193 protein-coding genes and 2 tRNA genes (1 of these 195 cut by a window edge) are annotated in these 199371 nt (G+C 62.5%); 89 read left to right on the top strand and 106 right to left on the bottom strand.

Annotation, left to right across the window (positions count from 1 at the left end; genetic code table 11):
- Positions 1-176: 176 nt before the first annotated feature.
- Complete coding sequence (locus ABID44_RS07030; RefSeq protein ID WP_354150975.1) at positions 177-1586, bottom strand: helix-turn-helix domain-containing protein; 1410 nt, start codon at positions 1584-1586, stop codon at positions 177-179.
- A gap of 189 nt (positions 1587-1775) precedes the next feature.
- Between ABID44_RS07030 and ABID44_RS07025 the strand changes: the two genes are divergently transcribed.
- The 5 genes from ABID44_RS07025 (at position 1776) to ABID44_RS07005 (ending at position 9069) form a co-directional block, all read left to right on the top strand.
- Positions 1776-3308 carry an acyl-CoA carboxylase subunit beta gene (locus ABID44_RS07025; protein ID WP_354150974.1) on the top strand — a complete coding sequence of 511 codons (1533 nt, stop codon included), beginning with the start codon at positions 1776-1778 and terminating at the stop codon, positions 3306-3308.
- 19 nt (positions 3309-3327) lie between these two features.
- Positions 3328-3609: a hypothetical protein gene (locus tag ABID44_RS07020; RefSeq protein ID WP_354150973.1), complete on the top strand. Its 282-nt coding sequence runs from the start codon at positions 3328-3330 to the stop codon at positions 3607-3609.
- A gap of 25 nt (positions 3610-3634) precedes the next feature.
- Positions 3635-5638, top strand: coding sequence for an acetyl-CoA carboxylase biotin carboxylase subunit (locus ABID44_RS07015; RefSeq protein WP_354150972.1), 2004 nt, complete (start codon positions 3635-3637; stop codon positions 5636-5638).
- A 34-nt stretch (positions 5639-5672) separates the two neighbouring features.
- Positions 5673-7811: a methylmalonyl-CoA mutase gene (gene scpA, locus ABID44_RS07010; protein ID WP_354150971.1), complete on the top strand. Its 2139-nt coding sequence runs from the start codon at positions 5673-5675 to the stop codon at positions 7809-7811.
- A 250-nt stretch (positions 7812-8061) separates the two neighbouring features.
- On the top strand, positions 8062-9069 hold the full coding sequence (locus tag ABID44_RS07005) for an isopenicillin N synthase family dioxygenase (RefSeq protein WP_354150970.1): 1008 nt from the start codon (positions 8062-8064) through the stop codon (positions 9067-9069).
- Between the two features lie 16 nt (positions 9070-9085).
- Here the strand turns inward: ABID44_RS07005 and ABID44_RS07000 are convergent, their stop codons facing one another.
- From ABID44_RS07000 to ABID44_RS06990, 3 genes are all read right to left on the bottom strand, one after another.
- The gene (locus ABID44_RS07000) at positions 9086-10312 is read right to left on the bottom strand and encodes a PQQ-dependent sugar dehydrogenase (RefSeq protein WP_354150969.1); all 1227 of its coding nucleotides are present in this window, start codon (positions 10310-10312) and stop codon (positions 9086-9088) included.
- Positions 10313-10452: 140 nt separating this feature from the next.
- Positions 10453-10731 (bottom strand): usg protein, encoded by a 279-nt coding sequence (locus ABID44_RS06995; protein ID WP_354150968.1) that lies wholly within the window; start codon positions 10729-10731, stop codon positions 10453-10455.
- 311 nt (positions 10732-11042) lie between these two features.
- Complete coding sequence (locus tag ABID44_RS06990; protein ID WP_354150967.1) at positions 11043-11954, bottom strand: LysR substrate-binding domain-containing protein; 912 nt, start codon at positions 11952-11954, stop codon at positions 11043-11045.
- Between the two features lie 109 nt (positions 11955-12063).
- Here ABID44_RS06990 and ABID44_RS06985 point away from each other — a divergent pair, with 109 nt between their 5' ends.
- The 3 genes from ABID44_RS06985 (at position 12064) to ABID44_RS06975 (ending at position 15544) form a co-directional block, all read left to right on the top strand.
- A complete protein-coding gene (locus tag ABID44_RS06985; RefSeq protein ID WP_354150966.1) occupies positions 12064-13254 on the top strand; it encodes an acyl-CoA dehydrogenase in 1191 nt (396 codons plus the stop codon).
- 59 nt (positions 13255-13313) lie between these two features.
- On the top strand, positions 13314-14447 hold the full coding sequence (locus ABID44_RS06980; RefSeq protein ID WP_354150965.1) for a CaiB/BaiF CoA transferase family protein: 1134 nt from the start codon (positions 13314-13316) through the stop codon (positions 14445-14447).
- A gap of 341 nt (positions 14448-14788) precedes the next feature.
- The gene (locus ABID44_RS06975) at positions 14789-15544 is read left to right on the top strand and encodes an NYN domain-containing protein (protein WP_354150994.1); all 756 of its coding nucleotides are present in this window, start codon (positions 14789-14791) and stop codon (positions 15542-15544) included.
- A 475-nt stretch (positions 15545-16019) separates the two neighbouring features.
- On the opposite strand, the gene ABID44_RS06970 is transcribed toward ABID44_RS06975, so the two are convergent.
- Both ABID44_RS06970 and ABID44_RS06965 read right to left on the bottom strand, forming a co-directional pair.
- The gene (locus tag ABID44_RS06970; RefSeq protein WP_354150964.1) at positions 16020-16172 is read right to left on the bottom strand and encodes a hypothetical protein; all 153 of its coding nucleotides are present in this window, start codon (positions 16170-16172) and stop codon (positions 16020-16022) included.
- A 554-nt stretch (positions 16173-16726) separates the two neighbouring features.
- Positions 16727-17074 (bottom strand): hypothetical protein, encoded by a 348-nt coding sequence (locus tag ABID44_RS06965; protein WP_354150963.1) that lies wholly within the window; start codon positions 17072-17074, stop codon positions 16727-16729.
- Between the two features lie 199 nt (positions 17075-17273).
- Between ABID44_RS06965 and ABID44_RS06960 the strand changes: the two genes are divergently transcribed.
- Entirely contained in the window at positions 17274-18002 is a 729-nt protein-coding gene (locus tag ABID44_RS06960) for a GGDEF domain-containing protein (protein ID WP_378226879.1), read from the top strand.
- A gap of 373 nt (positions 18003-18375) precedes the next feature.
- Here the strand turns inward: ABID44_RS06960 and ABID44_RS06955 are convergent, their stop codons facing one another.
- The 4 genes from ABID44_RS06955 to ABID44_RS06940 form a co-directional block, all read right to left on the bottom strand.
- Positions 18376-18681, bottom strand: coding sequence for a hypothetical protein (locus ABID44_RS06955; RefSeq protein ID WP_354150961.1), 306 nt, complete (start codon positions 18679-18681; stop codon positions 18376-18378).
- A 244-nt stretch (positions 18682-18925) separates the two neighbouring features.
- Entirely contained in the window at positions 18926-19240 is a 315-nt protein-coding gene (locus tag ABID44_RS06950) for a hypothetical protein (RefSeq protein ID WP_354150960.1), read from the bottom strand.
- Between the two features lie 129 nt (positions 19241-19369).
- Positions 19370-20467 (bottom strand): helix-turn-helix transcriptional regulator, encoded by a 1098-nt coding sequence (locus ABID44_RS06945; RefSeq protein ID WP_354150959.1) that lies wholly within the window; start codon positions 20465-20467, stop codon positions 19370-19372.
- 517 nt (positions 20468-20984) lie between these two features.
- Positions 20985-21061 (bottom strand) — tRNA-Met (locus tag ABID44_RS06940).
- A 227-nt stretch (positions 21062-21288) separates the two neighbouring features.
- Here ABID44_RS06940 and ABID44_RS06935 point away from each other — a divergent pair.
- Positions 21289-22251 (top strand): Gfo/Idh/MocA family protein, encoded by a 963-nt coding sequence (locus tag ABID44_RS06935; protein ID WP_354150958.1) that lies wholly within the window; start codon positions 21289-21291, stop codon positions 22249-22251.
- Between the two features lie 37 nt (positions 22252-22288).
- On the opposite strand, the gene mnmA is transcribed toward ABID44_RS06935, so the two are convergent.
- Positions 22289-23476, bottom strand: coding sequence for a tRNA 2-thiouridine(34) synthase MnmA (mnmA, locus tag ABID44_RS06930; RefSeq protein ID WP_354150957.1), 1188 nt, complete (start codon positions 23474-23476; stop codon positions 22289-22291).
- 294 nt (positions 23477-23770) lie between these two features.
- On the opposite strand from mnmA, the gene sciP reads away from it, so the two are divergent.
- Positions 23771-24046, top strand: a complete 276-nt coding sequence (sciP, locus tag ABID44_RS06925; protein ID WP_035028531.1) for a CtrA inhibitor SciP — start codon at positions 23771-23773, stop codon at positions 24044-24046.
- 335 nt (positions 24047-24381) lie between these two features.
- Here the strand turns inward: sciP and ABID44_RS06920 are convergent, their stop codons facing one another.
- Positions 24382-24759, bottom strand: coding sequence for a flagellar export protein FliJ (locus ABID44_RS06920; RefSeq protein ID WP_354150956.1), 378 nt, complete (start codon positions 24757-24759; stop codon positions 24382-24384).
- A 444-nt stretch (positions 24760-25203) separates the two neighbouring features.
- On the opposite strand from ABID44_RS06920, the gene ctrA reads away from it, so the two are divergent.
- Complete coding sequence (gene ctrA, locus ABID44_RS06915) at positions 25204-25899, top strand: response regulator transcription factor CtrA (protein ID WP_354150955.1); 696 nt, start codon at positions 25204-25206, stop codon at positions 25897-25899.
- A gap of 160 nt (positions 25900-26059) precedes the next feature.
- On the opposite strand, the gene ABID44_RS06910 is transcribed toward ctrA, so the two are convergent.
- Positions 26060-26446: a response regulator gene (locus ABID44_RS06910; protein ID WP_378226866.1), complete on the bottom strand. Its 387-nt coding sequence runs from the start codon at positions 26444-26446 to the stop codon at positions 26060-26062.
- Positions 26447-26613: 167 nt separating this feature from the next.
- Complete coding sequence (gene chpT / locus ABID44_RS06905) at positions 26614-27243, bottom strand: histidine phosphotransferase ChpT (RefSeq protein ID WP_354150954.1); 630 nt, start codon at positions 27241-27243, stop codon at positions 26614-26616.
- A gap of 302 nt (positions 27244-27545) precedes the next feature.
- On the opposite strand from chpT, the gene ABID44_RS06900 reads away from it, so the two are divergent.
- Positions 27546-28127, top strand: a complete 582-nt coding sequence (locus ABID44_RS06900; protein WP_354150953.1) for a DUF1134 domain-containing protein — start codon at positions 27546-27548, stop codon at positions 28125-28127.
- Between the two features lie 200 nt (positions 28128-28327).
- Complete coding sequence (locus tag ABID44_RS06895) at positions 28328-29434, top strand: coiled-coil domain-containing protein (protein WP_354150952.1); 1107 nt, start codon at positions 28328-28330, stop codon at positions 29432-29434.
- Between the two features lie 25 nt (positions 29435-29459).
- On the opposite strand, the gene ABID44_RS06890 is transcribed toward ABID44_RS06895, so the two are convergent.
- From ABID44_RS06890 to ABID44_RS06870, 5 genes are all read right to left on the bottom strand, one after another.
- Positions 29460-30263, bottom strand: a complete 804-nt coding sequence (locus ABID44_RS06890; protein ID WP_354150951.1) for a TrmH family RNA methyltransferase — start codon at positions 30261-30263, stop codon at positions 29460-29462.
- Between the two features lie 17 nt (positions 30264-30280).
- Positions 30281-30604 (bottom strand): ArsR/SmtB family transcription factor, encoded by a 324-nt coding sequence (locus tag ABID44_RS06885; RefSeq protein WP_354150950.1) that lies wholly within the window; start codon positions 30602-30604, stop codon positions 30281-30283.
- A 133-nt stretch (positions 30605-30737) separates the two neighbouring features.
- Entirely contained in the window at positions 30738-31532 is a 795-nt protein-coding gene (locus ABID44_RS06880; RefSeq protein ID WP_354150949.1) for a HugZ family pyridoxamine 5'-phosphate oxidase, read from the bottom strand.
- A 139-nt stretch (positions 31533-31671) separates the two neighbouring features.
- Positions 31672-32433 carry a 3-hydroxyacyl-CoA dehydrogenase gene (locus tag ABID44_RS06875; RefSeq protein WP_354150948.1) on the bottom strand — a complete coding sequence of 254 codons (762 nt, stop codon included), beginning with the start codon at positions 32431-32433 and terminating at the stop codon, positions 31672-31674.
- A 151-nt stretch (positions 32434-32584) separates the two neighbouring features.
- Entirely contained in the window at positions 32585-33097 is a 513-nt protein-coding gene (locus tag ABID44_RS06870; RefSeq protein WP_354150947.1) for a GNAT family N-acetyltransferase, read from the bottom strand.
- A 261-nt stretch (positions 33098-33358) separates the two neighbouring features.
- Here ABID44_RS06870 and ABID44_RS06865 point away from each other — a divergent pair, with 261 nt between their 5' ends.
- On the top strand, positions 33359-34354 hold the full coding sequence (locus ABID44_RS06865; protein ID WP_354150946.1) for a glutathione S-transferase family protein: 996 nt from the start codon (positions 33359-33361) through the stop codon (positions 34352-34354).
- Here the strand turns inward: ABID44_RS06865 and ABID44_RS06860 are convergent.
- A complete protein-coding gene (locus ABID44_RS06860) occupies positions 34345-34845 on the bottom strand; it encodes an NUDIX domain-containing protein (protein WP_354150945.1) in 501 nt (166 codons plus the stop codon). The two genes, ABID44_RS06865 and ABID44_RS06860, sit on opposite strands and share 10 nt — an antisense overlap.
- Before the next feature lie 78 nt (positions 34846-34923).
- On the opposite strand from ABID44_RS06860, the gene ABID44_RS06855 reads away from it, so the two are divergent.
- A complete protein-coding gene (locus ABID44_RS06855; RefSeq protein WP_354150944.1) occupies positions 34924-35859 on the top strand; it encodes a metallophosphoesterase family protein in 936 nt (311 codons plus the stop codon).
- Here the strand turns inward: ABID44_RS06855 and ABID44_RS06850 are convergent.
- From ABID44_RS06850 to rpsU, 15 genes are all read right to left on the bottom strand, one after another.
- The gene (locus ABID44_RS06850) at positions 35849-36451 is read right to left on the bottom strand and encodes a hypothetical protein (protein ID WP_354150943.1); all 603 of its coding nucleotides are present in this window, start codon (positions 36449-36451) and stop codon (positions 35849-35851) included. The two genes, ABID44_RS06855 and ABID44_RS06850, sit on opposite strands and share 11 nt — an antisense overlap.
- Before the next feature lie 87 nt (positions 36452-36538).
- Complete coding sequence (locus ABID44_RS06845; RefSeq protein ID WP_354150942.1) at positions 36539-38248, bottom strand: tetratricopeptide repeat protein; 1710 nt, start codon at positions 38246-38248, stop codon at positions 36539-36541.
- 236 nt (positions 38249-38484) lie between these two features.
- Positions 38485-40200, bottom strand: a complete 1716-nt coding sequence (leuA, locus tag ABID44_RS06840; RefSeq protein WP_354150941.1) for a 2-isopropylmalate synthase — start codon at positions 40198-40200, stop codon at positions 38485-38487.
- Between the two features lie 389 nt (positions 40201-40589).
- Positions 40590-41639, bottom strand: coding sequence for an AbrB family transcriptional regulator (locus tag ABID44_RS06835; protein WP_354150940.1), 1050 nt, complete (start codon positions 41637-41639; stop codon positions 40590-40592).
- Between the two features lie 177 nt (positions 41640-41816).
- Positions 41817-42110 carry a putative quinol monooxygenase gene (locus ABID44_RS06830; protein WP_354150939.1) on the bottom strand — a complete coding sequence of 98 codons (294 nt, stop codon included), beginning with the start codon at positions 42108-42110 and terminating at the stop codon, positions 41817-41819.
- A gap of 122 nt (positions 42111-42232) precedes the next feature.
- Positions 42233-43144 (bottom strand): cation diffusion facilitator family transporter, encoded by a 912-nt coding sequence (locus tag ABID44_RS06825; protein ID WP_354150992.1) that lies wholly within the window; start codon positions 43142-43144, stop codon positions 42233-42235.
- A 46-nt stretch (positions 43145-43190) separates the two neighbouring features.
- Positions 43191-45380: an anthranilate synthase gene (locus ABID44_RS06820; RefSeq protein ID WP_354150938.1), complete on the bottom strand. Its 2190-nt coding sequence runs from the start codon at positions 45378-45380 to the stop codon at positions 43191-43193.
- A gap of 215 nt (positions 45381-45595) precedes the next feature.
- Complete coding sequence (locus ABID44_RS06815) at positions 45596-46648, bottom strand: M14 family metallopeptidase (protein WP_354150937.1); 1053 nt, start codon at positions 46646-46648, stop codon at positions 45596-45598.
- A gap of 84 nt (positions 46649-46732) precedes the next feature.
- Positions 46733-48412 carry a formate--tetrahydrofolate ligase gene (locus tag ABID44_RS06810; protein ID WP_354150936.1) on the bottom strand — a complete coding sequence of 560 codons (1680 nt, stop codon included), beginning with the start codon at positions 48410-48412 and terminating at the stop codon, positions 46733-46735.
- 142 nt (positions 48413-48554) lie between these two features.
- Positions 48555-49688, bottom strand: a complete 1134-nt coding sequence (locus ABID44_RS06805) for a DUF2333 family protein (protein ID WP_354150935.1) — start codon at positions 49686-49688, stop codon at positions 48555-48557.
- Positions 49689-49708: 20 nt separating this feature from the next.
- Positions 49709-51007, bottom strand: coding sequence for a DUF6638 family protein (locus ABID44_RS06800; protein WP_354150934.1), 1299 nt, complete (start codon positions 51005-51007; stop codon positions 49709-49711).
- Between the two features lie 33 nt (positions 51008-51040).
- Complete coding sequence (locus ABID44_RS06795) at positions 51041-52954, bottom strand: AAA family ATPase (RefSeq protein WP_354150933.1); 1914 nt, start codon at positions 52952-52954, stop codon at positions 51041-51043.
- Between the two features lie 21 nt (positions 52955-52975).
- Positions 52976-54121, bottom strand: coding sequence for a hypothetical protein (locus ABID44_RS06790; RefSeq protein ID WP_354150932.1), 1146 nt, complete (start codon positions 54119-54121; stop codon positions 52976-52978).
- A gap of 31 nt (positions 54122-54152) precedes the next feature.
- Positions 54153-55241: a hypothetical protein gene (locus tag ABID44_RS06785; RefSeq protein WP_354150931.1), complete on the bottom strand. Its 1089-nt coding sequence runs from the start codon at positions 55239-55241 to the stop codon at positions 54153-54155.
- A 196-nt stretch (positions 55242-55437) separates the two neighbouring features.
- Positions 55438-55713, bottom strand: coding sequence for a 30S ribosomal protein S21 (gene rpsU, locus ABID44_RS06780; RefSeq protein WP_354150930.1), 276 nt, complete (start codon positions 55711-55713; stop codon positions 55438-55440).
- 343 nt (positions 55714-56056) lie between these two features.
- Between rpsU and ABID44_RS06775 the strand changes: the two genes are divergently transcribed.
- The 3 genes from ABID44_RS06775 to choV all read left to right on the top strand — a co-directional run bounded on the left by ABID44_RS06775 (position 56057) and on the right by choV (position 59226).
- A complete protein-coding gene (locus ABID44_RS06775; RefSeq protein WP_354150929.1) occupies positions 56057-57001 on the top strand; it encodes a choline ABC transporter substrate-binding protein in 945 nt (314 codons plus the stop codon).
- Between the two features lie 192 nt (positions 57002-57193).
- Positions 57194-58048, top strand: coding sequence for a choline ABC transporter permease subunit (gene choW, locus ABID44_RS06770; RefSeq protein ID WP_354150928.1), 855 nt, complete (start codon positions 57194-57196; stop codon positions 58046-58048).
- Entirely contained in the window at positions 58045-59226 is a 1182-nt protein-coding gene (choV, locus tag ABID44_RS06765) for a choline ABC transporter ATP-binding protein (RefSeq protein WP_354150927.1), read from the top strand. The genes choW and choV overlap by 4 nt, the downstream gene beginning before the upstream one ends.
- 155 nt (positions 59227-59381) lie before the next feature.
- Here the strand turns inward: choV and ABID44_RS06760 are convergent, their stop codons facing one another.
- Genes ABID44_RS06760 through ABID44_RS06745 form a run of 4 tightly spaced genes read right to left on the bottom strand, consistent with a single transcriptional unit; the run spans position 59382 to position 66202 of the window.
- A complete protein-coding gene (locus ABID44_RS06760; protein WP_354150926.1) occupies positions 59382-61460 on the bottom strand; it encodes a hypothetical protein in 2079 nt (692 codons plus the stop codon).
- A gap of 4 nt (positions 61461-61464) precedes the next feature.
- Positions 61465-64281: a DUF4159 domain-containing protein gene (locus ABID44_RS06755; protein WP_354150925.1), complete on the bottom strand. Its 2817-nt coding sequence runs from the start codon at positions 64279-64281 to the stop codon at positions 61465-61467.
- Positions 64278-65198 carry a DUF58 domain-containing protein gene (locus ABID44_RS06750; RefSeq protein ID WP_354150924.1) on the bottom strand — a complete coding sequence of 307 codons (921 nt, stop codon included), beginning with the start codon at positions 65196-65198 and terminating at the stop codon, positions 64278-64280. The genes ABID44_RS06755 and ABID44_RS06750 overlap by 4 nt, the downstream gene beginning before the upstream one ends.
- Positions 65198-66202 carry an AAA family ATPase gene (locus ABID44_RS06745; protein ID WP_354150923.1) on the bottom strand — a complete coding sequence of 335 codons (1005 nt, stop codon included), beginning with the start codon at positions 66200-66202 and terminating at the stop codon, positions 65198-65200. Before ABID44_RS06745 ends, ABID44_RS06750 begins: the two co-directional genes overlap by 1 nt.
- A 157-nt stretch (positions 66203-66359) precedes the next feature.
- Here ABID44_RS06745 and ABID44_RS06740 point away from each other — a divergent pair, with 157 nt between their 5' ends.
- The 3 genes from ABID44_RS06740 to ABID44_RS06730 are packed head-to-tail and all read left to right on the top strand — an operon-like array spanning position 66360 to position 68898.
- Positions 66360-66989 (top strand): DUF1285 domain-containing protein, encoded by a 630-nt coding sequence (locus ABID44_RS06740; RefSeq protein WP_354150991.1) that lies wholly within the window; start codon positions 66360-66362, stop codon positions 66987-66989.
- Positions 66990-66994: 5 nt separating this feature from the next.
- Positions 66995-67627: a CoA pyrophosphatase gene (locus ABID44_RS06735; RefSeq protein WP_354150922.1), complete on the top strand. Its 633-nt coding sequence runs from the start codon at positions 66995-66997 to the stop codon at positions 67625-67627.
- A complete protein-coding gene (locus ABID44_RS06730; RefSeq protein ID WP_354150921.1) occupies positions 67624-68898 on the top strand; it encodes a CCA tRNA nucleotidyltransferase in 1275 nt (424 codons plus the stop codon). Before ABID44_RS06735 ends, ABID44_RS06730 begins: the two co-directional genes overlap by 4 nt.
- Here ABID44_RS06730 and ABID44_RS06725 read toward each other — a convergent pair.
- Together ABID44_RS06725 and hemF are read right to left on the bottom strand one after the other, a co-directional pair.
- Positions 68882-69067, bottom strand: a complete 186-nt coding sequence (locus ABID44_RS06725) for a DUF1059 domain-containing protein (protein ID WP_354150920.1) — start codon at positions 69065-69067, stop codon at positions 68882-68884. The two genes, ABID44_RS06730 and ABID44_RS06725, sit on opposite strands and share 17 nt — an antisense overlap.
- 82 nt (positions 69068-69149) lie before the next feature.
- Positions 69150-70067 (bottom strand): oxygen-dependent coproporphyrinogen oxidase, encoded by a 918-nt coding sequence (gene hemF, locus ABID44_RS06720; RefSeq protein ID WP_354150919.1) that lies wholly within the window; start codon positions 70065-70067, stop codon positions 69150-69152.
- Positions 70068-70164: 97 nt separating this feature from the next.
- On the opposite strand from hemF, the gene ABID44_RS06715 reads away from it, so the two are divergent.
- Positions 70165-70422 carry a hypothetical protein gene (locus tag ABID44_RS06715; protein WP_354150918.1) on the top strand — a complete coding sequence of 86 codons (258 nt, stop codon included), beginning with the start codon at positions 70165-70167 and terminating at the stop codon, positions 70420-70422.
- Positions 70423-70426: 4 nt separating this feature from the next.
- Here the strand turns inward: ABID44_RS06715 and ABID44_RS06710 are convergent, their stop codons facing one another.
- On the bottom strand, positions 70427-70891 hold the full coding sequence (locus ABID44_RS06710; protein ID WP_354150917.1) for a tRNA (cytidine(34)-2'-O)-methyltransferase: 465 nt from the start codon (positions 70889-70891) through the stop codon (positions 70427-70429).
- Between the two features lie 443 nt (positions 70892-71334).
- Between ABID44_RS06710 and ABID44_RS06705 the strand changes: the two genes are divergently transcribed.
- The 6 genes from ABID44_RS06705 (at position 71335) to ABID44_RS06680 (ending at position 78933) form a co-directional block, all read left to right on the top strand.
- Positions 71335-73221: an ABC transporter ATP-binding protein gene (locus tag ABID44_RS06705; RefSeq protein ID WP_354150916.1), complete on the top strand. Its 1887-nt coding sequence runs from the start codon at positions 71335-71337 to the stop codon at positions 73219-73221.
- Between the two features lie 58 nt (positions 73222-73279).
- On the top strand, positions 73280-75160 hold the full coding sequence (locus ABID44_RS06700; RefSeq protein ID WP_354150915.1) for an ABC transporter ATP-binding protein: 1881 nt from the start codon (positions 73280-73282) through the stop codon (positions 75158-75160).
- A 226-nt stretch (positions 75161-75386) separates the two neighbouring features.
- Entirely contained in the window at positions 75387-75974 is a 588-nt protein-coding gene (gene petA, locus ABID44_RS06695; RefSeq protein ID WP_378226868.1) for a ubiquinol-cytochrome c reductase iron-sulfur subunit, read from the top strand.
- A 16-nt stretch (positions 75975-75990) separates the two neighbouring features.
- A complete protein-coding gene (locus tag ABID44_RS06690) occupies positions 75991-77295 on the top strand; it encodes a cytochrome b (RefSeq protein WP_354150913.1) in 1305 nt (434 codons plus the stop codon).
- 29 nt (positions 77296-77324) lie between these two features.
- Entirely contained in the window at positions 77325-78182 is an 858-nt protein-coding gene (locus ABID44_RS06685) for a cytochrome c1 (RefSeq protein WP_354150912.1), read from the top strand.
- 205 nt (positions 78183-78387) lie between these two features.
- The gene (locus tag ABID44_RS06680; protein WP_354150911.1) at positions 78388-78933 is read left to right on the top strand and encodes an adenine phosphoribosyltransferase; all 546 of its coding nucleotides are present in this window, start codon (positions 78388-78390) and stop codon (positions 78931-78933) included.
- Between the two features lie 84 nt (positions 78934-79017).
- Here ABID44_RS06680 and ABID44_RS06675 read toward each other — a convergent pair whose 3' ends face one another.
- Both ABID44_RS06675 and ABID44_RS06670 read right to left on the bottom strand, forming a co-directional pair.
- Positions 79018-79497: a MaoC family dehydratase gene (locus ABID44_RS06675; RefSeq protein WP_354150910.1), complete on the bottom strand. Its 480-nt coding sequence runs from the start codon at positions 79495-79497 to the stop codon at positions 79018-79020.
- Entirely contained in the window at positions 79494-79955 is a 462-nt protein-coding gene (locus tag ABID44_RS06670) for a MaoC family dehydratase (RefSeq protein WP_354150909.1), read from the bottom strand. The genes ABID44_RS06675 and ABID44_RS06670 overlap by 4 nt, the downstream gene beginning before the upstream one ends.
- Positions 79956-80274: 319 nt before the next feature.
- Between ABID44_RS06670 and ABID44_RS06665 the strand changes: the two genes are divergently transcribed.
- Complete coding sequence (locus ABID44_RS06665) at positions 80275-81198, top strand: DMT family transporter (RefSeq protein WP_354150908.1); 924 nt, start codon at positions 80275-80277, stop codon at positions 81196-81198.
- Between the two features lie 28 nt (positions 81199-81226).
- Here ABID44_RS06665 and ychF read toward each other — a convergent pair whose 3' ends face one another.
- The 4 genes from ychF to ABID44_RS06645 form a co-directional block, all read right to left on the bottom strand.
- Positions 81227-82330, bottom strand: coding sequence for a redox-regulated ATPase YchF (gene ychF / locus ABID44_RS06660; RefSeq protein WP_354150907.1), 1104 nt, complete (start codon positions 82328-82330; stop codon positions 81227-81229).
- A gap of 78 nt (positions 82331-82408) precedes the next feature.
- A complete protein-coding gene (gene pth / locus ABID44_RS06655) occupies positions 82409-83137 on the bottom strand; it encodes an aminoacyl-tRNA hydrolase (RefSeq protein ID WP_354150906.1) in 729 nt (242 codons plus the stop codon).
- Between the two features lie 23 nt (positions 83138-83160).
- On the bottom strand, positions 83161-83778 hold the full coding sequence (locus tag ABID44_RS06650; RefSeq protein WP_354150905.1) for a 50S ribosomal protein L25/general stress protein Ctc: 618 nt from the start codon (positions 83776-83778) through the stop codon (positions 83161-83163).
- Between the two features lie 234 nt (positions 83779-84012).
- Positions 84013-85215: an MFS transporter gene (locus ABID44_RS06645; RefSeq protein ID WP_354150990.1), complete on the bottom strand. Its 1203-nt coding sequence runs from the start codon at positions 85213-85215 to the stop codon at positions 84013-84015.
- 127 nt (positions 85216-85342) lie between these two features.
- On the opposite strand from ABID44_RS06645, the gene ABID44_RS06640 reads away from it, so the two are divergent.
- Positions 85343-86227: an AraC family transcriptional regulator gene (locus ABID44_RS06640; RefSeq protein ID WP_354150904.1), complete on the top strand. Its 885-nt coding sequence runs from the start codon at positions 85343-85345 to the stop codon at positions 86225-86227.
- Between the two features lie 134 nt (positions 86228-86361).
- Here the strand turns inward: ABID44_RS06640 and ABID44_RS06635 are convergent, their stop codons facing one another.
- The 11 genes from ABID44_RS06635 to lgt form a co-directional block, all read right to left on the bottom strand.
- On the bottom strand, positions 86362-86937 hold the full coding sequence (locus ABID44_RS06635) for a cytochrome b (protein WP_354150903.1): 576 nt from the start codon (positions 86935-86937) through the stop codon (positions 86362-86364).
- A gap of 26 nt (positions 86938-86963) precedes the next feature.
- The gene (locus tag ABID44_RS06630; protein ID WP_354150902.1) at positions 86964-87734 is read right to left on the bottom strand and encodes an anti-sigma factor family protein; all 771 of its coding nucleotides are present in this window, start codon (positions 87732-87734) and stop codon (positions 86964-86966) included.
- Positions 87731-88237 carry a sigma-70 family RNA polymerase sigma factor gene (locus ABID44_RS06625; protein ID WP_354150901.1) on the bottom strand — a complete coding sequence of 169 codons (507 nt, stop codon included), beginning with the start codon at positions 88235-88237 and terminating at the stop codon, positions 87731-87733. The genes ABID44_RS06630 and ABID44_RS06625 overlap by 4 nt, the downstream gene beginning before the upstream one ends.
- Positions 88238-88242: 5 nt before the next feature.
- Positions 88243-88638, bottom strand: a complete 396-nt coding sequence (locus ABID44_RS06620) for a COG4315 family predicted lipoprotein (RefSeq protein WP_354150900.1) — start codon at positions 88636-88638, stop codon at positions 88243-88245.
- Between the two features lie 102 nt (positions 88639-88740).
- Positions 88741-89304 (bottom strand): YceI family protein, encoded by a 564-nt coding sequence (locus tag ABID44_RS06615; protein ID WP_354150899.1) that lies wholly within the window; start codon positions 89302-89304, stop codon positions 88741-88743.
- A gap of 133 nt (positions 89305-89437) precedes the next feature.
- The gene (locus tag ABID44_RS06610) at positions 89438-90373 is read right to left on the bottom strand and encodes a ribose-phosphate pyrophosphokinase (RefSeq protein WP_354150898.1); all 936 of its coding nucleotides are present in this window, start codon (positions 90371-90373) and stop codon (positions 89438-89440) included.
- 136 nt (positions 90374-90509) lie between these two features.
- Positions 90510-91070 (bottom strand): hypothetical protein, encoded by a 561-nt coding sequence (locus ABID44_RS06605; RefSeq protein ID WP_354150897.1) that lies wholly within the window; start codon positions 91068-91070, stop codon positions 90510-90512.
- A 48-nt stretch (positions 91071-91118) separates the two neighbouring features.
- On the bottom strand, positions 91119-92270 hold the full coding sequence (locus tag ABID44_RS06600) for a M24 family metallopeptidase (protein ID WP_354150896.1): 1152 nt from the start codon (positions 92268-92270) through the stop codon (positions 91119-91121).
- 5 nt (positions 92271-92275) lie between these two features.
- Positions 92276-93067 carry a peptidoglycan editing factor PgeF gene (pgeF, locus tag ABID44_RS06595; protein ID WP_354150895.1) on the bottom strand — a complete coding sequence of 264 codons (792 nt, stop codon included), beginning with the start codon at positions 93065-93067 and terminating at the stop codon, positions 92276-92278.
- A 101-nt stretch (positions 93068-93168) separates the two neighbouring features.
- Positions 93169-94257 (bottom strand): class I SAM-dependent methyltransferase, encoded by a 1089-nt coding sequence (locus ABID44_RS06590; protein WP_354150894.1) that lies wholly within the window; start codon positions 94255-94257, stop codon positions 93169-93171.
- Positions 94254-95087, bottom strand: a complete 834-nt coding sequence (gene lgt, locus ABID44_RS06585; protein ID WP_378226881.1) for a prolipoprotein diacylglyceryl transferase — start codon at positions 95085-95087, stop codon at positions 94254-94256. The genes ABID44_RS06590 and lgt overlap by 4 nt, the downstream gene beginning before the upstream one ends.
- A gap of 182 nt (positions 95088-95269) precedes the next feature.
- Here lgt and ABID44_RS06580 point away from each other — a divergent pair, with 182 nt between their 5' ends.
- The 6 genes from ABID44_RS06580 to ABID44_RS06555 all read left to right on the top strand — a co-directional run bounded on the left by ABID44_RS06580 (position 95270) and on the right by ABID44_RS06555 (position 99765).
- Positions 95270-95575, top strand: a complete 306-nt coding sequence (locus ABID44_RS06580; protein ID WP_354150892.1) for an accessory factor UbiK family protein — start codon at positions 95270-95272, stop codon at positions 95573-95575.
- A 329-nt stretch (positions 95576-95904) separates the two neighbouring features.
- Positions 95905-96405 carry a type III secretion system chaperone family protein gene (locus tag ABID44_RS06575; RefSeq protein WP_354150891.1) on the top strand — a complete coding sequence of 167 codons (501 nt, stop codon included), beginning with the start codon at positions 95905-95907 and terminating at the stop codon, positions 96403-96405.
- A 14-nt stretch (positions 96406-96419) separates the two neighbouring features.
- A complete protein-coding gene (locus tag ABID44_RS06570) occupies positions 96420-96779 on the top strand; it encodes a tRNA-binding protein (RefSeq protein ID WP_354150890.1) in 360 nt (119 codons plus the stop codon).
- A gap of 218 nt (positions 96780-96997) precedes the next feature.
- Positions 96998-97846, top strand: coding sequence for a MetQ/NlpA family ABC transporter substrate-binding protein (locus ABID44_RS06565; RefSeq protein WP_354150889.1), 849 nt, complete (start codon positions 96998-97000; stop codon positions 97844-97846).
- Positions 97847-98033: 187 nt separating this feature from the next.
- Positions 98034-99125, top strand: coding sequence for a methionine ABC transporter ATP-binding protein (locus tag ABID44_RS06560; protein WP_354150888.1), 1092 nt, complete (start codon positions 98034-98036; stop codon positions 99123-99125).
- Positions 99106-99765 carry a methionine ABC transporter permease gene (locus ABID44_RS06555; RefSeq protein WP_354150887.1) on the top strand — a complete coding sequence of 220 codons (660 nt, stop codon included), beginning with the start codon at positions 99106-99108 and terminating at the stop codon, positions 99763-99765. The genes ABID44_RS06560 and ABID44_RS06555 overlap by 20 nt, the downstream gene beginning before the upstream one ends.
- A 5-nt stretch (positions 99766-99770) precedes the next feature.
- Here the strand turns inward: ABID44_RS06555 and ABID44_RS06550 are convergent, their stop codons facing one another.
- The 3 genes from ABID44_RS06550 to ABID44_RS06540 are packed head-to-tail and all read right to left on the bottom strand — an operon-like array spanning position 99771 to position 102495.
- Positions 99771-101183, bottom strand: coding sequence for an ATP-binding protein (locus ABID44_RS06550; protein WP_354150886.1), 1413 nt, complete (start codon positions 101181-101183; stop codon positions 99771-99773).
- Between the two features lie 57 nt (positions 101184-101240).
- A complete protein-coding gene (locus ABID44_RS06545; RefSeq protein ID WP_354150885.1) occupies positions 101241-101963 on the bottom strand; it encodes a response regulator in 723 nt (240 codons plus the stop codon).
- A 4-nt stretch (positions 101964-101967) separates the two neighbouring features.
- The gene (locus ABID44_RS06540) at positions 101968-102495 is read right to left on the bottom strand and encodes a MarR family winged helix-turn-helix transcriptional regulator (RefSeq protein WP_354150884.1); all 528 of its coding nucleotides are present in this window, start codon (positions 102493-102495) and stop codon (positions 101968-101970) included.
- A 243-nt stretch (positions 102496-102738) separates the two neighbouring features.
- On the opposite strand from ABID44_RS06540, the gene ABID44_RS06535 reads away from it, so the two are divergent.
- The 3 genes from ABID44_RS06535 (at position 102739) to ABID44_RS06525 (ending at position 104904) form a co-directional block, all read left to right on the top strand.
- Positions 102739-103632, top strand: coding sequence for a branched-chain amino acid aminotransferase (locus ABID44_RS06535; RefSeq protein WP_354150883.1), 894 nt, complete (start codon positions 102739-102741; stop codon positions 103630-103632).
- Between the two features lie 138 nt (positions 103633-103770).
- Positions 103771-104082, top strand: a complete 312-nt coding sequence (locus ABID44_RS06530; RefSeq protein ID WP_354150882.1) for a hypothetical protein — start codon at positions 103771-103773, stop codon at positions 104080-104082.
- A gap of 180 nt (positions 104083-104262) precedes the next feature.
- Positions 104263-104904, top strand: a complete 642-nt coding sequence (locus ABID44_RS06525; RefSeq protein WP_354150881.1) for an MBL fold metallo-hydrolase — start codon at positions 104263-104265, stop codon at positions 104902-104904.
- A 175-nt stretch (positions 104905-105079) separates the two neighbouring features.
- Here the strand turns inward: ABID44_RS06525 and ABID44_RS06520 are convergent, their stop codons facing one another.
- From ABID44_RS06520 to ABID44_RS06510, 3 genes are all read right to left on the bottom strand, one after another.
- Positions 105080-105490 (bottom strand): BA14K family protein, encoded by a 411-nt coding sequence (locus tag ABID44_RS06520; protein WP_354150880.1) that lies wholly within the window; start codon positions 105488-105490, stop codon positions 105080-105082.
- 141 nt (positions 105491-105631) lie between these two features.
- On the bottom strand, positions 105632-105844 hold the full coding sequence (locus ABID44_RS06515; protein ID WP_056105658.1) for a cold-shock protein: 213 nt from the start codon (positions 105842-105844) through the stop codon (positions 105632-105634).
- Positions 105845-106052: 208 nt separating this feature from the next.
- Positions 106053-106265, bottom strand: a complete 213-nt coding sequence (locus ABID44_RS06510; RefSeq protein WP_354150879.1) for a cold-shock protein — start codon at positions 106263-106265, stop codon at positions 106053-106055.
- Between the two features lie 359 nt (positions 106266-106624).
- Here ABID44_RS06510 and ABID44_RS06505 point away from each other — a divergent pair, with 359 nt between their 5' ends.
- Positions 106625-107086, top strand: a complete 462-nt coding sequence (locus ABID44_RS06505; protein WP_354150878.1) for a Kazal-type serine protease inhibitor family protein — start codon at positions 106625-106627, stop codon at positions 107084-107086.
- Between the two features lie 153 nt (positions 107087-107239).
- Here the strand turns inward: ABID44_RS06505 and ABID44_RS06500 are convergent, their stop codons facing one another.
- The 4 genes from ABID44_RS06500 to ABID44_RS06485 form a co-directional block, all read right to left on the bottom strand.
- Positions 107240-107611, bottom strand: a complete 372-nt coding sequence (locus ABID44_RS06500) for a DUF1428 domain-containing protein (protein ID WP_354150877.1) — start codon at positions 107609-107611, stop codon at positions 107240-107242.
- Between the two features lie 28 nt (positions 107612-107639).
- Positions 107640-108074, bottom strand: coding sequence for a VOC family protein (locus tag ABID44_RS06495; protein ID WP_354150876.1), 435 nt, complete (start codon positions 108072-108074; stop codon positions 107640-107642).
- Positions 108075-108163: 89 nt separating this feature from the next.
- Positions 108164-111226 carry an excinuclease ABC subunit UvrB gene (gene uvrB / locus ABID44_RS06490; protein WP_354150875.1) on the bottom strand — a complete coding sequence of 1021 codons (3063 nt, stop codon included), beginning with the start codon at positions 111224-111226 and terminating at the stop codon, positions 108164-108166.
- 98 nt (positions 111227-111324) lie between these two features.
- Complete coding sequence (locus ABID44_RS06485) at positions 111325-111582, bottom strand: SemiSWEET family sugar transporter (protein ID WP_354150874.1); 258 nt, start codon at positions 111580-111582, stop codon at positions 111325-111327.
- Positions 111583-111988: 406 nt separating this feature from the next.
- Here ABID44_RS06485 and ABID44_RS06480 point away from each other — a divergent pair, with 406 nt between their 5' ends.
- From ABID44_RS06480 to ABID44_RS06470, 3 genes are all read left to right on the top strand, one after another.
- Positions 111989-112231 carry a DUF1344 domain-containing protein gene (locus tag ABID44_RS06480; RefSeq protein ID WP_354150873.1) on the top strand — a complete coding sequence of 81 codons (243 nt, stop codon included), beginning with the start codon at positions 111989-111991 and terminating at the stop codon, positions 112229-112231.
- A gap of 133 nt (positions 112232-112364) precedes the next feature.
- A complete protein-coding gene (locus ABID44_RS06475) occupies positions 112365-113303 on the top strand; it encodes a diacylglycerol/lipid kinase family protein (RefSeq protein WP_354150872.1) in 939 nt (312 codons plus the stop codon).
- 134 nt (positions 113304-113437) lie between these two features.
- Positions 113438-113830, top strand: coding sequence for an acyl-CoA thioesterase (locus tag ABID44_RS06470; RefSeq protein WP_354150871.1), 393 nt, complete (start codon positions 113438-113440; stop codon positions 113828-113830).
- 14 nt (positions 113831-113844) lie between these two features.
- Here ABID44_RS06470 and ABID44_RS06465 read toward each other — a convergent pair whose 3' ends face one another.
- Positions 113845-114216, bottom strand: a complete 372-nt coding sequence (locus ABID44_RS06465) for a winged helix-turn-helix transcriptional regulator (RefSeq protein ID WP_354150870.1) — start codon at positions 114214-114216, stop codon at positions 113845-113847.
- Between the two features lie 84 nt (positions 114217-114300).
- On the opposite strand from ABID44_RS06465, the gene ABID44_RS06460 reads away from it, so the two are divergent.
- The gene (locus tag ABID44_RS06460) at positions 114301-114900 is read left to right on the top strand and encodes an NADPH-dependent FMN reductase (RefSeq protein WP_354150869.1); all 600 of its coding nucleotides are present in this window, start codon (positions 114301-114303) and stop codon (positions 114898-114900) included.
- A gap of 54 nt (positions 114901-114954) precedes the next feature.
- Here the strand turns inward: ABID44_RS06460 and ABID44_RS06455 are convergent, their stop codons facing one another.
- From ABID44_RS06455 to ABID44_RS06435, 5 genes are all read right to left on the bottom strand, one after another.
- A complete protein-coding gene (locus ABID44_RS06455; protein WP_354150868.1) occupies positions 114955-116253 on the bottom strand; it encodes a hemolysin family protein in 1299 nt (432 codons plus the stop codon).
- Positions 116254-116461: 208 nt separating this feature from the next.
- Positions 116462-117274, bottom strand: a complete 813-nt coding sequence (locus ABID44_RS06450) for an extensin-like domain-containing protein (RefSeq protein ID WP_378226870.1) — start codon at positions 117272-117274, stop codon at positions 116462-116464.
- A gap of 99 nt (positions 117275-117373) precedes the next feature.
- Positions 117374-117919, bottom strand: coding sequence for an extensin-like domain-containing protein (locus ABID44_RS06445; RefSeq protein ID WP_354150866.1), 546 nt, complete (start codon positions 117917-117919; stop codon positions 117374-117376).
- A 482-nt stretch (positions 117920-118401) separates the two neighbouring features.
- On the bottom strand, positions 118402-119070 hold the full coding sequence (locus ABID44_RS06440; protein WP_354150865.1) for an MOSC domain-containing protein: 669 nt from the start codon (positions 119068-119070) through the stop codon (positions 118402-118404).
- Between the two features lie 34 nt (positions 119071-119104).
- The gene (locus ABID44_RS06435) at positions 119105-119530 is read right to left on the bottom strand and encodes a DUF3775 domain-containing protein (RefSeq protein ID WP_354150864.1); all 426 of its coding nucleotides are present in this window, start codon (positions 119528-119530) and stop codon (positions 119105-119107) included.
- A gap of 169 nt (positions 119531-119699) precedes the next feature.
- Between ABID44_RS06435 and ABID44_RS06430 the strand changes: the two genes are divergently transcribed.
- The 6 genes from ABID44_RS06430 (at position 119700) to ABID44_RS06405 (ending at position 124327) form a co-directional block, all read left to right on the top strand.
- Positions 119700-120050, top strand: a complete 351-nt coding sequence (locus ABID44_RS06430) for a DMT family protein (protein WP_354150863.1) — start codon at positions 119700-119702, stop codon at positions 120048-120050.
- 168 nt (positions 120051-120218) lie between these two features.
- The gene (gene greA / locus ABID44_RS06425) at positions 120219-120692 is read left to right on the top strand and encodes a transcription elongation factor GreA (RefSeq protein ID WP_354150862.1); all 474 of its coding nucleotides are present in this window, start codon (positions 120219-120221) and stop codon (positions 120690-120692) included.
- A 42-nt stretch (positions 120693-120734) separates the two neighbouring features.
- Positions 120735-121787 (top strand): glycosyltransferase family 4 protein, encoded by a 1053-nt coding sequence (locus ABID44_RS06420; RefSeq protein ID WP_354150989.1) that lies wholly within the window; start codon positions 120735-120737, stop codon positions 121785-121787.
- Between the two features lie 69 nt (positions 121788-121856).
- Positions 121857-122678, top strand: coding sequence for a glycosyltransferase family 2 protein (locus tag ABID44_RS06415; protein ID WP_354150861.1), 822 nt, complete (start codon positions 121857-121859; stop codon positions 122676-122678).
- Positions 122678-123460, top strand: a complete 783-nt coding sequence (locus tag ABID44_RS06410) for a glycosyltransferase family 25 protein (protein WP_354150860.1) — start codon at positions 122678-122680, stop codon at positions 123458-123460. The genes ABID44_RS06415 and ABID44_RS06410 overlap by 1 nt, the downstream gene beginning before the upstream one ends.
- Positions 123461-123502: 42 nt before the next feature.
- The gene (locus tag ABID44_RS06405; RefSeq protein ID WP_354150859.1) at positions 123503-124327 is read left to right on the top strand and encodes a glycosyltransferase family 25 protein; all 825 of its coding nucleotides are present in this window, start codon (positions 123503-123505) and stop codon (positions 124325-124327) included.
- A gap of 88 nt (positions 124328-124415) precedes the next feature.
- Here ABID44_RS06405 and ABID44_RS06400 read toward each other — a convergent pair whose 3' ends face one another.
- The gene (locus ABID44_RS06400; protein ID WP_354150858.1) at positions 124416-124889 is read right to left on the bottom strand and encodes an Lrp/AsnC family transcriptional regulator; all 474 of its coding nucleotides are present in this window, start codon (positions 124887-124889) and stop codon (positions 124416-124418) included.
- Positions 124890-125121: 232 nt separating this feature from the next.
- On the opposite strand from ABID44_RS06400, the gene trxB reads away from it, so the two are divergent.
- Both trxB and ABID44_RS06390 read left to right on the top strand, forming a co-directional pair.
- The gene (gene trxB, locus ABID44_RS06395) at positions 125122-126096 is read left to right on the top strand and encodes a thioredoxin-disulfide reductase (RefSeq protein WP_354150857.1); all 975 of its coding nucleotides are present in this window, start codon (positions 125122-125124) and stop codon (positions 126094-126096) included.
- A gap of 52 nt (positions 126097-126148) precedes the next feature.
- Positions 126149-127045, top strand: coding sequence for a LysR family transcriptional regulator (locus ABID44_RS06390; protein ID WP_354150856.1), 897 nt, complete (start codon positions 126149-126151; stop codon positions 127043-127045).
- Between the two features lie 396 nt (positions 127046-127441).
- Here ABID44_RS06390 and ABID44_RS06385 read toward each other — a convergent pair whose 3' ends face one another.
- The 3 genes from ABID44_RS06385 to ABID44_RS06375 all read right to left on the bottom strand — a co-directional run bounded on the left by ABID44_RS06385 (position 127442) and on the right by ABID44_RS06375 (position 131372).
- A complete protein-coding gene (locus ABID44_RS06385; RefSeq protein ID WP_354150855.1) occupies positions 127442-127648 on the bottom strand; it encodes a hypothetical protein in 207 nt (68 codons plus the stop codon).
- Positions 127649-127902: 254 nt separating this feature from the next.
- Positions 127903-129957 (bottom strand): elongation factor G, encoded by a 2055-nt coding sequence (locus ABID44_RS06380; RefSeq protein WP_354150854.1) that lies wholly within the window; start codon positions 129955-129957, stop codon positions 127903-127905.
- A gap of 212 nt (positions 129958-130169) precedes the next feature.
- A complete protein-coding gene (locus tag ABID44_RS06375) occupies positions 130170-131372 on the bottom strand; it encodes a pyridoxal phosphate-dependent aminotransferase (RefSeq protein WP_354150853.1) in 1203 nt (400 codons plus the stop codon).
- A gap of 206 nt (positions 131373-131578) precedes the next feature.
- Between ABID44_RS06375 and ABID44_RS06370 the strand changes: the two genes are divergently transcribed.
- Together ABID44_RS06370 and ABID44_RS06365 are read left to right on the top strand one after the other, a co-directional pair.
- Entirely contained in the window at positions 131579-132466 is an 888-nt protein-coding gene (locus ABID44_RS06370) for an EAL domain-containing protein (protein ID WP_354150852.1), read from the top strand.
- Entirely contained in the window at positions 132463-133305 is an 843-nt protein-coding gene (locus ABID44_RS06365) for an EAL domain-containing protein (RefSeq protein WP_354150851.1), read from the top strand. Before ABID44_RS06370 ends, ABID44_RS06365 begins: the two co-directional genes overlap by 4 nt.
- Positions 133306-133667: 362 nt before the next feature.
- Here ABID44_RS06365 and ABID44_RS06360 read toward each other — a convergent pair whose 3' ends face one another.
- On the bottom strand, positions 133668-133877 hold the full coding sequence (locus ABID44_RS06360) for a cold-shock protein (protein ID WP_035030509.1): 210 nt from the start codon (positions 133875-133877) through the stop codon (positions 133668-133670).
- Positions 133878-134130: 253 nt separating this feature from the next.
- Between ABID44_RS06360 and ABID44_RS06355 the strand changes: the two genes are divergently transcribed.
- Positions 134131-134478: a hypothetical protein gene (locus ABID44_RS06355; RefSeq protein WP_354150850.1), complete on the top strand. Its 348-nt coding sequence runs from the start codon at positions 134131-134133 to the stop codon at positions 134476-134478.
- Positions 134479-134481: 3 nt separating this feature from the next.
- Here ABID44_RS06355 and ABID44_RS06350 read toward each other — a convergent pair whose 3' ends face one another.
- A complete protein-coding gene (locus tag ABID44_RS06350) occupies positions 134482-135063 on the bottom strand; it encodes a methylated-DNA--[protein]-cysteine S-methyltransferase (RefSeq protein ID WP_354150849.1) in 582 nt (193 codons plus the stop codon).
- 120 nt (positions 135064-135183) lie between these two features.
- Here ABID44_RS06350 and ABID44_RS06345 point away from each other — a divergent pair, with 120 nt between their 5' ends.
- Together ABID44_RS06345 and catB are read left to right on the top strand one after the other, a co-directional pair.
- Entirely contained in the window at positions 135184-135993 is an 810-nt protein-coding gene (locus ABID44_RS06345) for a transglycosylase SLT domain-containing protein (RefSeq protein WP_354150848.1), read from the top strand.
- A gap of 777 nt (positions 135994-136770) precedes the next feature.
- Positions 136771-137403 carry a type B chloramphenicol O-acetyltransferase gene (catB, locus tag ABID44_RS06340; RefSeq protein WP_354150847.1) on the top strand — a complete coding sequence of 211 codons (633 nt, stop codon included), beginning with the start codon at positions 136771-136773 and terminating at the stop codon, positions 137401-137403.
- Positions 137404-137407: 4 nt separating this feature from the next.
- Here the strand turns inward: catB and ABID44_RS06335 are convergent, their stop codons facing one another.
- From ABID44_RS06335 to ABID44_RS06315, 5 genes are all read right to left on the bottom strand, one after another.
- Positions 137408-138061, bottom strand: coding sequence for a glutathione S-transferase family protein (locus ABID44_RS06335; RefSeq protein WP_354150846.1), 654 nt, complete (start codon positions 138059-138061; stop codon positions 137408-137410).
- A gap of 11 nt (positions 138062-138072) precedes the next feature.
- A complete protein-coding gene (locus tag ABID44_RS06330) occupies positions 138073-138516 on the bottom strand; it encodes an SRPBCC family protein (RefSeq protein ID WP_354150845.1) in 444 nt (147 codons plus the stop codon).
- Between the two features lies 1 nt (position 138517).
- Positions 138518-139150 carry a TetR/AcrR family transcriptional regulator gene (locus ABID44_RS06325; RefSeq protein WP_354150844.1) on the bottom strand — a complete coding sequence of 211 codons (633 nt, stop codon included), beginning with the start codon at positions 139148-139150 and terminating at the stop codon, positions 138518-138520.
- A 626-nt stretch (positions 139151-139776) separates the two neighbouring features.
- Complete coding sequence (gene carB, locus ABID44_RS06320; RefSeq protein ID WP_354150843.1) at positions 139777-143262, bottom strand: carbamoyl-phosphate synthase large subunit; 3486 nt, start codon at positions 143260-143262, stop codon at positions 139777-139779.
- 215 nt (positions 143263-143477) lie between these two features.
- On the bottom strand, positions 143478-144101 hold the full coding sequence (locus tag ABID44_RS06315; protein ID WP_354150842.1) for a dihydrofolate reductase family protein: 624 nt from the start codon (positions 144099-144101) through the stop codon (positions 143478-143480).
- 233 nt (positions 144102-144334) lie between these two features.
- On the opposite strand from ABID44_RS06315, the gene ypfJ reads away from it, so the two are divergent.
- The 5 genes from ypfJ (at position 144335) to ABID44_RS06290 (ending at position 149781) form a co-directional block, all read left to right on the top strand.
- On the top strand, positions 144335-145270 hold the full coding sequence (ypfJ, locus tag ABID44_RS06310; protein WP_354150841.1) for a KPN_02809 family neutral zinc metallopeptidase: 936 nt from the start codon (positions 144335-144337) through the stop codon (positions 145268-145270).
- 7 nt (positions 145271-145277) lie between these two features.
- Positions 145278-146255, top strand: coding sequence for a nitrilase-related carbon-nitrogen hydrolase (locus tag ABID44_RS06305; RefSeq protein WP_354150840.1), 978 nt, complete (start codon positions 145278-145280; stop codon positions 146253-146255).
- Between the two features lie 86 nt (positions 146256-146341).
- Positions 146342-147019 (top strand): TlpA family protein disulfide reductase, encoded by a 678-nt coding sequence (locus tag ABID44_RS06300; protein ID WP_354150839.1) that lies wholly within the window; start codon positions 146342-146344, stop codon positions 147017-147019.
- 36 nt (positions 147020-147055) lie between these two features.
- Positions 147056-148153 (top strand): transglutaminase domain-containing protein, encoded by a 1098-nt coding sequence (locus tag ABID44_RS06295; protein WP_354150988.1) that lies wholly within the window; start codon positions 147056-147058, stop codon positions 148151-148153.
- 266 nt (positions 148154-148419) lie between these two features.
- The gene (locus ABID44_RS06290) at positions 148420-149781 is read left to right on the top strand and encodes a TCR/Tet family MFS transporter (protein ID WP_354150838.1); all 1362 of its coding nucleotides are present in this window, start codon (positions 148420-148422) and stop codon (positions 149779-149781) included.
- Here the strand turns inward: ABID44_RS06290 and carA are convergent.
- Positions 149709-150911: a glutamine-hydrolyzing carbamoyl-phosphate synthase small subunit gene (gene carA, locus ABID44_RS06285; protein ID WP_354150837.1), complete on the bottom strand. Its 1203-nt coding sequence runs from the start codon at positions 150909-150911 to the stop codon at positions 149709-149711. The genes ABID44_RS06290 and carA overlap by 73 nt on opposite strands.
- 342 nt (positions 150912-151253) lie before the next feature.
- Here carA and ABID44_RS06280 point away from each other — a divergent pair, with 342 nt between their 5' ends.
- Complete coding sequence (locus tag ABID44_RS06280; RefSeq protein WP_354150836.1) at positions 151254-151703, top strand: GatB/YqeY domain-containing protein; 450 nt, start codon at positions 151254-151256, stop codon at positions 151701-151703.
- A 199-nt stretch (positions 151704-151902) separates the two neighbouring features.
- On the opposite strand, the gene ABID44_RS06275 is transcribed toward ABID44_RS06280, so the two are convergent.
- The 3 genes from ABID44_RS06275 to ABID44_RS06265 form a co-directional block, all read right to left on the bottom strand.
- Positions 151903-152430 carry an outer membrane protein gene (locus ABID44_RS06275; RefSeq protein WP_354150835.1) on the bottom strand — a complete coding sequence of 176 codons (528 nt, stop codon included), beginning with the start codon at positions 152428-152430 and terminating at the stop codon, positions 151903-151905.
- A 15-nt stretch (positions 152431-152445) separates the two neighbouring features.
- Positions 152446-152583 (bottom strand): hypothetical protein, encoded by a 138-nt coding sequence (locus tag ABID44_RS06270; protein ID WP_354150834.1) that lies wholly within the window; start codon positions 152581-152583, stop codon positions 152446-152448.
- A 189-nt stretch (positions 152584-152772) separates the two neighbouring features.
- A complete protein-coding gene (locus ABID44_RS06265) occupies positions 152773-154437 on the bottom strand; it encodes a Na/Pi cotransporter family protein (RefSeq protein ID WP_354150833.1) in 1665 nt (554 codons plus the stop codon).
- Between the two features lie 384 nt (positions 154438-154821).
- Here ABID44_RS06265 and ABID44_RS06260 point away from each other — a divergent pair, with 384 nt between their 5' ends.
- From ABID44_RS06260 to rpoD, 3 genes are all read left to right on the top strand, one after another.
- On the top strand, positions 154822-155241 hold the full coding sequence (locus tag ABID44_RS06260) for an RcnB family protein (RefSeq protein ID WP_354150832.1): 420 nt from the start codon (positions 154822-154824) through the stop codon (positions 155239-155241).
- 152 nt (positions 155242-155393) lie between these two features.
- On the top strand, positions 155394-157340 hold the full coding sequence (dnaG, locus tag ABID44_RS06255) for a DNA primase (protein ID WP_354150831.1): 1947 nt from the start codon (positions 155394-155396) through the stop codon (positions 157338-157340).
- Between the two features lie 380 nt (positions 157341-157720).
- On the top strand, positions 157721-159724 hold the full coding sequence (gene rpoD / locus ABID44_RS06250; protein WP_354150830.1) for an RNA polymerase sigma factor RpoD: 2004 nt from the start codon (positions 157721-157723) through the stop codon (positions 159722-159724).
- Between the two features lie 62 nt (positions 159725-159786).
- Here rpoD and ABID44_RS06245 read toward each other — a convergent pair whose 3' ends face one another.
- A complete protein-coding gene (locus ABID44_RS06245) occupies positions 159787-160416 on the bottom strand; it encodes a LysE family translocator (protein WP_354150829.1) in 630 nt (209 codons plus the stop codon).
- A gap of 189 nt (positions 160417-160605) precedes the next feature.
- On the opposite strand from ABID44_RS06245, the gene ABID44_RS06240 reads away from it, so the two are divergent.
- The gene (locus ABID44_RS06240; RefSeq protein WP_354150828.1) at positions 160606-160899 is read left to right on the top strand and encodes a GYD domain-containing protein; all 294 of its coding nucleotides are present in this window, start codon (positions 160606-160608) and stop codon (positions 160897-160899) included.
- A gap of 144 nt (positions 160900-161043) precedes the next feature.
- Positions 161044-161340 carry an HlyU family transcriptional regulator gene (locus ABID44_RS06235; protein ID WP_354150827.1) on the top strand — a complete coding sequence of 99 codons (297 nt, stop codon included), beginning with the start codon at positions 161044-161046 and terminating at the stop codon, positions 161338-161340.
- Here the strand turns inward: ABID44_RS06235 and ABID44_RS06230 are convergent.
- Positions 161331-161963 (bottom strand): TetR/AcrR family transcriptional regulator, encoded by a 633-nt coding sequence (locus ABID44_RS06230; RefSeq protein ID WP_354150826.1) that lies wholly within the window; start codon positions 161961-161963, stop codon positions 161331-161333. The genes ABID44_RS06235 and ABID44_RS06230 overlap by 10 nt on opposite strands.
- 69 nt (positions 161964-162032) lie before the next feature.
- Here ABID44_RS06230 and ABID44_RS06225 point away from each other — a divergent pair, with 69 nt between their 5' ends.
- Positions 162033-162461: a VOC family protein gene (locus ABID44_RS06225; RefSeq protein WP_354150825.1), complete on the top strand. Its 429-nt coding sequence runs from the start codon at positions 162033-162035 to the stop codon at positions 162459-162461.
- A 257-nt stretch (positions 162462-162718) separates the two neighbouring features.
- Positions 162719-163585, top strand: a complete 867-nt coding sequence (locus ABID44_RS06220) for an SDR family oxidoreductase (protein WP_354150824.1) — start codon at positions 162719-162721, stop codon at positions 163583-163585.
- Positions 163586-163669: 84 nt separating this feature from the next.
- Here ABID44_RS06220 and ABID44_RS06215 read toward each other — a convergent pair whose 3' ends face one another.
- The 3 genes from ABID44_RS06215 to ABID44_RS18675 form a co-directional block, all read right to left on the bottom strand.
- The gene (locus ABID44_RS06215) at positions 163670-164725 is read right to left on the bottom strand and encodes a linear amide C-N hydrolase (RefSeq protein ID WP_354150823.1); all 1056 of its coding nucleotides are present in this window, start codon (positions 164723-164725) and stop codon (positions 163670-163672) included.
- Positions 164726-164769: 44 nt separating this feature from the next.
- Positions 164770-165564, bottom strand: coding sequence for a hypothetical protein (locus ABID44_RS06210; RefSeq protein ID WP_378226883.1), 795 nt, complete (start codon positions 165562-165564; stop codon positions 164770-164772).
- Positions 165565-165977: 413 nt separating this feature from the next.
- Entirely contained in the window at positions 165978-166424 is a 447-nt protein-coding gene (locus ABID44_RS18675) for an OmpA family protein (RefSeq protein ID WP_435521457.1), read from the bottom strand.
- A gap of 1743 nt (positions 166425-168167) precedes the next feature.
- Between ABID44_RS18675 and ABID44_RS06200 the strand changes: the two genes are divergently transcribed.
- On the top strand, positions 168168-168614 hold the full coding sequence (locus ABID44_RS06200; protein WP_354150820.1) for a YcgN family cysteine cluster protein: 447 nt from the start codon (positions 168168-168170) through the stop codon (positions 168612-168614).
- Between the two features lie 13 nt (positions 168615-168627).
- Here ABID44_RS06200 and ABID44_RS06195 read toward each other — a convergent pair whose 3' ends face one another.
- Together ABID44_RS06195 and ABID44_RS06190 are read right to left on the bottom strand one after the other, a co-directional pair.
- Complete coding sequence (locus ABID44_RS06195) at positions 168628-169482, bottom strand: sulfite exporter TauE/SafE family protein (protein ID WP_354150819.1); 855 nt, start codon at positions 169480-169482, stop codon at positions 168628-168630.
- Between the two features lie 119 nt (positions 169483-169601).
- Positions 169602-170039 carry a YqaA family protein gene (locus ABID44_RS06190; RefSeq protein ID WP_354150818.1) on the bottom strand — a complete coding sequence of 146 codons (438 nt, stop codon included), beginning with the start codon at positions 170037-170039 and terminating at the stop codon, positions 169602-169604.
- Between the two features lie 178 nt (positions 170040-170217).
- On the opposite strand from ABID44_RS06190, the gene ABID44_RS06185 reads away from it, so the two are divergent.
- Positions 170218-171423: a sugar transferase gene (locus tag ABID44_RS06185; RefSeq protein ID WP_354150817.1), complete on the top strand. Its 1206-nt coding sequence runs from the start codon at positions 170218-170220 to the stop codon at positions 171421-171423.
- On the opposite strand, the gene ABID44_RS06180 is transcribed toward ABID44_RS06185, so the two are convergent.
- Both ABID44_RS06180 and ABID44_RS06175 read right to left on the bottom strand, forming a co-directional pair.
- Positions 171411-172433, bottom strand: coding sequence for an NAD-dependent epimerase (locus ABID44_RS06180; protein ID WP_354150816.1), 1023 nt, complete (start codon positions 172431-172433; stop codon positions 171411-171413). The two genes, ABID44_RS06185 and ABID44_RS06180, sit on opposite strands and share 13 nt — an antisense overlap.
- Positions 172430-173791 carry a UDP-glucose dehydrogenase family protein gene (locus ABID44_RS06175; RefSeq protein WP_354150815.1) on the bottom strand — a complete coding sequence of 454 codons (1362 nt, stop codon included), beginning with the start codon at positions 173789-173791 and terminating at the stop codon, positions 172430-172432. The genes ABID44_RS06180 and ABID44_RS06175 overlap by 4 nt, the downstream gene beginning before the upstream one ends.
- Before the next feature lie 326 nt (positions 173792-174117).
- On the opposite strand from ABID44_RS06175, the gene ABID44_RS06170 reads away from it, so the two are divergent.
- From ABID44_RS06170 to ABID44_RS06110, 13 genes are all read left to right on the top strand, one after another.
- A complete protein-coding gene (locus ABID44_RS06170) occupies positions 174118-176652 on the top strand; it encodes a glycosyltransferase (protein ID WP_354150814.1) in 2535 nt (844 codons plus the stop codon).
- 17 nt (positions 176653-176669) lie between these two features.
- Positions 176670-178430 (top strand): hypothetical protein, encoded by a 1761-nt coding sequence (locus ABID44_RS06165; RefSeq protein WP_354150813.1) that lies wholly within the window; start codon positions 176670-176672, stop codon positions 178428-178430.
- Between the two features lie 155 nt (positions 178431-178585).
- Entirely contained in the window at positions 178586-179956 is a 1371-nt protein-coding gene (locus ABID44_RS06160) for a nucleotide sugar dehydrogenase (RefSeq protein ID WP_354150812.1), read from the top strand.
- A 393-nt stretch (positions 179957-180349) separates the two neighbouring features.
- Positions 180350-180511: a hypothetical protein gene (locus ABID44_RS06155; RefSeq protein WP_354150811.1), complete on the top strand. Its 162-nt coding sequence runs from the start codon at positions 180350-180352 to the stop codon at positions 180509-180511.
- A 381-nt stretch (positions 180512-180892) separates the two neighbouring features.
- Positions 180893-182107, top strand: a complete 1215-nt coding sequence (locus ABID44_RS06150) for a M20 family metallopeptidase (protein WP_354150810.1) — start codon at positions 180893-180895, stop codon at positions 182105-182107.
- Positions 182108-182205: 98 nt separating this feature from the next.
- Positions 182206-183777: an ABC transporter substrate-binding protein gene (locus tag ABID44_RS06145; protein WP_354150809.1), complete on the top strand. Its 1572-nt coding sequence runs from the start codon at positions 182206-182208 to the stop codon at positions 183775-183777.
- Positions 183778-183867: 90 nt separating this feature from the next.
- On the top strand, positions 183868-184818 hold the full coding sequence (locus ABID44_RS06140; RefSeq protein WP_354150987.1) for an ABC transporter permease: 951 nt from the start codon (positions 183868-183870) through the stop codon (positions 184816-184818).
- Between the two features lie 23 nt (positions 184819-184841).
- A complete protein-coding gene (locus tag ABID44_RS06135) occupies positions 184842-185654 on the top strand; it encodes an ABC transporter permease (RefSeq protein WP_354150986.1) in 813 nt (270 codons plus the stop codon).
- Between the two features lie 5 nt (positions 185655-185659).
- The gene (locus ABID44_RS06130) at positions 185660-187288 is read left to right on the top strand and encodes a dipeptide ABC transporter ATP-binding protein (RefSeq protein WP_354150808.1); all 1629 of its coding nucleotides are present in this window, start codon (positions 185660-185662) and stop codon (positions 187286-187288) included.
- Between the two features lies 1 nt (position 187289).
- A complete protein-coding gene (locus ABID44_RS06125) occupies positions 187290-187577 on the top strand; it encodes a UxaA family hydrolase (RefSeq protein ID WP_354150807.1) in 288 nt (95 codons plus the stop codon).
- Positions 187578-187596: 19 nt separating this feature from the next.
- On the top strand, positions 187597-188805 hold the full coding sequence (locus ABID44_RS06120) for a UxaA family hydrolase (RefSeq protein WP_354150806.1): 1209 nt from the start codon (positions 187597-187599) through the stop codon (positions 188803-188805).
- Positions 188802-189614: a sugar phosphate isomerase/epimerase family protein gene (locus tag ABID44_RS06115; protein ID WP_354150805.1), complete on the top strand. Its 813-nt coding sequence runs from the start codon at positions 188802-188804 to the stop codon at positions 189612-189614. The genes ABID44_RS06120 and ABID44_RS06115 overlap by 4 nt, the downstream gene beginning before the upstream one ends.
- A 17-nt stretch (positions 189615-189631) precedes the next feature.
- Positions 189632-190384, top strand: a complete 753-nt coding sequence (locus ABID44_RS06110; protein WP_354150804.1) for a fumarylacetoacetate hydrolase family protein — start codon at positions 189632-189634, stop codon at positions 190382-190384.
- 29 nt (positions 190385-190413) lie between these two features.
- Here ABID44_RS06110 and ABID44_RS06105 read toward each other — a convergent pair whose 3' ends face one another.
- The gene (locus tag ABID44_RS06105) at positions 190414-192009 is read right to left on the bottom strand and encodes a PucR family transcriptional regulator (RefSeq protein ID WP_354150803.1); all 1596 of its coding nucleotides are present in this window, start codon (positions 192007-192009) and stop codon (positions 190414-190416) included.
- Between the two features lie 98 nt (positions 192010-192107).
- On the opposite strand from ABID44_RS06105, the gene uxuA reads away from it, so the two are divergent.
- On the top strand, positions 192108-193310 hold the full coding sequence (gene uxuA / locus ABID44_RS06100) for a mannonate dehydratase (protein ID WP_354150802.1): 1203 nt from the start codon (positions 192108-192110) through the stop codon (positions 193308-193310).
- 296 nt (positions 193311-193606) lie between these two features.
- On the opposite strand, the gene ABID44_RS06095 is transcribed toward uxuA, so the two are convergent.
- Complete coding sequence (locus tag ABID44_RS06095; protein ID WP_354150801.1) at positions 193607-193801, bottom strand: DUF1059 domain-containing protein; 195 nt, start codon at positions 193799-193801, stop codon at positions 193607-193609.
- A 142-nt stretch (positions 193802-193943) separates the two neighbouring features.
- Between ABID44_RS06095 and ABID44_RS06090 the strand changes: the two genes are divergently transcribed.
- The gene (locus ABID44_RS06090; RefSeq protein WP_354150800.1) at positions 193944-194165 is read left to right on the top strand and encodes a hypothetical protein; all 222 of its coding nucleotides are present in this window, start codon (positions 193944-193946) and stop codon (positions 194163-194165) included.
- 494 nt (positions 194166-194659) lie between these two features.
- On the opposite strand, the gene ABID44_RS06085 is transcribed toward ABID44_RS06090, so the two are convergent.
- Positions 194660-194735, bottom strand: a tRNA-Ile gene (locus ABID44_RS06085).
- A 185-nt stretch (positions 194736-194920) separates the two neighbouring features.
- On the opposite strand from ABID44_RS06085, the gene ABID44_RS06080 reads away from it, so the two are divergent.
- On the top strand, positions 194921-195637 hold the full coding sequence (locus tag ABID44_RS06080) for an SIMPL domain-containing protein (RefSeq protein WP_354150799.1): 717 nt from the start codon (positions 194921-194923) through the stop codon (positions 195635-195637).
- Positions 195638-195753: 116 nt separating this feature from the next.
- Here the strand turns inward: ABID44_RS06080 and ABID44_RS06075 are convergent, their stop codons facing one another.
- The 4 genes from ABID44_RS06075 to ABID44_RS06060 all read right to left on the bottom strand — a co-directional run.
- Positions 195754-196116 (bottom strand): hypothetical protein, encoded by a 363-nt coding sequence (locus ABID44_RS06075; RefSeq protein ID WP_354150798.1) that lies wholly within the window; start codon positions 196114-196116, stop codon positions 195754-195756.
- Between the two features lie 125 nt (positions 196117-196241).
- Complete coding sequence (locus tag ABID44_RS06070) at positions 196242-197330, bottom strand: alpha-hydroxy acid oxidase (RefSeq protein ID WP_354150797.1); 1089 nt, start codon at positions 197328-197330, stop codon at positions 196242-196244.
- Between the two features lie 4 nt (positions 197331-197334).
- Complete coding sequence (locus ABID44_RS06065) at positions 197335-198018, bottom strand: Fe2+-dependent dioxygenase (RefSeq protein ID WP_354150796.1); 684 nt, start codon at positions 198016-198018, stop codon at positions 197335-197337.
- Positions 198019-198082: 64 nt separating this feature from the next.
- Positions 198083-199371: the 3' portion of a TonB-dependent receptor gene (locus ABID44_RS06060; protein ID WP_354150795.1), read on the bottom strand. 1012 nt of this gene lie beyond the right edge of the window; 1289 of the gene's 2301 nt are visible here — the last part of the coding sequence; its start codon lies beyond the right edge, outside the window; it ends in the stop codon at positions 198083-198085.

Here is a 199371-nt window from a genome sequence, read left to right as displayed (position 1 = left end):
GGCGAGAAGGAGACCGGCGGCGGGCGCGAGAGCGGCTCCGACGCCTGGAAGGCCTATATGCGCCGCGCCACCAACACCATCAACTACTCCAAAGAGCTCCCCCTCGCACAGGGCGTGTCATTCGATATCGAATGAGGATCTGACATGGCAAAAAGGCGGCGGCGACGCCGCCTTTTTCATTCCAGCCTGTAGGGCACCGGCGAGCGCAGATCGTGATCGACATGCAGGCGGCGCTTGAAGGGCGGAGTGGCGCGCTGGTCGCAATTGGCGCGTTCGCAGATCCGGCAGGAAATGCCGATCGGATCGAAGGCGGCGCGGTTGGTGAGGTCGAGCCCGTCCGCATAGACGAAGTCGCCGGCATAGGTGACCTCGCAGCCAAGCGCGATCGCGTAGCGGCGGCGCGAAGCGCTGAAGCCGCCGCCGGACTTGGCGATTTCAGTGGCCACGCACAGATAGCGCACGCCATCCGGCGTCTCGGCCAGTTGCCTGATGATGCGGCCGGGCAGTTCGAAGGACTGGTGCACGTTCCACAGGGGGCAGGCCGCCCCGAAGCGGGCGAATTGCAGCTTGGCGGCGCTGTGGCGCTTGGTGATGTTGCCGGCCCGGTCGAAACGGGCGAAGAACACAGGCACGCCCTTCATGCCCGGCCGCTGCAAGGTGGAGAGCCTGTGCGCCACCTGTTCGAGGCTCGCGCCGAAGCGGGCGGCAAGCAGTTCCAGATCGTGACGCAGTTCGCGCGCGGCGGTCAGGAACGCCTGATAGGGCAGGGTGACGGCCCCGGCGAAATAATTGCGCAGACCGATGCGGCAGATCTCGACCGATTCCGGCGAGCGGAATTCGGCGCGGCGTGCGATGGTGTCGATCTCCGTCTTCAGTTCCAGAGAGGCAATCTGGTACGCCATCTGGAAATGGCGTGTCGAGGCGGGTGAATAGGCGTTGAGATAGAGAAGCTTGGACGAGGGGTCGTAGCGGCGCAGAACTTCCTCACCTTCAGCCGCCTTGAGGATGCGCACACCATGCCGCATTTCCAGATGGGCGGCGAGCGCCGCGCCCGTTTCCGCATCCGGAACGCCGATGGACTGGGCCAGCTTCTCGCCGGCCATGTCGATTTCGTGAATGTAATTGTCCATGAAGTGGAAGAAGTCGCGCACCTCCTCATAAGGTGTGGGATCGGCCAGCCCGCTGGTGCGCGACATCTGGTCGAAGCCTGCAAGCTGTTCGCTGTTGCGGCGGTAAGCCTGATGACAGGCAATCAGCGCATGGGCGAGACCGGGCGCATTTTGCACCACCAGCTTGAGTTCCTGCATGCCGGGCGAATAGTTCTCGAAAAGCGGATCGGCCAGCGCTTCCGACAAGGCGGAAAGCAGGCGGTCGCTGCTGCCGGCCGAAAGCTCGGACATCTCGATCTGGAATTTCTCGGCCAGGGCCAGAAGCACGGTGGCCGAAACCGGACGCTGGTTGTTCTCGATCTGGTTCAGATAGCTGGTCGAAATGCCCAGGCGTTCGGCGAAAGCGGCTTGTGTGTGGCCATGGGCGAGGCGGGATTCGCGCACCTTGCGGCCGATATAAAGCTTGCCTGTTGACATGTTCGCATTTTCACAATTCGCAATTTGCAACATTCTATACTATGCAAATCCACCCGTTCCAGCATTTTCTTGGGCGTCGCTTCGATCTAGTGGAGCATGAAAGAAGCCGGCTCAGTGTGCCGGTCAGGGAGAGACCATGCCGACAATGCTTTTCGTGCCTGTTCTCCGATCTGTTGGGGAGAGCCGCTGATGCGCAACGTTCTCGAGCAACTGGAGGCCCGCCGCGCCGAAGCCCGCCTCGGCGGCGGCCAGCGGCGCATCGACGCGCAGCACGCCAAGGGCAAGCTGACGGCGCGCGAGCGCATCGAGGTGCTTCTGGACGAGGGCTCCTTCGAGGAGTTCGACATGTATGTCACCCACCGCGCCACCGATTTCGGCATGGCCAGCCAGAAAGTGGCGGGCGATGGCGTGGTGACCGGCTGGGGCACCATCAACGGCCGGCTGGTCTATGTGTTCAGCCAGGACTTTACCGTGCTCGGCGGCTCGCTGTCGGAAACTCATGCGCAGAAGATCTGCAAGATCATGGACATGGCCGTGAAGAACGGCGCGCCGGTGATCGGGCTCAACGATTCCGGCGGCGCGCGCATCCAGGAGGGCGTCGCTTCGCTCGCCGGTTATGCCGATGTGTTCAAGCGCAATGTCGACGCATCCGGCGTGGTGCCGCAGATTTCGGTGATCATGGGGCCGTGCGCGGGCGGCGCGGTCTACTCGCCGGCCATGACCGATTTCATCTTCATGGTGCGCGACTCATCCTACATGTTCGTCACCGGGCCGGACGTGGTGAAGACCGTCACCAACGAGATCGTGACGGCCGAGGAACTGGGCGGCGCACGCACCCACACGCAGAAATCCTCCGTCGCCGATGGCGCGTTCGAGAACGATGTCGAGGCGCTGGAGGGCGTTCGCAAGCTGTTCGACTACCTGCCGCTCAACAGTCGCGAAAAGCCGCCGGTGCGGCCCTTCCACGACGACCCGGCCCGCATCGACATGAAGCTCGACACGCTGGTGCCGGATTCGGCCAACAAGCCCTACGACATGAAGGAACTGATCGCGGCCATCGCCGATGAGGGGGATTTCTTCGAGATTCAGGAGGCGTTCGCGAAGAACATCATCACCGGCCTGATGCGTATCGAGGGCGAGACGGTGGGCGTCGTCGCCAACCAGCCCATGGTGCTGGCCGGGTGCCTCGACATCGACTCCTCGCGCAAGGCTGCGCGCTTCGTGCGTTTCTGCGACGCCTTCAACATTCCGCTGCTGACGCTGGTGGATGTGCCGGGCTTCCTGCCCGGCACCGCGCAGGAATATGGCGGCGTCATCAAGCATGGCGCGAAGCTACTGTTCGCCTATGCGCAGGCCACGGTGCCTATGGTGACGCTGATCACCCGCAAGGCCTATGGCGGGGCTTATGACGTCATGGCCTCCAAGCATATCGGCGCCGACATCAACTATGCCTGGCCGACGGCGGAGATCGCGGTGATGGGCGCCAAGGGCGCGACCGAGATCCTGTACCGCTCGGAACTGGGCGACGCGGAGAAGATCGCGGCGCGCACCGCCGAATATGAAGAGCGTTTCGCCAACCCCTTCGTGGCGGCCGAGCGCGGCTTCATCGATGAGGTGATCATGCCGCATTCCTCGCGCCGTCGCATCGCGCGCGCCTTTGCCGCGCTGCGCACCAAGCGCGTGGAAGGCCCATGGCGCAAGCACGATACGATGCCGCTCTGAAAGCCGGATCGAGGAAGCGATGGACAAGCCGAAGCTGACGCCGGAGGAGGCCCGCAAGGACCACTGGCGGATGCTGCGCTTCATGGCGGTGAACGCCGCGCTCGGCGCGCTGATCGGAGCGCTGACAGCCATCGCCATCATCTGGCTCGATATAGGGGGCATCGGCGCGCGCATCGACCGGGCGGCAAACCCGGTCATTCCGGTTCTGCTGCTGGTGGCGCCGTTCGCCTTCGTGTTCGGCGGCGTGGTCACGGCCTCGGCGCTTCTGATGATGCCTTATGAAAAGAAATTCAAAGAGTGAACTTATGGGGACTGGAGACGGGCTGATGTTCAAGAAGATCCTCATCGCCAATCGCGGCGAAATCGCCTGCCGGGTCATCCGCACCGCGAAGAAGCTCGGCATCAGGACGGTCGCGGTCTATTCCGACGCCGACCGCGATGCGCTGCATGTGCGTCAGGCCGATGAGGCGGTGCATATCGGGCCGGCCCCTTCGTCGCAGTCCTATATCGTCATCGACAGAATCCTCGAAGCGATCCGCAAGACGGGGGCTGACGCCGTTCATCCGGGCTATGGCTTCCTCTCCGAGAACGCCGCTTTCGCCGAGGCGCTTGAGCAGGAGGGCGTCGCCTTCATCGGCCCGCCGGTGAAGGCCATCGAGGCCATGGGCGACAAGATCACCTCCAAGAAGCTGGCGGCGGAAGCCGGCGTCAATACCGTTCCCGGCCATATGGGTTTGATCGGAGACGCGGATGAGGCGGTGCGCATCGCCTCCCAGATCGGCTATCCGGTGATGATCAAGGCCTCGGCCGGCGGCGGCGGCAAGGGCATGCGCATCGCGTGGAACGACGCCGAAGCGCGCGAGGGCTTCCAGTCGTCGAAGAACGAGGCGAAATCCTCCTTCGGTGACGACCGCATCTTCATCGAGAAATTCGTCACCCAGCCGCGCCACATCGAAATTCAGGTGCTTGGCGACAAGCACGGCGACATCCTCTATCTCGGCGAGCGCGAATGTTCGATTCAGCGCCGTAACCAGAAGGTCATCGAGGAGGCTCCCTCACCCTTCCTCGATGAGGCCACTCGCAAGGCCATGGGCGAACAGGCCGTGGCGCTGGCACGCGCGGTCGGCTATTTTTCGGCCGGCACGGTCGAGTTCATCGTCGATGGCGAGCGGAACTTCTACTTCCTCGAAATGAACACCCGCCTTCAGGTCGAGCATCCGGTGACCGAGCTGATCACCGGCATCGATCTGGTGGAGGAGATGATCCGGGTGGCGGCCGGCGAAAGGCTGCGCATCACCCAGAGCGATGTGAAGCTGAACGGCTGGGCCATTGAAAGCCGCCTCTACGCCGAGGACCCCTATCGCAATTTCCTGCCCTCCATCGGCCGCCTGACGCGCTATCGCCCGCCTGCGGAGGGGAGACGGGAGGACGGCACCATCATCCGCAACGACACCGGCGTGTTCGAGGGCGGCGAAATCTCCATGCATTACGATCCGATGATCGCCAAGCTGTGCACCTGGGCTCCCGATCGTCTCGGCGCGGTCGAGGCCATGGGCCGCGCGCTTGATGATTTCGAAGTCGAGGGAATTGGCCACAATTTGCCGTTCCTGTCGGCGGTGATGGATCAGCAGCGATTCCGTGAGGGCCGGCTGACCACGGCCTATATCGCCGAGGAGTTTCCTGACGGGTTCGCCGGCGTCACGCCAGACCCCGATCAGGCGCGTCTGCTGGCGGCTGTCGCCGCCTTCGTGCATCTGAAGAGCGCTCGCCGTGCGGCGCAGATTTCCGGCGTGCTCGCCAACCATCCACGCGCCATCGGCAAGGATTGGGTGGCTTTGGTGGACGATCAGGAGTTCGCGCTTGCAGTGACAGAGGGCGAGAGCGGCGACGTCATCATCTTCGGGGATGGGCCCAGCGTGAGCGTGTCGAGCGACTGGATGCCCGGCGCCAGCCATGCGGGTTTCGTGGTGGATGGCGAACCGATGGGCGTGAAGGTCACGCTCAACGGTTCCTCCATGCGCCTGCGATGGCGCGGCGTCGACGCAAAGGCCTATGTGCGCAGCCCGCGTGTCGCCGAGCTTGCGCGGCTGATGCCCGTCAAGCTTCCGCCCGATACGTCGAAGATGCTGCTGTGTCCCATGCCCGGCGTGATCACTTCCATCGCCGTTCAGGAGGGTGACGAGGTGCAGGAAGGGCAGGCGCTGGCCACCGTCGAGGCGATGAAGATGGAAAATGTGCTGCGCGCCGAAAAGGGGGGCAAGGTCAAGCGCGTCGCCGCCCAGCCGGGCGTGAGCCTCGGTGTCGATGAACTCATCATGGAGTTCGAATGATGAACGGATTCGATTTCATGTGCGGGAGGCTTTGATGACCGGACCCAGGATCGACCGATGGCGGGCTCTGGCTGAAAAGGAAGTCAAGCGCGACCCTGACACGCTGAAGTGGAACACGCCGGAAGGCATTCCGGTCAAGCCGCTCTATACGGCTGACGATCTGGCCGCGGTCGACCATCTGGACAGCCTGCCGGGCTTCGCGCCCTTCGTGCGCGGGCCGCGCGCCACCATGTATGCCGGCCGTCCGTGGACGATCCGCCAATATGCCGGCTTCTCGACGGCGGAGGAATCGAACGCCTTTTATCGCAAGGCCCTGGCGGCGGGCCAGCAGGGCGTGTCGGTCGCCTTCGACCTCGCCACCCACCGCGGCTATGACAGCGACCATCCGCGCGTGGTCGGCGATGTCGGCAAGGCGGGTGTCGCCATCGATTCCGTCGAGGACATGAAGATTCTGTTCGAGGGCATTCCGCTCGACCAGATTTCGGTGTCGATGACCATGAACGGCGCGGTAATTCCCGTGCTCGCCAATTTCATCGTAACGGGCGAGGAACAAGGCGTGCCGCGCGGCAAGCTGTCGGGCACCATCCAGAACGACATCCTCAAGGAGTTCATGGTCCGCAACACCTATATCTATCCGCCCGAGCCTTCGATGCGGATCATCGCGGACATCATCGAATACACCTCGAAGGAGATGCCGAAGTTCAACTCCATCTCCATCTCCGGCTACCATATGCAGGAAGCCGGCGCGACGCTGGTGCAGGAACTGGCCTTCACGCTGGCCGACGGGCGCGAATATGTGCGCGCCGCACTGGCGAAGGGGCTCGACGTCGATGAGTTCGCCGGGCGTCTGTCCTTCTTCTTCGCCATCGGCATGAACTTCTTCATGGAGGCGGCCAAGCTGCGCGCCGCGCGTCTGTTGTGGACGCGCATCATGCAGGAATTCGAGCCGAAGAAGCCGTCCTCGCTGATGCTGCGCACCCATTGCCAGACGTCGGGCGTGTCACTTCAGGAGCAGGACCCGTACAACAACATCGTGCGTACCGCCTATGAGGCGCTGGCGGCGGCCCTGGGCGGCACGCAGTCGCTGCATACCAACTCCTTCGACGAGGCTATCGCGCTGCCGACGGAATTTTCATCCCGCATCGCCCGCAACACCCAGCTTATCCTCCAGCACGAGACGGGCGTGACGAAGGTGGTCGATCCGCTGGCCGGCTCTTACTATGTCGAGAGTCTGACGAAGGAGCTTGCCGACGCCGCCTGGAAGCTGATGGAGGAGGTCGAGGCCATGGGCGGCATGACCAGGGCGGTCAACGAGGGCCTGCCCAAGCGCCTGATCGAGGAGGCGGCCACCCGCAAGCAGGCGGCCATCGACCGGGGCGACGAGGTGATCGTCGGCGTCAACAAGTATCGCCTCGAAACCGAGGACGACATCGACATTCTCGACATCGACAACAAGGCGGTGCGCGAGGCGCAGATCGCCCGCATCGAGCGCACACGGCGCCAGCGCGACCCGAAACGTGCGGAAGAGACGCTGGCGCGCCTGCGCGAGGTGGCGCGCTCCGGACAGGGCAACATCCTCGAAGCCGCCGTGGAGGCGGCGCAGGCGCGCGCCACGCTGGGCGAGATTTCCGACGCCATGCGTGATGTCTTTGGCGATCATTCGGCTGTGCCGAAGGTGGTGAGCAAGGTCTACGGGCCAGCCTATGAGGGCGAGCCGGAATACGAGAACCTCGTTGATCGACTGGACCAGTTCGCCAGCGCGCTCGGTTCCTCGCCGCGCATCATGGTGGCCAAGCTCGGTCAGGATGGTCACGACCGTGGCGCAAAGGTTATCGCCTCGGCCTTCGGCGACCTCGGCTTCGAGGTGATCGCCGGCCCGCTGTTCCAGACGCCGGATGAAGCGGCCGACCTCGCGGTCAAGTCGAAGGTGCAGGTGGTCGGCATGTCGTCGCTGGCGGCCGGCCACAAGACGCTGGCGCCGCAACTGGTGGAGGCGCTCAAGGCGCGCGGCGCGGATGAGGTCATCGTCGTCGTCGGCGGCGTCATTCCGCGTCAGGACTACCAGTATCTGCTCGACCATGGCGTCGCCGCCGTGTTCGGCCCCGGCACCAATGTGCTGGATGCGGCCCGCGCCGTGCTCGACCTTATGGAAGGCAAGCGCCGCAACATATGAGGCAAGCGTCGCCGCTCCGGAGGCGGCGAGCCCCTTTCCGCATGCCTGATGGGCCTGCCCGTTCAGCCCGTCGGCCTGACAAGCAAAACGTTTCCATGACAGGCGGCGCGATTAGCACCCATTGTCGCGTAAGGCGACAATGGGTGGGCTGCTGTTTCTTTTCTCGATGCTGGCCGTCCCCGATCATGCGGCGACAGATCGGCCGCAGAATTTGGCGGCTTCATCGAACAGGCAGCGGAAGGAGGCACTCATGGCCCGTCTTTTCCCCATTCTCGATCTCTCGCTCTTTGAGCAGGGGCCGGCGGCGCGCACCACTTTCCTGAGGGATCTGCGTTATGCGGCGCGCGATGTCGGCTTCTTCTATCTCGACGGGCACGGCATCACGCTGGACGAGATCGATCGCCTGTTCGAGCTTTCCCGGCAGTTCTTCGATCTGCCGGCGCAGGAAAAGCTGCGCATCGAAATGGTGAACTCCTCGCAGTTCCGCGGTTATACGCGGGTGGCTGGCGAACGCACGCGCGGGCAGACGGACTGGCGCGAGCAACTCGACTTCGGCATCGAACGCGAGCCCGTGCCCCAGAACGGCAGGCAGCCGGCCTGGACAAGGCTGCACGGGCCGAACCAGTGGCCGGAAGCGCTGCCGCAACTGCGCCCGGCGGTTCTCGACTGGCAGGCCAAGGTGGCCGACGTGGCGATCCGGCTGCTGAAGGCTTTCGCACTTTCACTGGAGCAGCCGGAAGACGTCTTCGAGCCGATATACGGCGAGGGCGCCAATCACCGCATGAAGATCGTGCGCTATCCGGGCCGCGAGCGGACGGACGACGATCAGGGTGTCGGCGCACACAAGGATGGCGGATTCCTCACCCTGCTGCTGCAGGACAATGTCGGCGGTCTTCAGGTCGAATATGGCGGCAAATGGGTTGATGTCGAGCCGGTGCCGGGAACGCTGGTGGTCAATATAGGCGAGCTTCTGGAACTGGCCTCCAACGGCTATCTGCGCGCAACGCTGCATAGGGTGGTGACGCCGCCGCGCGGCGCGGAGCGCTATTCTGCGCCATTTTTTTTCGGCGCGCGTCTGGACGCGACGATCCCGCTGCTCGACCTGCATGAGGAACTGGCGGCCGAAGCCAAGGGGCCTGCCAGCGATCCTGAAAATCCGCTGTTCCGCGATGTCGGGGTCAACGTGCTGAAGAGCCGCCTGCGCTCGCACCCGGACGTGGCTGAACGCCATTATGCGGATTTGCTGAAGGCCTCATGAAGCCTTCAGCGCCGGATCAGTCGTGGGCCGGTGTCAGGCGGATCAACTCGCCATTGGTCTCGTCGGTGAGGATCATCACCGCTCCGTCCTTCGCCACGGCGACGTCGCGGATACGCGCATATCCCTCCAGATAGCGCGCTTCTCCGGTGACGCGATTGTTCTCCAGGGTCAGCCGCACCAGGGCCTGCCCGCGCAGCGCGCCGATCAGGGCGCTGTCCTTCCACGATGGAAAGACGTCGCCGTCATAGAAGACAAGGCCGCTTGGGGCGATCACCGGGTCCCAATAGTAGATCGGCTGCTCCATGCCTTCCTTCTGCGTCAGGCCCTCACCGATCGGTCCGCCCCGGTATTCAAGGCCGTAATTGATGACCGGCCAGCCATAGTTCTTGCCGGCTTCCGGACGGTTCAGTTCGTCGCCGCCGCGCGGGCCATGCTCCACCGTCCAAAGCGCGCCGTCAGGGCCGATCGCCGCCGATTGCAGGTTGCGATGGCCATATGACCAGATTTCCGGACGTCCGCCTTCGATGTCCGGATTGCCGGCCGCCGGCCCGCCCTCGGGGTCGATGCGCAGGACCTTGCCGATATGCGTGCCGATGTCCTGAGCCAGCGGCCGCGCATCCGTCACCGAGCGGTCGCCCGTCGTCACGAACAGCGCGCCCTGGTCGTCGAAGGCCAGCCGGGAGCCGAAATGCGCTTCCGATCGCCAGCCCGGCTCCTGCCGGAAGATGACGCGGACATCTGTCATCTCGCGTCCGTCGGGCGACAGCGTGCCTGTGGCCACCGAGGTTCCGTTGAGACCGTCCGCGCGCGGTTCGGCATAGCTCCACCAGACGCGCCGCGTCTCGGAAAAATTGCTGCGCACCACCACATCCAGAAGCCCGCCCTGTCCGCTCGAAAACACCTCCGGCAAGCCTGCGACCGGATCGGAGACGCCGCCATCCGATCCGACAATGCGCAGGCGACCCGGCTTTTCGGTCACCAGCCAGCTTGCGTCCGGCAATTCCGCCATGCCCCACGGGTTTTCCAGCCCGCTGGCGATGACGGTGCGGTCGAGCTTGATCTCGTCGGCGATGACCGGAGCGCGGGTCTGGCCCTCGAAGGCCGGACGATAATCCGTGTTCGGTCCGGCGGAATTGAAATCACGGGTCCATACCACGGCGCCGGAGGCGAGAACGACGGCAATCGCGGTCGAGAATGCCAGAAGAAAGGGCCGGCGAAGGATGAAGGGGCGGGTTGAACTCATCGAATTTCTCCTTCTGCGGTCATCAGGTTTCAGACAATACCTCCCAGACGACGCCGCACCAGAGTCTTCTTTCTGGACGGCCGCCCGGCATCGCTGTAAAATCCCGTTACCGCCAGGCAATCCAGCCCCTGCCGCACGATTCAGTGAATGGTCAGGATGCCGTCAACCGCGCGCCATTCCGAGGCTCTGATGAGATGGTGATGGGCGACCCGCACCGAGTGCAACGGGCCGTCCAGCTCTCGTGTCCAGTAGTCCAGAAAACCCCTCAACTCGGGAAAGTGCGGCGCAAGATCATATTCCTGCCAGATGTAGAGCTGAAGCAGGCTGGGGTGGTCTGGCATATGGTAATGGATTTCAGCCGTGGTGAGGCCATAGCCGTTCATCTGAAGCTGAAAATCCCTGCTGGCCGTGGTCGCCATTTGCGCATCCTTCCACACGGCCGGGGCTGGCTCTGAAGAACCGCGCCTGCATCCCGGCCGCCAGGCGACGGTTGGATGCGGGTGGTGCGAAGCTCTGGCCCGGCGCGGCGGCGGTGCTCCATCTGCTCCTTGAGCCGCCCGATCTGTACGCGGCCACCCACTTTGAAAAGTGTGGCCCAACATCCCGTAAAATCAAGAGCCGAATACTTCAGGGAACAAAAACTTCGTGATTTCACGGCACTAGCAGTCATACATTGCGAGTGCCGATGCTCGCCGCCCGGTTCCGGCGCGTGGTGGCAAGGGGGGCGCCATCATCTGCCATTTTTCTGGAACAGCTCGATCTGCCCTGTCAGCCATCTGCGGAAATAGCGCACGCCGGCGTCGGCGGTCTTTTCCTGCGGGGTGACGAAGTAATAGGCGCTGGCGCTCTCCACGGGCAGGTCGAGCGCCTTGACGAGCTGGCCGCTGGCCAGTTCGCTGTCGATGAGAAATGACGGCATCAGCGCAACGCCGAGACCGGCACGGCAGGCTTGCGAGACATTCATGAACTGTTCGAAGCGCATGCCTTCGCGGTAATGGTCCGCTATGCCGAAATGTAAAAACCAGAGTTTCCAGGCGTGAGGGCGCGATGCCATCTCCAGCAGCGGCACCTTCAGCAAGGAAGCGGGGTCGCAGATGCGGTTCTGCCGAAGGAAATCCGGGCTGCAAACCGGCGCCACCATTTCCTTCAGCAGAAGACGACAGTCGCAACCCGGCCAGTCCGCCGTGCCGACATGGATGGCCGCGTCCAGATGCTCCTGGTCGAAATCGAAATGGCCGATCCGGGTTGAGAAGCTGAGCGTCATTTCCGGGTGGCTTCGCACGTAATCCGGAATGCGCGGCAGCAGCCAGCGCGTGCCGAAGGTTGGCGGGAAAGCCAGCCTCAAAACGCTTGAGGCGCTTTGCGCCATGGCTTCCAGCGACAGCACCCGCATGCGTTCGATGATGTCCGCCACGCCTTTTGCGTAACGCTCGCCGCGTCCGGTCAGCCTTACACCCTTGTTGTTCCTGACGAAGAGCGTCACTCCCAATTGCTCTTCCAGCGCCGCGATCTGCCGGCTGATGGCGCCGGGCGTGAGATTGAGCGCTCCGGCCGCCGCCGAAAAGCTGCCGAGCCTCGCCACGGCGTCGAATGCCGTGAGCGATGCCGTTGAGGGAACGAGGCGGCGTTGCAGATTGCTCATTGCTTTGCATAAAACTCAAAGTGAATTGAGTAAATATGGCTTGTGCCGCCGTTCATCAATGTTCACTGTCACCGGCAAAAATCAAGTGCGCGCACAATCGGGAGCAGCCATGAGCAAGACATCCTTCATCTGGAACGATCCGTTCCTTTTCGACGATCAGCTGAGCGACGAAGAGCGGATGATCCGTGACACCGCCAAATCCTTCGCCGACGAGGAACTGAGGCCGATCATCGAGACCGCCTATATGGAGGAAAAGACGGATCCCGAGCTGTTCGCGAAGATGGGGTCGACGGGCCTGCTTGGCGTCACGTTGCCGGAAGACTATGGTGCGGCCAACGCCAACTACGTTTCCTATGGCCTTGTGGCGCGCGAAATAGAGCGTGTCGATTCCGGATTCCGCTCGATGATGAGCGTGCAGTCCTCGCTGGTCATCTATCCGATCTATGCCTACGGCTCGGAAGAGCAGCGCAGGAAATATCTGCCGAAGCTCGTTTCGGGCGAGTGGATCGGTTGCTTCGGCCTGACCGAGCCGGATGCCGGCTCCGACCCCGGCGGCATGAAGACCCGCGCCGAAAAGATCGAGGGCGGCTATCGCCTCAATGGCTCCAAGATGTGGATTTCCAACTCCCCGATCGCCGACGTGTTCGTCGTCTGGGCCAAGCTGAAAGGCGAGGACGGCAAGGACGCCATTCGCGGCTTCGTGCTGGAAAAGGGCATGAAGGGCCTTTCCGCACCGAAGATCGGCGGCAAGCTTTCGCTGCGCGCCTCGATTACCGGCGAGATCGTGATGGATAGTGTGGAAGTAGGCGAAGACGCGCTGCTGCCCAATGTTTCGGGCCTGAAAGGTCCGTTCGGCTGCCTCAACCGGGCGCGCTACGGCATTTCATGGGGCGTGCTGGGCGCGGCCGAAGAGTGCTGGACGCGCGCGCGCCAGTATGGCCTCGACCGTCATCAGTTCGGCCGGCCGCTGGCCGCAACGCAGCTTTATCAGAAGAAGCTTGCCGACATGCAGACCGAGATCGCTCTCGGCCTTCAGGCTTCGCTGCGCGTCGGGCGTCTGATGGACGAGGGCAGGCTTGCGCCGGAAATGATCTCCATCGTCAAGCGCAACAACTGCGGCAAGGCGCTGGATATCGCGCGTGTGGCCCGCGACATGCATGGCGGCAACGGCATCCAGATCGAATTCGGCGTCATGCGCCATGCGCAGAACCTGGAGACGGTCAACACCTACGAAGGCACGCATGATGTGCACGCCCTCATCCTCGGCCGCGCCCAGACCGGTCTTCAGGCGTTCTTCTAAGGGGAATCAGGGCCGGCGTCGAACAGCGCCGGCCCCAAAGTTTCAACCAGGGCAGCAGCATGAAATATCCGCTCGAAGGTGTGCGCGTCGTTGAACTGGCGCGGATTTTGGCTGGCCCGTGGGCAGGCCAGACACTGGCCGATCTTGGCGCGACCGTGATCAAGGTCGAGGCGCCGGAGGGCGACGATACGCGCCGCTGGGGCCCGCCCTTCATCGAAAGCGGCGACGACAGGGCGGCCGCCTATTTCCATGCCTGCAACCGGGGCAAGAAGAGCATCACCGCGGACTTCCGGTCGCCCGACGACCTTCAGCGGGTGAAGGATCTGATCGCGCAAGCTGATGTCGTCATCGAGAATTTCAAGGTCGGCAATCTGGCCAGGTTCGGGCTCGACTACGAGACGCTTAAAGCGATCAATCCGCGCCTGATCTACTGCTCGATCACCGGTTTCGGGCAGGATGGCCCTTACGCCCACCGCGCCGGATATGACTTCATCATTCAGGGCATGGCCGGGCTCATGCATCTGACCGGCGAGCCGGAGGGCCAGCCGCAAAAGGTGGGCGTCGCCTTCGCCGATATCTTCACCGGGCTCTATTCGGTGATCGCGATCCAGTCAGCATTGATCATGCGCGAGACGACCGGTCGCGGCCAGCATATCGACATGGCGCTGTTCGACAGCACGGTCGGCGTTCTGGCCAATCAGGCCATGAATTATCTGGCTTCCGGCGTTTCGCCAAAGCGTCTCGGCAACGCCCATCCCAACATCGCGCCCTATCAGGTGTTCCCGGTTTCGGATGGATATCTCATCATTGCCTGCGGGAACGACGGCCAGTTCGCCAAGCTGACCGCCGCGCTCGGTGTGGGCGACATCGCAACCGAGGAGCGGTTCGCGACCAACCCGCTACGCGTTCACAACCGCACGGCGCTGACCGACATCCTGGAGGCGCGGACGAAGACATGGCTCCGCGACGAACTTCTGGCGGCGCTGGAACAGGTTGGCGTTCCGGCAGGACCGATCAACACGCTTGAAGATGTGTTTTCGGATCCGCAGATCGTCCATCGCGCCATGGTGGTCGAGAATGACGGCGTGAAGGGCGTACGTTCGCCGATCAGCTTCTCTGAAGCCGAGCTTTGCGTGTCGCACAGGTCGCCGCAACTCGGCGAACATAATGGAAGCGGATTCGAGCGCGACTGAGCCATTGGGATTGCTCCCCCTCGGTGTTCGCCTTGTAAGCGTGTTGCCGTCATAAACGCGGAACGAGCGCTTCGGGCCGATATCGGCATGTCGTCTCCGGCGCTTGAGGTTCGGATCGCACGTTCCTAACTGTTGATCGGGGAGCAAATGCGGGAGAACAGCTCGCCATCCTCGACACGGCCCAGCGCGCCGACGACAATGAGCTTCGGGAGCTTCTTTGGGGGAGGAGGGGTGTGTTGCCGGACGCGGCAGCTCTCCTATAAACTCTCGTCTGCGTCCCTGATCATCATACCGGCGTTTACCGCACCGTGAAGCTGCGTCCTCTTCGGCGAAAGAATCTCATGATATCCGAACCCAGATCACCCCGTCTTGCCGTTCTCATCGATGCCGACAACGCCTCCGCGAAGATCGCGGACGGTCTGTTCGAGGAGATCGCCAAGATCGGAGAGGCGAGCGTCCGGCGTATCTATGGTGATTTTTCGGGCGTCCGGTCGAAAGCGTGGGCGGAGGTGCTGTCGAAGCACGCGATCATCCCCCAGCAGCAATTCGCCTACACGACCGGGAAGAACGCCTCCGATATCACCTTGGTCATTGATGCAATGGACCTTCTCCATAGTGGGCGTCTTGATGGGTTCTGCCTGGTTTCTTCCGACAGCGATTTCACCCGCCTTGCCGCGAGAATTCGCGAGCAGGGCGTCGACGTGTTTGGTTTCGGTGAGCAGAAGACGCCGGAAAGCTTTCGGCAGGCCTGCCGGCGGTTCGTCTACACTGAGAACCTGCTGTCTTCCACACCCGGAAACGGGACGGAATCTGCGCCGGGCGCGAAGTCGCTCCAGCCGCCGTCTGCAGCGGTCCCAATTCTTCGTAAGGTGATCGCGCAGATGGAAAATGAGGACGGTTGGGTGCCGCTCGGAGCGGTCGGCACGCATCTTGCCAATCTCGCATCCGACTTCGATCCGCGCACCTTCGGATTCCGAAAACTGAGCGATCTTGTCCGCAAGACCAATGCATTTGAGATCGATCACCCTCAAGGAGGTTCGCTGCGTATCAGGATCAAGCTGCAGGAAATGAAGGGGCCGAAACCGAAGACCGTCTAGTTGGCCTCTCGACTATATCGACGAAGACGACAGAAGAAGGCTTCCTGGCCAGTGGGCCGCATGGCAGGCCAAACCGAAGCGGGCAGGGTCGCTTCTAGTCCTTCTGTAAGAAAAACGGCCTGTCGCGTAGTATGGCCGAGCGTCGTGTAGATCGTGCCTTCAAAGCCGTTGCGGACGCGATCCTTAAAAACGCTCAATTGTTACAAGGCCCGAACTGGACGCGGGTGATGCCAATGATGCCGAATTCGCGTATCGAGATTGGCAAGACGGCGACAGTCACGGCCTGGATGGCGCCGGATGCGCCGCCGAGGCACATTCCGGAGATGCTTGAGCAGGGCAGGCAGTATAGTTTCTTGGACTGTTGTCGTCAGACCCGCCCCGGTCAGGCGGGTTTTTCATTTCCAGTTTCAGGTCGCCATTCCGCTATCGGATGCCAGCGGGCCCGACGCGGGTAGCTCCCCTGTTACCGGACGGTCTAATCCTCGACAGGATGAGACGCCGCCGCACCATCTTCTGGATTATCCCGCTCTTTGGCCGCCGCTTTTGCAGCAAGCTTTTCAGCCTTCTTGGCAGCTTTGGCGCGATCGCGCTCTTTGCGCTCCTGGTTGTAGTTTGGTGGTCTCGCCATCCTCGTCCTTTCTATGTTGCTGACTGCCTAGTGCGATACGCGGCATAACGCAACCTGGCGCACCGGAGTTACCCAAGGGAACGGTGAAGCGGGTAAATGCGAATGGGTCAGGGGAGATCGTAAGTCGTGATCATTGGCATGAGGCCGTATCGCGCTCTCATCCTGGCTCGTTCCAGAGATTGCCGCCTGACGTCTTTGGAATGGCGCGCTGCAATCTCACGAAAGGTGTTTGAGGCTTGGTACGGCCCGCAATCTGAGCAGTGGATCTCGATGGAATCTCCCGCCCGGACGGAAGCGTGTTTTGCGGGCGCATTGCAGATCAGGCAGGCTGACGACGACTTCACCATTCCATCACCTCCAGAATTGGACCTGAGGGAACCATAGATGGGGTTGGCCTACAAGCGGCCGCTGACGACCGGTCTATCTTGGGCAGCGGCGCAGGAACTGAGCTGAACTCTTGAATTTGATCCGGCTCGCGATCTGCCCTTCGGTAAGAAAAGGAAACCTCAAGCCGGATCCTGCTGATGGCGCTCTGCCTGTTCCTGGAAATTTCCCTAGCTGGTGGTGATTGCCGTATTGCAGGATATCGCTAGCGCGCTATTGGGCTTTTCGGATCCAAGGGGAGTTGCCCAACCTGCCTTTTCGATAATGCCACGACGTTCATAGGCGCTTGCTCCTTTGAGTGCGGCAAGGACTTCCATTGAGTTCGGAGCGGTTTTGGATTGGGCGACGCAATAGGGGGTCATCACGGATACGATAGCGTCAACACTGGCTTTGTCCGCCATTTTCTCGGCTGTGCCGCCGGTGACCCAGCCACCCCAGGTAAAGCCTATGATCGCCAGGGCAATGGCTCCCGCGCCCGCGCCGTAAACGGCGGGTTTGGTCCATTCAGGAATGTTCATAGTGGTGTCCGATCTTTGTTAGGACAGGCGCGCAAGATTACGTGCGAGACGAAAACCGTATCACATAATTGTTGCAAGCAGTAATAAATCGGCAAGTGCACGAGAATCCGATCCTGGGAGCACATGCCCCGGCGTCGTTAGCACGGGCGTTACTTTCTTCGTGCAGTATGGTTTTTCATGCGGCGATGCGGCGGGCGATTTGAAATTACCTTCCCGATACGTGCTGAAGCGAACCGTGCAGGTCACATTGATCGCAGCAGCCATTTCTATCTCGATCTCCACCGGTCTTCGCCTTCTTGTCGGGGCGAAGGCAGACACGATTACTGTGCTTGTGCGGCTGTTGCTCCCATTCTTGATCGCACCACCCATCGCGATTCTATGGTTCGGCCGACTGGAAGCATTGGAGACAGCCTATCGCAATCTCCTCAAGCAGACGACTGATCTGGCCAAGCGCGCAAATACCGACCCCCTAACCGGGCTTCTCAACAGGCGCAGCTTCGAGGAACAGTTCAATTCCGCGATGGCTCACAAGGTGGCAGGCAAATTCTTGATAGCCGATATCGATTACCTGAAAGCCATTAATGACGAATACGGCCATCTGGTAGGAGATGACGCAATTATCGCTACCGCTGTGGCTTTGCAGGCGACTCTGGGTGATGAAAGTCTGATCGCGCGGATAGGCGGAGACGAGTTTTGTGCATTCATTCCTCGCCTCGAAAAAAGCAGCATGGATCAGTTGCTGACTGAAATTAGTGTCGCAGCAGATCGGGAGTTCGTCCGCAGGAGAAGTTTGGCGGACCTGAAGCTGTCTATTTCCGTCGGGCATCAGAAATGCAAGCCGAGCACGACGTTCAGAGAAATGATGGAGCAAACGGATAGTGATCTTTATCGGAAGAAGCGCAGCCGTTCGACCGCCGCCGCGATTTGAAAGCTGGCGTGATCGCCGAGCCTCGTGCTCACCTTCCTCGCCGCTCCGCTGAAGCCGAGCAGCACCCAGTCTCTACCGCGACAAGCACTGGTGCGGTTCGCACGGCATCCGCCAGCAGTCGCTGGTCCGCGACCTCTAAACATGCCAGCGCTGCAATAGCCTGATGGTCGCCGGTAACCGGCATCATCCCCGCGCTGCAGTCGTCAGGCGTCGCACAAAGGCGACGAGATCCTGTTCTTCGAACTGGAGAACAGGGAAGCCGTTTGCAGGTCCTGCCACGACGCGCTGATCCAACGGGAGGAAGCGCGCGGCTACACGATTGGCAGCGACATCGACGGCAGGCCTGTGGATCCGAACCATCCAACCGGTAATATTACATCTCGTCGTTGTAGGGTTCTTTCATTTGCCCGACCATCCTTGTCAGGGCTGAGAACGAGGGCAAGTCGGCTTCGGTCTGACACTGATTGGCGAGTTGCAGAAGCCTGATGGGGAAGTTGATGGCGTCACGGTTGGAGGTGGACAATTCATCTGCCCTGTTCTGATCGGTCTCGTTGGCCTCAGCCTTGCGTAAAGCGGTGTCGATGTCCTCCGCCGACAGAATGCCTTTTCGGACCAATGCATGATTGACCGAGGCGATGGCCATCAACAAGCCTTCAAGTTGCAGATTGGCGACGTTCATTGCTGGATCTCCCATTTGTGAGACGACAACGCGTGAGGAGCCAAGCCGATCCGAAACGGGAGGTCAAAAGTCCGGACGCGATCGACCCGGAGACCCGCGCTCCCCTCCGTTTTCCCCGAGACCGTTTTCAGAACAGAAACCTGGGGCCATCCCGACGGGATGAAGGGTCATGAACGTAATCGAAGGCTCTGGCTCCATCGTTGATGAGCAGAACTGTCGACTTTCATTCTGAAGGTCTTCGTCTTCAGTTGAATGGAAAGCGCTTTCCGCCGCTGTTGATCAGGAAATACTTCTTTCCTGATTTGACAATGCGGTCGCAGCGGCTGTTTCCAGCGTCGAATTTCACGCAAATCTTGCCGGCGGAAACGGTGTATTTTCCGGGCGAGCCGCCATTGTAGCTGTAGCGGCCATCAGCGCCGTATCGCAGCTTTGCGCCTGAAGAATTAATCGTCTTGCCGGCAACCAGCGCTTTTAGCTCCGCGGCAGGCACTGGGGTGTCCGCAGCAAGTGCAACATGCGGCATAAGCAGCATGGCTGCGCATATGATGATCCGTCTCATGTCTTTCCCTCCGCTTACATAGAGAGGGGATCAAAGCAGGGACAGGCCGACTTCACATCACCCAAGTTGGTGAGAGGTGCTCAAAATCTCGATCTGCGACCACGAAATTGGGCAACCGCTAGTCTCGTTTCAGCCGACCGGTCGGATACTCATGACGGCTGCGACAAATTCAGCCTGACGCGCCATTCCTGATTTCGACAGGATCGACTTGATGTGGCTGCGGATGGTTTCCGGGCTAACGGAAAGCATTCCAGCGACTGCCGGCACGTTGCCGCCGGTCGCAAGACAGCGGGCGACACGGGCTTCGGCCGGAGTAAGATCGAACAAACCCTGGATCGTTTCTGCGGCGGGAACGCGCTTCCTGTCGACCGGGGTTATGATGAGAAAGAACGCTGCACGTGAAAATAGATCGCGGGCATTGCCGCGTACTGGCACCAGGTGCACGATGGCGGCAGGCGCATTGCCCAATTGCGGCAGCGGGAACGACCGGCTCAAAAAGGCTGAAGGTCCAGCACTGTCCTCCGCCCGCGCGATTGCTTCCGTCATAAACAGGTTGGCCGGGCGGTGGGCGAACAGCAGGCGATCGAACGCTCCCAGCTTCACCTGAGGTGCAAATTCTTCGAGCAGTGAATTGACCGCCAGAATCTGGCCGTCGAAGCCAATAACTGCGGAGGGCAGACCTGTCATTTGCAGCGCTTCAACGGCTGCCGTGATGCGCCCGAATTCGAGGCGGCTGGATGTCATAGCCGAGCGGGCAAGATGTGGTCGCAGCAAGTCGAGATAGTCGATACCCTTGCGATCCACGGGTCCGTTGGCCAGTTTCTTCTCCACGGAGAAGATCAGATTGTCGCCATTCGGAACTGTGATAGCCGTCGCAGCGCCAAATCCATAGCCGCTCGGCTTCATAAGTTCCGTATAGATCGGATACTGGTTGTATTCTTCCTTCGTGAAGTGTTCCGCCTCGTTCTGGAACCCATGATGCGGGACTGCCAGCAAGCGTTCGGCTCGCGGATTGCGACTGGTCCAGTTCTCTTCGACGATGCGATTAATTAAGCCCATGATGCCGGCGGACGCAAGCCACCGACTGCTTGCGGCGCGTGTATTGAAGAGCACCGTTCCTTCCGCACCAATCGCGCGAGCCATGTTGTCCAGAACAACTGACCAGGTTTCTGGCACAAAAGCCGCCTCGTAGATCAGATCGAGTGCTTTCGAGACGTCCTGATGCACTACCCCTATCTACCCCCTGCCCAAGGAGCGAGAGACGTTCCCCCTCCCAGCAATATTGGCATGGCGGTGTCCGTTTTGAAACATGGCCCCGCTGAGACTAGATTCCTTGCATTGCATGGAGATCGCCAAGCTCAGGCTTGGTGAACCGTGATCGTCAGAATTGGCCTCGCGGCCCTTGGGTTACACTGACGAGTTTATCGACAAGAGCTTTCGCCGCGGTCGAACGCGACGACGACTATGAGCTTCGGGCGCTTGGTTTGGGATAGGAGGTGATCGGCCATGGCTTTGCCTCCCGCCTTCCGAGCCCTCCGTCCGGTTCTAGCGATGCCTTACTGGCTCGCTCGCATGACAGATGGCGGCTTCCGCTGTTCGACCGGGGGCGCGAGTACGAATAGCCGCGCCTCAGTCAAAATCCTTTAAAATCAAGGATTGTCAGTCGCAACATGAACGCGACAGGCAAGAGGCAAATTTGCCCGATTGGCGAAGGTTATAAAATTGATTTTATTCAGGAATTTGATGGTAGCGGAGGAGGGACTCGAACCCCCGACACAAGGATTATGATTCCTCTGCTCTAACCGACTGAGCTACTCCGCCCCGGCGCGTGATGGTTCGATTTGCGGCTCGTTGCCGGCGAACCCTCGCGAGGTCGGGCGGATATAAGGGGGGCATGGCGAGCCTGTCAAGCATGCAAACGACTTGTTCGAGGGGCGAAGCGATCTATTTTTGAAATGTATGGAACCGCGCAACCTTGAATGCGCGGGGTTGAGTTCAGATCGCCTCGCCGCTATGTGTCAGCCACGAAAATTTCGAGTCCACGATTGATGAAACCGCGTATTGCCGTCCTTGGATGCGGATACTGGGGCAGCAACCATGTCCGCACCCTCAAGGCGCTCGGAGCCCTCTACGCGGTTTCCGATGCCAATCGCGATCGCGCCGAAGGCTTCGCCAGCGAGCAGGAATGTCTGGCGCTTGCGCCGGACGAGCTTTTCGAGCGAGGGGAAATCGACGCCATCGTCATGGCCCTGCCGCCGCAGTTCCATGCCGAGACCGCCATCCGTGCCGTCGAGGCGGGCAAGGACGTGCTTGTGGAAAAGCCCGTGGCGCTCACCGTCGAGGATGCCGAGCGCGCCGTGAAGGCGGCGAAGGACAATTCCCGCGTCTATATGGTTGGCCATGTGCTGCGTTTCCATCCGGCTTTCGAGAAGCTCAAGGCTCTTGTCGATGAGGGTGAACTTGGCGACGTGCGCTACATTCATTCGCATCGGCTCGGCCTCGGCAAGTTCCATACCGAAAACGATGCGCTTTGGGATCTCGCCCCGCACGATTTGTCGATGATCCTCGCCATTACGGGCTCCGCCCCGGTGGAAGTGCACGGGGAAGGGGCGGCGGCGCTCGATCATCTGAGCGATTTCGCGCATCTCCATATGCGTTTCCCGGGCAATTTGCGCGGCCACCTGTTCGCGTCGCGCCTCAATCCCTATCGGGAGCGGCGGCTTACGGTTGTCGGAACCAAGGGAATGGCCGTGTTCGATGACGTCGAGCCCTGGGAGCGCAAGCTGGCCGTCTATCATCACTCCATCTGGCAGGACAGCGGCCAGTGGGCGTTCACCGCCGACGAGCCGCACTACATCGCGGTCGAGCAGGGCATGCCGCTGACGCGCGAACTGGAGCACTTCATCCAGTGTATCCAGACACGGGAAGAGCCGCGCACGAATGGCCAGGAGGCAATCCGTGTGCTTCAGGTGCTGACGGCAGGCACGGTGCGCCACCAGGGCGCGTCATAGGAAGCGTTTCCCCTGTTCCGGCCTTTTCCGGGTGTGATCAGCCCTGCGCCCGCGCCGGCGTCGCGCCAAGACGGGACAGCATGGCCTCGGCCTCAGCGCCGCGTTCCGAGCGACCGATGAAGCCGCCGCCCAGCACGCGTGCTTCGTCGCCATCGTCGGAATAGAGCACGCAGGCCTGTCCGGGGGCAACGCCGGATTCGCCATCGACCAGTTCGACTATGGCCGCGTCTTCGTGCTGGCGAAGAACCGCCGGGCGGGGAGGACGAGTGGAACGCACCTTGGCGAAAAGCTCCACGCCTTCGGCCGGGATTTCCGTCAGCGGTGTATCGCCCAGCCAGTTCATGTCGCGCAGGTGAATCCGGTGCGTTTCCAGCGCTTCGAGCGGTCCCACGATGACCCGCGAACGCTCGGAATCGAGGTGGACGACGTAGAGAGGCTCGCCGGAGGCGACGCCTATACCGCGACGCTGGCCAATCGTGTAGCGCACAATGCCGTCATGCCGGCCAAGCACCCGCCCATCGATATGGACGATGTCGCCGGGGCTTGCCGCTCCCGGCTTCAGCCTGGCGATAATGTCGGAATACTTGCCCTGCGGCACGAAGCAGATGTCCTGACTGTCCTGCTTGGTGGCGACAGACAATCCCATTTCCTCGGCCATCGCTCGTACGGCGGGCTTGGGGAGATCGCCAAGGGGAAAGCGCAGGTAGTCGAGCTGCTCCTGCGTGGTGGCGAACAGGAAATAGCTCTGGTCACGGTCGGCGTCGAGCGGGCGGTAGAGCGCCCTGTGCGCACCATTGGCGCGTGAGCGGATATAGTGGCCGGTGGCCAGCGCGTCGGCGCCCAACTCCCTGGCCGTGGCCAGAAGATCCGCGAACTTGACGGTCTGGTTGCAGGAAACGCAAGGGATCGGCGTCTCGCCATGCACATAGCTTTCGGCGAAAGGGTTGATCACCGCCTCGCGAAAACGCCGTTCATAATCGAGCACATAATGCGGGATGCCCAGCGTTTCCGAGACCCGGCGAGCGTCATCGATGTCCTGCCCGGCGCAGCACGAGCCAGGCCGGTGGGTGGCTGCGCCATGATCGTAGAGCTGCAGCGTCACGCCGACGACATCATAACCTTCCCGTTTGAGCAACCCGGCCACCACCGAGGAATCGACGCCGCCAGACATGGCGACGACGACACGCGTGTCCTGCGGGCGTGCGGGAAGGTCAAGGCTGTTCATCTCTTCATTCCAAACAGGATACGAGGGCATTGCATTCCGGTTTGCCGGATACGGGCCTGTCGCGCAAATATAGGACAGGCCTGAATGGCTTGCCAGACCGGTTTTTCCGTTAACCGGCGGCCCGCAAAGCAGCTTTCACGGCATTTGAACCATATCTGAAATAAATGCCAGCGCATTCCCTAACGCGACGTTCATGTTCGTTACCTATCCATTAGGAACCGCTTAGGCAATTTTTAAAGCTGTGGCGGTAGTGTGGCAGCGATTGGTTTTTGCGTGTTTTTAGTAGAGAGTATGATGACCGATCTTGTTAGACCGCGAGTCAAATACGTAATCGGGCCTGACGGCAGCCCGCTTACAATTGCCGATTTGCCGCCAAGCAATACGCGGCGCTGGGTTATCCGGCGCAAGGCCGAGGTGGTGGCGGCCGTGCGAGGGGGGCTTTTGAGCCTTGAGGAAGCGTGCCAGCGCTATGCGCTGACGACGGAGGAATTCCTGTCCTGGCAGGCGTCGATCGACGAATACGGTTTGGCGGGCCTGCGCACCACGCGCATCCAGCAATACAGGCATTAAAGCTTTGCAGTCAGGTGGCTTCACCTGACGTCGCACAGATGCGGCAAACCAACGGAAGGATCGGCGGTCCGGATTTATCCGGGCCCCGCTCCTGTGGTCGGTTTGGGCAGACTGGATGGAAGCCATTCTGCCTGTCTCCCGTATCGGGGCAATTGCCGGCATCATGCCCATTGAAAAACCAGGCTTGAAAAGCCGCGGCTGAAAAGTCGGGGTCTTTCGCCGTTGGAGCCATATCCAAAGGACGGCCTGACCGCTGTCATGGTGGCCATCCTGCATTGCAAAACAGCCCTGTAGCGAGGCTACAGGGCTGTTGAAATCATTTATGAATTATAGAATCAGCCGATCATCGCGCTGCGTGGACCAGCCTCGGCCTCCCGCGTCTTGCCGTCCCGCATCTCCAGCAATTCGGCCTTGGCAAGCTCCGCTTCAGCTTCGGCAAGTAGGGTTTCGGCCGTGCTGCGCTGCTTTGCCAGATCGGACTGGGAGTCCCGGAGATTGTCGCGCCGCTGGCGTGCGGCCTTGGCGAAAGTGGGGTAGGCGAAATGATTGATGTCGGTGATCCCTGCTTTCTTCTCTTCGGCGACGATCTGCAGTTCCAGTTCGCCGGCCATACGGTCGAATTCGGCGATCATCGCGTCGAGCTGCGTCAGTTGCCGCCGTTTTTCGTTCACCTGGAACTGTTTCAGACGAACGAGGCTTTCACGTGACTTCATGACCCTCAACTCCGCACATACTCTTTACGCTCACTGCTATGGCGGGATGGCAGTCGCCTCCGCCCGCTGTTTTTCCACTGAGCCCCGCCAATGGAAAACAAAGTCCTAAGATTTTTCGCGCCCGGTAACCATTCGTTTACGCGCATTGTTAATCATAAGAGACAGGGCTTAAGACCCGGTAAAAATTCCGCTTCGGGTTTTGCGCCGGCGAGAGAGTCCGATGAGTCACTTACGTCGGTTTTCTGACGTAGTGGATGAATTTGGGCTTTTCCCGAATCATCTTTGGATTCAACAGGGTGTGGAAAGAGGTTAAAAATTCTGATATCGTCCGAAGCACGAAATTAGGATTTGTTAACCATTCGGTGGCAGTTTTCGATTCAGGCAATCGCTGCCGTGGACCAGGACGGGTCGTGAAGAGGTTCAGCGGCAGAAAAGGGGAATGAGATGCGCGTTCTGCTGATAGAAGATGACAGTGCAACGGCACAGAGCATCGAGCTCATGCTCAAATCCGAGAGTTTCAACGTCTATACAACCGATCTCGGTGAGGAAGGCGTCGATCTCGGAAAGCTCTATGACTACGATATTATTCTCCTTGACCTGAATCTTCCCGATATGTCGGGATATGAGGTCTTGAGAACCCTTCGTCTTTCCAAGGTGAAGACTCCGATTCTTATCCTTTCCGGCATGGCCGGCATCGAGGACAAGGTTCGCGGACTCGGCTTCGGCGCCGACGATTATATGACCAAGCCGTTCCACAAGGACGAACTGGTTGCCCGCATTCATGCGATCGTGCGTCGTTCGAAGGGCCACGCCCAGTCGGTCATCACCACCGGCGATCTCGTGGTCAATCTCGACGCCAAGACGGTGGAAGTTGGCGGACAGCGGGTGCATCTGACCGGCAAGGAATATCAGATGCTTGAGCTGCTCTCGCTGCGCAAGGGCACCACGCTCACGAAGGAAATGTTCCTCAACCACCTTTATGGCGGCATGGACGAGCCGGAACTGAAGATTATCGACGTCTTCATCTGCAAACTCCGCAAGAAGCTGGACGCCAGCTCGGGTGGCCAGAACTATATCGAAACGGTTTGGGGCCGCGGCTATGTGCTGCGCGAGCCGGAAGAGATCCGCGAAAGCGCCTGACGGCTGTTTTTTCGCGATCTGAAAAACCCGGCATTGCCGGGTTTTTTTATTGGTTCTATTGGGAATGTCGTCCTGAGTGGGGCCTGTCCCGGAAAAATACAGCTGTGAAAACAATCGCCTGAGCAGGAACCGGAAAGAGCGCGGCGACTTGGTCGCCGAATCAGGCGGCGATCTTTGCAGTCTGAATGCTGCCCAGTAGTTGGTCGCGATCGAAAGGTTTCAGCAGGTAGCCTTCGGCGCCGGCCCGCCTTGCCCGCATGATTGCCCCCACATCCATCTCCACCAGTGAAATCAGTATCCTCGGCTTCACGGCGTTTTTGATGGCGCGGATTTCCCGAATAAGATCGGCTGCCTCCATGTCCGGCAGGTTCGTGGACACAACGACGACGTGCGGCATGGTTCGCCGGCAGATTTCCAATGCCTCTGCCCCTGTGCCGCTTTCCAGAACGGTCAGTTCGGGGGTGGCGAGGATGCGCTTGGCGACGCGGCGAATCACATTGGATCCGTCAGCGAACATACAGAACTGTTTCATTTTTCCTTCCCGCATCGCGCTTGGGCGCCAAAGCTTTTTGCGAGCTTTGGCCCATGTTAGTGAATACGGGTAAAGAAGCAGGAAATTTGCCGGGTAGAATTTTCGTTAAACTTGCCCGGCCCGAAGGTGGAAGGCAGGCTCCTCCGAAACGTCCGGAGGAGCGGATATCGAGAAGAAAAGGTTCAGGCCGCCGTCAGGGTGATCTCGTCGGCGGTGGCGCGGATTGCGATCGTCATGCCGGCCTCGCGGGCCATAAGTAATGTGTAGTAGGGCTGCACGGCATGGGCGTCGATCGGCTCTTCGGGCTTGTTGCCGGAATGCAGTTCGAGGAATTTCGGCGGCACCCGCAGCATTGGTCCGCTGGACGAGATGACGAAGCGCGGTTCGGTTTCAAGGTTTTCCAGCGCCACGGAAATCCTGCCGCCGCGTGGAATGGCCGCGTTGGCGATCAGGACGAGGTTGAGCAGCAGCTTGACCTTGTTCTTCGGCAGCAGCGCCCGCCCGCCAGTCCAGGTCAGGTCGGGCTTTTCGTTCTTGAGGAAGGCTGTGGCCACGGCCTCGGCGTCGCCGGTGTCGATCTGCATGCCGGCGGAGCCGGCCGCGCCGAAGGCGATGCGCGCGAATTGCAGGCGGGCCGAGGCGTTGCGGGCGCTCTGGCGGATGAGGTTCATGGCGTCCTCGTCGGCGCCGCCTTCGTCGAGCAGCTCCAGCCCGTTGTTGATGGCGCCGACCGGGGAAATGATGTCGTGACAGACGCGGCTGCACAGAAGGGCGGCAAGATCAGGCGCGGAAAGCGTGAAAAGGTCTGTCATGAGCGGCGGTCCCTGCAAGAATCAGTCTGTCGACGTGCATACGCCACCTTGCGTCAACACCAAACACCTTGCGGAAACGCTATCGGCAGATGCGCCGTCGTGACCGCAAATCCTTTTGTGTGTCGCAGGCGGATGTCCCCAAAATGGCAGTTTCGGCCTTCGAACCGCCATCTTCATCTGAAAGGTTAATGGTTGAAAAAGGATTACGGCATAGTTTGCCGTAACGAGCATCATAAGCGGTCGGTTCAGAATCGCGGATGCAAGAGGCGCAGGCAAGGTGCTCCGTTACGGAGATTGACTGCATGTTTTCCCGAATCCGCGAGCTGGGTTTCGTCCGGGCTCTGGCTACGACCATCATCCTCGCGAGCGCGCTCGCCGTTTCGGTGTCGGCGTCGCGCGCTCAGGAATACACGGCCCAGGAGATCGTGGATTCCGGACACCGCTTTTTCGGTTCCACCTCGGGCGGGCTCGCCAGCGTGGTCGAGAAAGTATTCTCCTCCTATGGCTTGCCGAACGGCTATATTCTGGGCGAGGAGGGTTCCGGCGCTCTGATCGGCGGGCTGACCTATGGTGAGGGCACGCTCTACACCAAGAACGCCGGTGACCATAAGGTGTTCTGGCAGGGGCCTTCGCTTGGCTGGGACTTCGGCGGGCAAGGCTCGCGCGTCATGGTTCTGGTCTACAATCTTGATGATATCAGCAACCTCTACACCCGTTTCGGCGGCGTCTCCGGCTCGGCCTATGTGGTTGCCGGCGTCGGGTTCAATGTGCTGAAAGCCAACCAGATGCTGCTGGTGCCGATCCGTACCGGGGTGGGCGCGCGGCTTGGCGTCAATATGGGCTATCTGAAACTTACGCAGTCGGCGACCTGGAATCCGTTCTGAGCCGTCAGGGCATCGGGCCGAAAACTGTACGCGGTTTTTGGATTGTTCCGATGCCCGATCAACAGGACGCACGACGTTCTATCGGCCCGGCAAGACCCGAATCAGTCTTGCCGGGCCGGCGGAATTGGTTCATCCCTAGGCATGTCGCGCGAAAGCGGCTTTAGGCCGCTGCTGGCGGCACTTGGAACGGATAGCGCATCTTGGTCCAGTCGGTCCTTTTCTTCCTGCTTGGCTTTCTGTGTGCGGGTTTCATCGCGCTTCTGGTCGCGCCACCCATCTGGCGGCGCGCAGTTAACCTGACGCATAAGCGCCTGGAGGCCGCGCTGCCTCTCACCCGCTCCGAGCTTCAGGCCGACAAGGACAGGGTGCGTGCTGACTTCGCCATGCAGGCGCGCCGGCTGGAAATGACGATAGCAGCCTTGCAGGACAAGGAAGCCAGCCAGAAAGTCGAGATTGGACGGCTGGAGCAGAGGGCCAGGACCGTCGATGCGAACAAGGCCGAGCTGTCGCAAATCATCTCGACGCTCGAAGACCGGATTGGACAGTTGACCTCGCAAATCGAAGAGGGTGAGACGAAGGCCTCCAGACAAGAGGCTTTGCTGGCCGGGACGCGCCAGAAACTTCAGGAGTGGGAGGAGGAGGCCGGCAAGCTGGCGCGCCAGTACGAGGAGGCTTCCTTCCTTGCCAGCACCCGCCAGATTGAACTGGTGGGGCGCGAGTCCGAACTGGACAAGCAAGCCATGGATATCACCCAGATTCGCGGCCAGATGAGGGAAATGGAACAGCGCGCTCGCGAGGCGAAGTCGCAGGCAGACAGCGCGCGGGAAGCGCTCAAGGTTGAGCAGAAGCGTTCCGCCGATCTCGATGACAGGGTTGAGCGCCTGCTTTCCACAGTCGCCGACCGTGATGAAAAGCTGGAACGCCGCGAGCGTGAGCTTGCACGCATGCGTGACAAGGACAAGGTGGGGGAAGTGGCGGGCAGAAAGCGCGCGCCAGCCAGAACTTCTGCAAAAAAGCGTCAGTCCGCACAGGCGGATGATGAAGCGCAGTTCGCCCGCCTCAAGGCGGACAGCGACCGGCTGGGGCAGCGGTTGACGCAGAAGAACGATAAGGACGCCGGCAAGGATGACGAATTGCGGGAGCAGATGGCCGTGCTGGCGGCAGAAGTCGTGAACATGACTGCGGCGCGGGAAGGGACGGCGTCGCCCATCCTCCAGATTCTCTCCGCGACCGAAAACGCACAGGCGGGAACACCCAGTCTGGCCGAACGCGTTCGCAGCTTGCAAGGGATGGGGGCCGGCACCTGACCGGCCTGCCAAGGAAGCGCCCCGTTTATTCCGTGATTCTGGCGAAGCGATGCAGGGCGATGGCGGAGGCCGCCGCGACGTTGAGGCTGTCGAAACCAGGCGCCATCGCAATGCGGGCCGTCCTTATCCGGGATAGAATCGCTTCGGGAAGGCCTTCGCCTTCAGTGCCCAGATAAAGCGCCAGCGGGCCTTCACATCTCGCATCGCGAATGTCCAGTTCACCGCGCGGTGAAAGCGCGAACTGGGTGAAGCCCCTTGCAGCGAGCATATCGGCCAATGCCGGAGGATCGTCGAACACGGCGAAGGGCACCTTGAGCGCGGCTCCGACCGACACCCTTATCGCCTTGCGGTAAAGCGGATCGCAGCTCGTGCGGTCGAGCAGCACGGCGTCCGCGCCGAAGGCCGCGGCGTTGCGGAAAATGGAACCGACATTGTCATGGTTGGAAATGCCGACAAGCACAGCCACGAGCGCGCCGCCGGTCAGGGTATCCAGAAGACCGGCTGCATCGGGCAATTCACCACGCCGGCCAATCGCCAGAATGCCCCTGTGCATATGGAAACCGGCAATGCGATCCAGAACCTCGCTGCCAGCCACATAGACCGGAACATCCTGCGGCAAGCGCTCCAGTATATGTTGAAGCCCGGCAAGCCGGTTTTCCAGAACCAGCACGGATTCGATCCCGAAACGCCGTGTTGATGTCAGCACATCCAGAACGACCTTGCCTTCGGCGACGAAGCGGCCTTGTCGTCCCACCAGATCGCGCTCTCGAATATCGACATAGGCCGAGACGCGCTCGTCTTGCGGGTTTTCGATGCGGATCGGTTTCATCTGGGTTTGGACTTCAGTCAGGACGAGGCGGGAAGGGCGGTTCCGGTGGCGGCCTCGATAAACAGTTCTTCGAGCAGGCATAGAAGGCGCGCCACCGAATGGGAGCGGCATGAATAGTAGATCGTCTGCCGGTCGCGGCGCGTCTCGACCAATCCGCTGCTGCGCAGCTTCGCCAAATGCTGGGAAAGCGCCGATTGGCTGAGCCCCACCAGCCCGGCAAGCGTGTTGACCGAAAGCTCTTCGCGCACGAGGAGCAGGAGAATCTCCAGCCGCTTGCTGTTGGCCATGAGCGCCAGGAAGGCGGCCGCCTGATCCGTCACGATCTCCTGTGTCGAACCCATGCGCCCTCCCTCGCGCCGATCTTCTCCATGGAGCCCCGGAAAGGCAAGGGTCCTGCCTGCAACTCCAGGATGACAAGCCCCGGGCTAACCCGCTTGGAGAGGCAGCCTAAGCGATCTGCGTCAAATCTCAAGTTCAGCCCTGTTCCTGACGGGTTCCGTCCCGAGCCGCCTCCGCCGCTCGGCCGGCTCTCGCCATTTCGGCCAGGACACGGCGCAAATCCTGCGCGGCGCTCAGCGGCTCGGGGAAAAACACCCGCAGGCACTGGTCGCCCGAAACAATGTCCATGCCTTCGGAATCGAAGCCGCTGACCGTCCAGCCGCCGTCTCCGGCTTTGGCGAAATGGCGGGCATAGATCGCGGTGGCGTCGCGATGGTCCTCGTTCATGTGATCGATCGCGGATTGCTCGCGAACGGCGAACTCATCATTCACCGCATTGTCCGCGATGATGTCGTCGCGATCGAGCAGATAGGCCTTGCCGAAACCGCCATTCATGCTGGCGCGCTCGAGTTCCAGGCGGAAAAACGCGAAATCGCCCAGACCGACATAGAGTTTCGCCTTGGGATTGCGGTTGAGATAGCGGCGCGCAATGCGCTCGTGCTCGGGCGTACCGCGCTCGATGCGCCGCGCCCGGCAGACGAGGCTGATGCGCGGATGGGCCATGGCGTCGCCCTTGCCGGGCTCGCCTGTGAGGAGGGCGCACCGGGGATCTGCGTCCAGCGCCTGCGTATGGGCGGAAAGGCCCGAAATCAGCGTGATCGGCGTGCCGTCGAGATCGGTGGCCACGCCTATACGGCTGATCATCGGCACGCCGCTGTCCTTTTCGTTGAAGGCGAGGGCGGCGTAACGGGCGCTGCGAACCAGCGACTTGGCCAGTTGGCGAGCCTGGGCGTCGGTTTCCTGGATTACGTCTTTCTTCTTTTCTTCCAAAGTCAGTCTCCTGCACTGGACGCCGCGCCAGGAAATGCCTTTTGGGTTTTTCCGTACGGAAAGGCGCAGCCCTTATCAAAGCGTTGAGGTCTGCTGCTGCGACGCCCAACTGTTTGGGGCCCGCCTGTTGGTGATGCGATTATTTGGGCGCCATGCGGATCGCGCCGTCAAGCCGGATCGTCTCGCCGTTCAGCATCTGGTTCTCGACGATGTGCAGCGCCAGGCCGGCATATTCCGACGGCTCGCCGAGGCGCGGCGGGAACGGCACGGCCGCGCCCAGCGAATCCTGCACCTCCTGCGGCATCGCCGCCATCATCGGCGTCTTGAATATGCCCGGCGCTATGGTGCAGACGCGGATACCGGAGCGGGCGAGATCGCGCGCAATCGGCAGCGTCATGCCCACCACACCGCCCTTGGAGGCCGAATAGGCCGCCTGACCGATCTGGCCGTCATAGGCCGCGACCGAAGCCGTGTTGACGATGACGCCGCGCTCGCCGCCGTGCAGCGGTTCCAGCGTCGCCGCCGCATCGGCGAACAGCCGGATCATGTTGAAGGTTCCGATGAGGTTGATCTCGATCACGCGGCGGTACTGATCGAGCGGATGGGGGCCTTCCTTGCCGATGGTCTTCACGCCGATGGCTATACCCGCGCAATTGACCAGAATGCGGGGCGTACCGAGTCTCTGCTGCACTTCGGCCATTGCCGCAACGCCGCTGTCCGCATCGCTGACATCGCATTTCACCGCTACGCCGCCGATATCAGCCGCGACCGCCTGCGCCCGCTCCATGCCGACGTCGAGGATGGCGACGCGTGCGCCTTTTGTCGCCAGCGCGCGGGCGGTGGCTTCACCAAGGCCGGAGCCTGCGCCGGTTACGATTGCAATCTGGCCTTCGGCATTCATGGGCAGGCTCCTCTCCGTCAAAAGCTGCGCCTGCTTTACGAGGTCCGCCGCGCGGCTGCAACCATATCGGGCGCTATGCGACCAAAGCATGTCATGGGCGCGCGGCATGGCGATTTGCAGCGGGCGGAGATGCTGAGAGATCGTTGGGAGATCAGACCAGCGCCGCCGCTGCGTGAACGACCTCGCCGCTCAGGTTTGCGGCCGCATCCGGAACGATTTCGTGGATCAGCAACCGGTTGGGATCGACGGGGCGGGGCATGGAAATCTGCCCGTGCGGAATTCTGGTGAAACCTAAGGGGCCGTAATAGGGCTCGTCGCCAACCAGCAACACGGAAGGCCACCCGGCCCCGGCAGCCGCCTCCAACGCCATCGCCACCAGCCGGCGACCGATGCCGAGGCTCTTGTAGGCCGGGCGAACCGCCAGCGGGCCGAGCATCAGCGAACGGCCCTTACCGGCCGCGATCGGCGTCATACGCACCGAAGCGATGACCGAGCTTTCCCTGACTGCGACGAAGGAGAGGGCGCGCTCATGCGGCCCGCCTTCGCGAATCTTGTAGGCCGCGCGCGCGAAGCGGCCCGGCCCGAAGGCTTCTTCATTCAGGGATTCGATTTCGGAGTCATGCGCCGGGGTTTCCGGCAGGTATGCGACGTCGGCAAGGCTCATGTCTTTGCAGTCCGGTATGCGATTAAAGGGCGCCGCCAAGGGCGACGTTCGCCAGTGCGCTCAGGCGCGGGCGTCCTTTCGTCGTCGGGCGAACCGGATGGCTGCAAAGTAATCCAACATGATGAATGCCCGCTAGCATCAAAAACCGGCCTCCGCAATCGGCCTTTTGCAGTTGTAGGGCTGTTGACGCACTGTTTCAGCCTTTACAGGCTGCGGAACGCGCCTTTGCGCCCTATATCCAGGGAAACGAAAGGATGTCTCATGGGATTGCTGGTCGACGGAAAGTGGCAGGATCGCTGGTACGACACCAGCAAGAGCGGCGGCAGGTTCGAGCGTGCGCAATCGCAGTGGCGCGATCGGGTTACGGCCGACGGGACACCGGCGCAAGGCCGGGAGCGCGGCTTCAGGGCGGAGCCCGGCCGCTATCATCTCTACGTTTCGCTGGCCTGCCCGTGGGCGCATCGCACGCTGATCTTCCGTGCCTTGAAGAAGCTCGAAGACGTCATCTCGGTTTCGGTGGTTCATTATCACATGGGCGAAAACGGCTGGACGTTCGAGGCCGGCGACGGAGCCACGGGCGATACGCTCTACGGCCTCGATTTTCTGCACCAGATCTATACGCGCGCCGACCCGTTCTATTCGGGGCGGGTGACGGTGCCGGTGCTGTGGGACAAGACACGCCAGACGATCGTCAACAACGAGTCGTCGGAGATTATCCGCATGCTCAATTCGGCATTCGATGAATGGGGCGACGCAAGCGTGGATTTCTATCCCGAGGCGCTGCGCGCCGAAATCGATGCGCTCAACGACGAAATCTATCCGGCGGTGAACAATGGCGTCTACCGGGCCGGGTTCGCCACCACACAGGAAGCTTATGAGGAAGCCTATGGCGAAGTGTTCGCCATGCTGGACAGGCTGGAAGAAAGGCTCTCACGCCAGCGCTACCTGACCGGAAAGCGCATCACCGAAGCCGACTGGCGGCTGTTCACCACGCTGGTGCGTTTCGATCCGGTCTATGTCGGACACTTCAAATGCAACCGGCAGCGTATCGCTGACTATGCGAATCTGTCGAACTATGTGCGGGATCTCCATCAGGCGCCGGGCGTGGCGGGCACGGTCGATATGCAGCACATCAAGCGCCATTATTACGGCAGCCACGGGACGATCAATCCAACCGGCATCGTGCCGCTCGGACCCGAAATCGACTATGATGCGCCGCATGACCGGGATCGCTTCGGCTCCCCGGCCTACCAGTAGGGAGAGGGCGTCACGCCTTCGAAAACTTCGGCGATACGCCGGCGGGTGGCCGGCGTCGTCATTTCAGGCAGCGCATGAAGCGGGAAGAAGCCGGCCTCGGCGATTTCCCTGTCCGGCAGTTTGGGCGACGATTGGCTGAATTGCTCGATCAGATAGAGGCCGACATGATCGCGACGGCTCGCCTGACGGTTGTAGTGCATGGATTTCAGCGCCGGTGCGCCTGAAATTGCGATATTGCCTTCTTCGGACAGTTCGCGCGCCAGCGCCTCTTGCATTGTTTCACCTACCTCCACGCCTCCACCCGGCAATTGCCAGCCCGGCAGGTAAGTGTGGCGGATCAGGAATACGGCGCCGGCCTGCCGGTCATGCACCAGCCCGCGCACGCCGAGCGTCATCGGCCTGTGCAGCATGAAGAAGAAATGGAACAGCCGCACCCGCAGGCGCGGGCCGTCTTTTTCCTCGATGGTGGCCTTGCGACTGGAATCCTGCATTGTGCTTTCCGTTTCCCGCGAGCCTTTTTCGCCAGCCCTGTATGGAAAGAGGCGCGGGCCTCGCTTATGAAGGCGACCATGTTCAGGCTTGCGCATCTGTCCGACGCCCATCTGGGCCCGCTTCCCGATGTAACCTATCGCGAACTCGCCTCCAAGCGGGCGGTCGGCTACATCAACTGGCAGCGCAATCGCCGCCGCCACATGCACGATGCGGTCATCGACACCATCGTCGACGACATGAAAGCCAATGCGCCGGACCATATTGCGGTGACGGGCGATCTCGTCAATCTGGCGCTCGATGGCGAGATCGAGCTGGCCCGACAGTGGCTGGAGACGCTGGGCGCGCCGGAGAATGTCTCCGTGGTTCCGGGCAATCACGACGCCTATGTGCCGGGCGCGTTCGACAAGGCCTGCCGCGCCTGGGCCCCTTGGATGAGCGGCGACGGACAACTGCGTCCCGTGGACAGGCACAGCTTTCCCTATTTGCGGGTGCGTGGCCGGGTGGCGCTGATCGGCGTTTCCACCGCGCGCGCTACGGCCCCCTTCATGGCCAACGGCTATCTGCGCGAGGAACAGGGAAAGGAGTTGGCGGCGCTGCTGGAAGAAACTGCGGCGAGGGGGCTTTGCCGCGTGGTGATGATCCATCATCCGCCTGTGCGCCATGCCGTGCCGCAGCACAAGCGACTGTTCGGCATCCGGCGCTTTGGCCGGATCATGGCGCGCCAAGGTGCTGAACTCGTGCTGCATGGCCATTCACACATTCCGTCTCTGCACTATCTTGAAGGAGCCAGCGGTCCGGTGCCGGTGGTCGGCGTGGCGGCGGCGGGGCAGTCGCCGGGCGGAAAGCGGCCGCCCGCCCAGTACAATCTCATCGATATAGAGGCGGAAGGCGCGGGATGGCGTCTCAAGCTGACGCGGCGCGGGCTGGAGGGAGCCGCGCTGCCGCCCGTGGATTTCGAGACGCGTGAACTGACGGCTTCAGCGACGGAAAAGGTGCTTTCGCTCAGAGGATGAAGCCAAGCGCCCTGATCCGGTCCCAGAACAGGACGATCGACAGAACCAGGCCCGCCACCGCTCCAGCGGCCACGAAGGCGAGGCTGGACAGAAACGCCGCCCAGTGGCTGCTCTTCGATGAGGCTTCCATATCCTGTTCGCCGGCGGGGGCGACTGGCGCGCCAGACGAAACGTGAACCTCTCCGCCCGCATCCAGCATGCGCTGGCGCTCGACGATTCTTTCGGCGATGTAGCGCGTCACCTGTTCCGCGACAGGTGGGATCTCGGTGGATTCGGCCAGCACCACCCGGCCTTGCCGTGTGTCGCGAACGAAGCGGTAGGTGCGGCGATCACGACCCATGGCGACATGCGCAACCGCGTCGATCCACAGGCGCGGCTGCAAACCGGAGGATATCGCGAGATCGAACATGTCGATGTCGTCAGGGATGTCCTCGAATATGGGTGTGAGTTCGGCAGCCATGAGTTCGAGGCGCATGCGGTGCGCCTCACGCATGTCGACAACGACATCGTCACGGTCAGCAAGACCGTTCTTCACCTCGCGAATGGCGGTAGCGAGCTTGCGCGGCGCGACATTTTCGCTGGCATCCTTCATGGGGCGTCCGATCCGCGCATGGTTAAGCTGCATTTAACATAGCAACTGCGCGTTCAAAGCGGAATGGGTGCGACAATCTCGACGCCGCTAATCCGCCTTGTCGAGGCCCGCGGCACGCAGCGCTTCCACGAGCTTCTCCACCATGTCCGGCGGATACTCCCGCTGTTCAAACACCCGTCGCGGATTGGCGACGAAGCGCGGATATTTTTCGGAAAGGGTGGCGATAAGCTGGTCGCGCGCTCTTGTATCTTTCGTATAGCCAGCCGCAATCAGCCTCGCCGCCAGATAATGCGAGCGAGGCGCAGCCGGCTTGAGGGATTCGGCGGCGTTTACCGCCATCTTCATGTCGCCGCGCATGAACTGGCCGAGAAACAATCCGAAATCCCACCAGGACGGGCGTGAACTGGAGCCATCGACGGCGCGCGCCATGATCGGGGTTCCCTGCACGTAATCGCCCGCGAAGATCAGGCCATAGCCATAGGCTGCCGCCATCGACAGGTCATAGGTGTTGAGTTCGTAGGCCTTGCGCATCCAGCGTATGGATTCTTCGGCGTTGCCGAGGCGCGAATTGAGATATCCGTAGGCCCGATGCGCATAGGCGCTGGCCGCACCCATCTGGACGGCGCGATGAGCCATGGACAGCGCCTTTTCGTGTGACGCATTTTCGGGATAGTCGTAGCGGCTGGTCAGCGCCTGCAAATGCAGAACCGCCATTTCCGAGTAGATGAGCGGTGATTTTCCGCCTTCCCCGATCAGTTGTTCGAAGCAGCTATAGGCAGCCTTGTGCACCGCCGGGATCGGGTCCTGATAATAGTCGTCGTTAAGAAGCAGACAGCGTGTGAGGCCGGTCTGGACGCCGGCCTGCTCGATGTAGGCATAGATTGTGCCGGAAGCTGTCGTGGTGGTGCTGAGCAAGGCCGCCACGCTGTCTTCGATACGTGAAGAGCCAATCTCATCAGCCTCGAACGTCCGGGAAAGCAGGACGCGGTCGTTTCCGATGTTCTGCAGTTCCACGGTCACGCCGCCGGGCTGGCGTCCCGGTCCGATCCTGAACACGAAGCTCATGGCCTGTGACACGGGATCGGATTTACCCTCGAAATCGCGACCGATGAAATCGATGGTGTCGAAGCCGGACAGGCCGCTGCGCAACGTGGCCAGCATCGCCGCCTGTTCAACTGCGTCACCGGCGGTGCTGATATAGATTACCGGAAGCGTGTCTGGCGCCTGCGTGCCTATGCTTCCGGTCAGCGACGCCTCCGGCAGCATGTTGGCCTGCTGATGTCCTGCCGGTTGCGTCTGGCGCAGATACAATACCGCCAACGAGACCACGAGCAAGCCGATGGCCGCCCACATGAAATTGATCTGGCGCGAAAGGGAGGGGCCCGTTGCATCGGCTGCGATCTGTTCGGGTTGTGAAGGCTGCGCCTCTTCCACATCGGCGGGGCAGGGCTCAGGTCCATTCTGCACATATTCAGGTATGTAGCCGCCCCGCGGAACGACGATGCGCAACGGGTCGGATGCGCCCTCGGATGCGGAGTATTGCTGGAGGAGCTCGCGCAGGCGTCCGGCCTGAACACGAACCACCGCATCGGTCGAGGGGTCGAAATCGACATCCTTGCCGAAGACATCGACCGCAATGGCGAAGCCTTTCAGGCGATCGGCCTGACCGGCCTGCTCGCGTTCAACGAGATATCGAAGCAGGTCGCGGGCGCGCTCCGAGCGGCTGAAGGCGTTGCTGGCGAGCACCCGTTCAAGCGTCTTGCGCACCACGGGGGCGGCAGGCGTTTCGGATTGCAAATGTCGAACCTCTCATGGCCGGCGAGAAGGCCGATCATATAGAGTTCCTGTCGTTACGGACAAGCGCTGGCCGGGGAAAGGCGAACAGGAAAAAGGCCGGTTACCCAGAGCCTCGGGCCGAAGAACCTAAGTGGCTTTTCGGTCTATTCCGATGCTCGATCAAAGGGTTAGAGAATCCATTATTCGTCCGGAAGGACGCGCGGCGCTCTCGTGGTAACCGGCCCTTTGGTTAACAATTACTTACCGGCCAAGATACGGTTTGCGGCCGATACGATCGCTTCGAGCGAAGCGGCGACAATGTTGGTGTTGATACCGACGCCGAACAGGCGTCCACCCGGATGTTCCATCTCGACATAGGAGATGGCGGAGGCGTTGGAACCGCTTTGCAGCGAATGCTCGGAATAGTCGAGCACCGACATCGGCACGCCGATATGGCGCGAGAGCGCATCGACGAAACCGTCGATCGGCCCTGTGCCGACACCTTCGATCTTCGTCTCGTCGCCATTGTCAATGATCGTGGCTTCCAGAATGCGCTGACCCTTCACCCCGGTGTCCGGATAGGTGTGGTGATCTATGAATTTGAAGCGGCCGTCGGGCTGGTCGACATAAATGCGCTGGAACTCCTCGTGAATGCGGCGCGATGGAAGTTCCTTGCCTTCCTCGTCGGTTATCTCCTGGATCACTTCGCGGAATTCGACCTGCAGATTGCGGGGAAGATTGATGCCGTAGTCGGTCTGCATGATGTAGGCGATGCCGCCTTTGCCCGACTGCGAATTGATGCGGATGATGGCTTCATAGGAGCGGCCGACATCCTGTGGATCGATCGGCAGATAGGGCACTTCCCAGACTGGTGAGTTGGCCTTCTTCAGGGCCGTCATGCCCTTGTTGATCGCGTCCTGATGGGAACCCGAAAAGGCCGTGTAAACCAGTTCGCCCACATAGGGATGCCGTTCGGCGATCTTGAGCTGATTGGAGTATTCATAGACCTCCTTCATGCGATTGATATCGGTGCAATCCAGTTCGGGATCTATGCCCTGAGTGTACATGTTGAGCGCCAGCGTCACGACGTCGACATTGCCGGTGCGCTCGCCATTGCCGAACAACGTGCCTTCCACGCGGTCCGCGCCCGCCATCAGGCCCAGTTCCGTGGCGGCGATACCGGTCCCGCGATCATTGTGCGGATGCAGCGACACGATCAGGCTGTCACGGCGATCGAGGTTGCGGCACATCCATTCGATCTGGTCGGCGTAGACATTGGGGGTGTTCATCTCCACCGTGGAGGGCAGGTTCACGATCAGCCTCTGTTCCGGCGTCGGCTCCACGATCTCGATCACGGCGTTGCAGATTTCGAGCGCCACCTCCAGTTCGGTGCCGGTGAAGCTCTCAGGCGAGTACTGGAAACGGTAGCCGCCACCCGCTTTCGCCGCCATGTCCATGATCATCTTGGCGGCGTCGGTCGCAATCTGCTTGATGCCGCCAACGTCCTTGGCGAAGACAACGCGACGCTGCAATTCGCTGGTCGAATTGTAGAAATGGATGATCGGCGAGCTTGCGCCTTCCAGCGCCTCGAAGGTGCGGGTGATGAGTTCGGGGCGACATTGCACCAGCACCTGCAAATCGACATCATCGGGCACGTCGCCTTCCTCGATCGCCCAGCGGCAGAAATCGAAGTCGGTCTGGGAAGCGGAAGGAAATCCGATCTCGATCTCCGGGAACCCCATGTCGAGCAACAGCCGGAACATCCGGGCCTTGCGGTCCTGTCCCATCGGATCAATCAGCGCCTGATTACCATCGCGCAAATCCACCGAGCACCAGATCGGCGCCTTTTCGATGCGCTTCGCGGGCCAGGTGCGGTCCTTCAGGTCCGGTGCGGGAAAGGGATGGTACTTTTGCGCCGCATCGGGCATGCGTTTGCGGCTGGAACCGGCGCTAACAGGTTGTCTTACGTTCATCGTCTTCTTCTCCGCTTCCCACTGACCTGCCTTGCGGCTGCCATTGGATCAGGGGTGGCCTAACAAAAAATCGGGTCGTCGAATACAGGTTTGCCAAGGAGCATATTGCCGGGCGGCGGTATCGACCGCCGGGCGCTCCTTCAGCGAACCCGGCGATCGCCGATAAGGCCCAGAAGAAGAAGGGTGGAGGCAAGCGCGCGCAACGTCTCGCCGGAAATGCCGGTCGGACGGTTGGAAGCGGATGCGGGACGCCTGTTCATGCGCGTTCTCTTACAGGAGCCGTTTGACAGAGGCAAGCTTTTTAGAAAAACGAACCATAATGCAGGCTTCGATTTTTAAAAAATATTGTTTTTAAACAATAAGATAAACTGATCCCAATACGCGTGGGCCTACGCCGTCAATCTTCGCGCGAGGAGCCGTGTCAGCGGTGGGCCGGCAAGCAGAACGATCATGAATCGCGCCGTCTGGAGGGCCATGACGAAAGAGATGTCGACATTGTTGGTGGCCGCGGCGATGATGGCGATGGTTTCCATCGCCCCGGGGCTGGTGGCGAGATAGGCCGTCATCGGGTCTATGCCGAGGACACGGCTCAGCAGCCATCCGAGCGCGCCGCAGAAGACCAGCAATGCAGCTATCGACCCGAGGATCTGGGGCAGGGCGCGCATGGCGTGGTGGAGCGCCTGTCTGGTGAAGCTCAACCCGACATGCAAACCGATCAGCGCATAGCTGACGCCCAGCAGCCAGGGTGGAAGGTCGAATTCCAGCCCCGTGCCGAGATGCAGCATCATGCCGATAAGCATCGCGCCGAGGAAGAACGGCGTGGGCAACCGCAGGATCTTGCCGAATCTTGAACCGACAACGGCCACCGCCAACGCGGCGAGAAGCCCGGTTCCGGGCGCGGGAAACCAGACGATATCCGGCGTCGCTATTTGCGATGTGTCGATCCACAGGCTGGCGACCAGTGAGGCCGACACGGAAATGATGATCACACGCAGATATTGCATGACGGCGACGAGACGCTGATCGGCGCCGAAGGCGCCGGACATCAGCACCATTGCGGCTGCAGCGCCGGGCGCCGATCCCCATAACGCAGTCGTTCCGGGGAGGATATGCAACCGGCTGATCAGCCAGCCAAGAAAGGCCGACGCAGCAAGCGTCGCCAACACCGCGCTCAGGATCGGCAGCCAGTGCGTATAAAACAGGCCGAGAATATCGGCGGAGACGGAGTTTGCGATCAGGCAGCCGATCACTCCCTGCGCCAGGCTGAAGGCCGGCATCGGCACGCGCACGGTTGCGCCGCCCACGCCCGCGGCGATTCCGGCCAGCATCGGCCCGATCAACAGCGTGGCGGGCACGTCTGCAAGTTCGAGGACGACGACCAGCACGCCCGAAAGGAGCAGGAGGACAATCCATTGCATGGCCGGTTTCGCTCGCGCCATGCGCGGCGTTCCGGTTTTATCCTCAGGTGGTTTGGCGATCTGATCCATAAGCGAGTAGGCAGTGAAATTTCAGGGCAGCGAAAGTGCGCGGCCGAAATATTGTCAGCTAATTTCGGGGTGGCGGGCTGGTGATAGAACCTTTTCACTGCGAAAGCGAACCCGCAATTGCGGACCGGCTCAGGTCAGGCCGACGCCGCCTGCCGGTTCGGTCTCGATCTGGAACTCGAACCCCGTCACCAGCGGCCGCGCTTTGGCGATGGTTTCCTGAACATGCGGCAGTTCCAGCGAAGCCTTGTGGCTTTCGGCGTCCGTCCAGACCTCGGTCACCCACAGGGCTGACGTGTCCGCCGGGTCGCGGGCGACGACGTAGCTGAGGCAGCCCGGCATCTCGCCGGTGGCCTGAAGGATGAGCTGAAGAAGCTGTTCGCGCTTGCCTGGAGCTGCGCGCAATTTCCCGATCAGTCCGTACATGGAATCCTCCTCGGCCGTTCCAGTCTCCTTCCAAGCCCCGCTCGTCACAGGATCGTGCAGCTTGTCGGAATGCGCAAGCATAACCCTTACAAGGCTCTACCGGTTCCGGTTGAGAAGGTGATTCAAGCGAAGGGAACCGCAACGCTGCCCTTTGGCAGCTTTGCTTCGTCATCCGGCTCGACATGAATGGTGACGCGAACGGAAGGGTTGTCTTCCCTGAGCGCGTCCTCGATGCGATCACAGATGACATGCGCTTCGCCGACCGGCATGTCGGCGTCCACCACCATATGGAACTCGATGAACGTCGCACGCCCGGCGATGCGGGTCTTGAGGTCATGGACCTCAAGCGCGCCTTTGGAGTTGACGGAAATGATGTCGCGGATGCGCATCTGCTCTTCCATATCCACGCTGCGATCCATGAGGCCGTTCAGCGAATCCCCCATCACCTTCCAGCCCTGATAAAGGATATTGAGCGCCACGATCAGCGCCAGCAGCGGGTCGAGCACATGCCATCCGGTGAAGACCGAGGCGACGAGGCCGACGATGACGCCGGCCGAAGTGACGACATCGGTCATGATGTGCTGGCCGTCCGCCACAAGCGCGGGGGATCGGGCCTTGCGGCCGGAGCGGATCAGCAGCGCCGCCCAGGCGGCGTTGATCACGGCGGCGACGCCATTCACCGCAAGGCCTTCCCAGGGCTGTTCCATGGGCTGCGGCGCACTGATCGAATCCCAGACCTGCGCCATGATGAGCAGCGCGGCCACGACGATGAGCACGCCCTCCAGCACGGCGGAGAAATATTCCGCCTTGTGGTGGCCGAAGGGGTGGTCGCTGTCGGCCGGCTTGTGGCTGACGCGGATGGCCCACAGCGCAGCCCCTGCGGTGATGACGTTGACGATGGATTCCAGCGCATCGGAATAGAGCGCCACCGAGCCCGTCATGCGCCAAGCGACGAATTTCAGCCCCATGACGCCGAGCGCGATCACGATCGACCAGAAGGCGAGGGTTTGCACCCTGCGCTTTGAAGCTTTCATGTCGTGATGCACGCGTTCCATCTCCATTCCGGCCGCCCTCTGGGAATCAGGCTGCTTTTTCCCGGGCTTTGCGGGGAAGATGAGCCACTACGTTTTCGATCATGCGCATGCCGGCGTCACCCCCCAGGGTCATGATCGATTCGGGGTGGAACTGCACAGCCGCGACCGGCTCCTTGCTGTGCTCGAAGGCCATGATGGTGCCGTCCTCGCTGGTCGCCGTCACCTCGAATTCGCGCGGCAGGCGGGCCGGATCGGCGAAGATGGAGTGATAGCGCCCGACCGTAACCTCTTTCGGCAGGCCGGAAAAGATGATGCCCGGTTTCGACACGCGAATGCGCGAGGGCTTGCCGTGGACGGGAACCGCAAGCTGGCGCAATTCGCCGCCATAGGCTTCGGCAAGCGCCTGAAGGCCGAGGCAGACGCCGAAGATGGGCAGCTTGCGCTGTCGCGCCTTCCTGATGGTGGCGGCGCAATCGAAATCCTTCGGCGTGCCGGGGCCGGGCGACAGCACCACCAGATCGGGCTTCAACTCTTCGAACACCGTCTCGGCCACGGGCGTTCGCACGGTGGAGACATTCGCGCCGGTCTGGCGGAAATAGTTGGCCAGCGTGTGAACGAAACTGTCCTCATGATCGACCAGCAGGATGTTCAATCCCTCACCGACGCGGGCGGTGGCCCGTTCGACGGAGGCGCTATCACTGGTTTTTGCGTCGCGAATGGCGGAGAGCATGGCGGATGCCTTCAATTCGGTTTCGGCTTCCTCGTCCTCAGGGACGGAATCGAACAGCAGTGTTGCGCCGGCGCGCACTTCGGCGATGCCGTCCTTGATGCGGATGGTGCGCAGCGTCAGGCCGGTGTTGAGATCGCCGTTGAAATGCACCATGCCGATGGCCCCGCCATACCAGGCGCGCGGGCTCTTCTCATTGTTCTCTATGAACCGCATAGCCCATAATTTCGGCGCGCCGGTGACGGTGACGGCCCATGCATGGCTGAGGAAGGCGTCGAAAGCGTCCATGCCTTCCCGAAGCCGGCCCTCGATATGATCGACCGTATGGATGAGACGCGAATACATCTCGATCTGACGGCGGCCGATGACACGCACGGAACCCGGCTCGCAAACCCGGCTCTTGTCGTTGCGGTCCACGTCCGAGCACATGGTCAGTTCGCTTTCGTCCTTCTTGGAGTTAAGCAGCCTTATGATCTGCTCCGCATCCTCGATGGCGTCCTTGCCGCGCTTGATCGTGCCGGAGATGGGGCATGTCTCGACACGGCGGCCGCTCACGCGCACGAACATTTCCGGCGAGGCGCCGACAAGATATTCCCGTTCGCCCAGATTGATGAAGAAGGAATAGGGGGAAGGGTTGATGCTCTTGAGGCGGCGGGCGATGTCGGACGGCTGCGTCTCGCAGCGCTCATAAAAGGTCTGGCCGGGCACGACCTCAAACAGGTCGCCGCGCTTGAAGTTCGCCATGGCGCTGCGCACCAGCGACGCATATTCACCGGGCTGGTGGTCGCCGCGCGGCGGAATCCGGCTGGAGGGAACGAACGGCGCGTCCGGGGTTTCACGCGGCAGGCCCTCGGTCGAGAAGCCGCTTCCGGCATAGTCGTAGCGGTCGGTCCAGGCCTTGGCCGCATGGTGGTCGACGACGAGGATTTCGTCTGGCAGGAACAGAACCAGGTCGCGCTGGCTTTCCGAACGCTTGAGCTTGTACTCGACCGGATCGAACTGGAAGGCGAGATCGTAGCCGAATGCGCCGTAGAGGCCGAGATTGCTGTCGTCCGTCGTACGGAAAAGGGCGGTGACGGCGCGCAGTACGGTGAACACGGATGGCGCGCGGCTGCGCTCTTCTTCCGTGAACGTGCGATCCGGCCTGTTCACTTCGATCAGGATCAGGTCGCCGTCGGCTTGCGTGATGCGAACCTCGGAAAGCTCGGAAACGGCGGCATGAAGGGCCGGCAGCAGCACCTTGCCCCGTTCGTTCAGCGCCTCGATGCGCATGGAGCGGCCGTGAGCGGAAATGACCAGCGGCGGATTGATGATGGCGGTGTCCCAGCGCGTATAGCGGCCCGGATATTCGTAGTTGGAGGAGAAGACCGCGCCACGCCGCGAATTGAGCCCGTCGATATAGGCTTCGATCGCGCCGGAATAGGGCCGTTCATGGCGCTGCCGGGTGATCGCAATACCCCCTGCCGTGGTGAAGCGTTCCGCCCCGTTCTCGAGAATTTCCACCGTCATTGCCTTCTCCGTTCGTTGTCTGGCAACGGACTTTGGGGGGGCTGAAACGTAAAATGGCCGCCCGGACATCCGTTGCGGCCACCCACCATTTTCACGCTCACGCGCTTAGAAGGCCGCTTTCAGCAGGCCCACCACCAAGCAAAGGTCGAGAAGTGCGTGTTCATGCGACTTCCATAGCGGCCTTCACGGAGACCGGCAAGCGGATTCACGATGGTTCAGGCTTCAAGGGTTCCGGAGCGTGCATCGGGGCTGCGTTCGGCGCCAACCAGCTTGAGCAGGTCTTCGCCGCTGCGCGTGATGCGGTGGCTGCGCCGGGTGAGGATGTAGCCTGCCTGCGGCGCGATCACATCTACGCGGCCGTCCGCCTCGCCAGGCGCATATACGATGGTGGCGAGCCTTGCTCCGCGCTCCACCCGTTCGCCGGGCTTCACATGATAGAGGATAGCGCCGGCCCTGGGGGCCGCCATCATCTCGACGTGTTCCAGTGGCGCGACAACGCCTCTGAACGGACCGGGAGGAGGGAGGGACGCATCCTCGATCACTCCGCGTGCGACGAGCAGGCGATAGAGGCCCCGCGCATCTTCTTGCGCAAGACCAGCATCGACATCGGCCATGCCGCGATACTCGACCGTGGTGACGACCATACGTTCCAGCTCGGCCCTGTCACGGCCAAGATGCGGGTTGATGGAGGCTTCGTCGAAAGCGGAACCGCATTCGTCCTGCCACAGAAGCACGGCCTCCACGCCCATCGCCGCGGCGCAGTCCGCCATTGCCGGCCACAATGGTTCGGGCACGTAGAGATAGGGCACGCCTTCATCGTCGCAATGCAGGTCCAACACGATGTCGTGGCCGAGCGAGAGCTTCAGCAAACGGGCCTTCAGGCGCTGATCGGTGGTCGAAAGCGTCGCTTCATCCGGCAGAAGGGCCGGGTCCGGCTTCTCCACCAGCAGGAAATCCCGATTGAAGTTGGTGCGGGTGCCGAGATGGAAACGGCCCTCATGGGTGGTGAAGTGATATTGCGCGCGGCCGACGGGATTGGCCCATGGTACGAGGGTGATCGCGCCGCGGATGCGGCCTTCTTTCTCCGCAGTCCTGAGCAGAGGCATCAGCGCATCGATAGCGACGACGCCTGGCAGTTCTCCGGCGTGAAGCGCAGCCTGAAGGTAGGCGGACGGCGCATCCGGCGCAGAACCCTCGAAACGGTAGACCGGAAATTCATAGAACACGCCTTGCGTGTCCGCCTCTATCCGTTCGATCGACTTGCGCATGCATCGTCTCCATCAAAAAGCCGGCGCCTGAGGGCGCCGGCCGCAAGACCAGCCTGAAACGATTTCAGGGTTCGCGCAAGGGCTTCAGCTCAGCCCTTCGATTTCGCCATCCTCGTTCAGGTAGATATTGTCCGACGACGGCTTCGATGGCAGGCCGGGCATGGTCATGATCTCGCCGCAGATCGCCACCACGAAGCCGGCTCCGGCCGACAGGCGCACCTCGCGCACGGAAACGGTATGCCCGGTTGGAGCGCCGCGCAGGTTGGGATCCGTCGAGAAGGAATACTGCGTCTTGGCCATGCAGACCGGCAGGTTGCCATAGCCTTGCTTCTCCCACATATGGAGCTGATCGCGCACGCTCTTGTCGGCAGTGGCTTCCGAACCGCGGTAGATGCGCTTGACGATGGTGTCGATCTTGTCGAACAGGCCAAGGTCGTCTCCGTAAAGCGGCGCAAACTGAGAGCGCCCGGATTCGGCGAGTTCGACAACCTTGTGGGCCAGTTCCTCGATACCGGCGGAACCCTGCGCCCAGTGCCTGCACAGCACCGCTTCTTCGCCCATCGTCGCGACAAAATCCTTCACCGCCTGAATCTCGGCGTCGGTGTCGGTGTGGAAGTGATTGATCGCAACGATCGCCGGCACTCCGAACTGCTTCACGTTCTCGATATGGCGGCCAAGATTGGCGCAACCCTTCTTCACCGCTTCCAGGTTTTCCGCGCCGAGGCCCTCCTTCTTCACCCCGCCGTTCATCTTCAGCGCCCGTACTGTGGCGACAATAACGGCGGCGGCGGGCCTGAGGCCGGCCTTGCGGCACTTGATGTCGAAGAATTTCTCCGCGCCGAGATCGGCGCCGAAGCCGGCTTCGGTGACCACATAGTCGGCCAGCCTGAGCGCGGTCGAGGTCGCCATCACCGAGTTGCAACCGTGGGCGATGTTGGCGAATGGGCCGCCATGCACGAAGGCCGGATTGTTCTCCAGCGTCTGCACCAGGTTGGGCTGAATCGCATCCTTGAGCAGAACGGCCATCGGCCGATGGGCTTTCAGGTCGCGGGCGAAGACCGGGCTCTTGTCGCGTCGATAGGCGATGATGATGTCGCCCAGCCGCTGCTCCAGGTCCTTCAGGTCGCGCGCCAGGCACAGGATCGCCATGACCTCCGAAGCGACGGTGATGTCAAAGCCGGCTTCGCGCGGATAGCCGTTGGCCACCCCGCCCAGCGACACGACGATCTGGCGCAACGCCCGGTCGTTCATGTCCATGACGCGCCGCCACGCGACGCGGCGGGTGTCGATGCCAAGCTCGTTGCCCCAGTAGATGTGGTTGTCGATCAGCGCCGACAACAGGTTATGGGCCGAGGTGATGGCGTGAAAATCCCCGGTGAAGTGGAGGTTCATGTCGTCCATCGGGACGACCTGCGCATAGCCGCCGCCGGCGGCGCCCCCCTTCATGCCGAAATTCGGCCCCAGCGACGCTTCGCGGATACAGATGATCGCCTTCTTGCCGATGCGGTTCAGCCCGTCGCCGAGGCCGACGGTGGTCGTCGTCTTGCCTTCACCCGCGGGTGTGGGATTGATGGCGGTGACGAGGATCAGCTTGCCCGTTTCATTGCCCTGAATGGACTTGATGAAAGCGGCGGAAATCTTCGCCTTGTCATGCCCGTAGGGCAGCAGATGTTCGGCCGGAATGCCGATTTTCACTCCGACCTCCTGGATCGGCTTCTTGGCTGCGGCGCGTGCGATCTGAATGTCGGATTTCACTTCGGCCATAGATGCGTCCCTGTTTTTGTCTGTTCGCCTGAGACCGGCTGCCCGGAGCATGGATAGAAACCTGTGAGGAGGGGCGTTCGCCGTTCCAAAACAGGCGCTCAATAAACAGAAAGCGACAGGGCGCCTGCATGCCCGGCCTGCCTCACCTGTCGAGAATGGAGCGGAGTTCCACGATGTTGGAGCGCACCTGCAAAAGGTTGAAGCCCATGGTCGCCAGGTGGGAGGGGAAGAAGGCGCTGGACTCGTCGCCATTGGAGATGATCCAGGGCTGCACGTTGAGCGACGCGCGCAACTGGCCCTCCATGCGCGTCCACAGCGTCGTCAGGTTGCGCTCGGCGATCACCGATGCGAAATCCGAGCGGGCGGCGACCAGAATGCCGTAATAGGCGTAGAGCTGCCCATAGGCGAACCAGAAGCGGTCGTCGGCGCGCAGATCGAACCAGCCGGCGTCTGACGCTTCTATGCGCTGGCGCAGTATATCGGAGGTCGAGCCGATGTCGCCGGCGATGCGGTCGAGGAACTGCATCAGGTTGTCGGCACGGGCGTCGAAGGTCGACTGGCACTTTTCAAGAGTGGTGTTGAAGGCGCGCAGATTGGTGATCGCCTCGCGATAGACGCTGGGGGTGGGGCGGGTCGGGCCACGCCAGCCGACGTACCAGGCGGTTTCGTTCCAGGCGAGATTGGTGCGGGCGTTCTGGAGATTCTGGTCGATTTGCGAGGTGCCGCGCACGCGGCCGAGCGTGTCGACCAATTCCGTGGTGGTGCGGCGCATGACCTGATTGATGCCGAGCTGGAAAGCCGCCTTGTTGTCGAAGAGCGGCGTGTTCCTCCACTCGATGCCGAACAGGCCGAGCTTGGACAGCACCATGGAGGAAATCCATGCGTTCTGGTTTACGTTGAAATCGATCAGGTCGGCCGAGGTGGCGGCGATCGCCGACGGTTTGCAGGTCGGCGCGGGTTCGCCGGCGACGGTGGCGGAAACGGCGTTCGGCGTAACGGGATCGCCCGCTCCGGTGGCGTCGCGGGCTTCGACAAGGGCCGCCGGATAATCCGGGTTGAAGCCGGTCCAGAACTGGGTGACGTAGAAGAAATAGCCGTACATCAGGACGATTACGGCCAGAATCGCCCCTACGATGGCCCGCAGCATGAGGCCACGCTGGAGATACCAGCGCCCGACCCACATGAAGGGCCACAGGATGACGCCGACGACGAAGCCGATGGCCCGTCCGATCCAGTGGAATATCCGGGTTATGAAATTCACGACCGGGTCGAGCATGCGTTGCACCCTTCTGCGGTTCAGTCGGTCAGGCCGTAGAGGCGGGCGCGAAACGCCGCCTTGTTCCTGAGATATGCGGTTTTCAGCACATCCACAACATGGGCGCGCCAGTTCTGGCTGAAGCCCTCGTAATCGGCGTAGAACCCCTGCTTGTTGAAGATGTAGCGCGACATGAAGTCGAACGGCACGAAATCGGAGATCAGCCGGTTGGTGAGCCAGGCGTCCGGATGGTCCGGTTTCGCCCGCACCACGAGGAAACGCTGCCTTGGCGGCACTTCATCGATCCGCAACTGGCCAAGCTGGTTGATCTCGCGCTTGGCCGCGTTGAGGAAGGGAAAATTGCCGTCCTGACTGATCCGCTCGGCGTTGTTATGGATCCATGTCTGAAGCCAGATCTTGTCGACATTCGAAAGGTTGCGGTTCGGCTCGGACTCGCGGATCAGGCCGCGCACCACCATCTCGGCGCGGTGTTCAAGATAGCCGGAGGCGTCGATCCACGAGGCGCGCGGCAGTTCCAGACGGCCGGATTCAGCAAGGAAGCGGAACACGCGGTCGGCGTCGAAGATCGAAAGATAGCTGACCTGCCACGGTCGCGAGCGGCGGAATCCGGGTGCGGAGGGGTCGCAAATGACCGTGGTCGTGTCGGGGTCGACAAACACGTAAAGACCGCCGAAATGGCTGGTCCAATAGGCGTTGTGGCGGAAAATGACCTGATCGGGGACCAGCGCGTTCTCGCGTATGTCGCCGCAGATGCGCGCCAGTTCGACCATGCGGTTGAGCATGTCGTCGTCGCGCCAGGCGTCGGGCTCCTGCTTCAGCCGGTCGACCAGCGTGCCCAGTTCCGCCGCCTTGCCCAGCACGTCCTCGGCGGAAAGCACACGGAACTCGACCTGATTGATGGAGAGCAGGTCCTCGATGTCCTCGACGGTCGAGACCGAGTCGTCGATCTCGCCGTAGATCACATCCTTGATGGTGAGCGCGTTGATGGCCCGCTGGTTGCGGGTCATGAACTCGAACATCAATTGCGATGTGTTTGAAAATGCTGTGTGAACGACCGGCAGATCGATCTGCGCCGGTGTCAGGATGATGAAGCGGCGGTTGATGCCGTTCGGATCGAGATAGCTGTAATCGCCAAGCTCTTCCGCAATCTGCGGCGAAAAGCCGGTGCGGTCGATCTCGAAGGATTGCAGGTCGGTGGGCGACAGGCCGAAGGCTTTCAGCGCCTTGTTGTAGCGTTCGACAAGGTGCGGCTCGTCAACCGTCAGAAGGCGGCCGTAGATCAGGGCGCTGTCACGCAGGAGGGGGAAGCGGGACGGCATCAGCCCTTCACTCCCGGCGAGGCGGTGCGAACGTCATGCATTCCACAGCCCCTTCTTCTTCAATTCCTCCATTTCGCGAGCGGCGCGTTCGCGCAGACGGACATCGCGCAGCAGTTTCTCCACCGCCGCGTCGTCGGACTTGTCGGCGTAGCGGAATTCGGAATCGGCGTAGCGGTTGATCTCCTGCATCACCATGTCGAGCGAGAAGGGGCCGCGCAGGTCCTCGATCATGGCCTTCTTGTCGTCGTAGGACTTGTGCATGAAGGTCTCGGGCTTCTCGAACCACTCGTCCGGCAGTTCGATGTCCATGGCGCGCATCTTGATCGCGTCGGTGACGTTCTTGATGGCGCGGCCGGTGAAGCGGGGTTCGGCCTCCTTGATGCGATGCAGGTAGTCGCCGATATCGGCCAGCGTCTTCGGCTCGCCGTTCTCCTTCAGGTAGCGCTCATAGACGCGCGCGAGCCCGTCTTCCTGCGGTCTGGCGTGACCTTCATAGGCTTCCGCAACCGCCCGCTGGATTTCCTGCGCGGCATAGAGCTGGTGTTGTCCCAGCGGAATTTCGTGATTCTTTCCAGCAAGAAGCACGAAGATGTCAATGTAATCCGCGCGCGTCTGCGGCCCGTCCACCAGCCAGCGCGCGCCGGCCCGCTGGCGCAGCGCATCGTCGACATTCTCGGGATAGTTGGAAAACATGCCGAAGGCGCAGTTGCCGCGCACCACGGTCGCCGCGCCCGCGAAGGCGTCCATCAGCACGCCGGTGATTTCCTGCTGGCCGGCCGAGGCGCGGTCGTCGGATCGCCTTGCCGCCACCTGATCGATGTCGTCGATGGTGCCGAAGCCGATGGCGCGCGGATTGAGCACGTTCTTGATGAACTGGCGGCAGTTCTGGCCGGACTTGCCCTGATAGGAGGAAATCTGGTCGACGCCGAAATTCTCGTAGACGAAGGGATAGCCGGCGATCTGGCAATAGTCGTTGACGAGGCCGGCGATCATCTGGATCAGCGTCGTCTTGCCGGTGCCCGGCGCGCCGTCGCCGATGAAGGTGAACAGGAAGCCACCCAGTTCCACGAACGGATTCAGTTCGCGGTCGAAGTCATAGGCCATCAACATCCTGGCGAGCTTGACCGACTGGTACTTGGCGATGTGGTTGCCGACCACTTCCTCCGGCTTCTTGAAGGTCATGACCAGCGGTCTGGCGCGCTTGCTCGGCGCGACATCGAAGCCGTCGAGGGTGAAATCGTCGGCGTCGATGCGGATGTGGCTGTTCTCGAAAGGCCCGAGGGCGCCGTCCAGCCTGGTCTTGCGCTGCAAGAGGCCGTCGATGGCCATGCGGGCGAAGGAGCGGGCTCGCGCCATCAGGTCGGCGTCATCCTTCGCGCCGGCGAGCGCCCGGTCGAGCCCGGCCACGATCGACTTCACCGCATCCTGCGGCGTGTCGAACAGGAAATCGGGTTCGGAGATGTCGTTGGGAGCTTCACCGTCGCTGTCGATCAGCTGATAGAGATAGGCGGCGAAGCTGAACGCCGCGATGTAGGCGGAGGACGACAGCAGCTTCTTGAAGCGCGCGGCGTCGTCGCCCTGCAAGGGCGCGCGGGCGTTCCGGGCTTGCAGGTCCTCAAGGTCGGAGCCCTGCGCGAACACTTCGGCAATGGCCAGCGCCACTGCAATGCCGCGCCGCGCGCGATAAAGCAGCGTGTGCTGGGGAATGGACAGCAACTGGTCGTCGGGGTGGACCGCGCCGACGGTTTTTGCCAGTTCCACCTCGCGCGTGCGGCGCACGGAGCCGGTGGAGACGGTGGAGACGAAGCGGCGGTTGGTGCCGGCCAGCGGGGTTCCCGCATCCCGTGAAGGGTCTTCCAGCACGACGATGCGGGTGATGAAGCTCTGCGCCGTGGCGCGGTGCTTCTCGATCGTGGCTTCGGGAATGGCGGTCAGGCCGGTATCCATGGAACCTCTGCTTGGCTAAACTCACACATCCGAAATCACCTGCCCGTTGGACAGGATGTGGACCTTGTAGCCAGCGAATATCTTTTGAGTTTCGCCGGCGGCGTAAAGCGCCTGATAAGCCTCGTGCGGCACCAGCGCATGGTTCTCATAGGCTGAAACGCCCTGGCGCGTGGCTTCAAGATCATCGGTGTCGATGTGAAATTCCTGTGTCGTCCTGGAAGAGGAGAACAGCCCGCGACGGCCGGATTTCTCGCCCTTGGAAAAGACTTCCTGCACGGTCCAGGTCAGCAGCCAGGCGTTGTCCGGCTTGCGCACCCGCTCCAGCACCTCGTTGACGACCGAATTGTTTTCGGTGATGCCGGCCGAATAGAAGGGACCGAGTACGACACGGCGCAGTTGCTTGGGGTGCAGCGTGTCGAAATCCTTGTCGAGGTTGCTGGCGATGGTGATCGGCGACAGCGAATAGGCGGAATTGCGCTCGGTGAAATCGTCGAACCTGTGCGCCAGTTCCGGATTGAGCAGACCGTCGACGGGCAGGGGAATCTTCACCTTGCCGTTCAGCCGGCGGTCCTTGTCGACCAGTTGACGCACCATCGAATCGGAGGAATCCTCGACCGTCGCCATATAGACCAGCGGCAGGTTCGCCGCCCCGTCGAAGCTTGCCCAGTGGACCAGATAATAGGGCAGGCCGGATTTCGAGTTCACCGAAACCCTTATCGTCTGAGCGAGCGAGAATGGCCCGAAGGTCTCCTTGCTTTCCACGTCCTCCAGATAGAGTCGCTCGGCCATGGAGCGTTGCAGCGCTTCGGGGAATTCCTTGTTGCGCAGGATGAAGTCGGCCATCTCCTGCCGTAACTCGTTGGCCTGCGGAATGGTGGCGAGGCGCGCCTCGGCCTGCTTGCGGTCGTTCTCCAGCTCCAGAACGTTCTGGAACACCGGAAAGCCGCTTTCGGCGCGCGAGATGCGGAAGCTTTCCTGGAAGCCAAGCCGGTTTCGCCAGCAGGAAAAGGATTTTTCCAGCCGGGCTATGTATTCGGCCACGACGGAGGCGACGATGTCGTGGCGGTAGAGTGGCGAGCGGTCGTCGCGCAGGAACACCTCCAGCCCGCTCAGCGCCGCCGCGATGGAGGAGAAGTAGCGTGCGGCGGCGTCGGTTTCGGCGTTCATGTAAGGCTCTGCCCTTTGCCTTCGCCCCGCCCTATGCCTTCACATAGTCAGCGGCATTGTGCTTGCGCAGCACGTCGTCGAAACGGCGGGCGAAGGCGTCGTCGGCCAGCTTCTTGCGGCGCTGGATGTCGGCGGTGGCCACCATGTTCTTTTCGTGCAGCTCGAGCAGGTCGCCGATGTGCTTCTGCGCCGCCGCACCGATGCCGGCCATGGTCTCTTCGGCCGTGGTGTCGACGCGAGAGCCCAGCGTGTTGATCTTGTGGGCGACATCCTGCTGGGCGGCCGTCTTCAGCGAATCTTCCAGCGCCTTGTAGAGCACAATGCGCTGCTCGGTATCGATGGCCAGCTTGTTTATCAGCGTTGATTGCGCCGCAATCTGATTGTTGAGCGAATCGACGAAGGTCTGGAACATGGAAGTGTAGCGTTCAAGCGTCTGGCTCTCGGCCAGAAGCTCCTGCTCCTTCGCCTGCCTCTCATTGTATTCGGTCGCCAGTTTCGAGCGCTCGCCTTCCAGTTCCGTGCGCTCGCTCTGGTTGGTGGAGGCGGCGATGCGGTTTTCGATGTCGAGCAGCAGCGGATTCAGTTCCTCGATGCGCTTCTGGGTCGTGGTGAGGTTCTCGATGGTCGCCTTGCGCCGCTCTATCACGGTGGAAAGGCTTGTCTCGGAGGTCTTGTAGCGCTGGTCGAGAACTTCCTTCTGCCCCTTCAGAACGCCCACGATGGTGTCGGACTTGGTCAGCAATTCCTGAAGGTTGCCGGCCAGAGACATGTTGCGCACGCGTTCGGAGCGGAGGCGCTGCTGGCGCTGGCGCGAGAAAATACCGACGAATTTTTCCCACGCCGAATAATTCTTCATGCTCTCGAATTCGGCGCCGAAGATATTGGTGGCGTCCTCCAGCCCGATGATGAGATCGGCGATATTGGCTTCCATCACCTTCTGCTGGTTGAGAACGTCCTGAATGCGGGCGTTCTCGATGTCGAAACTGGCGTCGCCGATAGTTTTGTCGGCGCTGGCCAGTGTCTCCAGCACGGAGCCGGAGTGTTCGATGCGCGAGCGCATGTCCTCGACGGCCTGCTTCGTTTTTGCAATCTCGGCGTCGAAATTCTGCAACGTCGCCATTCGGCCCTCCAGCATACGGGATGAAATTCGCAGTTTCGCGAGCGGCGAATATAGGCAGGGGCTTTCTTCATGGAAAGGCGCAACGCGGCCGCTTCCATGAAAAATCAGAAATGCGGCCATGGCGCACCGGCCCGCAAAAACAAAAACGCCCGCCTGCGGCTGGCGCATGGCGGGCGAGGAATGAACGGATTTGCGCTCAGGAGGCGGGGGCGGAGGCTGCCGGCCGTGCCGGACGGGCCTGCGGACGCGGCTTCCTCGGCGGGCCGGCAATCAGCCCTTCGCGAATGGCGAGCTTGCGGGCCGCCTTGCGCGAACGGCGAACAGCTTCAGCCTTTTCGCGGCCGCGGCGCTCGGATGGCTTCTCATAGGCGCGGCGCGCCTTCATCTCACGGAAAACGCCTTCGCGCTGCAGTTTCTTCTTGAGGACCCGGAGGGCCTGATCGACGTTGTTGTCACGAACGAGTACCTGCAATGAACTTCCTTCTTTCTGCAAATGCTGAAAAATGATGGGATTTGAATCGGTTCGGCTGAAACGATGCAGCGAAACATCCCGGCGGATTGCTTCTATATAGGATAAAATCGGCGATTGTGCACGTTTCCACCGATTTATTGTCGGTTGCGCGGAATGGGGCGTCGCCCCGCTGCGTACGCATTTCCTCAACCTGGCCCGGCAGGATGTCGTCGATCAACCAACAGGGGGCGTTAACGGCAATGTGTTACCGGTTGAAAGGAAATGAGAATAATGTTTGGCTTGACTAAATCATAACCTCGGCGGGCCGCCCGGCGCCGCTCACGAGCCAGAATGGGAGAAGAGAATGCCCAGCTTGAAATCGATCGCGCTTTCGCTCGCCTTGTCGGTGGCGGCGAGCGGCGCCGCCTTTGCTGCCGAACCCGACAGTTGCAAGGCCGTCCGCTTTGCCGACGTCGGCTGGACGGATATCACCGCCACCACCGCCACCGCATCCGTTATCCTCGAAGCGCTTGGCTACCAGCCCGACACGCAGGTGCTGTCGGTGCCGGTCACATACGCTTCTCTCGCGGCCAAGGATATCGACGTCTTCCTCGGCAACTGGATGCCGACCATGGAAGCCGACATCAAGCCCTATCAGGAGAAAGGCACGGTCGATACGGTGGTGACCAATCTGGAAGGCGCGAAATACACGCTCGCCGTTCCGGCCTACACCTATGAGGCCGGGCTGAAGAGCTTCCAGGACATCGCCAAATTCAAGGATAAGCTCGGCAACAAGATCTACGGCATCGAGGCCGGCAACGACGGAAATCGCGTCGTGCTCGACATGATTTCCGAGAACAAGTTCGACACCGCCGGTTTCGAACTGGTGGAAAGCTCCGAGGCCGGCATGCTGGCCGCGGTGCAGAAGGCTGTCGGCTCGAAGCAGGATGTCGTGTTCCTCGGCTGGGAGCCGCACCCGATGAACGCGAACATCGACATGAAATATCTTGAGGGCGGCGACGACGTGTTCGGTCCGAATTATGGCGGCGCCACCGTGCTCACCAATGTGCGCGCCGGCTACGTGGCCGAATGCCCGAATATGGGCGCGTTCCTGAAGAACCTCGTGTTCTCCCTGCAGATGGAGAACGAGATCATGGGCGCGATCCTCAACGATGGCGCGGAGCCCAAGGCGGCGGCGACCGCCTGGCTGAAGGCCAATCCCGACGCCATCACGCCCTGGCTGCAAGGCGTGACGACTTTTGACGGCGGCGATGCGACTGCGGCAGTGAAGTCGTCGCTCGGCCTTTGAGGGCCGCGCCAGCCATCATGTGAAGCAGACGGCGGGCGATCGTGACCGGTCGGCCGCCGTCGTTCCAGAGCATCGGGCCGAAAGTGGAATCGGTTTTCGGGTTATTCCGACGCTCAATCCAAGTGTAGAGCGTCCCTGGTGCGTCCGAAAAGACGCAGGGCGCTTTGACAAGGACAAAAACAAGGGGGCGAGATGGATCCGGTCTCGGCATTGATCGCCAGTTTCAAGATCCCGGTCGGGCAGTGGGGAAGGTCGTTCTTCACCTTCCTCACCACCAATTTCGAATGGTTCTTCGATGCGATCGCCGACGGGGTCACATGGGTCCTGCAAAGCCTGATCGACCTGCTTCTGTGGCTGCCGCCGGTCGTCGTGGTGCTGCTCATCGCGGCGCTCGCCTGGTGGGTGCAGCGCTCATGGAAGCTGGCTCTCGCCGTAGCGATCGGCCTCGGCTTCATCATCAATCAGGGCCTGTGGAAGGATACGGTCGAGACGCTGGTGCTGGTGGTCGGCGCCACCGCAGCTTCCATGGCGATCGGCGTGCCTATCGGCATATGGGCGGCGCATAATGAGCGGGGCTATCGCATCCTCCAGCCGATCCTCGACCTGATGCAGACAATGCCGACCTTCGTCTATCTGATCCCGGTGCTCATTCTCTTCGGTCTCGGCATCGCGCCGGGCCTCATCGTCACGGTGATCTTTGCGTCTCCGGCGCCCATCCGGCTGACCTATCTCGGCATCACCTCGGTGCCCAAGCCGATGCTGGAGGCGGGGGAAGCCTTCGGCGCCACGAAACGCCAGCTTCTGTGGAAGGTGGAACTTCCCGCCGCCATGCCCACCATCATGGCCGGCCTCACCCAATGCATCATGCTTTCGCTGTCGATGGTGGTGATCGCCGCCCTGATCGGGGCCAACGGTCTCGGCAAGCCGGTGGTCCGGGCGCTGAACTCGGTCAATATTCCGCTCGGGCTGGAAGCGGGCCTCGCCATCGTCATCATCGCCATCATTCTCGACCGCATAAGCCGGGTTCGCACGGGAGCCAGCCGATGACTGTCGCTGTCGAGTTCCGCAATGTAGACATCGTCTTCGGCAAGGAGAGGGCGCGCGCCCTTGAAATGATCGACCAAGGCGCCTCACGCGACGAGATTCTTGCAAAGACCGGGGCCGTCCTTGGTTGCGCGGGCGCCAATCTTACGGTGCAGGAAGGCGACATATCGGTTCTGATGGGGCTTTCGGGCTCCGGCAAGTCCACGCTGCTGCGGGCGGTCAACCGCCTCAACGTGGTGAGCCGCGGCAGCGTGATGGTTCATGACGGCGACCGCATGGTCGATGTCGTGACCTGCAATGACGCGACGCTCAGACACCTGCGCCAGAAGCAGGTGGCGATGGTCTTTCAGCAGTTCGGCTTGCTGCCGTGGCGGACGGTGGAAGAAAATGTCGGCTTCGGGCTGGAGCTTGCCGGCGTGCCGGACGCGGAACGGCGCGAGCGCGTCGCCAGCCAGTTGAAGCTGGTCGGTCTTGACCAATGGTCGAAGAAATACGCGCACGAGCTTTCGGGCGGCATGCAGCAGCGGGTGGGACTGGCGCGCGCCTTCGCCACCGAAGCGCCGATCCTGCTCATGGACGAGCCGTTTTCGGCGCTCGATCCGCTGATCCGGACCAAGTTGCAGGATGAGCTTCTTCAGCTTCAGGCAAAGCTGAAGAAGACGATCATTTTCGTTTCCCATGACCTTGAGGAGGCGCTCAAGATCGGCACCTCCATCACCATCATGGAGGGCGGGCACATCGTGCAGACCGGCTCGCCGGAAGATATCGTGCTCCAGCCGGCCAACGATTATGTGCGCGACTTCATCGCCAATGTGAATCCCCTGTCGGTGCTGACGGCGTGGAACGTGATGCGCATGAAGCACGAGCTTGAGCACGACGTCGACGGCTGGGTGTGGCTCGACCGTCGCGCCACAACGCGCTTCAGACTGGATGCGCAGGATCTGGTCATTGCTGCCGAACGCAACGGCCAGCCAGCGGACTGGGTCTCGTGCAATGATGTGGAAAAATTGCCGGAGAATGGCTCGCAGGTGTTCTGGGCGACGCCCGGCACCTCGCTGAAAATAGTTATGCTGGCGATGCAGCGCTCGCAGACGGCGCCGGTGGCGCTGTTCGACGAACAGTCACGCTTCGTCGGCTCCATCGGCATTCGCGACGTGCTGAACGCGGTTCTGAAGCGATAGGCTGACGCAGCGCCGTTTTTTCGGGGGAGGCAGGTCAGTGTCCGATAGCGCGTCGGGCCGAAAAGCGCCCGCGGTTTTGGGATTATTCCGATGCTCCACCAAAGGCGTCAGCGCGGGCTTCGTGCGTTCGGCAGAACGCAGGGCGCTTCAAATGGCTATCGCCCCTCGCGATACCACATGCCACCGAGCGCCAGCAGAAGCACCCCGAGACCGAGGAAGCCGCCGAACAGCGGCACGCTGCTGACAGATTTCAGCACGCTGTCCTGCGTGTTGCGCAGCCCGATCCAGTCGCCGCCCGAAGCCTCGCCGGACGAGCGCACCGGTACGACCGAGGGCAGGTTCACGCCGGCCGGATCGGAACCGGCCAGCCGGCGCACGCTGCCGCCGACCGCCTCGGCCGCTGGCTTGAGCCTGTCGGTGGTCGAAACCACATCGGTGAATTCCGGCGCGTTCACAGGCCCCACATGGGCAAGCGTGGACAAGTCGCCATTGGCGACCTGATAGAGCCCGATCTCGTCGGTTTCCAGACTGCCGGTGAAGATGCCGGGTTCCGATTGCGCAAGCCGCACCTCCACCGTCTTGCCCGATGGGGTGGTGACCTGGGCGGGACCCGGATCGTCACTCATCGTCTGGCGGCGGATGTCGAGAACCATGCCGCGCCCGTCGGCGGTCAGCCGCTCCTCCTCCAGTTCCGGCTCCTTCATCAGCCAGTGCGCCAGCCTTCGGTAAAGCTGCACATGCGGGCCGCCGCCTTCATAGCCGCGCGCCCACAGCCAGCCCTGATCGGAAAGCAGCATGCCAACGCGCCCTTCGCCCCTGTGATCGAGCAGGAGCAGGGGCTGCTCGTCGGGCCCCTTCATCACCACCTCGCCCTGGGGGTTTTCGATGCGCACGGTTCGGAACCAGCGTCCCCAGCGCGGCGGCTCGGCTTGCGAGCCGTCGAGGCCGCGCGTCACCGGGTGGCGCTGGCCCAGCTCGGTGAGGCGCGGATAAAAAGCCTTGTCGATCACCTCGCCGGTGGGCATGGCGGGCAGGGCCGACATCAGCGGGGTGTTGGCGATGGTGCTGTAGCCGGCATATTCGGGGCCGGCGGCGATCAGCAGCGCGCCGCCATTTTCCACATATTCGGCGATGTAGTCATAATAGAGGACCGGCAGCACGTCGCGGTGCTGGTAGCGGTCGAAGATGATGAGATCGAACTCGTTGATCTTCTCGACGAACAGCTCGCGGGTGGGAAAAGCGATCAGCGACAGTTCGTGGATGGGCGTCGCATCCTGCTTTTCCGGCGGGCGCAGAATGGTGAAGTGGACGAGATCCACCGAGGCGTCGGATTTCAGCAGGTTGCGCCAGGTGCGTTCGCCCGCATGGGGTTCGCCAGACACCAGAAGAACACGCAGATTCTCCCGTATGCCGTCGACCAGCGCGATGGCGCGGTTGTTGGTGTAGGTAAGCTCATCTTCCTCGGCGGGGATGGACAGTTCGACAATGTTGCGACCGGCGTTGGGCACGATGATGTTGAGCGGCGTTTCCTGACCGATCAATGCCTGCTGCACGCCCATGTCCTCGCCATTGACGGCGATGTGCACATCGACGGACCCTGTTTGCCCGCTGGTCGCGATCACCCGGTAGGTCATGTCGAGCGGCTTGCCGACGAGGCCGAAGCGCGGGGCCCTCTCGAAGCGGATGCGACGGTCCTTCTCATCCTGGTGGCCGGTGACAAGCGCATGGAGGGGCGCATCGAAATCGGGCGCGGTGGCGGGCACATCATGCACCTGACCGTCGGTGATCATCACCGCTCCGGCGATGCGGGAATTCGGCACGTCGCGGAACGCGTTCTGCAAGGCGGAGAACAGCCGCGTCTCGGTGCGGTCGCCGGCGGCGGCGTCGCCGCGTCCGGTCTCGACCACCCGCACGTCGAACTGGCCGAAGCGGGCGAGGCGTTCCTTCATGCCGGCCAGCGCCGCGTCGGTCTGCCGCTCGCGCTCGCCGATCGACTGGCTCTGGCTGCGGTCCACCACGAGGGCGACGACGCTCTGCAAGGGGTCGCGCTCCTCGTCGAGCAGCACAGGGTTCAGCAGAGCGGCTGCAAGGGCTGCCAACGCGGCCAGCCGCAGCAGGGCTCCGCGTCGACGCATCCACAGGCCGGCCAGCGCAAGCAGCGCCAGCGGCGCCAGCACGGCCGCCAGCAGGGGCCATGAAAGCAGGGGTTCGAAGGAGAGCGACCAGTTGTTCATGAGATCACTGCCCCAGCCGTTCGAGCAGGATCGGCACATGCACCTGATCGGATTTGTAGTTGCCGGTCAGCATGTACATCATGATGTTGACGCCGCCCCGCAAGGCGTAGACGCGTTGCATCGGGTCCGGCGGCACGGTCGGCAGCAGCGCCCCGCCGTCCGCGTCGATGGCCCATGCGCCAGCAAGGTCGTTGGCGGTGATGAGGATCGGCGAAACGCCGTCGCCGGTGCGCACCGGCCGGTTGTCGACATTGGAGGCGTCGAGCGAAGCCTCCACCCACATCGGGCTGCCGTTGAAGCGGCCGGGAAATTCCGGAAGCATGAAGAACGACTTGGTCAGCACATGGTCCGCCGGAACCGGCTCCAGCGGCGGCACGTTGAGATTGCCGAGAATGTCGCGCAAACGCTGGGTCGCGGGGCTGGTCGCGCCTTCTCCGAGCCCGCTGGAATACTCATCGCGCGTATCGAACAGCACGGTGCCCCCCTGCCGCATATAGGCGTCGATGCGCGCGATGGCGTCTTCACCCGGCATCGGCGCTGCGGCGTCGATCGGCCAGTAGATCAGCGGATAGAAGGCCAGTTCATCCCTGGCGATGTCCACGCCTGCCGGTTCGCCGGGTTCCAGCGCGGTTTTTTCGACGAGGAAGCGGCTGAGGCCTTGCAAGCCGGCGCGGCTGACCGCATCGACGCTGGAGACGCCGGTGATCACATAGGCCAGACGGGTGGTGGAAACGGCCTCGATGGAGATGGCGTCGTCGGATTTGGCGTCCTGCGCGAAAGCGTTGCCGGCAAGAAGAACCGGCAGTGCGAACAGAACCAGAAGGGATGCAGCAGTGGCCGCGCCGCGTCCGGGGCGCGACCGGCGCGCCATCACGCCGCCCATCCAGAACACCGCCAGCGTGTCGAGCGCCATCAATGCAAGTGCGGCGGCGATGAACGGGCCCTTGAGCGGGCTGGACTGGTCGAAGGCATAGGCGATGTTCGTCACCGGAACCTGCGCTTGCGGGGGCCGGATGGGGGTGAGCATGCTGTCGGGGGACAACAGGTTATGGGCCAGCACGCCGGCTTCCGAACCATAGAGGCCGGGCGGATTTTCCATCGTGACGGCGTTGCGGTCCGCCGGCGTCAGCGGGCGCGCCTCGGGGGAGGGCGGCGCCAGCGCTCCGTCCGCAGCGATCATCCGGTAGGGAGCAAGCGCGGCGGCCGGCGCGTCGCTGGTTATCTCGACGCTGCCCTGATTGCGGGAAAGCTGCACCACACGCTGGAGCATTTCCACGAAAGTTCCGGAAATCGGCAGGTTGGACCATGTCGCGGTCGGCGCGATGTGAAAGAGCGCAATGGTGCCCCTGGCCCGCCTCGCCCCCGTCACCAGCGGGGTGCCGTCGGCGAGGCTCGCCCATGTCCTGTCCACGATATCGGGCGAGGGCTCGGCCAGAACCTGACGGCTCACAGTCACGTCGCGGGGCGGGGTGAGATCGGCGAAGGGGCCGGACGTAGGGAACTCGCTCACCGGCTGCGGCGTGGTCCAGGACAACGCGCCGCCGAAGCTGCGCTCGCCGCTGCGCAGGCGCACAGGCAGCAATTCGTCATTGCCGGCATTGGCGAGGCGGGGGCCGGCGAAGCGTATCAGCGTGCCGCCGCCTTCGACCCATTCGGTCAGCTTCAGCCGGGCCTGCTCGGGCATGGCGCCGACGTCGGACATAACGATCATCGCCGGCTTTTGTTCGAGGATCTGCGGAATGGCCTCGGCGAGATCGGGGTTGGCGGGTTCGATCAGATCGGCGAAGGGCGAGAGCGCCCGGCGGATGTAGTAAAGCGGCGACAGCAGCGGTTGCGCCTGATCGGCCTCGGCTTGCGAAATCAGCCCGATACGGCGGCGTTTCGAGCTTTCGTCCAGCACGCGCACGGCCCCGGCGTGAAGCTGGCCGTCAACCGCAATGGAGGCGAAGTCGTTGCGCAGTTCGAACGGGCCCGACATCTTCGCGGTCGCCTCGTTCTCGCCCGCGCCGAAGGTCAGCGCGGCGTCGGCGATGCGGCGGCCCTTGTCGTCGAAAGCACCCACCGTAAGATGGGCGGGCGCGGAATTGCCGGTGGCGCGGATCGCGGTCAGGGAAAAGCCGTCCACCTCGTTTTCCGAGGCGGTCAACGCCACCGGCGCGATGCGCTCGGGCGCCGCCCAGACGAGATTTGCCGCGCCTTGCGCAAGCAGAGTCCGGAACGCCTCGTCGTCGCCTGGCGCTTCCAGGCCGTCGCTGAGCACGGCGATGCTTGCGCCGGGCATCGAGGCCAGCGTTTCGGAGACGCGGGCGTAGATCGCCTGCCGGTCGGTGGGAATCGGCCGCGGCGCAGTCGCGCGCAGCCGGTCGAGCGCCGCATTGGCGTCGAACGGACCGATATCTGCATTGGGCTTTTCGGCGGTGAAGGCGATGACGACGGGAAGATCGGAAGCGCCGGCGTCCGTAATGAGGCGGCGGGCGGTGGCGACGCGCTTGTCCCAGTCGGGCGCGGAAGCCCAGCCATTGTCTATGACCAGCGCCAGCCCCGCACCGCTCGTCGTCACCTTTTCGCGCGGGTTCAGCACCGGTTCGGCCAGCGCCATGATCACGAGCGCCGCCATCAGCAGGCGCAGTAGCGTCAGCCACCACGGACTTTGCCGGGGCGTTTCCTCGCGCTTGAGAACGCGGGCGAGGATCTTCAGCGGGGGGAATAGCTCCGTTTGCGGCTTGGGCGGGGTGAAGCGCAGCAGCCACCAGATCACCGGCAGGGCCAGAAGGCCGAACAGCACCATCGGCGCACCGAAAGAGAGCGGCAGCCAACTCATGCCCACTGCCTCCCTGCGCTAAAGCCGCCCGCAGCGGTCAGCGCCGCATGCAGCCGCACCAGCGCTTCCGAGGCTGGTCTGTCGGTGTGGTTGACGGTGAAGCTCCAGTCGTGGCGCCTGGCATAGGCGGCCAGTTCTTCACGGCGCGCGATATAAAGCTTCCGGTAGTCGGCAGCCAGCATCTCGGCGCGTCCGGCGGTGAGCTTGTCGCCGCTTTCGGGATCGGTGAACTCTGTGCGGCCGGAATAGGGGAAAGTCTCCTCGGCCGGATCGGCCACCTCGATCAGATGGGCGCGCACACCCTTACGGGCGAGCAGATCGAGCCATGAGAGCGTGTCTTCCACAGGGTCGAGGAAGTCGCCGATCAGCACGATGTCGCAGAAGCGGCGGATACCGGAAAGGTCGGGCCTTTCCGGCGGCATGGCCGAATGGGCCAGATGGGAGGCGATGCGTTCGGCCCCGTTGCGGGCGCTGAAGGGGTCGGTGAGACCCGGCCAGCCGATGCGCTCGCCGCTGCGCGACAGAAGCTCGGCCGCCGCCAGCGCCAGCACCAGCGCGCGCGACTGCTTGGAAGTGGTGGCGAGCGTCGACTGGTAGAGCATGGAGGCGGACATGTCCGCCCACAGCCAAACCGTGTGCGCGGCCTCCCATTCGCGGTCGCGGATATAGGTGTGGTCGTCGCGGGCGGAGCGGCGCCAATCGATGCGGCTGACGGATTCGCCATCGACGTAAGGCCGGAACTGCCAGAAATTCTCGCCGATACCGCGCTTGCGGCGGCCGTGCCAGCCGGAGGCCACCGTGTTGACGATGCGGCGGGCCTCGATCAGCAGATCCGGTACGAGGGCGGCGCGCTGGCGCGCCCTTCCCAGCGCCTCGCGCGCCTCGGCAGGTGCCTGGAGCTCGCCGATCCTGGGCATCAAAGCGCCTTTGCAAGCCTCGCCACGACATCGCGCACGCTCATGCCCTCCGCGCGGGCGGCGAAAGTCAGGGCCATGCGATGCTGGAGAACGGGCTCCGCCAGCGCCTTCACGTCATCGACCGAAGGGGCGAGCCGCCCGTCATAGAGTGCGCGGGCGCGGGCGCACAGCGTCAATGCCTGGCTGGCGCGCGGGCCAGGCCCCCAGGCCACGTCGCGGTCGGTTTCGGCTACGCCCTGGCCGGGGCGCGCCGAGCGCACCAGTTTCAGGATCGCCTCGACCACGCTTTCAGGCGCGGGCATGCGGCGGACAAGCGTCTGGATTTCCTTCAGGCGCTCCGGTCCAATGGCGTTGGCGGCGCGGGACTCGGAGGTGCCCGTCGTTTCCAGCAGGATGCGGCGTTCCGCGTCAAGATCGGGGTAGAGGATGTCGATCTGCATCAGGAAGCGGTCGAGCTGGGCTTCCGGCAGCGGGTAAGTGCCTTCCTGCTCCAGTGGGTTCTGCGTCGCCAGCACATGGAATGGCGAGGGCAGATCATAGCGCTGTCCGGCCACGGTGATGTGATATTCCTGCATGGCCTGGAGGAGAGCCGACTGGGTGCGCGGCGAAGCGCGGTTGATCTCGTCGGCCATCAGCAACTGCGCGAAAACGGGACCGGGTATGAAACGGAAGGAGCGGCGGCCGTTCTCGTCCTGCTCCATCACTTCGGAGCCCAGTATATCGGACGGCATCAGATCGGGCGTAAACTGGATGCGGCGGGAATCGAGGCCGAGCACGACGCCCAGCGTCTCTACCAGTCTGGTCTTGGCGAGGCCGGGCACGCCGACCAGCAGCGCATGGCCGCCGGCGAGAAGCGCCACCAGCGTGCGCTCGACCACGCTTTCCTGGCCGAAGATCACCTTGCCGACGCCCTCGCGCACCCGGGAAATATCGGCCAGCGCCTTTTCGGCCTGTTCGATCATGTCCTTTTCGCTGATCGGGCTTTCGGTGACGATGACGCTCATTGTGCCTCGATCCTCTTTTTCGGCCCTGCTTGCGGGCAACGGCCTGCCGACGATGGCCTGAGACGATGGACTGACTCGCAGCATTGCATAAAGACCTGAAGAGTCTAAATCACAGGCCAAGGCTGACAAGCGCGACAACAGTGACTATTTCGTGACCATGACCGAAAGCAAGCCAGATCGACAGCCGCGCCTCGCCGCCGCCGCAGACGCCGGTGGACTGGAGGCGCTGATTGCGCGCGCCGCCCGCGCAGGCAAGGGTTTGCCGCCGGTGGAGCGCTGGAATCCGGATTTCTGCGGCGACCTCGATATGGAGATTCGCGCCGACGGCACATGGTTCTATCTCGGAACGCCGATCGGGCGGCCGGCGCTTGTCCAGCTCTTCTCCACGGTGCTGCGCAAGGACGAGGACGGCCGCACCTATCTGGTGACGCCGGTGGAAAAGGTTGGCGTCCGCGTCGTCGATGCGCCCTTCGTGGCTGTCGAGGCGGATATCTCGCAACGAGACGGACAACAGGTCGTCACCTTCCGCACCAATGTTGGCGATGTGGTCGAGGCCGGTCCGGGCCACCCCATGCGCTTCGTGGAGGAAGGCGAGACCGGCGGGCTCAAGCCCTATGTACTGGTGCGCGGGCGGCTGGAGGCGCTGGTGTCGCGTCCGGTCATGTACCAGCTTGTCGAACATGGCGAGGAGGTGGAGACGCCTCAAGGCGCGATGTTTGCGCTGCGTTCGAATGGCGAAACCTATCCGATCATGCCGGCCGAACGGTTGCGGCAGTTGGGCGGATGAGCACCATGGCTGACACTTCCCCCTTCTCGGCCCAAGCTTTTCGTCTGCGGGCGCAGAAGCAAGTGGAGCCGATCGAGGCCGTCTCCGAATATGGCGACCATCGGTTCAATCCGGGCCATCCTCGCCTGTCGCACAACGGCGTGCGGTTGCGGCCCGCAGCCGTTCTGATCCCGGTGGTGGACCATGGCGACGAGGCGACCGTGCTTCTCACGAAGCGATCCGAGACGCTGAGGAACCATACGGGGCAGGTCGCCTTTCCGGGCGGGCGCATCGACGCCACCGATCCGACGCCCGAATATGCGGCGCTGCGCGAGACGCAGGAGGAAATCGGCCTGCCGGACAGGTTCATCGATGTGGTGGGGCGCATGCCGGACTATGTTTCGGGCACCGGCTACCGCATCGCGCCGGTGCTTTCGGTGGTGAAGCCGGGCTTCCACCTCACCCTCAATCCGCAGGAGGTGGACACCGCCTTCGAGGTTCCGCTGCGCTTCCTCATGGATCCGGCCAATCACCGGCAGGGCAGCCGCATGTGGAACGATCTCGAATGGGTGTTCTACGAAATGCCCTATGACGGCCAGTATATCTGGGGCGTCACCGCCGGCATCATCCGCACCCTTTATGAAAGGCTCTATGCGTGAGCGACAAGGTGAGCATTGCCGGGCGTGGCGACTGGCTGGCGGACGAGAACCTGCAACTCCTGCTGTCGGTTTTAAGCGCGGACGGCGAGCTGGCGCGGATCGCGGGCGGCGCGGTGCGCAACGCGTTGCTCGGCCAGCCGGTGGCGGATGTCGACATCGCCACAACGAATCCGCCCGCCGAGACCATGCGGCGGGCGAAGGAAGCTGGCTTCAAGCCTGTTCCGACCGGCGTCGACCACGGAACCATCACGGTCGTCGCCGGGGGACGGCCGTTCGAGGTCACGACTTTGCGCGCCGACGTCGAGACGGACGGACGCCATGCCCGCGTCGCCTTCGGGCGTGACTGGAAGGCGGATGCGGAACGGCGCGACTTCACCATCAACGCGCTTTATGCCGAGGCTGACGGCGCCGTCATCGATCTGGTTGGCGGACTCGCAGACATCGAGGCGCGGCGACTGCGCTTCATAGGCGACCCGGAAGCGCGCATCCGCGAGGATTATTTGCGCATTCTGCGCTTCTTCCGGTTCTTCGCCTGGTATGGCGACGGCCGCCCGGACGGCGAGGGCCTGAAAGCCTGCGCCCGGCTGAAAGAAGGGCTCGACCACCTGTCCGCCGAGCGCGTCTGGGCGGAACTGAAAAAGCTGCTCTCCGCTCCTGATCCGTCGCGCGCCCTGCTCTGGATGCGCCAGGCCGGGGTGCTGTCGCGCATCCTGCCCGAAAGTGAGAAATGGGGCATTGACGGGATTCATGCGCTGGTGCGCGCCGAGGCCGATCTCGGCTGGCCGGTTGACCCCATGTTGCGGCTGGAGACGATGCTCCCGCCGGACCCCTCACGCATGAAAGACCTGGCGAAGCGCATGCGCATGTCGCGGGCGGAAGCCGACCGTCTGGTGCAATGGGCGCTGGCAGCGAATGTGAAAGCGGATACCGCTGAGGGGGCGCTCGCCCGCCAGCTTTATGCCGGCGATGCTCAGGCCGTCGTGGACCGGCTTCGCCTTGCGCTTTCCTCGGCGCGCGCCCGCGCGGTAGAAGACGACAAGGCGTTGGCCGAGGCCGGCGGCTATTCCCGCCAGCTCGGCTTTGCGCGGAAATGGACCAGGCCGGAATTTCCGCTCAACGGCGCGGATTTGAAGGCGCTGGGGCTTGCGCCCGGACCACAGCTCGGGCTTGTGCTCAAGCGCCTCGAACAGGACTGGATCGGCAGCGGTTTCGCGATCGGGCGCGACGCGCTGCTCGAGCGCGCCGCAGACGAGATCAGGCCGCGTCCCTGACTTTTTCGATGCGCGAGCGGATGGCCTCGACCATCGTTTCACGAATCACGGTCTCGCCATGGGTCTCGCGCATGTGCTCGACAGCGCGGCGCATGACTTCCGCCTCCTCGTCGGCGCGGGTGTGCCATTCACAGCCGGGGACGAGCGACCCGCAATGAAATTCCTTCATCGGTTCCTCCTTTCCTGTCTGACAGGCAAGGATAACACATTTGCCCCACTATTGTTGCAAGAAGGGAGGCGATGTGTCCGGGTCACGGCCATTTGGCCTCGGGAGGGAGGCTGGACAGGATCGAGTTCACGTTGCCGCCGGTCTTCAGGCCAAAAGTGGTGCCGCGATCGTAGAGCAGGTTGAATTCGGCGTAACGGCCCCGGCGCACAAGCTGTTCCTCACGATCCTGCTCGGTCCAGCCGTCGTTGAAGTTCTTGCGCACGATGTGCTGGTAAGCGACGAGGAAAGCGCGGCCGACATCCTGCACGAAGGCGAAATCGGCCTTCCAGCCGCCTCTTTCCGCGTCCGAATGCAGCCAGTCGAAGAAGATGCCGCCGATCCCGCGCGGTTCGTTGCGATGGGGGAGGAAGAAATATTCGTCGCACCAGTCCTTGTAGCGCTGATAGTCGGCCACGCCGGCATGCTTGTCGCAGGCGAACTGCATGGCGCGATGGAAGGCGACGGTGTCAGGGTCTTCCTGCGTGCGGCGACGGTCGAGCACCGGCGTGAGATCGGCCCCGCCGCCGAACCATTGCCGGGAAGTGACGACCATGCGCGTATTCATGTGCACAGTCGGCACATTCGGGTTCCAGGGATGCGCGATCAGCGAAATGCCGCTTGCCCAGAAGCTGGGGTCTTCTTCCGCTCCGGGTATCTGCTTGCGGAATTCCGGAGAGAACTCGCCGTAAACAGTGGAGGTATGCACGCCGACCTTCTCGAACAGTCGCCCTTTCATGATCGACATGACGCCGCCACCGCCGCGACCTTCGTCGCGGTCCCAGGGGCTGCGCTCGAACCGGCCGGACGTCCAGGAGGATTGCGGGCCGGACAATTCGTCCTCAAGAGCTTCGAACGCCGCGCAGATGCGGTCACGCAACTCCTCGAACCAGATCCTTGCGGCCTGCTTCTTCTCTTCGATGTCAGCCGGCAAACCTGCCGGAATCTCGGGTCGTTGCTGCACTGGCGTCTCCGCTTCCGGACCGCATGGCCCGTAAAATGACTCGTCTTTTGTGGCCGTGATCCCTAATCTCTGTGGGGAAAGCGTCAAGGAGGCTTTTTTGCGCACGCCCGCAAGACCGCCGCTGGATGGTCTGAAGAAGCGGCTGGAACGCAGCCGCATCGAGCGCGGCGGCAAGTCGCGCGACGGCTTCCTCAGGGAGACGTTCGTTCTGTCCCGCCCCGAGGCGCGCGCCAAGGCGCAGGAATGGTTCCAGCGCTGGCCGAAGCAGGCTTACTGGACCGAGATCGAAAGCTGGTTCGAACGCCCCGGCGACATCATCGAGTTCACCATCCGCCGGCTGCCGGCAGCCGATTGAGGCTTCACGGCAACTGGCGAAGCGCTTCCCCGGCGACCATTGCGACGGATAACGCGATATTGATGCTGCGCGCGCCTTCCACCATCGGAATGACCAGACGTTCCTCGGCGGTCTCGTGAACATGGTCGGGGACGCCGGCCGATTCGCGCCCGAACAGCAAGGTGTCGGTCGGCGCGAAGGCGAAGTCGGTGTAGGCGGTCGCGGCCCTGGTCGAGAGCAGCACCAGCCGGCGACCTTTAGCGCGCCGCGCCGCCTCGAACGCGTTCCAGTCGACATGCCGGGTGAGCGCCGCCATTTCCAGATAATCCATGCCGGCGCGTTTCAGGGTGCGGTCCGATAGGTCGAAGCCGGCAGGCTCGATGATGTCGACGCCGATTCCGAGACAGGCCGCAAGCCGCAATATGGTGCCGGTATTTCCGGCGATGTCCGGCTGGTAAAGCGCGATGCGCGGGATGTTTTCCAGAGGCATGCCCAGTTCCAAGTTGCAGTTCGGTCACAGGCGGGGGACTGCATCGCTCTCCCCAAGTGCCGGGGCGCGTCTGTCGTCTGGCCATGATCTGCGAATGGGTATAAGAGAGCGCCATTGTCAACTCGAACAGAAGGAGGCGGAGAATGCATATGCTGATGTACCCAGTCAGTTCCCGCCTCGCGCCACGCGCCTGACGGCGGCAGTCGGTTCGACGTCATCTGATCCCGCCAGCACGTTCGATTCGATTCCCGCCTGAACCTTTCCCGGTTTCGAGCAGGAATCCCGAATTGTTCCGACCATCAGATCTTGAAGCCTTAGCCTCGTTCGCCGCCCTTCCATGGGCGTTCCGTCAGGCGGTCCTATATTCCCCGCATGCGCGGCCGCGATTCGAGCGCTTCCGCGCCGTTTTGCGGACATCGAAATTTGAACGCAAGAGAACAAAGATGTTTCGCTGGTTTGAAAAGAAGCTCGATCCGTTCCCCGCAGAGGAACCGATAGAACCGCCCCAATCCCTGGTCGCATTCTGCGTGCATTTCACGCGTGGCGCCTGGCCTTATATCGCCATAGACGCGGTGCTGATCGCAGCGATCGCCATCACAGAGGTGTGGATGTTCCAGTTCCTCGGCTCGATCGTTGACTGGCTGTCGGCGCACGACCGCGAGACCTTCCTGCAGACTGAAGGCTGGAAGCTGGCCGGAATGGCGTTTGTGGTGCTGGTGCTGTTGCCGGCGACGGTGTGGTTCCAGTCGCTGATCCATACGCAGACGCTGATGGGCAACCATCCCATGCGCATCCGCTGGCAGGTGCATCGCTACCTGCTCAAACAGTCGATGACCTTCTATCAGGACGAGTTCGCCGGCCGTATCGCCACCAAGCTGATGCAGACGGCGCTCGCCGTACGCGACTGCGTCATCAAGCTGGTCGATGTGCTCAACTACGTCATCGTCTACTTCCTTGGCGTGCTGTTCATCGTCGGCTCTGCCGACTGGCGGCTGGTCGCGCCGCTGCTGATGTGGCTGGCCGGCTATCTGGTCCTGCTGCGCTACTTCGTGCCGCGGCTGGGCAAGGTGGGCAAGGAGCAGGCCGATGCCCGCTCGCTGATGACGGGCCGCATCGTCGACAGCTACACCAACATACAGACGGTGAAGCTGTTCTCGCATGCCGGGCGCGAGGCGAGCTATGCGCGCGAGAGCATGGCGCTGTTTCTCGATACGGTCTATCGCTCCATGCGGCTGGTCACCAGCCTCTATGGCGTGCTCTACCTGCTGAACTCGATGCTTCTGGCTTCGGTGGCGGGCCTGTCGATCTGGCTGTGGCTCAATGAGCAAGTGTCGATCGGTGCAGTCGCCGTCGTCATCGGCCTGGTTCTGAGGCTGTGGGGCATGTCGCAATGGATCATGTGGGAAGTTTCGGCCCTGTTCGAGAACATCGGCACGGTTCAGGATGGCATAGGCTCCATCTCCATGCCCCGTCTGGTCGAGGACAGACCGGGCGCAAAGGGGCTGGTCGTCGACAAGGGCGAGATCCGCTTCGCTGACATCGGTTTCCACTACGGCAAGAAGAAGGGCATCATCGAGCATCTGTCGCTGACGGTGAAGCCAGGCGAGAAGGTGGGCATTGTCGGCCGCTCGGGCGCAGGCAAATCGACGCTGGTCAACCTGTTGCTGCGCTTCTACGACCTTGAGCGCGGGCATATCCTGATCGACGGGCAGGACATCGCCGGCGTGACGCAGGATTCGCTGCGCGCCCGTATCGGCATGGTCACGCAGGACACTTCGCTTCTCCACCGCTCGGTGCGCGACAACATCCTCTACGGCCGCCCCGATGCTACCGAGGAGATGGTGATCGAGGCGGCGCGGCGGGCCGAGGCGCTGGACTTCATCGCCGGGCTTTCTGACGCCAAAGGGCGCAAGGGGCTGGACGCTCATGTCGGCGAGCGCGGCGTGAAGCTGTCGGGCGGCCAGAGGCAACGCATCGCCATCGCGCGTGTTATGCTGAAGGATGCACCGATTCTCATCCTCGACGAGGCGACCTCCGCGCTCGACTCCGAGGTCGAATCCGCCATTCAGGAGAACCTTTACAGGCTCATGCACGGCAAGACCGTCATCGCCATCGCTCACCGGCTTTCAACCATCGCGGCGATGGACCGGCTGATCGTGATGGACAAAGGGCGGGTCATCGAGGATGGAACGCATGACGAGCTCATTGGCGCGGATGGCCTTTACGCGCAGCTCTGGCAACGTCAGTCAGGTGGTTTCCTGGTCGATGACGGCCAGCACGAACCCGCCGCCCGCATGAATCTCGAACTTGGAGAAGAGCCGGCCGAATGATCGAGACATGCCCCGCCGAACGGCAATTTTTCGGCGCTGAGCCGGCGAGACGCCCGCGATGATGAAGGCCGTCTACAACTGGTTCGAAGCGAGGGTCGACCCTTTTCGGGAGCCTGCGAGGCTGAGGCCGCCGGCGACTGTCGGCGGCTTCCTCTGGCACTATGTGGGCCAGGCGAAGTTCGCCTTCTTCGCCATGATGCTCATCGGCGGCGTGGCGCCGCTTGTGGAAGCGGGCCTCTTCTACTTCGTCGGGCGGCTGGTCGATATACTCGATCAGCTTCCTGCGGAGCGAAGCTGGACGGCGTTGTGGGATGCGGCCGGCGGAGAACTGCTTTTCATGATCGCCGTGGTTCTGGTCGGCCGCACCATTGTGGTCAGTCTTTCCGCGCTGCTCGATGAGCAGACTATCACGCCGGGCTTTTACAATCTGGTGCGCTGGCAGGCGCACCGGCATGTCTCGCGCCAGTCCTATTCGTTCTTCCAGAACGACTTCGCTGGCCGCATCGCCACCAAGGTGTGGCAGGCGGGGCAGGCCACCGGCGATCTCATGGAGAGCTTCATCGAGGTCGTGTGGTTCATGGTCGTCTATACGATCACGACGCTGGCGCTGGTCGCCGGTCTCGACTGGCGGCTGGCTGCGCTGGTGGTGCTGTGGATCGTCGCCTTCGGCTGGCTGGCGCGCATCTATCTGCCGGAAATCCGCGTCCATGCGGAGGCGACGGCGGAGGCCGGCTCGATGATCAATGGCCGCATTGTCGATTCCTATTCCAATGTGCAGACGCTGAAGCTGTTCGCCGCGGATGGCGACGACCGCTATCTGCGCAGCGGTTTCGACATTTATCTTGGGGCGCTGCGGCCCTTCACGCGGCGGCTCACGGGCGTGCGCATGGCGCTGACGGCGCTGTCCGGCGTCATGATCACGCTGATCGCATGCTTTGCCGTCTATCTGTGGGTGGAGGGCGCCATCACCGTCGGCGCGGTCGCTTTCACCCTGTCGCTGGTGCTGCGCCTCAATATGCTGCTTGGCCGGCTGATGATGCAGCTCAACGGCATACTGCGGAATCTCGGCGTGCTGGAGAACTCCAAGGAACTGATCTCGCAACCTCTGGGGCTGGTCGATGCGCCTGATGCGCAGGAACTTGTCGTCACGGGCGGCGGGATCGAGGTGCGCGACCTCACCTTCCATTATGGCCAGAAGAAGGGCGTTCTGGACGGCATCGATCTGGTCGTGCGCCCCGGTGAGAAGATCGGGTTGATTGGTCCATCGGGCGCGGGCAAGACCACGCTCGTGAACCTCATCCTGCGCCTTTACGACACCGAGGGCGGGTCGATCCTCATCGACGGGCAGGACATACGCACCGTGACGCAAAACTCGCTGCGCGCCAATATTGGCGTCGTCAGCCAGGAGACGGCGCTGTTCCATCGTTCGCTGCGTGACAACATCAGGCTGGGCGCGCCTGATGCGACGGATCAGGAAGTGATCGCGGCGGCGAAGAAGGCGGAGGCGCATGAGTTCATCATGGCGTTGCGCGACAACCGCGGCCGCAAAGGCTATGACGCTTTTGTCGGTGAGCGCGGCGTCAAGCTCTCCGGCGGGCAGCGCCAGCGCGTGGCGATCTCGCGGGTCTTCCTCAAGGACGCGCCGATTCTCATCCTCGATGAGGCGACTTCAGCCCTCGATTCGGATGTGGAGGCGGCGATCCAGGAAAATCTCCACAGGCTGATGGAGAACAAGACGGTCATCGCCATCGCGCACCGGTTGTCCACCATCGCAGCGCTCGACCGTCTGGTCGTGCTCGATCATGGCCGCATCGTGGAGGAGGGCACGCACGATGAACTGGTGGCGCTGGACGGGCTCTATGCAAGGCTCTGGAAGCGGCAATCCGGCGGTTTCCTGTTCAATGAAGAAAGCCCTCTGGAAGAGACGCGCCCGGCCTGAAAGATGCGTGGAGGCTGCATCTGGCGCTTACGGCGGAAGAGCTAAAAGGCGGAAAAAACCGGCATTTTTCACTGACCGCGACAATCTGCCCATCTTCATGTTGCGGTCTGGACAAGTGATGGCTTCGCGCATAAACCGAAGTCAAAATGCCGGAGGAGTTCGCTAGCCTGTCGCCATGCGTAAAAGGCTGGTGTTTGAGCGGAAAAGGCTCGATCTTTCGGCGCGAATGAGGCGAAAGGATCAGTCACCCGTGAGCGAAACCGATATTGAAAATCCAGCCCGGCGAGATTTTCTGTACATCGCCACCGGCATGGCCGGCGTTGTTGGCGCGGGTGCTGTGGCCTGGCCGTTCATCGATCAGATGCGCCCCGATGCTTCTACCCGCGCGCTGTCGTCGGTCGAAGTTGACGTCGCGGCGCTGGAGCCGGGCATGTCGCTGACGGTCAAGTGGCGCGGCAAGCCTGTTTTCGTGCGCAACCGCACTCCTCAGGAAATCGAGGCGGCCCAGGCGGTCAAGCTCGACGAGCTGAAGGACCCGCTGGCCCGCAACGCCAACATCGCTTCCGACGCGCCTGCCTCCGACGTCGACCGTTCGGCTGGCGAGGGCAAGGAAAACTGGCTGGTCATGGTTGGCGTCTGCACCCATCTCGGCTGCATTCCGCTCGGCCAGCAGGGCGACTTCGGCGGCTGGTTCTGTCCGTGCCATGGTTCGCATTACGACACGGCCGGCCGCATCCGCAAAGGCCCGGCGCCCGAGAACATGACCGTGCCGGTCTTCGAGTTCATTTCCGACACCAAGATCCGCATCGGCTGAGGCAGGGGACAATTCGATGAGCGAGGGACACTCCACCTATACGCCGACGACCGGCCTTGGCCGCTGGTTCGACGCGCGCATGCCGCTGCCGCGGCTTGTCTATGACAGCTTCATTGCCTATCCGGTGCCGCGCAATCTGAACTACATGTGGACGTTCGGCGGCATCCTTTCGATCATGCTGGTCTTGCAGATCCTCACCGGTATCGTGCTGGCCATGCATTACGCCTCCGACACGGGCATCGCGTTTGCTTCCGTCGAGAAGATCATGCGTGACGTGAATTCAGGCTGGCTGCTGCGCTACATGCACGCCAACGGCGCGTCGTTCTTCTTCGTCGCCGTCTACCTGCATATCATGCGCGGGCTCTATTACGGTTCCTACAAGGCGCCGCGCGAGCTGCTGTGGATTCTCGGCTGCATCATCTACCTGCTGATGATGGCGACTGGCTTTATGGGCTACGTTCTGCCCTGGGGGCAGATGTCCTTCTGGGGCGCGACTGTCATCACCGGCTTCTTCACCGCCATCCCGCTGGTGGGCAACTGGGTTCAGGAACTGCTGCTGGGCGGCTTCGCCGTCGACAACCCGACGCTGAACCGCTTCTTCGCGCTGCACTATCTGCTGCCGTTCATGATCGCCGGCGTGGTCGTGCTGCACGTCTGGGCCCTGCACGTCACCGGCCAGAACAACCCGACCGGCATCGAGGTGAAGTCGAAGACCGACACGGTCGCCTTCACGCCCTATGCGACCATCAAGGACGCGCTGGGCATGATCGTGTTCCTGATGGTCTTCGCCTACTTCATCTTCTACATGCCGAACTATCTCGGCCACCCCGACAACTACATTCAGGCCGACCCGCTGAAGACGCCCGCCCACATCGTTCCGGAATGGTACTTCCTGCCGTTCTACGCGATCCTGCGCGCCATCACCTTCAACATCGGCCCGATCGACTCCAAGCTGGGCGGCGTCCTGGCCATGTTCGGCGCGATCGCGGTGCTGTTCGTGGTGCCGTGGCTCGACACGTCGAAGGTCCGTTCGGCGGTCTATCGCCCTTGGTACAGGCTGTTTTTCTGGATTTTCCTGATCGACTGCATCTTCCTTGGCTGGCTGGGATCGCGCCCGGCGGAGGGTTCCTATGTGATCATGGCGCAGATCGCGACGCTCTACTACTTCGCGTTCTTCATCGTGATCATGCCGGTGCTGGGCCTGATCGAGACACCGAGGCGTCTGCCGAACTCGATCACCGAGGCGGTTCTGGAAAAGAACAAGGCTGGTGGCGCAGTTCACCCTGAAGGCGCTGCCGCGTCTGCGGAAATCCGAGGCTGAGCGAAGAGTCTTTCGAGAGGAATTTGAGTATGAAGAAGATTCTCGCTTCTCTGGCGGCCATAGGCTTCGTGATGGCTGCAGGTGCAGCCATCGCCCAGGACGATGAGCACAACGCGGCTGAACCGACGCATTTCCCCATCCACAAGCCCAAGCAGGTGGAATGGAGCTTCGCCGGTCCGTTCGGCACCTACGACAAGGCGCAACTCCAGCGCGGCCTCAAGGTCTACAAGGAGGTGTGCGCGGCATGCCACTCCATGGATCTGGTGGCGTTCCGCACGCTTGAGGATCTCGGCTATTCGGAAGCGCAGGTGAAGGCCTTCGCCGCCGAGTACACCATTGAGGATGGCCCGAATGACGACGGCGACATGTTCGAGCGTCCGGGCCTGCCGTCCGACTACTTTACGCCGCCGTTCCCGAACCATCAGGCGGCTGCGGCGTCGAATGGCGGCGCGGCTCCCCCGGACTTCTCGCTGATCGCCAAGGCGCGTGGCGTCGAGCGCGGGTTCCCGACCTTCGTTTTCGACATCTTCACGCAGTATGCGGAGAACGGGCCGGACTACATCTATTCGCTGCTGACCGGCTATGAAGAAGAGCCGCCGGCCGGCATGGAGATCGCCGAGGGCACGCATTACAATCCCTATTTCATCGGCGGCAAGTCGCTGGCCATGGCCGCGCCGCTGTCCGACGATCAGGTGACCTATGACGATGGTGCGCCGCAGACCGTCGACCAGTATTCACGCGACGTGTCCGCCTTCCTGATGTGGGCCGCTGAGCCGCATCTTGAGGATCGCAAGAAGACCGGTTTCCGGGTCATGGTCTTCCTCGTCCTGTTCGCGGGTCTGATGTACGCCACCAAGCGCAGGGTGTGGGCCAGCGTCCCGCACTGATCTGCCGGTATCTGGTGCACCGAAAGGAAAAGGGCGCTTGATCGGCGCCCTTTTCTTTTGTGCCGCAAGACGCCAAACTAAAGCATGTCTGCCGAAAGTGGGGACCGGTTTCGGGCCGAAGGCATGGGTAAAAGCAAGAATCTGAAGCGAATGTAGCGAATCTGGAAGATCGCGAAACGCTGCAGCACGCAACTGGAAACCGCACATGACCGATTCCGCCGAAGACCGGCTCCTTTCCTCCATCCGCACCATTCCCGATTATCCGAAGCCCGGCGTCCAGTTTCGCGACATCACCACGCTTCTGGGGGACGCCAACGCCTTCGCCACGGCCGTAGAAGGACTGGCGCAGCCTTTCATCGGCACAGGCATCGACAAGATTGCCGGGATAGAGGCGCGCGGCTTCATCCTCGGTGGTGCGGTTGCGCACCGGCTTTGCGCAGGCTTCGTGCCGATCCGCAAGAGGGGTAAGCTGCCGCATGACATCGTCCGGGTGGCGTACAGTCTCGAATACGGGCTGGATGAGATGGAGATGCACCGCGATGGCGTCAAACCCGGCGAGAAGGTCATATTGATCGATGATCTTATCGCCACGGGCGGCACAGCCGAAGCGGCGGTAAAGCTGCTCGGTCAGATCGGCGCGGACATAGTGGCCGCCTGTTTCGTCATCGATCTGCCGGACCTTGGCGGTCGCCGCAAGCTGGAGGCGCTGGGGGTTCCTGTCCGCACGCTGATCGCGTTCGAAGGCGAGTAAATCTCCGAAGCATAAAAGCCGAGGTTTGCGGCCTGATGCGGACCCAGCGTCGACCCGATCCTTCCGGTTCCGGGACAGGCGTCCTCATGCCTGCTCTTCTGCGACCCTCACCAGCAAAGCGTTCTCGAACTCGAAGACCCTGACGCCCCCGTCGCTGAAAGCCTCGCCTTTCACATCGAGCAGTATCCAGCCCGGCCTCGAGGCGAGCGGGCGATGCCTGAGGTCGGTGCGGGCGAAGGTGATTGTCTTGCCGGCATAGACAGGCTTCAGCCATTTCAGGTTACGGAAGCCGGGGGAGGGCCCGAATTCAGGCGCGGGCCCATCACCCTTCCAGTTCATCACAGCGGTCTTCCGGTCAATCGCGTTGAAGCGCATCCACATGGACGCCGTATGCCAACCCGAGGCGCACAGCCCACCCAGCACGCTGTCGCGCGCAGCCTCTTCATCCATATGGAAGGGTTGCGGGTCGAATTTCGCCGCGAACGCCTTGATCTCTTCCGCCTGGAAGGTGTGGGCTCCGAGTGTCCGGCTGACGCCGATGTCGAAAAATTCATTCAGGTTCACTGAGCGGCCTCCCGACGCAGAAACATCCCGGTGTTCTGCAACTCGAAGACGCTTTCGCCGCGCTGGTTCATCATCTCCGTGCGTATGCTGACCAACCCGAGGTCCGGCCGGGAAGACGACAGCCGTTTGCTCAGTATCCTGGAGCGGGCGCTCAAGGTGTCGCCGGCCAGCACCGGTTTCTTCCATTTGACCTGATCGATGCCGGGCGAGCCCTGCGAGGTCGAGTCGAGCAGAAAGGCGTCGCACATCAGGCGCATGAAGATGCAGCATGTGTGCCAGCCGGACGCAGCGAGCCCACCCAGCACGCTCGCCTTGCCTGCGTCCTCGTCGAGATGCATGGGTTGGGGGTCGAATTCCAGGGCAAACTCGATGATCTCTGCGGCCGTCACCACCCTGGAGCCGAGGTCGAGCAAAGCGCCGACCTCGAAATCCTCATAGGCCCATTTCTTCGCAGTCATCCATGGAATCCAGTTCAATCTTGTACGATTATCATGGCCGCTGACGGGTAGTTTCGCAAGCAGGTTTGATGGAGGTTGTCAGAGCAGGCCATCTGGCGGGCGCCTCAGGTGAGAACAGCGCGCAAAGGGGGTGTCCGCCGTTGTTGAAACCCGTCTGTGGGTGCTTGCCGATATCAGATCGCCCGCCTCGGACTACGGGGCGACGTGCGCTTTTCCTCTATTCCTTGATATCGACGGAGGTCACATTGTGTTTGGTCGATCGGCTGACTAAAGAAGCTCAATAGCAGGTCTGCTGCTTCCAGCAAGGATCGATACAGCGATGTCAGTCTCGGTTGACAATGCGCCAGCCAATACGATGTGGCCGGCTCTCACTGCCCTCGTGGCCGGGGCGCTTGCAATGGCGATATCCCCGATTCTGGTGCGGCTTTCCGATGTCGGTCCTTTCGCAAGCGCTTTCTACCGTGTGTTCCTGGCGCTGCCGTTTCTGTTTGCCTGGATGCGGATCGAACAGCGGCGCAGTAAAGCGGTCGTATCGAAAAAGCGGTTTTCGCCGGCGGTGATCGCAACCGGTCTTGCGTTCGCGGGCGATCTGTTTTTCTGGCATCTTGCAATTCTCAACACCACTATCGCCAACTCCACTTTCTTCGCCACCACTGCACCGCTTTGGGTCGGCCTACTTGGTTGGATCATGCTTGGACGCCGTGTCACCCCCTCGTCCGCCGTGGGCCTTGTCTTCTGTCTTGCCGGCGGCGGCGCGTTGATTTGGCGATCTTTCGAATTGTCGCCCGATCATCTGCTCGGTGATTTCTACGGGGCGCTCACCGGCCTGTTCTTCGGCATCTATTTCCTTACGGTGGAGCGGGCGCGGGAAACCGAGGGGGCGGCGTGGATCACCTTCCATATGACCGTCATCACGTCGGTCCTGCTTGCCATGGCGGCGGCGGGAGCCTGGATATTCTATGGCCAGCAGATGTTTCCGTCGAGCGCCACCGGCTGGCTGATACTGGTCTGTCTGGCTGCGATCAGCCATGTCGGAGGCCAGGGTCTGCTTTCCTATGCCCTGGGAACGCTGCCTTCGATGTTCTCGTCACTGGTGATCTTCATGGAAGCGCTGGTGGCGTCTGCGCTCGCGTGGCTCGTGCTTGGAGAAGCCATCACGCCACTTCAGGGGCTCGGCGGCCTCGCCATCCTGTTCGGCATCTGGCTGGCAAGGCCGCAGGCGCGTGCCCGCCGGAGCGGATAGGCAAAGTAAGCGGCTGAACCCGGCCGGGTCAGGTGTTGAACCTGAACAGCACCACGTCGCCGTCCTGAACCACATATTCCTTGCCCTCGTCGCGGGCCTTGCCGGCTTCCTTGGCCGGCACTTCGCCACCGAGCGTCACGAAGTCGTCATAGGCGATAGTCTGAGCCCGGATGAAACCGCGCTCGAAATCGGTGTGGATGACTCCGGCCGCCTGTGGGGCCTTGGTGCCGCGCTCGATGGTCCAGGCACGCGTTTCCTTCGGACCGGCGGTGAAATAGGTGATGAGGTGCAAAAGTTCGTAGCCGGCCCGGATCAGGCGGTCGAGGCCCGGTTCCTCCAACCCCATGGATGACAGGAACTCCTGCGCCTCCTCATCGGGCAACTGCGCCACTTCGGCCTCGATAGCTGCGGAAATGATGACCACGCGGGCGCCCTGCGCCTCGGCCATCTTCTCCACGGCCCTGGTGTGTTCGTTGCCGCCGGCCGCGTCGCTTTCGGCGACATTGCAGACATAGAGCACCGGATGCGAGGTCAGAAGGTTGAGGCCCCTGAGAATGCGCAAATCCTCGGCCGCGATGCCGTCAAGCAACACGCGGGTGGGTTTTCCGCCCTGCAACAGTTCCAGCGCCTTCTCCATCATCGGCAGGAGGGTGATGGACTCCTTGTCCTTGCCGGTGGCGCGCTTGCGGGTCTGCACGATGCGTCGTTCGAGGCTCTCCAGATCGGCGAGCATCAGTTCGGTCTCGACCGTTTCGGCGTCGGCCACCGGGTCGATGCGGCCCTCGACGTGGGTGATGTCGTCGTCCTCGAAGCAGCGCAGCACATGCACGATGGCGTCGACCTCGCGGATATTGGCGAGGAACTGGTTGCCGAGGCCTTCGCCCTTGGACGCGCCGCGCACCAGGCCGGCGATATCGACGAAAGAGATGCGGGTCGGAATGATTTCCCTGGATCCTGCCGCCGCCGCAATCTTCTTCAGGCGTGCGTCAGGAACCGCGACCTCGCCGGTGTTGGGCTCGATCGTGCAGAAAGGATAGTTGGCGGCCTGCGCGGCGGCCGTTCTGGTCAGCGCGTTGAAGAGCGTTGACTTGCCGACATTGGGCAGGCCGACGATGCCGCATTTGAAACCCATGATTTCCTGATCCTGTCCTGCTAGGGGAGTATTCCCGGCTATGGTCGATGCGGCGGCCGGTCGTCAAGGCCGTACGGGTTATTCCTTGCCCAGCAACTTCTTGAGCATGGCGGCCATCGGCCCATCTTCCGGAATCTTGATGTTTGGCGCTTGGGTGCGCGCCTGCGTGATATGGCTCTGGGCCTTGGGCGTCGTTTTCTTCGGGGGAGGCGTATCTTCCTCGCCGGCCGGCTGCAGCCTGTCGCGCAGCGTCAGCGTCACCCGGTTCATGAACGAATTATCGTCGCCCCTGGCGATCAGGCCGGCATTGCTCCCGATCGCGTCGATCAGCACGTCCAGCCATTCACGGTCGCTTTTGGAGAAATCTCCAAGCACATGGCCGTGCACCATCTCCCTGACGCCGGGATGGCCGACGCCGATGCGCACGCGGCGGTAGTCCTTGCCAATATGCTGGTCGAGAGAGCGGATGCCATTGTGGCCGCCGGCCCCGCCACCCTTCTTCACGCGCACCTTGCCGGGTTCGAGGTCGATCTCGTCGTAGAAAACGGTGACCGCGGATGGATCCAGCTTGTAGAAGCGGAGCGCTTCGCCGACGGACTGGCCGGAGAGGTTCATGAAGGTCTGGGGTTTGACCAGAAGGACCTTCTCGCCTTCGAGCCGGCCTTCAGCGATCTCGGCCTGGAACTTGCGCGCCCAGGGCGAAAAGGAATGGCGGCGGGCAATCGCGTCCGCCGCCATGAAGCCGACATTGTGCCGGTTGTTCGCATATTTCGCGCCCGGATTGCCGAGGCCCACAAAGAGCAGCATCGTCAGCCTCCGGGCGTTGAGAATTATTTCTCTTCGCCGTCCGCAGCCTCTTCGCCATCGGCCTCGGACTTGGCGGCGGCGGAGCCGGCGACGGTCGCCACGGTGAAGTCGCGATCGGCGATGACTGGCGTGATGCCTTCCGGCACGGCGATCTTGGAGATGTGGATCACATCGCCAATCTCGACGCCTTCCAGATCGACGACGATGGAGTCCGGAATCTTGTCGGCCGGGCAGAGGAATTCGACCTCGTGACGCACGACGTTCAGAACGCCGCCGCGCTTGAGACCCGGAGATTTCTCTTCGTTGATGAACTGCACGGGAATGTTGACGTTGACTTCCGTCTTGGCGCTGACACGCAGGAAGTCGACATGCAGCGGGAAATCGCGGATCGGATCGAGCTGGTAGTCCTTCGGCAGAACGCGAATCTTCTTGCCATCGACGTCAATCGTCGCAACGGTGGTCCTGAAGCCGCCGCCATGGATCTTGTAGAAGATGTCCTTGTACGACACGGCGATGGCCAGGGGAGGCTGCTTGTCGCCATAGACGACTGCGGGAATCTTGCCTTCGCGGCGAATGGCACGGGCGGACCCCTTACCGACCCTGTCGCGCGCTTCGGCCTTGAGCTCGTAGCTGGTGCTCATGGCATTTCCTTTCATAGTGTGCGGAGCGTCTGCGGCGAAAATATTCCGGGCGCAAACGTGGAAGACGCCTGTCCCGAAACACGACCCTCCTGCATGGCAGGGGATAGTGTTACGGGAAGGCGGGCTTCGACCGCGTTGCCTCCAAGGGTGTCTACGCGGCTGGCGGCTCTATAGCGGAAGGGACTTTTACGCGCAAGACCACGGGCGAAAACGCCGCGGTCTTGCGCGTCGATTTCAAGCCTGAATTGCCCGGGCCTGCTTCATGTTGGGCAGAAACACGGTGAGAAGCCCGAGCAGCGGCAGGAAGGAGCAGGCGCGGTACACATATTCGATACCCCTGGCGTCCGCGACCACACCCAGAATCGCCGCCGCGATGCCGCCCATGCCGAAGGCGAAGCCGAAGAAGATGCCGGCGATCATACCGACCCGTCCGGGCACAAGCTCCTGCGCGAATACGACGATGTTGGAGAAGGCGGACGACATGATCAGGCCAATCACGATCGTGAGCACGATCGTCCATTCGTAATTCGCGTAGGGCAACGCCAGCGTGAAGGGGATGGCGCCGACGATAGAGAACCATATCATCGCCTTCTGGCCGAAACGGTCGCCGAAGGGGCCGCCGAGCAGGATGCCGAGTGCGCAGGCGCCGAGGAAGGCGAACAGCAGGATTTGCGACATCTGCACGGATACGCCGAATTTCTCGATGACGTAGAAGGTGTAATAGCTGGAAATGCCGGCCATGTAGGCGTTTTTCGACAGCACCAGAATGGTCAGGACGACAAGCGCCCAGATAACCCGCTTGCGCGGCAGCTTCAGAATGGCTGCGGCCGAATTCGTCCCTGTCGCGATCCTTGCCTGCAACCGCTTGTACCAGTTGCCGACCTGGTAGAGGACGACGATGCCGAGCAGCGAACCGGCCGCAAACCAGGCAACGCTCGTCTGGCCATACGGGACCACGATGAAAGCCGCCAGAAGCGGTCCTATCGCCTGACCGGCGTTGCCGCCGACCTGAAACAGCGATTGCGCCATTCCATGACGCCCGCCCGAGGCGAGACGGGCGATGCGCGAGGATTCCGGGTGGAATATCGAGGAGCCGATGCCGATCAGCGAAGCCCCGATGAGCAGCACCCAGTAGTGGCCCGCATAGGCGACGACAAGCAGGCCGATCAGCGAGGCGGTCATGCCCATCGGCAGCGAAAATGGCATTGGCTTCCTGTCGGTGATCATGCCGACCACAGGTTGCAACAGCGAAGCCGTGAGCTGGAAGGTGAAGGTCAGCAGTCCGATCTGCCAGAAGTCGAGGCCGTAATTGTCTTTCAGCAGCGGATAGATCGCCGAAAGCAGCGACTGCATGATGTCGTTGATGCCATGGCAAAGGCTTACGGCCAGGATCACGGTGAAAGCCGTGCTGGTCGCGGGGACGCTCTGGGCGGGCATGGCGGTGTCGGTCACTTCAGGCTCCCTGAAATCGGGAATATATAGGATCAAGCTGGGCTTATAGTCCGGTTGCAAAGCGTTTTCTTTCGTGGTTTGGTCCATCACTTTCGCAAGTGGGCCAATTCCAATGGCAAGCAGATACATGGTTTCGGCTGATCAGGGCGCCGATCTCTTTGAGATGCACTCTCGCCGGCTGAAATGGCTGGAGCAGGCGAGCGATCAGATCCTCGCCTTGCCGTGCGACTATCCTGACGGCTACCGGGTGCCCGATCATGAACACAGCCGGGCCCAGTTGCTGCACGCCATTCACGGCGTCGTGCTGATCAAGACCCGCTTCGGGCGATGGATCGTGCCGCCCGACCATGCCATGTGGATACCGGCCGGCATTGTTCACTCGGTCGAGATGCTGGGCGACGTCAGCATGCGTTCGGTCTATGTGGTTCCGGAGGCGATTGAGGGATTGCCAGCCCGCTTGCGCGTTGTCGCAGTCAGCGATCTCATGCGCAGCCTGATCGTTGAAGCGGTGAAACTGCCTGTCAAGGCAGAGCCATCGGAACGTGCGTTATTGGTCCTGAACCTTATCCTTCACGAAATTCCACGCCTGCCGGAGCGTCCGCTCGGGCTGCCGTTTCCCTCCGATGCGCGCATTGCGTCGCTGTGCCGACGATTTCTCGCCGAACCTTCACCGCATACGACGATTGACGACTGGGCGGCGTGGCTGGGCATGAGCAGGCGCTCGTTCACGCGCACCTTCCATCGCGAGATGGGTCTTTCGCTTTCGACATGGCGCCAGCAGGCATTGCTGTTTGCGGCGCTGCCGAGGCTGGCCGATGGCGAGCCGGTCACCAGCGTCGCCCTCGATCTCGGCTATGACAGCGTGCCGGCCTTCACCACCATGTTCAGGCGCATGCTGGGGGCGTCGCCGCGCAGCTATCTGCGTCGGTCGGGCGAAGCCGACAGGTCACTGCTCCGTGGCCGGCCGGAAGAGGGTGAACCGGCTATCCCTTCTTGAAACGAATGCGGTTGTTGAAGGGGCCGGCGGTCTCGAACTCCAGCCGCGTCTCTTCGTCTCCCGACCGGGTTCGATGCAGCGATGTTCGCGGCTCCGGCGCTACGACAGCCCGCTTTTCCACGTTCTGTCGAAGGTTAGTTCGCAGTGTCGCGGTTATGAGGTGAGCGGATCATGCGCCGCAACGTGTCGTCATGGCGAAGGAAATGATGCTGCAAAGCCGCCAGGGCGTGGCCGATCACCAGCAGACCCGCCCCATAAGCCAGCACGGCATGGATGCGCGACCAGAACGCTTCCGCCGCATCCGACGCCGCCAGCGGCAAATTTGGCACGACGACCAGATTGAAGACATAGCTGGGTATCGCCAGCGGAGAGGCCGACACCACGGCCCAGCCCGCCAGCGGAATCAGGACAGTCAGCACGAGCAACAGCCGATGGACAGCCGAGGCCGCCAGTCTTTCCAGTCGTCGTGTTCGTGGAAGCGGGGACGGCCTGATGCTGACGATCCACCAGAAGAGCCTGAGCAGCGCAAGCATCAGGATGAGGAAACCAAGCGACTTATGCCATTGGTAGAGCTGGAATTGCAGCGCGGGGTCACGGGCGGCGGCCTGAGTCAGGAAGCCCAGCGGCAACTGGCAGGCGAAAAGCAGTGCGATCAGCCAATGCAGAATCCGCGCCGTCAGTCCGTAGCCATCATGCGTGTTGCGCCACATGGATATTCCCCAGCGCCGCGGGCGCTTCAGCTCAATTGCCTGTAGGCGCGCACAGCGATCTCATGAAGCCGCTCGCGGGGCAGGTCGCCAACCAGCGCGCAGCCCACCGTCTCCTCCGTCCAGGCAAAGGACTCCAGGGCTCCGGTGGCGACGTGGCGCAGGGAGGTTTCCCTGCCGTTCTGCATCGGCACGATATAGAGCGTGACGCGCCGGCCGCCGTCGTCCTCATACATGAATTGCGCGGCAGCGCCCCCACTGGCCGGCAGCAGTCGTCCGCCTACCAGCGACAGACCGTCAGCGCGCAGGTTCGGAATGACGAGCGGGCGGTCGAGCCGTTTCGACAGCCATGTGGCCAAATGGGCTTCCTGGTCGCCGCGGACCTCCACCGGGTGGAGGACCTCGCGCGTATAGAGGCTGTGCGCGGCAAAGGCCTCGTTCACCAGCGAACTGCTGGCGAGCGGGCCTTGCGTCACGTCGCGCAGGAACCATCCCGCCATGACGCCCGCCGTCGCAAGGAGGATCGCGGCGGCGGCCATGCGCCAGCGACCGTAGGTCTGCCGTTTCATCCTTTGCGCGATGTGATGCGCGGAAAGCCGGGGCGGCGGCGTTTCGCGCCCGATATGGCTATAGAGTTCGTGCAGCGTATCACTTTGCCTTTTCCAATAGCCGACGTCATCGGCAAGGACCGGGTTGGCGACCAGATGGCGTTCAACTTCGGCGCGGCGGCCTGCGTCCAGAAGTCCGTCGGCATAGGCATGAAGGTCGCTGTCGGTGATCGGGCTGTTGTCGCCGGTCATTTCAATGTCCTCAATTTCGGCCCGCCTTCCTCCGTAAGGCTTCGTAGCGCCGTGCGCGCCCTTCCCAGCCGGGACATCAGCGTTCCGACCGGTATTTTCAGAATTGCCGCCGCTTCGGTATAGCTGAAGCCTTCGAGGGCGACTAAAAGCAGCGCCTCGCGCTGCTCGACCGGCAGTTGCTGCATTGCCCGCGCCGTTTCGGCCAGGGCCAGCCGACCGGGCGAGGAGCTTGGCGCTTGCGGCTCCACCATAAGGTCACCGATCGGCAGGCTTTGAGGGATACGACGCCTGTGCCGCAAATCGTTACGGTGAATGTTCAACAGGATGCGGAACAGCCATGCCCGGAGCGGCCCGGTCGGCCGCCACAGACTGCTTTTGCGGATCGCCCGCTCAAGGCAATCCTGAACCAGGTCGTCGGCCAGATCGGCATCGTGGGTAAGGGCGCGTGCGTAGCGCCGCAGCGCCGGCACGCAGTCTTCGACCTGATCCAGGAATTGCGACATGCGTCCTAGTCTTTCACCACATGCCAGACGCCGCCGACGCCGTCTCCCGTCACATCGCCCGGCGCCTTGTCCGCCTGCCACAGATAGAGCGGTTTGCCATTATGCGCCCATTGCCTGGAACCGTCCTTGCGGGTCACCAGCGTGAAGGGCGCTTCGGCGGTGGCGGAGGCCCCGGCCATCAGGGGCGGCCATTTCACGGCGCAGTCATCGTAGCAGTTCGAGGTGTTTTCCGCATCCTTGTCGAAGGTGTAGAGCGTCATGCCTTTGCCATCGGTCAGGACCTCGCCCTTGCTGGTTTCCATGGTCTTGATCGCGCCATCGGCATAGTCCTCGGCCTGGGCGGCGAGTGGAAGACCGAGTGCGATAGTTGCGATGACGAGAAGTTTTGAAGTTGCCGACATGGTGCTTTCCTCCTGATTGTCTGCTCGCGAAGATGCCGCCCGCATGAAGATCAACACTGGCTGGAAGGCTTTAATCCCGACGCGGCCGGATATTTTCCGCAATCACCTGCGTCCTTCGACGGTCATGTCGAATTTCACGACATTAGAATAGATGGGCGTTCCGACGTCCATGCCATAAGGAGAACGCAACACCTCGCCGGTGACGTGGAAGGAGACGCCGCGCCCCTGCTGACGCAGCAGCGCCACGTTGAAGTTTTCCCGACGAGTTACGCCTCTGGCCGAAAGCATGCCTTCGACCACGGCGCTGCGCGGCCCGGTCTGTGTGACCCTGATCGACCTGAAGGTGATGGCCGGGTGATTGTCCACGTCGAATACGGCCGACGAGCGCAGGAAGCTGGTGATGCGGGGCTGACCGGCCTGCACGCTGGCGGGGCGCAGGGTGAAAGACACCGCCGAGCGGGAGACGCGCGCGGCGTCGATGATGAAAGTGCCAGAGAATTGCCGGAACTGGCCTTCTATGCCGCCGCCGCCGATCTGGCCGACGCTGAAGACGATGCGCGACGAGGGGGCTATCGCATAGCGGCCGCCCGCACTGGACAGGCTTTCGCCAAACGAAGGTGAAGAGACCAGCGCCAGGACGCTCGCCAGCAGTATGGTCCGGACCATGATGACCTCCCGGTGCCGAAGCTCTGTTGGCGACAACACCGGTGGCGGGGTTTTAATCCGGGGATTCTGGCGGAAACGTCAGGGCATTTCCACTTTTCGCGAATTGCGAAGGCATGCCCTGGCTGGAATCGCTTTAGTCGAACAGGCTGGAAACCGACTGCTCGGAGGCAGTGCGCGAAATCGCTTCGCCGAGGAGATCGGCAATGGTGATGGTGCGGATGTTATGGGCGTCGAGCGCGGTCTGCGTCGGCTGGATGGAATCGGTGATCACCAGTTCCTGCAACTGCGAGCCGGCGATGCGCGCCGCCGCGGCGCCTGAAAGCACGCCATGAGTGATGTAGGCGGTGACACTGGTGGCGCCCTTTTCCAGCAGGGCGTCGGCGGCGTTGCAAAGCGTGCCACCGGAATCGACGATGTCGTCGATCAGCAGGCAATCCTTGCCGCGCACGTCGCCGATGACGTTCATGACTTCCGATTCGCCGGGACGCTCGCGGCGCTTGTCGACGATGGCGAGCTGGGCGTCGAGGCGCTTGGCGAGCGCGCGAGCGCGGACCACGCCGCCGGTGTCGGGTGACACAACCATGACGTTGTTGAGCTGCTTGTACTTGGCCTTCACGTCACGCGCCATCACCGGGACCGAAAACAGGTTATCGGTCGGGATGTCGAAAAAGCCCTGGATCTGGCCGGCATGGAGATCGAGCGTCAGCACCCGGGACGCGCCGGCGCGGGTGATCATGTTGGCCACCAGCTTGGCCGAGATCGGCGTGCGGCCAGAGGCCCGCCGATCCTGCCGCGCATAACCGAAATAGGGGATGACCGCCGTGATGCGGCGCGCCGAGGAGCGCATGAAGGCGTCGATCATGATGAGCAGTTCCATCAGGTGATCGTTTGTCGGATAGGAGGTGGACTGGAGAATGAACACATCCTCCCCGCGCACGTTTTCCTGAATTTCGACGAAAATTTCCTCATCGGCAAAACGGCGCACGCTGGCCTTGCCGAGGGGGATGTTCAGATAGCGGGCGACCGCTTCGGCCAGCACCCTATTGGAATTGCCCGCGAAAAGTTTCATGTCTTGTCCCCGGAGAGAAATCTAGGGGGTTTTTAGCCGCCTTGGTCGGTATTGCAAGCGCCGGCAACCGGATTTCCGGCGCAATCCCAAGAAACAGCCCTTGCTGTGGCTTGCAGGACATGGGGGACGTCGGAGGCTAGCCCTGCTCCGTCGACGTCTGGAACCATCTGGAGAGCTGATCCATCGTCGTATCGGCGATCGCCCTGAGGGTGTCCGGCGCGACGCCGGGCCAGCCCTCCGCGCCATTCACCGCCTGCGCCTTCTGCTGGCCGGAGATTCGATGCAGGCGGCTGCCTGCCGGATCATAGATATCCCAGACATACACAACGGTAGCAGCGCCGTCCTCGTTCAGAACCGAGAAATAGCCTTTCAGCACATGGGTCGCGTTCTGGCCGGAACTGCCGGCAAGCGCCACGCCATGCTGGCGGGAGCGCTGTTGCAACTCTTCCATAAGAGGGCCGGCGGCTTCCAGCGACGCACCGACGATAGGGGCGACCTGAAGCCGAATCCGGCTGCTTCGCGCCGGTGGCTGTACAGTCGCGACCGACGAGGACGTGGTGTTTTCCGTCGATGAAGGCGGTGTTTCGGCCTGCTGGCCCGGCGCGGCGACGGCTGCCGGATCGAGCACGCTTGAACTGTTACAGGCCGACAAGGACAGCGCTGCGAACAGCACGGTCGACAACGATGCTCGGCTCATGCCCCTCAACACTCCACACGCCCGGGACTTCTTCCCGAACGGAATGTATCACTTCACGATCAAGTCGAGATCATGGCGCGAAAGCGGCCGGGCCTGGGATTCCGTGGTCAGATAGGTGCGACCCAGCGTCATCGCCGTCTCGGTTTCGGAGTCCATGATTATCATGTGGGCGAACAGGGTCATGTTCGGCGCAATAGGCTCGGGATTGCCCTGATAGAACATCGGCATGTCCATCCACGATGGCGAAAAGCGTGCGCCCACCGAATAGCCGCAGGCGTTCAGCCTGTGTTTGGTCAGGCCGTGCGCTTCCATGGCGCGGGCGTGAGCGTCGAAGACATCACCGAAAGTATTGTCGGGCGTGAGTACTTTTTCCACAGCCAGAAGGGCGGCGAGGGCGGCGTCGTAAAGCTCCTGATGGCGTCTGGAGACCTTGCCGGTCAAAACGGTGCGCATCATCGGCGCGTGATAGTGATGGAAGACGCCGGCCCATTCCAGGGTTAGCTGGTCGTTCTTGTTGAGCTTGCGGCGGCCGGCCTTGTAGCGGCACAAAAGCGCGTCCGGGCCCGATCCGACGATGAATTCATTGGCTGGATAGTCGCCGCCGCCGGCCAGAATGGTCCCCTGCATGGCGGCCAGTATCGCGGCCTCGTCGCCGCCTTGCCGGATGAGGGGCAGGGCGGCGTCCAGCGCATCGTCGGTCAAGGCAGCGGCTTTCTCCACCTTGACGATCTCCGCCGGGCTCTTGAACAGGCGCAGCCTTCCCACAATTCCGGACGCATCGGAAATCTGGCCGAAGGTCTGCAACTGTTCGTCCAGCCTGCGTCCGTTCAGTGCAGTCAGGCCGTGCGTATCGTATTCGACGCCGATGCGAGCGCCCAGAAGATCCATCTCGTTCAGCAGATTGCGCAGATCGATGGCCGGGTTCGCACCTTCGCGATCGGTCCACAGCACGATGTTGTCGATGATGGAGGTGTGGCGCGCCTGCCGCAGATCGGCTGAACGCGTCAGCAACGTCATGGAGCCGTCGGCCCTCACCACCAGGCACTGGAAGAAGCAGAAGCCGAACGTGTCATGTCCGGTCAGCCAATACATGCTCTCCTGCGCGAACAGCAAAAGTGCGTCGAGCTTGCGCTCCGCCATCTCGATCATGAGCCGGTCGCGTCGGGCATCGAATTCGGAGCGTTCGAAATGCAGCGCCATGATGTTCACCCTTCGATAGCGATCGCCGAGACCTGCCGGCCATAGTCCGGCTCCCTGCGGTGAGTTGTGCGGCGATAGGAATAGAAAAACTCTTCTTCCGCATAGGTGCAGCGACCGAGCGCCTCGGCGGTCACACCGGCGTTGCGCAGGCGCTCCACCGTGTAACCGTTGAGGTCGAAGAGAAAATGGTGCGGTTTGCCGGAAGGCGTGAACCAGCTTTCGTTGGCGGCCTCGGCCGTGACGAAGCGTTCGCGAAATTCCGGACCAACCTCGTAGTTGCTGCTGCTGATCGAGGGCCCAAGCACGGCCACGATGCCGTCGCGCCGGGCGCCAAGGCTTTCCATCGCCGCAACCGTGTTCTCGATCACGCCCGTGAAGGCGCCTTTCCAGCCTGCATGGGCGGCTCCCACGACACCGGCCTGCGCATCGGCGAACAGGATAGGGCCGCAATCGGCGGTCGCTGCGCCCACTGCTATGCCGGGCCGATCGGTGACGATGGCGTCCGCCTTCGGTCGCTCGTCAGGAAAAGGCTGGCGGGCGACGATCACATCAGGCGAATGAATTTGGTGCACGGTAAGAAAATGATCGGGCGCAACGCCCATCCACTCTGCAACGCGGCGTCGATTCTCCGTCACCAGAGTCTGGTCGTCCTGCGAGCCCGTGCCGATGTTGAGGCCGCGGTAGATGCCTTCCGACACGCCGCCGGTGCGGGTGAAATAGCCGTGCCGTATGCCGTTTACCCCGGCTTTTTCCAGCAGTGGAGAGCGGATCGGTTCCGGCTTTTGCTGATTCGACATTGGGGCTTTGTTGTCTCCGCAGAGCGTTTCGTCAAGCGGGGACTGTGTGCGAACCCGCAAGCGTGACAGCTTGTCAGAGTGGGGCGGGAGACCGTGAAAAGTCAATCACCCGAGGGAAAAGGCACATCTGACGCCGTCTTCGGCAGCATGGCCAGCACCTTGAACAGGTCACCCATCTGATCGGGGCCGGCCAGCCGCCCGACCTGCGACCTGATCGCTTCACGCCCGCCCTCATCGGCATGCGCGCCAAGCCGGCCGGCGCGTTCCACCAGTCCCATGGCAAGCAGGAAAGCGCCCTGGGTGGCGGTCGAGGTCTTCAGCCCCTGCGCGTTTGCGGCATCGGCAAGGGCGGCGAAGTCGACATGGGTGGTGAGGTCCGCCTCGCCGGGATGGGCCAGAACGTCGTCATAGGCGTGATCCTTCAACGCCTGCAAAGTGTCGCCGACACCGGGCTCCAGATAACCGTAATCGATGAACAGGCCGGCTCCGCCATGTGCCGAGATGTGCGCAGCGATATCCGCCATCAGCGCGGCGCGCGCAGGCGCAATCTCGACGATGTCGCCCTCCGACGCACTGTCGGCATCCGCGGGAAGAAGTGCAGTGTCCAGCGAGGCCGCTCCGGCGAAGAAAGCGAGATTGCCGGCCTCGTCCAGTCCGACCATACGTTCGCGCCATCCGGCGGCGGTGCGCACGAACTGGCGCACCGGAATGGCGTCGAACAGTTCGTTGCCGACGATGAGCAGCGGCGTGCCGGGCAGTGTGGCGATCGTTTCGCGCCATGCGATGCGCCCGGCCGTCGCGCCCAGCGTGTTGCGCTGGATCTCCACCAGTCTCGGACTGGTCTCGATGAGGGCGAAGCTTGCGTTTGCGAAAAAGGCGGGGTCAAGCCTTGACCACGTCCGCAGCATATCCTTCATCAGCGTGCCGCGCCCCGGCCCGATTTCCGCTATGGTGACCGGAAGCGGACGTCCATTGGCGACCCACGCCTGATGGAGCCAGACAGCAACCAGTTCCCCGAACATCTGACTGACTTCGGGGGCGGTGATAAAGTCGCCTTTCGTTCCGAACGGCTCGCGCGTCGTGTAATAGCCGTGTTCGGGATGGAGCAGGCAAAGCGCCATATATTCGTTGACCGGGATCGGGCCATCGGTCGCGATAAGCCGGACGAGACGCTCCCTGAGCGCGGTCATGCCTCAGCGGACCGGGGCAATGCTTTCGCCGTGGCCATCGCCCATACGCCGATCAGCACCATGGGAACGGACAGCACCATGCCCATGGTGAGCCAGTTGCCGGCGAGGTAGCCTAGATGGGCGTCGGGCTCGCGGAAGAACTCGACAAAGATGCGCGACAGGCCATAGCCGCAGATGAACGCGCCGGAGACGAAGCGCGGGGTCTTCAGCTTCAGGCGCGAATGAATGAGCAGGCGCAGGACCAAAAACAGCACCACACCTTCCAGCAGGCCTTCATAAAGCTGGCTCGGATGGCGAGGCAAAGGGCCGCCATTGGGAAACAGAACTGCCCACGGCATGTCCGAGACGCGGCCCCAGAGTTCGGAATTGATGAAGTTCGCCAGCCGTCCCAGCCCAAGCCCGACCGGGACGCCCGCCGCCACCACATCGAAAAGCGACCAGGGGTGGATGCCGCGCGAACGGGCAAAAAGAAGCATGGCGACGGTGGTGCCCAGAATGCCGCCATGGAAGGACATGCCACCCTGCCACAGCGCGAAGATGTCGGCCGGATTGGCGAGATAGCGGGCGAAATCGTAGAACAGCACATAGCCGATGCGCCCGCCCAGAACCACGCCCACCGCTGCCCACACCACGAAATCATCGATATCCTGCGGCTTCATCGGCAACGCCCCGTCCGCCCACAGGCGCGGATTCGAGACGAGTCGCTTGGCGTACCACCATGCGAAGACGATGCCGACTACATAGGCCAGGCCATACCAGTGGATGGCGAGCGGACCGATCTGCAAAATGACCGGATCGATCTCGGGAAAGGGCAGGGCGGCCATCGGCATCAGGCTGGCGAAGCTCAACGCGGTATCCTCGCGTGGTTGGGTTGGCGCGGACCATGATGCAGGGTTGGGTCATGGTCAAGACGGCGAAGGCCGGTGGCCGCCATTGTGCTGGTGCGGGTGCAGACGCACTTGCATTCAAGCCGTATCGCCACTACGTCAAATCGACCAAGTGAGGTGCTGCCATGTCAACCGGACCCAACCGCATTCTGGACGAATTCGCCAAGCTGATGACCGACGCCGCCGGCGCGGCGCAGGGCGTGCGGCGCGAGGTGGAAACCGCGTTCCGGGGGCAGGCGGAGCGTATCCTCAACTCCATGGACATCGTCCAGCGGGAAGAATTCGAGGCCGCGCGCGATATGGCGGTCAAGGCGCGTGAGGAAAACGCAAGGCTTTCCGCACGCATCGATGCGCTCGAGGCAAGAATTTCCGAGCTGGCCGCCGCCGCAGAGAAGTCAGCGCCTGCGTCTGCCCCCCGCGCAAAGAAATAATTTCAGAAAGTTTTCCACAAAGGGCGATTCTGGAAAAGCTCTTTGTCATGAATCGCTTACGCGCCGGCGGTGAATCCGGCGTCGGGCGACTGTCCACATGCGAATGACTCTTTGCCGAAAATTGGGCTGGTCACGCGACTCCGGATCAATACACTGAATTTGTTGCATGATTCGTGAAGGCGAACATGCGCCGGGCGGTGGGGTCCGGTCATGGGTTGTTGTTGCGTCGAGCAGTCCAGGCCGTCCGAGTTCAAAAATAACAAGGTTCGTCTGGGAGTGTTCGCCATGGAGAGAGTGGCGGCGTTCTCGCGAACGACGGGAAGTATTAAATGGAACTCCTTGAACTCGAAATCTCGCGCGAAATTCATCCGGTGGATGTGATCGAGCAGGTCGCCCATAACAATGACTGGTCTTTCGAGCGGGCCGGCGACGACGAAATCTCCATCTCGGTTGCCGGGAGCTGGACCGAGTATCACGTCTCCTTCTCGTGGATGGAGGATTTCGAGGCCCTGCATCTGGCCTGCGCCTTCGATATCAAGGTGCCGGAAAACCGTGCGTTGGAGGTCATGCGCCTGCTGTCGCTGATCAACGAGCAGATGCTGTTCGGCCATTTCGATCTGTGGGAGCAGGAAGGCGCCATCATGTTCCGGCAGTCGTTGCTTCTTGCCGGCGGCGTCGAGCCCTCGAGCCAGCAGGTCGAGGTGCTTTTGTCCTCGGCGCTGGAGGCCTGTGAATGCTATTTTCAGGCGTTCCAGTTTGTCGTCTGGTCGGGGACTTCGGCGAAGGATGCGCTGGCGAGCGTCCTGTTCGAGACGCATGGCAACGCATAAGCGCTGGTGCAGAAATGAGTTCAGGTGCGGCGCATAAGCCCGAGATCACCTTTGCCGATTTCGACAAGGTCGACATCAGGACCGGCACCATCGTCGAGGCCGAGCCTTTTCCGGAAGCGCGCAAGCCGGCCTTCAAGCTGAAGATCGATTTCGGCCCGGATATCGGCGTCCGGAAATCCTCGGCCCAGATCACCCGCCACTACACACCCGAGGCTCTGGTCGGACGGCAGATTTTTGCAGTGGTGAATTTTCCGCCGCGTCAGATCGGCCCGTTCATGTCCGAGGTGCTGACGCTCGGTTTTTCCGACGGGAATGGCGATATCGTTCTGGGTGCGACCGAGCGTCCGGTCCCGAACGGCAGCCGCCTTCACTGACTGCGCCGGGTGGATTCTGCCGGAATCCGCGGCGCCGCCTTCCGTGCCGATTTAGTATTTAGTTTTTCCATTCTGCCATATTTTGAATTTCAATTCTCACGATCGGCTCGATTCGGGATCCGTATCCTTTGAGAAAGAATTGATCATTTGTGAGGATATGGCAGGCGTCGCAAGACGCGCCGCCGCAAGCTACCCTATCAAGGCCTGTGAGATCCGAAATGACCATCTTCAAGACCCCTTCGCGCGTCGCCGTGATTCCCGGCAGGCGCACCGCGTTCATCGCGCTTGCCGCTTCCGTGTTCACCGTTGCGACGCTGACGCTCATCCCTTCCGTGCATGCGCAGGACAAGACCTCCATCAAGGTCGGTATCATGGCAGGCGAAGAGGAAGACACCTGGGTTGCTGTTAAGGAGCAGGCGGCAAAGAGCGGTCTGACGGTGGAGACGGTCATCTTCAATGACTATACCCAGCCCAACGAAGCGCTGGCGCGCGGCGAGATCGACGCCAACGCCTTCCAGCATGAACCCTATCTCGAAAATCAGATCGCCACGCAGGGCTACAAGATCGTGGTTGCCGGCTACACGGCGCTTTGGCCGGTCGGACTTTATTCGAAGAAGCACAAATCGCTCGAAGAGTTGCCCGATGGCGCGGTGATCGGCGTGCCGAACGACCCCTCGAACGAGGGTCGGGCGTTGAAGGTGCTGGAGGATGCGGGCCTGATCAAGTTGCGCGAGGGTTCCGGCATTCTCGCCACCGTGGCCGATATCGATGAAAATCCGAAGAAGCTCGATATCAAGGAACTTGACGCCGGCATTGTCGGTCGTGCGGTGGACGATCTTGATGGTGCTGTCGTCAATACGGACTGGGCGCTGAAAAGCGGGCTGACGGCTGATATCCAGATCGCCAAGGAGACGATCGAGAACAACCCCTATCGCAACTTCATCGCGGTTCGCGCCGAGGACAAGGACGCGCCATGGGTGAAGAAACTGGTCGAGTCCTACCAGAACGATGCGGTCAAGGAAGCCTTTGACGGCATCTACAAGGGGTCTGGCGTCTCTGCCTATTGATCTGACAGGCTTGCGAGGCGCTTAAATGAGCGCCGCGCCTTCTCAACAAATCGAACGGCCATTGCCGGGTCATCTGATTTGGCGCAAGAAAAGGCGGCCTGCGGCGCAAGCGGTGGGCCGCGTTTGCGCATGAAACATCATGAGGCGGCAGGGCACCATGGCATCCCGGCACATGAAAGATGGCAAGATGAACCAGCATGTGAGGGCGCTCGCATCGGCCGATACAGCTACCGAGACGGCGGGACAGGTCAGCTCGCCGGTAGTGCGCCTCGTCGACGTCAAGCGTCATTTCGGACCGACGGCCGCGCTGGACGGTGTGTCGCTTACCGTCGGCAAGGGCGAGATCATCGGCATTATTGGCCGCAGCGGGGCCGGCAAGTCGACGTTGATCCGGTGCCTGAACGGACTGGAACGCCCGGATTCCGGCGAAGTCCATATCGAGGGGCGCGAGATCGGCCGGTTGGGCGAGAAGCAGTTGCAGCCTCTGCGCCGTCGCACCGGCATGATCTTCCAGCATTTCAACCTTCTGTCCGCCAAAACGGTAGAGGAAAATGTCGCCTTGCCTTTGAAGATCGAGGGCGTGGCCAGGCCCGAGCGTATGCGCCGCGCAGCGGAATTGCTCGAACTGGTGGGTTTGGCCGGCAAGGCGAAAGCCTATCCGGCCTCACTCTCGGGCGGGCAGAAGCAGCGCGTTGGCATTGCGCGTGCGCTCGCCGCGCGGCCGGCGCTTCTGCTCTCCGACGAAGCGACCTCGGCGCTCGATCCTGAGACGACGCGCTCCATTCTTGTCCTGCTCAGGGACATCAACCGCCAGCTTGGCCTCACCATCATTCTCATCACCCACGAGATGGAGGTGGTGCGCTCGATCGCCGACCGTGTTGCCGTTATCGATGCCGGTCGCATCGTTGAGGAGGGCGAGGTCTGGAAAGTGTTCGCCGACCCGCAGGCCGAAGTCACAAAGAGCCTGCTGCAGGGCATCCGCCCGCAATTGCCGGCGGAGATCGCCGAAAAACTCTCGCCCAACCTGGGGTCCGAGGCGGTGCTGCGCGTGGATGTCGCCGGCGAGGGTGCGCTGGGGCCGCTGCTGGCCGACCTTGGCGGGCAAGCCGGCTCGTTCCGGTTCATCCATGGCGGCATCGAGCGCGTGCAGGGCCGTCCGGTGGGCACGCTGTTTCTCGCCGTCCCGGCCGGCGAGCCGGACCTTTCGCAAACCGTGAAATTCCTGACGGGCCGCGGCGCCCGCGTCGAGGTGCTGGGCCATGTCTTCGACAATGATTGACCTTTTCCTGCGCTCGCTTTGGGAAACGGTGCTGATGACCGGCGCCTCCGGCGCGATTTCCTTCATCTTCGGCCTGCCGCTTGGGCTCGCCCTGGTGGTGACCGACCGGGGCGGCATAGCCGAAAACCTGTGGGTCAACCGCATACTGGGCGCCCTGATCAACGGCTTCCGCTCCGTTCCCTTCATCATTCTGCTCGTGGCTCTGATCCCGGTCACGCGACTGATCGCCGGCACGTCGATCGGCACATGGGCAGCCATCGTTCCGCTCTCCATCGCCGCCACGCCCTACTACGCCCGTATCGCCGAAGTGTCGTTGCGGGAAGTCGATCGCGGTCTGATCGAGGCGGTGCGCGCCATGGGTGGCACGCGCTGGACCATCGTGCGCGAAGTGCTGGTGCCGGAAGCGATGCCGGGCATCGTGGCGGGCTTTACCGTTACGCTGGTCACGCTGGTCGGGGCCTCGGCAATGGCTGGCGCCATCGGGGCAGGGGGGCTAGGCGACCTCGCTATCCGCTACGGTTACCAGCGATTCGAGACCACGGTGATGGTGGCGGTGGTCGCGGTCCTGATCGTCATGGTCAGCGCCCTGCAATGGGCCGGTGACCGCCTGGTCGCCCGGCTCGACCGTCGCGCCGTCTGACGGCTTCACGCCGGTATCCTGATCCGCGCGCACAGGCCGCCCAGCGGACTGTCCTCGAAGGTGAGATCGCCGCCATGGCTGCGGGCGATGTCGCGCGCGATCGGCAGGCCAAGCCCGGTGCCGCTGGCGTCCAGATTGCGCGCTTCATCCAGCCGAACGAAGGGCTTGAACACTTCCTCACGCTTCCCGGGCGGAATGCCCGGCCCGTCGTCGTTTATCGTGATGGTTAACCAGCCATCGCCATGCTCGGCCTCGATCTCAACGCATTTCGCGTAGCGGATGGCGTTGCCCGCCACATTGGCCATCAGCCGGGAGAAAGCATTGGGGCGCACCTGTATGGTCGGCGCTCCCGAAATCGATGTCTTGAGCCTGCATTTGCGCAGCCTGGCCTCGTCCTCCAGCCGCTGGAAGCAGGCCGCCAGGTCGAATGGGCCCGTATCCTCGGCGGCTTCCCCGCGCGCGAAGGCCATATAACCTTCCAGCATCGACTGCATGTCGTCTATATCCTTGCCCAATGCCTCGATATCGGCCTTGGTGCGGGTCAGCGCCAGTTGCAGCTTGAAGCGGGTGAGGATGGTGCGCAGGTCGTGACTCACACCGGTGAGCATGGCGGTGCGCTGCTCGATCTGGCGCTCGATGCGCTCGCGCATCTGCATGAAGGCGAAACCCGCCCGCCGCACTTCCTCGGCCCCGCGGGGGCGGAAGTCGCGCGGCGTGGGCCGCCCCTTGCCAAAACTCTCGGCAGCTTCGGCCAATGCCAGAATCGGCCTGATCTGGTTGCGCAGGAAGGGAATCGCGATCATCAGCAGCACAAGCGAGGTGCCGACCATCCACAGCAGGAAGATGTGAGTGTTGGAGGCATAGGCCTGGCTGCGGCGCACGAAGACACGCAAAACCTTATCTTCGAGCTGGATGCGTACTTCGATGATGTTGGAGTTGCCGACGGTGTCCAGCCAGAACGGGCGATTGATCTGGCGGGTGATCTCCTCCGACAGGATCTGGTCGAGAATTGAGAAGAAGGGCTTGGGACCGGGTGGCGGCAGGGGCTCCGGCGGAAGCAGATCGACCTTGAGCTGCATCCGGTCTTGCGCAATGCGGATAACGTTGGCGTAGTCCGCCTCGTTGGGATAGGTCTCCAGAAGGTCGATGATGGCGGCGATGTCGCGCGTGACGGCCTGCGACAGGCGTTGCGTCACCGTCTGCCAGTGGCGCTCCATGAAATCGAACGCGATGACCGATTGCAGCAGGATCATCGGCGCGATGATGATGATCAGCGAGCGGGCATAGAGCCGCTTCGGCATGTAGAGCGAGACGAGACGCCAGAAGCGCCGCCACGCCTTTCGCACCGACGCGGCGGCGCGTTCGATGCGGGCACGGAAGCTGTCCGGTGGCGGACCTTGCAATTCTGTCGTCGTCATTCGGTTCCGGCCTGCGCTGGACTTCAGGTCGGCCACTGTGCGGCCGTCAAGCTGAGTCTATTCCACGCTGAGCCGATACCCAATACCGCGAACTGTTTGCAGCCACACCGGGTTGGAGGGGTCGCGCTCGATCTTGCGGCGCAGCCGGTTGATCTGCACATCGATGGTGCGCTCGCCAACTTCCGAGTCCTCGCCCACCAGTTCGTGACGCGGGATGGTCTCGCCCGCCCGCTCGGCGAAGATGGCAAGGATTTCCTGCTCGCGGTCCGTCAGCTTCAGCACTTCGCTGCCGCGTTTCAGTTCGCGCCTCGCGATCTGGAAGGTGTAGGGCCCGAATACGAGCTGCTCCACCTTCGGGGGCGAGGAGGGGCCGCCGCGCCGCAGGATGTTGTTGACGCGCAGGATGAGTTCGCGCGGATCGAAGGGCTTGGGCAGATAGTCGTCCGCCCCTGCCTCCAGTCCGGTGATGCGATTGTCGGTTTCGGACAGGGCCGTCAGCATCAGGATCGGAACGTCGCGCTCGGCGCGCAGCGATTTCGTCAGTTCGACGCCGCTTTCGCCCGGCATCATCACGTCGAGCACGAGGAGGTCGAAATCGAGGCCCGCCAGCTTGCGGCGCGCTTCCGCCGCCGTGCCGGCCACGGTGACGCGAAAACCGTTCTCGGTCAGGAATTGCCTGAGCAGGTTGCGGATACGGGTGTCGTCATCGACCACCAGCAGGTGAAACGCGTCGTCATCCGGCGCATTGGCCTGCTGGTTCAGCCTCTCGGTGCCTTCCATGCCGCTACTCCTGGTTTTCTTCCATCCGATGCAAAGGGTCTGCGTCGATCTGCGCCCGCAGTTCCGGATTGACCATGGCTTTCAGGAACTGCTCGATGGCCTTGCGGCTCCCGCCCTCCATCTCCGTCAATGCGCCATCTATCCGGCGGGACTGTGGCCGCGAAAGGGCAAGCGCCAACTCCCGACCCCTGGCGGTTGGATAGAGCTCGCGTTGTCGCCGGTCGCGCGGTCCCTGCAACTGGACGATGTGATCCGTATCAATCAACTGCTTGAGAACGCGCGCAAGGGATTGCTTGGTGATCTTGAGGACATCGAGCAGTTCGGCGACGGTCAGGCCGGGCCGGCGATTGACGAAGTGCAGGACCCTGTGATGCGCCCGCCCGAAACCATAGTCGGCCAGCATCTGATCCGGATCGGAGGTGAAGTCGCGATAGGCGAAAAAGAACAGCTCGATCAGCGTAAAATCGATCCCGTCTTCATTGGCCACCGCCGCGCGGATCGGGGCCACATCACCGTTTTTTTCCTTCAACATGCTTCTCTCAAACAATTAAGTCAGCACTATTGACGTATTCTGCGCCTGCTGATAATTTTTGACAAGCTTTAGGGCTTATTGCGACCGAAAACGCAAGGCTGGGCCGGAAATCCGGAACTTCCTGAGTTTGCCATGGTCATAATATGGGCCTACGGTTCCGAACCGCGGTCGCCTCATCGCTGCCGGATCAAATTTCAACACACAGACTTATGCGGGCAGGGCCGCCCGCGGGAGGTTATTGTCATGGCATCCGTTTCCTTCGACCAGCTCGACGGCTATATCTGGATGAATGGTGAGTTCGTCAAATGGGCTGACGCCAGGATTCACGTACTCACGCATGGGCTTCACTACGCCAGCGCCGTGTTCGAGGGTGAGCGCGCCTATGGCGGCGAGATTTTCAAGCTGACGGAGCATACCGAACGCCTGCATGAGTCGGCCCGCCTTCTCGGCTTCAAGATTCCCTATTCGGTCACCGAAATCGATGACGCCTGCAATGAGCTGCTGAAGAAGCAGGGCTTTCAGGACGCCTATGTGCGCCCCATCGCGTGGCGCGGCAGCGAGCAGATGGGCGTTTCGGCGCAGAACAACCGCATCAATGTCGCGATCGCCATCTGGCAGTGGCCGAGCTATTTCGATCCCGAGCAGAAGCTGAAAGGCATCCGCCTCGACATCGCCGAATATCGCCGCCCCGATCCGCGTACTGCTCCGTCGAAGTCGAAGGCTGCCGGTCTTTATATGATCTGCACCATTTCCAAGCATGCGGCCGAGGCCAAGGGCTATGCCGACGCCATGATGCTCGACTGGCGTGGCCAGGTGGCCGAGGCGACGGGGGCCAACATCTTCTTCGTCAAGGATGGCAAGATCCATACGCCTACTCCGGACTGCTTCCTGGACGGCATCACGCGCCGTACGGTGATCGGTCTGGCCCGTGACCGTGGTTATGAGGTGATCGAGCGCGCCATCCAGCCTGAAGAACTGGAAGGGTTCGAGCAGTGCTTCCTTACCGGTACGGCTGCCGAAGTCACTCCGGTTTCGGAAATCGGCCCGCATCGCTTCGAGGTCGGCGAGATCGCCAGGACGCTGATGAACGACTACTCCGCCGCTGTTCAGCCCAAGAAAGCCATCGCGGCGGAATAAGTCCATAATTCCGCCAGACCCGGGGAAACGGCTTCATGCCGTTTCCCTTTGCCTTTGAGCGTTTGACATCCGTCAGAATCGGCGTCTCATGACGATACTCGGCTCGCGCGAGTCGGGATTGTATGAGAGGGACCATAGATGGAAACGCTTCTTCCTATCATTGTGCAGGTCATCACCGGTATCATCGGTGGTCAGGCCGTTGGTGCGGCACTCAAACAGGCCGCCATGGGTCAGCTTCCCAAAATCCTCAGCGGTGCGATTGGCGGCGTCGGCGGCGCGGCGATCCTTGGCAGCCTGCTGGGCGGCGGCGGCATTGACCCTTCGGCAGCAACAGCAGCGGCGCAAGGCCTCGGTGGAGCGCTCAACCTCAACAACATTCTCGGTGGCGCGGGCGGTGGCGCAATCCTCACCGGCATTGTCGGTGCGGTCATGAACGCCATGAAGAAATAGACCTCACACAGCCTTTCGGAAAAGGGCGGCTTTCGGCCGCCCTTTTTGTTGATCGCCGGGACGCCCGTGTTCGTCGCGCGACGCCCCGATTTCGCCAATTGCAGTGGACGCCGTGGCGTCGCGACCTTACATCGGGGCATGTTTCTCGACCATCTTTCTGCCGACAAGGAAAGGATCACCATGGGCCAGATCAATGCCGGCATTGTCCCCGTCACGCCGTTTCAGCAGAATTGCACCATCCTGTTCGATCAGGACGAAAAGATTGGGGTCGTCGTCGATCCAGGCGGCGATGTCGATCGTATTCTTGCCGCGCTGAAGGAAAGCGCCATCACCGCAACAGCCATCTGGATCACCCATGGCCATATCGACCACGCCGGGGGCGCGATGGAGTTGAAGGAGGTGCTGGGCGTCGAGATCATTGGACCGCATGAGGATGATCGGCCGCTGCTCGACAATCTGGAGAACCAGGCGCAGCGATTTGGTTTGACCGGCGCAGTGCGCAATTGCGTTCCGGACCGCTTCCTTAATGAAGGTGACAAGGTTTCGTTCGGTGGGCACGAATTCGAGGTTCTGCACTGCCCCGGCCACGCTCCGGGCCATGTCGTCTACTACAACCGCGTGGCCAGGTTCGCCCATGTCGGCGACGTGTTGTTTCGCGGTTCCGTAGGCCGCACAGACCTGCCGGGCGGCGACCATGATACGCTCATCCGTTCCATCAGGGAAAAGCTTCTGCCGCTTGGCGATGATGTCGGCTTCATCTGCGGACACGGGCCGGGCGGACGTATCGGGGAGGAAAGGCGCTCGAATCCATTCCTCGTCTGAATTGTCATGATGCCGGAGCAGCGGACCAAAAGTGCGCGCGGCTTTGGATTGTTCGATGCTCAATCAAAGCGTTCTTTGTGCGTCCGGGCAGCACGCCCGCTGCTCTATGCGTTGACAGAAAAGGGCCGCTCGAAAGCGGCCCTTTTCATTGGGCAGGGAACCCGTTTGCTGTTCGTCAATTGGCCTGACAGAAATGTCGCTGCCCGTCATAGCCGAGGAAAGTGCCTGTGCGCGCTTCGAAGCTGCGATAGCGATCCGAGCAATATCTGTACCATTCCGGACTCCAGGGCTCGTAGGTCGCGCGATAGTAGGTGCGGGCGGGCCGCGGTTCGCGAATGACGTATGTAGGCTCTGGCTCGTAATAGCGCGGTTGGGAAGCCAATGCGCTGCCGAGCAGAGCGCCGGCGGCAAGGCCAATGACGCCGGCCGCCACCGCATCGCCGTTGGAGCGCTTGTGATGATGATTGTAATTGTGGCCGTAATAGCCTTGGCGGCGCCAGTCGCGAGCTTCGGCCGCCGGCAGCGCGCTCGCCATGGTCGCAGCGACCGCCGTCGACAACACGCAAGCCTTGAAAAATCTGTTCATGACGGTCTCCCGTTCGAAGCCCCATCGCCGTTATCGGTCGGATGTCGCCCTGACAGATAAGAGACCGTGCCTGAACGGCGGCTGAACGAAACGTTAATCAATCCGTTAAGCGCAGCCGCCGCCCAGTTGTTCCCTGGCGCCTCAGCCGACGGTGAGGTTGACCGCCTTGGGGCCCTTGCCGCGCTTGTCCGGCTCGGTCTCGAACGTCACCTTCTGGCCGTCCTCCAGGCCGGGAAGGCCCGAAGCCTGTACGGCCGAGATGTGGACGAAAACGTCCTTGGCACCATCGTCCGGCGTGATGAAACCGAAGCCCTTGGCATGATTGAAGAATTTTACGGTGCCGGTCTGCGGCATGGGATGCTCCCTTATAGTCCCATAGTCTTGTTCCCGGGATTGCAAATTCCCGAAGACTGAATTTGTCGTTTATTTTGACTTCATCGGCAACAGAAACTTGGCGACGACGCTTATTCAAGCCGTTCGCCACCAAAGACCTGCGATGAAGCACAAAGGGCGCGGACATTGCTGTCGCGCCCCCTGCCGGAACTGCAATTTGCAGTCGAAATCAGGCGGCGCGCAGGTTGACCGCCTTGGGGCCCTTGCCCATGCGGTCGGGCTCGACGTCGAAGGAAACCTTCTGGCCGTCGACCAGGGTGCGCATACCCGAAGCTTCGATCGCGGAGATGTGGACGAACACGTCCTTAGCCCCGTCGTCTGGCGTAATGAAGCCAAAGCCCTTGGTGCTGTTGAAGAATTTTACGGTTCCGGTCTGGGACATTGGGAGAACTCCTTCACCCGATCGTCATTCTGGACCTCGGCTTGCCGGAGCAGTTTGAGGTCCGGTGGTTGCTCGGCGGTCATGCATTCGCGCACGGGTAACCCCCCGCCAGAACGGGGCTGTCAGAGATTCACGATATCGGGGATAGGGTCGTCCAAAACGTTCCATTCTCCGGGATGCAAATACCCGAACAATGAACTTATCGCATGCTTTTGTGACTATGACAAGATACCACGGTTTCATGGCCAGCGTGAGCGACGTCCCCGACGATTGAAATCAATGGCTTGCATGAGCGAAGGGAACTGAGAGCGTCGTCATGCGTTGTTCGCGCTGCCAAAGGCAAACAGGAGAGGACATCCATGAGATTCAGAAACGTCTTTCTGGCGGGCGCGGCCGTGCTGCTGAGTTCCGGCCTGCTCACAGCTTGCGTGGCTGTCGACGAAGGGCCCGGCCACCGGCCGCCGCCTCCACGGCCTCGTCCCCCGACACAGGCCTGCACGATGGAATATGCGCCCGTCTGCGGTGTGCGTGGGTCGGACAGCCGCACCTTCGGCAATAGCTGTCAGGCAAGAGCCAACGGTTACCGGATCAGCCATCAGGGCGCATGCCGTTCCGGCGGCGACCGTCCGGGCTGGGCTGGGTCCCCGGGGGGCGATCGACCGGGTTCGCGGCCGAATCGCCCCGACCGGCCGTCACGCGCCTGCACGCGTGAATACGCGCCCGTCTGCGCGTCCAGCCGCGGGCAGTTGCGCACGTTCCCCAACGCTTGCGAAGCAGGGGCTGCCGATTGGCGGATCGTTCGCAGCGGCAGTTGCCGCTGATCGAGATGGTGAAAGGTGGCGGGGCAGGGACGGCCCGCCACCCTTCTTTTCCCAGAGCGTTCTGGTTCTCATTGAACCGGCAGACCCGCTCCATCTCATTGCTTTAGAAGCATTTCCGGGTGCAAAATCGTTTCACGCTTTTGCTGGAATGCTCTAGAGTGCGGTTTCCTTCCGGACATTCAGGAAGGATTCGAAGCCGCCATAGATCATGCGTTTCCCATCGAAGGGCATGTTCTGCATGTCTCCCTGAAGCCGCGGATCGGCCATCACTTTGGCGAGGATCTCATCCCGCTCCTTGCGCGAATTGTAGACAACCCACGAAAAGATCACGATCTCGTCTTCCGTCGCCTGCACGGCGCGGGGGAACGATGTGAGCTCGCCATAAGGCACATCGTCGCCTGTGCATTCCGCATAGGCGAGCGCGCCATGCTCCATCCATACATCGCAAGCCTTGCGAGCCATTTCCTTGTATTCGTCCAGCCTGGCCTGCGGCACGGCAACCAGGAAACCATCGACATAGGACATTGCTTTCCTCCTTCGGCTTTTTGTGCGCTTACGCGTTAACCGGCGCGTTCATTGCCCAATCGACCCCAAAAGGGTCGCGCAGGCTGCCCCAGCGGTCGCCCCAGAACATCACGTCCAGCGGCGTGACCACTTCGCAGCCGGCATCGACGGCGCGTCGCCACCACGAATCGATGTTGTCCGCAGTCAGATGAAGCTGCATGGTGCAGCCCTGAACCGGCTGGTGCGGATGTCCATGCTCCGGATAGGCGTCGCACAGCATCAGGCTGGAACCGTTGACGTAGAGATGAACGTGCATGGTTCGGCCCTGCTCATCCGGCGGCACGGCGTAGACCTGCTCGGCGTTGAAAGCCCTCTGATAGAATTCCGCGGCCTTCAGCGCGCCATCCAACTGGAGATAAGGAGTAAGGCCCCCGAGCGCCTTCGGCATTGGCGGGGTCTGGGTTTTCGCATCTGCATCGCTCATGTGTTTCTCCCGGGTTTGACGTTGCAAGCCCCCCACAGGACGAATGACGAAGGCGATATGTCAGCGGCGGAAGTTCCGCCGCTGCAAGCTTATTTTCCCGGTTTTCCGGTCTTGCCCGGACGACGTCGGCGCTGGGCCGCATCCGCCGGATCCTCATAGGAGCCGATGCCGGCGCGTTCGCGCCTGATCGGTTTCACATCGTCCGGCCTGGCTGGCTTCCTTCCTTCGACCGGCTTCTCGGTGCGGCCCACGGTCATCTCGTCCAGCGTGTTCTTGCGGAAAAGGGAAGGTTTGCTCTCGCTCACGCTGTCGCCGTTGTGCGGGGGCGACGAACGGTCGGCGGCGGGCTGCCGGCCTCTGCCCGGGCTTCGCCCTGTCTCATCCGGAACGCCAAAGTCCGAGCCATGCGCTTCCTGCGCCGACTGCTTCTTGAACAGTGAGCGGGGCACCGCGCCCGCTGGCATCGGCATATCGGTTCCGGGACCCATGTCGTCGAGCGTGGGCTTGGCGAACAGCGAGTTGCCGGCCGCGCCGTCTTCCACCGCGCGATGACGCGCGCGGCCCTTGTTGTGCTTGCCCTTCTCGCGGCCAGAAACCGGGCTTTCGGCTTCCGCATATTTGGCCAGCGGATCGTCGGAAACAGCCAGCTCCAGTTCGGTGAGCCGCTTGATTTCGTCGCGCAGGCGGGCCGCTTCCTCGAAATTGAGATCGGCGGCGGCGTCGCGCATCTTCTTTTGCAGGAACTCCAGATGGGCCTTGAGATTGTTGCCCATCAACTGGCCGGCGTCGTCGGTAAACTGCGAGATGTCGGCGCGCACGTGATCCTTTTCGTAGACGGAGTCCAGAATATCGGCGATGCGCGACTTGACCGATTCCGGCGTGATGCCGTTGGCTTCGTTGTATTCGAGCTGCTTTTCGCGGCGGCGGTTGGTTTCGGCCATCGCGCGATCCATCGAGCCGGTGATCTGGTCCGCGTAGAGGATGACCTTGCCGTCGACGTTGCGCGCGGCGCGGCCGATGGTCTGGATGAGCGAGGTTTCGGAGCGAAGGAAGCCTTCCTTGTCGGCGTCGAGAATGGCGACGAAACCGCATTCGGGAATGTCCAGACCCTCGCGCAGAAGGTTGATGCCGACCAGTACGTCAAACGCGCCCAGGCGAAGATCGCGCAGGATTTCGATGCGCTCCAGCGTGTCGATGTCGGAGTGCATGTAGCGCACGCGGATGCCCTGTTCATGCAGATATTCGGTGAGGTCCTCGGCCATTCGCTTGGTCAACACCGTCACCAGCGTGCGATAGCCCTTCTTGGTGGTCTCGCGGATTTCGCCGAGAACGTCATCGACCTGATTCTTGGCGGGGCGCACTTCGACCGGCGGGTCGATCAGCCCGGTCGGGCGGATGACCTGTTCGGCGAAAACGCCGCCGGACTGCTCCATCTCCCAGTTGCCGGGCGTGGCCGAAACGGCGACGGAAAGCGGGCGCATGGCGTCCCATTCCTCGAAGCGCAGCGGCCGGTTGTCCATGCAGGAGGGCAGGCGGAAGCCGTATTCGGCCAGCGTCGCCTTGCGACGGAAGTCGCCGCGATACATGCCGCCGATCTGCGGGATGGTGACGTGGCTTTCGTCGATGAAGATCAGCGCGTTGTCGGGCACATACTCGAACAACGTCGGTGGCGGATCGCCCGGCGCGCGGCCGGTCAGGTAGCGTGAATAGTTCTCGATGCCGGCGCAGGAGCCCGTCGCCTCCAGCATCTCCAGATCGAAGCGCGTGCGCTGCTCCAGCCGCTGCGCCTCCAGCAGACGCCCAGCCCTTTCAAGCTCTTGCAGGCGATGCCGCAATTCTTCCTTGATCGACTTGATAGCCTGATTCAAGGTCGGGCGGGGCGTCACATAGTGCGAGTTAGCGTAAATCTTGACGCTCTTGAGGTCGCCGGTCTTGCTGCCGGTCAGCGGGTCGAACTCGGTGATCGCCTCTATCTCGTCGCCAAACAGCGAGATGCGCCAAGCGCGATCTTCCAAGTGGGCAGGGAAGATTTCAATGGTGTCGCCGCGCACGCGAAACGAGCCGCGCACGAAATTCGCGTCCTGCCGCTTGTATTGCTGGGCGACGAGATCTGCCAGCAACTGGCGCTGGTCCAGCCGGTCGCCGATCGTCATCTGGAAGGTCATCGCCGTATAGGTCTCGACCGAACCGATACCGTAGATGCAGGAGACCGAGGCGACGATGATGACGTCGTCGCGCTCCAGCAGCGAGCGCGTGGCCGAGTGGCGCATGCGGTCGATCTGCTCGTTGATGGAGGATTCCTTCTCGATATAGGTGTCGGTGCGCGGGACGTAGGCTTCCGGCTGATAGTAGTCGTAGTAGGAAACGAAATACTCGACCGCGTTGTTCGGAAAAAACTTTCTGAACTCGGAATAAAGCTGTGCGGCCAGAGTCTTGTTGGGTGCGAGGATCAGGGCGGGGCGCTGCGTCTCCTCAATCACCTTGGCCATTGTGAAGGTTTTGCCCGAGCCGGTGACACCGAGCAGCACCTGCGTGCGGTCCTCGTTGGCGACGCCCTCGACAAGGTCCTTGATCGCGGTCGGCTGGTCGCCGCGCGGCTCGAACTCCGATTCCATCCGGATCGGGATGCCGCCCTCGGATTTTTCCGGGCGGGCGGGCCGGTGCGGCGTCCAGATCTGGCCGTTCTTGTGTAGCGGATTGCCGCTCTCGATCAGGTCGGCCAGCGCCTGCACCGTGGCGGTGACGGCGGAGTTCGGCAGCGATGCGGCGTCTTCCAGAGAGATGTCGAGGCCGGCCACCGGGTTGAGGCCCGCAGCCGCGCGATCCCTAGCCGAGGCCGCGCCGCCCATGGAAGTGCCGCGCGCGGTGCGCGTGGGCGAGGCGGAGCGAGCGGGAATTTTCTTGCCGGGTTTGGCGCTGTCCTTGCCGTCCGTCGCGCCAGCGCGTTGCTCATTCCCGGCTTCCCGCGAAATCTGCTCGGCCCAATCCGTTATGGAACCGGCCGTTATGGAACCGGCAAGCGGCGTGCCGGAAAGCTCAGGCTGCGGCGCTTCGGCAAAGCCGCCGCTGTGCAGCGGCTCGCTGGCGTCCATGAAATCAGTCAGGGGGCTGCGCCGCTTCGGTTGCGCCTGCTTGTCGGGAGATCTGGCCATGGCCCGAATATGGGTGGACTCAGCGCAAATGGAAAGGGGTAGCCGGGCTCACGAACATCCGTTGACGGCTCTGCTGACAGCAGGTTGTCAGGAACCTGTCAGCCGAAACGCAGCTTCATGATCACGATGGCGCCGACAAACAGCAGCGTCAGGATATTGGCGACGATCACAGGCCATGAGCCGATGAGGACGCCATACACGGCCCACAGCGCCACACCGGCGGCTATCGACCCGGTGGCGATCAGGGAGATATCGTCAGCCCTGCGTTCCCGCGCCAGTTTTACGACCTGAGGAACCCAGCCGAGCGTCGTTATGAGCGCGGCGAGCGCGCCGATGGTTTCTATCCAGTAAAACACGATAAGGGCTCCAACCCGCACTATCCGGCCTATGCCAGATTTGTGGTGAGCGGGGAAGCGGGCGTGCCGGCTGGACCAATGAAACAAAATGTGGCCGCCGGATTTTTTGACTGGGTCGTGATCGTCGCGACGCCCGAATGTGGCGTTTGCGCGCCGTCACCTTTCGCGCTTGCGGCTGGTTCAAGCGATTCCGTTTGCGGGAAAACTCAGCCCCAAGGCCGAGCGTACTGCGACAGCTTCGATCCGGGAAAGGGGCAATGTGTCAGAAATAAGTCGCTGATAATATTTGGAAAAGTTACCCTTCGTGATTTGAAATCGAAGGCCTGTTTCATAGGTTCCGGGATGTCGCGAGGCGGTTCGCTTGCCGAACGTCTCAACCAAACCGCCAAAAACGGGAGTATTCGACATGAAGAAGACCCTTGCCACCGCCGGTGCGCTCCTTGCCTTTCTCAGCACTGCATATGCGGCAACCGTGCAAGGAACGATCCAGGCGGTCGATCCGGAAACGAAATCCATCACACTGGACGATGGCAAGATTTATCAGTTGCCAGCCGAAGCTGCGGTCGATCAGCTTGCGGTGGGCGTCAGGGTGGTGGTGACGGTGGATGATACGACCGGGATGGTGACATCCATTGAGGCCGCTTCCTAAGCGGAGATCGTCAATCCTTGAGTTTCCGGCCGGTCCCGTTGGGACCGGCTTTTTAATATCCGATGCAATCGCTGCTTGCCGAATCCGCCGGCCCCGCGCTTCAATAGCCGGACATAGCTTCGGGAGGATGCGCGTGAAGGTCGGAGTGATCCTCAATCCGGTTGCCGGTGGAGGTCGGCTCAGGAACCAGTGGCCGCAACTGCAGGCGGAGCTTCGCAATCACTTCGCGGAGATGGAGGTTCGTGAGACGCAAGCCGCCGGCGATGCAGAACGGCTGGCTCTGGATCTTGTGGTTTCAGGCTGTGGACTGGTGATCGCGGTCGGTGGCGACGGTACGGCAAGCGAAGTGGCCGATGGTATCCTGCTTGCCCGTCGGGAAGGCATCGGCGATATCGAACTCGCCCTTCTGCCCTGCGGGACGGGATCGGACTTCGCGCGCGGCCTTGGCGTCCCTCGTGACGCCGCCGGATCGGTCAGGCATATCGCTCAGGCCGGGCGCCGGAGGATCGATGTCGGGCGAATCTCCTTCGTCGATGACCATGGCGCTCTGGCCAGCCGACATTTTATCAACATCGCCAGCCTGGGTCTTTCGGGCGTCACTGTGCGCGCGGTGAACGCGGACAAGCGCAAGGGGAGGGTGTCGGCCAGGGCCTTGTTCTACTGGCGCACGATCGGCTCCTTCCTTCGCTACAATTTCCAGACTGTTCGCATCACGCTGGATGATGGCGCTCCGGTCGAAACGCGGATGGCGTTGGTGGCGGTGGCCAATGGTCGCTTTTTCGGCGCCGGAATGATGGTGGCGCCCGATGCGGAAATGGATGACGGCTGGTTCGACGTCATCATTGTGCGGGCCGCTGGCAAGCCCGGCCTGATCCGTGACCTCACCCTGCTTTATGGGGGACGTCATCGCAATCATCCGGCGGTGACGATAGTGCGTGCCAAGAAAGTGCTGGTCGAGCCTGTTGGCAGCGCTATCGTCAATGGGGCGTTGCTCGACATCGACGGGGAGTCGCCCGGCCGCATCCCGGCGACATTCGAAATTCTGCCGGGTGCGCTGATCCTGAGGTGCTGATTCAACGGGCTGGGATATTGATTCCGGAACGTCGCGCAATCGCTTGATTTTATTGGTCCGACTACGATCGGCGTCGTTGACGCCCCAGTGTCGCCCGGCTACGTCGAATGTAAAGAAGAACCCGGAGATCTGTGATGGTGCAATATGTGAACGGTTCGCCAAATGGAGAACTCACATTACGCACGCTGGCCATGCCGGGCGACGCCAATGCGGCGGGCGATATTTTCGGTGGCTGGGTGATGGCGCAGATGGACCTTGCCTGCGGCATTCGCGCCGCCGAGCGCGCGCGGGGCCGCGTGGTGACGGCGGCGGTCAAGGAAATGTCCTTCGCCAAGCCGGTGAAGATCGGCGACACGCTGTGCATTTATACCCATATCGAGCGCGTCGGTCGCAGTTCGATGACGTTGAAGGTCGAGGCGTGGGCGCAACGCTACCTCTCCGAACTGATGGAAATGGTCACCCACGCCGATTTCGTGATGGTGGCGCTGGACGGCGAAGGCAAGCCCACCCGCGTGCCGGCCGAGTAGACTTAAGCCCATATCTATGATTGCGCAGCGGCATCGAAACGGTCGCGTGCGTTGTTGATGCGGTCGATATTTGCACGCGCCCAATCGCCCAGCGCCATGACCGGCGTCAATAATTCGCGACCGAGGCCGGTCAATTCATAGTCAACTCTCGGAGGGATGGTGGGAAATACGGTGCGGGTGACGAACCCGTCCCGTTCCAGATTGCGCAGCGTCGTTGTCAGCATCTTCTGCGAGATGCCGCCGACCGCGTGCCGCAGTTCATTGAAGCGCATCGGTCCGTCGCCAAGCATCGACACGACCAGCACGGTCCATTTGTCACCTACGCGTTGCAGAACCGCACTGACAGCCCGGCAGTCCTCGCTGCGGTGTGGGTGTCTCGGTTTCAAAAAAGTGCCTCCTTGCGTGTTTGCATCTTGGTTTCATAAATAGCGTCAGTTTCCTTTTTATACCACTGTCAACGGAGAATACGCATGCCCTCTTCCAAAGTCAGGATCGCCGTCGTCGTCGGTTCGGTCCGCGAAAAGCGCTTTGCCGAAAAGCCCGCTCGCTGGATAGCCGATCTCGTCAATCAGCGCGATGACGCCGAGGCCCGGATCGTTGACCTGAAGGATTATCCGATGGCGATGTTCGCCGAGGACGCCTCGCCGCTATGGGCGGCCTCGAAGGATGAGCACGCCCGCCGCTGGCAGGCGAAACTCGACGAATTCGACGGCTACATCTTCACGGCAGCCGAATACAATCATGCGCCGACCGGCGTTCTGAAGAACGCATTGGATTATGCCGGCTCGCAGGTGGTCCGCAAGCCGGCGGGCTTTGTCGGCTATGGCGGCGTCGGCGGCGCGCGTGCAGTCGAGCATCTGCGCCTGATCGCGGTGGAGATGCAGATGGCGCCTGTTCGTTCGGCGGTTCACATCCTGCGCAACGATTTCGTGGCTATCATGCAGGGACAGGATATCGCCGAACTGACGCACCTGAAGGAAGGCGCCGATAGCTTGCTGAACGATATCGTCTGGTGGGCGAGGGCGTTGCGCACCGCGCGCGTCGCCGAAGAACAGGCAAAAGCGGCCTGACGGCTGTCGAACGATAAAAGGGCCTTCGGCGATGCGACGGCCCTTTTTGCGTTGTCAGTTCGTGCCTGGCGTCTTCGTCGCCAGCACCTTGTCGATGCGACGGCCGTCGAGATCGACGACCTCGAAGCGCCAGCCCTGCGCATCCACCGTCTCGCCGGTAGTTGGCAGGTGGTGCATGTGCGAAAGCACATAGCCGGCAACCGTCTCGTAGTCGCGGTTTTCGGGCAGGTCGATGCCCATCATGTCGGCCATCTCGTCAGCCTGCATATAGCCGGCCAGAAGCCAGGAACCGTCCTCGCGCTGGACTGCGGTGTCTTCGGTGTCGTCCTCGTCGAGGTCGGAACGAAATACGCCGGTGATGGCTTCCAGAATGTCGGCCGGCGTGACCACGCCTTCGAAATGGCCATATTCGTCATGGACGAGCGCCATCGGCATGTCGGCCTCCTTGAGCTTGGCCAGAACGTCGAGCGCATCTGCCTGGTCGTGCACGATCGGGGCGTCGCGCACATGCTTGCGAGCGTCCAGGGGCTTGCCGGCCAGCAGCGTCGCGAGGATGTCGCGGGTCTGGACGACGCCGATCATGTTGTCGACATTGCCGTCGGCGGCAGGCAGGCGCGAATGCTGGCTGTCCATCAGAAGTTTGCGGATCGACGCTTCATCCGACCGCACGTTCAGCCAGTCCACGTCGGTGCGCGGCGTCATCACGGCGCGTACGGCCCGGTCGCCAAGCCGCATGACGCCGGCGATCATGCGCCGTTCGTCGGATTCGATGGTGCCCTGATGCTCGGCCTCGGCAACAATCATCTTGATCTCTTCGTCGGTGACTTTCTCCTCGCTTTCACCGCGCTGGCCGAGCAGCCACAGAACGGAACGGCCTGAAAGGTCGAGCAGCCACACCACCGGCGCCGAAATGGTCGCCAGAACGGCCATGGGGCCTGCAACCTTCGAGGCGATGCGTTCGGGGTCGCGAAGCGCGATCTGCTTGGGCACCAGTTCACCGATGATGAGCGAGCCATAGGTGATGACGGCGACCACGATGGCGACGCCCAGCGGCTGGGCCACGCCCGCCGACACACCGAGATCGATGAGCATTCTGGAGAGGCGGTCGCCCAGTGTAGCGCCGGAAAACGCACCGGAGAGAACCCCCACCAGCGTGATGCCGATCTGTACGGTGGACAGGAATTTACCCGGATTGGCCCCCAGTTCCAGCGCGCGCGCCGCGCCGCGCACATTGCGGTCGACCATGGTCTTGAGTCGCGCGGGGCGGGAAGAGACGATCGCCAGTTCCGACATGGCCAGCAGGCCGTTCACGCAGATGAGGACGACCACGATGGCGATTTCAATGTATAACATGCACGCTCATTAGCATTCCCGACGCCTCTTGGAAAAGATGGCAAATCGGGAGCGCCGCCTTTCGCCCCGCCGCACAAGGGGTTTGGCATGAAACCGGCCGGTGGCTAGAGCAGCGGGCGTTCTGACGAACGCAGTTTCCGCTGCTCCAGCTTCTTTTCCAGGCCGCATATGTGCAACGTCAGACGATTCCGTCTGACTGCAAAATGCTCTAGCGACAGGCGCGGTACCCGCTTTTGCGGTTCTTGATGTCGAAATGGAAATGGTCGCGGTGATCGTAATTGTAGCCGGGACCGAGCACCGTCGTGAAATAAGAGCAGCCGTCGGCGCGTACCGTATTCAGCAATCCGCGTTCGCGAAAGGCGAACAGGCCGGGCTTGCGCACGTCGACGACCTTGCCGTTATTCAGTTCGATCGCCATCACATCCAGAGCATTGCCCTTGCCGTGCTCGGAAAGCACGCCTTCGCCACGAATTTTGCGGCAGGAATAGCTCGAACCCTGCCGGATGGACCTGACCCCGCTGAAATACCGCCAGCGCGCGGCGGCGGACAGCTCATTGCGAGTCCAACTGGCGAAGCTTGCGGCCATCGCGCAGGTAAGGGTCGCCGCCGGCTTCATCTCGACATTGCCGATGGCGGTCACCTTGACCGGATGGGCAATGCCGCACTGGCCGCCGTCATTGATCGGGGCAAGGTCCGTGTAGCTCACGCGCAGCTTCTTCAATTCCTTGCGGCAATCCACTTCCTCCTGCGGAAGCTGGCCGGGAGAGGAAAGCGGCCGGTCGAAGCGCGGATATGCGGCGGTCATGTAGGGGTTGGACGGCACCAGAGCCTGCATTCCCACGCCTGGCTGTACGGTGGAGGTCGTGCCGACGTCGACGGCGGGCTGGAGGTCGAACACGCTGCCAGTGTTGCAGGCCGAAACACCTGCGGCGGCCGTCAGGGCCGCCAAGGTTGCGAGGGACCGCATGAGGCGCCGTGAAAGGGAGGCGCCGGGCGTTGCGCTTCGGGAATTCCCGGCCATCGTGACAAACTCTGTTCCTGTGGAACGCAGAGCTTACCTGCCAAGGGTAAAGGAAAGATCAGCAGGGGCGTTCATCCCTGTGGCGGGATTTGGGCATTGTCACTGGCAGAAGGTCGAGCCGTTGCGGCGCGGCGCGAGATCCAGATGCAGATGCGTTTCATGGTCCGGGTCGCTGCCGGGGCCGAGAACGGTCTTGAAGGGGCCGCAGGCGGCCTCGCGCACATGGTCAAGAAACTTGCCCTGTTTTTCATCCGGTTGGGGGGCAACGTCGATCCTGCTCCCGTCCGTGAAAGTGAAGGAAGCGATATCCAGCGCGTTTCCGAAAGCGTGCTCGGAAAGTTTTCCGCCGTTGTGGCGCGGGCGGCAGACATAGGCCGAAGCATGAATGACGCCCGACAGTTTCGTGCCCATGATATTTGTGGCCGCAGGTTGGACGACATCGGCGGTGAAACGGGCGATTGCTTCTGCGGTGGTGCAGTTCAGCTCTGCTTCAGGGGTCAGTTCGATGCCTTTCGCCAGATCGGAGACACTGAGCGGGTAGGGCATGGAACAACCCACCTCGGTGTTTTGCTTCGCCGGTCGTTCTTCGAACGCAATGCCCATGGCGCGCAATCTTACCCGACAGGCTTCTTCCTCGGCCGGCATCTTTTCGGCAGCAACTGTTTTGGAACGCGGATCAGGCTGTGGGGATGGAGGTTTGGTTTCAGCCCCACCGGATTGCTCCGAAGCGCCTTCGGGCGTTTTGACCCCCGGTGGAGGCGCTGTCTGAGGCGCAGAAGCAGGTTCCCGGGGGGCCTCCGGCCTGGGTTGCGGCAGTGGCGTATCCTGCAAGTTCGGCCGATCGGAAAGCATCTCGGGGACGGGCGCCGACTGCGGCAACCGTGGGAACTGCTGCTTGGCGACAGTGGGGTGCGCCAGCAGGCATGTAACAAAAATCAGGGACAGGGAGCGGAAACGCGAAAAAGCCATCGCAACCAAACGGCTGGGCTATCTGGCGGTTGCGTGGAGGCACAATCACCTTCGGTAACAGCCTGTCGCGGTCGGGCGGACCGATTGCAGCGTTCCTCATGAAGCGATTCCGTAAAACCGTACAGGTCGTTGATCCGGAATCACATTTGGAGTGCGCATCAGGCGTGGCTGTCGTACAGCCGGCGGTTCCAGTCCTCCACCTGTCGGCTTGCGATACGGCGCGTTGCAAGATCACGCCAGGATTGCGCGAGTTCCGGCATTTTGCTGAGCTCGGAGAGCGATTCCATATCCATGGTGCGCGTGTAGAGAAGTTCGATGATGCGTGTGAGCGACCAGTCCGGCTGAGGGCGCTCGCACAGGGCCAGCATATTTCCGGCTTCCGCGACGCCTTCCTCGAGGACCCTGTAGTACCAGCCGGTGCGTCCGCTTTTCTGCACCCTGACCGCCATGTCCGGCTGCTCGAAACGCGCATTGAGACGCCAGCAGGGTTGGCGTCCCTGGCTCACCTGAACCAGCGAACTGCCGAAGCGGTAAACATCGCCGATACAGACATTCGCCTCCGACAATCCGAACGTCGTCAGGTTCTCGCCGAAAGCCGGCGCGCTTGCCTCAACGCCTTCCCGCCGCCATACGGCATAGTGGTCGGCAGGATAATGATGCACCGCCTTTTCCGGCCCTCCATGATGGCGGGTGTCGCCCTGATTGTCGCCTTCCAGTCCGGTATAGGTGATCCTTTGGCGGCCACGGACAGGTTTCTTGTCGATGCCGCTCGCTACTTTCCGGGGGCCGAGCGGGGCCAGGGAGCCAATGAACAGCGCCTCGACCATTGCGGGCGCCGGCTCGCAGACAGCCGGAGAAGAGTTATTCGGCAACGCTTTCCAATCCTTGTTCAAGCCAGTCGGCCAATTGCGGCAAACCGAGGAGATAGCCTGCGGTCCGCCGCAGTGGGCGCTGTTTCGCCGCGGCCAGCGCCTCGTCCCATTCATCCGGCTCGAAGTCGCCACGGCCGATCCAGGCGAGCGCGATCAGTTCCGCCGCCTCGTCGACATTGAGATCGCTGATCAACGCGCGCAGTTCACGCTCGGTCAGGTCTTCTGCTTCTTCCTCCGCGAGACCATGGTGATGCTGGAAGTCGCTCCTGTCGCCGTCGAACTCTATTTCATGTTCGCTGCCGGCGTCGAAATCGTCGCGCATGCCGGCATTCAGAGCCTTCGCCTTGAGAATCAGCATCCGAACCGTATCCGGTCCGATGGAAAGCTCCCACTCTCGCTCCTGGCGATTCTGCATCGGAAATCTCCGCGCGTTGGATGCCCGGGCGGCGTCGCCGGACCGATGCGATGATAGCCTATCTCTCATTTTCCTCATACGCCTGAGCTTTGGTCAGCTCGGGCCGGATTGACAGAGCCAGCAGCACGATTGAAATGGCGCAATATCTCCATTCGATCGGATTTTCCACTTGGCGTCGCTCCTGTCTCCCAAGGTCCTGCCCATCCTGATGCTGCTTGCCTCGAACGTCTTCATGACTTTCGCATGGTATGGGCATCTGAAGTTCAGGGGCGTGGCGATCTATGCCGTCGTGCTGGTGAGCTGGGGTATCGCCTTTTTCGAGTACTGGCTGGCGGTGCCGGCCAACCGCATGGGCGCCCAAGTCTACTCGGCCGCCGAATTGAAAACCATTCAGGAGGTCATCACGCTAGGCGTATTCGCGGTGTTTTCGGTGTTCTATCTCAAAGAGGCTCTGACATGGAGCCACCTTGCGGGATTTGCGCTGATTGCCTGCGGAGCCGCACTGATTTTCAAAGCCTGAGCTTTTTGCCGAAAAAGCGTCCGTTGTTTTTAGGACGTGAAAAACTTACTGCACTTGCTATATTATGACGAGAATCCGAGACGTGACGGTTCCGCCAGTTTCCTGACGGACCGTTTTCTTTTTGTCGAAAGGCCGCCCGGAGGGGCGGACGACAGGAAAGGAGTGGCTATGAACAAGGTGCCGATGACGGCAGGTGGCTTCGAGACGCTGAAGGAGGAGCTGCGCTGGCGCCAGCAGGAGGAAAGGCCGCGCATAATCGAGGCGATCTCCGAAGCGCGCTCGCACGGCGATCTTTCGGAAAATGCCGAATATCACGCGGCCAAGGAAGCGCAGAGCCTCAACGAGGGCCGTGTCAGCGAGCTGGAAGACCTGATCGCCCGCGCCGAAGTCATCGATATCAGCAAGCTGAGCGGAGCGAAGGTGAAATTCGGGGCCACGGTGGTTCTGGTGGATGAGGACACCGAGGAGGAAAAGACCTATCAGATCGTTGGCGATCAGGAAGCCGATGTGAAGGCTGGTCGCATTTCCATCTCGTCTCCCATCGCGCGCGCATTGATCGGTAAGGAAGTAGGTGACGCCATCGAGGTCAATGCACCGGGCGGAGCCCGCGGCTATGAAATCGTCGAGCTGCGCTGGGCCTGATCCGGCAGCCGGATAAGGAACTCCCAGCCAATGGCCGTAACGCTGGTCGATCTGTCCCGGGTCCACGTCGTGGTGCCCAATTTCAAAAAACGTCTGTCCGGCGTCACGAGCACCATCATCCAGCTCGTGCCGCTGCAGGCGCAAAAGATTGGCGTTGCGACGCTCGGGCCAGGCCTTCCCGACCATTTGCCAAAGCTGCGATGGTGGCAGACGCCAGGCTTGCTCCGGCGACCTCAAGGCGCATCGGTGCGCGTCTGGCATGCGCGTCGCAACCCGGAGATGCTGGCGGGGGTGGTACTTCGGGATGTCTTCCGGGCGCCGCTGAAGCTCGTTTTCACTTCGGCCTCGCAACGCCATCATAAGCGCTGGACGAAATTTCTCATTCGCCGCATGGATGCGGTGATCGCGACCAGCCGCAAGACGGCCGCCTATCTGGATGTGCCGAACACGGTCGTCATGCACGGCATCGACACCGATCGTTTCCATCCGCCGGCGGATCGCGCCGAAGCAGCGCGTGCACTCGGCCTCGATCCTGAACAGCTCTATGTCGGCTGCTTTGGTCGGGTTCGCCATCAGAAGGGCACGGACCTTTTCGTTTACGCCATGATTGAGCTTTTGCCGCGCTATCCGCGATGGTCCGCCATCGTGGCCGGCCGCGCGACGGCCGAGCACAAAGGCTTCGAGGCGGAGTTGCGCGCGCGGGTCGAAAAAGCCGGCCTGGCCGACCGCATCCTGTTCGTGGGCGAGCATAAGGACATTGAACGCTGGTATCGGCCCCTGTCGCTGTTCATCGCCCCGCAGCGCTGGGAAGGCTTTGGCCTCACGCCCCTGGAAGCGATGGCCAGCGGCGTTCCTGTCGTTGCTGCCGATGTCGGCGCCTTTTCTGAACTGATCGAGGATGGGGTGACAGGAACGCTCATCCCGCGTGACGATATGAGCGCGATGGTTACGGCGGCGGAGCGCTGGATGGGAGATGAGGTCGGGCGAGGGCAGGCGGCGCAGAACAGCCGCGCCCACGCCGCGGCACGATTCAGCATCGAGGGGGAGGTGCGGCGACTGGAAGAGATCTGCGTAGCCGCTATACACGGGCGATGATCCGTGCGAGACGCCGGATTGACGCGTTGTTAGCCGCGCCCGGATGTGCGGAATTTAGAATTTGAACCGATGAACACACAAGCCGAGAACCGTCCCACCGTCTCCGCCGTCGTCACCAGCTGCCGGCGTTTCGACCTGCTTGAAAAGACGCTGAAGAGCTTCCTCGAACATAATGACTATCCGCTCGACGAGCTGATCGTGATCGAGGACTCTGATGATCGCGGCATCTATGGCATCGAGCCCCTGTTGGAGGGGACAAGACACCGCATCATCTTCAACGGCAAAAATATCGGCCAGATCGCTTCGATCGACAAAGCCTATGCGGACATCACATCGGACTACATCTTTCATATCGAAGATGACTGGTTGTTCACCCGGAAGGGCTTTATCGCCCGCGCCGTCGCTATACTTGAGCAAGAGCGGCAGGCCATCCTGGTGACGGTGCGCGACGATGCCGACATGCCGCGCTATGTCCGCAGCCTCAGGACGCGCCGGGTCGGAGCGGCGAGCTACAAGCTGGCTTTTCCGGAGCTGCATTTCCTGTGGCATACCTTTACCTTCAATCCGGGTTTGCGGCGGACGGAGGATTACCGGGCCATTTCCGGCGGCTATGTCGCGCTTGGGGATGAGGCCTCCCTCAGCCGTCACTATAAGGCTGAGAACCGGGACATGGCATGGCTGATCGGTGGCGGGGTAAAACACGCTGGTGACATACGATCCGTTTACGGAAATGGAGCGGGGTATCGCAAGTCGGTCTCTTCTGGTGTCTTGTTGCGACTCCTCAGGCGAGAAAATCTGTGCAAATGGCATGAATCCTTGAAGCGGAGATTCTGGCACAGGCTGCGGTTGATGGGGGTCGACACCGAGCCCCTGCAACGCAGGAAACGGTGATGATGGAAGCGTCGGTCCGCACCTATGTGATCAATCTGGACGGTGGCGCCGAGCGCCTCGAATCCGTCAGTCGGATGCTTGCTTCATTCGGCATGGATTTCGAGCGTGTTCCCGCATTCGATGGCCGCAAGCTCGATCTGAGCGCGGTTGAAGATTATGATGCGGGCCGGGCGGAAAGCTATATGGGTCGTAGTCTGGTCGGTGCGGAAGTCGGCTGCTATCGCAGCCATCTCGCAGCGGCGGCGCGGTTTCTGCAGTCAGATGCCCGGTATGGATTGGTCTTTGAAGACGACGTACTGTTGCGCTGCAATCCAATTACGCTTCTGGAGGAGGCGATTCCAGCATTGGAAAATGTGGACAGGGATTGGCTTCTGCTCAACATTGGCGCCAACAAGTCTAAGATCACCACCTCGATCGCGGACCATGACATCGACGGCTATCAATGCAGTCTTGTTGCCGCGCATTATTTTCCGATGATGGCTTGCGCGATCGTCTGGTCCCGGGAGGGGGCCAGGCAATTCGTCGAAAATCATGGGAAAATATTTGCTCCTGTAGACAATTACTTTCGCTATTGGCTGACCCGCGCCGGGCATGGATATGCCCTCTGGCCAGCGCCGGTCACCACCACCGATGCTGAAAGCCAGATTGCCGCATCAGATGGCCGCAAGCGCAGCAAGTATGGCCGCAAATGGTATTACGGCTTCTCCAAGCAGAAGAGACTTCTTGAAGACAAGCTGATTGCGCTGGGCCGCCGCTGTCGCTTCAAGGCAAAAGCTTGGTAATCTTTCAATCCACAGCGCGTCTTGGCGTCGATGAGCTTATGAATGAAAGTCTATTATATAAATTTGGACAGGTCGCCCGAGCGCCGCGCATGGTTTACGCGGCAGACTGACGCTCTCGGGCTCGATCTTGTGCGGGTTTCCGCCGTCGATGGCAGGGAGCTGCCGGCGGCGGAACTGGACCATTGGAGAAAGCTGTCCGAAGGCCACAAGGCTCTCTCCGCCGGTGAAATCGGCTGCTTTCTCAGCCACAGAAAAGCATGGGGGGCGGTACTCGCCGGTAACGAGAAATGGGCCTTCGTCGCCGAGGATGATATTCATTTTTCGAGAAATGCTGCGGCTTTTCTGTCCGATGATAGCTGGATTCCCGCACAAGCAGGGTTGGTAAAAGCGGAGACAGATTTAAGGCGACACGAGTTTTCTCCGGCTTCATGGCCGGCACCCTGCGGCCATGAACTGAGGCGCTTGAAGGCAAGTCATCTGGGTACGGGAGGCTATTTTCTCACCCCTGCGACGGCTGCTCATCTGTTGGCTTTCACGGAGCGCCGGTGTGAGGCCATTGACGGCCTGTTGTTTGCAACGGGATATATGCGGCAACACAAATTGGAGGTGCTGCAGATACTTCCGGCTATCTGCATCCAGGATGTGTATCTGGATGAGCATATGGATACGGCGATCCTGGAGAGCATTGTCGACAAGGAACGCGTTGAGGGACGTGTGGCAACCAAGAAGCGTACCATGACGCCGTTCACTAAGCTGACGAGAGAGGTGAGGCGCGTGTTGATGCAGGTGAGCAATATTTTCAGAAGGGCTTATCTGAGGCTCGCGCGAAAGTCCGTGTTCAAGCTTATCGATTTTGACGGACGTTGATAGGCTGAAGCTACGCCGTGCTTGCGTTTCTAAAGACTCAAACGGCGTTTCGAAGTCAGAATTGTCGCCACTTTAAGCTTTTGCAGGTTTATCCAATCCTCACCGGCACCTCGTCCTTCACCTTGCGGATGGTGAGGGCAGTGCGCACCGTATCCACGTTCGGCGTCGAGGTCAGGTCCTCGATCACGAAGCTCTGGAAGGCGCCGATGTCGCTGGTCACGCAGTGAAGCAGGAAGTCGGATTCGCCCGACACCATCCAGGCTTCGCGCACGATTGGCCAGTTGCGGGTGCGTTCGGCGAAGGCTTTGAGTTCCACTTCCGCCTGATGCTTCAGGCCTACAAGGCAGAAGGCTACGACTTCCATGCCAAGCGATGAGGCGTGGAGCAGGGCGCGATAGCCGCGGATAATGCCGCTCTCTTCCAGCCGTCTGACGCGCCGCAAGCAGGGAGGAGCGGAAATGCCCACCCTTTGCGACAATTCCACATTGGTCATGCGACCGTCGCGCTGCAATTCACGCAGTATTTTCCAGTCGATGGAATCGAGGTCAGCCTTAACGGTCATACGATCATCTCTGCGCAAGAATCTGTCGCCTTCCGGTAATTAAACGACTTTTTGACTGACGTCAGCGGTTTTATGCGCTGCCGCCCGACCTGTTCGATCCTGCGACAAGCTTTCCGGGGACACTTTGCCGTCTGCCTTGCTGGCAGGGCGACCAGCACTTACATTGGCGGCTGATATCGACCTGTTTGTCCAGCGGACCGCCCCGGCGGTTTTCCATCTGCAAGGCTGCATCATGACCGTCAAGCATGCTCCCGTTCTCATCGTCGGCTCCGGCCCGGCTGGCTATACTGCGGCCATCTATGCGGCGCGTGCGATGTTGAGGCCGGTTCTGGTCGCAGGCCTCCAGCAGGGCGGACAACTCACCATCACCACCGACGTCGAGAATTATCCGGGCTTTGCCGAGCCCGTCCAGGGGCCGTGGCTGATGGAGCAGATGGCGAAGCAGGCCGAACATGTGGGCGCTGAAATCGTCCACGACATCATTGTGGAGGTGGATCTTGATGCACGGCCCTTCGTTGCGAAGGGGGATTCCGGAACTGTCTACACGGCTGACGCGCTCGTGATCGCCACGGGCGCACAGGCGAAATGGCTGGGAATTCCTTCCGAGCAGACCTTTATGGGCTTTGGCGTATCCGCCTGCGCGACCTGTGACGGTTTCTTCTATCGCGGCAAGGACGTGGCAGTGGTCGGCGGCGGCAATTCGGCGGTCGAGGAGGCGCTTTACCTGTCCAATCTGGCGCGCAGCGTCACCGTCATCCATCGTCGCAACGATTTCCGCGCCGAGCGCATCCTGCGCGAGCGCTTGCTGGCCAAGGACAACATCAAGGTCATCTGGGATACTGTGGTTGACGAGATCACGGGCCGTCCGGGTCAGGCGCCGCAGCCGCCATCGGTCGAGGGGCTGAAGCTGCGCAACGTGGTGACCGGCGAGGAAAGCCGCTTGCCGATCGATGGCGTCTTCGTCGCCATCGGCCATGCGCCGGCCGTCGAATTGTTCACCGGAAAGCTGAAGCAAAAGCCGAACGGCTATCTGTGGACCGAGCCGGATTCCACACGCACCAATGTTCCGGGCATATTCGCGGCCGGTGATGTGACCGACGACATCTACCGTCAGGCGGTGACGGCGGCCGGCATGGGGTGCATGGCCGCCCTGGAAGCGGAGAAATATCTGGCAGGCATCGAAGCGCACCGGGACGCGGCGGAATAGCCGCAAAAAATCCTCACTCTTCCTTCAGACGCCGAATTAAACGAGGGGAACCATGGCGTTGGATTGGGACAAACTCAGGGTCTTTCATGCAGCCGCTCAGGCGGGGTCGTTCACCCATGCCGCCGAGACGCTGCATCTTTCACAGTCGGCCATCTCACGGCAGGTGAGTGCGCTGGAGCACGATGTCGGCGTGCCATTGTTCCATCGCCATGCGCGTGGCCTGGTTCTGACCGAGCAGGGCGAGATGCTGTTCCGGACGGCGCACGACGTGCTGATGAAGCTGGAATCGATCCGCTCGCGACTGCTCGAAACAAAGGACCACCCCACCGGCGTGTTGCGGGTCACCACCACAGTGGGGCTTGGCACCGGCTGGCTCACCGACCGGACCAAGGAGTTCCTCGACCTCTATCCTGAGATCAACCTGCAACTGGTGTTCACCAATGAGGAACTGGACCTGACCATGCGGCAGGCGGATTGTGCTGTTCGTCTGCGTCAGCCGCAGCAGCCCGATCTGATTCAGCGCCGGCTTTTCACCGTGCATCTGCATGTCTTTGCATCGCAGGACTATCTTGATCGTCACGGCATACCCAAATCGGCGGCCGATCTCGACCGTCATCGCATCATCACTTTCGGTGAACCCGTGCCCAACTATCTGGCTGGATTGAACGCCTTGGAGGCGGTTGGTCGGCCGGATGGCGAGAAACGGCCCAGCGTCCTGCAGATCAACGACCTGATGTCGATCCGCAAGGCGGTCAAGCGCGGGGTAGGGATAGCCATGCTGCCGGACTACATGTCCGGCAAGGATTCCGGTCTTGTGCCGATCCTCGAGGAGCTTGAAGGCCCCTCTTTCGATACGTTCTTCGTCTATCCCGAGGCGATGAAGAACCAGGCCAAGCTCAAGGCCTTCCGCGACTTCATGTTCGCCAAGGCGCGCAACTGGGCATACTGATACGGGCTGATCGCGCATCCCCGCCGTCGCATTAGCAATGGTTTGCGCTGACGCGCATATGGAAGAGGCGGTATCGTTCCGATCGCGATGTTCCAAACGACGCTGCCGGAACCGTGCCGTTCCGGTGCAATTTCTCCCGGTTTCTGCTCTGATTCTGGCCTTATTGCCTTCAGAGAGGCATTGGACCACAGGTCATGTGTTTTTGCATGAGTGCGTTGCAAAATAGATGCTTGTTTGCTGGGCAGGGGTGGCCCATATATTAGCCATCTCCTGAGCGCGTTCTCCTCCCATTAGCGCTCACGAGTGTTCCCCTCTGGAGGTTTAGCCTTTTTGGCAACTCCATCAAACTCAGCCGGATCTTCTGATCCGGCTTTTTTGTTTGCAGCGTTCTCCAACTCACGGGCTATTACGGGCCGGACCTGTGATGAATTTTTGTGCAAGCACCTCACAGACCCTGTCCTCATGTTTCTGCCTCTTGGACGCCCAGCGAAAGCGCTGCTCGATATTCGAGGTCAGCAGGCAGCCTGCACTGCGCGTGGGCGCGGCATCATACGACGGCGAAATTGACTGCGCCGAGGCAGGAAAATCAGGCGTAACGGTCATGTAACCTCTGTAACGTGACCACAGGAGCGAATCTTCTCTACATAAAACAAAGGACGCGGCAGGCTTTCCGGGGATGGGGGCATCTTCCGGAAGCCGGGTCTCAGGCGACAGCCGCGTCCGTCTGAATTCCTGCCGATGGATATCGGCGCATCTATGCGGCGGACCTGCCGTTCCTCCCCGGGGACGGTCCGCAACGGACGGCGGCAGTTCAATCTGCCGCCGTTTGTTCATAAGCGATAGCTTCGGGCAACTGCTCAGGCAGCCTTGCCAGACGCGTTCAGGACTTCGTCGGCAAGTCGTCCGGTAAGTTCCGCCATATGGCTGAAACATGCCACATAGCTGGCGACACCGGCCGTTGCCGAACGAAGTTCGATGATCAGGTCACCTATTTCGGCTTGCGGCATCGTCGCTTCCACCCTGTCCCATCCTGGCCAGCCTTCGCGGGCGTCGTAGCCCAGTATCTGGCCGCGTCTTTGCGGGATGATGGCGATGATGCGTGCTGTCGCATCCGACGGGGTGAATATCTCGACCTTCATCACCGGCTCCAGCAGCACCGGCGCGCAGGCGGCCATGCCTTCCTTCATCGCCAGCCTCGCGGCCATCTGGAAGGCCATGTCGGAGGAATCGACCGTGTGGTAGGAGCCATCGCTGAGATTGACCGCAATGTCGACAACCGGAAAGCCTAATGGACCGCATTTCAGATAGTCGCGAACGCCGGCCTCGACCGATGGGATATATTGCTTCGGCACCACGCCGCCGCTGATCGTGTCGGTGAATTCGAAGCCGGAGCCACGTGGCAAGGGTCTGATCTCAATCAGCACGTCGCCGAACTGACCGTGCCCGCCCGACTGCTTCTTATGGCGGCCGCGCTGTTGTGTTCCCTTGCGGATGGTTTCCCGGTAGGGCACAGCGGGGGCATGGCCCTCGACGGCGATCTGGTTGCGGCCTTCCAGTCTTTCACGCACCACTCGCAGATGCATTTCGCCATGGCCGGAGAGCACGGTTTCGGCTGAGTCCTGATTGTGTGTGAGGCTGAGCGAGGGGTCTTCCTCGGCAAGGCGCTGCACGGCCGCAGAGAGCTTCACATCGTCCTTGCGCTCCTTCGGCCGCAACGCGAAGGCGTAGACGGGCTTGGGCGGAATCAATTCGATCAGCGGCGCTCTCCCGCCTTTGGCGGCGGTCAGCGTCTGGCCGGTGCAGGCGGCTTCCAGCTTGCCCAGCGCCACCGTGTCGCCGGCGACGGCTTCACCCACCTTGGATTGTTCCTTGCCGAACATGCGGTAGAGGCCTGATATCTTGTTGATATCGCCGCCGGGGAGGTAAAGCTCGGCGCCGTCCGTCAGCCGCCCAGACAGAACGCGGGAGACGGAAAGCTTGCCGCCGTGCGATGTGTAGATCGTCTTCATCACCTGAACGAGCGTTGCACTTTCGCTGTCGGCAATCCCGAGTCGCCGCCGCGTCGCCTCGACATCAGGCGCATCATGGCGGATCGCCTTCAGCAGCCGCAACACGCCGTTGCCCTTCTCCGCCGTTCCAATCAGCACCGGCGTCACCCTGCCGTCGCGCAGGTCGGCGGCGAGATCGTCGAATACCGCGTCGCGGGGCGGTTCGATCTCTTCGAGCAACTGCTCCATCAACTCGTCATTGTGGTCGGCGAGGGTTTCCAGCATGGAGAACCGCGCTTCAATCTCGCGCGCCTTTTCGTCGCCCGGAATTTCGGCCACTTCGCTTTCGGCATACTCGCGATAGATATAGGCGCGCTCCAGCGCCAGATCGATCGATCCGATAACGACGCCGTCCTTGCGCAGGGGAATCTGGCGCAGCAACAATGGCACGGAGCTTGCTGGCTGCAGCGTCTTCAGCATCTCGCGCACGCCGGCCGTGGCTTTCTCGACCTTGTTGAGAAACAGAATGCGCGGCACGCCAAGCTCGTCCAGCCGGCGCATGATGAGTTGCAGGGCGGGGATCTTCTTCTCATCGGGCTCGGCAACAACCACGGCCACATCGCAGGCGGCCAGCACCGGGTCCGCTTCAAAGGCGAATTCGATCGATCCGGGACAGTCGACGAACGTCAGCGTATCACCCATGAAGTCGACGGTGGCGAAGCTGGCCTCCACGCTCATGGCGTGTTCGCGCGCTTCGGGAGAGTGGTCGGAGACAGTGTTGCCGGATGCGACCGGGTTCTGGCGTGGAGTGGCGCCCGTGCGGGCGAGAATGGCTTCGAGAAGTGTCGTCTTGCCGCTTGAAAAGGGACCGACGATGGCGATGCATTTCGGTCCCGTGCGTCTTCCTCCGGCGCGATTACCCATGGCTGACCTCCGCTCAGGCATTTTCCGAGTGAGCGGCGGCCGGCCTGTGACCGTCGCACATGGCAGGGCAACGCTGAACGGCCTGCCGTAAGGGCATGGTCACATGGCTTTCGCAGCAGAGCAAGAGGGACCAGAAGGCGTTGCTGTCGCGAAAACAGAAAGCCCGGCGCAAGGCCGGGCTTTTCGAGAGTCTTTTGAAGCGCTTGCGCTGGTCAGATCAGGTTTGCGGTAAAGCGCTGGATGCGCGTGCAGGCTTCCTCCAGAAGCGTGTCCGAAGTGGCGTAGGAAATGCGGAAGTTCGGGCCGAGACCGAAGGCCGTGCCGAAAACCACAGCTACGCCTTCGGATTCCAGAAGCTCGGAGGCGAAGGTTTCATCATTGTCGATCACCTTGCCTTCCTTCGTCTTCTTGCCGATCAGGTCGGCACAGGACGGGTAGACGTAGAAGGCTCCTTCCGGCGACGGGCATGAGATGCCGCGCGCCTGGTTGAGCATCGAGACCACGAGGTCGCGGCGGGCCTGGAAGACCGTCTTGTTCTTCGCGATGAAGTCCTGCGGGCCATTCAGAGCCTCGACCGACGCCCACTGCGCGATGGTGCAGGCGCCGGAGGTCTGCTGGCCCTGAATCATGTCCATGGCCTTGATGAGAGAGACGGGGCCGGCTGCGTAGCCGATGCGCCACCCTGTCATGGCATAGGCCTTGGAGACGCCGTTCATGGTCAGCGTGCGCTCGTAGAGGTTCGGCTCCACCTCGGCGATGGTTCTGAACACGAAATCGCCATAGGTCAGGTGCTCGTACATGTCGTCGGTCAGCACCCACACTTGCGGATGCTTCAGGAGCACGTCGGCCAGCGCACGCAGCTCGGCTTCGGTATAGGCCGCGCCCGAGGGGTTGGACGGCGAGTTCATCATCAGCCACTTGGTCTTCGGGGTGATGGCCTTCTCAAGCGCCTCGGGCGTCAGCTTGAAACCGTTTTCGATCGAGGTCTCGGCGAAGGCCGGCGTGCCGCCGCAGAGCGCCACCATTTCGGGGTAGCTCACCCAATAGGGGCGGGGGATGATAACCTCGTCGCCGGGGTTCAGCGTCGCCATGAAGGCGTTGAACAGGATCTGCTTGCCGCCGGTGCCGACGATGGTCTGCTCCGGCCTGTAGTCGAGATTGTTCTCGCGCTTGAACTTCCTGGCGATCGCTTCGCGCAATGGCGCGATGCCCGACACCGGCGGATATTTGGTTTCGCCGCGGCGGATGGCCTCGATGGCCGCGTTCTTGATGTTGTCCGGCGTATCGAAATCGGGCTCGCCCGCGCCGAGCCCGATGATGTCGCGCCCGGCGCTTTTCAGCTCCCGCGCTTTCTGCGAGACCGCGATGGTCGCGGAAGGCTTCACGCGGGAAAGGGCGTCGGCAAGAAAGGCCATTGGAACGTCTCCGATATATGGCTGGACGGGGAAAATACTGCACGTCTCTAATGTCGCATCAAGCGTTGCAGCGCAAGCTTTGTTCACTGCTCCAACCTGCTCATCGACCTATTTCAGAGGTGGTACGGCTGATGCAGGTTAAGCCGGCTTTAAGCGTTTCATGACAGGTTGGCCCGATGCCCAAATATGAACGGAAGATCTGAAAGGTGGCGCTGAGAGCAGGACTGGATCATATCGAGCGCGAGGAAGACGGAACCGCGACGGGGCGGTGGGGTCTTTTCACGCTCAGAAGCGCATTCCAGCCCATCTTTGCGTTCCATGAGGGCAAGCTTCACATCGAGGCCTTCGAAGCGCTCATCCGGCCATTCCGCGATGGTGAGCAGGAATCTCCCGCCGCGTTCTTTGCAACCTGCAACGCCGACGACAGGCAACAGGTGGAAGAACTGACCCGCACGCTGCATCTGCTGAACGCCGGTGTCTGCCTGCCCCCCGATATGTCCTTGTTCATCAACATCGATCCTTCGGTTTTCACGGATCAGGCCATTGGCGACAATACATTGCGCAACATGCGGCTGGTGCTGAACAGCGTCGGGATAGAGCCCACCCGTGTGGTGTGCGAGGTCACGGAAAATCCGACCGGGTCGCCGCAGGCGTTTTTCAGCTTCGTCGAAGGATTGCGCGGCAACGGTTTTCGCATCGCGGTGGACGACTATGGTGCGGACGAATCCGATATCGGCCGCATCAGGGAACTGATGCCCGACATCGTCAAGTTCGATGCCGTGTGGATCAATCGGCTTATGGAATCCGACGCCGGTTTCGCGTTGCTGTCGACCATGGTCAAATCCTTCGGAGATCAAGGCATTCGCACCGTGTTCGAAGGCATCGAGGAGGAGTGGCAGATCGAACTTGCGGAGAAATCCGGCGCCTCCATGGTCCAGGGCTTTGTGCTGGCCCGGCCCCGGATCGCGTCGCCTGACATGAAAATCCAAGAGCCAGCGCAGCCGAGTGATCCTCCGGCCCCGGAAACCGCTTCGCCCTCCCGTTCAAAATCCGGGCCCGGGGCAAGGGCTTTCGGACGACGGGTGGCGAGATGACGACGGGCGGCAAGAAGCGCCGTCTCGTGACGGATGCCATATTCGCCGACGAAATCGGCGTCGAATATGCCATCCATGACGAGTTCCGCCTGCGCAGTGCCTACCAGCCGATCTTCACACCTCGTGGCGATCTTCTTCGAATGGTGGCGGTGGAGGCCGTCGTGGAAGCCCATAGAAAGGGAGGAAGCGTTTGTCCGGCCGTGTTTCTCGACACGATCGACCCCGATGAACGCTCCTATATCGGGGCCCTGTGTCGAACGCTTCATGTGCGCAATTTCCGCAATCTCGGCCTTCGCAACGCGAGCCTGTTCTTTGGTTTCGACAGCGATATCGACACCCGTGACGGAGCGATCTCCGAATTGAGACAGATGTCGGGCCGGCTGGAGGAACTGGACCTGCATCCGGGTCTGGTGATGTGCCAGATCGATGTGCGCCATGGCGATGACGCAGCCCCCCCAGGTGAAATGGTGCGCGAAATGCGCGCCAGCGGACTGGGTGTGGTGCTGACCGGATTCGGCGTTGCGGAAGGCGGCGAGGCGCTGCTCAATCTTGTCAGGCCCGATGTCGTACGGGTCGACGGGCCATTGTTTGCGCTGCTGTGTTCCTATCCTGCCGCCGGGCGCCTGTTCGGCAGGCTGGTGACGATGCTGAAGACTGGCGGCACGCAGGTTCTGGTGGAAGGCATCGCGACGCCGCGCCAGTTGCAGGTGGCTGTGGAGGCCGGCGCTGATCTTCTGCAAGGCGTATTGCTGTCAAAGCCGCTCCCTGCCGGGGCGTTCTTCGATCAGGGTCCGCTGGTTACTGGCGCGCTTCTGCCCCGGACGGGCTCGGGAATCTGATCCGCTACGGAAGCGATGGGCGGCCGCGCAGGATTTGAAGTTCATTCATCGCTCCCCATCCATTGTACCGCGATATCAGAAGTCGCTGCGGAAGGGCAATTATAGGGGAGCCGGCGACGGCGGGGAGAAAAATTGCCGACGTTTGCGCGCCGGCATGAAAAAAGGCGGGCAAAGCCCGCCTTTTTGCTGGTCAGATTTGGTCAGGGGGCCTGACAGGGAGCTTTCTGGCCGGGCCGGCAGGCAATCTGCTGCTTCGGCTGGTCGGGTTCTTCAAGCTCCGGCGCGCTTCCCTCGCGACCGCCAGTACATCCGTGGCTTGCCGCGCGGTCCGGGTCACAGACCCGGCGCGCGCTCGCGCAGGGTCAGGCCGCCTGCAGAGACCCAGCGGACGACTTGCCGGTGCGGCGGTCCTGCTCGATCTCAAAGCTTACTTTCTGGCCGTCGGCGAGCTCGGTGAGACCTGCGCGCTGCACGGCGGAAATGTGGACGAAAACATCCGGGCCACCATTGTCAGGCTGGATGAAACCGTAGCCCTTGGTAGCGTTGAACCACTTGACGGTTCCAGTTGCCATTTGCGTATTCCTTCAATTCGCTGCTTTGTCTGTGACCGGAAAGCCATCCGGCCGGTGGTATCGAGATTTTGGAGATAGACGGCAGCAAGCTCTTAGGAACGCGCGGCCCGGATCGATCGGCCGAAATATCAATGTGCCCGATATAAGGATGACTTGTCCGGCTTGCAAGGGGTTGCGATAACAGCATGGGCCGGCCTTTGGAACCATCGCGGCGGGGCGGGCGTTTCAGAAGCCTCGCACGGCGGAGCACACCATGAAAATCTTTCCTCTCTGCAAGATCGCTCTCATCGGCCTGGGCTTCAGCCTGATTGCGGCGGAAGCGCAGGCGATTTCCCGCTACGACCCGACGCGCATGAGCTGCGAGGGCGTGCAGGCCCGCGTGGCGCGCGAGGGCGCGGTGATCCTGCGTTACCGTCTGGCGCGCAACCCGAACCTGCCGATCTACGACCGCTACGTCCATGACAGCCGCTTCTGTCCGGCGGGACAGGTGCGCGCCCACGCCTTTGTTCCGAGCGCCGACGCGCGCTCGTGTCCCGTCTACAAGTGCAAGCAGCCGGAATTCGAGCGGCGCGGCCGCATCTGGCGGTTTGGCCGGGACTGACATTCAAAAACCGAACGAGGTCTGGGCCGGCGGGGGCGGGCGGACGCGGACCCCTTCAAGTTTCAGCATTTTCAGCTTGGTCGCCGAGCCGCCCGGCGCGGAAAAGCCGCCGATCTTGCCGCCCGCCGCAACGATGCGGTGGCAGGGCACAACCAGCGGCGCCGGATTGGCGCCCAGGGCCGCTCCCGTTTCGCGCGCCATGCCTTCATGACCGGCGCGGCGGGCAAGCTCCCCATAAGTGACAGCCTCGCCGAACGCCAGACGGCGCGCGGCGGCGTAGATGTCGCGGCGGAAGGCGTCGACGCCGCCGAGATCGACCGGCACGGCGGAAAAGTCGACCTCGGCCCCGGTGAAATAGGCCCTGATATCGCCGATCAGTTCCGCGACCCAGCCTTGCGGCTGCTCCACGCACGGACCATCGCCTGCCAGACGCCGTTCGATGCTGCTCCTGCTTTTTTCAGGGAGACACAGCCGCGTGATGCCCGACGCGCTCCATGCAAGGCCCGCAAAGCCCATGTCCGTCTGGAAAACGGCATGGCCGGAGGGCATGGCGTCCACAGGGGTGTCGGTTGAATTGTTACGCATTGTTACATTATCTCATTCGTCCGGCCTTCCCGCCACCCGAAAACCATACACCCGCAGGTTGCCCGGTGGAATCGGCTGGTGTAAGGAGCGGTTAACCGAACAACGGACTTCGAACCGCTCTTGCCAGCGCAGCTCAAAATCGTCGCCTTCGGCATGGTGCTCGCTGCGCTGGGCGTTTCCGGTTGCACGACCACCTCGCAGACCACGCAGAACTTTGCCGAGACGAGCGAAGCGGACGCCGACGCCGGTTTCGTGATTCCGCTGCCGGAAACGGTGGCGGTTCTGCCCGAGAGCGCCTTTGCCGACGCCGCGCGCAGCGCCGATCTGGCCGCTCTGCCGGCCCCCTCGCAGCCCGGCGAGGCCGCGCCCGTGATGGCGCTGGCCGCACAGTCCGCCGCATCCCCGATCCAGCTTGCTTCCGCCGCCGCAATGCCGCGCGCGGAGCCCGCAGTGCTGACCACGGCCACCGATGCGCCCTCCGCCTCGCGCGGCGATGTGGACGGGTTGATCGCCAGATACGCCAATGTCTACGGCCTGCCGGAGCACTTCGTGCGCCGTGTCGTGAAACGCGAGAGCACTTTCAACCCGAAGGCTTACAACAATGGCCATTGGGGTCTGATGCAGATCAAGCACGCGACGGCGCGCGGCATGGGCTATGACGGCCCGGCCAACGGGCTGCTCGACGCCGAGACCAACCTGAAATATGCGGTGAAATATCTGCGCGGCGCATGGCTGGTGGCCGATGGCGACGAAAACCGCGCCGACCGGCTCTATCAGACCGGTTATTACTACCATGCCAAGAAGCGCGGCATGCTGGAGATCACCGGCCTCGGCAAAGACCGCAAGCGCCGGCGCGACCCGGCCGCCGTAACTCCGGCGCTGATCGTCGAGACGCCGCAGCAGGTCGATCTTCCGGTCGCGCTGAACTGATCCTTCCTGGCCGGTCCTTCTGGCAAGTTTATCCCCTTTTTCGAGGGCGGGCGTCGTCCGCAAGCTGCGCCTGTGATGTGCGAGACCTTCGCCACGCCCGGAAAACCGTCTGGCCATTGAGAGTATCGGGATGACGGGCGGCCTCGGGTCGCTCATCTGGAATGGTGTGGTGCGGCCCTTCAGCCGCCCGTCCGACGTCCTACCGGGCCCAGCCGGCACGCAGCGCTCGAAGCCCGCGCGCCGCCGTCGCCGGCGTTCGCGCGGAATGGACCGACCCGATCCCGTTTCCGGGACGGTTTGAGCCGGGCCGCCGCGTTACCGGACAGCCCCGCCTGTGGCGAACCATCGATCCCTTCGCCAGGCACTCCCGGTCGGCGACTCGCCCCCACGTTCAGGGTTCGCCGCCGCGCCGTCCCATCCTCCGCCAGCCACCGTCATGATCGGCGGTCCCGCAGGAAGGGCACGGGAATGATAAGCGAGACGGAGAGGGCGGGGATAAAATCCGGAGATCGGGCTGACGGAAGCGCAAGCGCGCCCGCCCCGTATCCGGGCTGGCCGTTTGATTGTCGCGGGAGCCGGCAGCGCCTTGCCCATGCCCGATATATGTGGCAACAGCGAGGGATGAAGTCCGCAGACTGTACCACCTGAACGCGCTTCCGCGCCATTGACGCAGGAAGCTTTCGCACCGGGGCTCGATGAGCAGCCGGCAGGCTCTGGTATGCCGTGGCGTGCGAACCGCCACCGCCAATACGGCATGTTTCAGCGGTATTTTTCCTCATGAACAATTTCTTCGAGAGCCCCTTCAGGGGCGTCACGCTCGACAAGCAGGTCACCAACCCGAACATCGTCGTCGGCCGGTACAGCTATTATTCGGGCTATTACCACGGCCACAGCTTCGATGATTGCGCCCGTTTCCTTTTGCCGGACGAGGGCGCGGACAGGCTCATCATCGGCGGCTTCTGCTCGATCGGATCGGGCGCGGCCTTCATCATGGCCGGCAATCAGGGCCACCGCCACGACTGGATCAGCACCTTTCCATTCTACTTCATGAGCGAAGTCCGGGCCTTCGCGGGGGCGCGGAACGGGTATCTTCCGGCAGGCGATACGGTCATCGGCAACGATGTGTGGATCGGCTCCGAAGCCGTCGTCATGCCGGGCGTCACAATCGGCCATGGGGCAGTGATCGGCGCCCGCGCGCTGGTGACACGGGATGTCGAGCCCTACGCCATTGTCGGCGGCAATCCGGGCAAGGTGATCCGGCGGCGATTCAGTGACGCCGATATAGACAGGCTGCTCGAGATCGCCTGGTGGGACTGGAGTGACGATCAGCTTCAGGAAGCGATGCCGGTCCTGACCAGCGGCGATGTGGAAGCGCTGCACCGCCATTGGCGAGCGCGCATCGCCCGGTAACCTTCTATCGGCCGGGCGAGGCGGCGCGGAAAACGGCCAGTTGCGCTTCGAAGGCCCGCCTGAAGGGGGCCCGCGCTTCGGCGCGGGCGACATAGGCGGCAAGGTTCGGATAGTCCTCCACAATGCCCGATGTCTTCAGCCTTTGCAGCACACTGACCATCAGGAGATCGCCCGCGCTGAACCTGCCATCCAGCCAATCGGCCTCGCCGAGGCGGCCGGAAAGCTCGTCCAGCCGGGTCCGGACGCGGCCTTCGAGAACAGGCAGGCGGTCTTCGCACCAGGGCTTGTCGCGCTCGAAAAGGCCGGCCATCGTGTATTCCACGATCGGCGGCTCCACCGTGTTGAGGGCGGCGAACATCCATGCGATGGCGCGGGCCCGCGCCTTCGGATCATCCGGCAGCAGGCCGCCATGGCGCTCCGCGATGTGGAGCACGATGGCGCCCGACTCGAACAGGACGAGATCGCCCTCCTCATAGGTCGGGATCTGCCCGAATGGATGAAGCGCGCGATGGGCGGGCGCCTTCATCGCCTCGAACGAGACAAGGCGAACCTCATAGGGCTGGCCCGCTTCCTCAAGCGCCCAGCGCACGCGCATGTCGCGCGCCAGCCCCTTGCCGCGATCCGGCGAGCGTTCGAAGGCGGTGATGGTGGGGATCATCGGAACGCTCCCTACTCGTTGATTTCGGGCTCCACCAGCTTCGCCAGCTTGCGCAGGGACTCCTGCCAGCCGAGATAACAGGCCTCGGGCGGGACGATGTCCGGCACGCCCTGCTGCTCGATATTGATCTCGGTTCCCACGGAAACGGCCTTCAGGGTGACGGTGACGCGCATCTCGCCCGGCAGGTTCGGATCGTCGAATGTATCGGTGTAGACAAGACGCTCTCCCGGGATCAGCTCGACATAGACGCCGCCAAAGGAATGGCTCTGGCCCGTGGTGAAGTTGCGGAAGGACATTCGGTGGCGGCCGCCGACCTTCGCTTCCATTTCATGGACGGTGCAGAGGAAGCCATAAGGCGGAATCCAGCTCGCTATCGCGTCGGCCTCGACAAAGGCGCGATACACTTTCTCCGGTTTGGCGGCGATGACCCGGTGAAGTCGGATTGTGCTGGGCATGTCATTCTCCTCTCGTTGCGGTTTCAGGGGCTGGTTCGAAAAGCAGCTTCAGATAGCGGATGAGGTGGTCGATGCTGTCGGCGGCGACCGCAGGGCCGCCCTTCGCCTTGGCGAGGATGAAAGCGCCTTGCAGAACGGCCTGGGTGTGGAGCGCGAGCGAGCCGGCGTTCCAGTCGGCGGCAAGGGCGCGATCGCGCATCGCAGCTTCGATGTCGGATTCCAGCGTGGCGGCATGGTCGCTGATGCTGCGGTCGCACGCTTCGCGAATGGCGGGAGCCGTCTCGTAGGTTTCCTGGACCATGGTGCCGACGAGGCAGGTGAACTCGGGCACGCCGCCCTGAAGCAGCGCCTTGCGAAATTCGAGATAGCCGAGGATACGGTCGAGCGGATCGGGATGGTTATGGTAGGGGGCTTCGGCGAACAGCGCTCCGGTCATCTGCGACCAGTATTGCGCGGCGGCGACGCCGAGCTCCTCCTTGCTTTTGAAATGATGGAAGAATGCGCCCTTGGTGACGCCGGCCGCCGCACACAGCTCGTCGACCGTGGCTGCCGAATAGCCCCTGGTGCGGACCACGGACAAGGCGGCGTCCAGAAGCTTGCGCCTTGCATCCAGTTTCGTGGCGGCTTTCGGCATGGTGTTTTCCCTAGGAGATATACATACCGACCAGTTGGTATGTTGTCAACAGAAGGTGGCGGAAACGGGAGACGGCGTTGGGAGCGGTGATGATGTGGGAGCGATCGCGGCGCTGGGGAAGGGGTCGGCGAGGGGGGAGCCGGCGAGGGGGGAGAGCTGGCGAGGGGGAAGAGAGCTGGCGAGGGGGGGGGCGGCGAGGGGGGAGAGAGCTGGCGAGGGGAAGATTGTGGTGGACAAAACAGAGACAGCCGAAGGCAGGCGGGAGCGTGCATCCGGGCGAAGGCAGATGGGGGAGCGGAGGTTGGCGGCGCAGTCGGTGACCTGCCACTGAGTTTTCATCCAGCGGCGATGAGAGCCTCGTCCGTTTCTGTTACGCCCTGAGGGGCGGGTTGAGCAACCGGATTGCCGGTTGCGGCGAGAAGCCCGGCGAAGGGCTGCGGGGCTGTCGCCTCGCGGCGCATGCGGCGAGGTCCACAAAAAAGGCCGGGTTTGAGCCCGGCCTTTTGCGATCTAAAGCGTGTCGCGATCGTTCAGATTCGCTCCCTACGCTTTAAGTTCTTGTTTTTACGCATGTCGCCCCGAAACCGGTTCCCGCTTTCGGGCGACATGCTCTTGCGTCTAAGCGGTCAGAAATATTCCTGCAACGGCCGCACTTCCAGCGAGCCGGCCTTCAGCGCCGCGATGGCCTCGGCCACCGCCGCCATGCCGGCCAGCGTGGTGTAATAGGGCACTTTCTGCATGAGCGTGGCGCGGCGCAGCGACTTCGAATCCGACACCGCCTTCTGGCCGTCCGTGGTGTTGAAGACGATCTGCACCTGACGGTTGCGGATGGCGTCCTCGATATGCGGGCGGCCTTCCAGCACCTTGTTGATCTTTTCCGCCGCAATGCCGTTTTCGGCGAGGAAGCGCTGGGTGCCGCCGGTGGCGAGCACCCGGAAACCTTGCCCGGCGAGGCGGCGCACCGGCTCCAGTATGCCGTGCTTGTCGTCGTCGCGCACCGAGACGAACAGCGTGCCCGAGCGCGGCAGGTCGACGCCGGCCCCGAGCTGCGCCTTGGCGAAGGCCAGCGCATAGTCGCGGTCGAGGCCCATGACCTCGCCGGTCGACTTCATCTCCGGCCCGAGCAGAATGTCCACCCCGGGGAAGCGGGAGAAGGGGAACACGGCTTCCTTAACCGCGATGTGGCCGGGATTGCGGGCGTTCGGCTTCTCGCCATAATGGGAGAAGGCGGCGTCCAGCGTCTCGCCGGCCATGATGCGGGCGGCGACCTTGGCGATCGGCTTGCCGACTGTCTTGGCCACGAAAGGCACGGTGCGGCTGGCGCGCGGGTTCACCTCCAGCACATAAATGGTGCCGTCCTTGATGGCGTATTGAACGTTCATCAGGCCGCCGACTTTGAGCGCCCTGGCGAGCGCAGCCGTCTGGCGCTCCAATTCGTCGACGATCTCGTCGGACAGCGAGTGGACGGGAAGCGAGCAGGCCGAGTCGCCCGAATGGATGCCGGCTTCCTCGATGTGTTCCATGATGCCCGAGACATAGACGTTCTCGCCGTCGCTCAGGCAATCGACATCGACCTCGATCGCGCCCGACAGATAGGTGTCGAACAGGAGCGGGTTCTTGCCGAGCAGCGTGTTGATCTGGCCGGTCTTGTCGTTGGGATATTTCTGCTTGATGTCCTCCGGCACCAGCTCGGGCACGGTGTCGAGCAGGTAGGTTTGCAGCATGGCCTCGTCATGGATGATCTGCATGGCGCGGCCGCCCAGCACGTAGGAGGGGCGCACCACCAGCGGGAAGCCGAGCTCGCCGGCGACGGTGCGGGCCTGTTCGACCGAATAGGCGATGCCGTTCTCGGGCTGGGTGAGATCGAGCTTCTGCAACAGCTTCTGGAAGCGGTCGCGATCCTCGGCAAGGTCGATCATGTCGGGCGAGGTGCCGAGGATCGGGATGCCGTTCTTCTCCAGCGCCTCGGCGAGCTTCAGCGGGGTCTGGCCGCCGAACTGGACGATGACGCCGACCAGTTCGCCGCGGCTCTGCTCCATCTTGAGGATCTCGATGACGTCCTCGGCGGTGAGCGGCTCGAAATAGAGACGGTCGGAGGTGTCGTAGTCGGTCGAGACCGTCTCCGGGTTGCAGTTGATCATGATCGACTCGTAGCCGGCCTCGGCCAGCGCGAAGCAGGCGTGGCAGCAGCAATAGTCGAACTCGATGCCCTGGCCGATGCGGTTGGGGCCGCCGCCAAGGATGACCACCTTCTTCCTGTCCGACACGCCGGCCTCGTTGGCCGGCTGGCCGGCGAAAGGCTGCTCATAGGTGGAGTACATATAGGCGGTGGGCGAGGCGAATTCGGCGGCGCAGGTGTCGATGCGCTTGTAAACCGGATGGACGGCAAGCGAATTGCGCAGTTGTGCGACTGCCTTCGGCTTCTGGCCGGTGAGCGAGGCGAGGCGCGCGTCGGAGAAGCCCATGGCCTTCAGCATGCGCATGTTGGCGGCGTCCTGCGGCAGGCCATGCTCGCGGATGCGGGTCTCCATGGCGATGATGCCGGCGATCTGCTCCAGGAACCACGGGTCGATCTTGCACATGGCGTGCACGTCTTCCAGCGAGGCGCCCATGCGGATCGCCTGCGCCACCATGCGCAGACGGTCGGGCGTGGGCGTGCCCAGCGCGGCGCGGATGGCGTTCTTGTCGTCGCTGTGATTGCCCCCCTGGCCGATGCCGGGAATCTCGATCTCATCGAGGCCGGTGAGGCCGGTTTCCATGCCGCGCAGCGCCTTTTGCAGCGATTCCTGGAAGGTGCGGCCGATGGCCATGACCTCGCCGACCGACTTCATGGCGGTGGTCAGCGTCGGCTCCGCGCCGGGGAATTTTTCGAAGGCGAAGCGCGGGATCTTGGTGACGACATAGTCGATGGACGGCTCGAACGAGGCGGGCGTCGCGCCGCCGGTGATGTCGTTATCCAGCTCGTCCAGCGTGTAGCCGACGGCCAGCTTGGCCGCGATCTTGGCGATGGGGAAGCCGGTGGCCTTGGAGGCCAGCGCGGAAGAGCGCGACACGCGCGGGTTCATCTCGATGACGACGAGGCGGCCGTCCTCGGGGTTGACCGCGAACTGGACGTTGGAGCCGCCCGTCTCGACGCCGATCTCGCGCAGCACCGCGATCGAGGCGTTGCGCATGATCTGGTATTCCTTGTCGGTCAGCGTCAACGCCGGCGCGACCGTGATGGAGTCGCCCGTATGGACGCCCATCGGGTCGATGTTTTCGATGGAGCAGATGATGATGCAGTTGTCCGCCTTGTCGCGGACGACCTCCATCTCGAACTCCTTCCAGCCGAGCACGCTTTCCTCGATCAGCACCTCGGTGGTGGGGGAGGCGTCGAGGCCGGACTGGACGATGGCGAAGAATTCCTCGCGGTTGAAGGCGATGCCGCCGCCGGTGCCGCCGAGCGTGAAGGAGGGGCGGATGATGGCGGGCAGGCCAACGGCGTCGAGCGCCTGCGCGGCGACGCCCATGGCGTGCGACACGTAGCGCTGCTTGCGGTCGCCCTCGCCAAGGTTCCAGCGGGTTTCGAGCGCATCGAGCTCGGTGTCGGACGCGCCGGACACTTTGAGTTCGGCGCGCTCGGCCTCGTGCTTCTTGCGGTCGGCGTCCTTGACCTCGGTGGCGTTGGCCAGCATCGACTTCGGCGTTTCAAGGCCGATCCTGGCCATCGCCTCGCGGAACAGGGCGCGGTCCTCGGCCTTGTCGATGGCGTGCGCGTCGGCGCCGATCATCTCGACATTGTAGCGTTCCAGCACGCCCATGCGGCGCAGCGACAGCGCCGTGTTGAGCGCGGTCTGGCCGCCCATGGTGGGCAGCAGCGCGTCCGGGCGCTCCTTGGCGATGATCTTGGCGACGACCTCGGGCGTAATCGGCTCGATATAGGTGGCGTCGGCCAGCTCCGGATCGGTCATGATGGTGGCCGGGTTGGAGTTGACCAGAATGACGCGGAAACCTTCCTCGCGCAGCGCCTTGCACGCCTGCGTGCCGGAATAGTCGAATTCGCAGGCCTGGCCGATGACGATGGGGCCGGCACCGATGATCAGGATGGATTTGATATCGGTGCGTTTTGGCATGGCGGGGTCCGTTATGGCTGTGCACGCGAAACACCGGCGCCGGATTTCCGGGTCGGTTCACGCTGCGTGGATTCTCAGTATCAGGCTAAGGGGGCCTTATAGGGGAGAGTTTCAACCGATGTAACCCCGAAAAATGCATCTTTGCCCAGCCAATACGCATGGCTGGGCGAAGGGACCGGGGAACGGTCCCGATCCATACGGCCGGCCAATGCGGTTCAGCCGTTTTCGTCGAGGGCGAACGAGCCGGTGACGATCACGCCCGAACGCTCATAGCTGGCCAGGAGGACGCCTGAGGTGGACACTTGCGAATGTGTCAGCCTGAAGGCCCCGGGCATGGCCCCACCCTGGAACAGGCGCTTGCCCTTGCCCAGCACCAGCGGGAAAGTCAGCAGGCTGATTTCATCGACCAGATCGCCCGCAAGCAGCGTCTGAAGCAGGACGGTCGAGCCCTGAACGAGCAGATCGGGTCCGTTCCCCGCCTTCAGGTCGCGCAAGGCGGCAGCCGGATCGGGCGTCAGCGCCTCGCTGTTTCGCCAGCCGAGGCTGTCCGGCCGGTGCGTGGCGACATATTTGGTGACGGTGTTGAAGGATTTCGCGATCGGATCGGAGTCGGGAACGCGCGGCCAGTGGGCGGCGAAGATATCGTAGGTGCGGCGTCCCAGCAGAAGGTCGAAAGGCGTGTCGAAGGTGCGGTCCATGAAACGGCCCATCGGCTCGTCCCAATAGGAAACCGTCCAGCCGCCATGCTCGAAGCCGCCGTCGCGGTCCTCGTCCGGGCCGCCGGGCGCCTGCATGACGCCATCCATGCTGACAAAGGCGGTCAGTCTGATCTTTCTCATCAGATTGCTCCCGTTAGGGTGTGCGCCCCGCGTCCGCCGGGATTGGGCCACGGGAAGCCTCGCATGGCAAGGCCGTGCTGCGCATGGACGCCCGCATCGGAACGATTGGCCCGCTTCGCGCGTTGCCGCGCAAGCCAACAATGGTCATGACTCGGACAGGCCGATAAGTTATCTATCGGGCCGGAAGAAGCAGCGCAGGCGCGACAGCCTGCCACCAAGGATGAGGATCGCGCATGCGCTGGAGAGGCCGCCGTCAAAGCGACAATATCGACGACCAGCGCGGACAGGGCGGTTTCGGCAGGCCCGGCGGCATTGGCGGTGGCGGGCCGGGCCGGATCCGCATCCCGGTGGGCGGGCGCGCCGGCGGCGGCGGCATTTCCACCATCGTCATTCTCGTCGTGCTGTTCTTTGCGCTGAAAGCCTGCGGCATCGATCCGATGCAGGTGCTGACCGGGGGCGGAGGCGGGCTGCTGCCGGGCGAGGACAGCGGGCGCGTCACCTCCAGCGAGCCGGGCTCGGGTTCCGTGCGCAACGACGAGATGCGGCAGTTCGTGGCCACCGTCCTGGCCGAGACGGAAGATGTGTGGAACGGCATCTTCCAGGCAAACGGGCTGACCTATCAGGAGCCGCAACTGACCTTGTTCGACGGCCAGATCCGTTCTGCCTGCGGCTTCGCCTCCTCGGCTTCCGGGCCGTTCTACTGCCCGGCTGACAAGAAGGTCTATCTCGACACCTCCTTCTTCCGCCAGCTTTCGCAGCAGTTCGGCGCATCGGGCGATTTCGCCGAAGCCTATGTCATCGCCCATGAGGTCGGCCACCATGTGCAGAACCTGATCGGCGTGTTGCCGAAGTTCAACCAGATGCGCCAGAGCATGGGCGAGCAGGAAGCGAACCACATGTCGATGCAGGTCGAGCTTCAGGCCGACTGCTTCGCCGGCGTGTGGGGCCATTACACCGCCCAGAAGGGCATTCTGGAAGAGGGCGATCTGGAAGAGGCGCTGAATGCCGCCCAGCAGATCGGCGACGACACGCTGCAAAAGCGCACCCAGGGCTATGTGGTGCCGGAAAGCTTCAACCACGGCACTTCCGCGCAACGCCAGAAATGGTTCGCCCGCGGCTACCAGAGCGGCAAGCTTTCCGACTGCGACACATTCAACAATCCGATCTGAGGGCAGCATGACACAAAGCCGCATCGCCGTCATTCAGGCTGGGACCAGCCTGTTCGACACGCCGCGCACACTTGAGCGCATGGAGGCCCATTGCCAGGCGGCCGCCGCGGAAGGCGTCGAACTCGCCGTTTTCCCCGAAGCCTATGTCGGCGGCTACCCCAAGGGCCTCGACTTCGGCGCGCGGATCGGAACGCGCACCGCCGCTGGCCGCGACGATTTTGTGCGCTACTGGCAAGCTGCGATCGACGTGCCGGGGCCAGAAACGGCCCGTATCGGTTCCTTCGCGGCGAAGATGAAGGCGCATCTTGTCACCGGCGTCATCGAGCGCGACGGCGGCACGCTCTATTGCACGGCGCTGTTCTTCGGACCGGATGGCGCCTTGCTCGGAAAGCATCGCAAGCTGATGCCGACCGCAAGCGAGCGGCTTTTGTGGGGGCAGGGCGACGGCTCGACCATTCCCGTCTTCGACACCGATATCGGCCGCATCGGCGCGGCGATCTGCTGGGAAAACTACATGCCCAATCTTCGGCAGGCGATGTACGGCAAGGGCATAAGCCTGTGGTGCGCGCCAACCGTGGACGAGCGCGACATCTGGCAGGCTTCGATGCGCCATATCGCCTATGAAGGCCGATGCTTCGTGCTGAGCTCCTGCCAGTACATGACGCGGGCCGATGCGCCGGACGCCTATGACTGCGCACAGGGGAACGATCCTTCGACCGTCCTCATCCGCGGAGGAAGCGTGATCGTGGGGCCGCTTGGCGATGTGCTCGCCGGCCCCGTCTACGACCGGGAAGCCGTCCTGACCGCGGACATCGACCTCACCGATACGATCCGCGGCAAGTTTGATCTCGATGTGGCCGGCCATTATGCGCGCCCCGACATATTCAGGCTCAGCGTGAACGAGACGGAGCGGACGCCGGTGAGCTATCAGGTCGAAGTCGCCGAGGACGAGGAAGGCGAGGAGCCCGGCGAGATCGCGCTATAGCAAGAAGGCGGCGCGGCCGGACCCACACGACCTTGTGCGCGCCACCTCGATTGACGGGCGGAAAATCTGCGCCATACTGACGTGCAATGCATGGCGCGCGGGCTCCCGAGTGTCGGGGCGGTCACCTTGTCGGCATAGAGGGCGACGCCTTCCGTTTTCCGGACGGAAGGCTGACACGGTGTTTTTGCGCGGTCTGCGACATTTCCGGAATCGCGTTTTGTATAAGAACGGCTTTCGCGGCCCTGCTTGCGGCGGCGGCCGTTTCGCTTGCGCCGCCAGTGCAGGCGGCCGGCGTCGGCGAGGCGCTGGATGAACTGCGCCCGGCGGGCCAGGCCGATGCCGCACCGCCATTTTCCCTTGCCAATCTCTCCGGGGAGACCGTCGATCTTTCGGACCATCGCGGCCGCCCGGTCATCGTCCACTTCTTCGCCACATGGTGCGAGCCGTGCAGGGAGGAACTGCCGGCCTTGCAGCGGCTGGCGGCGCGGGCCGGGGAGGCAATGCCCCTGACGGTGCTGGCGATTTCCGTCGGTGAGGTGGAATTGCGCGTGCGACGGTTCTTCACGGATGCGCCCGTCGCCTATCCTGTGCTGCTCGACGAGGACATGAGCGTCGCCAAAGGCTGGGGCGTCCGCTCCCTGCCGGCCACTTTCGTGCTCGATGAAACGCTGACGCCACGCCTTGTCGTCACGCACGATCTGGACTGGGACAGCATCCAGGTGGAGCGGCTGCGCGAACGGCTGGCTGCAACGGTGAGCGAGTAAATGGGAAACGGTTCAACGGGAGGAAAACCAATGAGGATCGACAGAAGGGATTTTCTGAAGGCGGGCGCTGCGGTTTCGGCTGCGATGCTGTTGCCGGCTTCCGCACGCGCCAATAGCGGCTTCGCGCCCAGGCCGGGCGACTGGCGCAGGTTCGAGGTGGTGACGCGACTTGAGATCGCCGAGCCGGACGGCCGGACGCAGGCATGGATTCCGTTACCTTCGGTGAACGAGGCTGACTGGTTCCGCTCCGAAAGGAGCGAGTGGACCACCAATGCAGGCAGGGCGCATCTGGTGCGGGAGCCGAAATACGGGGCCGACATGCTCCACGTCGAATGGGATGAAGGAGAAAAGGCTCCCGTGGTGGAGGTCGTCAGCCGTATCGCCGCCCGCGACAGGGCGGTGGACCTCACCACTCCCGGCAACCCGCCGCCGCTGACGCCGACGGAGCGTGCGCTCTATACGGCTGGAACCGACCTCATTCCCGTGGACGGCATCGTGCTGGAAACGGCGCAGAAAATCTCCGCCGGCGCGGAAACCGATGTCGACCGGGCGAGGGCGATCTACGATTGGGTGGTGGACAACACCTTCCGCGATGCGAGCGTGCGCGGATGCGGCGTCGGCGATATCGCGGCGATGCTGGAGAGCGGCAATCTCGGCGGCAAATGCGCGGATCTCAACGCGCTCTATGTCGGGCTGGCGCGGGCCGCGGGCCTTCCGGCGCGCGACGTCTACGGCATAAGGGTCGCGCCCTCGCAGTTCGGCTACGCCAGCCTCGGGGCGAAGAACGAGGTGATCACCAAGGCGCAGCACTGCCGGGCGGAGGTCTATCTGGACAGCCATGGCTGGGTGCCGGTCGATCCCGCCGACGTGCGCAAGGTGGTGCTGGAGGAGCCGCCCGGCGACCTGGCCGCCGATGACGCGAAGGTGGTGGAGGCGCGAAAGGCGCTGTTCGGGTCATGGGAAACCAACTGGCTGGCCTACAACATGGCGCATGACGTGTCGCTGCCGGGAGCGGAGGGGCCGAAACTCGGCTTCCTGATGTACCCGCAGGCGGAGACGGCTTCGCTGCGTCTCGACTGCCTCGACCCGGACACCTTCAGATATGCGATCACGGCGCGGGAACTGATGGCCTGAAAACCTGTCTCCCGAAGGAGCGCCGACTTTGGGAGACAGTCGCTCTAACGCTTTGATTACGCATCTGAATAATCCGAAAATGTCTGCTTTTCGGCCCGATGCCCTGAGCGCTTCAAGGGCGGCCGATGGCGGATTGCGTTGCGATCCCGCCATCGGCGGCAGCATGTGTCAGCATGAAAGATTCCGAGGTGTTCTCTTATTGTTCCTTGCCGGCGACAAGCCTATAAGGAGCGCTTCGCCTTTCCGGCGAAGAGAGGACACGCAAGATGGTGGACACCGCAACGGCACGGCGCGGGCTGGCCCTCGTCTTCATGATATTGTTGCTCGACATCATCGGCTTCGGCATCATCATGCCGGTGCTGCCTGCCTATCTGCAGGAACTGTCCGGCGTCGATGTGAGCGTGGCGGCGCGCGAGGGCGGGTGGCTGCTGTTCGCCTATGCGGCCATGCAGTTCGTGTTCGCGCCGGTGATCGGCAATCTCTCCGACCGGTTCGGACGCCGGCCGATCCTGCTCGCCTCGGTGTTCACCTTCGCCATCGACAATCTGATATGCGCCATCGCCTGGTCCTATCCGATGCTGTTCATCGGTCGCGTGCTGGCCGGCATCAGCGGGGCCAGCCATTCGACCGCCTCGGCCTTCATCGCCGATGTCAGCACCGACGAGAACCGTGCGCGCAATTTCGGGCTTCTGGGCATCGCCTTCGGGGTCGGCTTCGTCATCGGGCCGGTGCTGGGCGGCATTCTGGGCGAGTTCGGGCCGCGCGTGCCCTTTTATTTCGCGGCGGGGCTGGCCTTCCTCAATTTCGCGATCGCCTTCTTCCTGCTGCCTGAGACGCTGGAGGCCAGGCATCGCCGGCCCTTCGAATGGCGGCGGGCGAGCCCGCTCGGCACGCTGAAGCAGATGCGCAACTATCCGGGCATCGGCTGGCTGGGGCTGGTGTTCTTCCTGATGATGCTCGGCCACATGGTCTATCCGTCGGTGTGGTCGTTCGTCGGCGACTACCGCTACGGCTGGAGCGAACGGATGATCGGCCTGTCGCTCGGTCTGTACGGATTGTGCGGGGCGGTGGTGATGGCGTTCGTGCTGCCGCGCGTGGCGCGGGCGCTCGGCGAATGGCGCACGGCCGCCGTGGGACTGGCCTTCACCGCCATCGCCGCCTTCGGCTACGCGGCCGCCTGGCAGGGGTGGATGATCTACGCGGTGATCGTGGCGACCTGTCTGGAGGCACTGGCCGAGCCGCCGCTGCGCAGTCTGGCCGCGGCAAGGGTGCCACCCTCCTCGCAGGGCGAGTTGCAGGGTGCGATCACCAGCCTGTTCTCGATCACCGCGATCATCGCCCCGCTGCTCTACACCAACATATTTTCGTGGTTCACCGGGCCTGCCGCGCCGGTGGAGTTCGGCGGGGCTTCCTATGTGGTAGCCGGCATATTCCTCGGGCTGGCGCTGTTGGTGCTGGTTACGAAGGTGCGCGCCCCTGAAAGCAGGACGGCGCGGCCCTGGGGGCCGCCGCGAAAAGCCAACCGCAGGTTGGGCGCTGACAGGTTTGCGGGCGATCAGGCCCGCTCGGCCAGCGCCGGCTCGCCCTTGCGCTCGCGGATGAGGTTGGCGAAACGGCGGAAGAGATAGTGCGAATCCTGCGAGCCGGGCGACGCCTCCGGGTGGTGCTGCACCGAGAATACCGGCTTGCCGACGATGGCGATGCCGCAGTTCGAGCCGTCGAACAGCGAGACATGCGTTTCCTTCACGCCCTCGGGCAGCGAGGTGGTGTCGACCGCGAAGCCGTGGTTCATGGACACGATCTCGACCTTGCCGGTGGTATGGTCCTTTACAGGATGGTTTGCGCCATGATGGCCCTGATGCATCTTGACCGTGCTGCCGCCGGTGGCGAGCGCCAGGATCTGGTGGCCAAGGCAGATGCCGAAGATCGGGATGTCGGTCTTGAGCAGTTCGCGCAGCGTCGGCACGGCGTAATCGCCGGTGGCGGCAGGGTCGCCGGGGCCGTTGGAGAGGAAAACGCCATCGGGCTGGAGGGCGAGGATATCCGCGGCCGAGGCGGTGGCGGGCACAACGGTGACCTTCGCGCCGAGGCCGGCCAGCAGGCGCAGAATGTTGCGCTTGACGCCGAAATCGACGGCGACGATGTGCATGGACGGCGCGTCCTGCTCGCCATAGCCTTCGTTCCAGACCCAGGGCGTCTCTTCCCACAGGCTCGACTGGCCGCTGGTGACGTCCTTTGCAAGGTCGAGGCCGACGAGGCCCGACCAGCCGGCGGCTTTTTTCTTCAGCGTCTCGACGTCGAAATCGCCGTCCGGGGAATGGGCGATGACAGCGTCGGCCACGCCCTTTTCGCGCAGAAGCGCGGTGAGCGCGCGGGTGTCGAGACCCGACATGGCCACGACGCCACGCTTCTTCAGCCATTCGTCGAGGCCGCCGGTGGCGCGGTAGTTGGAGGGCGTGGAGATGTCGGCCTTGAAGATCGCGCCGACTGCCCCGGCGCGCGAGATCGGCGCAAGGCTCTCCTCGTCTTCTTCATTGACCCCGACATTGCCGATATGCGGGAAAGTGAAGGTGACGATCTGGCCGGCATAGGAGGGATCGGTGAGGATTTCCTGATAGCCGGTAAGCGCGGTGTTGAAGCAGACCTCGCCAATGGCTTCGCCCTCGGCGCCGAGGCCGCGTCCTTCGATCACCGTTCCGTCGGCGAGGACGAGCAGGGCGGTCGGCTTTTCCGAAACCCAGGGGGCAGTGCTGGCCATGGCGGCGCTCCAATCGTGAAGGTTGCGCGGACACAGGACCGGAGCCGGATGTCCGCGGCAAAAGGCACGGGGCGGCGAACTTTCGCGACCTCCGCGCACACTTGATGCTCAGTTCATGCTAAGGCTCCGAGATAGGGGAAGCGGCCGGTCCGGTCAACACCGTGTGCGGCCAAGTCGCAGCTTTTCTGCGCCGCCCCGCATTTTCGCGCGCTGCAAGGCTCAAAACCGCTTTTCAGCGCAGGGCGACATGCTCTATAGCATCGGACCGAAAAGTGGAATCCGGTTTTCGGAAAATCCGATGCTAAATCAAAGAATTAGAGCGCCATTCAAGGAGGGCGGACCATGCGCGAACGGCTTATGGACGAAGTGAAGACGGCGATGAAGGCGGGCGACAAGGGCCGCCTTTCCACGCTGCGGCTGATGCAGGCGGCGATCAAGGATCGCGACATCGCCAATCGCGGCGTGGGCAAGGATGCGGCCGGCGCTGACGAACTCGCCCAGCTTCTGGCCAAGATGGTGAAGCAGCGCGAGGATTCGGCCAAGGCGTTCGAGGATGGCGGCCGGCCGGAACTGGCGGCCAGGGAGCGCGAGGAAATTGTGGTGATCCGCGACTTCATGCCAAGGCAGATGGACGAGGCGGAAGCGGAAGCCGCCATTCGCGCGGCCATTGCGGAAACAGGCGCCGCCAGCGTGAAGGACATGGGCAAGGTGATGGCGGCCTTGCGTGAAAAATATGCCGGCCAGATGGATTTCGGCAAGGCGAGCGGGACGATCAAGGGCCTGCTGGGGTAATCAGCCGGGGCATATCCCGCAAAACGCGCTGCTGGGGAGGTGGACGGCTCCGCAAGCAGGCGCAAAGCTGAAAGGTTCTGGCGCCGCGCCGCTCTGCCGCTTGCCTGCCGCCGGGCGGTCCCGGCGGCAGTTCAAGGCTTGTACGATCATTCCGAAGCTGCTTCGGGAGGCCGAAACGGGCTGAGAAAATCGATGCCGCTCAGAACTTGTAGGCTACGCCCAGGCGGAAATCATGGGTGCGGATCCTGGCTTCCCAGTTCTCGTTGACCTGCGTCGCGACGAAGCTCTTCTTGCCGTAGTGCGTGTAGCGATATTCGCCGCGAACCGTCCAGTTTTCCGTTGCTGCATATTCGACGCCTGCTCCCAGGGTCCAGCCGGTCAGATTTTTCGATGCCTGGCTGTAAAAATTGCCGAGGGACTTTTCCTCGAATTGCATGCGCGCCACGGTGAACCCGCCGGTCACATAGGGCATGAAGCGATCCAGGGCGTATCCCACCCGAACGCGCCCGGATCCCGTCCAGTCGAGTTTCGTCGTGCTGGTGTAAATGGCGCTCCCGACAGCGTTTCCGGTCGCCTTGATGTCACCCCAGCCGATGTCGCCTTCGAGGCCGACAACGACCCCACCGTCAAGCTGATGATTGTAGCCCGCGAAAATGCCGCCAAACCCGCCACGAGAGCTCAGGCGATAGTCCCAGATGGGGTCGCCGCCCTCCCAGAAGTAATCCACATCGCCCTCGGCCGCCTAGCCGGCTTGCGCCCCGATATAGGCGCCTGTCCAGTCATAGGTGGAAGCGATTGGCGCATCGGCGACGGAATCGGCGGCAAATGCACCGGTAGCCAGAACTGTTCCGGCGACTGTAGCAAGCAGAATGAATTTCATGATGTCACCCTCAACCCTGCACGCCATTCGCCACAAAACGTGACGCGCGAGAAGGTGGCCGCCGGGCTTTGATTGAGATTTAGATGCAGTGTGGCATTTCCGCCATCTATGCGTGCGGAAGGCTGCGGAGGTTTTCAACCGGTTACGTCGCTATCGCCTCGGGACCCGCTTTGCGGGACGTCGGCCCCCTCAGCTCGCTCTGAGGCGCGAGCCGCGCAGCAGGCCGCGTTCCTCCAGAACCGGATAGACGATCGACGTCAGCAGCGAGTTGATCTGCTTCAGGTCGCGCAACGTATCCAGATGAATGGAACTGCTTTCGATCGACTTCAGCGTGCCGTCGCGAAGCCGGAGGAAGTGATTGTTGCTGACGTCGCGTTCCATATCGCGCAGCCTGTCCTTTTCCTCAACGAGCTGGCGGGCGGTCTCGGTATCGCGCGAAACCAGCACATTGAAGGCAAGGCGCGCATTGGCGAGAACGGCGGCGTGGAAAGCCGTGATCTCCTTCCAGCCTTCCGGGGTGAATTCCAGATTCTGCGTCATTTTCTTGCGCACATGGACCAGCATGTTGCGCACGATGATGTCGCCCACCTGTTCGAGCTTGACGCAGGCCCCGATCAGTTCCTGGCAACGCAGCGCCTGGTCCTCGGTGAGCGAATTGCGGATCAGCTTGGCCAGATAGATCTTGATGGCGGAGTGGCGCTCGTCGACCCGGTCGTCGAGCGCGGCCAGAGCGTTGATCTGGTCCTCGTCTGCGCTCTCGTAGAGGTCGATGATGCGCTTGAGCATGATCTCGACGGTTTCGCACACCCGCACGACCTCGCGCGTGGCGTTGGCGAGCGCCTGCGGCGGGCTGGACAGCGCGGATTCCGACAGGGCCGACAATTCGGCGACCTGAAGGGATTCCGTCGGGTCCGGCCTTGCGCCCAGCGCCACGATCTTTTCCGAGGCGCGGTAGACAAGACCGGCAAGCGGCAGGCCGGCGATCAGGATAATGACGTTGAACAGGATGTGCGCATTGACGATCTGGTCCGACGCGGTAGCCCCGAGGAAGCCGATCTGCGGCTTGAAGATCATCACCAGCGCCAGCATGATGATCGAGCCCATGCCACGCATCAGCAGGTTGCCGACCGGCACGATGCGCACGCCCGGATCGGAATTGCGGGTGAGCATGGGGGCGATGATCGAGGAGCCGAGATTGACGCCCAGCACCAGCACGACGCCGAGTTCCGGCGTGATAAGGCCGCGCCCGGCCATGGTCGCCATCAGAAGCACCGCGGCGATGGAGGACTGGAACAGCCAGGTGATCAGCGCCGCCAGCAGATAGGCGGTGATGGGATCGCTGGAGAAATAGTTGATGATGATCGGCATCAGCTCGCTTTCACGCAGCGGCTCCGATGCCTGACCGATCATCTCCAGCGACAGGATGAGCAGGCCAACGCCGACCAGAATGCGGCCCTTCTGACGCCAGTCCCGGCTTTCCGTCGCCATGAACAGGAAAGTGCCGACGATGAGGCAGAGCGGCACGAGAAGGGTCAGGTCGTAGGTCAGCAGCTTGGCCACCAGCGCCGAACCGATCTCGGCGCCGCGCACGGCAAGCTGGCCGGCGAGGCCCGAAACGATGCCCGCGCCGGCGAAGGAGCCGACCAGAAGGGTGACCGCGGTGGAGCTTTGCAGCGCGACGGCCAGACCCGTGCCCGCCAGCACCGCCATGATCGGGTTGCGCAGGGTGGCGCGCAACTTGTGGCGCAGCACGTCGCCATAGGCGCGCTCGACGCCCGTTTTCACCAGACGGGTGGCGTAAAGCATCAGCGCCACCGCGCCGGCCAGATGAACGAGAACCGCCGAACCGGTCATGCAGACGCTCCCGCACAGGCAAGGGCTGCGGCGGCGTTGCGGCGCGGCCACATGAAACAGATTGCGCGACCGACGCGCTGAGGAAGGCGAATCACATGCATGGCGGGAGTATCCGATACGGCCTTATATATTAGCCGGGTAATCAATATTGTCCATCCCCCAGAGTATGTTGGCGGAAATTTATGGCTGTCTCAAGGCGGGTGCAAAGCCGCGCCCCGCGCCAGGGACGGCTTTGCGGGCGAGGTTTCCCCATTCCTGCCAAACAGAATCAAGACAGGCGCTTAACGGTTGGATTCTGTTACCGAAATGTAATGTCGCCGTTCAGTTTCGGTTCATGCAAGGGGCCCTATCTCTTTGGTCATCAACAACGCAGGAGCGCCTTTCATGAAACGCATCATTCTCTCCGTCATGGCCATGTCGATGCTGGCGGCCACTTCGCTTCAGGGGCAGGCCGCTCCGCTGAACAGGCCGGCTGCGCCGCAGGCCGAACTGGTGCAGGTCGATTACCGCAAGCCGGTTCATGGACAGAACTACAAGAAGCCTGTCCACAAATACGACAGCAGGCGCGACCATGGCCGGTACGGCAAGCAGCAGGCCGTGAAGAAGCCGAACTATGCCAAGCGTCATGACTGGAAGCGCGGCCAGCGCTATTCCGACTGGCGTCGCCATGCCCCGGTTCGCGACTACCACCGCTACGGCCTGAAGCGCCCGGCCGCCGGCCAGCAGTGGATCAAGGTCGACAACGACTATCTGCTGGTGGGGTTGGCGACGGGCCTTATCGCCGGCGTGATCGCGGCGCGCTAAGGCCGGTCGAAACATGCGAAAGGGCGGCCCCGCGCCGCCCTTTTCGTTTTGCCTGTTGTGATAAGGGCCTGTGAAAAGCGGGGAGGGCGCGCAGCGAGAGTCGTCTTGCGTGCAAAGGGCGTCTATATGAGAGGAAACGGGCGGTTTCCCATATGCGCTTTCCACCATCATTCCTTGACGAGATACGCGACCGGGTGCCGATCTCATCGGTGATCGCCACCCGTGTGACGTGGGACCGCAGGAAGACCAACGCACCGAAGGGCGACTGGTGGGCGTGCTGCCCGTTTCATGGCGAGAAATCGCCGAGCTTCCACTGCGAGGACCGCAAGGGCCGTTACCACTGCTTCGGCTGCGGCGTTTCCGGCGATCATTTCAAGTTTCTGACCGAACTGGACGGCCTGAGCTTTCCCGAGGCGGTGGAGCGCGTCGCCGATATGGCCGGCGTGCCGCTGCCGGCGCGCGACGTGCAGGCGGAGGCGCGCGAGAAGCAGCGCGCCGAACTCACCGATGTCATGGAGATGGCGACGGCGTTCTTTCAGGAGCGGCTGCAATCGGCGGAAGGGGCGAAGGCGCGCGCCTATCTGCGCGACCGCGGCCTGACGCCGGCCACGCAGCAATCCTTTCGGCTGGGCTATGCGCCCGAAAGCCGCAACGCGCTGAAGGAACACCTGGCCGCGCGCGGCGTGGGCAGGGAGGAAATCGAGGCCTGCGGCCTTGTCGTGCACGGCCACGACGTTCCGGTTTCCTACGACCGGTTCCGCGACCGCATCATGTTCCCGATCCCGGATTCGCGCGGGCGCATCATCGCCTTCGGCGGCCGGGCGATGTCGCCCGATGCGCTGGCGAAATATCTCAATTCGCCCGAAACCGAACTCTTCCACAAGGGCAATGTGCTCTACAATTTCGCCCGCGCCCGCAAGGCGGTGGCGCGCGGCGAGACGGTCGTGGTCGTCGAAGGCTATATGGACGTCATCGCGCTGGCGCAGGCCGGTTTCGAGAATGCGGTTGCGCCCCTGGGAACCGCGCTGACCGAAAACCAGCTCGAGCTTCTGTGGCGCATGTCGGCCGAGCCGGCGCTGTGCTTCGACGGCGACGGCGCGGGCCTGAAAGCCGCATGGCGCGCCGCCGACCTCATCCTGCCGCTGATCGAGCCGGGCAAAACGGCGCGCTTCGCCTTGCTGCCGGAAGGCAAGGACCCAGACGATCTTGTGCGTGACGAGGGCCCGGACGCATTCCGCTCCGTGCTTGCCGAGGCGCGGCCGCTGGCGGACCTCGTGTGGATGCGCGAAACCGCCGGAACCGTGTTCGATACGCCCGAACGGCGGGCGGAGCTTGAAAAGACGCTGCGGGAACTGACCAGCCGCATCCGCGACGAGACGGTGCGTTTCCACTACAATCAGGAAATGCGCGAGCGCGTGCAGAGCTTCTTCGGTGCGCAGCGCAACCGCCAGCACGGGCGCCAGCAGGGGCAGAACGGACGGCGCGGCCAGGGTGGTGGTTTTCAGGGCGCGGGTCAGTGGTCGCGGCAGGGCGCGCAAGGACGCAACGCCATCACCGAAAGCCTCGGGCGCTCGGCGCTGCTCAAGCGCGGCGGCGAAGTTATGACCGTGCGCGAGGCGACCATCGTCGTTGCGCTCATCAACCATCCCGCGCTGATCGACGAGTTCTTCGAGCATATCGAGTTCCTCGACCTTGCCAATGGCGACCTGCGCAAGCTGCATGCGGCGCTGCTCGACGCGCTGGCGCATGACATGGCCAATGAGCGGCGGGCGGTGGTAGAGGCGATCGGTCGCGCCGGACACGCGGATGTCTGGGAGCGGGCCGAGGCGCTGATCCGGCGCACGCGGCAGTGGCCGGCTCTGGAAAGCGCTGCGCTGGACGACGCCCGCGACGCTTTCGCCCAGGCCCTGCACTTGCACCGCAGCGCGCGCACGCTACATAAGGAGCTGAAGCAGGCGGAGGCCGCGCTCGCCAGCGAGCCCACAGATGAGAATTACAGGCGCCTGGTCGAAATTCAGGCGCAATTCCGGGATGTGCAGGCGACGGAGGCCCTGATCGAAGGCTTCGGCGTATTGTCGGGCCGGGCCGGCAGGAGTTAGCCGGCGGCAGGTCAAGGCTGCGAGCGATTCCGGTCGCCCGCGGCCGAAAGGCGCATTTATGGCAATTGATTCGCTTTTTTAGGGCGAATCATGTCACAGGCGCTTGACCTATCGGTAGAATGACGGAATCAGGTCGATTCTTGTCACTGTGAACCCGACTTGCTGTTAACTCGACGGGGCGTCGACGAAAAGAACGCAGATGCACATATGCCGCTCGATGCAAGATGGATTTCAAGGCGCGATTGAGAACCAGGGTTGATCCGGGCTTGACGAGAAACGCGGCAACTGTGGCCATGAGGCGCATCAGCCAGGCTGATGCGCACAATTTGCAGCAGGCTTAGATTTCGCGGCTTGAGCAGCCGTCTGGAGGCAGAAGAAGAATGGCGACGAAGGAAAAGGAAGAGGTCGAGAACGAACGCGAGGGCACAACCGACGGCCCGCTGCTCGACCTTTCCGACGATGCTGTCAAGAAGATGATCAAGGTCGCGAAGAAGCGCGGCTATGTCACCATGGACGAGCTGAACGCGGTTCTGCCTTCCGAGGAAGTCACTTCCGAGCAGATCGAGGACACGATGGCGATGCTGTCCGATATGGGCATCAATGTCGTCGAGGATGACGAGCAGGCGGAAGAAGAGGCCGAGGAATCGGAGGACGATCCGCAGGAAGTCGCCGAACAGACCGGCACGGCCGTCGCCGTTGCGCCCAAGAAGGAGCCGACCGATCGCACCGACGACCCCGTGCGCATGTATCTGCGCGAGATGGGTTCGGTGGAGCTTCTGTCGCGCGAGGGCGAAATCGCCATCGCCAAGCGCATCGAGGCCGGCCGCGAGACGATGATCGCCGGGCTTTGCGAAAGCCCGCTGACCTTTCAGGCGATCATCATCTGGCGTGACGAGCTGAACGAGGCCAAGATCCTGCTGCGCGAGATCATCGACCTCGAAGCCACCTATGCGGGCCCCGAAGGCAAGCAGGCGCCGGTGGTCGAGCGTCCGGACGAGGACTCCAAGCCCAAGACCGACGAAAAGCCGCGCCGGGGCCGCGAGGACGACGACGTCACCAATGTGGGCGGCGATACGCGCGGCGAAGAAGAAGAAGAGGAAGAGGACGAGGCCAACCTGTCGCTGGCCGCCATGGAGGCGGAACTGCGGCCGCAGGTCATGGAAACCCTCGATGTCATCGCCGACACCTACAAGAAGCTGCGCAAGCTGCAGGACCAGCAGGTCGAGAACCGGCTGGCCGCCGCCGGCACGCTGTCGCCCAGCCAGGACCGTCGCCTGAAGGAGCTGAAGGACCAGCTCATCAAGGCGGTGAAGTCGCTGTCGCTGAACCAGGCGCGCATCGAGGCGCTGGTCGAGCAGCTTTACGACATCAACAAGCGTCTCGTTCAGAACGAGGGCAAGCTCCTGCGCCTGGCCGAAAGCTACGGCGTGCGGCGTGAGGAATTCCTGCGCGAATATCAGGGTTCGGAGCTCGATCCCAACTGGACCAAGGCCATCGCCAACCTGTCCAGCCGCGGCTGGAAGGAATTCTACCAGAACGAGAAGGACATGATCCGCGCGCTTCGCGGGGAAATCCAGAACCTCGCCACCGAGACCGCCATTTCCATCGCCGAGTTCCGCAAGATCGTGAACCAGGTGCAGAAGGGCGAGCGCGAGGCGGCCATCGCCAAGAAGGAGATGGTGGAGGCCAACCTGCGCCTCGTGATCTCCATCGCCAAGAAGTACACGAACCGCGGCTTGCAGTTCCTCGACCTCATTCAGGAAGGCAATATCGGCCTGATGAAGGCGGTGGACAAGTTCGAGTACCGGCGCGGTTACAAGTTCTCGACCTACGCGACATGGTGGATCCGGCAGGCGATCACCCGCTCGATCGCCGATCAGGCGCGGACCATCCGCATTCCGGTGCATATGATCGAGACGATCAACAAGATCGTGCGCACCTCGCGCCAGATGCTGCACGAGATCGGCCGCGAGCCGACGCCGGAGGAACTGGCCGAAAAGCTCGCCATGCCGCTGGAAAAAGTGCGCAAGGTGCTGAAGATCGCCAAGGAGCCGATCAGTCTCGAAACGCCGGTGGGCGACGAGGAGGATTCACACCTCGGCGATTTCATCGAGGACAAGGGCGCGATCCTGCCGATCGACGCGGCGATCCAGGCGAACCTGCGCGAGACGACCACGCGCGTGCTTGCCTCGCTCACCCCGCGCGAGGAGCGCGTGCTGCGCATGCGCTTCGGCATCGGCATGAACACCGACCACACGCTGGAGGAAGTGGGCCAGCAGTTCTCGGTGACGCGCGAGCGTATCCGCCAGATCGAGGCGAAGGCGCTGCGCAAGCTCAAGCATCCGAGCCGCTCCAGGAAGCTGCGCAGCTTCCTCGACAGCTGAGCAGCATCACGATTTCAGAAAAAAGGCCGGGCATTCGCCCGGCCTTTTTTGTGGTTAAGGCGTCAGGCGCGCCAGAGGTCCATCGCCGTCATGGCGACCCCGCCAATTGCGATGATCAGCAAAAGAACGCCGGAGACGCGCAATATGGCGCGGTGAACAGACGGCTTCAGAAGCCTCGCGACCAGCAGGTAGATGAGGAAAAGCGTCGCGAAATCCAGCACGACCCACAGGATGGTGAGCAGTGCGATGCTGGTGTTGGTGTCGGGCGTGACGCTGACGAACTGTGGGAAGAAGGACGCGAAGAAGATGATGTCCTTCGGGTTTGAAATGGCCATGACGAAGCCTTTGGAAAACCCGCCGACGCGCGGCTGCACGGCAGCCGCCGGCTGCTGATCCGGGGTGCGGGATTCGCGCAGAATCTCCCAGCCGATCCAGCCGATGTAACAGGCTCCGGCGAGCTTCAGCAGGTTGAAGGCTGTCTCGTTGATGGCGAAGATGCCTTTCACCACCAGCGCCGAAAGAAGAATGAGCACCAGGGACGCGGCATTGGTGCCGGCTATGGTGTTGAAGGCCTTTTTCGCTCCGCCGGCAAGGCCGGCTCCGGTGACGAGCACCGCGACCGGGCCGGGAACCGCGATCATGGTGATCACCGTCACCACGTAGAGAGCGAGCATGCCGAAATCGATATGCATGTGATTGTTTCCGTTGGCGCTGCGACAAAGCACGGAACGGGGCGCGACGCCAGACCGGAATTTTTCGTCGCCGCAACGAATCCGGGTCGTCAAAACTACAGTTTGCGGACATGATTTGGCAGGCAGGCGGGATCGTCCCGGCGCCCGACCCGTCTTCTCCCGCTTCGTGACGCCGGAGGGAGGTGACATATGACCACTTACGTCATGCTGCTGAACTGGACGGATGCGGGCGTGAAGAGCGTTCACGACTCGCCCGCACGGCTCGATGCGGCCAAGACCCAGCTTGCCGGGATGGGCGGCCAGATGAAGGCGTTCTACCTGACCATGGGTGAATATGACATGGTGGCGGTCTGCGAGGCCCCGGACGACGCGGTGGCGGCGCGTTTCGCCATGCAACTGGGCATGGGCGGCAATGTGCGCTCGCGCACGCTCAAGGCGTTTCCCGAAAGCGCCTATCGTGAGATCGTTGCAACACTGGCCTGAGCGCTCGCCCGGAAACGCGGAGCGCATCCGGCCAACTTTCCGGCTTTGAGTGGCGGTAACGGGCGCTATGCCCTTGTCGCCATGGCAAAGGATCGGCTAGTGAGGATCGTCTCGCATTTGCCGGAATTGTCCCTGGAGGAGCCCATGTCTTTCCTGAAACGTCTTTTCGGCGGCGGCGGATCGTCGGAGGCTCCGGCTGAGGCCAAACCGGCCAAACAGGTCGAGCACAAGGGCTTCACCATCGTCGCCATGCCTTACAAGGCCGATGGCCAGTACCAGACCTGCGGCGTGGTCTCCAGGGAGGTCGACGGCGTGGTGAAGGAACACAAGTTCATCCGCGCCGACCGCTTCGCGGGGATCGACGATGCGGCGGAGGTGTCGATCCGCAAGGGAATCCAGCTGGTCGACGAGCAGGGCGAGCGCATGTTCGATCAGGGCTGACCTGTCGATTGCCGCCCAACTCTTTGCTTTGACGGCGGGAACAGCCCGTCGATCAGCGCGCCAAGCGTTTCCATGAAATCGACCTGCGCCGCGCCGCTTTCAATCGACAGCGCGGCCCGGTCGAAGGCGGCGGACAGCAGCGCGGTCATTGCGTCAAGCGGGGCCGCCTTCATGCCGCCCTCACGCATGGCCGCCTCCAGACCCTCGCGCAGGGTGCGGGCGCTATGCCTTGCATCGATCGCGTCCATCGCGGCGCGACCGAGCATCGCAGGCCCATCCAGAAGCAGCAGGCGGCTGCGGCCGGGCGTCGCCATCGCCGAGAGGAAGGCTTCGCCGCCGTCCAGAAGGGCCTGACGGGCGCTTTCCGACTCCGGCGTCGCGTGTTCGATCTCGGCCGCCACCTCGGCTGCTTCCTGCTCCACCACCGCGCTGAACAGCGCCTGCTTGTCGGCGAAATGGTGATAGAGAGCGCCGCGCGTCACGCCAGCCGCGGCGACGATCTCCGGCGTCGCCGTCTCCGCATAGGATTTCTCGATGAAGAGCGCGCGCGCGGCCGCCATCAGCGCGGCGCGGGTGGCTTCGGTCCGCTCGCGGTTGGAGCGGCGTGCTGAATCCTGTTGCATGCATACAGCCTGTATGTTTAATTGCAGAAACATGCAGAATGTATGTCAACTGAACGCAAGAGGGAAGCCATGAAAACGACCAGCTATTATCCGGTCATCATGAGCGGCGACGTTGCCGCTTCGGCGGCTTTTTATGTGAAGCATCTGCGCTTCCGGCCCCTGTTTTCGAGCGACTGGTATGTGCATCTGCAATCGCAGGAGGATGAAGGCGTCAATCTGGGCATCGTCGACGCCGGCCATGAGACGGTGCCGGAGGCCGCGCGGGGCCGGGGCGCGCAGGGCGTGCTGCTCAATTTCGAGGTGGAGGATGTCGACGCCGTGCATGCACGGATCGTGGCGGCGGGACTGCCGATCCTGCGCAGCCTGCGCGATGAGCCGTTCGGCCAGCGCCACTTCATCTTCGCCGACCCGAACGGCGTGCTGGTCGACGTGATCACGCCGATCCCGCCCTCGGCGGAATTTCTGGCGCAGTATGAGCAAGGCGCGGCTGCGAGCTAGATCAAGCGGGTCTCTCGCCCGCCAACTGTTTTCTTTGCACGGCGGTTTGCAGGGTGGGAAACCGACAATCGCACCTTACGTAAACGTAATTTTTTACCCGGTGGGCTTGCACGGCGCAGACGATCGGGGCAAGGATCGGCCCCGGAGCGCGAGCGTCCATCCGGACCCGCAAACGCGGCTCCAGCACTTTGATCGGGCATCGGAACAATCCGAAAGACTTCTTCGGTCCGAAGCTCCAGCTGAAGAGGAAGCCGGACATGTCGCTGAAGGGGAAGACGCTGTTCATCTCGGGCGGGTCGCGCGGCATAGGGCTGGCGATTGCGCTGCGCGCCGCACGCGACGGGGCCAACGTCACCATCGCCGCCAAGACGGCGGATCCGCATCCGAAACTGCCCGGCACCATCTACACGGCGGCCGATGAGATCGAAAAGGCCGGCGGCAAGGCGCTGCCCGTAATGTGCGACATCCGCGAGGAGGAGCAGGTGGCAAGCGCCGTCGCCCGCACGGTGGAAACGTTCGGCGGCATCGACATCTGCGTCAACAACGCCAGCGCCATCCAGCTCACCGGCACGCTGGAAACGGACATGAAGCGCTTCGACCTCATGCATCAGATCAATACGCGCGGCGCCTTCCTCGTGTCGAAGCTGTGCATTCCGCATCTGAAGCAGGCGCAAAACCCGCATATCCTCAACCTGGCTCCGCCGCTCGACATGAGCGCCAAGTGGTTCAGGAACCACGTCGCCTACACCATGGCGAAGTTCGGCATGTCGATGTGCACGCTGGGGATGAGCGCAGAGTTCGCCAAAGACGGCATCGCGGTGAACTCGCTGTGGCCGCTGACGGCGATCGATACGGCGGCGGTGCGCAACGTGCTGGGCGGCGAGTCGATGGCCTCGATGAGCCGCACGCCCGACATCATGGCCGACGCCGCCTATGCGATCTTCAACCGCGCCGCGCGCGAGGCGACCGGCAATTTCTACATCGACGAGGAGGTGCTGAAGGCCGAAGGCGTTACCGACTTCACGCCCTATGCGCCGGGCGCAACCGGGCCGCTGGTGGCGGACTTCTTCCTGCCCGACGAGGTGATCGCCCGCAGCGACACCAAGCTGGCGGGGATGTTCTGAAGCAAGGTGGGACAACGAACCCGCCGCCCATCCTGCGCAGGCGGGTTCGTTCTTTCCTATGCAGTCACGAAGGTGACCGCTTCTTTATTCTGCGGCCATGAAATCGAACGGTTGCGCCGGAACGAACTGGTTCGACGCCTCACCGGCAAGGATACGGTTCATGTCCACCCCGAGATCCAGCTTGCCGACATGCGCGCCTTCGGAAAAGTCGAGCTTCTTCAAATCCACCCAGAAAACATTGGGTGAGGTTGCCGATTCGCCGTAGAAAAGCATGCTCTTATGATCCGCCACGACACGCCAGCGGGTCGTGGAAAGGTTAGGCGCTTCGGGAAGGCTTACGCCATAAGGCACCGAAGCGTTGCGGATCACGCTGAACACGGCGGCGGCGGCGATCCGGGGATCGTCGCTTTGCGTCACCGCGTTGATGTAAAAGCCGGCGCGCACAAAACGGTCTTCGGAGCGGCCGCTGCCGGGAAGGAACTTCAGGGAATCGACCGCGCTCCAGTATTTCTGGTTGGCGAGATGGTCGTCATAGGGCGGGTCGTTCGTCACCACCTGATACGAGCGGTCGTGATGGATGTTCAGCTCGCCGCCGATCCACTCCAGAACGGCGTTGTCGCCGGTGGCGTCGGAGAGCGTCAGATGCAGCGGCGCGAGGCTTCCGGGACGGCCGGGGACCTCGCCGCTGACGACCTGCACGGGGTGAGCGCGCGTGTATTCGACCGCTTCCGCGACCGTCGCGAATTGATCGAGATAGAACTGCGCCCAGATCGAAAGCGACATACGGGGCGTGGTCTTGTCGTCCTCCGGGAATTCCGTAGCGTTGAGCCATAGCAGGCTGGCGTTGAGCCCTGCTTCGTTCATGCCGTCGACGGTCGAGATGTCGTAGCCCGAAACGGCCAGGCTGCCATATTTCGAGGTCCATTCCAGCGAACGCGGCCCGGCGGCCCCATTGCGCTTCATCCCGCGGGGAAAGACCCAGAAACTGCTCACCATAGGATCCTTGAAATCCATGTTGCGGCCCGTGATGTTCCGCCCGTCAGGCCCCTGATAGACGACCCGTGTGCAGGCTTGAGCTTCGGCGGTCAGCAGCGCCGCGGCGGCGGTCAAGGTGGCGAGAATACGTGTGAACCGAGACATGTCGAACACCAATCCATAAGAAGATTGCGGGAAGCGGATGCGAATCAAAACCGGTAGGTCATTCCCAGAACCGGGCCGCTGAGGCGCGTGTCATAGACGTGACCGTTGTGATCGTAATCGACGTCGAGCACCTTGTAGCCCATGGAGGCGGACAGGCGCTCGCTGAAGACGTAATTGACTGTCGCCAGCGCCGACCATGTGAGATCGGAGCCAGCGCCGAAGCCACCGATATCGGCCTGCATCTGAAGGGACAGATTTTCCGTCAGTGGAAAGAAGGCGCGCAGGCCGGCCAGCGGATCGATCCAGCCGAAGCTTTCGCCGTAGGTGGCTGACCCGCTTATAACGCCAAGACTGCCGGTAAGCTTCACATCGTTGGAGATACGCCAGAAGCGCGCGCCGCCAAGGGCGTCGAGAGTGAACTGCGGCGTATCGATGACCCGATAGCCGCCCATCAATGTGGCGGTGAACTGCTTCGTGTCTACCTTCGCAGCGATGTCGCCGCCCGATGGTATCGTGCCGACGCCGGGGATCTCCAGTTCCGGCAGCGGGCCGGTATCATGACTGTCCGTCGTATCGACATACATGATGTCGCCCGAGAAGACGAAGCGGTCGTGGCGTCCCCAAATGTTGATGAAACCGCCAAAGTTGAGGTCGTCCATGACATCGGAGAACGATTTTTCGACGCCGATCGTGGGGCCCCGCCGGTATGGCGAAATACGCCCGTCGAGGCCAGCCGCCCACATATAGGGCGTGACCTGCAAGGCCCAGTCCGGGGAAGATTCCGGCGCTTCAAGGGCGGCGTCCGCGCCGTACGCCGCATGTGCGCTACAGAGAAACAAGGCAAGGACAAGGGCGTAGCAGGGCGAGGAAACCTCGCCGGGGTCGGTGACAATGGGCTGCTCTTGCGGGCTGTGACTGGCGCGAATCCGCCCGTCGGTCAGATTTTGCACCTTTTTGCCAGATCGAAATAGCATGATGCGTCCCTCTCTTCGCATCTACCTTAACTAGTCTACTGACATCCGGTTAGTAAATTGCCGATGTCGAGCGCTACGCTTTTTCGATGGTTTCGCAAAACTCCTGAAACCTGCGGTTAAGGACGACAGCTATCTGCAAGGCCCGGAAAGACGACGCCCCGCCGGTGACCGGACCGGCGGGGCGCGCTCCCGCAGAAGCGGGACAGGGCAGGGAACCCTTCAATTAAATTGGGGATGGATGCGCCGCAGTTCAATGGTTTTGAATTGCGGCGCACTCATCAATTGGCGCTGGCCACCGGGGCGACCAGCGGCGTGATCCTGCGGATCGTCACGCGCCGGTTCTCGCGTTCCGGATTTTGCGTGTTGATCTTGAGATACTGCTCGCCATAGCCCTGCGTGGTCAGGTTCTCCGGCGGGATGCCGAATGCGCCCGTCAGCGCTTCCGCCACCGCTTCGGCGCGGCGGTCGGAAAGGGCGAGGTTCGCCTCATCGGAGCCGACCGCATCGGTGTGACCCTCGATGAGGAAGGTTTCGGCCGGGTTCTTGTCGAGCATCCGTTCCATCGCCGTGGCCACGCCGTCCAGCTTGTCCACCTCGCTGTCGCCGACGGAGGCCGAGCCGAACTCGAAGTTCAGCGTGTCGAGGTCGATACGCCGGGCGATGTCGCGGACACGGGCCGAACGCTTGACCTCTTCGACCGAGTAGAGGCGCTGGACGCGCTCCACCGGCGGCTGTTCGAGGAACTCGTAATAGACGTCCGGATCGCGCACGCGCCGCGATTCCAGAATGTAGTCCTCGCGCGGGATGGTGAGGTGGATGGGCGGCAGGTCGCGACCCGGATCGCGCCATTCGCCCCTGTCCTCATAATTGCTCTCGTCCACATAGTTGAGGATGTATTCGCGGCCATCCGGCGTGATGCGCGAGCGCTGGAGGACGTCGCCATGGCGATTGCGGATGGTGACGATCTGGCTGCCGTTCTCGCGCACGATGACCTCGCGGGTGCGGCCGCGGGGCAGGTCCTCATAGTAGACGTCGCGCGCGTCGCGGCTCATGCGCGGGCGTTCGTTGCTCTCGACGATGGTCTGGCCGCCGAGCTGGAGGATGACGCGGTCGCCGATCTCGCGCAGCACGTCCACCCCGCTCGGGCGCTCGCGGCGGCGCTCGTCGGGCGCGCGTTCGCGGCGGGAGCCCTTTTCCTCGATGATCGGCACGATCTTCTCCGGCACGATGGCCTGCTGGGCGGCGCGGTCGTCCGCGGGCGGCGGACCGGCTTCGGCGGGCTGCCGCTCCGGGGCCTGACCTTCCTGCGCCCGAGCAGGCCGTTCGCCTTCGGGCGCGGGCTGCCCGCCCTCTTGCGAAGGCTGTCGTCCTTCCCGTCCGGGTCGCCGGCCCTCGGCCTGGCCACGCTGGCCCTTCTGGCTGTCCAGAAGCGGAGCCTCGTCGGGGTTGGCGGAGGAAGCCTCGCCTTCTGCCGGCTCCTGCGCGGGCGTCGCCGGCTGCTCCTGTTCAGCAGGCTGACGTGGACGTTCGCCTTCGGGAGCCTGTTCCTGCTGCTGTGCGGGTTCGCGCCGGTCGCGCCGCTGCTCACGCTCGCGGGATGCCGGCCTCTCGGCCGCAGGTTCTTCGGCCGAAGGTTCTGCTGGCTGCCGGGCCTCCGGCTCGGCCGGAGCTTCCGGTTCGGGGGCGGGTCTCGGTCGTGGAGCAGGTTGCTCGGCAGGCGTTTCAGCGGCCGGCTCGTCTCTCCGGCGTTGCTGGGCCCTCGGTTCCTCGGCCTGCGGCTCTTCAGCCTGTGGCGTCTCTTCTCTCGCCCTTTCGCCGCTCGGCCTCTCGCGGCGAGGCCGGGATTCCTCGGCGGGAGCGGCTTCCGGCTGGGCCTCGGCCGGTGCTTCCTGCGGCTCGGCCGCGCGCTCCCTCTGCCTGCGCTGGGGCGCGCGCTCCGGTGCAGCCTCGGGCTCCGGTGCGGCCTCGGGCTCGGGGGCTGCTTCGCGCTGACGGGCGCGGGGTTCGGGAGCAGGCTCGGCCTGCGGTTCCGGCGCCGCCCGTCTTTCAGGTGCGGCTTCGGCGGGCGCAGATTCGGACTCTGGCGCGGCGCGGTCCCGGCCGGGCCGGCGATTCTGGCGCGGCGCGCAATCCTCGTCGCCCTCGGCGCATTCGGCCTGCGCCAGCATCAGCGGTTGGCTGGAGGCGCGGGGCGTGAGGTCCTGTTGCAGAGATAGTGGAAAGGCGGCCAAAGGCGTCGAGGCCATGAACAGGCCGATTGCCGTTCCCGCCAGAATTCGAGGGTGGAGTTTCATTCTGTCGCTCTCCGTTAGAGTCCCGTCCGTGTCGAAACCTGCCGTCCCGCATTTGGTTCCGACAGCCAATCGTTAAGCAGGCTGAAAGGCGAATGCCGGACGAAACCGTGGCGGGAACATGTCCATTTTCGGGTTGGCTTGACCTTCACGGCCGCACGGGCCACATGCGGGGTCATGGAACAGCCTTTCTGGAAAACCAAGCAACTGGAGGAGATGAGCGCGCCCGAGTGGGAATCGCTCTGCGACGGGTGCGGCAAGTGCTGCCTGTCGAAGCTGGAGGATGAGGATACGGGCGATATCTACTGGACCAGTGTCGCCTGCCGCATGTTCGATCCGGTAAGCTGCCGCTGTTCCGACTACGAAAATCGCCTGGCGCGCGTGCCCGATTGCGTCGGTCTCACGCCGCAGAACGTGCGCGCCATTTCGTGGCTTCCAGGCACCTGCGCCTACCGACTGGTGGCGGAAGGGCGCGACCTGTACTGGTGGCACCGGCTGGTTTCCGGAAGCGCCGAGACGGTTCATGAGGCTGGGATTTCCATTCGCGGGCGGGTGCGCGCCAGCGAAAGCGACCTTCAGGAGCCGGAAGACTATTTCGAATATGTGCTGGAGGAGGAGCCCTGATCCGCCAGGAGGTTCACGGCCCGACCATCGACCACAGGAAGCGCAGCGCGATCGTCAGCAAAAACAGGCCGAAGGCGATCTCAAGCCTGCGCTTGGGCAGGGCGTGGGCGAGGTGCGCGCCCCATGGCGCGGTGATCATGCTTGCAGGAAAGATCAGCACCATGCCGAGCAGTGAAACGAAGCCCATCGCATAGGGCCATTGCAGCAGGGTGACTTCGGGATAAAGCGCCGCCTTGCCCCAGCCGGCGAAGATGTAGGAAATTGCGCCGGGAATGGCGATGAGCGGTCCCAGGCCCGACGAGGTGGCCACCGCCTGATGGATCGGCCGGCCGTAGAAGGTCATGAACAGGCTGGACAACTGCCCGCCGCCAATGCCCATCAGCGACGACAGCACGCCGATCAGCCAGCCATAGACGCGCATCACGATGTTGCCGGGAATGTCCGCGCCGAGCTTCCAGCTTTCGCGCGCGCCGAGCAGCTTGACGGCGGAGACGGTGGCGACGACGACGAACACGGTCTTGAACAGGTTCTCGGGCGCGAAGCGGGCGATGAAGCCGCCCATGATGACGCCGACGACCACCGGAACGGCCCATAGCTTCAGGATCGACATGTCGACCGCGCCTTTCCGGCGATGGGCGCGGAAGGAGCGCACCGAGGTGGGCGCGATGATGGCGAGCGAGGTGCCGATGCAAAGCGGCATGCGCACCTCGTCGGGCACGCCGAGGAGGCGGAAGAACTCATAGAGAACCGGCACGATGACCGTGCCGCCGCCGACGCCGAACACACCGGCCAGAAGGCCGGTGAGCGCCCCCGCGCCGGCCAGGGCGAAGACGATTATCAGGAGCTCATAGCCGGAAATACCGAACATGACGACGCCTCGGTTCTGCTGTATGCCTGCGCGGGGAAATGCGGGCTGGAAGCTACGGCTTGTAGCCCGTCCGGCAGGACCGCGCCACCTTGGATGCGCCGGATTTACACAAGCTGGGTCTACACAAAGCCAAGCGTGATGGCGGCGAGCGCCAGATAGCGGCCGGTCTTGGCGATGGTGACGAGAATCAGGAAGCTCCACAGGGGTTCGCGCAGCACGCCGGCGGCCACGGTCAGCGCATCGCCGCCGATCGGAGCCCAACTGAGCAGCAGCGACCAGCGGCCCCACCGTCGATACCAGCCGGTGGCGCGCTCCAGCGCCTGTTCCCTGACCGGAAACCAGCGCCGGTGGCGGAAGCGCGCAATGCCGCGCCCCAGCGCCCAGTTGACCACTGCGCCCAGCACATTGCCGGCGCTCGCCACCGCGACCAGCAGCAGCGGCGACCACTTGCCGGTGAACAGCAGGGCGACGAGCGCCGCCTCCGACTGGGCCGGCAGGATGGTGGCGGCGATGAAGGCGACGCCGAAAAGGCCGCCAAGAACGGCGATGTCCTGCATTTTCCTGTCCGGATTCGCGGGATTGACGATCCGGGCCGGGCTATCATGTTTCGGCCCATGTGGACAAATGGCGATGGATTTGGCATCCCGGCACGCGGCGGGTCGGGCCGGACGCCAGAAGAGCGGAGCCTGCGCGAGTGATATCTGACAGCATGGAACGCCGCCGGAGAATGGCCGGATGAGGGCGGTCATCACAGGCGCGAGCGGCTTCGTCGGTCGGCAGCTTGTGCCGCTTCTGGCTGGGGCCGGGGTGGAACTGCTTCTTGTCGGGCGCGCCCCGGAGGAACTGGCGCGCCTTTTTCCCGGCCAGGCGGTTTGCGGCTATGACGAAATCGCCAATCGGGCCGGCGGTTTCGAGCTTCTGATTCATCTGGCGGTGCTGAATAACGATGCGGATGCGCCGCCGGAAGCGTTCTTCGACGTCAATGTAGGGCATCTGCTGGAGGTGGCTCGCGTCGCGCAGGACGCGGGCATTGCGCGCTTCGTCAACATCTCGTCCGTGCATGCGCTCGATGAGGGCAATGTCAGCCCTTACGCGCAAAGCAAGCGCGAGGCGGCGCGCCGGCTGGCCGCGATGGAAGGGATCGGGGCGCAGACGATTTATCTGCCGGCGGTGTACGGGGAGACATGGAGCGGCAGTCTGTCGTTTCTGAACCGGTTGCCGCGACCGCTGGCGCGTCTTGCATTCAGGCCGCTGGCGGCGCTGAAGCCGACCGTGCATGTGGGCCGCCTTGCCGCCTTCCTCACCGAACCGGCGCAGGGCGGGGAGGATGAAATCATCCTCAGCGACGGGCAGGACCAAAATCTTGTCTACCGCACGGCGCGGCGCTTGATCGATCTTGCCTTCGTCGCCGTCGTGGCGGTTTTTCTGGGCTGGGCGATGCTGGTGATCTGGCTGCTGATCCGTATCCGGTCACCCGGTCCGGGCATTTTCGCGCAAAAGCGTGTCGGGCGGCATGGAGACGTGTTCACCTGCTACAAGTTCCGCACCATGAAGCAGGGCACGGTGCAGGCCGGGACCCATGAGGTGGCGGGCGATGCGATCACGCCGATCGGACGCTTCCTTCGCCGGACCAAGCTTGATGAGCTGCCGCAGATCTGGAACCTGTTGCGCAACGAGATGAGCCTCGTCGGCCCCAGACCGTGCCTTCCGGTCCAGCGGGAACTGGTGGAGGCGCGGCGCAGGCGTGGCGTGTTGCGGCTCAAGCCGGGGATCACCGGACTTGCCCAGATCAACGATATCGACATGAGCGACCCCGAAAGACTGGCCCGCCGGGATGCGCGCTATGGTGCGCTGCAATCGCTGCTGCTGGACCTGCGCATCGTGGTGGCGACCGCTCGGGGGCGCGGGCGGGGCGACCGCACTGCGGGTCAGGCTTCGTAGAATTCCCGATACCAGCGCACGAAGCGCTGCACGCCCTCCCGCACCGAAATCTGCGGCCGGTAGCCGAGATCGGCTGCGAGATCGCCCACATCGGCGAAAGTGTCGGCGACGTCGCCGGCCTGCATGGGCAGCATTTCCCTGATCGCCTTCCTGCCGACCGCATCCTCGATGGCTTCGATATAGTCGCCGAGGCGCACCGGGCTGCTGTTGCCGATATTGTAGATGCGGAACGGGGCGTTGCTGGTGGCGGGGTCCGGCCTTGAGGCGTCCCACTCCGGATTGGGGCGGGCGGGCGTGTCGCTGGCGCGGATCACGCCTTCGACGATATCGTCGACATAGGTGAAGTCGCGGCTGTGATCGCCATTGTTGAAAACCTGGATCGGACGACCTTCGATGATGTTCTTCGTGAATTTCGCCAGCGCCATGTCCGGGCGCACCCACGGCCCGTAGACGGTGAAGAAGCGCAGGCCCGTGGTCGGCAGTGCGAACAGATGCGAATAGCTGTGCGCCATCAGTTCGTTGGAGCGCTTGGTCGCGGCGTAGAGCTGAAGCGGATGATCCACCGCATCGTGCTCGCTATAGGGCATACTGGTGTTCGCGCCATAGACGCTGGAGGTGGACGCGTAGGTGAGGTGCCCGACCCCGCCATGGCGGCAGGCTTCCAGAACGTTGACGAAGGCGACCAGATTGCTCGCTACGTAGGAATAGGGATTTTCAAGGCTGTAGCGCACGCCGGGCTGCGCCGCCAGATGGATGACCCTTTCGAACCGGTGATCGGCAAAGCAGCTTTCCACCACGGCACGGTCGGTGAGGTCGGCGCGGATGAAGCGGTAGCCGCCGCCCTGCCTGCCGGCCGCCTCGTCCAGCCGCGCCAGCCGGGCTTCCTTCAGGGCGGGATCGTAATAGTCGTTGACGCAATCGAAGCCGACGACATCGTCGCCGCGTTCGATCAGCCTGCGAGCGACGTGGAAGCCGATGAAGCCGGCATTGCCCGTGACGAGAATCTTCACGCCTGCTTCCCCCTTGCCTGCGGCTGGACCGGAGCGCGGCCGATGCTGAAATAGGTCCAGCCGTCGTCGCGCAACCGCTCTGGCGCATAAAGATTACGGCCATCGAAGATGAGGCGGTTCCTGAGGCGCAAGGCCATTTCATCGAAATCCGGGGCGCGGAATTGCTGCCATTCGGTGCATATGGCAAGGGCGTCGGCGTTGTCGAGGGCGGAATATTTGTCCGGCGCAAGTTCGAAGCCGGGTTCTTCGCCGTAGAGGCGCCGGGTTTCTTCGCCGGCGACGGGATCGAAGGCGCGCACCTTCGCGCCGGCTTTCCACAGCGCTTCCATCAAAACGCGGCTGGGCGCCTCGCGCATGTCGTCTGTGTTCGGCTTGAAGGCGAGGCCCCAGAGCGCGACGGTCTTGTCTTTCAGGGCGTCCACGCCGCCGAAATGAGCTGCTATCCTGTCGAACAACTGCGTCTTTTGCCGGGCGTTGACCGCTTCCACTGCCTCGATCAGGCCAGCATGATAGCCGACCTCGCGCGCGGTGCGGGTGAGCGCCTGCACGTCCTTGGGGAAACAACTGCCGCCGTAGCCGACGCCTGGATAGATGAAATGATAGCCGATGCGCGGGTCCGAGCCGATGCCGCGCCGCACCTGCTCGATGTCGGCCCCGAGACGCTCGGCGAGGTTGGCGATCTCGTTGATGAAGGAAATGCGGGTCGCCAGCATGGCGTTGGCCGCATATTTGGTGAGCTCGGACGAACGCGTGGCCATGTAGAGCATGCGGTCGTGGTTGCGGTTGAACGGTTCGTATAGCTCGGCCATGACGTTCCGTGCATGGGCCGAATTCGTGCCGACGATGATGCGGTCGGGACGCTGGAAATCCGCGACCGCGGCGCCTTCCTTCAGGAATTCCGGGTTGGACACGACATCGAAGCCGAGCGTCGAGCCGCGCGCGCCGAGCGCTGCGGCCACACATTCGGCCGTCTTGTCGCAGGTGCCCACGGGGACGGTCGATTTCACCACCACGATCTTGGGCGATTGCATGTTTGCGCCGATGGCTTCGGCCACGGCAAGCACATATTGCAGATCGGCCGCGCCGGTCTCGTCCGGCGGCGTACCGACGGCGACGATCTGCAAATCGGAATATGCAACCGCATCGGCATGGCTGGTGGTGAAGGTGAGGTGGCCGGAGCCGGCGTTGCGCCGCACGAGGTCTTCAAGGCCAGGCTCGTGGATCGGTATTTTTCCATCCCGCAACCTTGCGATCTTGTCCTGGTTGATGTCCATGCACAGGACGTGATGGCCGACATCGGCGAGGCACGCGCCTGTCACCAGCCCGACATAGCCTGTTCCGAAGACAGTGACCCGCATTCCAGAAGCCCTCGTTTTCCCGCTAAATTTCGTGCTGCCGGGCGGCGGCACGACCTTCACACAAGCAGTCGCCGACGACACATTTACGACGCGACCGCCATTCCGGTCCCTTCCGAACATATTGCTGACATGTTCGGTGGGTGGAACCTGATCTGAATGGCAAGGGGCGTAAACGGGGCGAGGGGCGGGAATACGACGGACTGGATAACGAAATGAGCCACGCTGTTACGATGCGCGATCAAGCTTCGAAGCAGACAACGCCTTGCACGTCGGGGCCTTGCACATCCGGGCCTTGCGCCTCGGGCGTCTGCGCAGGCTGATCCCCGATGGGCGACTCGCTGAAGAAGACCCTCGCGGCCTCGCTCGAAGGCGGACTGCGACGCATCTACGACCGGCTTCCCGCGGCGGCCAAGGCGGCGGCGCCCCGCGCGGCCCGGGATTTCGTGCGCGACCGGTTCACCTCCCGGACGCTGGCGGCGGAATATGACGGCAAGCTGTGGGGAGGGTTCTCAACGCAGGCGCTGGCCGATCTCGAACGGCTGAAGGCGGACGCCGGCCGTTCCTCGCACGAACGGACCGAAGCCTGCTACAGCCTTGCCCGCTGGCATGCCGTGGAAGGCGATTTCGCCGCCGCCCTGAAGGAAATGCGGGACCGTCTCGCCCTTGATCCGCGCCTGTGGCGAAACGGGCGGCACTATATGCTGGAAGCGCTGTTCCTGTGCCGCACCGGACAGGCCGAGGAGGCGAGGGCGCTGATCGAAAAGGCCGCGACAGGCGGGCCGTTCGACATTTCGCTCCAGCTCATGAAGGCGAATAGCTGGAACCCCGCCGTATCCGGAAGTGAGGATGGGCAGGCCGAGGCCGCCGCGCTGGCGTGCATCAACGCCATCTACCGGAACTATCGCCTGCCTGAAATCGCCAAGCGCGATGCCGATGCGCCGCTTTCGCTGGACAATATCCGCGCCGAAGGTGTCCACACGCATCTCGATGCGGACAACAGGGTGACTGTGATCGTTCCGGCCTACAATTGCGCCGATACGGTTCTGACGGCGCTGGCCAGCCTTGCGGAGCAGAGCTGGCGCAATCTCGAAATTCTGGTGGTGGACGATTGCAGCACCGACGACACCGCCGCCACGGTAGCGGGCTTTTGCGCAGGCGATGTGCGTTTCCGGCTGATCCGGCAGGCGCGCAATGGCGGCACCTACGCCTGCCGCAACCGTGCGCTGCAAGAGGCCACCGGGCGCTTCGTAACCGTTCATGACGCGGACGACTGGGCCCATCCGTCACGCATCGAAATGCAGGCGCGCGCGCTGCTGAAGTCGCGCGGGGCTCCCTTCAATCTCTCGCGCCTGGCGCGCGTGACGCCTTCGCTCGCCTTTTTCGGCACATGGCGACCTTCGCCCAGCCTGACCTCGCTCAACCTGTCCTCTCTGATGGTCAAGCGCTCCGCCTTCGGGAAGGCCGGAAACTGGCACGAGGTCAGGGTTTCGGCGGATCAGGAATTCGTAAGGCGGCTCGACGCGGTTTTCGGCGCGGATCACCGGCGACAGGTGGTTTCGGACTGTCCGCTGGCGTTCGCGCGCACGGCGCCGACTTCCCTGACCCGCTACGGCAACACGCATGTCCGGACCGCCCACCATGGTATCCGGCGCACCTATCATGAGGTGATGAGCGCCTGGCACCTGTCTGTGCGCCCGGGCGACGCGCCAGTTGCGGTCACGGTTCCGCAATCGCTGCCCGTGCCTGTCTCCATCCGGCGCGACAAGGTTGACGACGGCAAGCTGGATATTGTCCTGATCGGCGATTTCAACATGAGCGGCGGCACATATCATTCCGCCATGGGAATGTTGCGCGCGGCGAAAGCCGCCGGATTGAGCGCCGGGCTGCTGCATTATCGCCGCTACGATCTCGATGTCACGGCGCCGCTGAAGAAGGATGTGATCGACTACGCCGCCGAAAACGGCGTGCGCATCATAAGCGCCGGCGAGCATGTCGAGGCGGGAACGGTGGTGGTGACGCATCCGCCGATCCTTCAACACCGCCTGGACATGTTTCCGCAGATTGAGCACGAGCGCCTTGTCGTGGTGGTGAACCAGATGGCCGAGCGCGACCGGACCGGGAAGGACAAGGCCTACGATCCCGCCATCGTGCGCGCGCATCTCATCGATTATTTCGGACATGAAGGCGAATGGACGCCGATCTCGGGAACGGTGCGTGCGCTTATGGAAGCCGATCCGCGTTATCCGCGACCGCACCGGGACAACTGGACGCCGCTGGTCGATGCGGGCGAATGGTGCGCCCGTGAACCGCATTGGCGCGGCCGCGACCGTGATCGCCCGGTCATTGGCCGCCACGGCCGCGACCATGTGCTGAAGTGGCCGGGGGAGCGCAGGGACCTGCTCGCCGCCTATTGCGCGGGCCGGGAGTGCGAGGTGCGGTTTCTGGGCGGCGCGGCCCATGCCCGCAAGAGCGCCGGCAAGTGGCCGGCCAACTGGACGGCCGAATCTTTCGGATCCCGCGACGTGAAGGAATTTCTTTCCGATCTGGATTTCTTCCTGCACTATCCGCATGACGATTATATAGAGGAGTTCGGCCGCGCGCCGATGGAGGCCATGGCCATTGGCGTTCCGGTCATCCTGCCGCCTGTTTTTCGTTCCACATTCGGCGATGCAGCCCTTTACGCCGAGCCACGGGATGTGTGGTCCGTGACGGAAAAGCTCTGGGCCGACGAGAACGTATGGATGGAACGGATCCGGGCCGGCCGCGCTTTTGTGATGTCCAATTGTTCCTATGAGCTCTTTCCGGCGCGCCTCGGCCTCAAAGGGAATGCGCCGGGACGGGGGACGGCATATGCAAAGTGAAGGCTGGTGACACACCGATGAACCTGTTCGCCGAAACCAGAAGCTCGGTGCGGTGGATCGCCCAGATCCTGCGGCAATTCCTGCGTGTCGTGCCCGGCATGACGCTGGCGCTGGTCGTCTATCTGACGGTTGCGCGCGTCACCCGTCTGCTTGCCTTCCTGCTGCCGCTCAAGGTCATCCTGCTGGCCGGCTCGAACGGCGTTCCGCACTATTTCCGGCCGTTCCTCGCCGATGACCAGAAGGAACTGGGCATCGTCATCCTTTCCGTGGCGTCGATCGCCTTCTATGCGCTGACCCTGTTTTTGGAAGGGCACACCAAAAGACTGTCGGACAAGGCCGGCGCCGATCTGATGAGCGCGGCGAGCGTCATGTCGCTGGTCGATAACCAGCGCGCGGAAATGCAGAGCAACCATGCACGCTTCATGCAGATCGTTTCGGGGGGGCTGTTCGTGCTTGCCGGCATGCTTGCGCTGGCGGTGCTCGACCCCTTCCTTGCGGCCTATCTTTGCGGTCTCGCCTTGTTTTTCTACGCGTTGACCGCTTGGGCGCTGCGCGGTGTAACGCCACTGAAAAGCAACAGACTGGCCGATTTCGTCGACGGCCAACTGGCCAGCTATCTCAACATCCTGTCGTCGGTCGCGTTTCTTTCGGGTTTCCTCGTCGTCCTACGCCCGTTTTTGCAGAATGGCGGCGCAAATGTGCTTGTCGCCATCATCTGCTTCATGCTTCTGCGCCAGATGACCGCGGCGATGACCGGGGCGGTGAGGGATATGGTTGCGCTGGCGCAGAAGCGGCAGCTGATCGACACGCTGGTGTTCCCGAACCGTCAGTTCCATCACTCGGAACATGATGACCAGCGCACCTTGCGTCAGCTTTTCGGGCGCGACGAGCGGGAGCGCCTGATCGCCGACGCTCTTGCCCCGGTGCGCCAAGCGGATGAAGCCCTGCGCGTCGGCTGGCTCGACACCTCCGTGCGCGGCATGGCGGAATTTTCCGTCGTGCTTGCGGGCGGGGACGCACAGGAGCGTCATTTCCGGCTGCGTGTTCTTGCGCCGCGCCTGCGGCGGATGCTGGAAAACGAAGACCTGCTGTTTCGCCATATCAGTCGCGAGTCGGTATGGGCGGCTCCGATCGTCGCGCGGTTCACGCATGGCGAGCACGAGTGCATCATCTACGACGCGGGAACCGGGACTGCGCCGAAAGGGGCGGCGCTCGCGCAACGCCATCAGGCCTTTATCGCCAATCTGTGGTCCGTCGACCTGCCGCCGGCGCTGGTTCGCATCTATTCGGCCACGCACAAGCCTTTGCACAAGCGCCTGACGGACGACCTGATCTCCCGCATGGAAATCGCAGTCGATAGCGATCAGCAGGCCGAGACGCTCGCCCGGTTGCGCGGCGCTCTGCCATCGGTTCGCAAGCTGATCGCCAGGCTGCCGCTGTGTCTGGTCCATCCGGCGTTCACGCCCGGTGAAATCGCGCTCAGGGCGGATGGTTCGGTGATGGTCATCGGCGGATGGGGGCAATGGTCGCTGATGCCGCCAGGCGCGGGGCTGCCTGCTTCCCTCGCCACGGACGAGAGGTTCGAGGCGCTTCTGGCGGAGGCTCGCCGTGGGGGCGCGGACGTGCTGGCCAAGGGCCTCGGACAGGGCCAACTGATCGTTGTGTCGGCCTGCGCGCAGATGGAGCGAAGCATTTTGCAGGGCAAGATGAAGGCCGCTCTCACCCATGCGGAGCGTGCTGTGGCCGAACTCGAAGCCACGAGAAAGGTGGCCGCCTGAAACCCCTGAAACAGGCCGCCGGAAGGTCAGGATAATCATTTCGACGCTTTCGGCTTCCCCGGAAATCGGCCTTGCGCACGAGCGAAAGCCTTGCCTTGCCGCAATCCCCCCGCTATTTCGCCTGTGCGCGGGGTCAGCACAAAAGGAGCCCTAGAATGCCGCAGCCTTCCTCGGAACAGAATGAAGATCCGAAGAACGGAACCTTCGAAAAGCTGCGCGAGGCGATAGACAAGCGCACGGCGCGGGTGGGCATCGTCGGGCTCGGCTATGTCGGCCTGCCTCTGGCGGTGACCGCTGCGAATGCCGGCTTTCCGGTGCTCGGTTTCGATATCGACGCAGACCGCGTAACCCGCATCAACGCCGGCGAAACCATGATCAAGCACCTCGACGGTTCGCTGATCAAAGCCGCCGTCGATAAGGGGCTGTTCGAAGCGACGGCCGATTTTTCGCGGCTGAACGAAGCCGACGCCATCCTCATCTGCGTTCCGACGCCGCTGACGCGCCATCGCGAACCGGACCTGTCTTTCGTCTCAACGACAGCCAGGGTCGTGGCCGAGAGGTTGCGCCCGGGACAGCTGGTGGTTCTGGAATCGACCACCTATCCGGGCACCACGGATGAGGTGCTGCGGCCCATTCTGGAGGAGGGCGGGCTGAAGAGCGGTCACGATTTCTTCCTTGCCTTCTCGCCAGAGCGTGAGGACCCTGGCAATCCGGACTTCGGCACATCGACCATTCCGAAGGTGGTCGGCGGCGACGGTCCGCTCGCCATGGAACTCGCCGACGCGCTTTATGGCGCGCTGGTGACGCGGACGGTTCCCGTATCCTCCACCGCCACGGCCGAAGCCGTGAAACTTACGGAAAACATCTTCCGCGCCGTCAATATCGCGCTCGTGAACGAATTGAAGGTCGTCTACGAGGCGATGGATATCGATGTGTGGGAAGTCATCGACGCGGCCAAGACCAAGCCGTTCGGTTTCATGCCGTTTTATCCGGGACCGGGGCTTGGCGGCCACTGCATTCCGATCGACCCGTTCTATCTGACCTGGAAGGCGCGCGAATATGAGATTTCCACGCGTTTCGTGGAACTGGCCGGCGAAATCAACACGGCCATGCCACGGCGCGTGGTGGACAAGATGGCGCGCGCCATGGACAGTCACCTCAAGCGTGGATTGAACGGATCGCGGATTCTTGTGCTGGGCGTCGCCTACAAGAAGAACATCGATGATCTGCGCGAAAGCCCGTCGCTCAGGCTGATCGAACTGATCGAGGAACGCGGCGCCAGCATCGACTATCACGACCCGCATATTCCTGAAATCAGGATGACGCGTGAGCATGCCTCTCTGGCCGGGCGCCGATCGGTCGCGCTGACGGCGGATTCGATCGCGGCCTATGATGCGGTGCTGATCGCCACCGACCATGACGCGGTCGACTACGGCTCGGTGCTGGAAAACGCGAAGCTGGTGGTGGACACGCGCAACGCCTGCGCCCGCCATGGCCTGACCTCCGAAAAGATCGTGAAGGCCTGACAGCCAGTTCCGGCAGGTTCAACTTCTTGCGCAAACTGCACAGCCCGAAGCCTGACCGGTTTCGGGCTGTGTTTTTATATCGCCCCTGATCTGGCGCTTCGCGCCTCGCCCGACCTGCGGCAATCGGGTGACTGCGTCCGCCTGAGCGGCATTGAACACCGGGCCGAACGCGATGAGCCAACAAGCATAAGACCCACGATCTCCGCTTCGGCATCGCCAGCGCCGGGAATGCGATTTGCGAATTCATCAAGGCCGGGACTTTCTGCTGGCGATTGATCTTGTAGCATAGTTCTCCGAACCTGCTTTTGCCGCCGCCGTCTCGCGCCTCTAGGTCAAACTCTTGTAAAATATAATAAATTTACTACATAAGGAGTAAAGAAAGGAGATCGCCATATGAATATTTCTATTCGTCCTGAAAAGCGTGAAAGCAGAGATGAGCGCGCGCACAGGATCGCCAGTGAAATAATCTTGAAAGAACGGCTCAAGCGTGAGCGCAAAACAGCGAATTTGCGCGCAAAGAGACTTGAGATGGAAAGCTCCTCCCAGGCGGATTGAGGATGCCATCGCCAATACTGTATCCCTGTAAGATTGGAGCCTCGCAACCCGTTGCAGATAACGGGATCGAGCAGTGTGCGGTCACGCCCCATTTCCCGGCTCGCGACGAAACACCTGCGGGCCGGGATCGGATCGGCGGCGGGGCGATCTCAGTGGAAAGCAACCGCGCTGGTGTCCGCGCCGCAAAGCACGGCGGTTCCCGCGGGCGGCGTTGAAACCACGAGACGCTGAAGCGGACATTCATAGATCAATGTCCCGTCCGACATGTCCGACGTCGTTTTGTGAATTTGTACATTTCAAAGCATTTATAATGTGAAATTGCACAATAGACAGAAGCCGGCGGGAGTGACTACGCTGTATGTATCCAGCGAGGTAATGATCGTGCTTCAATTGCATCCAGAACCTGCCAGACAAGACGGTTCGCTCTCGGGCGACCGGTCCGGCAGCTTGTCCGATGACGAGTGCACGGCGCTGCTGCAGTGGATGCTGCGTCACGATACGACGGCGCAGCAGGCCAGAGAAGCAGGCTTCGCTACCGAGCTTTCCCTCTATCTGGCCGAGCGGGGCGTCGCTTCCAGGATAATGCCGGGAGATGAGGGGCGCGCCAATCTGATCGCAAGCCTCGACAGCGGTCGTGCAGGCCCTCATCTGGTCTTTTGCGGACATTGCGACACGGTGCCGCTCGGCGACCGCGAATGGAAAAAATCGCCGTTCGGGGGGACGATCGAGGGCGGGCGAATCTATGGGCGCGGCAGTTCGGACATGAAGGGGGGCCTTGCCGCTCTCATCGCCAGCTTGCTCGACATGCGCGCCAGCGAAAACTGGGCGGGGCGGCTTTCGCTGGCCGTGACCTATGGCGAGGAAACCGGCTCGGAAGGCGCGAGGCTGATGGCCGGTGACGGCAGCCTCGCTCCGTTCGATGCGATGATCATCGCCGAGCCGACCTCAAACCGGGCGGTGCGCAGCCACAAGGGCGCGCTGTGGCTGGCGTTTAAGGCCACCGGCCGCACGAGCCACGGCTCCATGCCGCAGATGGGGCTCAATGCGCTGGAAATGGTGATCCGGTTCCGGCAAAAACTGCTCGAATTCGACGCGCTTGCCGCATCCGATCCGCTTCTGGGCCGGCCTACCGTCTGCCTCACCCGTTTGCAGGGCGGCACGCAGGTCAACGTCATTCCCGACCGGGCGATCGCCGAGTTCGACATGCGCACCCTGCCGGGGCAGAGTCACGACGACGTCCTCGCGGCGGTACGAACAATCGCGCGTGAAATCGAAACCGAATATGAGGGTGGAACGATCGTCGTCGAGACGATCAACTCGCTGCCGGCGCTTGCGACCTCTGCGGACAGCGCAATCGTTCGCGCGGCGCTGGACGCACGACGCGAGCTGGGAATGTCCGCCAGCGAGGCCGGCGGCGCCAGCTATTTCACCGACGGCTCGGTGCTGCAGTCCCCTGGAGCCGACATCCTGATCCTGGGGCCGGGCGATCCCGCAGAAGCTCACCAGACGGATGAAAGCCTGGACCTTTCGGATTTTCTGGCGGCCCGTCGCATTTATACGGGCATGGCCCGCCGTTTCCTGCGCCCTCGCGAATGATGAGGGTGAATGCCCCAAGCCGATACTGAAGATCAGCACCGGCGCTTCAGATACAAGTCCCCGGCAAGAGGGATCAACCAACTTCCAGGAGGATTTCAATGTCACTTGACCGTCGTCAATTCCTGCAAATTTCCGCCGCCACCGTAAGCGCGGGGGCGCTCAGCGGCATTCCCCTCATGGCGCATGCGCAGGCCAAGGGTGGCGTGCTGAACGTGGTGGTGCAGCCGGAGCCGCCCGGCATCATGATCGGCATCTACCAGAACGTGCCCTCGCAGATGGTTGGCGGCAATATCTTTGAAGGCCTGCTGCGTTTCGACGCCGACCTGAAGCCGCACCCGCTGCTTGCGGAAAGCTGGGAAGAGGCTCCTGACGGAATGTTCTATTCCTTCAAGTTGAAGGAAAATGTGCTGTGGCACGACGGCAAGCCGTTCACCTCGGAAGACGTGGTCTTCAGCGTCGACAAAATGCTGCGTGAGACGCACCCTCGTGTCCGCAATTTCCTGAACGCCGTGGAGAGCATCACCGCGGACGGGCCGTATAAAGTGGACTTCAAGATGAAGACGCCGTTCGCGCCCTTCATCCAGTCCTTCGAGGTCGGCTCGATGCCGATGCTGCCCAAGCATCTTTACGAAGGCACCGATTACAACACCAATCCGGTCAACAACGCCCCGATTGGAACCGGACCGCTCAAGTTCGGTGAATGGCAGAGGGGTTCATATCTCAAGCTGGTCGCCAATGAGAGCTATCACGAGGAAGACGTACCGACGATCGAGGCGGTTTATTTCCACGTCATCCCCGATGGCGCCAGCCGCGCCACCGCCTATGAGACCGGTAAGGTGGATGTGCTGCCAGGCGGCGCCGTCGAATATTTCGACGTGCAGCGTCTCGCCGACTTGCCGAACTCCGAACTGACCACCAAAGGCTGGGAATTCCAGGGATCACAGTGCTTCCTGTGGCTCAACAACGGCTCAAAGTGGATCGGCGACAAGCGGGTCCGGCAGGCGATCATGTATGCGCTGGATCGCGAGAACATGCGTGACATCGCCTTCTTCGGCTATGCCAAGGTGGCCCCGAGCCCGTGGAACAGCTCCACCCGGTTCTATTCGGAGGACATCAAGCAGTATTCGCGCGACGTTGAAAAAGCCAAGGCGCTGCTTTCCGAGGCTGGATACGATGGAAGCCCGATCCGCCTGCTGCCTCTTCCCTATGGCGAAACCTGGCAGCGGCTTGCCGAAATCGCGCGCGAGAATCTTACCGAGGCCGGTATCCAGGTGGAACTCACCGCCACCGACGTCGCCGGCTGGAATCAGCGTCTTGGCGAGAAGGATTACGACATCGCGTTTTCGTACATGTCGCAATATGGCGATCCGGCTCTGGGCGTCGCGCGCCTTTACACGACATCCAACATCATCGAAGGCTCCCCCTGGAACAACGTTTCGGCCTTTTCCAATCCGGAACTCGATGCGCTGTTCGATGCAGGCGCGGTCGAGATCGACCCGGAAAAGCGTGCGAAAATCTATCAGGACGCCCAGGCGCTGATCGCCGAAGAGGTTCCGCTCGCCTGGCTGTTTGAGATGATCTGGCCGACGATCCACCGTTCGAACATCAAGAACCTGATCTCGTCGGCTGTCGGCCTGAACGACAGTCTCGGGCGCGCCCGGATCGAGTAAACGCACAACTGTACTGCGGCGGCCCGGCAGTCCGGGCCGCCATGATGTTTCTGATCAGAGGCGCAGAGCGTGAACCGTCTGAAATTCCTGATGGGTCGTTTCGTGCAAGGGGTGATCGCGCTCTTTGTCATAGCCACCCTGAATTTCCTGTTGATCCGGGCCGCGCCGGGCGACCCCGTGGCCGTGATGGCAGGCGAGGCGGGCGCGGTCGACAAGCGGTTTCTGGAAGCGTTGCGCATCCAGTACGGGCTGGATCAACCCCTCCTGGTGCAGTGGTGGACCTATATCTCGCGCATCGCCACGCTCGACCTCGGATTTTCCTACCGCCAGCAGGAAACGGTCGCGCAACTGATTGCCGACCGACTGCCCGCGACGCTGCTGCTGACTGTCTGCGCCTTCGTGTTTTCGCTTGTCGTAGGGGTGGGGCTCGGCGTGCTCGCCAGCCGGCGGCCCGGCGGCTGGGTGGACAGGGGGATCGGTTTCGCCGCGCTGATATTCTACGCCGCACCCATGTACTGGCTGGCGTTGATGGCGGTTCTGGTGTTTTCGATTCAACTCGGCTGGCTACCGGCCTTCGGCTACAGTTCGGTCGGCGCCAATCTGACCGGCATGGCCGCGGCCATGGACGTCGCAAGGCACCTGATTCTGCCGACGCTGGCGCTCTCCTTCTTCTACATCGCCGTCTACACCCGAATGACGCGAGCCAACATGATGGCGATGGCGCAGATGGCCTTCGTCAAGACGGCGCGCGCCAAAGGCGCAGGCGAAACGCGGATCCAGTTCCGCCACGTGTTGCGCAACGCGCTTCTGCCGGTGGTGACGCTTGCCGGATTGCAGGCCGGCAATATGGTCGGCGGCGCGATCATGACGGAAACCGTCTTCGCTTGGCCAGGCATCGGAAGGTTGATGTTCGATGCGCTGCTTCAGCGCGATTATAATTTGCTTCTCGGCGCTTTTCTGGTCGCGGCGGCGTTGGCCATCGCCTTCAACATCATCACCGACCTCATCTACACCGTTATCGATCCGAGGATTGCGCTGTGAACGGGATATCCGTCGTCCGCCGCATGTTCACCCGCACGGAAGTGTGGGCCGGCCTGATCGTTATCCTCGGCATAGTCGTCATTTCGCTGATGGCGCCGCTGTTGTTCCCGCGTGGACCGTGGGCCATGGGCGGGCGGCCGTTTCTGCCGCCCATGTCGGATATGCGCTTTCCGCTGGGGACCGACACCACCGGCAGGGACATTCTGGCTGGCCTGGTGTGGGGCGGTCGCGTGTCGCTTCTCATAGGGCTCGTTTCCACCGTGGTCTCGGTCGTCATAGGAATCGTTATCGGGGCCGCCGCCGGCTATGGAGGCGGCCGGATCGACGGTGCGCTGATGCGCTTCACGGAGATATTCCAGGTCGTCCCGAGTTTTGCGCTGGCCCTGGTTCTGGTCGCCGTCCTGCAACCTTCCGTAGGCTCCATCGTCATGGCGATCGGCATCGTCTCATGGCCGCCGGTGGCGCGCCTCGTGCGGGCCGAATTCCTGTCGCTTCGCAGCCGCGATTTCGTGCTGGCGGCGAAACTTCAGGGCCAGAGCGCGCTGACGATCATGTTCCGGCAAATTCTGCCGAATGTCGCGTCGCCCATTATCGTCATGGGATCGCTGATGGTGGCGACAGCCATCCTGCTGGAATCGAGCCTCAGTTTCCTCGGCCTCGGCGATCCCAACCAGATGAGCTGGGGTTTCATGATCGGGGCGTCGCGCACGGTGCTGCGGCAGGCATGGTGGATGGCGACCTTTCCGGGCCTGGCTATCGCCATAACCGTGCTGGCGCTGAACGTATTGGGCGAAGCGCTCAACGATGCGCTCAATATCCACTCGCGGAACAGGTGAAGGCCATGTCGACCGACGCCACTCCATTGCTCAGGGTTCAGGGGCTCGATATTTCCCTGCCGAAGGGCGCCGACCGTCCGCTGGCGGTCTCCAACGCCTCATTCAGCCTGACGGCTGGCCGCACCGTCTGCATCGTGGGCGAATCCGGTTCAGGCAAATCCACCATCGCCGACGCCATCATGGGGCTCCTGCCACGTCCGCATCTGGAGCCGAAGGCCGGATCGATCCTGTTTGGCGGGCGCGATCTTCTCAAGCTCGACGAGACCGGAATGCGCGCCTTGCGCGGGCGCGAGATCGGCATGGTCTTCCAGGAGCCCATGGCCGCGCTGAACCCGCTGATGAAGATCGGCGCGCAGCTCGAGGAGGTGCTGGAAATCCACCTCAACCTGTCTGCGGGCGAGCGCCGACAACGCGCCCTGACAGCGCTCGGCGATGTCGGGCTGCCGCGGGTGGAGGAACTCTATGAGAGCTACCCGTTCCGGCTTTCCGGCGGCCAGCGCCAGCGCGTGGTGATCGCCTGTGCGATGATGCTGGAGCCGCGCCTGCTCATATGCGACGAGCCGACCACGGCGCTGGATGTCACCACCCAGGCGCAGATCCTCAAGCTGATCGCATCGCTTCGCGAGCGGCGCGAAACGGGCGTGCTCTTCATCACTCACGATTTCGGTGTGGTTTCCGAGATCGCGGACGACGTCATCGTCATGCGCAGCGGGCGCATCGAGGAACAGGGCCCGGCGGGGGAGGTGCTGCGCAACCCGGCGTCCGCCTATACCCGCCAGCTCATCGACGCCATCCCGACCGGAACGGCTGCGCCGCGCGCGGTGACGGCCGCCACGCCCCTGCTTGAGGTGAAGAATCTCAAGCGGACCTATTTCCTGCCTTCGGGGCTGTTCCGCGCGCCCCGAAAGCTGGAGGCGCTGAAAGGGGTGAGCTTCAAACTGGAACGCGGTTCGACGCTCGGCATCGTCGGCGAATCCGGTTCGGGAAAATCGACCCTCGGCAGATGTGTGGTCGGGCTCGAAACGCCCGATGGCGGCGAACTGGTTCTCGCCGATACGGAGCGCGGCAGGCAACGCGCCCTCAACGGGCGTCGCGATGGACGCGTGCAGATGATCTTCCAGGACCCGTTTTCCTCCCTCAATCCGAAAATGAGCATTGGGCAGTCCATCGCGGTCGGGCCGATGACTCAGGGCGCGCCGCGCGACGCCGCATGGCGGCGGGCGCAGGAATTGCTGGAACTTGTCGGCATAAAGCCCGACGCCGCCAGCCGCTATCCGCACGAATTCTCCGGCGGACAACGCCAGCGCGTGGGGATCGCGCGGGCGCTCGCCATGGACCCGGTGCTGATCGTCGCCGATGAACCGGTTTCGGCCCTCGATGTGTCCGTTCAGGCGCAGGTGCTGGACCTGTTTGAGGATTTGCAGAAGAAACTTGATTTCGCCATGCTCTTCATCACCCACGACCTGCGGGTCGCGGCGCGGATGTGCGACCGTATCGCGGTGATGCAAAATGGCGAGATCGTCGAGACCGGAACCGGGTCCGAGGTGCTGTCCGCACCGGGTCATGAATACACGAAGCAGCTGCTGGCGGCGATTCCCACGCTGTTCAACGAAGCGTCAATGGAGGTGTTCTGACATGCCGGTAACGGCCATTCTCATCCGCTCTCAAGATCATGTCGCGACGCTCACCGGTTCCGTCGCGGCAGGGGACACCGTGCTGATCACCGGCCAGGGCGAGCCGCGCGAGATCGTCGCCCTTGGCGACATGCCCGCCGGCCACAAGCTCGCGGTGCGGCCGATCGGGCAATATGAACAAATCCTGAAATATGGCGAGGTCATCGGCGAGGCCACAGATGACATCGCCGAAGGCGGGCATGTCCATGTTCACAATTGCTGGGGCGTGAAGGCCCGGCGTCACTCATGATGCTGGAAGGAGTTCGGCTATGAAGTTCCAGGGCTATCGCCGGCCTGACGGCCGGATCGGCATTCGCAACCACGTTCTGGTGATACCCACCGTGGCTTGCGTCAACCGCGTCGCGATGGACATTTCCAACCGCACCGGCGCGGCGACATTCATGCATCCCTATGGCTGCACCTTCGATGCGGAAGAGAACCGAACCACCGAAGAGGCGTTTATCGGCCATGGCCTGCACCCGAATGTCGGTGCGGTGCTGGTGGTGAGCCTCGGCTGTGAAACAGCATCCGGTTCGAAAGTGTTCGACGCGATCAGGGAATCAGGACGGCCCGTCGAGCGTCTCGTCGTCCAGAAAGCGGGCGGCTCGCGCGCAACCTCCGAAACCGGCGTGGAGATCGTGGAGCGCATGAAGGCCGAACTGGCGGCGCAACCGACTGACGAAGGCGATCTTTCCGAGCTGATCATCGCCCTCGAATGCGGTTCTTCGGACGCGTTCTCCGGGCTCACCGCCAACCCCGCCGTGGGCGAGGCAGCCGACATCATCGTCGACGCCGGTGGAACCGTGATCCTGTCGGAACTTACGGAGATGGTCGGCGCCGAAAGTGTCCTTTATCGCCGGGGCAAGACGCCTGAGGTGCGCGATGAACTGATGCGTCGCATCAAGAGCTATGAAATCGAACTGTCCATGACTACCGAGGACGACAGCGGCGTCTTCATTTCCCCCGGCAACATCGAGGGCGGACTGACGACGATCGAGGAGAAATCGCTCGGCTGCATCTACAAAGCCGGCACGCGCCCGATCACCGAGGTGGTCGACTATGGCCAGACTCCGCGTGAGAAGGGCGTCATCATCATGGACACGCCCGGCTACGACATATCTTCCGTGACCGGCAAGATCATCGGCGGCGCGCATATGGTGCTGTTCACAACCGGCAAGGGCACGCCGTCCGGCTCGGCCATCGCGCCGGTTCTGAAGGTGAGCTCGAACAATCGTGTCTTCCGCGAGATGCCCGACGATATCGACATCAGCGCCGGCGACGTGCTGGAGGGCACGAAGTCGCTTCGCCAGGTCGGCGAGGAACTTGTCGATCTGGTGATGCGGACCGCGCGCGGCGAACAGGCCAAGGCCGAATATTTCCAGATCCAGGAATTCGCGATCCCCAATGTCAGCGTGCTGCGCAAGGAGGTCATCCATGCCGAGATGATCAAGCGCAACGATCTGGGGTTCATGCAATGAAGCTGGCCTATATGTACGCCACGCCGGAAGTGGCGCCGGCCCATGTCACGGCGGTGCAGGGCGATGCCGCCGCCTGCTTCGCGCGGATCAAGGAGCTGGGTTATGAGGGCGTGGAACTGCTGGTTCGCGATCCGCGCGCCATCGATCATGGATTGATCGAGCGGCAGCTTGCCGATGCGGGCCTCGCCATGCCGGCGGTTTGCACCGGCGAGGTCTACGGCGAAGACAAGCTCTCCCTTGCCGACCCCGAACCGTCGCGCCGCGCCGAGACGCTGGAGCGGATGATCGCCGCCATGGATCTCGCCGCTCGTTTCGGTGCGATGGTCAATGTCGGACGCATGCGCGGACGCTATCTGGATGGCGTCGAGCGCGCGCAGACAGAAGCGTGGGTCGCCGAAGGGATGCAGGCGGCCGCCGATGCGCGCTCCGAAACCCGTATCGTGCTGGAACCGGTCAACCATCAGTATGCCAATTTTCTGATGGGAACAGCCGAGTCGGCGCGTTTCGTGCGAGGGCTCCACCGGGCAAATATCGGCTTGATGCTGGACCTTGCCCATATCACCATTGAGGGCGAGGTCCATCGCGACAGCCTCGCCGCGGCCGGCGACCTGTTCTGGCATTACCATGTCTGCGACAGCGAGCGAAAAGCTGTCGGAGATGGCCAGTGGGACATTGTGGCTGCGCTGAACGATCTCGACGCGATCGGCTACGACGGCTGGATCACCGCCGAGCATTTCCAGGTTCCCGACGCCGAAACAGCGATGGCGCAGTCCATCCGCTGGCTGAACGGACATTACGACAAACACTGACCATACAGGACACAGCCATGAAGATCGTACGCTTTGCCCATGACGGCGCCGAGCATTGGGGCTTCCTTGAGGACGACAGGGTGCGCGCCCTGCCCAACGGCCCCTTCGGGGAGGTTGAGCCATCGCCGGATAGCCTGCCGCTTGACGCGGTCAGGCTTCTTGCGCCGGTGAAACCGGGAAAACTGGTCTGCGTCGGGCTCAACTATGTGTTGCATGCGCGGGAATCCGGCCTGGCGCTGCCTGACGAGCCGATGCTGTTCATGTGTTCGCCGCAGGCGATCATCGGCCCCGGTGAGGCGATCATTCTGGACAGTCACGAGCAGCGCGTCGAGTTCGAGGCCGAGCTCGCCATCGTGATCGGCAAGCGCGCACGAAACGTTTCGGCGGCCGAGGCGGCGTCGGTCGTTCTTGGCTACACCTGCGCCAACGACGTTTCCAACCGCGACCTCCAGCTCAAGGACAAGCAGTTCACCCGGGCCAAGTCGTTTGACACCTACAAGCCCATCGGCCCATTTATCGAGACCGATCTAAACCCGGAATCCCAAACCATCCGCCTGCTCCAGAACGGGGTCGTGCGGCAGGATTCCACAACTGCCGACATGATCTTCCCGACCTCATTCATCATCGAGTTCGTAAGCTCGATCATGACGTTGGAGCCTGGCGACGTCATCATCACCGGCACGCCCTCCGGTGTCGGCCCGATGAAGTCCGGCGACCGGATTGAAATCGAGATCTCGGGCATCGGCAAATTGGAGAACCCGGTGCAATGACCACGCCGGAGGGAGCTGGACGGTTCTGTTCAGCCCCCTCCGGGCTTCAACATGGGCAGCAATTGCAACGCGGCGTAAAGACGAAGCTTCGTATCGGTCTTGAAATCACCCAGTCCGAGCACCGCGCGGCATCGCTCCAGTCGCTGTCGCACGGTGTTGACGTGCAGGCCAAGAAGCTCCGCGGCGCGCGGCATGCTCTCGTCCTCGCGAAGCCATACCCTCAGTGTTTCGATGAGCGTCAGCCCATGATCGCCCATGGCGAGAAGCGGTTCGAGCAGCCTCAGGAAGCTCAGGCGGCTCTCCTCGATCACGGCTGGATGCGCAAGCAGCCGCAACAACAGCACATCCTCGTGCCGGCTCAGGCGATTGAAGCCATTGAGCCTCAGGCCGAAGGACAACGCCTCCTTCGCCTCATGCCTGAGATGAATAGCCTCCGGCAAAGGAGCGGGGCCGGAGTGACCGAGCCCATAGCGGAGCCCCGGCGTCCGGCGCGCCTGCCGCTCGAATATCCGCTGCAAATCCTTCAATGTCGCTTCTGCCGAACGAGGGTCGTCTCCCGCCGCCGGGATGGCGAGCGTGCATTCAGTGCCGTCCTCATCGATACGCAGCAGCGCCATATGCCGGCGCGAGAACTGGCGCAGGCGCAGGTTGAGCAGGGCGCCGTCGAGCATATCGGTGTCGAACATGCGCGCCACCACCATGTGCCATCCGGTCGCCTGCGGCGTGCATTTCGACGCGATAAGCTCCCTGGCTTCCCGCGACAGCAGCGGGTCGACAAGATCGCCAAGCAGCCTGGCGTTGCCCGCAATCAGCGTTCGCGTGCCGGCATTGGCGTCGACGAGCGCTTGCAGCAGATGGACGGAGAGGCGCAAGCATTCGAGGTCGGGATCGGACGCGCGCTGCCCGCGCTCGATCACCGCCACCATACACCCGCCATTCGCGCCCATGCCGGATCGTGCAACGGCCACGATTTCACCTGCGACTTCAAGGCGCAAGGGAACGTCATCGGGGTGTATGCCGGTGGGGGCTCCGTGGATGAGCGTCTCGGCCAAAGTCTCCGCTTCGGCCGCCGTGACGCCCCGGCTCTCGATCTGGAGGCCGGTTTCGTCTTCAAGCGCCAGCAACAGCGGCAGGTTGACGAAACCGGCCACCAGCTCGAACAGTTCGCGCAGCGAGCCAAGTCTCGCCCGGTGCTGCGAGAAGGCGCGATAGATGGCGCTGAGGGATGCAGCTTCCCGTCCTGTTTGTCCGCCGTCGGTGAACACCCTGCCGATCAGATCGCTCCATGCCAGCGGTCCGGGCAGAGAAATCACCGGAAAATCGAGCTCCTCCGCCCGGCGGCGGGCATTGTCGGGGAATTCACGCAGGTATCGGGTCAGCTTGACGCCAAGACCTGCGGCATTGCGGGCCGCGAGCTGCTCGATCAGGCCCAGCAGCGCATCCGGGCTCTGCTGCACCGGATAGGTGCTGGTCACGACGAATTCGTGCGCCTTCACCCAATTCACCGCGTCCGGCGCGTCGATTACGGTGACCGACTGGACGTCGGTGGCCAACGAACCGGCTCCGGCTATGACGGTATGGCCGGACAGGATTTCCCAATCCAGGATTTCGCGCAGGTTCAGCATGGAGTCTCGGGAAGGGCAACTTCGGTTGTGCGTTCCATAGTGCAACGTTTTCCTTTTCGCGGTCCATTGATTTCATTTCAAACAAGGGAAACCATTCGATGCGTGCAACATGGCGTTGGTTCGGTCCGCAGGACCCGATGACGATCGACTGGATACGCCAGTCGGGCGCGACCAGTGTGGAAGCGAGCTTGTCCCATCTGCCGCCCGGATGCGTATGGGAGGCCGACGCCATCGATGCGTTGAAGAACCTCGTGCGGACTGCTCCGCCCGGCCAGACGCCGCTGGGATGGGACACACTCGGTGGAATCGCCATTCACGACGATATCAAGCTGGGCCGCAAGGACAGTGCGAGGCTCACCGCAAATTTTCAGGAAACAGTACGGCGGCTCTCGCAGGCCGGCGTACGTCGCATCAACTTCACGGTGATGCCGCTGCTCGACTGGGTACGCACAGGGCTGGACACAAGGCTTGAAAGCGGAGCCGAAGTGCTGGGCTTCGACGCCATCGATTTCGCGATTTTCGACATTCATTTGCTCAAGCGGCCCGGCGCCGAGGAGGAGATCGACCCGGAAATAGCCGCCGCTGCCCGCCGCCGCCATGCCGAAACGCCCGCAGAGCGGTGGCAGCCGTTGTTGGCCATGCTCACGCGCGGTCTCCCCGGCGGCCCCGGACAGTACGGCAGCGGGGAGTTCCATTCATTGCTCGACGCCTATCAGAGGCTGGGGACGGAAACCTACCGGCAAAACCTGATCGATTTCCTCGGCGAGGTGGCGCGCACCTGCGAGGCCGAGGGAGCGGTATTCGCCATCCATCCGGACGATCCGCCGATCCCATTGTGCGGACTGCCGCGCATCGCCAGCACGCTCGAAGATTTCGCGAAGATTTTCGCCGGCGTATCTTCTCCGCGCGCGGGCATGATCTTCTGCTCGGGATCGCTCGGCAGCAGGCGCGACAATGTGTTGACGGATTTCATCGACAGCTTCGGTCATCGCATCTTCTACGCCCACCCCCGACGCATACGCTTCCGAGACGATTTCGGGAGCTTCACCGAGGCTGAGCATCTGGGCGGCGCGGGCGCGTTCGACCTTCATGACGTTCTCGTGCGGCTGATGGCGGAGGAGGCGCGCAGACGCAAGCAAGGTATCGCTGACTGGGAGATACCCTACCGCGCAGATCACGCCTGCCGCATTCTCTACGATCAGGAAAGAGCGGATTTCGTACCGGGATACACGCCCGTCGGCCTTGTTAAGGCAACGGCGGAACTACGTGGGATGATCCACGCGATCGGAAAGAATTGCTGAAACGCTTCGACAGAATCGGTCGCCGGGAGGCGTGAGCCGGTCCGATCAATGGCGGTCGGATTCAGACGCCCCGGAACGACCGAAACTGCCGTTGAAACGTCCCCGGACCTTACGACTGGCAGAGTAAAGATCGTGCGACCGGTCGGCCAAGATGCCCGGCCGCCGATTGCACCATCGCCAGGAAACCGGATCAGGCCCGGCATGGGCCGGGCCATTTTTTGGCCGGAAACGCAAGAGAGCCCGCCATCCCTGCGGATGACGGGCCCGTTGTTGAAATAGCCAGGCGAGGGGTGCGCTCACATCGCCGGCGTGCCTTCGTGGACGGCTTTACGAATTTCCCTGCGGAATTCGGGCGTGACGTGCTCACCATGAACGGCGACCGCATGCTGCACTGCGGCATCGATCAACTCGTCTTCCCGGTCTGCTGATATCACCACGCTGCACTGCATTTCACTGGGGAATTCGCGACAGTCTATGTATTTTCTGGCCATATCTCTTCTCCCGATCCTGGCCACCCAACCGAAAAATATACGCTTGCGTGTTCGTGACGCCAAATCACGAAATCCCGCCCGCCGATGCCGTGGGGAGCGTGAGATATAACTGTCATAGTGGCGGTGTATTGGGTGCGCCATCATGCGCACCGTTATCGTCCCTGAGATCATCCGAGTTGGCCAGACTGGCGACAATGTCAGCCTGTTCGAACTGGTCATCGAAGATTTGAACGGGCGCTCCTTCGCCCTGCAACTGGACGGGGACGCATGCTGCGCCCTGCGGCAAGCCGTCACCGATCTTGAACGACGTATCTCGGAAGGTAAAAAGCCCGCCACCCTTGCGGATGACGGGCCTGTCGCCTGAAACACGCCCGCGAACGGACGCGCTTGTTAACTGGTTCCAAAGAGCTAAGTTCCGGTTAAGGCGACCCATAGTTTCTTGTCGGACTGCAACGGCCAGCCCGCCCTGGAAGCCGCCGCAAGGTTGACGAGCATGATCGTCCCGACGCCACATTTCCGCCAGCGTGAGAGCTCAGCGACCGGTTCCCCGCCCTTACCAAGACGCCTGTCGGCGCCGCGCTCGACGATATGCTGAGCGCCTTCTGGGCGGTCCGGTCCGTGGGCCACACGATCTGGCGACACCCGACAACCATCCGATGTGCAGGGGGCGCGACCCTGTGTTTCGATCCACGCATGAACGCTTTCGCGCAAGTCGGCAGCGAGAAGCTCGCGGCCGGCGCGATGCACAAGCTCAGACCGGAACAAAAACGGACAAAGTTGTCCCACCTGTTGAGGGGGTCGGAGTACGTGGGGCAAAACGGGCAAAAATCCAGGAAAATCAATGGCTGAAAAAGCCAATGGTGGGCCCGGAGGGACTCGAACCCCCAACCAAGCGGTTATGAGCCGCCGGCTCTAACCATTGAGCTACAGGCCCCACGAGCGCTGATTAGTTCGTTTCGCCGCCATGCACAAGAGGCCGGCAGGTCGGACCGATTGCTTCGTCAGCCAAAAGCGCCATTCTTCAACTGTTTGATGAAGCTCTGGCGTCAACCGCCCAAATCAATCCATATTCGCCACCTAGAGCATTTCGCGCTGGGACGCATTTCCATGGAGCACCTGATGAACGGATTCCTTCTTCCTCTCGCGCTGGCAGCTGCAATGGCGCTGCCTGCCATCGCGCAGGCAGCCGACACCAAGGCAGGCCCGCGCATATTCGTCACCGGCGAGGGGGAGGCGACGGTTGCCCCCGACATCGCGATCCTGACGTTGTCCGTCATGCGGGAGGCCAAAACCGCTCGCGCCGCGCTCGACGCCAACAACGACGCCATGGCGGCAGTGATCACCGCCATGAAGGCCGCCGGCATCGAGGACCGCGACCTGCAGACGGCGGGCATTCAGATCAGCCCGCGCTACAATTACAACAACAAGCCCGACGGCGGCCAGAATGCGGAATTGGTCGCCTATCAGGTAAGCAACACGCTGTCGGTTCGTATCCGCGACATCGACAAGACCGGCGAACTGCTCGACAAGGCCGTGACGCTCGGCGTCAACGAGGGCGGCGGCATCGTCTTCACCAATGCCGATCCGGCTGCGATCGTCACCGAGGCACGCAAGAAGGCGGTGGCGGACGCCATGACCAAGGCCAGGACGCTGGCGGAAGCCGCCGGCGCCTCGGTTGGCAAGGTGATCGAGATTTCCGAACAGTCGGCCCCGCCCCAGCCCATCCGTCTGGCCGCCAAGTCGTTCGACGCCATGCCGCAGGCCGGCGCAGCGCCGGTGCAGGCGGGCGAAAACGCCTATCGTGTTCAGGTCAATGTGACGTTCGAACTGAAGTGATTCGGCATATCGGAGCGCCCCGAAAACCCGACGCGCTGTTCGGGTTCCCGCTCCAGCAATGAAAAAAAGCCCCGGATGTGGTCATCATCCGGGGCTTTTCGTTGTTTTGCGTAGTGTCAGCGGTACAGGGTCGGGCAGCCGCGCTGGTTGGCGAAGGTGACCGTGACCGGACGGTTGAATTTGCGGCCGGCCACCTTGACGACGCGGCGGTTGGCGTCAACGACGCGAGCGCGGCGAACGCCCATGCGCTCGGCCTTGTTCACGGCGGTGCGCGCATTGCAGGCCTGATGGCGATTGTTGTTGCGACGCCAGTCGTGATGGCGGCCGTGATCGCGGTGGTTGACGTGAACGCCATAGCCGGGGCCGTTGCCGCCGAAGTTGATGTAGAGGCCATCCGCCTGCGCCGCTGCGGGCGCCGCGGCGATGCCGCCAAGGCCGATGAGAACGGAAAAAACTGCGGTCTTGATCATCTTGAGCATGGTGTTCTCCAGGGTCCGTTGGGAGGGGCGTTCGTTTCTGGCCCATCCATGAGACGGAATTTAGAGCGCACTGGCTGAACCGGCGAGGAACCGCCCGTTCATTCAGGGTTCATCCGGACATTGTTTCAGCAGGTGGCGATGACGCTGCGATCGATGGTTGCGAGGCGGGGCCTTCCGGTGAGCGCCATCGCCACCTCCAGCTCGGCGCGCAATATGTTGAGGATGTGGGCCACGCCCACGGCCCCCGCAACCGCCAGACCGTGCAGTATGGGCTGGCCGATCATGACGGCGTTCGCTCCCAAAGCCAGGGCCTTGAGGATATCGGTGCCACGCCGGACGCCGCCGTCGAGCAGGACCGGCAGCCTGCCGCCAAGCTCGTCCGCGATCGCCGGCAGCGCCTCGATGGTGGCGGGCAGCGTGTCAAGCACGCGCCCTCCGTGATTGGACACGACGATGCCATCCACGCCGGTTTCCAGCGCAAGACGAGCGTCATGGCGGCTCATGACGCCTTTCACAAGCAGCGGCAATTTCGTCCGCCCGCGCAGCCATTCGAGATCGCGCCATGTGGGGGCTGCGTCCAGCAGGCCCTTGAACACCGGGCTTTCGCCGGGGCCGGCGCGCAGGGCAGGGCCGGGCATGCCCTTCAGGTTCACCGCCCCGATGCCTTCCGGCAGGCGGAAGCCGGCGCGCTGTTCCTCATTTCGAAGACCGTTCACCGGGGCGTCCGCCGTGACCATGATGGCCTTGCAGCCAGCAGCCTCGGCCCGGTGCAGCAGGGCGAGCGTGTCTTCCCGGCGCGTCTGCATGTAGAGCTGGAACCAGAGCGGGCCCTGGGCTGCTGCGCCGATGTCCTCGATGGTCGTGCTTGCCTGTGTGCTGACGGTCATGACCGCGCCGGTGGCCGCAGCGCCCAGCGCGGTCGCCAGTTCGCCATCGGGATGAGCGAGCTTGTGAAAAGCCACGGGAGCCACGATGACCGGGATTTCGAGAGTCTGGCCGAACAGTTCTATGGCGGTATGAGCGCCATACATGTCGGCCAGAACCCGGCCTTCAAGTTTCAGCCGGTCGAAGGCTTCGCGGTTCCAGCCCCGGGTCAGCCCGTCCGCGCCGGCGCCGGCGATGTAGGACCAGATCGACGCTGGAAGCCGCTCGCGGGCGTGGCGTTCATAATCGCCGAGCGAAACGATGTCCGCAGGGACCGGCGAAGCCGTCATGTCCTCACATTTCCGACCAGTGGCGGATCATGTTGTGGTAGTGGGCGGTGAGCCCGACCACGGCCGGATGATCGTCGGGCATGTTCTGGCGCACCTGTATGATCGACATGTCGAGATCGTAGAGCATGTGGCGTCGCCAGTCATCCTTGACCATGGACTGGGTCCAGAAGAAGGACGCCCAGCGGCTGCCGCGCGTGACGGGCGTGACGCTGTGCATCGAGGTGGCCGGATAGACGACCATGTGCCCCGCCGGCAGCTTGACCGAGTGGGTGCCGTAGGTGTCGTGGACCACCAGTTCGCCGCCGTCATAGTCCTCGGGCGGGGTGAGGAACAGGGTCGAGGAGACGTCGGTGCGCAGGCGCATGGAGGAGCCTGGCACGACGCGGATCGAACCATCGACATGGGCGCCGAAGGTCATGCCCTCATCATAGCGGTTGAACATGGGCGGCAACACATGCAGCGGCAGTGCGGCGGAGGAGAAGGTGGGGTTGCGGCCGAGCGCGCGCATGACGATCTGGCTCAGTTCCTGCGCGGCGGGCGAATCGACCGGCACCTGAAGGTTCTTCTTCACCAGCGCGGCCTGATCGCCCGCGGTGGTGCGCCCGTCCACCCATTGGGTATTTTCCAGCACCTGCCGGATATAGGCGACCTCTTCCTTGGTGAGCACGTCGGGAATGGTGATGAGCATGGTTCGTCTCGCCTCTATATGAACTGAAAGCGGGCCAATCGGCCCGCTTTCTCACATTTCATTGTCAGAACGACGTTTTTGCCGTCAGGAGGAAGGTGCGCCCCTGACCCGGCACCATGTGGCGTGCCCCGTGTGATTTCTCAAATGTCTCTTCGTTGAAGATGTTGATGGCGTTGAACTGAAGACCGAAGCGTTCGTTGAACTGGTAATTCGCCGATACGTCCACGGTCACGTGGCCGGGAAGACGCCCGCTAGAGTTGCCGCTCGGATTCGTAGCGTTCGGCACGCCCAACCTGGTATCCGGATGATAATCTCCAGTGAAGCGATTACTGATGTAATTAACGCCAGCTCCAACACGGAATTTTTCGTTAACCTGATAATCAGCCCAAATGAAACCAGAATGGGTGGGCATTAGGCCGACGGCATATCCTGCCGCATCTCCGCTTTTGATGCGCCCGTACAACCAAGAATAACCGGCAGTTACGGTGAGGTCGTTAGTAACATTTCCGGTAACGGAAAGTTCTATGCCTTTGATGTGACGAGTATCTTCATTAACGGTTTGATTGCCACTGGCGTCTTCCGTCACTTCGTCACTAAGCTTGGTGAAAAAAGTACTTGCGCCAAGACCCAGGCGCTCATCGAGCAGGTTCCATTTTCCACCCAACTCATAGGTGACAGTCTTTTGAGGCTTAACGGAGTCGACACTGATGAGGCCAGTATAACCTGTTGTTGGAGAGCGGGGTAATTCGGTGCTGCTGGCGGCAGCGTAGTAGGTATGATTTTCCCACGGTTTGTATTCGATAGCTCCCAGCCAACTGAACAAGGTATCACCATAGCTGGATTGGGTCGGGGCGGTCGGACTGGTGGGAGCGTTGTCCACACTGTTGACCTTATAGCGTTCCACGCGACCGTTTCCAATCACGTAAAAACCGTTGCCGAGGTGGACACGATCATAGGCAGTAACGCCTACAGTGTCGACCTTATGGTCGAAACGTGGATTCTTGATACGGGTCTGCCCATGCGAGCCCAAGGCAGGATTGTTCAAATCCAGAGCCGGGCGCGATGATGGCGTGACCGAATTGTTATAATGCGTCAGATTTTCCCGGCTGATGTCCAGTCCAAGCGATGTCTGATGGCTAAGCGTGCCAGTGTCGAAATTTGCATTGAGGGTCGCTTGGTTCTGGTATGTGGTGCCATCCATTCCTCTGGTCGACTGTCCGGGATTGATGGTGCATGTCGGGTCTGTCGGGTTGGCGCAGGTCACTGCATCGTAGATGTTGCCCGCAGGCATAGTGGTCACGAACCGGTCGTGCCAGTATGAGCCAACGCGGAATGTATTGGTGAAGCTCACAT

Origin of the sequence: Aquamicrobium ahrensii (assembly GCF_040545755.1) — a bacterium.
Lineage (GTDB): Bacteria > Pseudomonadota > Alphaproteobacteria > Rhizobiales > Rhizobiaceae > Mesorhizobium > Mesorhizobium ahrensii.
Note: the sequence above shows the minus strand (reverse complement) of the source record. Positions and strands in the feature narration are given on the sequence as shown.

Coding starts and splice junctions, on each gene's coding strand:
- ABID44_RS07030 (WP_354150975.1), bottom strand. CDS start 1,586: ATGTCAACAGGCAAGCTTTATATCGGCCGCAAGGTGCGCGAATCCCGC.
- ABID44_RS07025 (WP_354150974.1), top strand. CDS start 1,776: ATGCGCAACGTTCTCGAGCAACTGGAGGCCCGCCGCGCCGAAGCCCGC.
- ABID44_RS07020 (WP_354150973.1), top strand. CDS start 3,328: ATGGACAAGCCGAAGCTGACGCCGGAGGAGGCCCGCAAGGACCACTGG.
- ABID44_RS07015 (WP_354150972.1), top strand. CDS start 3,635: ATGTTCAAGAAGATCCTCATCGCCAATCGCGGCGAAATCGCCTGCCGG.
- scpA (WP_354150971.1), top strand. CDS start 5,673: ATGACCGGACCCAGGATCGACCGATGGCGGGCTCTGGCTGAAAAGGAA.
- ABID44_RS07005 (WP_354150970.1), top strand. CDS start 8,062: ATGGCCCGTCTTTTCCCCATTCTCGATCTCTCGCTCTTTGAGCAGGGG.
- ABID44_RS07000 (WP_354150969.1), bottom strand. CDS start 10,312: ATGAGTTCAACCCGCCCCTTCATCCTTCGCCGGCCCTTTCTTCTGGCA.
- ABID44_RS06995 (WP_354150968.1), bottom strand. CDS start 10,731: ATGGCGACCACGGCCAGCAGGGATTTTCAGCTTCAGATGAACGGCTAT.
- ABID44_RS06990 (WP_354150967.1), bottom strand. CDS start 11,954: ATGAGCAATCTGCAACGCCGCCTCGTTCCCTCAACGGCATCGCTCACG.
- ABID44_RS06985 (WP_354150966.1), top strand. CDS start 12,064: ATGAGCAAGACATCCTTCATCTGGAACGATCCGTTCCTTTTCGACGAT.
- ABID44_RS06980 (WP_354150965.1), top strand. CDS start 13,314: ATGAAATATCCGCTCGAAGGTGTGCGCGTCGTTGAACTGGCGCGGATT.
- ABID44_RS06975 (WP_354150994.1), top strand. CDS start 14,789: ATGATATCCGAACCCAGATCACCCCGTCTTGCCGTTCTCATCGATGCC.
- ABID44_RS06970 (WP_354150964.1), bottom strand. CDS start 16,172: ATGGCGAGACCACCAAACTACAACCAGGAGCGCAAAGAGCGCGATCGC.
- ABID44_RS06965 (WP_354150963.1), bottom strand. CDS start 17,074: ATGAACATTCCTGAATGGACCAAACCCGCCGTTTACGGCGCGGGCGCG.
- ABID44_RS06955 (WP_354150961.1), bottom strand. CDS start 18,681: ATGAACGTCGCCAATCTGCAACTTGAAGGCTTGTTGATGGCCATCGCC.
- ABID44_RS06950 (WP_354150960.1), bottom strand. CDS start 19,240: ATGAGACGGATCATCATATGCGCAGCCATGCTGCTTATGCCGCATGTT.
- ABID44_RS06935 (WP_354150958.1), top strand. CDS start 21,289: ATGAAACCGCGTATTGCCGTCCTTGGATGCGGATACTGGGGCAGCAAC.
- mnmA (WP_354150957.1), bottom strand. CDS start 23,476: ATGAACAGCCTTGACCTTCCCGCACGCCCGCAGGACACGCGTGTCGTC.
- sciP (WP_035028531.1), top strand. CDS start 23,771: ATGACCGATCTTGTTAGACCGCGAGTCAAATACGTAATCGGGCCTGAC.
- ABID44_RS06920 (WP_354150956.1), bottom strand. CDS start 24,759: ATGAAGTCACGTGAAAGCCTCGTTCGTCTGAAACAGTTCCAGGTGAAC.
- ctrA (WP_354150955.1), top strand. CDS start 25,204: ATGCGCGTTCTGCTGATAGAAGATGACAGTGCAACGGCACAGAGCATC.
- ABID44_RS06910 (WP_378226866.1), bottom strand. CDS start 26,446: ATGCGGGAAGGAAAAATGAAACAGTTCTGTATGTTCGCTGACGGATCC.
- chpT (WP_354150954.1), bottom strand. CDS start 27,243: ATGACAGACCTTTTCACGCTTTCCGCGCCTGATCTTGCCGCCCTTCTG.
- ABID44_RS06900 (WP_354150953.1), top strand. CDS start 27,546: ATGTTTTCCCGAATCCGCGAGCTGGGTTTCGTCCGGGCTCTGGCTACG.
- ABID44_RS06890 (WP_354150951.1), bottom strand. CDS start 30,263: ATGAAACCGATCCGCATCGAAAACCCGCAAGACGAGCGCGTCTCGGCC.
- ABID44_RS06885 (WP_354150950.1), bottom strand. CDS start 30,604: ATGGGTTCGACACAGGAGATCGTGACGGATCAGGCGGCCGCCTTCCTG.
- ABID44_RS06875 (WP_354150948.1), bottom strand. CDS start 32,433: ATGAATGCCGAAGGCCAGATTGCAATCGTAACCGGCGCAGGCTCCGGC.
- ABID44_RS06870 (WP_354150947.1), bottom strand. CDS start 33,097: ATGAGCCTTGCCGACGTCGCATACCTGCCGGAAACCCCGGCGCATGAC.
- ABID44_RS06865 (WP_354150946.1), top strand. CDS start 33,359: ATGGGATTGCTGGTCGACGGAAAGTGGCAGGATCGCTGGTACGACACC.
- ABID44_RS06860 (WP_354150945.1), bottom strand. CDS start 34,845: ATGCAGGATTCCAGTCGCAAGGCCACCATCGAGGAAAAAGACGGCCCG.
- ABID44_RS06855 (WP_354150944.1), top strand. CDS start 34,924: ATGTTCAGGCTTGCGCATCTGTCCGACGCCCATCTGGGCCCGCTTCCC.
- ABID44_RS06850 (WP_354150943.1), bottom strand. CDS start 36,451: ATGAAGGATGCCAGCGAAAATGTCGCGCCGCGCAAGCTCGCTACCGCC.
- leuA (WP_354150941.1), bottom strand. CDS start 40,200: ATGAACGTAAGACAACCTGTTAGCGCCGGTTCCAGCCGCAAACGCATG.
- ABID44_RS06835 (WP_354150940.1), bottom strand. CDS start 41,639: ATGGCGCGAGCGAAACCGGCCATGCAATGGATTGTCCTCCTGCTCCTT.
- ABID44_RS06830 (WP_354150939.1), bottom strand. CDS start 42,110: ATGTACGGACTGATCGGGAAATTGCGCGCAGCTCCAGGCAAGCGCGAA.
- ABID44_RS06825 (WP_354150992.1), bottom strand. CDS start 43,144: ATGAAAGCTTCAAAGCGCAGGGTGCAAACCCTCGCCTTCTGGTCGATC.
- ABID44_RS06820 (WP_354150938.1), bottom strand. CDS start 45,380: ATGACGGTGGAAATTCTCGAGAACGGGGCGGAACGCTTCACCACGGCA.
- ABID44_RS06815 (WP_354150937.1), bottom strand. CDS start 46,648: ATGCGCAAGTCGATCGAACGGATAGAGGCGGACACGCAAGGCGTGTTC.
- ABID44_RS06810 (WP_354150936.1), bottom strand. CDS start 48,412: ATGGCCGAAGTGAAATCCGACATTCAGATCGCACGCGCCGCAGCCAAG.
- ABID44_RS06805 (WP_354150935.1), bottom strand. CDS start 49,688: ATGCTCGACCCGGTCGTGAATTTCATAACCCGGATATTCCACTGGATC.
- ABID44_RS06800 (WP_354150934.1), bottom strand. CDS start 51,007: ATGCCGTCCCGCTTCCCCCTCCTGCGTGACAGCGCCCTGATCTACGGC.
- ABID44_RS06795 (WP_354150933.1), bottom strand. CDS start 52,954: ATGGATACCGGCCTGACCGCCATTCCCGAAGCCACGATCGAGAAGCAC.
- ABID44_RS06790 (WP_354150932.1), bottom strand. CDS start 54,121: ATGAACGCCGAAACCGACGCCGCCGCACGCTACTTCTCCTCCATCGCG.
- ABID44_RS06785 (WP_354150931.1), bottom strand. CDS start 55,241: ATGGCGACGTTGCAGAATTTCGACGCCGAGATTGCAAAAACGAAGCAG.
- ABID44_RS06775 (WP_354150929.1), top strand. CDS start 56,057: ATGCCCAGCTTGAAATCGATCGCGCTTTCGCTCGCCTTGTCGGTGGCG.
- choW (WP_354150928.1), top strand. CDS start 57,194: ATGGATCCGGTCTCGGCATTGATCGCCAGTTTCAAGATCCCGGTCGGG.
- choV (WP_354150927.1), top strand. CDS start 58,045: ATGACTGTCGCTGTCGAGTTCCGCAATGTAGACATCGTCTTCGGCAAG.
- ABID44_RS06760 (WP_354150926.1), bottom strand. CDS start 61,460: ATGAACAACTGGTCGCTCTCCTTCGAACCCCTGCTTTCATGGCCCCTG.
- ABID44_RS06755 (WP_354150925.1), bottom strand. CDS start 64,281: ATGAGTTGGCTGCCGCTCTCTTTCGGTGCGCCGATGGTGCTGTTCGGC.
- ABID44_RS06750 (WP_354150924.1), bottom strand. CDS start 65,198: ATGCCCAGGATCGGCGAGCTCCAGGCACCTGCCGAGGCGCGCGAGGCG.
- ABID44_RS06745 (WP_354150923.1), bottom strand. CDS start 66,202: ATGAGCGTCATCGTCACCGAAAGCCCGATCAGCGAAAAGGACATGATC.
- ABID44_RS06740 (WP_354150991.1), top strand. CDS start 66,360: ATGACCGAAAGCAAGCCAGATCGACAGCCGCGCCTCGCCGCCGCCGCA.
- ABID44_RS06735 (WP_354150922.1), top strand. CDS start 66,995: ATGGCTGACACTTCCCCCTTCTCGGCCCAAGCTTTTCGTCTGCGGGCG.
- ABID44_RS06725 (WP_354150920.1), bottom strand. CDS start 69,067: ATGAAGGAATTTCATTGCGGGTCGCTCGTCCCCGGCTGTGAATGGCAC.
- ABID44_RS06710 (WP_354150917.1), bottom strand. CDS start 70,891: ATGCCTCTGGAAAACATCCCGCGCATCGCGCTTTACCAGCCGGACATC.
- ABID44_RS06705 (WP_354150916.1), top strand. CDS start 71,335: ATGTTTCGCTGGTTTGAAAAGAAGCTCGATCCGTTCCCCGCAGAGGAA.
- ABID44_RS06700 (WP_354150915.1), top strand. CDS start 73,280: ATGATGAAGGCCGTCTACAACTGGTTCGAAGCGAGGGTCGACCCTTTT.
- petA (WP_378226868.1), top strand. CDS start 75,387: ATGAGGCGAAAGGATCAGTCACCCGTGAGCGAAACCGATATTGAAAAT.
- ABID44_RS06690 (WP_354150913.1), top strand. CDS start 75,991: ATGAGCGAGGGACACTCCACCTATACGCCGACGACCGGCCTTGGCCGC.
- ABID44_RS06685 (WP_354150912.1), top strand. CDS start 77,325: ATGAAGAAGATTCTCGCTTCTCTGGCGGCCATAGGCTTCGTGATGGCT.
- ABID44_RS06680 (WP_354150911.1), top strand. CDS start 78,388: ATGACCGATTCCGCCGAAGACCGGCTCCTTTCCTCCATCCGCACCATT.
- ABID44_RS06670 (WP_354150909.1), bottom strand. CDS start 79,955: ATGACTGCGAAGAAATGGGCCTATGAGGATTTCGAGGTCGGCGCTTTG.
- ABID44_RS06665 (WP_354150908.1), top strand. CDS start 80,275: ATGTCAGTCTCGGTTGACAATGCGCCAGCCAATACGATGTGGCCGGCT.
- ychF (WP_354150907.1), bottom strand. CDS start 82,330: ATGGGTTTCAAATGCGGCATCGTCGGCCTGCCCAATGTCGGCAAGTCA.
- pth (WP_354150906.1), bottom strand. CDS start 83,137: ATGCTGCTCTTTGTGGGCCTCGGCAATCCGGGCGCGAAATATGCGAAC.
- ABID44_RS06650 (WP_354150905.1), bottom strand. CDS start 83,778: ATGAGCACCAGCTACGAGCTCAAGGCCGAAGCGCGCGACAGGGTCGGT.
- ABID44_RS06645 (WP_354150990.1), bottom strand. CDS start 85,215: ATGCCCGCCCAGAGCGTCCCCGCGACCAGCACGGCTTTCACCGTGATC.
- ABID44_RS06640 (WP_354150904.1), top strand. CDS start 85,343: ATGGCAAGCAGATACATGGTTTCGGCTGATCAGGGCGCCGATCTCTTT.
- ABID44_RS06635 (WP_354150903.1), bottom strand. CDS start 86,937: ATGTGGCGCAACACGCATGATGGCTACGGACTGACGGCGCGGATTCTG.
- ABID44_RS06630 (WP_354150902.1), bottom strand. CDS start 87,734: ATGACCGGCGACAACAGCCCGATCACCGACAGCGACCTTCATGCCTAT.
- ABID44_RS06625 (WP_354150901.1), bottom strand. CDS start 88,237: ATGTCGCAATTCCTGGATCAGGTCGAAGACTGCGTGCCGGCGCTGCGG.
- ABID44_RS06620 (WP_354150900.1), bottom strand. CDS start 88,638: ATGTCGGCAACTTCAAAACTTCTCGTCATCGCAACTATCGCACTCGGT.
- ABID44_RS06615 (WP_354150899.1), bottom strand. CDS start 89,304: ATGGTCCGGACCATACTGCTGGCGAGCGTCCTGGCGCTGGTCTCTTCA.
- ABID44_RS06610 (WP_354150898.1), bottom strand. CDS start 90,373: ATGAAACTTTTCGCGGGCAATTCCAATAGGGTGCTGGCCGAAGCGGTC.
- ABID44_RS06605 (WP_354150897.1), bottom strand. CDS start 91,070: ATGAGCCGAGCATCGTTGTCGACCGTGCTGTTCGCAGCGCTGTCCTTG.
- ABID44_RS06600 (WP_354150896.1), bottom strand. CDS start 92,270: ATGGCGCTGCATTTCGAACGCTCCGAATTCGATGCCCGACGCGACCGG.
- pgeF (WP_354150895.1), bottom strand. CDS start 93,067: ATGTCGAATCAGCAAAAGCCGGAACCGATCCGCTCTCCACTGCTGGAA.
- ABID44_RS06590 (WP_354150894.1), bottom strand. CDS start 94,257: ATGACCGCGCTCAGGGAGCGTCTCGTCCGGCTTATCGCGACCGATGGC.
- lgt (WP_378226881.1), bottom strand. CDS start 95,087: ATGCCGATGGCCGCCCTGCCCTTTCCCGAGATCGATCCGGTCATTTTG.
- ABID44_RS06580 (WP_354150892.1), top strand. CDS start 95,270: ATGTCAACCGGACCCAACCGCATTCTGGACGAATTCGCCAAGCTGATG.
- ABID44_RS06575 (WP_354150891.1), top strand. CDS start 95,905: ATGGAACTCCTTGAACTCGAAATCTCGCGCGAAATTCATCCGGTGGAT.
- ABID44_RS06570 (WP_354150890.1), top strand. CDS start 96,420: ATGAGTTCAGGTGCGGCGCATAAGCCCGAGATCACCTTTGCCGATTTC.
- ABID44_RS06565 (WP_354150889.1), top strand. CDS start 96,998: ATGACCATCTTCAAGACCCCTTCGCGCGTCGCCGTGATTCCCGGCAGG.
- ABID44_RS06560 (WP_354150888.1), top strand. CDS start 98,034: ATGAACCAGCATGTGAGGGCGCTCGCATCGGCCGATACAGCTACCGAG.
- ABID44_RS06555 (WP_354150887.1), top strand. CDS start 99,106: ATGTCTTCGACAATGATTGACCTTTTCCTGCGCTCGCTTTGGGAAACG.
- ABID44_RS06550 (WP_354150886.1), bottom strand. CDS start 101,183: ATGACGACGACAGAATTGCAAGGTCCGCCACCGGACAGCTTCCGTGCC.
- ABID44_RS06545 (WP_354150885.1), bottom strand. CDS start 101,963: ATGGAAGGCACCGAGAGGCTGAACCAGCAGGCCAATGCGCCGGATGAC.
- ABID44_RS06540 (WP_354150884.1), bottom strand. CDS start 102,495: ATGTTGAAGGAAAAAAACGGTGATGTGGCCCCGATCCGCGCGGCGGTG.
- ABID44_RS06535 (WP_354150883.1), top strand. CDS start 102,739: ATGGCATCCGTTTCCTTCGACCAGCTCGACGGCTATATCTGGATGAAT.
- ABID44_RS06530 (WP_354150882.1), top strand. CDS start 103,771: ATGGAAACGCTTCTTCCTATCATTGTGCAGGTCATCACCGGTATCATC.
- ABID44_RS06525 (WP_354150881.1), top strand. CDS start 104,263: ATGGGCCAGATCAATGCCGGCATTGTCCCCGTCACGCCGTTTCAGCAG.
- ABID44_RS06520 (WP_354150880.1), bottom strand. CDS start 105,490: ATGAACAGATTTTTCAAGGCTTGCGTGTTGTCGACGGCGGTCGCTGCG.
- ABID44_RS06515 (WP_056105658.1), bottom strand. CDS start 105,844: ATGCCGCAGACCGGCACCGTAAAATTCTTCAATCATGCCAAGGGCTTC.
- ABID44_RS06510 (WP_354150879.1), bottom strand. CDS start 106,265: ATGTCCCAGACCGGAACCGTAAAATTCTTCAACAGCACCAAGGGCTTT.
- ABID44_RS06505 (WP_354150878.1), top strand. CDS start 106,625: ATGAGATTCAGAAACGTCTTTCTGGCGGGCGCGGCCGTGCTGCTGAGT.
- ABID44_RS06500 (WP_354150877.1), bottom strand. CDS start 107,611: ATGTCCTATGTCGATGGTTTCCTGGTTGCCGTGCCGCAGGCCAGGCTG.
- ABID44_RS06495 (WP_354150876.1), bottom strand. CDS start 108,074: ATGAGCGATGCAGATGCGAAAACCCAGACCCCGCCAATGCCGAAGGCG.
- uvrB (WP_354150875.1), bottom strand. CDS start 111,226: ATGGCCAGATCTCCCGACAAGCAGGCGCAACCGAAGCGGCGCAGCCCC.
- ABID44_RS06480 (WP_354150873.1), top strand. CDS start 111,989: ATGAAGAAGACCCTTGCCACCGCCGGTGCGCTCCTTGCCTTTCTCAGC.
- ABID44_RS06470 (WP_354150871.1), top strand. CDS start 113,438: ATGGTGCAATATGTGAACGGTTCGCCAAATGGAGAACTCACATTACGC.
- ABID44_RS06460 (WP_354150869.1), top strand. CDS start 114,301: ATGCCCTCTTCCAAAGTCAGGATCGCCGTCGTCGTCGGTTCGGTCCGC.
- ABID44_RS06455 (WP_354150868.1), bottom strand. CDS start 116,253: ATGTTATACATTGAAATCGCCATCGTGGTCGTCCTCATCTGCGTGAAC.
- ABID44_RS06450 (WP_378226870.1), bottom strand. CDS start 117,274: ATGGCCGGGAATTCCCGAAGCGCAACGCCCGGCGCCTCCCTTTCACGG.
- ABID44_RS06445 (WP_354150866.1), bottom strand. CDS start 117,919: ATGCCGGCCGAGGAAGAAGCCTGTCGGGTAAGATTGCGCGCCATGGGC.
- ABID44_RS06440 (WP_354150865.1), bottom strand. CDS start 119,070: ATGGTCGAGGCGCTGTTCATTGGCTCCCTGGCCCCGCTCGGCCCCCGG.
- ABID44_RS06435 (WP_354150864.1), bottom strand. CDS start 119,530: ATGCAGAATCGCCAGGAGCGAGAGTGGGAGCTTTCCATCGGACCGGAT.
- greA (WP_354150862.1), top strand. CDS start 120,219: ATGAACAAGGTGCCGATGACGGCAGGTGGCTTCGAGACGCTGAAGGAG.
- ABID44_RS06415 (WP_354150861.1), top strand. CDS start 121,857: ATGAACACACAAGCCGAGAACCGTCCCACCGTCTCCGCCGTCGTCACC.
- ABID44_RS06410 (WP_354150860.1), top strand. CDS start 122,678: ATGATGGAAGCGTCGGTCCGCACCTATGTGATCAATCTGGACGGTGGC.
- ABID44_RS06405 (WP_354150859.1), top strand. CDS start 123,503: ATGAAAGTCTATTATATAAATTTGGACAGGTCGCCCGAGCGCCGCGCA.
- ABID44_RS06400 (WP_354150858.1), bottom strand. CDS start 124,889: ATGACCGTTAAGGCTGACCTCGATTCCATCGACTGGAAAATACTGCGT.
- trxB (WP_354150857.1), top strand. CDS start 125,122: ATGACCGTCAAGCATGCTCCCGTTCTCATCGTCGGCTCCGGCCCGGCT.
- ABID44_RS06390 (WP_354150856.1), top strand. CDS start 126,149: ATGGCGTTGGATTGGGACAAACTCAGGGTCTTTCATGCAGCCGCTCAG.
- ABID44_RS06385 (WP_354150855.1), bottom strand. CDS start 127,648: ATGACCGTTACGCCTGATTTTCCTGCCTCGGCGCAGTCAATTTCGCCG.
- ABID44_RS06380 (WP_354150854.1), bottom strand. CDS start 129,957: ATGGGTAATCGCGCCGGAGGAAGACGCACGGGACCGAAATGCATCGCC.
- ABID44_RS06375 (WP_354150853.1), bottom strand. CDS start 131,372: ATGGCCTTTCTTGCCGACGCCCTTTCCCGCGTGAAGCCTTCCGCGACC.
- ABID44_RS06365 (WP_354150851.1), top strand. CDS start 132,463: ATGACGACGGGCGGCAAGAAGCGCCGTCTCGTGACGGATGCCATATTC.
- ABID44_RS06360 (WP_035030509.1), bottom strand. CDS start 133,877: ATGGCAACTGGAACCGTCAAGTGGTTCAACGCTACCAAGGGCTACGGT.
- ABID44_RS06355 (WP_354150850.1), top strand. CDS start 134,131: ATGAAAATCTTTCCTCTCTGCAAGATCGCTCTCATCGGCCTGGGCTTC.
- ABID44_RS06350 (WP_354150849.1), bottom strand. CDS start 135,063: ATGCGTAACAATTCAACCGACACCCCTGTGGACGCCATGCCCTCCGGC.
- catB (WP_354150847.1), top strand. CDS start 136,771: ATGAACAATTTCTTCGAGAGCCCCTTCAGGGGCGTCACGCTCGACAAG.
- ABID44_RS06335 (WP_354150846.1), bottom strand. CDS start 138,061: ATGATCCCCACCATCACCGCCTTCGAACGCTCGCCGGATCGCGGCAAG.
- ABID44_RS06330 (WP_354150845.1), bottom strand. CDS start 138,516: ATGCCCAGCACAATCCGACTTCACCGGGTCATCGCCGCCAAACCGGAG.
- ABID44_RS06325 (WP_354150844.1), bottom strand. CDS start 139,150: ATGCCGAAAGCCGCCACGAAACTGGATGCAAGGCGCAAGCTTCTGGAC.
- carB (WP_354150843.1), bottom strand. CDS start 143,262: ATGCCAAAACGCACCGATATCAAATCCATCCTGATCATCGGTGCCGGC.
- ABID44_RS06315 (WP_354150842.1), bottom strand. CDS start 144,101: ATGAGAAAGATCAGACTGACCGCCTTTGTCAGCATGGATGGCGTCATG.
- ypfJ (WP_354150841.1), top strand. CDS start 144,335: ATGCGCTGGAGAGGCCGCCGTCAAAGCGACAATATCGACGACCAGCGC.
- ABID44_RS06305 (WP_354150840.1), top strand. CDS start 145,278: ATGACACAAAGCCGCATCGCCGTCATTCAGGCTGGGACCAGCCTGTTC.
- ABID44_RS06300 (WP_354150839.1), top strand. CDS start 146,342: ATGCATGGCGCGCGGGCTCCCGAGTGTCGGGGCGGTCACCTTGTCGGC.
- ABID44_RS06290 (WP_354150838.1), top strand. CDS start 148,420: ATGGTGGACACCGCAACGGCACGGCGCGGGCTGGCCCTCGTCTTCATG.
- carA (WP_354150837.1), bottom strand. CDS start 150,911: ATGGCCAGCACTGCCCCCTGGGTTTCGGAAAAGCCGACCGCCCTGCTC.
- ABID44_RS06280 (WP_354150836.1), top strand. CDS start 151,254: ATGCGCGAACGGCTTATGGACGAAGTGAAGACGGCGATGAAGGCGGGC.
- ABID44_RS06270 (WP_354150834.1), bottom strand. CDS start 152,583: ATGAAATTCATTCTGCTTGCTACAGTCGCCGGAACAGTTCTGGCTACC.
- ABID44_RS06265 (WP_354150833.1), bottom strand. CDS start 154,437: ATGACCGGTTCGGCGGTTCTCGTTCATCTGGCCGGCGCGGTGGCGCTG.
- ABID44_RS06260 (WP_354150832.1), top strand. CDS start 154,822: ATGAAACGCATCATTCTCTCCGTCATGGCCATGTCGATGCTGGCGGCC.
- dnaG (WP_354150831.1), top strand. CDS start 155,394: ATGCGCTTTCCACCATCATTCCTTGACGAGATACGCGACCGGGTGCCG.
- rpoD (WP_354150830.1), top strand. CDS start 157,721: ATGGCGACGAAGGAAAAGGAAGAGGTCGAGAACGAACGCGAGGGCACA.
- ABID44_RS06245 (WP_354150829.1), bottom strand. CDS start 160,416: ATGCATATCGATTTCGGCATGCTCGCTCTCTACGTGGTGACGGTGATC.
- ABID44_RS06240 (WP_354150828.1), top strand. CDS start 160,606: ATGACCACTTACGTCATGCTGCTGAACTGGACGGATGCGGGCGTGAAG.
- ABID44_RS06235 (WP_354150827.1), top strand. CDS start 161,044: ATGTCTTTCCTGAAACGTCTTTTCGGCGGCGGCGGATCGTCGGAGGCT.
- ABID44_RS06230 (WP_354150826.1), bottom strand. CDS start 161,963: ATGCAACAGGATTCAGCACGCCGCTCCAACCGCGAGCGGACCGAAGCC.
- ABID44_RS06225 (WP_354150825.1), top strand. CDS start 162,033: ATGAAAACGACCAGCTATTATCCGGTCATCATGAGCGGCGACGTTGCC.
- ABID44_RS06220 (WP_354150824.1), top strand. CDS start 162,719: ATGTCGCTGAAGGGGAAGACGCTGTTCATCTCGGGCGGGTCGCGCGGC.
- ABID44_RS06215 (WP_354150823.1), bottom strand. CDS start 164,725: ATGTCTCGGTTCACACGTATTCTCGCCACCTTGACCGCCGCCGCGGCG.
- ABID44_RS06200 (WP_354150820.1), top strand. CDS start 168,168: ATGGAACAGCCTTTCTGGAAAACCAAGCAACTGGAGGAGATGAGCGCG.
- ABID44_RS06195 (WP_354150819.1), bottom strand. CDS start 169,482: ATGTTCGGTATTTCCGGCTATGAGCTCCTGATAATCGTCTTCGCCCTG.
- ABID44_RS06190 (WP_354150818.1), bottom strand. CDS start 170,039: ATGCAGGACATCGCCGTTCTTGGCGGCCTTTTCGGCGTCGCCTTCATC.
- ABID44_RS06185 (WP_354150817.1), top strand. CDS start 170,218: ATGAGGGCGGTCATCACAGGCGCGAGCGGCTTCGTCGGTCGGCAGCTT.
- ABID44_RS06175 (WP_354150815.1), bottom strand. CDS start 173,791: ATGCGGGTCACTGTCTTCGGAACAGGCTATGTCGGGCTGGTGACAGGC.
- ABID44_RS06170 (WP_354150814.1), top strand. CDS start 174,118: ATGGGCGACTCGCTGAAGAAGACCCTCGCGGCCTCGCTCGAAGGCGGA.
- ABID44_RS06165 (WP_354150813.1), top strand. CDS start 176,670: ATGAACCTGTTCGCCGAAACCAGAAGCTCGGTGCGGTGGATCGCCCAG.
- ABID44_RS06160 (WP_354150812.1), top strand. CDS start 178,586: ATGCCGCAGCCTTCCTCGGAACAGAATGAAGATCCGAAGAACGGAACC.
- ABID44_RS06155 (WP_354150811.1), top strand. CDS start 180,350: ATGAATATTTCTATTCGTCCTGAAAAGCGTGAAAGCAGAGATGAGCGC.
- ABID44_RS06145 (WP_354150809.1), top strand. CDS start 182,206: ATGTCACTTGACCGTCGTCAATTCCTGCAAATTTCCGCCGCCACCGTA.
- ABID44_RS06140 (WP_354150987.1), top strand. CDS start 183,868: ATGGGTCGTTTCGTGCAAGGGGTGATCGCGCTCTTTGTCATAGCCACC.
- ABID44_RS06135 (WP_354150986.1), top strand. CDS start 184,842: ATGTTCACCCGCACGGAAGTGTGGGCCGGCCTGATCGTTATCCTCGGC.
- ABID44_RS06130 (WP_354150808.1), top strand. CDS start 185,660: ATGTCGACCGACGCCACTCCATTGCTCAGGGTTCAGGGGCTCGATATT.
- ABID44_RS06125 (WP_354150807.1), top strand. CDS start 187,290: ATGCCGGTAACGGCCATTCTCATCCGCTCTCAAGATCATGTCGCGACG.
- ABID44_RS06120 (WP_354150806.1), top strand. CDS start 187,597: ATGAAGTTCCAGGGCTATCGCCGGCCTGACGGCCGGATCGGCATTCGC.
- ABID44_RS06115 (WP_354150805.1), top strand. CDS start 188,802: ATGAAGCTGGCCTATATGTACGCCACGCCGGAAGTGGCGCCGGCCCAT.
- ABID44_RS06110 (WP_354150804.1), top strand. CDS start 189,632: ATGAAGATCGTACGCTTTGCCCATGACGGCGCCGAGCATTGGGGCTTC.
- ABID44_RS06105 (WP_354150803.1), bottom strand. CDS start 192,009: ATGCTGAACCTGCGCGAAATCCTGGATTGGGAAATCCTGTCCGGCCAT.
- uxuA (WP_354150802.1), top strand. CDS start 192,108: ATGCGTGCAACATGGCGTTGGTTCGGTCCGCAGGACCCGATGACGATC.
- ABID44_RS06095 (WP_354150801.1), bottom strand. CDS start 193,801: ATGGCCAGAAAATACATAGACTGTCGCGAATTCCCCAGTGAAATGCAG.
- ABID44_RS06090 (WP_354150800.1), top strand. CDS start 193,944: ATGCGCACCGTTATCGTCCCTGAGATCATCCGAGTTGGCCAGACTGGC.
- ABID44_RS06080 (WP_354150799.1), top strand. CDS start 194,921: ATGAACGGATTCCTTCTTCCTCTCGCGCTGGCAGCTGCAATGGCGCTG.
- ABID44_RS06075 (WP_354150798.1), bottom strand. CDS start 196,116: ATGCTCAAGATGATCAAGACCGCAGTTTTTTCCGTTCTCATCGGCCTT.
- ABID44_RS06070 (WP_354150797.1), bottom strand. CDS start 197,330: ATGACGGCTTCGCCGGTCCCTGCGGACATCGTTTCGCTCGGCGATTAT.
- ABID44_RS06065 (WP_354150796.1), bottom strand. CDS start 198,018: ATGCTCATCACCATTCCCGACGTGCTCACCAAGGAAGAGGTCGCCTAT.